This window comes from Halomonas smyrnensis AAD6 (assembly GCF_000265245.1).
Taxonomy (GTDB): Bacteria; Pseudomonadota; Gammaproteobacteria; order Pseudomonadales; family Halomonadaceae; genus Halomonas; species Halomonas smyrnensis.
Window position 1 is genome coordinate 1 of record NZ_AJKS02000004.1, and the last position, 226,103, is coordinate 226,103.

The window sequence follows — 226,103 nt, forward strand, 5'->3', positions numbered from 1 at the left end:
CCGCTTGAGCATGCGATGCAGACCAGAAACCCAAAAACCCAGGGATTGAGGGAACTCACGCGCCACGACGAGCAGATCATCCAGGCCGAGGCGCAGGAATTCGCGCGCCGCGATCAGCACCTCTTCCTGTTCGGAAGTGAGCGTGGCCAGCAGGTTGTGACGCGTGTGCGGTCGGTCCTGGACATCGTCACGGTACCGCCAGCGCCGGATGGTCGAGACGGCGACGCCGTACTGGCGTGCTAGCTCGCTGTCGCTGATGCTGGAAGGCGCTGCCTGGATCTCGGCCCGGATCTTCGGAGTGGTGGTCGCCTGTTTATGTAGCTTGATGTCCATATCCTTGCTCCCGGATGAACTGGTGAAGAAGCTCCTTGGCGGCCAGCAAAGGATAACTTCTATAGCTCATCTGATCATCCGGGACCCTACATGTATCCGAGTGCGGATTTTAATTGGAAGAGGAAAAGAAAAACCTTAGTTTCTAAATCTGGCGTGTCTACCAATTCCACCACATCCGCACGGGTCAGGCAGGCGTCCATATTTTACGGACGCCTTGCGGCAAGTCAATCGTCGTCGGGCAACTCCAGGTGATCGGCGGCCGCGGCGGCGCGGGCGTCCGGGGTGTCGGCGTCCAGGCGCGGCACGATGCCGAGGCAGGGCGCGTTCAGGGTGCGCTCCAGGGTGGCCAGGTTGTCGCGATAGCAGACCTCGTCGGCAGAGAAGTCGGGGTCGATCAGGTTGCCCACCCAGCCGGCCACGCGCAGGCCGTCGGCGCTGATCGCCTCGGCGCTGAGGCGGGCATGGTTCAGGCAGCCGAGCTTGAGCCCCACCACCAGGATCACCGGCAGCTCGAGGCGCAGCGCAAGCCCGGCGAGGTCCTCCTCATCGTTGAGCGGCACGCGCCAGCCGCCGGCGCCCTCTATCAGCGTCAGCCCGCGCGCCTCGGCCAGCGGGCCGGCGGCGTGGTCGGCCAGGGCATCGACGGTCGGCCGCTCGCCGACCTGCTTGGCGGCCAGGTGCGGGGCGATGGGCGGCGCATAGGTGTAGGGGTTGATGACGGCGTAGGGGGTGGCCGGCTCGCTCTGGGCCTGCAGGGTCAGGGCGTCGATGTTGCGTAGCCCCTCGGTGGTGGCCTCGCAGCCGGAGGCCACGGGCTTGAGCCCGAGGGTGGTCAGCCCGCGGCGGCGGGCACGGGCCAGCAGGCCGCTGGCGACGAGGGTCTTGCCGGCGTCGGTGTCGGTGCCGGTCACGAAGTAGGCGGTCATCTCAGCGTTCCAGGTCGAGCGTCAGAAGGTGGTAGGAGACGGGCAGGCCGTCCTCGGTGCGAAGCGCCTCATAGCGGCGGGCGGCGCGGGCGACGTCGGTGCGCGAGAGCCTAGCGCCGTCGCGGGCCACCTGGGCGCCCACGCCCTTGATCGAGGCCATCACCGCGGAGAGGTCGGGATAGTGGAAGCGTTCGATGCGCTCCGTGACCTCGCCCCGGCGGAAGCCGGCCTCGTGGGCGGCGCGGCGATGGTGGCCGGCGTCGCGGAAGTCGAGCAGGGCGCCGGGGCGCTGCCAGGCCTGGCCGACCTCGGAAAGCGTGCCCGGCGCCAGGGTGTTGATCAGCGCGCGACCGCCGGGGCGTATCACCCGGGCGAGTTCGGCCAGCACCGTCCCCAGGTCCGGGCACCACTGGATCGCCAGGTTGGAGACCGCCAGGTCGAGGCGGCCACTCGGCAGCGGCAGGTCGGCGGCGTCGGCGCACAGCCAGTCGATGCCCTCGCCGTGGCGGCATCGGGCCTCGGTGAGCATGCCCGGCGCCAGGTCGAGGCCGTGGATCGTGGCGCCATCGCCATAGCGACGCGCGAGCTCGGCGGTCAGGTCGCCGGGGCCGCAGCCCAGGTCCAGCACGGCGCCGGCGCGGTCGGGCAGCCGCGCGATCAGTCGCTCGGCCATGGCCTGCTGGGCCCGGGCGCGTTCGTGATAGTGCGGCGCGGCCCTTGAGAAGGCGTGGGCGACCCGGGCGCGCCAGTCGCGATTCCCGTGGTCGTTGTGCTCGTCCCCGGGGCGGGCGTCGACGGCGTGACTTGCCTGGGCGGTCATGGCGTGGGCTCCAGGGCGGCCCCGGCGATCGTCGTGCGCTCGGGCGTCTCGGCGATGGCGGTCAGCGCGCGGGCGAGCCGTGTCGGCTGGCTGATCAGCGGGCAGTGGCCGGCCTCGGGCAGTCGCAGGTCGGCCCGCTCGCGCACCGAGGGGGCCAGCAGCGGGTCGGCCTCGCCGGCCAGGCGATGCACCGGGCAGGGCGGCGAGGCGAGGCGCTCGGTGTTGTCGAGCTCGCCGAGCTGGGCGAGCCCCGCGGCCAGGGTCGCGGTGTCGGCGCTGGCGTCATCGCCGAGCAGGGCGATGAGTCTTTGATGCGCGGACCGGGGCGACGGCTCGCCGCCGAGCTGCCAGCGCAGGAAGTGGGCGTGGGTGCCCGCCGGGTCGCGCCGGAAGGCCTTGCGAAACTGGGCCAGGGCGGCGCGGCTGACGCCTTCGGGATGCGGGAAGCGCTCGCCCATGCCGAGCAGGACCAGGGCGCGGGGCGCCGGCAGCCGCTCGAGCAGGGCGCCGGCCAGCAGGCCGCCCAGCGACCAGCCGACCCAGACGGCGTCGCTCGGCAACTCACCGGCCATGGCCTCGGCCAGTTCGTCCAGCGAGGCGGGATCCTCGAGCGCCTCGCGCTCGCCATATCCCGGCCAGTCCGGTGCGGTGATCGCAAGCCCGCTCGGCCAGTGGCCGTCGAGGGCCTGCCAGAGCCGCGCGTCGCAGCCCCAGCCGCTGAGCAGCACCAGCTTCCGGTTTGCCGATTTGCTCATGGGCCTTCCTCCCGCCGGCAGGCGGCCAGCCCGTCGAGCAGGGCGTCCAGGGCGTCGTCGTCGTGGGCGGCGGAGAGCGTGATGCGCAGCCGCGCCTCGCCTTTCGGCACCGTCGGGGCGCGGATGGCGCCGACCCTAAGGCCCGCGTCGCCGAGCCGGGCGGCCCAGCGCAGCGTGCGCTCATTGTCGCCGAGGCGAAGCGGCTGGATCGGCGTGGTCGATTCGTCCAGTTCGAGACCGAGGGTGGCGGCCTCGCGGCGGAAGCGCGCGATGCGCTCATGCAGCCGGGCGCGACGCTCGGGTTCGGCCTCCAGCACGTCGAGGGCGGCCAGGGTCGCCGCCGCCACGCCGGGCGGCTGGGCGGTGGTATAGACGTAGGGCCGGGCGAACTGCACGAGATGCTCGATCAGCGCCTCGTTGCCGGCCACGAAGGCGCCGGCGCTGCCGAGCGCCTTGCCCAGGGTGCCGACCAGCACCGGCACGTCGTCGACGCCATGGGCCCGGCCGGCGCAGCCGTCGCCGGCCTCGCCGAGCACGCCCAGGCCGTGGGCATCGTCGATCATCAGCCAGGCGTCGTGGCGGCGGGCGGTGGCGGAAAGCCCCGCCACGTTGGCCACGTCGCCGTCCATGCTGAACACGCCGTCGCTGACCACCAGCGCCGGGGCCCCGCTCGGGGCGCGGGCCAGCAGCCGCTCGAGGTCATCGAGGTCGCGGTGGTGGAAGCGCCGCGAGGGGGCGCCGGCGAGCCGGGCGCCGTCGATCAGCGAGGCGTGATTGAGACGATCCTGGAAGACCGGCGTGTGGCGATCGCACAGCGCCTGCAGCACGCCCAGGTTGGCCATGTAGCCGGTGGAGAACAGCAGCGCCCGGGGGCGGCCGGTGAGCGCGGCGAGGCGCCGCTCCAGCGCCTCGTGGATCTCCTGATGGCCGCACACCAGATGCGAGGCCCGGCCGCCGGCGCCGAAGCGCCGCGCGCCCTCGGCCTGGGCCTCGGCGAGGCGCGGGTCGCGGGCCAGGCCGAGGTAGTCGTTGCCGGCGAAGTCGAGCCGGCCGTCCCCGCCCCTACGGTGGGCCGGGCGCGCCACAGCCCCTCGGCGCGACGGGCCTCGGCCCGCTCGGCCAGGCGACGCGACCAGGTCTCGGCCATGGGGTCAGGCTCCGGTGGCGTCGTAGAACATCGCGTCGTCCTGGCGCTCGCGCATGGCGGCTTCCAGGGCGGCCTCGGTCTTCTCGTCGTCGGCGCAGGTCTCGCGCTGCTCCGGGTGCAGGCCGAGCTTGTCGAACAGCGCCCGGTCGCGTTCGACCTGGGGGTTGCCGGTGGTCAGCAGGGTGTCGCCGTAGAAGATCGAGTTGGCACCGGCCAGGAAGGCCATGGCCTGGGTGGACTCGTCCATCTGCTCGCGGCCGGCGGACAGGCGCACGTGGCTCTTCGGCATCAGGATGCGGGCCACGGCGATGGCGCGGATGAACTCCAACGGGTCCAGGTCCTCGGCGTTCTCCATCGGGGTGCCCGGCACCTTGACCAGCATGTTGATCGGCACGGATTCGGGATGCGGTTCCAGGCGCACCAGCTGCTGGAGCAGGGCGGCGCGGTCGCGGGGCGCCTCGCCCATGCCCAGGATGCCGCCGGAGCAGACCTTCATGCCCGCCTCGCGCACGTTGGAAAGCGTCTCCAGGCGATCGGCGTAGGTGCGGGTGGTGATGATCTCGCCATAGTAGCCCGGCGAGGTGTCGAGGTTGTGGTTGTAGTAGTCGAGCCCGGCCTCGGACAGGCGCTTGGCCTGATCGACGTCGACCATGCCCAGGGTCATGCAGGTCTCGAGCCCCAGCGCCTTGACCTGGCTGACCATCTCCATCACCACCTCGAGGTCCTTCTCCCGCGGGCTGCGCCAGGCGGCGCCCATGCAGAAGCGGCTGGCGCCGGCCTCCTTGGCGGCCTTGGCCTGGTTCACCACCTTCTCGATCTCGAGCAGCTTCTCCTTGCCGAGCCCGGTGTTGTAGTGGCCGGACTGCGGGCAGTACTTGCAGTCTTCCGGGCAGGCGCCGGTCTTGATCGACAGCAGGGTGGAGACCTGCACGGCGTTGGGATCGAAGTGTGCGCGGTGGACCTGCTGGGCGCGGAACATCAGGTCGTTGAAGGGCAGCGCGAACAGCGCCTCGATCTCCTCGAGGGACCAGTCGTGGCGAAGGTCCGGACGGCTGGCTAGGGTCAGATCAACCGGGGCGTTGTCGTGGGGCTGGGCAGGCATGAGGGGCTCGCTTATGGTCAACTTGGCACGAATACGTGAGTTGACCGATAGGGTACGGAGGCAGGTCGGCATGTCAACCTTGTGGCGTCATGAGGTTGACGACTGGCTGCGTCTCGCATTGCCGGGCCGCTGCGCCTTCTGCCTGGCGGCCTGCGCGCCCGGCCGCCCCTGGTGCGGTGACTGCCACGCGGCGCTGCCCTGGAATCGCGTGGCCTGCCCGGTCTGCGCCGAGCCGCTCCCGGGCACTGTCACCCCGCGCCCCTGCGGCCACTGCCTGCGTCGGCCGCCGGCCTACCTTCGCGCCCGGGTGCCGCTGCGCTACGAGGGCGAGGTGGCGGGGCTGATGCAGCGCTTCAAGTTCCATGCCTCGCCACGGGCTGGCACGCTGCTGCTGACGCTGCTGGAGGAAGGGCTGGAAGAAGGGCTGGAGGAAGGGATGAAAGCGGGCCAGGCCGGCATCGCGCCGCCCCAGGCGCTGATCGCCGTGCCGCTGCATCCGCGACGCGCCCGGGAGCGCGGCTTCGATCAGGGCCGCTGGCTGGCCGAACGGCTGGCGGCGAGGCTCGAGGTGCCGCTCATCCCGGCCCGGCGCAAGAAGGATACGCCGAGCCAGCGGGGCCTCGACCGGCGAGGGCGGCGGGGCAACCTGCGCGGCGCCTTCGAGGTGCCCCGGGCGCTGCCGGCGCGGGTGGTGCTGCTCGATGACGTCATGACCACCGGCGCCACCCTCGACGCCCTGGCCCGGGCCTGTCGCCGGGCGGGCGCCGAGGAGATCGAGGCCTGGGCCATCGCGAGAACGCCGCGGGAAACGCCGTGAATCGGCGTCTAGGGCGAGGTGGCGATCAGCGAGCCGCCGGCGGCCATGAACAGGCCGCCGGTGGCGCGATGAAAGCCCCTGGCCCGGCCGGGATGGCGGAACCACTGGCCGAGGCCCGAACCCATGGCGGCGTAGAGCCACATCAGGCTGAGGTCGACCGCCGCCCAGGTGGCGGCGAGGATGGCGAACTGCGACAGCTGGGGCACGCCCACGTCGATGAAGTTGGGGAACAGGGCGGCGAAGAACAGCAGGTCCTTGGGGTTGCTGATGCCGACCAGGAAGCCCTGGCGGAACAGGCGGAGGCCGGAGGTGGTCGCGAGCGGGGGCGCCGCGTCGGTGTCCGGGGCGTCCAGCGGCGAGTCGTCGCCGGAGCGCCGCCAGGCCTGAAGGCCGAGGATCACGAGATAGGCGCCGCCGGCGAGCTTCAGCACGTGGAAGGCGGTCTCCGAGGCGGCCAGGATGGCGCCGAGGCCCAGCGACGACAGCACCATCAGGGCCAGCGAGGCCAGGGTGCCGCCGCACACGGTGGCCGCGGCGCGGCGGCGGCCGAAGCGCAGGCCGTGGCTGGTGCAGAGCAGGGCCACCGGGCCGGGGAAGATGATCAAAGCGACGATCACGCCGAGATAGGTGATCCAGGTCAGCAGTTCCATGGCGTGCCTCCGGCTGGGGTGTCCAAGACGTGCATCGGTCACCGTGCCGATGAAGGCACGAGCATAGGGCAGTCGCGGGGGCGATTTCTAGCCGCTTTCTCCATCGGCGGTATCCGTGGCGATGGGCGCCGGGGCAGGCGGTAGAGGCGGGGGCTGTCGACGGATCCGCCCCGAGGAGCCGTGTGGGGGATGGCTTTGTTACCATGGCGTTTTGCCTGTGACGAGAACGCCCATGACCGATGCGATTCATCCCTTTGCTCGCCTCGAGCCCGCGCGGGTCGTGGCGGCGGTGGAGTCCCTGGGCTTCTGGCTGCCGGGCGAGCCCTTCGCGCTCAACAGCTACGAGAACCGGGTCTACCTGGTGCATGACGACGAGCGCCGCCGCTGGGTGGTCAAGTTCTATCGCCCGAACCGCTGGAGCGACTCCCGGATCCAGGAGGAGCACGACTTCCTGGCCGAGCTCGAGGCGGCCGGGGTGACGGTGGCCGCCCCCTGGCGCGATGATGCGGGGGCGAGCCTGCATCGCCACGACGACTTCCGCTTCTCGCTGTTTCCCCATCTGCCCGGCCAGGCGCCGGAGCTGGACAATCCCGAGCACCTGTTCGCCCTCGGCGAGACCATCGGCGCCGTGCACGCGGTGGGCGAGCGCCGGGCCTTCGTGCATCGCCGCCACCTGGCGCCGCGGGCGATGGCCGAGGAGGCCGCCGAGGCGGTGCTGGCCAGCCGCTGGCTGACGGATCATCAGCGCCCGGCCTACGAGCGCATCAGCCGGGGCCTGATCGAGGCGCTCGGCGCCCGGGAGTGGCCGGCGCGACAGCTGCGGGTCCAGGGCGACTGCCACCTGGGCAACATGCTGGGCCGCGACGAGCACTTCGCGCTGGTGGACTTCGACGACTGCCTGATGGCGCCGGCGGTGCAGGACCTGTGGATGCTGCTCACCGCCGAGGACGAGGGCGAGCGCCAGATGCAGCTCTCCGAGGTGATCGAGGGCTACGAGCAGCACCGCGACTTCGATCGCGGCGAGCTGGCGCTGGTGGAGCCGCTGCGCGCGCTGCGGCTGATGCGCCACAGCGCCTGGCTGGTGGCGCGCTGGGAGGATCCGGCCTTCCCGCAGGCGTTTCCGTGGCTGGCGGACGCCGGCTACTGGGACGCTCACCTGCGCGAGCTCGAGCAGCAGCGGCTGAAGCTGGACGGCACGGCCCGCTGGCTGTCCTGAGCCGCGCCCGGGCGACGCGCAGCGGCGGTTACGGCCGGCCGGCGGTTTCGTCGGCGTCGTGCTGGCGGCGGCGGGCGTTGATCTCCGCGGACGGATTCGCCTGCTGCTCCAGGCTCAGCGGCCGGGTCAGCGTCAGCACGAAGACGTCATCCGGCGTCAGCCGGCAGCGGCCGTCCGCACAGGCGTCGAGGCCGAAGGCGCCGTCCTCGTCGTAGGCGCCGGCGGTGAGCCCGCCGCTGTAGATGGCGCTGTCGGCGCCGGCGGTCTCGACGCAGGTCAGGGCGCTGGCGGTCAGCCGCAGTCGCTCGCCGTCGCGCCGGGCATTGCCGGTGACGACGCAGTAATCGGGGAGGCGGTGGCTGCCCCGTTCGCTCTGCACCGGATGCATCACCACGTTGTCGCGGCTCGGGGTCTCGGCGTCGAGGGCCAGGTCATCGACCAGGGCCATGGCCACCCGGGCATCGGCGGGCAGGGAGAGGGTGTCGCCCAGGGCCAGGCTCGGCAGGGCCAGGGCGGTCGCCATCAGCAGAATCGTCGGCTTGAACATGTCGGTGCTCGGCAGGCAGCGGGTCGAGTGTCGCGGTGGGCTCAACTCTATCACAGCCGCCGGCGGCACCCAGTCGGACCGGTGCGACATGGCGTCGCCGTCATGCGGCCGCGAGGCCGCCGCGGCACTGCGTCGAGCGGCGCCTTGCGCTAGAATGACGCTTTCCCTGATCCGCTAATTGTACAAGAAGCGGTTTTTTAATAAGTTATGTATAAGGTGTGGCCGGGCCATCGCCGACGCACCACTATCACGACTCTGCATGGGGCCTGACCATGACCGAACAGCTCGCCAAGCACTACCGCCAGATCATCGAGGGACTGGGGGAGGACCCCGAACGGGAGGGGCTCCGTGACACCCCCAAGCGGGCCGCCAAGGCCATGCAGTTCCTCAACCATGGCTATCAGCAGTCGCTGGAGGAGATCGTCAACGGCGCGGTCTTCGCCTCCGAGACCGACGAGATGGTGCTGGTGAAGGACATCGAGCTGTACTCGATGTGCGAGCACCACCTGCTGCCGTTCATCGGCAAGTGCCACATCGCCTACCTGCCCCAGGGCAAGGTGCTGGGCCTGTCCAAGTTCGCCCGTATCGTGGACATGTATGCCCGTCGCATGCAGATTCAGGAGAACCTGACCCGCCAGATCGCCGAGGCGGTACAGCAGGTCACCAACGCCCGCGGCGTGGCGGTGGTGGTCGAGGCCCGCCATATGTGCATGATGATGCGCGGCGTCGAGAAACAGAATTCCAGCATGACCTCCTCGGTGATGCTCGGTGCCTTCCGCGAGCACCAGAGCACGCGCCAGGAGTTCCTGACCCTGGTTCAAGGCCGCTGAGGCCGCTAAGGAGAGCGACATGTCACTGCACGCGCTGGGCGACGAGCACCTCGATCACGATCTGGCGACGATCCGCATCAAGGATCTGCGCCTGAGGACCCATATCGGTATCAAGGAAGAGGAGATCCAGAATCGCCAGGACGTGGTGATCAACATGGTGATCCGTTATCGCGCCGACAAGGCGGTGGCCTTCAACCACATCGAGCAGGCGCTGAACTATCGCACCATCACCAAGCAGGTGATCGCCCACGTGGAGGACAATCGCTTCCAGCTGCTGGAACGCATGACCCGCGAGGTGCTCGACCTGGTGATGAGCGATGAGCAGGTGCTGGCGGCGCAGGTCGAGATCGACAAGCCCCATGCGCTGCGCTTCTCTGATTCGGTCTCGATCACGCTCTCCGACTCCCGCGAGGCGCGTCGCCCGGCCTGACTCCGCGGCCGCGCCGGGGCGGCAGGGTTGAATGACGCTCATGGATGAGCGGTTGGCGTGTCGGGGGGCTTGCGCTTAGCATGAGATGCATCCCCGCAAGGCCGCACCCCAGGAGTCAAACATGGAAGCCCTGAAGGAAACCCAGCTCTATTGCCCGTTCGCCTATATCGACGGCAGCTGGGTCGCCGCCGACAGCGGCGAGCAGATCGATGTGATCAACCCGGCCACCGGCGAATCGATGGGCGACGTGCCGAGGCTCGGCCGCGCCGAGACTGAACGCGCCATCGCCGCCGCCGATGCGGCCCTGCCGGCCTGGCGCGCCCTCACCGCCCAGGAACGGGCCGATATCCTGATGAAATGGCACGACCTGATGCTCGAGCATCAGGACGACCTGGCCATGATCATGACCTTCGAGCAGGGCAAGCCGCTCAAGGAAGCCGCCGGCGAGATCGCCTACGCGGCGAGCTTCCTGCGCTGGTTCGCCGAGGAGGCCCGCCGGGTCTACGGCGAGACCATTCCCGCCGCCCAGGCCCAGCAGCGCATCCTGGTCACCAAGCAGCCGATCGGCGTGGTCGGCGCCATCACGCCGTGGAACTTTCCGGCGGCGATGATCACCCGCAAGGCCGGCGCCGCGCTGGCCGCGGGCTGTACCTTCGTGGTCAAGCCGGCCAGCCAGACACCCTTCTCCGCCACCGCGCTGGCGCTGTTGGCCGAGCGCGCCGGCGTGCCGCGCGGCGTGTTCAACGTGGTGCCCGGGCGCGCCTCGGAGATCGCCGCGGCGCTGACCGAGTCCCCGCTGGTGCGCAAGATCACCTTCACCGGCTCCACCGAGGTGGGGCGCGAGCTGATGAGCCAGGCCTCGCGCCACGTGCAGAAGATCTCGCTGGAGCTCGGCGGCAACGCGCCCTTCATCGTGTTCGAGGACGCCGACCTGGACGCCGCCGTGGAAGGCGCCATGGCCGCCAAGTTCCGCAACGCCGGTCAGACCTGCGTGTGCACCAACCGCTTCCTGGTGCAGTCCAGCGTGGTCAATGCCTTCTGCGAGAAGCTGGCGGTGGCCATGAACAGCGAGCTGAAGGTGGGCAACGGCAGCGACGAGGGCGTCAACATCGGCCCGCTGATCGACGACCGCGCGGTGGAGAAGGTCTCCGAGCACGTTCAGGACGCCGTGGATCATGGCGCCGAGCTGCTGCTGGGCGGCCATCCGCACCCGTTGGGCGGCAACTTCTTCACCCCGACGCTGATCAACGCCGCCAACGGCAGCATGAAGGTCGCCACCGAGGAGACCTTCGGCCCGCTGGCCGCGGTGTTCCCGTTCGATGACGAGCAGGACGCCGTGGCCATGGCCAATGACACCGAGTTCGGCCTGGCCTCCTACTTCTATTCCCGCGACCTGGCCCGCGTATGGCGCGTCTCCGAGGCGCTGGAGTACGGCATGGTCGGCATCAACACCGGGCTGATCTCCAACGCCGCGGCGCCCTTCGGTGGGGTCAAGGCCTCCGGCCTCGGCCGCGAGGGCGGCCATCAGGGCATCGAGGAGTTCCTCGAGACCAAGTATCTGTGTATTGATCTGGGCGCCTAAGCGCCGAGCTACAAGCGCCGAGCTACGAGAAAACCCCGAAGGCCCTGGCCTTCGGGGTTTCTTTTACTTCGGGCGGTTTCATGCTGCTGACTTGCAGCTTGCAGCTTGCAGCTTGCAGCTTGCAGCTTGCAGCTTGCAGCTTGCAGCTTGCAGCTTGCAGCTTGCAGCTTGCAGCTTGCAGCTTGCAGCTTGCAGCTTGCAGCTTGCAGCTTGCAGCTTGCAGCTTGCAGCTTGCAGCTCAGTGGCGGAAGTGGCGCATGCCGGTGAAGACCATGGCGATGCCGGCCTCGTTGGCGGCGTCGATCACTTCCTGATCGCGCATGGAGCCGCCGGGCTGGATCACCGCGGTGATGCCGGCCTTGGCGGCGGCGTCGATGCCGTCGCGGAACGGGAAGAAGGCGTCGCTGGCCATCACCGAGCCGGGCACGGAGAGGCCCTCGTCGGCGGCCTTGATGCCGGCGATCTTGGCCGAGTAGACGCGGCTCATCTGGCCGGCGCCCACGCCGATGGTCTGGCCGTCCTTGACGTAGACGATGGCGTTGGACTTGACGTACTTGCCGACCTTCCAGGCGAAGGCCAGATCACGCATCTCCTGCTCCGAGGGCACGCGCTCGGTGACCACGGTCAGCTCGTCGCGGCCGACCATGCCCAGGTCGCGGTCCTGGACCAGCAGGCCGCCGGTGACGCGCTTGAGGTCGTGGGCGTGTTCGCGCTCGCCGGGCCAGTGCGCGGAGATGTCGAGCAGGCGCACGTTCTTCTTCTCGGCGACGATCTCGCGGGCCGCGTCCTCGACCCCGGGGGCGATGATCACCTCGACGAACTGGCGGTCGATGATGGCGCGGGCGGTCTCGGTGTCGAGCGCGCGGTTGAAGGCGATGATGCCGCCGAAGGCGCTGGTCGGGTCGGTGGCGTAGGCCTTGTCGTAGGCCTCGAGCTGGCTGGCGCCGACGGCCACGCCGCAGGGGTTGGCGTGCTTGACGATCACGCAGGCGGTGTCGGTGAAGCTCTTCACGCACTCCAGCGCGGAGTCGGTATCGGCCACGTTGTTGAACGACAGCGGCTTGCCCTGCAGGGTCTCGGCGGTGGAGACGCTCGGTTCCTGGCAGTTCGGCTCGACGTAGAAGGCCGCGGACTGGTGCGGGTTCTCGCCGTAGCGCATGGACTGCTTCTTGTGGAACTGCAGGTTGTAGGTGCGCGGGAAGCCGTCCTCGCCGCCCTCGACGCGCTGGCCGAGGTAGTCGGCGATGGCGGCGTCGTAGCCGGCGGTGTGTTCGAAGGCCTTGACCGCCAGGTCGAAGCGGGTGGCCTGCTGCATGCCGCCCCGGGCGACTTCCTCGAGCACGCGGCCGTAGTCGCCGGCGTCGACCACGATGGTGGTGTAGGCGTGATTCTTGGCGCAGGAGCGGACCATGGTCGGGCCGCCGATGTCGATGTTCTCGATGGCGTCCTCGAGGGTGCAATCCGGGCGCGCCACGGTGGCCGAGAACGGATACAGGTTGACCACCACCATGTCGATCGGCGCGATGTCGTGCTCGGCCATCACCGCGTCGTCCTGGCCGCGACGACCGAGGATGCCGCCGTGGATCTTCGGATGCAGGGTCTTGACGCGGCCGTCCATGATCTCGGGGAAGCCGGTGTGCTCGGAGACCTCGGTGACCGGAATGCCGTTCTCCTGCAGCAGGCGGAAGGTGCCGCCGGTGGAGAGCAGCTCGACGCCCTGGTCGCTGAGGCCGCGGGCGAAGTCGACGATGCCGGTCTTGTCGGACACGCTGATCAGGGCGCGACGGACCGGAGTGGAAGAGGCTTGGGACATGAAGGTCACTCTGTTGGGCGTTGAGGGAACAAAACGCAAGCGAGGGCGCTCGATGGCGCCCTCGCGGGGAGTCAGATCAGCCCGTAGTGCTTGAGCTTCTTGCGCAGGGTGCCGCGGTTGAGGCCGAGCATCTCGGCGGCGCGGGTCTGGTTGCCCTGGGCGTTCTCGAGCACCGAGGCCAGCAGCGGCGCCTCGACCTCGGCCATCACCATGGCGTGAAGGTCGGTGACGTCGCCGCCGTCGAGGTGGTCGAAGTAGCGTCGCATGGCGGCGTCGACGGCCTCGCGCAGGGGCATGTCGCCGTGGGGGCTCAGCGCGCTGCCGTCGGCCTCGTCGAGGCGACGGGAGGCTCGGGCGTCCAGCTCGGTCAGCGCGGAATTCTGGTCAAGGGCTTGGCTGCTGGTCATGCGGCACAGGTTCCATCCGGCGTCATGGCCCGGGCGACACGGTGCGGCGCCGTGACGGGGTCATGACGAAAGAGTTCGTCGATGAAGCGGCACTGGGCAGCGGCACTGTCCAGGCCATTGAAGGTGGCGCGCAGGGCGCGTCGTCCGTCGTCGTCGAGGCGCACATCGCCGGCCAGGTACCAGCCGAGATGCTTGCGGGCGATGCGCACGCCCATGTGCTCACCGTAGAAGTCGTGCAGGGCCACCAGGTGGCCGTGGAGCACCGCCGCGCGCTCGGCGTCGTCGGGCGCCGCGAGGCGCTGGCCGTGCCGCAGGTAGTGGTCGATCTCGCGAAAGATCCAGGGGTTGCCCTGGGCACCGCGGCCGACCATCACCGCATCCGCTCCAGTATAGTCGAGGACGTGGCGGGCCTTCTCCGGCGAATCGACATCGCCGTTGGCGAAGATCGGCAGGCTCACCGCGGCCTTGATGGCGGCGATGGTGTCGTACTCGGCCTCGCCGCCGTAGCGCTGCTGGCGATGACGGCCGTGCACGGCCAGCGCCTGGATGCCGGCGTCCTCGGCCAGCTTGGCCACCCGCACGCCGTTGTTGCTGTCGGCGCACCAGCCGGTGCGGATCTTCAGCGTCACCGGCACGTCCACCGCGGCGACCACCGATTCGAGGATCTCGGCCACCAGGGCCTCGTCGCGCAGCAGAGCGGAGCCGGCGGCCTTGTTGCAGACCTTCTTCGCCGGGCAGCCCATGTTGATGTCGATGATCTCGGCGCCCATCTCGGCGTTGAGTCGCGCCGCCTCGGCGAGCATCTCGGCGTCGCCGCCGGCGATCTGCACGGCGCGGGGGCCGGGTTCGCCGCGATGGTCCATGCGCAGGCGCGACTTGCGGGTGTGCCACAGGTTCGGGTCCGAGGTCACCATCTCGCCCACCACCAGGCCCGCGCCCAGCCGCCGGCAGAGCGCGCGGAAGGGACGGTCGGTGACGCCGGCCATGGGGGCCAGGATCACCCGGTTCGGCAACGCATGAGCGCCGATGCGAGGCAGGGGGCGTGAATCGGGCATGGTCGAGATCGATGGTTCGAAGGGGGGACATATCATACGCCCCCCGATGGCCTGGGTGAAGGAGCAACGTGCGGCAGGGCGTCGCCCTGCACACGGTGGTCGGCGCCGGACGCGGCGGCGACGGTGCGGTCAGCCCTCGGCGGCGCGCCGTCCGGTGAGGCGCACCCAGCCCTCACGCACCTCGGGCTCGTCCATGATCAGGCCGCGTGCCTCGTAGGCCTCGCGCACCTCGTCGGCCTGGGCCTCGAGAATGCCGGACAGCGCCAGGCGGCCGCCCGGCGTCACGCGCCCGGCGATCTCGCCGGACAGCTCGACCAGCGGGCCGGCCAGGATGTTGGCGATCACCACCGGGAAGCGCGCTGTGGCGTCGAGCTGCTCCGGATAGTGGAGCGAGAAGTCGTCTTCCTCGACGCCGTTGCGCTCGGCGTTGTCGCGGCTGGCGGCAAGCGCCTGGGGGTCGATGTCGGTGCCCCGAGCCGAGCTCGCGCCGAGCTTGAGCGCGGCGATGGCCAGGATGCCGGAGCCGCAGCCCACGTCCAGTACCTCGCGGCCGTCGAGCTCGCCGGCCACGGCCAGGCCGTCGAGCCAGGAAAGGCACAGCGCCGTGGTGGGGTGGGTGCCGGTGCCGAAGGCCAGGCCGGGATCGAGATGCAGGTTGACCGCCTGAGGGTCCGGCGCCTCGTGCCAGCTCGGCACGATCCACAGCTTCTGGCCCATCTGCAGGGGCGCGAAGTCGTCCATCCAGGCGCGCTCCCAGTCGCGATCGTCGAGCAGTTCATGCTCGATCTCGGGACAGGGCTCGCCGGGCATGGCCTCGGACCAAGCGCCGGCCAGGCGCTCGAGCATCGCGGGCAGGCCCTCGAGGTCGTCGTAGAGGCCGGTCAGCACCGTTTCGTCCCACAGCGGCGTGGTGCCGCGCTCGGGTTCGAACAGCGGGTCGTCCTGGGCGTCCTGGAGGGTGATGGCGGTGGCGCCTTCGTCCAGCAGCAGTTCCTCGAGCAGGTCGGCCTGCTCGGGGGCGATGCGGGCCTTGAGTTGCAGCCAGGGCATGGAAACTCCCGGGAATCGAGTGGTGAAACGACGGCGGGGCGGCCAAGCCGCCCCGCTGCCGGAGGAGTGCCGACCGGGCTCAGAGGCCCAGCTTCTTCTCCAGGTAGTGGATGTTGACGCCGCCCTGCTGGAAATAGCCGTCGCGGACCAGATCCTTGTGCAGGTCGGTGTTGGTCTTGATGCCTTCGACCAGCAGCTCGTCCAGGGCGTTGCGCATGCGGGTCAGCGCCGTCTCGCGGTCGACGCCCCAGGTGATCAGCTTGCCGATCAGGGAGTCGTAATGCGGCGGCACCGAGTAGCCGGTGTAGACGTGGGAGTCCATGCGCACCCCGATGCCACCCGGCGGGTGGTAGAGGGTGACCTTGCCCGGGGAGGGCATGAAGGTCCTGGCATCCTCGGCGTTGATGCGGCACTCGAAGGCGTGGCCGCTGAGCTCGATCTCGTCCTGGCTCACGGACAGCGGCAGGCCGGAGGCGATGCGCAGCTGTTCGCGGACGATGTCGACGCCGGTGACCATCTCGGTGACCGGGTGCTCGACCTGCACGCGGGTGTTCATCTCGATGAAGAAGAACTGGCCGTTCTCGTACAGGAACTCGAAGGTGCCGGCGCCGCGGTAGCCGATCTCGATGCAGGCATCGGTGCAGGCCTTGAGCACCTGGGCGCGGGCGTCCGGGTCGAGGCCCGGGGCCGGGGCTTCCTCGAGCACCTTCTGGTGACGGCGCTGCAGCGAGCAGTCGCGGTCATAGAGGTGGACGGCATTGCCCTGGCCGTCGGCCAGTACCTGCACCTCGACGTGGCGCGGGTTCTCGAGGAACTTCTCCATGTAGACGGTGCCGTCGCCGAAGGCCGAGTGGGCCTCGGTGCGGGTCACGGTCACCGCGGAGAGCAGGTGGCCCTCGGTGTGCACCACGCGCATGCCGCGTCCGCCGCCGCCGGCGGCCGCCTTGATGATCACCGGATAGCCGATGCGGCGAGCGGTGGCGAGGATCTCGCCTTCGTCGTCGCCCAGCGGGCCGTTGGAGCCCGGTACGGTGGGCACGCCGGCCTTCTTCATGGCCTCGATGGCGCTGACCTTGTCGCCCATCAGGCGAATGGTCTCGGCGCGGGGGCCGATGAAGGTGAAGCCGGAGCGTTCCACCTGCTCGGCGAAGTCGGCGTTCTCGGAGAGGAAGCCGTAGCCGGGGTGGATGGCGCTCGAGTCGGTGACCTCGGCGGCGCTGATCAGCGCCGGGATGTTGAGGTAGGACTGCGCGGAGGAGGCCGGGCCGATACACACGGCCTCGTCGGCCAGGCGCACGTGCATCAGGTCGCGGTCGGCCTTGGAGTGGACCGCGACCGTGCGAATGCCGAGCTCCTTGCAGGCACGCAGGATACGCAGAGCGATCTCGCCGCGATTGGCGATGAGAACCTTGTCCAGCATGATGGGGTCCGCCAATGTGGGTGAAGGGATCAGGAGATGACGACCATCGGCTGCTCGAATTCGACCGGCTCGCCGTCGTCGACCAGGAAGGCCTCGATGACGCCGTCACGATCGGCCTCGATCTGGTTCATCATCTTCATCGCCTCGACGATGCAGATGGTTTCCCCCTTCTTGACGCTCTGGCCGACTTCGGCGAACGGCTTGGCGCCCGGGGCCGGGGCGCGGTAGAAGGTGCCGACCATCGGCGACAGCACTTCCTGGCCCTGGTAGGACGGGCCCTGTTCGACGGCGGGCTCGGCGGCAGCGGCCGGCGCCTGCGGCGCCGGAGCGGCGGGCTGAGCCGGAGCGCCTGCCGGCCAGGCGGGAGCGGCCGGCTGCGGGTAGGCGGTGCCGTTCGGGTGACGGCTGATGCGCACAGACTCTTCGCCTTCCTGGATCTCGATCTCGCTGATGTTCGACTCTTCCAGCAGCTCGATCAGCTTCTTGACCTTGCGAATATCCATATGACGTCGTCTCAATGGTGAGTTCGGGATAACGGCCGTCGCAGTCAACCTTGGCTAACTTGCTATAGATCGCGACAAGATCTCGTCTCTTGTCGTCTCTATTGGCCTCGAAAAGCGGTGTGGGCGGAGTTTGCCGAAATTCCCGGGCGATGTCCAGCGGCCCGAACGGCGTTCGCCAATGAACCCTAGCCCGCGGCGGCGGCGCCGTCGAGCGAGGCGCTCACGCCCTCCAGATGGCGGGCCAACTGGTCGGCGTCGACCTCGCCCTGGATGCGGGCCTGGCGCAGTTCGCGACCGCCGTCAAAGAACAGCAGGCTCGGCGGTCCGAACAGGGCGTAGTGCTCCAGCAGCGCCCGGCTGGCGGCGTCGGTCTCGGTGACGTCGACCTCGATGCGCTCGAAGCCGGACAGCGCCGCGACCACGGCCGGGTCGGGATAGACCTCGCGCTCCATGACCTTGCAGGAGATGCACCACTCGGCGGTGACGTCGACGAACACCGGTCGCTCGGCCGCGGCCAGGGCCGCGTCCAGCTCGTCGAGCCGGGTGACCACCGTCACCGGCTCGGGGGCGCCGGGGCCGGATTCGGCCAGCGCCGGGGCGCCGTGACGGGCCAGCGGGCGCAGCGGGTCCTCGGCGCCGCGGGAGGCGCCGATCACCAGGGTCACGCCCCACACCAGCAGCAGGATGCCCAGCGCCTGGCGGGCGCGCGCCCAGCCCTGGGGCGCGTTCAGGCTCAGGGCGCCGAGGGTCAGCGCCGTGCCGATGGCCAGGGCGGCCCACAGCAGCAGGGCCACCGGGCCAGGCACCAGGCGCTCGATCAGCCACACGGCGACCCCCAGCAGCAGGATGCCGAAGGCGGCCTTGATGCCGTTCATCCAGGCGCCGGTGCGCGGCAGCAGGGTCGGGCCGAAGGTGCCGACCAGCAGCAGCGGCACGCCCATGCCGAGCGCCAGGGCCAGCAGGGCGATGCCGCCCATCGCCGCATCGCCGGTGGAAGAGATGAACACCAGGGCGCCGGCCAGCGGCGCCGACACGCAGGGCGAGACCACCAGCACCGAGAGCGCACCGGCCAGTGCCAGGCCGGCCGGGCCGCTCTTCTGGGCGCGGGTCTGCCAGGCCTCGATGCGCCCCGACAGCCGCGACGACAGGCGCAGGTCGAAGGCGCCGAACATGGCCAGGGCGAACAGCGTGAACAGCCCGGCGAACCCGATCAGCACCGGGGCCGACTGCAGCCGCGCCTGGAGATTCAGCCCGGCGCCGAAGCTGCCCATCAGCACGCCCACCACCGCATAGGTCAGCGCCATGCCGGCCACGTAGGACAGCGACAGGGCGAAGGCACGCGGGCGGCGGGGCTGCTGGCCGACGATGATCGAGGACAGGATCGGGATCATCGGCAGCACGCAGGGGGTGAAGGTCAGCCCCAGGCCGGCGAGGAAGAACAGGCCCAGCACCAGCGGCAGGCTGGCCTCCTCGAGCAGGGCGCTGAAGCGGCCGTCCTCGCTGACCGGGGCCGCGGGCGCGCCGGAAGCGGGCCGGGTGTCGATGTCGGTCGCGACCGACCGGTCGGGGGTCGCATCGGCGAAGGCGGCCGGTGCCTGGCCCTCGGGCGCCTGCAGCGACACCGTCTCCGGCGGATAGCAGAGGCCGGCGTCGGCACAGCCCTGGAAGCCGAAGGTCACATCGAACGGCCCCTCGGGAATTCCCTCGCCCCGGTGCTCGATCGGCACCGTGAACACGACGCGGTCGTAGAAGACCCGCACGTCGCCGAGGAACTCGTCGGTCTTGGCCTGGCCGGCCGGCAGCCGAGGCTCGCCGAGGGTCACGCCGGGAGTGTCGCTCTCGACGCTGAAGCGATGGCGATAGAGATAGTAGCCGTCGGCGTTCTCGACGCCGATCGAAAGCGTCTCGCCGTCGTGCCAGGCGCTGGGCTGGAAGGCTTCCTCGACGGGCAGGAAGTCGCCGTCGTCGCCGTTGTCGAACCACTGCGCCTGGGCGAGCAGCGGGATCCACAGCAGGACGAGCAGGCATGGCAGGCGGCGAAGGTGAAGCACGGGGCGTTCCTTGATCTTGAGGCGGGTGTCGTGGCGTCAATGCCGAGGCCGTTAATCGGCGGCGAGCGTGTGACCCTTGGCGGGGCATGGGGTTCCGCGGCGTTGGCCGCTATGATCTGATGCAGGGGCGTGCAGTGCCGAGCCGGCATCCGGCGCGCTCAGGATAACGTAGCGGCGGGGCGTGGGGGTATGCGCCGCGTCGTCGCAGCTCGGGCGGATTCCGGGCCCACATCGTCAGGGAAATTCTATCATGGCATTGAAGCGACAGGCGGCCGACCGGCGCCGCCGCAGGAAGGAGGCGCTGGAGCGTCCGCAATATGGCTGGATCTGGAAGCCGCTGCTGGCGGCGCTGATCATCGCGCTGGTGGTGGCGCTTGGCCTCGGGGTCTGGTGGAGCCGCACGCCGGCCCTCGAGGCGCCCCAGGCCGAGGTGCCGGCCGACGATGCCGCGGCGATCGCCGGCCCCGCCTCCGGCACGGCCACCGTGGACGGCCTGTCGTCGCTGGTGACCACGCTGCTGGACAAGCCGGGCGGCTACCTGCGCAACGACCTGGCGCCGCCGGGGCTGTGGCTGGACAACATGCCGGCCTGGGAGCTCGGCGTGCTCGACCGGGCGCGCTGGATGAGCCAGTCGCTGCCGACCATCGCCGGCGGCGACGCCTCGGCGCTGGATGCCGCCCGCACCGCGCTGGAGGGCGACGCCGACGACTGGTTCTATCCCTCCACCGAGCATCGCCTCGAGCAGGCCCGCGCCGCGCTCGACGGCTATCGTCAGGCGGTGGCCGGCGGCCAGGCCGGCTTCGCCGCCGACGCCCAGGGCCTCGCCGCCTGGCTGAATGGTGTGGCCCGAGGGCTCGACGACATGGGGCGGCGCCTCTCCGCGAGTGTCGGCAGCCCCGAGGCGCTGGCCGGGCTGGATCTCGACACCGAGGGGCTGCCCACGGAGACGCCCTGGTACCGGCTCGATAACGTCTTCTTCGAGGCCCGCGGCCAGGCCTGGGCCCTGCATCGCCTGCTCGAGGCGGTGCGCCGCGACCAGGCCGAGCGGATCGAGGCGGCCGGGCTGGCCATGCGCTGGGAGGCCCTGCTGGCCGAACTCGAGCTCAGCCAGCGCCGACTGTGGAGCCCGGTGATCCTCAATGGCTCCGGCTTCGGGCTGTTCGCCAATCACTCGCTGGTGATGGCGCACCACGTGCTGCGGGCCCGCGACCTGAGCCGCGAGCTCTCCGAGGACGTGGCGACGCAGGTTGGCGCGCCCGACGCGCCGCCGGCAGCGCCTGAGGCCTCGGCCTCATCCGGCGAAGGCGAGGCCGCGGCGTCGCCCGAGGAGACGGGCGCCGATAGTGCAGCCGCCGAGTCGGCCGGCGACGAGGCGACTGCGGCAGAAGGCGCTGGTGAAGGCGCCGAAGAAAGCGCGGCGGAAGCCGGAGAGCCGGAGGCTCAGGTAGCGAAAGACGCGAGCGTCGTAGAAGGTGCAGAAGGAAGCAGCGAAGAGAGCGCCGAAGCAAGCAGCGGGGAAAACGGTGAAGAGGCGTCTGAGGCGCCCGATGACGACGCCGAGGCGCTGGCCGTGCCGGAAGACGGCGAGGCATCCTGAGTCGGGCGGGGCGTCGCTCGATCGGCACCATGCCGGCATGTCAGTCGTCATGTAAAAAGGGCCGCCCACCGGGCGGCCCTTTTTCGTCTCATGTCTCGCAGGAGGCGTGCGTTCCGCGAGACGGGATCGCGGTCGCGATCAGGCCTTGCTGTAGGCGGCGACGGACTTCTCGATGGCCTTGCGCGCGGCCTCGACGCCTTCCCAGGACTCCACCTTGACCCACTTGCCCTTCTCGAGGTCCTTGTAGTTCTCGAAGAAGTGGGCGATCTGCTGGCGCAGCAGTTCCGGCAGGTCGGTCACTTCCTGGACGTCGTCATACAGGCTGGACAGCTTCTCGTGCGGCACGCAGACCAGCTTGGCGTCTTCGCCGGCTTCGTCGGTCATGTTCAGGATGCCGACCGGACGCGCGCGGATGACGCTGCCGGGCTGGACCGGATACGGGGTCACGACCAGGGCGTCCAGCGGGTCGCCGTCGTCGGCCAGGGTGTGCGGGATGAAGCCGTAGTTGGCCGGGTAGAACATCGGGGTGGCCATGAAGCGGTCGACCAGCAGGGCGCCCATGTCCTTGTCGATCTCGTACTTGACCGGGGCGTGGTTGGCCGGGATCTCGATGGCGACGTAGAGGTCGTTCGGCAGGTCCTTGCCGGCGGGAATGTTGTCGAAGTTCATGAGCGCGTCCTTCTCTGGCTTGTGGCCCTGGGCGTATCACCCTGGCGGGTGGCCGTCGGTTGAAAATCCGCCGAATTATACGAGGCCGCCCCGGCGATTACCAACCCGACCTAGGTCGTTCGGGCGCCGCGAGGACGCCGACCATGGGGGGAGAGCCAGGCACGGGGGTGGGCGTGTATCATGGCGGCGATGGAAAGGGGCCTTTCGGTCTCGAAGTCGCTGACACACAAGGAGATCGTCGTGGCATCCGCGCAACTGTCATTGAGTTTCGGCCAGGCCTTCGTGGTGCCGGACCGAGGGCGTCATCGCAGCTCGATGTCGGTCTGCGTGCCCGACGAGACGGCGCTGCTGACGGGCAAGGGCGCGACGGCGCTGATCACCGACTCGACCTCGCGCAATCCGCTGGCCAAGCAGGCCGGCGATCTCAGCGTGCAGGGCTTTCTGGCCGACTTCTATTCGACGCCCGAGCACTGGGGCGCCAAGCTCTCGGCGCACCGGGTGTTGCATGCCCTGAACAGCTGGTGCTATGGCCAGAGCCGCCAGGTGCGTGACGGCGGCTACGTGAGCTCGATGTCGGCGATGGTCTACCAGGGCCAGGCGGCGCATCTCTTCCACATGGGCGACACGCTGGTCTTTCGCCTGCGGGGGGCCGAGTTCGAACAGCTCAGCCGCGACCATGTCACCGACCTCGGCGGCTACCGCTATCCCTCACGGGCGCTGGGCATGGATGCCAGCCTCGACATCGACTACGTGGAGCTGCCGCTCAAGCAGGGCGATATCTTCCTGTTCACCACCCAGGCGGTGCAGGGCACCCTGATGCCCTCGGACTATGTGCAGCTGATTCGCCAGGACGCCAGCGACCTGCACGCGGCCTGCGAACGCCTGGCCCAGACCGCCAGCGAGCGCGCCAGCGCCCGCGGCTATGGCGGCGATCCGTTCTGCTTCCAGCTGGTGCGCATCGATGCGCTGCCCGAGGAGCAGCGCGACCAGCCGGACCGCTCCTACGGCGAGCTGCCGATTCCGCCGGAGCTGGCGGTAGGGGAACGGCTGGACGGGCTCGAGGTGCAGGAGGTGCTGTCGCGCACCGCCCAGTCGCGGGTCTACCGGGTGCGCGATACCCACACCGAGCGCGAGATGGTGATGAAGGCGCCGAGCCCGGAGCTCTCCAGTCGCAACGCCTACCTGGAGCACTTCCTGCTGCAGCAGTGGATCGTCGAGCGGGTGCGCTCGCCGTTCGTGGTGCGGGTCATGACGCCCTCGCGGCCGCGGCGCTTCCTCTATTACCTGATGGCCTACGTGGAAGGCATGACGCTGGAGGAGTGGGCGCGGCGTCATCCCCGGGCGGGCCTGGGGCAGCGGCTCGACATCGCCACCCAGCTGGGCAAGGCGGTGCAGGCGCTGCATCGCCGCGACCTGATACACCAGCAGATCCACCCCGAGAACGTGCTGGTCGACCGCCACGGCCAGGTGGTGCTGACCGACTTCAGCGCCTGCCACCTGCGCGACGTCGACGGCCATCGTCGCTCCCGCGGGCTGTTGCGCCAGGTGGGGCTCACCGAGCACAGTGCGCCGGAGTACGCCATGGACGACGAGGTCGGCCGTCGCAGCGACCAGTACTCGCTGGCGTCCACCGTCTACTGGCTGTTGACCGGCGCCTTGCCCTTTGAGGTGCCGGTGAAGGATCTGCTGCGCCACACCGACCTGGAGCGCATGCACTATCGCAGCGCCCGGGCGCTCAACCCGGAGGTGCCGGAGGCCCTCGACGAGGCGCTGAAGCGCGCCCTGACGCCCCAGCGGGCGCTGCGCTTCCGGCGCCTGTCGGAGTTCCTGCATGCGCTGAAGACGCCGACGCCGCCGGTGCCGAGCGAGGCGCCGCCGAAGCGGGGCGGGGCGGCGGGCTTCTGGCAGGCCGTCGCCGCCGCGCTGCTGGTGCTGCTGGTGCTGAGCTGGTTCCTCCGATAGGCATCGACGCGGGGTGGCCCCCTATGGTGCCGAGCTACAAGAAAACCCCGAAGGTTTTGCCTTCGGGGTTTTCTGTTTCTCGCGGCGATTTCAGGCTCTGGACCTGCCGCTTAGATGCTGAATTCCGGCAGCTTGCGCTCGACGCGCCGCTTGGCCAGGCGCGCGACCTTGGGCAGGCCGTTCTCGAACGGGGGGAAGTCCTCGCCCTGGATCAGCGGCGACAGATAGCGGCGGCATTCCTCGGTGATGCCGAAGCCGTTCTCGCTGATGAACTCGCGGGGCATGAACTTCTCGCGGTTGGCCACCTCGGCCAGCGGCGCGGCCTCGACGGTCCAGGCGTAGGGGGCGTCGCCGGTGCGCTTGATGGCCGGCATCTTGGCGTTGTCGCCGGCGATGGCCAGCTCGACGGCCTTCTCGCCCACCGCGTAGGCCTGCTCCACGTCGGTCCTGGAGGCCAGGTGGCGGGCGGAGCGCTGGAGGTAGTCGGCCACGGCCCAGTGGTACTTGTAGCCCAGGTCCTGCTTGACCATGCCGGCCAGGGTCGGCGCCACGCCGCCCAGCTGGCGGTGGCCGAAGGCGTCGGTGTTGCCGGAGTCGGCCAGGAAGGTGCCGTCCTCGTAGCGGGCGCCCTCGGAGACCACGATCACGCAGTAGCCGTAGTCCTTGACCGACTGCTCGACCCGTGCCATCACCGCGGCGCGGTCGAAGGCGACCTCGGGGAAGATCACCAGGTGCGGCGCGTCGCCTTCCTTCTCGCCGGCCAGGGCGCCGGCGGCGGCGATCCAGCCGGCGTGGCGGCCCATCACCTCGAGCACGAACACCTTGGTGGAGGTGGCGCACATGGAGGCGATGTCCAGCGAGGTCTCCAGGGTGGAGGTGGCGATGTACTTGGCCACGCTGCCGAAGCCGGGGGAGTTGTCGGTGATCGGCAGGTCGTTGTCCACGGTCTTCGGCACGTGGATGGCGGTCAGCGGATAGCCCATCTTCTCGGACAGCTGGGAGACCTTGAGGCAGGTGTCGGCGCTGTCGCCGCCGCCGTTGTAGAAGAAGTAGCGGATATCGTGTGCCTTGAAGACCTCGATCAGCCGCTCGTACTGGGCGCGGTGGGTCTCGATGTCCTTGAGCTTGTAGCGACAGGAGCCGAAGGCGCCGGCCGGGGTGTGGCGCAGGGCGGCGATCGCCTCGTCGCTCTCCTCGCTGACGTCGATCAGGTCTTCGGTGAGGGCGCCGATGATGCCGTTGTGGCCGGCATAGACCTTGCCGATCTGGTCGGAGTGGCGGCGGCAGGCCTCGATGACGCCGCAGGCACTGGCGTTGATCACGGCGGTGACGCCGCCGGACTGGGCGTAGAAGGCGTTGTGCTGGGCCATGGAGCTATCCTGTTGCTGGTCGCGTCAAGGGAAGGGCGGCCGTGGCTCGGCGAGCGCTTCCCGGCTTCGTCCCGAAAAGCCGCGATTCTAGCCCATCGCTCCGGGTGCTGCATCCTGTCGGCGACGCGCGACGCCTGTCACGCGCCGGCGTGTGCTGGAGCGGTCGCAGGCGCCATGCTAGGCTGCCGCTTTTCGCCGGCCCGCCGGCAGACAGGCTTTCGGCAGCGGAGTTTGCATGCACCTTCATATCCTCGGTATCTGCGGCACCTTCATGGGCAGCCTGGCGCTGCTGGCCCGGGAGGCCGGTTATCGGGTCAGCGGATCGGACGCCGGCGTCTACCCCCCGATGAGCACCCAGCTCGAGCAGGCGGGCATCGTCCTGAGCGAGGGCTTCTCGGCGCAGAATCTCGAGCCGTCGCCGGACCTGGTGGTGATCGGCAACGCCCTCTCGCGGGGCAATCCCGAGGTGGAGGCGGTGCTCGACCGCGGCCTGCCCTATGTCTCCGGCCCCCAGTGGCTGGCCGAGCACGTGCTGCCCGGTCGGCGGGTGATCGCCGTGGCCGGCACCCACGGCAAGACCACCACCGCCAGCCTGACCGCCTGGCTGCTGGAGGCCGCGGGGCTGGCGCCGGGGTTCCTGATCGGCGGCGTGCCGCGCAACTTCGGCGTCTCGGCGCGGCTGGGCGATGCCGAGGCGCCCTTCGTGGTCGAGGCCGACGAGTACGACACCGCCTTCTTCGACAAGCGCTCCAAGTTCGTGCACTACCGCCCCGAGATCGCGGTGCTGGGCAACCTGGAGTTCGACCACGCCGACATCTTTCCCGACCTGGCCGCCATCGAGCGCCAGTTTCACCACCTGGTGCGCACCGTGCCGGGCAAGGGGCGGCTGCTGGTGGCCGACGGCGAGCCGGCGCTTCAGCGCGTGCTCGAGCAGGGCCGCTGGACGCCGGTGGAGCGCTTCGGCAGCGCGGCGGACAGCGCCTGGCGCCTGGCCCTCGAGCGCGACGACGCCAGCCGTTTCCGGGTCGTGCATCGCCGCGATGACGGCGGCGAGGAAGCCGCGGTGGTCGACTGGTCGCTGACCGGCGCCTACAACGCCCGCAACGCCGTGGCCGCGCTGGCCGCGGCCCACGCCTGCGGCGTGTCGCTCGCCGACGGCGCCGAGGCGCTCGCCCGCTTCGCCACCCCGCGGCGGCGCCAGGAGGTGCGCGGCGAGGTGGCCGGCATCCAGGTGATCGACGACTTCGCCCACCATCCCACCGCCATCGCCGCGACCCTCGGCGGGCTGCGCGCGTCCGCCCGGGAAGGGCGGCTGCTGGCGGTGATCGAGCCGCGCTCCAACACCATGCGCCTCGGCACCCTGCGCGAGCGCCTGGCCGGCAGCGTGGCCGACGCCGATGCCGCCTACTGGTACCAGCCGGCGGGACTCGACTGGACCCTGGCGCCGGTGGTCGAGGCCAGCGGCCGGCCCGGCGGCGTGCATGACGACCTGGACGGCCTGGTGGCGGCGCTGGTGGCCGAGGCGCGGCCGGGTGACCGGCTGGTGGTGATGTCCAACGGCGGCTTCGGCGGCATCCACGAGAAGCTGCTGGCGGCGCTGGAGGTGGCCCATGGCGGTTGAGCACGGCAGCGAGCGCTTCGGCGCCCCGGTCACCGTGGCGCTGACCGGGGCCTCCGGCGCCCAGTACGGGCTGCGCCTGATCGAGGCGCTGGTGGCGGCCGAGCGCGAGGTCTGGGTGATGATCTCCAAGGCCGCGCACCTGGTGATCGCCACCGAGACCGACGGCGACCTGCCGGCGCGCCCCGAACGGCTGGCCGAGGCGCTCACCGAGCGCGCCGGCGCCGCACCGGGCCAGATCCGCTGCTTCGGCCGCGAGGACTGGATGGCGCCGGTGGCCTCCGGCTCCGGCGCCAGCTCGGCGATGGTGATCTGCCCCTGCTCCACGGGCACCCTCTCGGCGGTGGCCTGCGGCGCCAGCAACAACCTGATCGAGCGCGCCGCCGACGTGGCCCTGAAGGAGCGCCGTCAGCTGATCCTGGTGCCGCGCGAGACGCCGCTGTCGGCGATCCACCTCGAGCACATGCTGAACCTCACCCGCCTGGGCGCGGTGGTGATGCCGGCGGCACCGGGCTTCTACCATCGGCCGGCCTCGGTCGAGGACCTGATCGACTTCATCGTCGCGCGCATTCTCAACCAGCTCGGCATCGAGCATCGCCTGATGCCCCGCTGGGGCGAATAGGGCGGCCCGGGCCACGGAGCGCCCGTTCACGCCGCCGTCATGCCGACCCGCCACGCTGAGCGGGTCGCGACCACAAGGATGTGCTTCCCGTGATCACGCTGTCTGTGCTGTCGGTGTTCGTGCCGACCTTCCTGCTGGTGTCGCTGACGCCGGGCATGTGCATGACCCTGGCCATGGTGCTGGGCATGACCCAGGGCGTGCGACGCACCCTGTGGATGATGATCGGCGAGCTCGTCGGCGTGGGGCTGGTGGCCGTGGCGGCCGGCGCCGGCGTGGCCACGCTGATGCTGCGCCAGCCGACGCTGTTCGCGGTGTTCAAGTGGGTGGGTGGCGCCTACCTGGCCTATCTCGGCGTGATGATGTGGCGCTCCCGCGGTCGCATGGCGATTCCCGATGACCTCGAGAGCCAGGGGCGCGCCGGGCGTCGGGAGCTGGCCATGCAGGGCTTCGTCACCGCGGTGGCCAATCCCAAGGGCTGGGCCTTCTTCGTCGCCCTGCTACCGCCGTTTCTCGACGCCTCGCGGCCGCTCGCCGCCCAGCTGGTGGCGCTGGTGGCGATCATCCTGACCATCGAGTTCGGCGCGCTGCTGGCCTATGCCACCGGCGGCCAGACCCTGCGCCATCTGCTGGGCCAGGCCGACAAGGTGCGCCTGCTCAACCGCCTGGCCGGCACGATGATGATCGGCGTCGGGGCCTGGCTGATCCTGGGCTAGCGCCGAGCGACAAGAAGACCCGAAGGCCATGGCCTTCGGATCTTCTTTTGCTTCGGGGGGGGCACGCTGCCGCTTGCCGCCTACGCCGGCCCCAGCCAGGCGACGCGCGCGGCGGCCAGCGCCAGCGATGCCGTGCCCAGCGCCAGCCAGGGGCAGGGGCGCAGGGTGCGGTGGGGGCGGCGTTGCCAGGCCAGTTGCACCAGCGTGCAGACCACCAGCCCCAGCAGGGTGCCGCCGATCAGATCGCTCAGCCAGTGGACGCCCAGCACCAGGCGCGACAGCGCCATGGGAACGATGATGGCGATGGCGCCCCAGTAGGCCCAGAAGCGTCGCGCCAGCGGCAGCTCGCGGGCGATGAAGGCCGCGGCCAGGCCGTAGAGCACCACCGCGGTGGAGGTATGGGCGCTGGGATAGGAGAACGAATCTGCCAGGTGCAGCGGCGTGTCCGGCCGCACGCGGCCGATCAGCGCCTTGCTCAGCGTGTTCAGGGCGGCGATGCCGACCAGCCCGCCGGCCAGGTGGGCGAAGGCGTCGAGTCGTCCTCGCAGCAGCCACCAAAGCCCCCAGGGCAGCACCAGGGCGATCACGCCGTAGAGATCGCCGAGCCGTGCCAGGGTGTCGGCGAAGGTCGCCAGCCAGGGGGTCGCCAGTTCGTCCATCAGGCCGTCGAGCCGCTGATCCATGGGCAGCGGGCCGCCGTGATGCAGCACCACCAGGGTCCAGGCCGAGAGCGCGGTGAGCGAGGTCAGCAGCAGCAGCCAGGTGCCCAGCGGCGCCTCGCGGCCCCGGGCCCGGCCCAGCGCCCGCCACAGCCGGCGGCCGCGGGGGTGGCGACGCAGCAGGTCGATCATGGCCCGGTAGATCAGGCCGTCGTGATGGGTCTGGTGGCGCAGCCAGGAAAAGATCAGCGCCAGGGCCACCACCACGGCGCCGAGACCCACCAGCCAGGGTTCCAGGGCCTCGGGCACGCCGGGCAGGCGCTGCCAGGTGCGCCCCAGCAGGTAGCCGGGCAGCACGTAGGCCGGTGCCCACAGCGCCGCCGAGGCCAGGTTGGCCAGGGTGAAACGCCGCGGCGGCATGTGCATCATGCCGGCGATCATCGGTATCACCGGACGCACCGGTCCGACGAAGCGGCCGAAGAAGACCGACAGCGCGCCGTGACGGTGGAAGAAGCGCGCGCCCTGGGCGATCCATTCGGGGTAGCGGGACAGCGGCCACATGCCGGTGACGCGTTCGCGCTGGGTATGGCCGAGCCAGAAGCTCAGGCCGTCGCCGATCACGGCGCCGATGAAGGCGGCGGCGATCATCGCGGCCACGGCCAGCTCCTGGTGGCCGGCCATGGAGGCGACGGCGGTGATCAGTACCACGCCGGGCACCAGCAGGCCGACCAGGGCCAGAGACTCCACCATGGCGATGAGAGCGGTCAACAGCAGCAGCATGGCCGGCGATGGCGTCAGCTGCTGCAGCAGGTCGACGAGATTCAAGGCTCCCTCCTCGATCGATGGGTGGGCGCTAGCCGGCGGCCAGGGCCTGGGTCATGGCCTGCAGGCGGGTCAGGAAGGCCGGGCTGGCCTCGCCGGCGCGAGGAGTCTCCAGGCGCAGGCGCACTTCCAGCGGCCCGGTGTCCACCAGCACGATCTGCTCCAGGGCCTGCTGCAAACGCTGGCGCACCAGCAGGGCGCCGCTCTCGGTGGTGTCGGGGAGGATCAGCCAGAAGGCGGTCTCGTCCTCGCGGCCGAGCGAGTCGAGGTCGCGGCAGTCGCGCAGCACGCCCTGGCAGAACGCCGTCAGCATGGCGCGCCGGGTGTCATCGCCAAACTGCTCGCGGGTCATGTCGAGCTGGGGCAGATGGATCAGCAGCACCGCCATGGGGCGCTCGAGCAGGCGGGCGCGCTCGAACTCGCCGATCAGCCGCTCATGCAGGTGCGTGCGGGTCAGGGCGCGGCATTCCTGCTCCAGCGGGTCGGTGGCCTGCAGCAGGCTGCGCTGGCGCAGGCGGTCCCATAGCGCCAGGGTGGCCACGGCGACCAGCGCCAGATAGGCCGCGGCGAGATCGGCGTCGGCCTGGCCGTCGCCGAGCAGGGCCAGCCAGATCGGCGTCAGCGCCAGGTTGAGGAAGATGGCGGGCCCCAGCGGCAGCAGCACCAGGGTCAGGATCGGCGGCAGGCCGATCCACAGCGCCGGATGCCCGCTCTGGCTGGGCAGCTCGACGGCGATCAGCAGGAAGCCGCAGATCAGCGCGAGATAGGCCGAGGCCCGCGAGGGCGTCTTGCCGGCGGCGGCCAGCAGTGCGGCCAGCGCCATCACCGGCGCCAGCAGGGCCGGCAGCAGGATGCGCACGTAGTGGCCCATCAGATAGAACCACAGCGCCTGGCCGAGCAGCAGCAGGGTGGCGGTGCCGAGCACCAGGAGGAACAGGCGAGGGCGGGGGGGATTCGGCTCAATCATGATGGGCGACCTCCCGCACCTCGACGCCACGGGTCTGGCGCTTCAGCGCACGACGCTCCCGGGTCAGCGAGCCGAGGCGGGGCAGGGTGACGACCCGGGCCCGTACCGAGTCGTCCAGCGGCGCCAGCAGGGCCTGGCGGCGTTCGGCGGCCTGGTCGGCATCGCGATGGACCAGCAGCAGCCCGAGGGTGTGCCGGTCCAGGCGATAGCCGTTCTCGAACGGCCGCAGTTCCCGGCACAGCCGGTCGGCCAGCGACCACAGCTGCCGGCGGCCGGTATAGAGCAGCAGCAGTTCCACATGGCTGTTCTCGAGGCGGGCACGCTGGCGCTCGCGCTGAATGTCGTGGCGCAGGCACTGGCTCGGCCACAGGGGCAGGTCCGGCGACAGTCGGGCGCGGTGGCGGATGCGGCGTCGCAGGGCCTGGAGCCCCAGCGAGCGCGCGAGCCCCAACAGCATCAGGCCGACCAGCAGCAGGCCGGCCAGCGCCCACTGCTCGAGGCCCAGCAGCGGCTGCAGGTGCCACCAGCTGGTGGCGGCGAGTGCGGCGTTGAACAGCAGCATCCAGCGCGGCTGGGGCAGCATCAGCAGGATGGCCCAGGCCCACAGCCAGGTCAGATGCCGCTCCGGCGTGACCCACAGCATGGCGGCCAGCAGCAGGCCCGGCATCAGCTGCCAGGGCACGGTGGCCGGATGGCGATGGCGGTGGGCCATCTGAGTGGTCGTCACCGCCAGCCACAGCGCGGCGAGGCCCAGCAGCAGGGCGTCCGGCAGGGTCTCGGCGGTGGCGGCCAGGAAGCTCGTGAGGCCGGCGGCGATCAGCAGGTTGGCGCGCATCAGCCTGACTTTGTACTTGCTCTGCATGGTGACTTAGTATGGGCTCCTTCCCGATTCGACACGAGCCTGGGGCGTGGCCTGATGCCCCGCACCGATTTCCTGGAGACACTCTACGGCATGACAGCTCACGCCTCCCACTCCGATGACGTCATCGCCGACGTCGATGCCTACATGCAGCAGCTGGGGCAGCAGGCGCGTGACGCCGTCGCGCGTCTGCGCCGCGCCGACACCGCATCCAAGAACGCCGCCCTGAAGGCCATGGCCGAGCGGCTGGGCGAGTCCCGCGATACGGTGCTGGCGGCCAACGCCCGCGACCTGGAGCGCGGTCGCGAGAACGGCCTCGATGGCGCGCTGCTCGACCGCCTGGCGCTGAACGAGGCGCGCTTCGACGCCATGATCGAGGGCCTGCACCAAGTCGCGGCGCTGCCCGATCCGGTCGGCGAGATCGACGGCCTGAGCGCCCGTCCGAGCGGCATCCAGGTCGGCCACATGCGGGTGCCGCTGGGCGTGATCGGTATCATCTACGAATCGCGGCCCAACGTCACCATGGAAGCCGCGAGCCTGTGTCTCAAGTCGGGCAATGCGGCGATCCTGCGGGGCGGCTCCGAGGCGCGCGAGTCCAATGCCGCCATCGCGGCCTGCATTCGCGAGGGCCTCGAGCGTGCCGGGCTGCCCGAGGAGGCGGTACAGGTGGTGGCGACCACCGACCGCGCCGCGGTCGGCCGGCTGATCGACATGCCGGAGTACGTCGACGTGATCATCCCGCGCGGCGGCAAGTCGCTGATCGAGCGCATCTCCCGCGACGCGCGGGTGCCGGTGATCAAACACCTGGACGGGGTCTGCCACGTCTATCTCGACGCCACCGCGGATCGCGACAAGGCGCTGGCCATCGCCGTCAATGCCAAGACCCAGCGCTACGGCACCTGCAACACCATGGAGACTCTGCTGGTCGATGCCCCGGTGGCCGAAGACCTGCTGCCCGCGCTGGCCGCGGCCTACGCCGAGCACGGCGTCGAGCTGCGCGGCTGCGAGCGCACTCGGGCGATCCTCGCCGATGTCGCTCCGGCCACCGAGGCCGACTGGGCCGCCGAGTACCTGGCGCCGGTGCTGGCGATCCGTGTGGTCGACGGCATCGACGACGCCATGGCCCACATCGAGCGCTACAGCTCGCGGCACACCGATGCCATCGTCACCGAGAACTACACCCTGGCGCGTCGCTTCCTGGCCGAGGTCGACTCCAGCTCGGTGATGGTCAACGCCTCCACCCGCTTCGCCGACGGCTTCGAGTACGGCCTGGGCGCGGAGATCGGCATCTCCACCGATCGCTTGCACGTGCGCGGTCCGGTGGGCCTCGAGGGCCTGACCACGCGCAAGTACGTGGTGCTCGGCGACGGCCAGATCCGACAGTGAGCGAGTGGCCGGTGAACGAGTGTGCCTCGCGCGTCGCCATGCTGGGCGGGACCTTCGATCCCGTCCATCTCGGCCATCTGCGCAGCGCCGTGGAGCTGCACGAGGCGCTGGGGCTCGATCGGGTGCACATGATTCCCGCGGCCCAGCCGCCGCTGCGCGGCCGGCCGCACATCACCCCCGAAGAGCGCCTGGCGCTGCTGCGCCTGGGCATCGGCGACACCCCGGGGCTGGTCGCCGATCCGCGCGAGCTCGAGCGCGAGGGGCCGTCCTACAGCGCCGATACCCTGGCCACGCTGCGTCGCGACTATGGCCCCGAGGCGCGGCTGGTCATGGCGCTGGGCCACGATGCCTTCCTGCGGCTGGCCGACTGGCATGCGCCCGAGCGTCTGTTCGCGCTGGCGCATCTGGTGGTGGTGGATCGCCCCGATCACGACGATGCGCTGCCCGAGGCGCTCGCCGCGCTGATCGACGGCCGCGAGGTCGATGATGCCGAGGCGCTGATGGCCTCGCCGTGCGGCGGCCTGCTGCGCCTGCGGCTGCCGTCGCGGATGGCGGTCTCGGCCACCGAGCTGCGTCGGCGTCTGGCCGAGGGGCTCAGCGTGCGCTACCTGCTGCCCGAGGCGGTCGAGGAACGAATTCTCTCCGCGGGACTCTATCGTCGCTAGCCGCTGGCGGCCCGGCACAAAAAAACGTGGTCGAGCCGCCATCGGGCGCTGCCAGGCCCGGCCCGAGCCGGTACAATGGTGGCGTGATCATTTTCGCCTAGAGGGGCTGATACGAAGGGTATGCACATCGACGCACTCAAGACGCTGGTGCTCAACGCACTGGAGGAGCTCAAGGCTCAGGACATCACCGTCATCGACGTTTCCTCCCTGACCAGCGTGACCGACCTGATGGTGGTCGCCAGCGGTACTTCCAACCGCCACCTGGCGGCGCTGTCCAACAAGCTGATCCAGACCGTGAAGGAAGAGGGCGTGACGCCGCTGGGCGTCGAGGGCGAGAGCGGTGCCGACTGGGTGCTGGTCGACCTCGGCGACATGGTGGTGCACCTGATGATGCCCGAGACCCGGGCACTCTATGATCTGGAACGCCTGTGGGCCGACCTGCCGAGCGACGGCCAGGCGCTGGAGGAAGAAGAGCGGGCCCACGGCGCTTCATGAAGGTACGACTGCTGGCCGTCGGTACCAAGATGCCCGACTGGGTGACCAAGGGCGTCGAGGAGTACCGCAAGCGCCTGCCCCGGGACTTCGCCCTCGAGGTCGAGGAGATCGCGCCCGGAGCGCGCGGCAAGAACGCCGACACCCGCCGCGCCATCGCCCAGGAATCCGAGCGCCTGCGCGCCCGGCTGAAGGGCGACGAGCATCTGGTGGCTCTCGAGGTGGGCGGCAAGACCTGGAGCACCGAGCAGCTCGCCCGCCAGGCCGAGGACTGGCGCCTCGGCGGGCGCGACGTGGTGCTGCTGGTGGGCGGTCCCGACGGGCTCGACCCGGCGCTGTCCGCCAGCGCCGACCAGCGCTGGTCGCTGTCGCCGCTGACCCTGCCGCATCCGCTGGTGCGCATCCTGCTGGCCGAGCAGCTCTATCGGGCCTGGACCCTGATGGTCGGCCATCCCTACCATCGCTGAGGCTCGAGGTCTTCGCCAAGCATGCGTCAGCCACGCGACACCCTGAAGAACCCCGAACACGAACTGCGGATCTTCCGCCTGCGCTCGCTGCTGGCGGTGGTGATCGTGCTGGCGCTCAGCGGCCTGCTGGCCGGGCGCCTGTTCTACCTGCAGGTCGTCCAGCACGAGAAGTACAGCACCCGTTCGGAGAAGAACCGCGTGCGGGTCGAGCCGCTGCCGCCGACCCGCGGGCTGATCTACGACCGCAACGGCGAGCTGCTGGCCGAGAACCGGCCCACCTACAACCTGACCCTGGTGCGCGAGCGGGTCGACGATCTGGACCAGACCCTGGCGCTGCTGGTCGACCTGCTCGACCTGCCCGCGGATCAGGTCGAGGCCTTCCGCGAGCGCTCGCGCCAGCGCCAGCGCCCCTATCAGCCGGCGCTTTTGATGAGCGATCTCGACGAGGCGCAGATCGCCCGGCTGGCGGTCAATCGCCACCGGCTGCCCGGAGTCGAGGTCGAGGCCCAGCTGCTGCGCTACTACCCGGACGCCGAGGCCATGTCGCACGTGCTCGGCTATGTCGGCCGGATCAACACTGAGGAGCTGCAGCGGGTCGACGGCGGCAACTACGCCGGCACTCACTTCATCGGCAAGACCGGCGTCGAGCGCTTCTACGAGGACACGCTGCACGGCCAGGCCGGGCTGCGCAAGGTCGAGACCAACGCCCGCGGCCGAGTGCTGCGCGAGCTCGGCCACACCGACCCGGTGCCCGGCGAGAACCTGACGCTGACCCTGGACAAGGGGCTGCAGCACCTCGCCGTGGACCTGCTCGACGGCCGCCGTGGCGCCATCGTGGCGATCGCGCCGCAGACCGGCGAGATCCTGGCCATGGCCTCGGTGCCCGGCTTCGACACCAACCAGTTCGTGACCGGCATCGACGTGTCGTCCTATCGCGCGCTGCAGCAGGACATCGACCTGCCGCTGTTCAACCGCGCCATCCGCGGCAGCTATCCCGCGGGTTCCACCATCAAGCCGTTCATGGCCATCACCGGGCTGCGCAACGGCGAGATCACCCCCGACGAGGTGGTCTATGATCCCGGCTACTATCAGCTGCCCAACGATTCCCGCCGCTATCGCAACTGGCTGCGCTGGGGGCACGGGCGGGTGGATCTCGAGCGCGCGCTCGAGGTCTCCAACAACACCTACTTCTATTCCCTGGCCCATGAGCTGGGCATCGATCGCATCCACGACAGCCTGACCCAGTTCGGCTTCGGCACCCGGGTGGCCGCCGACGTCTACGGCCAGAGCACGGGGCTGTTGCCGTCGCGGGACTGGAAGCGGGCGCGCTTCGACCAGCCCTGGTACCCCGGCGAGACGCTCTCGGTAGGCATCGGCCAGGGCTATCTGCAGATCACGCCGCTGCAGCTGGCCTCGGCCACCGCGACGCTGGCCAACCGCGGCCACTGGGTCAAGCCACGCCTGGTGCACGAGACCGGCGACGAGCCGATGCTGCTCGAGCTGCCCGACACACCGCCGGACGTCGAGCTCGAGCATTCCGAGTGGTGGGAAGACGTCATCTCCGGCATGGAGCAGGTGCTGTCCGGCAACGAAGGCACCGCCCGGCGCGCCGGGGCCGGGCTCGAATATCGCATGGCCGGCAAGTCCGGTACCGCCCAGGTGTTCTCGCTGGGGCAGGATCAGCGCTACAACGCCGATGAGCTCAAGGAGCGGCTGCGCGACCACGCCCTGTTCATGGCCTTCGCGCCGGTGGAGGACCCGCAGATCGCGGTGTCGGTGATCATCGAGAACGCCGGCGGCGGCAGCAGCCACGCCGCCGCACCGGCCCGCGCCATGACCGACTACTGGATGCTCGAGCGCGATCACGGCGAGCTTCCGCCGGAAGCGGCGGCCGACGAGGACGGCGAGGCGGACGGCGCCGAGGGAGAGGCATGATGGCGATGGTCGACGTCCTGCTCCGACGCCCGTATCCGGTCAAGCAAACCGCGAGCGGCATGTCCCGCAAGCGCAGCCTGTGGGAGCGCATTCACCTGGATCCCTGGCTGCTCGGGCTGCTGCTGACGCTGATGTCGGCCGGCCTGGTGGTGCTCTACAGCGCCGGCGGCCAGGGCATGCAGCTGGTCACCGCCCAGGCGATCCGCTTCGGCGTCGCCCTGGCGGGCATGGTGATCATCGCCCAGTTCACGCCCGCCACGCTGCTGCGCTGGTCGCTGCCGGCCTATCTGGCGGGCATGATGATGCTGCTCGCGGTGGAGATCATGGGCGACATGGGCATGGGCGCCCAGCGCTGGCTGGTGATTCCCGGCGTGGTGCGCTTCCAGCCCTCCGAGATGATGAAGCTGGCGGTGCCGATGATGGTGGCCGCCTGGCTGAGCCGCCGCGAGCTGCCGCCGCGCTGGCAGGACCTGCTGGTCTGCGCGCTGCTGATCGGCGCGCCGGTGCTGCTGATCGCCCGCCAGCCCGACCTCGGCACCTCGCTGCTGGTGGCCATGGCGGCGGTGTTCGTGATCCTGCTGGCCGGGTTGTCCTGGCGCATCATCGGGCTGCTGGGGGCGCTGGCCGCCGCGGCGCTGCCGCTGCTGTGGATGAACATGCACGACTACCAGCGGCAGCGGGTGCTGACCTTCCTCGACCCGGAGAGCGACCCGCTCGGCGCCGGCTGGAACATCATCCAGTCGACCACCGCCATCGGCAGCGGCGGTCTGTGGGGCAAGGGCTGGCTGCACGGCACCCAGTCGCAGCTGGAGTTCCTGCCCGAGAGCCACACCGACTTCATCGTCGCGGTGCTCGGCGAGGAGTTCGGCATGATCGGCATGCTGGTCTTCCTGCTGCTGTACCTGCTGATCGTGTGCCGCGGACTGTGGCTCGCCGGCGCCGCGCAGGAATCCTTCGGGCGGCTGCTGGCGGGCAGCATCATCCTGACCTTCTTCATCTATGTATTCGTCAACATCGGCATGGTCAGCGGCATTCTGCCGGTGGTCGGGGTGCCGCTGCCGCTGGTCAGTTATGGCGGGACCTCCAGCGTGACCTTGCTGGCCGGTTTCGGTATTCTCATGGCCATTCATTCGCACCGCCGCCTGCTGCCGCGCTAGCGCGGCGAGCGGGCCGATCGACTCAGGGAGAGCAGCATGACGGTGACGATGTCGCGACACGGACGCCGCTGGTTGGGCCTGGCCCTCGGCGGCCTGCTGGCGGGGCTGTCCGCCGGCGTTTCGGCGGCGGATTTCGACCCCGGGCAGGGCAAGGTTCGGGCGCTTGTGGACGAGGTCGCCGAGCGCGGCGTCGACCGCGGCTGGCTCGAGCAGGCCATGGGCCGCGCCGAGTTCCGCCAGGAGGTGCTCGACGCCATGTCCGGTGCCGCCGAGCACCGCCTGGTGTGGCACGACTACCGCGATATCTTCCTCGGTGAGGAGCGCATCCAGCAGGGCGTCGACTTCATCGACGCCCACCGCGAGGCCTTCGAGCGCGCCGAGGCCGAGTACGGCGTGCCGCCTGAGATCGTCGCCGCCATCCTCGGCGTCGAGACCCGCTACGGCCGGATCACCGGCGATCATCGGGTGCTCGATTCGCTGTCGACCCTGGCCTTCAACCACCCGCGGCGCGGCGACTTCTTCCGCGGCGAGCTCGCCGCCTTCCTCGAGATCGCCTACCGCCAGGAGGTGGCGCCGGAGAGCATCGAGGGCTCCTACGCCGGCGCCATGGGCTATCCGCAGTTCATCCCGACCAGCTATCGCGCCTATGCGGTGGACTTCGACGACGACGGCCATCGCAACCTCTGGACCGATCCCGTGGACGCCATCGGCAGCATCGCCAACTACTTCGCCGAGCACCGCTGGCAGCCGGGGGCGCCGATCTATCACGAGGCCGAGGGGCCGAGCGCGCTGCCCGACGGTATCACCTTCAATGCCGCGCGGCCGCCGAGCACCACCGTGGGCGAGCTGGCCGCGGCGGGCATCGACAGCGAGGCTGGGCTTGCCGCCGACACCGAGGTGGTGCCGCTGGCGCTGGAGCTGGAGCTGGAAGACGGCAGCCTGCGCTACCGCTTCGGGCGCGACAACTTCTATGTCATCACCCGCTACAACCACAGCTATCTCTACGCCATGGCCGTGACCGAGCTGGCCGAGGCCATCGCCGAGGCCGAGGGTCGCCAGGCCGACTGGTTCACCGCGACCGCCGCCGACCCGGAGGAACGCCCATGAGAGCCTGGTGGATCCCGCTGCTGGCCACGCTCGTCCTGGCCGGCTGTGCCGGCGGCGGTGGCACGGCCCCCGTGTCGTCCGCCGGCGTCGACGACGATGAGGCGAGCGGCGGCGGGCGCTACGCCATGAGCAGCGACGCCTATCCCGAGGAGCCGCCCGACGTCAGCCAGGTGCCGGATGCGGTGCCGCGCGTCGAGCCGCGCTCGCGCGCCGGCAACCGCTCGACCTACGAGGTGTGGGGCAAGACCTATCACGTGCTGGACGACGCCACCGGCTACGAGCGCCGCGGCACCGCGTCCTGGTACGGCGAGAAGTTCCAGGGCTATGCCACGTCCAACGGCGAGATCTACGACATGTACAAGATGAGCGCCGCTCATCGCTCGCTTCCGCTGCCGAGCTTCGCCCGGGTCACCAATCTCGACAACGGCCGCTCGGTGATCGTGCGCGTCAACGACCGCGGGCCCTTCCACAGCGAGCGCGAGATCGACCTGTCCTACGCCGCGGCGGCGCGCCTCGACATCCTCGATCACGGCACCGGCCGGGTGAAGGTCGAGGCGATCGATCCCGCCGACTGGCAGGCGCAGCATGGCGGCGCCGACGATGATGCCCGCGCCCGACCCGTGGCCGCCAGCGAGCCGACCGCCGAGGCCGCGCCGGCACCCGTCGAGGGTGACGCTGGCGACGGCGCGGGGGCGGCGCCGGAGGGCGCCGTCTACCTGCAGGTGGCGGCGCTGGGTTCTGTCGCAGGGGCCGATGCGCTCAAGGCGAGGCTGCAGGACGCGCTCTCACGCCCGGTGCGGGTGGCGTCCGACGCCGGCCTGCATCGCGTTCAGGTCGGCCCGCTGGCCGGCCGAGCCCAGATCGACCCGGTGCGCGGCGAGTTGCGCCGGGCCGGTTTCGACGAAGCCTTTGTCGTCGATACCAGGGCCGACTGAGTCGGCCCCGAATCTTCCCGATGTTCCCGAAGAGACTGTCCTTCATGAAACCCCTGAGCACCACCACGCTACGCCGGCTGCTGCCGTTACTGTTGATCTGTCTGTCGCTGGTATCCTCGCCGCTGCTGGCGCAGGTGCCCCAGCCCGATACCACCGCCGCGATTCCGCGCACGGTGATTCCGTCGCCGCCGCGGCTGGCGGCCAGCTCCTGGATTCTGATGGATGCCGACAGCGGCCGGGTGCTGGCCCAGCACAACCCCGACCAGCGGCTGCCGCCGGCCAGCCTGACCAAGCTGATGACCGCCTACCTGGTCGAGCGTGAGCTGGAGACCGGCAACATCTCGCCGAACGACATGGTGCCGATCAGCGAGAAGGCCTGGCGTACCGGTGGCTCCAAGATGTTCGTCGAGGTCGGCGACCAGGTGCCGGTCAGCGAGCTCCTGCACGGCATCGTCATCGTCTCCGGCAACGATGCCAGCGTGGCCATGGCCGAGTATCTGGCCGGGGGCACCGAGCCCTTCGCCGATCTCATGAACCAGCACGCCGCGCAGCTGGGCATGACCAACACCCACTACGAGAATCCGACCGGCCTGCCGCACGACAACCACTATTCCTCGGCGCGCGACCTGTCGATCCTGGCCCAGCACATCATCAACGACTATCCGGATCACTACCGGATGTACGAGCAGAAGCACTTCACCTACGGCGGGATCGAGCAGCCGAACCGCAACCTGCTGCTGTGGCGGGATGCCAGCGTCGACGGCCTCAAGACCGGCTGGACCGAAGCCGCCGGCTACTGCCTGGTGGCGTCCGCCGAGCGCGACGACATGCGCCTGATCTCGGTGGTGATGGGCACCGACTCCAAGGAGGCGCGGGCCCAGGAGTCCCAGAAGCTGCTCAGCTACGGCTTCCGCTACTTCGAGACCCTCAAGCTCTATGACCAGGGTGCCGTGCTCAACACCCCGCGGGTGTGGGGCGGCGATCGCAACGAGCTCAAGGTCGGCGTGGACCAGGACGTCTTCATGACCGTGCCGCGCAACCGCGACCAGGAGCTGACCGCCAAGCTGGATATCCGCTCCGATATCACCGCCCCGATCGCCGCCGGCGAGCAGGTGGGCACCTTGGAAGTGCGCCTCGGTGACGAGGTGGTGGGGCAGCGCCCGCTGTTGGCGCTGGAGCCGGTCGAGGAGGGCGGCTTCTTCAAGCGCATGTTCGACAAGGTGCAGCGCTTCTTCATCAACCTGGTGGGCGGTTTCTTCGACTGAGCGGGCCGCCTTGGTGGGCGGGCGCGGGTCGCGTAGAATAATGGGTCGACATGCTTTCGGACGGTTGACGGATGAGCAACAAGACCCTGCGCGACCTGCGCCAGCCCAGCACCACCGCCTCCGGCGGCGGTGAGCCCCCCAAGATCGAATTCCCCTGCGACTATCCGGTCAAGGTCGTGGGCGATGCCGCCGAGGACTTCACCGCCGTGGTGTGCCAGGTGGTGACCCGCCACGACCCCGAGTTCGATGCCAACGCCATCCAGATCGTGCCGAGCCGCAACGGGCGTTTCGTCTCGGTGCGCATCACCCTGCGCGCCACCGGCGAGGCCCAGCTCCAGGCGCTGTTCGCCGAGCTCAAGGCCTGCGAGCGCGTGCACATGGTGCTCTGAGATGGCCCCGCTGACGCTGCATCGCCTCGGCCGGCGACCCTACGAGCCGGTCTGGCGGGCGATGAGCGAGCTGACCGATACCCGCGACGCCGACACCCCGGACCAGATGTGGCTGGTCGAGCACGACCCGGTGTTCACCCAGGGGCGTGCCGGCAAGCCCGAGCATCTGCTGATGCCCGGCGACATCCCGGTTGTGCAGACCGATCGCGGCGGCCAGGTCACCTATCACGGCCCCGGGCAGGTGGTGCTCTATCCGCTGCTGGACGTGCGACGCGCCGGCATCGGCGTGCGCGAGCTGGTCAGTGCGCTGGAGAACGCCGCCATCGCGCTGCTGGCCGGGTACGGCATCGAGGCCCGTGCCCGCTCCGACGCACCCGGCGTCTACGTCGGCGAGGCCAAGATCGCCTCGCTGGGGCTGCGTATCCGGCGCGGGGCGAGCTTCCACGGCATCGCCCTGAACGTCGATGGCGATCTCTCGCCCTTCGAGCGCATCAACCCCTGCGGCTACGCCGGCCTGGCGATGACCCGGGTGGCCGATCTGAAGGATGATGCGCCGTCGGTGTCGGACGTCGGCGAGGCGCTCGCCGCCTGTCTGGCCCGCGAGCTGGGTCGCGAACTGGTCGACGCCGCGGGATAGCGACAAGCGCCGAGCGCCGAGCGACAAGCGCCGAGCTACAAGCGCCGAGCTACAAGCGCCGAGCTACAAGCGCCGAGCTACAAGCGCCGAGCTACAAGAAACCCCCGAAGGTTAAGCCTTCGGGGGTTTCTTTTGCTCTGGGCGATTTCAGGCTGCCGATTTTCAGCTTTCAGCTTTCAGCTTTCAGCTTTCAGCTTTCAGCTTGCCTCAGCTGACGTTGCGGGCGGGGATGATGTTCGGGTCGGCTTCCTGGCCGGGCACCTCGACGGGAGAGGCGAGCTCCAGGCCCAGGTTGTTGTTCTCGAACACCCGGTCGGCGCGATAGCTGGAGCGCACCAGCGGGCCGGACGGCACCTCCATGAAGCCCTTCTCGAGGCCCTTCTGGCGATAGCGCTCGAACTCCTCGGGGGTGACCCAGCGCTCCACCGGCAGGTGGTTGCGGGTCGGGCGCAGGTACTGGCCGAGGGTGACGATGTCGACGCCGATCTCGCGCAGGTCGTCGAAGGTCTGCATGATCTCTTCCTCGGTCTCGCCGAGGCCGACCATCAGGCTGGTCTTGGTGATCACGTCCGGGCGATGACGCTTGGCGTGGGCCAGCACGTCCAGGGTCTTGCGGTAGCCGGCGCGGGGGTCGCGCACGCGGCGGGTCAGGCGCTCCACGGTCTCGACGTTCTGGGCGAACACCTCGAGGCCGGAGTCCACCACCTTCTCGATGGCGCTGGGCGCGCCGTCGAAGTCCGGCGTCAGGGCCTCCACCGCGACCTCGGGCGTGCGGGCCTTGATGGCGCGGATGCAGTCGGCATAGTGGCCGGCACCGCCGTCGGGCAGGTCGTCGCGGTCCACCGAGGTGAGCACGATGTAGCGCAGGGCCATCAGCTCCACCGACTTGGCGGTGTTCTCGGGCTCCTCGGGGTCCAGCCAGCCCTTGGGGTTGCCGGTGTCGACGGCGCAGAAGCGGCAGGCGCGGGTGCACACCGAGCCCATCAGCATGATGGTGGCGGTGCCGTTGCTCCAGCACTCGCCCATGTTGGGGCAGTGGGACTCGGCGCACACGGTGCTCAGCCGATGCTCGGCCACGTTCTTCTTCACGGCGTCGAAGCGCTCGCCGCCGGGGATCTGGGCCCGCAGCCACTTGGGCTTGCGGCCCAGTTCCGGGCTGTCCTCGGCCTGCTGGCGCGCCTTCATGCCATCCTTGATGGCCGTGGCGCCGTGTTCGTTGCGGTATTTCTCGCCGCTGGACACTGACTTGCTGGTGTTGTCGCTCATGAGCTGGCGTTTCTCCACTCGGCGGCCGGTCGCCGCGCGTCTCGCCCTCGGGCGGCCGGTGGTGCTGTCTAGGATCTGTCTATCCAGAATCTCGGGCGCTTAAATTACCATATTTGCTGTCCGGCTGGACAGGCGCCTCAGGGGAGGGCGCTGGGCAGGCAGGCCACGCCGTGGCTGGGCAGGGGCGCGGGGCCGGCGGCGAAATGGTGCTGCCACTCGTCCAGATGACGGCGCACGAAGCGCAGGAACAGCTCGGTGACCGGGGTGGGAAAGCGCTCGCGATGATAGACGGTGCACCAGGAATGGCGCAGCGGGAAGCCGGGCAGGTCGAGGGTCGCCAGCAGCCCGGCCTCGAGCTCCAGGCGCACCGCCAGGCGTGGCAGCACGGCCACGCCGAGCTGGGCCATCACGCCCTGCTTGACCGCCTCGTTGGTGCCCATCTCGATGGCGTGATCGAGGCGCACGTCCTGGTCGGCGGCCAGCTCCTCCAGCGCGCCGCGCACCCCGGAGCCGGGCTCGCGCATCAGCAGATAGTGGCGCGCGAGATCCTCGAGCGTCGGGCGCTGTGCCTCGAGCAGCGGATGGCCCGGCCACACCACCGGAATCATCTCGTTGTCGAGGATCGGCATGAACTCCAGGGCGTCGTCGTCCGGCACCCGGGCCATGATCACCAGATCGTCGCGGCGCTCGGCCAGACGCTCCAGGGCCTGGCTGCGGTTGCACACCCGCAACCGGATCTGGACGTTGGGATAGTGGGCGCGAAAGCGGGCCAGCAGGTGCGGCACCACGTACTGGGCGGTCGACACCGCGGCCAGGTTGAGCTCGCCGGTGATGGTGCCCTCGAGGTCGGACAGGCTCATCTGCAGCCGCGACACCTGGCCGAAGATCGCCTGGGTCGAGGCGGCCAGGGCGTCGGCGGCGGGCAGGGCGTGCAGGGTGCGCCCGGCATACTTGAACAGCGGATGGCCGAGGGCCTGCTCGAGCTGGCGGATCTGGGCGCTGACCGCCGGCTGGGTCAGGCCCAGCGCCTCCGCCGCCCGGGAATAGGACTGGCGCTCGTGGACGGCGCGGAATACCTGGAGCTGGCGAAAGGTCAGGCGATTGAGCAGCTTGGGCGTGTTCATGGATCATCCGTAGCGGCGGCGCGGAAGCGTCCGGCAGGGCCTCTTCATGCTAGCATCTCGGCGGTGCCCGCCGGTAATGTCCGACATTCGGCGCCGCGGGCGGGCTCCTGCCCACGGCCGTGTCCGGCGCCGTCATCATCAGCCTGTGGAATCCGCTCATGTCCTCTTCGCTCTCTCTTCCTCGTCGCCCGCTGGTGGTGGGCCATGGCGTGGCCGCCCTGCGGCTGTGCCAGGCCGCCCGGGAACTCGGCATCCTGGCGCACAGCGCCGAGGGCGAGCCCCCCGCGCTGGTGGCCAGGGCGCGCGCGTTGGGCTGCGATGCCCTGCATCCCGGCGAGGCGGCGCCGTCTCGTCAGCTCGCCCTGGCCCGGGCCTGTCGCGAGGCCGGGCTGCGCTTTCTGGGCCAGGGCACGACGCTGCTCGCCGCCATGACCGACGAGGCGTCCATGCGCCGGCTGATGCAGGAGGCCGGACTGCCGCTGGCGGCCGAAGCGTCCGGCCCCCTGGTGAGCGTCGCGCTGCTGGCCGACGGCGCCGGGCGAATGGTGCATCTGGCACCGCGCCAGACGCTGCCGGATGGCGCATCGCTGGCGCCACTGCCGTGGCTGACGCCGGAGCGCAGCGCTTATCTGGGGCGGCTGGCCGGCCAGGCCGTGGCCGCGCTCGGGGCGACGGGGCTGGTCGAGGCGAGGTTTCGCGTATTCGACAATGCGGTGGGCTTCGATTCCCTGGTGCCCGGGCCGAACGGCGAGGAGGCCCTCGACGAGTCGCTGTTCGGCCTCGATCCGCTGGTGGCCCAGTGGCGCCTGTGGGGCGGCGAGCGCCTGGGTGAGCGCCAGAGCGGGCTGACCGCCCGCGGCCATGCCCGGCTGTGGCGACTGATCCTGCCCGGGGAGGCGCGGCTCGATGGCGGTCCCGGCGTGCGACTGGACGGCGCCGGCTCCGGGGAGGAAGCGCGGCTGGTGGTGTGGGGGCGGCGACCCGAGGACCTGCAGGGGCGCGCCCGTCGTGTGCTGACCGCGCTGCTGGGTGAGGAGGGCGCGCGAGCGCACTGGCCCCTCGAGTAAGGTGGCTCTCGCCACGCGGCGGCGTGTGGGTTATATTGCGATGCAGCAAAGGCGGTTCGGCGCTGGAGGCGTGACCGCCTTTATCCCCATGGCGACCCATGGAGCGTCGATAATATGATTCCCCTCATGCCGACTCTGCCTCCCGCCCTGGCGTCCTGGATGGACCCCTTCGGCTTCGGCCGCGCCGCCGTCGATTACTGGCGCGACGGCCTGGAGCGCAGCACGCTTTACCTGGATGTCATGCGCCAGCGTGGCAACCAGTATCTGGAACACATCGAGCAGACCAAGCCCAACGTGCTCGGCTTCGAGTCCGAGGTCTTGCTCGACGGCCGCGACCTGCCGTGTCCCGTCAACTACGAACTGATGCGCATCCTGCCGCCCGAGGGCGTCGAGACCGATCCGCTGATGCGGCCCTTCGTGGTCGTCGACCCGCGGGCCGGCCACGGGCCGGGCATCGGCGGCTTCAAGCCCGACAGCGAGCTCGGGGTGGCGCTGCGCGCCGGCCATCCGTGCTATTTCATCGGCTTTCTGCCTTACCCCGAACCCGGCCAGACGGTCGAGGACGTGGTCGAGGCCGAGGTGGCCTTCCTGCGCCACGTGATCTCGCTGCACCCGGACACCGCCGAGAAGCCGATGGTGGTGGGCAACTGCCAGGCCGGCTGGCAGATCATGATGGCCGCGGCGCTCGAACCCGAGGTGTTCGGACCGATCCTGATCGCCGGCGCGCCGCTGTCCTACTGGGCCGGCCACCGCGGTCAGGCGCCGATGCGCTATACCGGCGGGATGACCGGCGGCAGCTGGGTCACCACGCTGCTCAGCGACCTGGGCGACGGCCTGTTCGACGGCGCCTGGCTGGTGCAGAACTTCGAGCGCCTGAACCCGGCCAACACCTGGTGGAGCAAGCAGTACCACCTTTATTCCCGCGTCGATACCGAGGCCGAGCGCTATCTGGACTTCGAACGCTGGTGGGGCGGTCACGTGGTGCTGGGCGGCCAGGAGATCCAGTACATCGTCGACAACCTGTTCGTCGGCAACCGCCTCTCCACCGCCCAGATGGTGACCGCCGACGGCCGGCGCATCGACCTGCGCAACCTGCGCTCACCGGTGGTGGTGTTCTGCTCGCGGGGCGACGACATCACGCCGCCGCCCCAGGCCCTGGGCTGGGTGCAGGATCTCTACCAGGACACCGATGACCTGATCGCCAACGAGCAGACCATCGTCTACTGCGTGCACGACACCACCGGGCATCTGGGCATCTTCGTGTCGGGCAGCGTGTCGCGCAAGGAGCACGCCGAGTTCACCGCCAACATGGACTACATCGACGTGCTGCCGCCGGGGCTCTACGAGACCGCGATCTCGCGGGCCGAGGATCGCCCCGACGCCGAGCTGATCGAGCGCGACTACCTGCTCGAGTTCCAGCCGCGCAGCGTCGAGGAGCTGGATCACGAGATCCAGCACCGCGCCGACGACGAGCGTCGCTTCGCCACCGTGGCCCGGGTCTCCGAGATCAATCAGGGCCTCTATCGCGCCTTCCTGCAGCCCTGGGTGCAGGCGCTGGCCACGCCCGAGTCGGCTCACTGGATGCGTCGGATGCACCCCAATCGCCTGGGCTATCGGCTGCTCTCCGATCGCAATCCGCTGATGGTGCCGGTCCCGGTGCTGGCGGATCGAGTTCGCCGCGATCGTCACGAGGTCGGCGAGGACAACGTCTTCCGCGCCCTGGAGGGCGTGGTGTCGAGCCAGATCACCCATGCCCTGGAGGCCTGGCGCGAGCTGCGCGACCGCAGCCTCGAGCGCTGGTTCCAGGACGTCTATGGCCAGCCGCTGCTGCAGCTGCTGGTCGGCCTCGGCGGCGACGCCCCGGTGCGCCGCCAGCCGGGCGCCGAGCCCGAGCAGCGTCGTTTCGTGCAGCAGCGTCACGCGGCGATCCGTACCCGGGTCGCGGAGGGCGGCAGCCACGAGGCGGTGATGCGCTCGGTGATCTACGTGCTGGGCGGCGCGCCGGCCACCGACGGGCGCAACTTCCAGCGCCTGCGGGCCTCGCGGGCCGAGCTGGAGCCGGATGCCCGTCTGGCCGACTTCAAGCACCTGGTGCGCGAGCAGTTCTTCATCCTCGAGCAGGACCGTGAGCTGGCGCTGGAGACGATCCCGACGCTGCTGGAAGGGCTCGCGGCCGACGAGATCGACGCCCATCTGGAGCACATCGACCACGTGCTGGCGGCCAGCGGCGAGCTCAGCGATCGCGCCGCCAAGCGCTTCGCGCGCATTCGCGAGCTGTTCGAGAGCGCCCGCCCCGAGCCGGCGCCGTCTTCCACGCCGGACGAGACGCCGGAGGGGGCGCCCGGCGCGGCGGGGTCGTTAGAGGCGTCCGGCACGTCGCCGGCCTCTGAGACGCCCGCGTCATCCGGGGCGGCTAAGGCCGCCGAGACGCCCAAGACGAGCCCGGCCGCCAGGAAGACGGCCCCTGCCAAGGCCGCTCCGGCCAAGAACGCTCCGGCCAAGAGCACTCCTAGCAAGGCCGCGACGGCGTCCAAGGCATCTTCGGCGCCCGAGACCGCTTCGTCGGAGGCGTCGGGGAAGGTGAAGGCATCGTCGGCGACGTCCGGGGCGCGCCGCAGCGGTCCGCGTCAGACCGGCGCACGGCGCCGCAAGCCGCCCGAGTCCAAGAGCTGACGCTCGAGAGCGTCGCGCACCGCGCCCCCGCCGATTTCCCGGCGGGGGCGCCTGCGTTGGGGACGGTGCTTGCCGAGCCGGGGGCGGCGGTCTAGGGTCAAAGGCCCGGCAATCCCGCGACTGGCGTGTTGGCTGGCGCTGGGGTAGGGTAAGCGCATTTTTCACCCGCCAGCGGGTGGCCGATTCCGTTCGACGCGGGTTTTCCCGCGCCTACAGACGTTTGGAGCACTATGGGCAAGTCTCTGGTCATCGTCGAGTCGCCGGCCAAGGCGAAGACGATCAACAAGTATCTCGGCAACGAGTTCATCGTGAAGTCGAGCGTGGGGCACATTCGTGACCTCCCGACCAGCGGCTCGGGCAAGGCGGCCTCGGATCCCAAGGAGCGTGCCCGGCAGGCCGCGGCGACCCGCAAGATGTCCGCCGAGGAGAAGGCCGAGTATCGCCAGCGCAAGTCCCACGAGCAGCTGATCCGGCGCATGGGCATCGACCCCGAGCATGACTGGGAAGCCAACTACGAGATCCTGCCCGGCAAGGAGAAGGTGGTCGCCGAGCTCAAGAAGCTCGCCGAGAAGGCCGATACCGTCTATCTCGCCACCGACCTGGACCGCGAGGGGGAAGCCATCGCCTGGCACCTTCGCGAGACCATCGGCGGCGACGAGTCGCGCTATCGGCGCGTGGTGTTCAACGAGATCACCAAGAACGCCATCCACGAGGCCTTCGAGGATCCGGGCCAGCTGAACATGCCGCGGGTCGAGGCCCAGCAGGCGCGGCGCTTCCTGGACCGCGTGGTGGGCTTCATGCTCTCGCCGCTGCTGTGGGCGAAGATCGCCCGCGGGCTGTCCGCCGGCCGCGTGCAGTCGGTGGCCATGCGCCTGATCGTCGAGCGCGAGCGCGAAATCCGCGCCTTCGTGCCCGAGGAGTTCTGGGACGTCCACGCCGACCTCAAGCCGGCCGACGATCCCTCGGCCGAGCCGGTGCGCTTCGAGCTGGCGCGCCAGGACGGCAAGGCCTTCCGCCCGACCTCCGAGGCCGAGACCCTGGAGCGCATCGCGGCGCTGCGCCAGGCCGATCTGGCGATCACCTCCCGCGAGGACAAGCCGACCCGCTCCAAGCCCAATGCGCCCTTCATCACCTCGACCCTGCAGCAGGCCGCCAGCGGCCGCCTGGGCTTCTCGGTGAAGAAGACCATGACGCTGGCCCAGCGCCTCTACGAGGCGGGCTACATCACCTACATGCGGACCGACTCCACCAACCTCTCCCGCGAGGCGGTGGACGGCGTGCGCGACTTCATCGGCGAGGAATACGGCGAGCGCTACCTGCCCGAGGCGCCCAACCGCTACTCCAGCAAGGAGGGCGCCCAGGAGGCCCACGAGGCGATCCGCCCCTCCGCGGTCACCCGCCGGGCCACCGATCTGGCCGGCATGGAGCGTGACGCCGAGCGGCTCTACGAGCTGATCTGGCGCCAGTTCGTGGCCTGCCAGATGACCCCGGCCGAATACCTCTCGACCACCCTGACCGTGGCCGCCGACGGCTACGAGCTCAAGGCCAAGGGCCGGGTGCTCAAGTTCGACGGCTACACCCGCGTGATGAAGCCCATGGGGCGCAAGGACGAGGACCAGTCGCTGCCCGATCTGGCCGAGGGCGCGGCGCTGACCCTCGAGTCGCTGGACCCACAGCAGCACTTCACCAAGCCGCCGGCCCGCTACACCGAGGCCAGCCTGGTCAAGGAGCTGGAGAAGAAGGGCATCGGCCGGCCCTCGACCTACGCGGCGATCATCTCGACCATCCAGGACCGCGGCTACGTCACGCTGGAGAACCGGCGCTTCTACGCCGAGAAGCTCGGCGACATCGTCACCGAGCGGCTCAAGGAGTCGTTCCCGGACCTGATGGACTACTCCTTCACCGCGCGCATGGAGGACAGCCTCGACGAGGTGGCCGAGGGCGAGCGCCGCTGGCGCGAGCTGCTCGACGCCTTCTACGCCGAGTTCCGCGAGGAGCTCGACGAGGCCCAGAGCGAGGAGGGCATGCGTCCCAATCAGCCGGTGCCCACCGACATCGACTGCCCGAGCTGCGGGCGCAAGATGCAGATCCGCACCGCCTCGACGGGCGTGTTTTTGGGCTGCTCCGGCTACAACCTGCCGCCCAAGGAGCGCTGCAAGACCACCATCGATCTGCTGCCCGGCGACGAGGCGGTGGCCGCCGATGCCGACGAGGACGCCGAGACCGATGCGCTGCGCGCCAAGCACCGCTGCCCCAAGTGTGGCACGGCGATGGACAGCTACCTGATCGACGAGGATCGCAAGCTGCACGTCTGCGGCAACAGCCCGGACTGCGACGGCTACGAGGTCGAGCAGGGCAAGTTCCGCATCAAGGGCTACGAGGGCCCGACCATCGAGTGCGACAAGTGCGGCAGCGAGATGCAGCTCAAGTCCGGGCGCTTCGGCAAGTACTTCGGCTGCACCAGCGAGAGCTGCAAGAACACCCGCAAGCTGCTCAAGAACGGCGAGGTCGCGCCGCCCAAGATGGACCCGATCCCGATGCCGGAGCTGGCCTGTCAGAAGGTCGAGGACCACTACGTGCTGCGCGACGGGGCCAGCGGCCTGTTCCTGGCGGCCAGCAAGTTCCCCAAGAACCGCGAGACCCGTCCGCCGCTGGTGATCGAGCTCAAGGCGCACGCCGAGGAGCTGCCGGACAAGTACCGCTACCTGCTCGACGCGCCGGACGCCGATCCCGATGGTCGTCCGGCCCAGATCCGTTTCTCGCGCAAGGCCAAGGCGCAGTTCCTGATGACCGAGGACAACGGCAAGGCCACCGGCTGGAAGGCCACCTTCGACGACGGTAAATGGCAGGTGGAGGACAAGCGCAAGTGACCCCGAGAGCCCGTACCAATCAGCTGCTCTATCAGGCCGAGCTGCTGCTGACGACGCCCGCCGGCGATGACGAGCACGCCGAGGCACGCCGCATGGCCGGGGAAGAGGGGGCGCTGGCGATGCTCGAGCTGGCGCTGGAGTCGCTGCTGCGCGAGGTGACCGAGCATGCCCGTCTGGAGCGTCACGACTGGCACGAGCTGCTGGCGGCGGACGGCGAGCCGCTGGCCGAGCTCGAGCGCCTGCGCAGCCTGGCCCGGCGACCGGACAGCTGGCTCGCGCGGCTGATCGCCCGCCTCGAGGCGCTGCATGCCAGCGACGGCGTGGCGCGTCGCGCCAGCGGCGCGGCCCAGGGCATCATCGCCGTGGGCAGCGCCGCTGCCCTGGGTGACGAGTTGCACGACGTCCTGGCGGCCGCCAAGCGCGAGATCGGCGACCTGCGTCAGACCAGCGAAGAGTGGTAACGACGGCCGCGGCGAGGCGTGGGATCCTGCCAGTGTCTAGCCGCGGTCGTTCCAGTGCCGCTGCATTTCCAGGAAGGTCAGCGACGCCGACCAGGTGATCAGCATGAAGCCGGTCAGCGACTCGGTGCCCATCAGGAAGCGCAGCGGGCCCTCGGGGAAGACGTCGCCGTAGCCGAGCGTGGTGAAGGTGATCGCCGAGAGATAGATGTAGTCCAGCCCGTTTTCCATCGGTGTCGTGCCGGCCACGGTGGCCGTCGTGGCGTCCGTCAGCCACCAGGCCGCCAGGCCGAACAGCCAGATTTCCAGCACGTGGGCGGCCAGCAGGCCGTACATCAGCCCCAGGAAGCGCCGCCGCCGCGACGGCGAGGTGCGCCGCATCATCCGGCTCAGCACGCTCGACGCCTCGAAGTGCAGCAGCACGCAGGCCGCCACCACCACCAGGGTGGTGCCCGCCACCAGCAGGTGGCCCCTGTCCAGCAACAGCTCGATCAATGGCCGCTCCTCGAATATGCATGGCCGGTGGCGCGCTGACCGGTTGTCCGCGACGACCGGGCTCGATGCGTCCGAATGACGTGCATCAAGCCGGCATGGTGCCCGTGTCGACTAGGATATCATCAGCGGGAGCATGAAAACGGGATTCCCGCGGTCATCGTGTCTCTGGGGGTGTGCCATGCGTTTTCATCAGGTCAGAGAGTTGGTGCGTTGGGCGGCGGACTATCACGGTCGGCTCGATGAGGCCTACGTCGGGTGGGCCGCGCAGGAGGGTGTCGGCGAACGCCGACGGATGGCGCTGGACTATCTCGCCGAACACGAGCGTCGCATGCAGCGCGAGCTCGAGGCCTACTTCGCCGAAGGCAGCGAGCATCGGCGCGTGCTCGATGCCTGGTTCGATGATCCCGAGGAGTTCCCTCATGCGCCGGTGCTCGAGCGCCTGCCCGAAGGCGATGACGGCGAGGATGTGGAGACGGTGCTGTCGACGGCGCTGACGATGCATCGCACGCTGCAGGATCTCTATCGGCACCGCGTGGAGCGCGCCGGCAGCGACCCGGAGAGGGAGTTCTTCGAGGCACTGGTGCAGGCCGAAGACGCCGAGGTGAGGCGCCTGGTGCGGGATATCCAGCGGCTGGAAGCCTACTGAATCCGCCACTGTTTCGGCCGTGTCGAGTGCAGAGGTTTCGGTTGTCGCCAGGGGGTGACAAGTCGGCCGGCGAAGGGAGGCGTCGACCGCCTCATCCTGGCATCGAACGGTTTCGCCGGCAGGAAGAGGTCGGGTGTGGCGGTTGTCGACTGACATCGGTGTCCAGATGCGATATAACGGCCTCCTCGTTTTCCGGCTACCGGCTTTCCCCATGACGCAACATCGAGAAGAGCGGCTCCGTCTGAGCCGGCGGCGTTTCGGCCTGCTGGCGCTGAGTCTGCCATTCTGGTCGGCCTCCGCCCCGGCGGCCACGCTGATGAGCGACCTGCTGGCGCGGGCCAGCACGCCGCGCGCCCCCGATGAGCTGTGGGTGCTGGTCGATGATCATGAGGCTCGTCTGAGCGTCTTCCGTGGGGACCGGGTAGTGGAGCGCTTCTCGCCGATCTCCCTCGGTCGCGGTGGGGCCCGAGCGGAGCGTACCCGGGGCGATCGCGCGACGCCGCTGGGCGAATTTCGCGTCACGCGTTTCAACTATCAGAGCAAGTACCGCACCTTCGTCGGGCTGGATTACCCCACGCCGACGCATGCCCGCATGGCGCTGAATGCCGGGGTCTACAGCCAGCAGGACTACGACGATTACTTCAGCTACTATCGTCGCCACGGCACGCCGCCGCAGGATACGGTGCTGGGCGGCTACATCGGTATCCACGGCATCGGCGTGGCCGACCCCGAGATTCACCGACGTTTTCACTGGACCGATGGCTGTGTCGCGGTCACCGATCGGCAGATCGATACCCTGTCGTCGATGATCGACATTGGCACGCGGGTCGTCATCCGCTAGTCTTTATATGCGCTAAGGACGTTCTAGCCGGTGGGCGTGTGCTGTCGTGAAAAACGCCCAGCATTTGACGTCTCCGGTTCGCAGCAGGCATTGTTGCTGCATTAGAACCTGCGATAGCAGGACGCCTGGTTGTCAGGCATCACCAACGCAGTACCAAGGAAGACTCAAGGAGAACACCATGACTCTGAAGACTACTCTCAAGCTGTCCGCCGCTGCCGCCTCTCTCGCCGTTCTGGCCGGTTGCGCCTCTTCCAGCGCCCTGGAAGAAGTTCGCACCACTGCCGAATCCGCACAGGCCGACGCCGCGGAAGCTCGCAGCATCGCGACCCAGGCGCAGAACACCGCCAACCAGGCTCAGCGCGACGCTCAAGCGGCTCTGCAGATGTCCCAGCAGAACCGTGAAGAGATGAACCGCATGTTCGAGCGTTCCATGCGCAAGTAAGTCGGTAGCGGCTGGCCAGGCCTGCTCGCCTGGTGATGCCATACCCCGGGCCACCCCTCGCGAGAGGGGTGGCCTTTTTTGTGTCTCTGGCACAGCGGCAGGACATCACGCCGGGAGTGTCATCCAGGCGCCCGACGACGTTGGCCGGGCCGGGGTGTCGCTCTTGTCGCGCCCCTGGTGGCGTTCATGGTCATGATGCGTGTAGGAGATATCGTACAGAGTGTGTAGTCATTTTTGCCTTATTGTGTAATATCATCTGTTTTTCAATGACTTGCATCAATATATAAGAAAATTTAGATGGTATGAAAAGCCTTCGTTCCTTCATTAGGCTTACGCGAGTGATGCATTCGTCGGATATCGCCCCTCCGCCCGATGGATGATGGCTCCGGAAAAAAAGACGAGGAACGTGATGATGGCAGGGAACACGGAATTCAGCACACGTATCTTTCCGCTGACGGCGCTGGTGCTGGCGATCTCGCTGGCCGGCTGTAGCGGCAGCTCGGACATTTCTCAGCCGCTCGATGGCGGCAACGGTGGCATGGAGTCCGGTGATGGCTCCGGCGACGGTGATGGTTCCGGCGGCGGCGATGGCTCCGGCGGCGGCGATGGTTCCGGCGACGGCGATGGCTCCGGCGGCGGCGATGGTTCCGGCGACGGTGGAGATGGCGCCGGTGATACCGCTTCCAGCACCGAGCGAGTGCTGCAGGATGTCGCCGGCGCCTCGGGTGCGGTGGGCAGCACCGTCACGACGCTGGGGGGCAAGATCCAGCAGGTGGATGCTCCGGTGGTCAGCGGCGTGACCGACGGTACCGGCCAGGTCGTCCAGGACCTTGGCGGTGGCGTCGACAGCCTGGCCACGGGGCTGCGTGACGGGCTTGGCAACCTCAGCGAGAACGACAATGCCCTGGGCACGACGCTGGGCGGTGCGACGGGGCTGGTATCCCAGACCGGCAAGGCCGTCAGCAGCACGGGCGGTATCGTCGAGGGGCTGGGTTCCCTGCCGGTGCTGATGCAGGTGGAAGATGGCACCGGGGTGCTCGCCAGCGCGGGCGGCACGGTCGACCAGCTCGGCGCCACGATCACCGCGGTGGGCGATCGCCTGACCTTCACGCTGACCGACGAAGACGGCCACCTGTCCGGCCTGACGAGTGAGCTGACCGGTGTGGTCAGGCCGCTGGTCGTGAACCTGGAAGGGACCACCCAGCGCCTCGGTGACGCCCTGGTCGTTGGCCCCGTGGGCAGTCGCCTGCTGGCCAAGACCGGTGGTGCCGTCGTCCTGCTGGGCGAGCGTCTGGGAGACGACGTGAGGCTCGCGGGCGTCGGCGACCTGGTGACTTCCACCGGTCAGCTGGTGGCCGATGCCGGCGGCCTGCTGTCCACGAATGGTGGTGATGGCAGCCTGCTGGGAAGCGGTGGTGGTCTGCTGGGTGGCGTGACCGGCGGCCTGCTGGTCGGTGGCGACGGCGAGGTCGTCGGCGACGATAACCTGCTGACGGGTTCCCTGTCCTCCGGTGGTGGCCTCCTTGGCGGCGATGGTGGCCTGCTGGGTGGCCTGGCCGGCGGCGATGGTGGCCTGCTGGGCGGCCTGGCCGGTGGCGATGGCGGTCTCCTGGGGGGCGACGGTGGCCTGCTGGGCGGCGTGGCCGGCGGCGAAGATGGCCTCCTGGGAGGCGACGGTGGGCTGCTGAGCGGCGTGACCGATGGCCTGCTGGGTGGCGACGCGGGTCTGCTCAGTGGCGTCTCGGATACCATGGATGGCGTGACCGATGCCGTCGATGGTGTGACCGGCGGTGCCCTGCAGGGTGTGACCGGCACGGTGGACGACGTGACGAGCGGCCTGCTGGACGGCTCCTCGTCCGATGGCGATGATGCCGGCGCCGATGGTGGCGGTGGTCTCCTCGGTGGCCTGCTGGGCGGAGGCCTGCTCGGTCAGCGCTGAGGGCGATGGCGCCACGCGTGTAACAGGGCCCGGCAAACGCCGGGCCCTTCGTCGTGTGTGCGTCCCGAGGTCCGCAGTGGCCGGTATGGCAGTCCTTTGTATTAGGTTTTAATAATCTTGGGTTGTCATCGAGTGCGGAATTTGTGCTAATCAGTTTCAGACTTCGGCATGTAACGCTGGGATAAAGCCGTGCGGCCGATGCGCCAAACGCTCACACGATAATGATGCGAAGGCGCTTTAGGAACTGAATAAAACGCAGGGAAAAAAACATGATGCCAAGGTTGGGCGCGACGCGCATGCGGCAGAGTCTTGTGCCACTGACCGCGATGATGGTCGTTTCGTTGTTGTCGGGGGCGGCGCAGGCCAATGATGTGCCATCGGTCATCGACGAGCGTCAGCCGACGCTGACACAGCCGGTGCAGGATACGCTGGAGCAGCAGGGAGCGGGCGGGGCAGAGATCAGCCTGCCCGGTGCCGCCGGGGCGATCGCCCCCGAGACTCAGGTGCCGGTGGAGCGCGTGCAGATTCGCGGCGGCAGTGTGTTCGAACTCGATGCCCTGAGTGCCCCCCTCCAGCCGCTCGTTGGGCAGCGCGTGAGTGTCGAGCGACTGGTCGAGGCCGTGGAAGCGATCTCGCGGCGCTACCAGGACGCCGGTTACCCCCTTTCCTATGCCTATCTGCCCAGCAACAACTTCCAGAACGGCACGCTGACCGTCGTGGTGGTCGAGGGCTATATCGCCCGCACCGAGATCGCCGTGGAGGATACGGCGGTGGCCCAGCGAGTCCGTCGGCTGGCCGAGCGGATGCGCGAGGAGCGCCCGCTGACGCGTGCGACCTTCGAGCGCTACACGGCGCTGATCGAGCGCATCCCGGGGGCGAGCCTGGCGGTCAAGGCGCCGGTGCCGCGCACCCCGTCCGGTGCCACTACTCTGCGTGTGGAGCAGCGGGACAGCGACCGCATCGACGCCGGCCTGACGCTCGGCGGTGGCGACAAGAACGACACCCATGCGGTCGGCAACCTGGCCCTGCACAGCCATACGCCCTACGCGGAAACGCTCTCGTTCGCCTACCTGATGCCGGTCGACAACGAGGATACCTTCTATGCCGCCCAGTACCGCCAGGAGCTCGGTACCGACGGCCTGCGCCTGACCCTGAGCGCCCAGCGCTTCGAAGGCGACGAGGAAGATCCGGTTCTGGTGAGCGGGCGGCCCTACGAGGTCGACCAGGAAAAGACGCGCGATCGCTATCGCCTGGGGCTCGACTATCCACTGCTGCTGGAGCGCAATCGCCGCTGGAGCGTCGAGGCCAACGTCGAGCATCTCGACGAAACGGCCGACTATCGTTATCGCTCCGACCTGGGGCCGGAGCTTCGCGCCCGGCAGGATCTGAGTTACTCGACGCTGGAGCTGGGGACCCATTACCACCAGGGTAATGCCAACCGTCGCCTCGAGGCGCGTGGCGAGCTGCGTCAGGGTGTCGATCTGGGAGAGGCCCGGACCACCACCGAGATCCGCAATGTGGTCAACGGCGTCTCGGTGGCGGCCAACGGCCAGGAAGAACTCGAGTACACGCGCGTCGAGCTCAACGGGCGCTGGCTGGAGGCGCTGACGCCGAACTGGCGGCTGTCGATGCGCGTGGCCGGCTTCTGGTCGGACGACCGGCTGCCGGCGCCGGAGCGCGGCCAGTACGGCGGCGGCCGCTTTGCGCGTGGCTACGACGACGGCGAGGCCGAGGGCGAGCGTGGCTACGCCGGCGAGATCGAACTGCGCTACCGCCACGCGCTGGGCGCGTCCTGGGCCTCGCATGTGTCGCCCTACCTGGTCATGGACGGCGCCCACACCGAGTTCAACGACAGCGATCTGGAATACGACCTGGCCTCGGTGGCCGGCGGCGTCGAGCTGAGCCGCGGCAGCATGTATCGCCTGGGGCTCGAGTATGCCTACCCCGTCGGCGATCTCCCCGCCGAGGACGCCTCCCGGGAAGGGCGGGTCAATGCGCGCCTGAGCTGGGACTTCGGCGGCTGACGGGCATGGCCTGCATCATCAGCTGCCGGTGAGTCGGTCGCTACTGACGCGACTGGCGCTGGAGTCGCGGCTCATGCGCGGCGTGCCCGCCGATCAGGCGTCGATCCTGCTGATCAAGAGCCTGCGCGACATGGTCAAGCTGGCGGGGCGCCATATCACCGTGACCGGGGTCACCACCTCGGACCAGCTGGTGGCCATTCGCGGCATGAACTTCGTTTCGGTGCAGGGACCGCTGTTCGGTGAGCCGCAGCCGGTGGAGGCCCTGGTGGAGCGCCTGGCGGCCGGCGAATCGGCGCGAGCGGGCCGCGCGGACGATCCGTCCCTCATGGGCGCGGTCGAGCCTGACGGCGCATGACGGTGAGGGGCCGAGAGAAGAAGGCGGTATCGCGTGTCGCGACGACGCGATGAGAGCGTCGTCGGCGTCCGGTGGCGGAGTGCTCGCTCTGCGGGAGGCTCCTGCGTGAAACGAAAGGGCCCGGCAATCGCCGGGCCCTCGGGGTGCTGCGGCCGGTCTCGAATCAGCCTTGTGAGGCCTCGTCTTCATCGGCATCGTCGGTGGCGGCGATCAGCTGCAGCTGCTCGTAGAACCGCGGCGCAGGCTCGGGCTCGGGGGGCGTCTCGAGCGCCACGGGCATGCCGCCCGGCACTTCCACGACCTCGCGCAGCCGCGAGTAATCCACCGCGTAGTCGAGCCCCTCGGTGCTGGCATCGACCTCATCCAGGGCCTCGGTGACGCGCTGGATGGTGGTGCCCTGCTTCTCGTCCAGGTAGGGGTAGGCCTGGACGTAGAGGGTGCCGTAGGACCAGCCCAGCTTGAAGCTCTCGTTGATGATGCGCACCTGGGTGCCCACCGAGACCTGGTCGAACAGGGTCTCCACGTCCTCGGGCAGCATGCGCACGCAGCCATGGGAGACCCGCATGCCCACGCCCTCCGGCTTGTTGGTGCCGTGGATCAGGTAGCCCGGAATGCCGAGGCGCATCTTGCGCGTGCCCATCGGGTTGTCGGGGCCGGCGGGTACGACGCTCGGCAGCGGGTCGCCGGCCTCGGCGTGTTCCCGGCGGATCGATGCCGGCGGGTACCAGGCCGGATTGCGGACCATCTGGGTGATGGTGGTATTGCCCAGCGGGGTCTCCCAGTCCTGGCGGCCCACGCCGAGCGGGTAGGTCTGGACGATGCGCCGTTCGCCATCTTCGGCCGGCGGATAGTAGTAGAGCCGCATCTCGGCGACGTTGATCACGATGTCGTTACGCGGGACGTCGGGGAGGATGAACTGGCCGGGGATCGTCACCTCGGTGCCTTCGCCGGGATACCACACGCTGACGTCGGGGTTGGCCCGGACCATGGCGCGATAGCCGATGCCGTGCTCGTGGCCGATGTCGATCAGGGTGTCTTCTTTCTCGGCCTCGATGGTGTAGACCTCGCCGACCAGGTCGCCTTCCTCGGGCAGGTAGTAGTAGCCGCGGGGCAGGTCCTCGCTGGCCTGCAACGGGGCGGCGAGGGCGGTGGTCAGCCCGACCAGCAGGGTCGTGCGGGCCACGGTGCTGCGCAGGGGTGAAGGGATCATCTTGGTCATGTCTCGAATCGGGGGCGTCAGGGGGCGCTACGCTCGCGCGGAGCGGCCATGTCGTTAGAGTGCCCGAGGTGGCGACGGTTCGCCAGTCGCCACCGCGGACTTCAGGCGGCTTCGGTCTTGCGGTTGAAGTGGTCGAGCAGCGCCTCGACCTCCGAGAAGCGCGCGTCCTCGCCTTCCATGTCGGCCTCGAAGCGCAGGGTGTCGGCGCCCTCGAGGCGATAGCGATCGGGCTGGCGCTGGATCAGCTCCACCAGGATCAGCGGGTCTACGCCGGTATGGCCGGCGAAGATCACCCGGCCCTTCTCGGGGCCGGCCTCGAGGCGGGCGATGCCCAGCCGCTCGGCGCGCTGGCGCAGGCGGGTCTGGCGCAGCAGGGTCTTGACCGGCGCCGGCAGCAGGCCGAAGCGGTCGATCATCTCCACCTGCAGTTCCTTGAGCTCGGCCTCGGTCTCGGCGCCGGCGATGCGCTTGTACATCACCAGGCGCTGCTGGACGTCGTGGAGGTAGTCGTCCGGGATCAGCGCCGGCAGGTTGAGGCTGACCTCGACGCCTTCGTCGAGCGGGGCCTCGATGTTGGGCGTCTTGCCCTCGCGGATGGCCTTCACGGCGCGGTCGAGCATCTGCATGTAGAGGCTGTAGCCGAGCGCCTCCATCTGGCCGCTCTGTTCCTCGCCGAGCAGCTCGCCGGCGCCGCGGATCTCCATGTCGTGGCTGGCCAGGGTGAAACCGGCGCCCAGGTCCTCGGCCTGGCCGATGGCCTCCAGGCGCTTGACCGCATCGCGGCTCATGGCCCGCGGCGGCGGGGCCAGCAGGTAGGCATAGGCCTGGTGGTGGCTGCGCCCGACCCGACCGCGCAGCTGGTGCAGCTGGGCCAGGCCGAACTTGTCGGCGCGCTCGATGACGATGGTGTTGGCGCTGGGCACGTCGATGCCGGTCTCGATGATGGTCGAGCACACCAGCACATTGAAGCGCTTGTGGTAGAAGTCCGACATCACCCGCTCCAGGGCGCGCTCGGGCAGCTGGCCGTGGGCCACGCCGACTCGCGCCTCGGGCACCAGCTCGCGGATCGTCTCCGCGGCGGTCTCGATGGTCTTGACCTCGTTATGCAGGAAGTAGACCTGGCCGCCGCGCAGGATCTCGCGCAGGATCGCCTCCTTGATCACCGCCTCGTCGCGCTGCTGGACGAAGGTCTTCACCGACAGCCGGCGGGCGGGCGGGGTGGCGATGATCGACAGGTCGCGGATGCCGCTCATGGCCATGTTGAGCGTGCGCGGAATCGGCGTGGCGGTGAGCGTGAGGATGTCGACCTCGGCGCGCAGGCCCTTGAGGCGCTCCTTCTGGGCGACGCCGAAGCGATGTTCCTCGTCGATGATCAGCAGGCCCATCTTGGGGAAGCGCATCGACTTGGACAGCAGCTTGTGGGTGCCGATGACGATGTCGGCCTGGCCTTCCTCGATGCGCTTGGCGGTCGCGCTCTGGCCCTGGCCGCCGGTGAAGCGCGAGACCAGCTCGATGTTGACCGCGGTGTCGGCGAAGCGGTCGCGGAAGTTCTCGTAGTGTTGGCGGGCGAGCAGGGTGGTGGGCACCAGCACGACGACCTGCTGGCCGGAGTGCACCGCCAAAAAGGCGGCGCGCATCGCCACCTCGGTCTTGCCGAAGCCGACGTCGCCGCAGACCACGCGGTCCATGGGCCTGGGGGCTGTCATGTCGCCGACCACCGCCTCGATGGCGGCGCGCTGGTCGGGGGTCTCCTCGAAGGGGAAGCTGGCGGCGAAGCGCGCGTACTCGGCGTCCGGTGCCTCGCAGGCGAAGCCTTCCCGGGCCTCGCGGCGGGCGTAGACGTCGAGCAGCTCGGCGGCGGTGTCGCGGATGCGTTCGGCGGCCTTCTTCTTGGCCTTGTCCCACTGCTCGGAGCCGAGCTTGTGCAGCGGCGCCAACTCGTCGTCGACGCCGGCGTAGCGCGAGATCAGATGCAGGCTGTCCACCGGCACGTAGAGCTTGGCACCGTCGGCGTATTCCAGGGTGACGAATTCCGCCGCCTGGCCGCCGGCCTCCAGCGTTTCCAGGCCGCGATAGCGGCCGACGCCGTGGGCCTGGTGGACCACCGGGGCGCCGGGCTTGAGCTCGGCCAGGTGGCGGATCGCCAGCTCGTTGTCGTCGGTGGCTTTTTCGCGCCGGCGGCTCTGGCGTACCACCTCGCCGTAGAGCTCGGTCTCGCCGATCACGGCGATATCCGGCGCCTCCAGCCACAGGCCGGCGTCGATGGTGCCCTCGGTGATGGCGGTGCGCGACTCGCCGTCGAGGAAGGCCGTGAAGTCATCGACGTGGGGCAGGGGCAGGTTCAGCGGCGCGAGCGTTTCCTCGAGCGCCTCGCGGCGGCCGCGGGACTCGGCGACGAACAGCACCCGGGTGGCGTCGTGCTCGGCGAGGAAGTCCTCGAGCTCGGCCAGCGGGCGCTTGGCGCGGGCGTTGACCGGCAGGTTCGGCGCCGGCCGCGCCGCCGGCGCCAGGGCATGGCGGTGCTCGGCGTCGTCTGTGAGCTCGACCCGCGGATGGCGCTTGATGGCGCCGAATGCCTCGGCCACCGGCACGAAGGCGCGATGGGGCGGCAGCAGCGGCCGCGTCGGGTCGACGCCGAGGTTCTCATAGCGGCTCTCGATGGCCGCCCAATGGTGTTCGGCGGCCTCGAACACGCCGGGCAGCAGCGCGATACGAGTGCTCTCGGCCAGGTGCTCGAACAGCGTCGCCGTCTCGTCGAAGAACAGCGGCAGGTACTGCTCGAGGCCGGGGGAGGGGATGCCCTTGAGGGCGTCGACGTAGAGCGGGCACTGGCGCGGGTCGACGTCGAACAGCGTCTCGAAGCCCTCGCGGAAGCAGGCGATGGCGCCGCGGGACAGCGAGTACTCGTGGGCGGGCAGCAGCTCGATGCGCTCGACCCTGTCGGCGCTGCGCTGGGTATCGGGATCGAAGTGGCGCAGGGTGTCGATCTCGTCGTCGAACAGGTCGATGCGCAGCGGCGCATCGTAGCCCATCGGGAAGAGGTCGATCAGCGCGCCGCGCAGCGCATATTCGCCGGGCTCGAAGACGGTCTCCACGGCGCGGTAGCCGGCGCGCGACAGGCGGTCGCGGAAGCCCTCGCGGTCCAGCGTGGTCCCCACCTCGAGCGTCATCACCCGGCCGGCGATGTAGTCCACCGGCGGCAGGCGCTGCATCAGGGTGTTGATCGGCACCAGCACGATGCCGTGCTCGCCGTCCTGCAGGCGGCGCAGGGTGCGCAGTCGGGCCGAGACGATGTCCTGGTGGGGCGAGAAGCTGTCGTAGGGCAGCGTCTCCCAGTCGGGGAAGGGCAGCACCGGCAGCCGTGAATAGAAGGCCAGGTCGTCTTCCAGGCGCTGGGCGGCGGCGGTGTCGGCGGTGACCACCAGCAGCGGCGCGTCCTCGGCGAGGTGCGCCAGGGCCAGGGCGGTCGCGCTGCCGGGAGGCGTCTGCCAGTAGAGGGTGTCGCGCAGGCCCGTGGGGCGAGGCGGGTCGAGAGGCGAGAAGGTCGGCATGGGCGTCGCTTGCGTCGTGTCCAATGGGTGACTGGGGGCATCATAACAGTCCGGCACCGTCATGTAGTGAAACCCGAATTCCTGTAAATCCCCTACAGCGTCTGCGACTATCCCTCGATTGCCCCCTGGTGTCCGGCCTCGGATAATGCCTCTCGAATCTCAACCCCATGGAGAGGCCCCACGTGAGTCAGCAAACCCCCGATACCGTCTTCCAGGAATGGCACGACAATCAGGCGCTCGCCGAGCAGATGATCCCGATGATCGGCAGCCTGTACCGTCACAACAACGTCGTGACCACGCTGTACGGGCGTTCGCTGTTCAATCGCAGCGTGATCCGCATCCTCAAGGACCACCGGTTCGTGCGCAAGATCGAGGGCACCGAACTGTCCGTTCAGGACACCTTCCCGCTGGTCAAGGCCATGACCGAGCTGAACCTGGGGCCGGCTCACGTCGACGTGGGCAAGCTGGGCGTGGCCTACAAGAAGCAGGGCGGCGGCGATGCGGTGGCCTTCCTGCGCAGGGAGCTGGCCGAGATCGTCGACGGCCACTGCGCGGACACCGGCAACGGCGAGCCGAAGGACGTGGTGCTCTACGGCTTCGGTCGCATCGGCCGCATCCTGGCGCGGGTGCTGGTCGAGAAGGCCGGCGGCGGTAACCTGCTGCGCCTGCGGGCCATCGTGGTGCGCGGCCGCGGCGACATCGCCAAGGATCTCGAGAAGCGTGCCAGCCTGCTGCGTCGTGACAGCGTTCACGGGCCCTTCGACGGCACCATCAGCGTCGACCCGGAAGCGCGCACCCTGACCGCCAATGGCAACGTCATCAAGGTGATCTACGCCGACTCGCCGTCCGAGATCGACTACACCGACTACGGCATCGATAACGCCGTGGTGGTCGACAACACCGGTATCTGGCGCGACGAGGATGGCCTGGGCCAGCATCTGGCCTGCAAGGGCGTGGCCAAGGCGCTGCTGACCGCGCCGGGCAAGGGCGACGTCAAGAACATCGTCTACGGCATCAACCACCAGGACATCAATGCCGACGACCGCATCATTTCGGCCGCGTCCTGCACCACCAATGCCATCGTGCCGGCCCTCAAGGCGCTGAACGACGAGTACGGCATCGTTCATGGTCACGTCGAGACGGTGCACTCCTACACCAACGACCAGAACCTCATCGACAACTACCACAAGGGCGATCGCCGCGGTCGCAGCGCGCCGCTCAACATGGTGCTGACCGAGACCGGCGCGGCCAAGGCGGTGGCCAAGGCGCTGCCGGAGCTGGGCGGCAAGCTGACCGGCAACGCCATCCGCGTGCCGACGCCCAACGTCTCCATGGCGATCCTCAACCTGACGCTGGAGCGCGAGACCGACGTCGAATCGCTCAACGACTACCTGCGTCGCATGTCGATCGACTCCCAGTACCAGAAGCAGATCGACTACGTCGACTCGCCCGAGGTGGTGTCCACCGACTTCGTCGGCAACCGTCATGCCGGCATCGTCGACGCCCAGGCGACCATCGCCAACGGCAAGCACGCCGTGCTCTACGTGTGGTACGACAACGAGTTCGGCTACAGCTGCCAGGTCATCCGCATCCTGCAGCACATCTCCAACGTGGCCTTCCGCAAGCTGCCCCACGCCCAGGGCTAAGCGCTCCCGCGCGTCGCATCACTCCCGCCCCGGCCGCTCGGCCGGGGCTCCCGCCAAGCATCTCTCCCTCAACGCTTTTCTCACTCGTCTGCGACACTTCGCCACTTGCCGCGGACGGCCTCCTGCGACCTTCCGGCAGGTAGTCATTCCACTGGCTTCTCTTTATAATGCGGGGGATTTTTCGGGGTGGTTCGAGTTCGCCTCGGGCCCGACTGGTTACATTCTGGACAAAACACAAGAATCCGATCCAATCGCACCCCTTTCCTTCGTATATCAGATCCATCAACTGGGCGAGACTATGATCGAAGTCAAGAAAGGCCTGGATCTCCCCATCACGGGAGCCCCGGAGCAGCGCGTCGAAGACGCGCGTCCGGTGCGCCACGTGGCGGTTCTCGGTACCGACTATATCGGCATGAAGCCGACCATGGAGGTTCGAGAGGGGGACAAGGTCAAGCTGGGCGACCTGCTGTTCACGGACAAGAAGATCGATGGCGTGCGCTTCACGGCGCCGGCCGGCGGTGAAGTCGTCGCCATCAACCGCGGTGAGAAGCGCAGGCTGCTGTCCGTGGTGATCAAGGTCGACGAGTCCGAAGACGCGGTGGAGTTCGCCTCTTACAACCGTGACAAGCTGGCCTCCCTGGAGCGTCAGGCAGTGGTCGATCAGCTGGTCGACTCCGGTCTCTGGACGGCACTGCGCACCCGTCCCTTCTCCCGCACGCCGGCCATCGACAGCGTGCCGAACGACATCTTCGTCACCGCCGTCGATACCCACCCGCTGTCCGCCGACCCCGCCACCGTCGTCCAGGGCCAGTCCCAGGCCTTCGAGGATGGCCTCAAGGTGCTGACGCGCCTGACCGAAGGCAAGGTCTTCCTGTGTACCGCGCCGGGCGCCGACGTGCCGGGTGGCGACGTCCAGGGCGTGCAGGCCGAGACCTTCGGCGGCCCGCATCCGGCCGGCCTGGTCGGCACGCACATCCATCATCTCTCGCCCGTGGGCCTGCAGAAGAAGGTCTGGCACATCGGCTACCAGGACGTCATCGCCTTCGGCAAGCTGTTCACCGAGGGCAAGCTCGACGTCAGCCGCGTGGTGGCGGTGGGCGGCCCGCGCGCCGAGAAGCCGCGGCTGCTGCGCACCCGCGTCGGTGCCAGCACCGAAGAGCTGCTGGCCAGCGAGGTCTGTGAGCCCGATGACACCCGGGTGATCTCCGGCTCGGTGTTCTCCGGCTTCACCGCCGAGGGCAGCCTGCGCTACGTGGGTCGCTTCAACACCCAGCTCAGCCTGCTCGAGGAAGGCAACAAGCGCAGCTTCATGGGCTGGCTGTCGCCGGGCGCGAACCGCCACTCGGTGCTCGGCATCTACCTGTCGCGCATCAAGGGCCTCAGCAACTACGCCCCGACCACTTCCACCAACGGTTCCGAACGGGCCATGGTGCCGGTGGGCGCCTACGAGGAAGTGATGCCGCTGGACATTCTGCCCACCCAGCTGCTGCGCTCGCTGATCGTCGGCGACATCGAGACCGCCATGCAGCTCGGTTGCCTGGAGCTGGATGAGGAGGACCTGGCGCTGTGCACCTACGTGTGCCCCGGCAAGTACGAATATGGTCCCATCCTGCGCGATAACCTCACCATGATCGAGAAAGAGGCCTGATGATGGGTATCCGACAGACACTCGAGAACCTCGAGCCGCACTTTCACAAGGGCGGCAAGTACGAGAAGTTCTACCCGCTCTTCGAGGCGGTGGACACCATCTTCTACACGCCGCCCAGCGTCGCCAAGACCACGGCGCACGTGCGTGATGGCATCGACCTGAAGCGCATCATGATCACGGTGTGGCTGTGCACCTTCCCGGCCATGTTCTTCGGCATGTGGAACGCCGGCTGGCAGGCCAACGTGGCCATCGCCGACGGCTTCGGCGCCGCCGGCGGCTGGCGCGAGGCCATCGTCATGACCCTGGCGGGCGGCCACGATCCGGGCAGCCTGTGGGCCAACTTCGTGCTCGGCGCGACCTACTTCCTGCCGATCTACCTGGTGACCTTCGCGGTCGGCGGCTTCTGGGAAGTGCTGTTCGCCATCAAGCGCGGCCACGAGGTCAACGAGGGCTTCTTCGTCACCTCCGTGCTCTACGCCCTGATCCTGCCGGCCACCATTCCGCTGTGGCAGGTGGCGCTCGGCATCACCTTCGGCGTGGTGATCGGCAAGGAAATCTTCGGCGGCACCGGCAAGAACTTCCTCAACCCCGCGCTGACCGGCCGTGCCTTCCTGTACTTCGCCTATCCGGCACAGATCTCCGGCGACTCCGTGTGGGTCGCGGCCGACGGCTACACCGGCGCCACCGCGCTCTCCACCGCCTTCCAGAGCGGCATGAGCGCGCTGACCGACCAGTTCAGCTGGTGGGACGCCTTCCTCGGCTTCATCCCGGGCTCGGTGGGCGAGACCTCGACGCTGGCCATCCTGATCGGCGCGATCGTGCTGCTGTGGACCAAGATCGCCTCCTGGCGAATCATGCTGGGCGTGTTCCTGGGCATGGTGGCGACCAGCCTGCTGTTCAACCTGATTGGCTCCGACACCAATCCGATGTTCGCCATGCCGTGGTATTGGCACCTGGTGATCGGCGGCTTCGCCTTCGGCATGGTGTTCATGGCCACTGACCCGGTCTCCGCCTCCATGACCAACCAGGGCCGCATGATCTTCGGTGCCCTGATCGGCGTCATGACCGTGCTGATCCGCGTCGTCAACCCGGCCTTCCCGGAGGGCATCATGCTGGCGATCCTGTTCGCCAACCTGTTCGCCCCGCTGATCGACCACTTCTTTGTTCAGGCCAACATCAAGCGCCGCCAGCAGCGCACCGGTGTGCCGGCCGAGGAGAACGCCTGATGGCACAGAGCAACAACTCCATCAAGAAGATCCTGACGGTGGCGTTCGCACTTTGCATCGTGTGTTCTGTGATCGTCTCCACCGCCGCGGTCGGCCTGCGCGCCAAGCAGGAGCTCAACCAGGAGCTGGACCGCAAGTCGAACATCCTCGACGTGGCGGGGCTCTATGAGCCCGGCACCGACGTCGAGGAGGCCTTCGAACAGGTCACGCCGCGGGTCGTCGACCTGCGCACCGGCGAGTACACCGACCAGTTCGATGCGGCCACCTACGACAGCTTCCAGGCGGCCCGCGATCCGGCCCAGTCCCGTACCCTCTCGGGGGAGAAGGACATCGCCGGCCTGTCGCGTCAGGAGAACTTCACCACCGTCTATCTGGTCGGCAACCCGGACGACCCCGAGCAGATCATCCTGCCGGTGCGTGGTCAGGGGCTGTGGGGCCTGATGCGCGGTTACCTGGCGGTGCAGGGCGATGGCAACACCATCCAGGGCATCACCTTCTATTCCCACTCCGAGACCCCGGGTCTCGGCGGCGAGGTCGACAACCCGCGCTGGAAGTCTCAGTGGGACGGCAAGGAGATCTTCGCCAGCGCCGACAGCGTTCAGCCGGACATCGCCCTGGTCAAGGGCGGCGCCAGCGGCGAGACCGAGGTCGACGCGCTTTCCGGCGCCTCGCTGACCAGCAAGGGCGTCACCAACCTCCTGCAGTTCTGGCTGAGCCCCGAGGGCTTCGGCGAGTACCTCGCCCGGTTCCGCAGCGGTATCGAGCGTGAGACCGTGCAGGATGCCTCCACCGACACTGAAGGAGCCTGATGATGTCTGCACCGACTCCCAAGGGCGTCCTGGTAACGCCGATCTTCAAGAACAACCCCATCGCGCTGCAGATCCTGGGGATCTGCTCCGCGCTGGCGGTGACCAGCAGCATGAGCGTGTCGCTGGTCATGTCCCTGGCGGTGATCTTCGTCACCTCGCTGTCGAACTTCTTCGTCTCGCTGATCCGCAACCACATTCCGTCGTCGATCCGCATCATCGTGCAGATGACGATCATCGCCTCGCTGGTGATCGTGGTGGACCAGATCCTCAAGGCCTACGCCTATGAGATGTCCAAGCAGCTGTCGGTCTTCGTCGGCCTGATCATCACCAACTGCATCGTGATGGGCCGCGCCGAGGGCTTCGCCATGACCAACAGCCCGGGCCTGTCCTTCCTGGACGGCGTCGGCAACGGTCTGGGCTACGGCTTCATCCTGATGACCGTCGGCTTCTTCCGCGAGCTGCTCGGCTCCGGCAGCGTGTTCGGCTTCACCGTGCTCGAGACCGTGCAGAACGGTGGCTGGTACGTGCCCAACGGCCTGCTGCTGCTGCCGCCGTCCGCGTTCTTCATCATCGGGTTGATCATCTGGGCGCTGCGCGCCATCAACCCGGAACAGGTCGAGGAGAACGAGTTCAAGATGAAGGACAACACCCAGCCGAAGGAGGCCGTGTAAGATGCAACACTATCTGAGCCTGTTCGTCGCCTCGGTCTTCGTCGAGAACATGGCCCTGGCGTTCTTCCTGGGCATGTGTACCTTCCTGGCCGTGTCCAAGAAGGTCTCCTCGGCGATCGGTCTGGGCATCGCGGTCATCGCGGTGCTGGTGATCACCGTGCCGGTCAACAACCTGCTGCTGACCTACCTGCTCGGCGAGGGCGCCCTGACCTGGACCGGTCTGGCCGGCGCCGAGAACATCGACCTGTCGTTCCTCGGCTACCTGAGCTACATCGGCGTGATCGCGGCCATCGTGCAGATCATGGAGATGTTCCTCGACAAGTACGTGCCGGCGCTCTACAACGCGCTGGGCGTGTTCCTGCCGCTGATCACCGTGAACTGCGCGATCCTCGGTGCGACCCTGTTCATGTCCGAGCGTAACTACAACTTCGGCGAATCCGTGGTCTACGGCCTCGGCGCCGGGGTGGGCTGGGCACTGGCCATCACCGCGCTGGCCGGTATTCGCGAGAAGCTCAAGTACAGCGACGTGCCGGCCTCTCTGCAGGGCCTGGGCATCACCTTCATCACGGTGGGCCTGATGTCGCTGGGCTTCATGTCCTTCTCCGGCATCCAGCTCTGAGGCGGCTTCCGGCGGCGCGTGTGGCGCGCCGCCGGTGTGACCAGTCAATGCTAGCAATAGGAAACCGACATGGTTGATACAACAGTCATCTTGCTCGGTGTGGTCATGTTCACCGTGATCATCATCGGTTTGACGGCGGTGATCCTGGCCGCCCGCAGCAAGCTCGTCAGCACCGGGGACGTGACCATCGAGATCAACGAAGATCCCGATCACACCCTGACCACCCAGGCCGGCGGCAAGCTGCTGAACACCCTGGCCGCCAACGGCATCTTCCTGTCCTCCGCCTGTGGCGGCGGCGGCTCCTGCGCCCAGTGCCGGTGCCGCGTGGAAGAGGGTGGTGGCTCGATCCTGCCCACCGAGGAGTCCCACTTCACCCTGCGCGAGAAGAAGGAAGGCTGGCGCCTGTCCTGCCAGGTGCCGGTGAAGCAGGACATGAAGATCGAGGTTCCCGAGGAGGTCTTCGGCGTCAAGAAGTGGGAATGCGAGGTCATCGAGAACCCCAACGTCGCCACCTTCATCAAGGAGCTCAACCTGCGCCTGCCCGAGGGCGAGGACGTGGCCTTCCGCGCCGGCGGCTACGTGCAGCTGGTGGCACCGCCCTACGACGTCAAGTTCTCCGACTTCGACATCGAGGAAGAGTACCGCGGCGACTGGGAGAAGTTCGGGCTGTTCAACGTCTCCCACAAGAACAACGAGGAAATCATCCGGGCCTATTCCATGGCGAACTACCCGGAAGAGAAGGGCATCCTCAAGTTCAACATCCGTATCGCCACGCCGCCGCCCAACACCGACCACCCGCCGGGCCTGATGTCCACCTACGTCTTCAGTCTGAAGCCGGGTGACAAGGTCACGGTGATGGGGCCCTTCGGCGAGTTCTTCGCCAAGGACACCGATGCCGAGATGGTATTCGTGGGCGGTGGTGCCGGCATGGCGCCGATGCGCAGCCACATCTTCGACCAGCTCAAGCGCCTGGACACCAAGCGCAAGATCAGCTTCTGGTACGGTGCGCGCTCCTGGCGCGAGACCTTCTACAACGAAGAGTACGACCAGCTGGCCGAAGAGCACGACAACTTCGACTGGCATCTGGCGCTGTCCGATCCGCAGCCCGAGGACAACTGGGAAGGCCCGACCGGCTTCATCCACAACGTCCTCTACGAGAACTACCTCAAGGACCATCCGGCTCCCGAGGACTGCGAGTTCTACATGTGCGGACCGCCGATGATGAACGCCTCCGTGATCAAGATGCTGCTGGATCTCGGGGTCGAACCCGAGAACATCATGCTCGACGACTTCGGCGGCTGATCGCCCTGCGGCGACCGTCAGGGCTGGCCTCCGGGCCAGCCCTGATTGGTTCCGCCGCCCGATATGCCGCTCTTGGGGCGGCATATCAGGCGACGGCACCCTACAGTGGCAGCGCTCCCCGGGGATCACAGCGGCGCTGACGTGGTCCCAAGGGCAACACCTTCTCAGCGAACTCGATGGAGCACTCAATGGGCACCTTTCTCGTGGTACTCGCCTTCATGCTGGTGATCATGGCCGCCATGGCCATCGGCGTCATCGTCGCCCGCAAGCCGATCGCGGGCAGCTGCGGCGGCCTCAACCAGCTCGGCCTCAAGGAAGGCTGTGAGGTCTGCGGCGGCCAGGACCAGGTCTGCGAAGAGGAAAACCGCAAGCGTCAGGGCGGCGCCCGCCGCCGCAGCGACGAGAGCCGCGGTGCGGATCTCGGCTACGACGCGACCCGCCGCTGATCCGACGGCACCACCCTTTTTTCATTTTCCGGCGCTGAGCCGCCAGGGACGTGTGGCCGCAGGCTGGCGCCGGAATGACGGCGCCGGTCACGAGAGGTGATGCTTGCGCCATGATTCCCCGGCTCGGTGCCTTCAAGCACCCAGACGAGCAGGGGAGTCATGGCAGTTCATAACTACGATGTGGTGGTGATCGGCACCGGGCCGGCCGGCGAGAGCGCCGCCATCAATGCCGCCAAGCACGGCAAGCGCGTGGCGGTGGTCGAGAAGCAGCCCCTGGTGGGCGGCAACTGCACCCACTGGGGCACGATTCCTTCCAAGGCGCTGCGCCACCAGGTCAAGCAGATCCTGTCGTTCAACACCAATCGTATGTTCCGCGACATCGGCGAGCCGCGCTGGTTCTCGTTTCCGCGGGTGATGGAGCGCTCCCGCGTCACCATCGACCAGCAGGTGGCGATGCGCACCAACTTCTACGCGCGCAACCGCATCGACCTCTACAGCGGCGTGGCGCGCTTCAAGGACGCCCACACCCTGGTGGTGCGCGGTGACGGTGACAGCGTCGACGAGCTGGTGGCCGAGCGGATCATCATCGCCACCGGCTCGCGGCCCTACCGGCCGGCCGACATCGACTTCCGGCATCCGCGCATCTACTGCTCGGACACCATCCTCGGCCTCAACCATACCCCTCGCACCATGATCATCTTCGGTGCCGGGGTGATCGGCTGCGAGTACGCCTCGATCTTCTCGGGCCTCGGGCTCAAGGTCGACCTGATCAACAGTCGCGACAGCCTGCTGTCCTTCCTCGATGACGAGATCAGCGATGCGCTGTCCTACCATCTGCGCAAGCACGGGGTGCTGATCCGCCACAACGAGGAGTACGAGCGGGTCGAGGGCGACGAATCCGGGGTGACCGTGTATCTCAAGTCGGGCAAGCGGCTGCGCGCCGACGCCTTCCTGTGGGCCAACGGCCGCACCGGCAACACCGACGAGCTGGGGCTGGAGAACGTCGGCCTCGAGGCCAATGGCCGCGGGCAGCTGCAGGTCGACGAGCACTATCGCACGGCGATTCCGCACATCTATGCCGCCGGTGACGTGATCGGCTGGCCGAGCCTGGCCAGCGCGGCCTATGACCAGGGCCTGAACGCCTGCGACGAGCTGCTCGATCGTGAGTACCGCTTCGTCAGCGAGGTGCCGACCGGCATCTACACGATCCCGGAGATCAGCTCCTTCGGTCGCAACGAGCGCGAGCTCACCGAGGCCAGGGTGCCCTACGAGGTGGCTCAGGCGTTCTTCAAGGACACCGCTCGGGCGCAGATCACCGGCGACACCGTGGGCATGCTGAAGATCCTGTTCGACCAGGACACGCTGGAGATCTACGGCATCCACTGCTTCGGCGACCAGGCCTCGGAGATCGTCCATATCGGCCAGGCGATCATGCAGCAGGAGGGCGGGGCCAACACCCTCGAGTACTTCGTCAGCACGACCTTCAACTATCCCACCATGGCCGAGGCCTACCGAGTCGCGGCGCAGAACGGGCTGAATCGGTTGTTCTGATCCGTCGATCAGCTTGGGCCGAAAGACGACCGACGGCGCCCCCGGGGCGCCGTCGGTCGTTCATGCCAGTGATCGACGACCGTCGTCGATGTCAGCCGTTGGCGGGTGGCTCGGGATCCAGGTGGCCGTAACACGGCGGCGAGCTCGGCTCGCGATCGAGGGCATCCTCGGCGTCCAGGGCCTTCAGCAGCGCCTCACGCAGGATCGGGAGGTAAGAGTCGTCGAGATCGCGTACCGCGGAAAGCAGCGTCAGGCGCCCGCTGCGGGCGTGACGCATCAGCGGCGTCAGCGCTTCGGGGTGGTCGCGCAGCTCGCCGCGGTAGCGCACGGCGAACACGGTGGGGCTGATCTCTCCCTCGTGGAACTGGCGCCGCAGGGTGGGCGAGGGCGAGGCATCGCGATACCAGTCGGCCAGCTGCAGCGACTCACGGCGCTTGCCGCGAGGCCACAGTCGGTCGACCAGCACCCGCGCGCCGTCGTCGGGCTCGGGGGCCTGGTAGACGCGCTTGAGGGCGATCTCCCGGCTCATGCGTCGTCCTCCGTCTCCAGCGCCTGCCGTTCCTCCCGGGCGCGCGACTGCCAGGGGCCGGGCAGTGCCGCGGCGCGGGACAGCGCCTCACGGGCGGTGTCGAGACGGTCCTGGTCGGCCGCGACGATGCCGAGGTTGAGCCAGGCCGGCGCGAGCTCGGGATCCGCGTTCACCGCGGCCTGGAAGGCGGCCATGGCAGCGTCGGCATCGCCGGTGGCGTGTCGTGCGTTGCCGAGGGCGAACTGTATCGTGGCGACGTCGGGATGGCGTTCGGCCAGGGCCTGCCAGGCGGGCAGGGCGGCCTCGCTACCCTGCACGGTCTCGAAGTCGGCGATGGCGCGGGTGGCGGATTCGGCATTCGCGTCGGCCGGCAGCTCGCCGGGAGGCAGGGCGACGAAGGCCCAGCGCTCGCTGCGCGCCCAGGTGGCGTCGAAGCGGGCGAAGCCGATGCGCCGCGACGGCGTCATGCCGGTGTGCAGCACCAGCTCCTCGGCCGGCAGGTCGTAGCCGATGGCCACGGCATAGTGCCACTGAGGGAAGGCCGGCAGCGACAGGTTCTGCATCACGACCACCGGGTGGTCGGCGGCGAGCTCGTCGAGCAGGGTCGCGAAGTCGCCCTCGAGGCGGAAGGGAATCCGCCCGTGGCGACGCACCGTGGCCAGCATCTCCGGCTGCACGCTGCCGTCGCGGCCGGGCAGGAAGACCTGGGGGATCAGCTCGTCCACGCTCACCTCGAGGCCGGCGGCCTCGAGGGCCATGGCCAGCGAGGCCGGGCCGCACTGGTAGTCGCGCTGGCCGTGGAAGGGGACCACCTCGTTGAGCGCCATCGACGGTAGCGCCTGGCGGGTGGCAGGGGAAAGCGACGGGGCGGTGGCGCAGCCCGTCAGCAGCAGAAGCGTCAGCACCAACGCAAGAACGCCCGCGGGGCGGGCGTTCTGGCGTCCGGCGGTAGAGAATAGGCCGGTCATGGGATCTCCCGGTTCAGCGGGTGAACGGGTAGACGTCGGTGAGGCCGAGGATGTCGGTCACCAGCAGGATGATGAAGACCGCGAACAGGGCGCCGACCACGCTGGCACCGGCGGGCATCTGGTCGAGGCGGTCGGCCATCTGGCGGGCCTCGGCGTCGGACAGGGCGGCCACGCGGTTCTCCACCTCGGCCGGGGAGACGCCCTGGAGCAGCAGCTGCTGCTGCACGTCCTCGCGGGCCAAAACGCGGCGGATCTTGTCGCGATCCTGCTGGCTGGACTGGGCGTCGAGCAGCGTGGTGGTGCCCACCAGTCCCTGATCGGCCGCCGGCACGGCGGCGATGGCCGGCAGGCTGCCGATGACCAGGGCGAGGATCAGGAGCGGGCTGAGGAGTCGGGTGAGTCGTTTCATGATGGCATTCCTTGTGTCTCGGGGGAGGTCCGGCTCGGTGTCGCTCCACATGGGCGTCCTAGCGCCATGCCGGCGGCGATGCCACGACAGTATAGGGGATAAGTGGGGGCGGTTTCACGGTTGTGCGTTGATTTCCAAACGGTTGCGCCCGTTCTGCTTGGCACGGTATAGGCAGCGGTCGGCACGGGAGTAGAGCTGAGCCAGCGCTTCCCGGCCGGCGAGGGTCGTGGCCAGGCCGAGGCTGATGGTCAGCCGATGCTCGCGGGCCTCGCCGGACAGGGTCAGGTCGGACGTGGCCTCGCGCAGGCGTTCGCCCAGTCGCCGGCCGCCCTCTGTGCCGGTGTTCGGCATCAGCACGGCGAACTCCTCGCCGCCCAGTCGGGCCACCAGGTCCGACTCCCGCGCCACGCGGGTGAGCTCGGCCGCCACGGCCTGCAGCACCGCGTCGCCGGCGGGATGGCCGTAGCGATCGTTGATCTGCTTGAAGTGGTCCAGGTCGATCAGCAGCAGGCTCAGTTCTCCGCCGTCTCGCTGGTTGAGCTCGAGATAGCGCTGCGCCACCTCCCACAGCTGACGTCGATTGGCCAGCTGGGTCAGCTCGTCGGTGACGCTCAGCTGGCGCAGCGACAGCCACTGGCGATGGATGCGAACGAGCGCCAGCATCAGCGCCGCGGCGACCAGCAGCACCAGGATTACCAGCAGGATCACGGCCAGGCTCAGCCATGCCATCAGGCGCTGCTGGTCGGCGGCGGCCTGGTGGACCTCCTGCAGCAGGCGGCTGTAGGTCCAGGCGAGCGAGCCCTCCAGCTCGTGCCCGAGGCGGTTGAGCTGCCGGACGTCGTCACCGACGGAGGGGGGCAGGGTATCGAGGGTCGATGCCAGCCTGCGGTAGAGGCCTTCCGCCTGGGTCAGCTCGGCCAGCATCGGCGCGTAGTCGGCCGCGTTGATCTCGCTGCGCGCGAGCCCCTCGCGGATGGTGCGAATGCGCTCGGGGATACGTTCCACCAGGCTGGTGATGCGGTCCATATGCCAGGCGTGGTGGGCGTGATCGATCAGTCCGTCCAGCTCGAGGCGCAGCTCGGCGGTGTCTTCCTGGGCGCGCACGATGTCGCCGGCCAGGGCCGAGTAGTCGGCGCCCAGATGGCGGCCCGCCTGGAGAGCGAAGGCGCCGGCCACGACGGCGCCGATCGCCCCCAGCAGGCAGAAGCCCGCGAGCAGGCGAAGGCGCAGGCCGGACGCCGGAATCACCGCGCCTGGATCTCGTCGATGGACCAGATCCACTGGCTCATCGGCGCATCGCCCTTGAGCACCGCCTCGGCATCGGCCGGCACCACCAGCATCAGCGGGCCTAGGTTGTCGGGCGTCAGCGGCGTGCCGTCCAGCCGCGTGGCGAGCAGGAAGCGTTTCTCCTCGCGGTCGGCGGGCGTGAGGAAGCTGGTGTAGTCGTCCAGGGCGATGAAGCGCAGCCGGGAGGCCTCGTCGAGGTTCTGGTCAGCGAGGAAGTCATTCAGCCAGACGCCGCTGAAGGTGCCTTCCGGGCCCTCGAAGTGGCGCATCGTGACCTCGCCGGTATCGCTCTGCTCGATGTCCTCGAGTGACAGATGGCGGGTTTCGCCGTGGGCGTGGACATCCAGAACGGGCTCGGCCGCCGTCGAGAGGGCGGGCCACAGGGCGGCGGCGAGCAGGGCAGAGAGGGTCAGGCGACGTGACAGCATCATGGAATGCCTCAACAAGGAATTGCCGATGATGATACCCCGAAGCCTGGGGATTGTGGGCGTGTCGACTGTGCCGGGTCGATCAACCGACGCGGTAGGAGTGGGGCGACTCGGCCAGCAGGCCGCGGCCGCCGGCGAGCGTCAGGGCCAGGTCGTGCAGGCCCTCCCACAGCGGGATGGGGCTGGCGCCCTTGATCGCCAGGTCGAGCCGTTGGGCGAACAGCAGCAGCTTGTGCAGGCGCTTCATCGGCAGACGCTTGAGCGCCTGCTGGTAGGCCGGACGGCGCTTGTCGAAGATCGGCGGCTTCTGGGCCTTGCAGGCGTGCTCCAGGCTCTGGCCCTGATCGAGATGCTGATGCAGCGACAGCAGCAGCCGCAGCTCGCGGGTCAGCGCCCACAGCACGATGGGCGGCTCGACGCCCTCGCCGCGCAGGCCGGTCATGATGCGCGACACCCGAGCGCGTTCGCCCTTGAGGCAGGCATCCATCAGCGTGAACACATCGAAGCGCGCGCTGTCCTCCACGCCGCCGGCCACCTGCTGGGGAGCGATGCGGGCGCCGGGCGGCGAGAGCAGGGCAAGCTTCTGCAGCTCCTGGTCGGCGGCCAGCAGGTTGCCCTCGGTGCGCTCGCCGAGCAGGCGGGCGGCATCGAGGTCGAGGTTCAGGCCGTGGTGCGAGGCGCGATCGCGCAGCCAGAAGTGCAGCCGCGAGACGTCCACCGGCCACACCGGGACGAACAGTCCGGCCTTGTCGAGGGCCTTGAACCAGGCGCTCTTCTGCTCGCGGTAGTCGAGCTTGCCGGCGGCCACCAGCAGCACGTTGTCGCTGCCGGCCATGCCCTCGGCGTATTCGCGCAGCGCCTTGGCGCCTTCCTGGCCGGGCTTGCCGTTGCCCAGGCGCAGCTCGATCAGCTTGCGCGAGGCGAACAGCGACAGGCTGGCGGCGGCCTCGGTCAGCCGCCCCCAGGCGAAGTTGGCCTCGACATGGAGCACCTCGCGCTCCTCGATGCCGGCCTGGCGGGCCGAGGCGCGTACGGCGTCACAGGCCTCGCGGTGCTGCAGCGGTTCGTCGCCGGCGACGATGATGACCGGCGGCAGCGACTTGGCCAGGGCGCCTTCGAGCTTGTCGGGAAAGACCTTCACGACGACCTCAGTTCGGCGACAGGGCGCGCAGGCGGTCCATCAGCCGGCGCACGGCCTCGCGGCGCAGTCGCTCGGTGGCGTCGTCGCGCAGCTCGTCTGCGACCAGCAGGTTGTTGTCGCTGATCGAGTAGCGCTCGCTGACCTCCACCACCTGCTGGTCGAGGCGATAGGCGCCGTCGCTTGCGCGCTGCACCGAGAAGGGCACGCTCAGGGTGAGCTCGCGCTCCTGGCTGCCGGTGTCGAGCACGCCGATCTGCTGCTCCTCGATGCGCTCGGCGCCGAGGTTGAGCACCATCGGCGCATCGTCGCGGACCGACACGCCGGCGGATTCGAGCCGCTGGCCGAGCCGTCGCGAGAAGTCGCCGGAGGCGCCGGCCACGGCCAGCGACTCCAGGCCCAGCGCCGGCTGGTCGAGACCGCGCAGCCGGAAGCCGCAGCCGCCGAGGGTGAGGCCGGCGGCGCCGGCCAGGGTGAAGCGCAGGAAGTCACGCCGTTGCATTATGGCTCTCTCCTTGGCCGGCGGTCGGCTCAGCCGACCACGATGTTGACCAGCTTGCCCGGGACCACGATCACCTTGCGCACCGTCTTGCCCTCGAGATGGCGCTGGACGTTCTCGGCGGCCATGGCCTGGGCCTCGATGGCGGCCTTGTCGGCCTCGGCCGGCACTTCGAGGCGGGCGCGCAGCTTGCCGTTGACCTGCACCACCAGCTCGATGGTGTCGCGGGTCAGGGCGGACTCGTCGAGCGCCGGCCAGGCGGCGTCGATGGCCGGCTCGTCATGGCCGAGCTCGGCCCACAGCGCGTGGCAGGCGTGCGGGGTGATCGGCGCCAGCAGCAGCACGCAGGCCTCGACGGCCTCGCGGGCCACGGCCAGGCCGAGCGGGCTTGCGTCCTCGAACTTGCCGATCGCGTTGGTCAGCTCCATCACCGCGGCGATGGCGGTGTTGAAGGTGGTGCGCCGGCCGATGTCGTCGCTGGCCTTCTGGATGGTCTCGTGGGTCTTGCGACGCAGCTCGCGCTGATCCTCGTTCAGGGCATCGAGGTCGAGCTCGCCCGGGGTGCCGGCCTCGATGTGCTCGGCCACCATCCGCCACAGGCGCTTGAGGAAGCGATGGGCGCCCTCGACGCCGGAGTCGGACCACTCGAGGGACTGCTCGGGCGGCGCGGCGAACATCATGAACAGGCGCACGGTGTCGGCGCCGAAGCGGTCGATCATCGCCTGGGGGTCGACGCCGTTGTTCTTGGACTTGGACATCTTCTCGATGCCGCCCATCTCCACCGGCTGGCCGTCCTCCTCGAGCACGGCGCTCAGCGGCCGGCCCTTGTCGTCGCGCTTGACGGTGACGTCGGCCGGGTTGAACCACTCCTTGCCGCCGTTGGCCTCGGGACGGTAGAAGGTCTCGGCGATCACCATGCCCTGGGTCAGCAGGCGCTGGAACGGCTCGTCGGACTCGACCAGGCCGAAGTCGCGCATCAGCTTGTGGAAGAAGCGCGCGTAGAGCAGGTGCAGGATGGCGTGCTCGATGCCGCCGATGTAGAGGTCGACCGGCAGCCAGTAGTTGGCGCGCTCGTCGAGCATGGCCTCCGGGTTGTCGGCGCAGGCGAAGCGCGCGTAGTACCAGGAGGATTCCATGAAGGTGTCGAAGGTATCGGTCTCGCGCACCCAGCCGTCGCCCAGGTCGCTGAACTCGGGCATCTTCTTGAGCGGCGAGCCGGAGGCGTCGACGGTGACCTCCAGCGGCAGGGACACCGGCAGCTCGTCGTCGGTGAGCGGCACGGTCTGGCCCTCGGGGCCGTACTTGACCGGGATCGGCGCGCCCCAGTAGCGCTGGCGGGCCACGCCCCAGTCGCGCAGGCGGAAGTTGGTCTTGACCTCGCCGTGGCCCTGCTCGGCCAGGCGGGCGGCGATGGCATCGAAGGCCGCCTGGAAGTCGAGGCCGTCGAACTCGCCGGAGTTGATCAGCACGCCGTGCTCATCGAAGGCGCCCTGGCTCAGGTCCGGCGCCTGGCCGTTCTCGTCGGCGATCACCGGCTCGATGGGCAGTGCGTACTTGGTCGCGAACTCCCAGTCGCGCTGGTCATGGGCGGGGACGGCCATCACCGCGCCGGTGCCGAACTCCATGAGCACGAAGTTGGCCACGTAGATCGGCACGCGGCGCCCGGTGAGCGGGTGCACGGCCTGGTAGCCGGTGGCCATGCCCTTCTTTTCCTTGGTCGCGAGCTCGGCCTCGGAGGTGCCGCCGTGGGCGCACTCCTCGAGGAAGTCGGCCAGTTCGGGGTTGCCCTCGGCGGCGGCCTGGGCCAGCGGATGGCCGGCGGCCACGGCGACGTAGGTCACGCCCATCAGGGTGTCGGGGCGGGTGGTGTAGACCCGCAGCGGTTCGAGGGCGTTGTCGTCATGGTCGGCGACGTCGAAGGCCAGCTCGACGCCCCTGGACTTGCCGATCCAGTTGCGCTGCATGGTCTTGACCTGCTCGGGCCAGTCGACCTGGTCGAGATCCGCCAGCAGCTCCTCGGCGTAGTCGGTGATCTTGAGGAACCACAGCGGGATGTCCTTGCGCTCGACCGGCGCGCCGGAGCGCCAGCCGCAGCCGTCGATCACCTGTTCGTTGGCCAGCACGGTCTGATCGACCGGGTCCCAGTTGACCGTCGACATCTTCTTGTAGACCAGGCCCTTCTCGACCAGCTTGGTGAAGAACCACTGCTCCCAGCGATAGTAGTCGGCGTCGCAGGTGGCGAACTCACGGTCCCAGTCGTAGGCGAAACCGAGCGCCTTGAGCTGACCGCGCATGTAGTCGATGTTCTGGTAGGTCCACTCGCCCGGCGGCACCTGATTCTTGATCGCGGCGTTTTCCGCCGGCATGCCGAAGGCGTCCCAGCCCATGGGCTGCAGCACGTTCTTGCCCTGCATGCGCTGGAAGCGGGAGACGACGTCGCCGATGGTGTAGTTGCGCACATGCCCCATATGCAGCTTGCCGCTGGGGTAGGGGAACATCGACAGGCAGTAGTACTTCTCGCGGCTGGCGTCTTCCACTGCCTTGAAGCAGGCGTTCTTCTCCCAGTACTGCTGGGCGTCGCGTTCGATTTCTCGGGGCTGGTATTGTGCGTCCATCGCTGTCTTCGGGTACCTTGCTAGTCGAGCGCGGCGCGCGTGGCGCGGCGCATGTCAGCGGGCCTTGTCCGGCGTCAGGGTCATCCCCATTCGTTGGGGGAAGCCATTGATTCACCGACGGCATATCGTCTAAATGGAAGAACCTCTGGGGCGCAAGGATACCCCAGCACGGCGGGCGCCGGCTATGGTGGCGGCGCCGTGACCCCGATGCGGACAGGACATGGACTGGAGAACTGCGATGAGCGATCAACCGCAAAAGCCCCCTGAGGACCATCGCCTCAAGGATGCCTACGAACGCGTGCTGGAGCGTCTGCAGGAGGGCGCCGGCGAGCTGAACCGGGAGTCGCTGCAGAAGGAACTCGACGAGGCGATCGAGTTCGAGGCCGAGGTGGAGGAGTTCACCCGGTACGAGCTCTCGCTGCTGCGCGCCTGGGTCGATCGTGACCTCAAGGAGATGCGCCGCTACCTGAACGCCGGTGGCCATAGCGTGGCCCACTGGCTCGGCGTCGACCTCTCGGTGCTGTCGCGTCGGGTGGTGGAATCGCTGCTGTCGATCGCCGACCGCAGCCAGGTCGAGCGCGAACGCCTGGAAGACGATCTCGAGGCCTCGCGGGCCGACTATACCGCCGGCGAGATGGCGGCGCCGGGTCGCATGGTCTGCGCCCACTGCGACGCGGTGGTCGAACTCAACGGGGTCGCCCGCCTCGAGCCCTGCCACCAGTGCGGTCACCGCTACTTCATGCGCGCGCCGCTGGACTGATTTCCCCGCCCCCCTGAGGCCGACCCGGCGCTCGGGGGGCTTGTGTCAACGAGTCTTCCGATCGGGCTCGCGCACGAGGCGATGTGTAACGCCGCGTCACCGAGCGCAGGCACTCTCTGGCGCGCCTTACGCCAGCCAGGCGATCATGCCGACCATCAGCGTCGCCATGATCAGCGCATAGCGCAGGTTCTCTCGCATCATCAGCCCGCCGCTGACGCCATAGCGCCCCTGCAGCGACAGATTGATCCCCGACAGCGGCCCGACGCTGGTGCCCACGGCCCAGGCCGCCAGGGCGACGAAGGCGAACAGCGTCTGCTCCGACGCTTCCAGGTCGAGCACCGAGGCCAGCACCGAGACGCCGATGATCGGGTGCAGCCCGGCCACGGCACTGACCACGATGGCGAGAAAGCTGCCGATCGCCTGGAGAGCGCCGAAGTGCTCGAACAGCGTCCAGCCGCCCTCGGTGGCGGCCTCGGCGAGCGTCGATAGCCCCTGGGTCAGAAGCCCCGCACACAGGAACAGCGAGATTTCGCCGCGCATGGCCGGCAGCCGGGTCAGGGTGTGCTGGTGCAGGCGGCCGGCGGTCCAGTGCAGACCGCGTGTCAGGTTGGCCGCCAGCGCCGCGCCGGGCATCAGGAAGGTGATGATGGCGACGATGGAAAGCGCCGGCGTCAGCTCGAAGTGAAAGACCATCACCAGCGCGGCCATCACCACCGGCAGCAGCAGGCTCCTCGGCGCCATCGAGAAGCCGGCGGTGTCGGTCAGGTCGAAGCGTCGCGGCAGCTCGATCAGCGTCACCAGTCCCGCGCACAGCGCCAGCGGCAGGCCGTGGGCCAGCACGGTGGCGTAGTCCATGCCCGGCGCCAGGGTGATGACGATGCCCATGGAGGCGAAGAAGGGCGACCACAGCGCGGCGCTGGACAGCCCTCGGTTGAGGGCCAGCAGCTGGGGCGTGGTCAGCGGCGCGCGGCGTGCCAGGCGATCGCCGACCATGAACACCGTCGACAGATTGAGGATGGTGCCGAGCAGGTGTACCCCGAGCCAGGTGCCGGCGAGGCCGCGCCGCCCGGTGACCGGTGGCCCCGAGGGGCGCGACCGGCCGCGACGATTGCCGATCAGGCCGATGAAACTGACCCCCACCAGCATCGCCACCACCTGGGTATTGGCGTCGAGCATCGCCGGCCAGTCCACCCGGGCGCCATAGACGAACGCCGCGATCAGCAGCAGGCCGACGCCCAGGCCCGCCAGCAGCCCGGCCTGACGGCGGTTGCGGCGTGGCAGGTCGGGCCACAGCAGCGCGGTGCCCAGCCACAGGGCCGGCCCGGTCAGCGCCTCGGCATCGGGCAGCCAGGCCAGCCCCGCGATGCGCGACAGCAGCCCGACGAGGATCGACAAGCCGGCGAGGGCATGGCGGAGGCCGACGCCGGAGGCGGTCGCTTCGACGGTCTGGGCGGGCATGGCGATCATTCCTGGCTGGTGGCGCACGAGACACGCCAAAAAATAGCATCCTAAGCAATGTGCCCGCCGGCCTCAAGGCGACGTCATTCCTGGCGCGGCAGATAGCGCAGGGGCAGCACCGGGGCATCGCGGGACTGAAGACGGTCCTGGCTGGGGGCGCAGCCGAAGAAGCGCCGATAGGCGCGGGAGAAGTGTTCCAGGGAGCCGAAGCCGGCACTGGCTGCGATCTCGGCCACGCCGAGATCGGTCTGCTGCAGCAGGCGATGGGCACGATTGATGCGCAGCCAGAGATAGTAGCGCTTCGGCGTGACGCCCAGTTCGGCCTTGAAGCGTCGCTCCAGCTGGCGGATCGAGAGTCCCACTTCCTCGGCCAGCTCGGTGCTGGACAGCGGCGTTTCGATGGCCCGACGCATCAACCGGATCACGCGACGCATCTGGGGCGAGGTCTGGACCCGGTGCTCAGGGGCGGCGCTGAGCTGGACGGCATCCCCCGCGCGCTGGCGGCGTTCCAGCAGGTGGTTGCGCAGTTCATTCATCAACGGCCCCTCCACCCGGCAGGCCAGCCAGGCCAGCATCATGTCGAGCACCGCGGTGCCGCCGGCACAGGTCAGACGGTCGCCGTCCAGGGTGTAGAGCTCGTCCACGGCCTGCACGCGGGGGTAGAGCTCGCCAAAGCCCTCCAGGTTGTCCCAGTGCACCGCCGCCCGCCGCTCGTCGAGCAGGCCCGCCGCCGCCAGCACCTCGCTGCCCATCTCGATGCCGCCGAGGGCGACGCCGGCGGCGGCACAGTGGCGCAACCACATGGCGAGCGATCGGTCGCCGGTCAGGGCCTTGGTCTCGAAGCTGGCCAGGACCAGCACACCGTCCAGCTCGGTGGGGGCGGGCCAGTCCACCTCCACGCCCAGGGGAACCCCGTTGGAGGCCGGCACCGTCGGCTCGCCGCCCAGCAGCCGCCACTCGAAGCGCGTCTCCTGGGCCAGCCAGTTGACGATGAACAGAGGATCCAGCAGCGCCCCCAGCCCGGCGAAGGAAAACTGCGGCAGCAGCAGGATGCCGAGTCGGTACGGGGCGGCGGGGGTGTCGGGCATGGCGGGGTCTCAGCTCCGGTAGTCGTCGCCCTCCTTGTCGAGCAGGCGCATCAGCGCCGCGAAGTGGGCCTGGGGGGCGCCCGCCCGGACGTAGTCGTCCCACTGGGCCGCGGTCTTGCGGGCCACCTCGGGCGCGACCGGCGCCAGCGGCAGGCCGCTGGCGCGGGCCACCAGGTAGGAGCGGCAGGCGCGCTCGAAATAATAAAGGTTATCGAAGGCCTCGGCGACATCGGTGCCGGTGGCGAGCACGCCGTGATTGCCCAACAGCAGGATCGGCGCCTTGCCGGCCAGCCGACCCAGGCGTTCGGCCTCGTCGCCCAGGCCCATGCCATCGAACTCGCGGTCCACCGCCACGCGCTCGAAGAAGCGCATGGCGTTCTGCTCCACCGGCGGCAGCGTGGGCTCGGCCAGGCAGGAAAGGGCCGTGGCGTAGAGCGAGTGGGTATGCAGGATGCAGCCCACGTCACGGCCCTGGCGGTGCATGGCGCCGTGGATGGCCCAGGCGGTGGGGTCGAGGCCCGAGGGGCGGGTGTCGCCACTGGCCTCGACCTCCATCAGGTCGCTGGCGCGCAGCTCGGCGAAATGGCGGCCGGCCGGGTTGATCAGGAAGCGCTCGCCGCCCGCGGAGGTGGCCAGGCTGCAGTGGTTGGCGGTGGCCTCATGCAGGTCCAGCCGGGCCAGCCAGCGAAAGGCGCAGGCCAGCTGTTCCCTGGGGGTAGCCGGGATCTTGGGGATCTCGCTCATGGGGTCTCCTCGCTCAGTAGTGAATCCAGCGGGTCTTCAGCGCCATGTACTTGCGCATGCCGGCCAGCTCGTAGTCGCGGCCGATGCCGGACTCCTTCGTGCCGCCGAAGGGCGTCTGGGGGCTCACCGCATCGACGCCGTTGACCGTGACGGTGCCCGCCTCGAGGGTATCGCACAGCCGGTGGGCGCGGCCCAGGTCGCGGGTCCACAGCGAGGCGGCCAGGCCGTAACGGCTGTCGTTGGCGAGTGCCACGCCCTCGGCCTCGCCGGCGAAGCGGCTCACCGCCAGCACCGGGCCGAAGATCTCCTCGCGGAACAGGCGATGCGCGGGCGTGACCCCGGTGAACACCGTGGGGGCCACGAACAGTTCGCCGCCCGCGGCCGTCAGCGCCTCGCCGCCATGGCGCAGAGTGGCCTCATCGCGGCCGATAGCCAGGTAGTCGCGGACCTTGTCGAACTGGGCGCGGCTGACCAGCGGGCCGAGCCGGGTGGCCGGATCGAGGGGGTCGCCGGGCACCAGGTTGACCAGACGGGCGTCCAGGGCCTCGAGGAAGGCGTCGTGGATGCCGTCCTGAAGCAGCAGCCGCGAGTGGGCCGAGCAGACCTGGCCGGCGTGGGTGAAGATCCCCGCCACCGCGGCGTCCACCGCCGCCTCCAGGTCGGGACAGTCGTCGAAGATCAGCAGCGGGCTCTTGCCGCCACATTCCAGCCACACCGGCTTCATGTTGGATTCGCCGGCATAGACCATGAAGCGCTTGCCGATCTCGGTGGAGCCGGTGAAGCCCAGGGCATCCACGTCGTCGTGACGGCCCAGGGCATCGCCGGCCAGATGGCCGTGACCCGGTACCACGTTGAGCACGCCGTCGGGCAGGCCGGCGGCCTGGCACAGCTCGGCCAGGCGCAGGGCGGACAGCGACGACTCCTCGGCGGGCTTGAGCACCAGGCTGTTGCCGGCGGCCAGCGCCGGGGCCAGCTTGACCGCGCTGTTGTGCAGCGGGTAGTTCCAGGGCACCACGGCGCCCACCACGCCCAGCGGCTCGTGGGTGATGGTGGCCTGGACGTTGGCCGGGGAGGGCGCGACGCGGTCGTAGGCCTTGTCCTGCACCTCGCCGTACCAGTCGAAGAGCACCGCGGCTTCTTCTGCGTCCTCCAGGGCCTCGGTGATGCACTTGCCGCTCTCCAGGCTGTCGAGCAGGGCCAGTTCCTCGGTGTGGGCGCGGATCTCGCCGGCGATGGCCAGCATCACCCGGCGACGCTCGCCGGGTTCGGCCCGGGCCCAGTCACCGGCCACGAAGGCAGTGCGGGCGGCGGCCACGGCGCGATCCACGTCGGCCGCCTCGCAGGCGGCGATGGCGGCGACCGGGGCGGCGGTCATGGGGTTGATCGAGTCCAGGGTCGCACCGCCCTCGGCGGGGCAGCGCCGGCCGGCGATCCAGGCGCGACCGTCGGCGTCGAGGGAAGCGGCGCGGCGCTTCCAGTCGTCATAGGTCAGGGGCATGGGGGCTCCTTCGGGGTGGTCGAATATCAGAAATCGGAAGTCAGAGGTCGAGTACCAGGCGCGCGCCTGCCGGGCGCGAGACGCAGGCATAGAGGGTGTCGTTGGCGGCCTTCTCGGCATCGTCCTGGAGCACGTCGCGATGATCCACGTCGCCCTCGATCACGCCGCAGGCGCAGGTGCCACAGGCGCCCTCACCGCACAGGGTGGGCGGGGCGACGCCGGCGCGGGTCAGGCCGTCGAGCAGCGATTCATCGGGCGCCAGGACGACGGTGCGGTCGCTGCGCGCGAGCACGATCTCGCACTGGCCGTCGCGGGGCGTGGCGTCTGGCGCCGCGCCGCGGAAGCGTTCCAGCTGCAGGCAGCCTGCCGGCCAGGTCACGGCCACGGCCTCCAGGGCGGCGAGCAGACCCTCCGGGCCGCAGGCGTGGATGCGGACCCCGGCGTCCACCTCGCCGACCAGGTCGGCCACCTCGGCGCGCCCATCCCGGTCGGAGACGTGCAGGTGCAGCGCCCCCTCGGGCAGCAGGGCCGCGAGCTCGTCGGCGAAGGCGGCGTCCTCCTCCCGGCGCACCAGGTAGTGCACCTCGGGGGTCAGGCCGCGCCGGCACAGCCGTCGAGCCATGGCCACCAGCGGGGTGATGCCGATGCCGCCGCCGATCAGCACCTGGCGACGGCCGGATTCGTCGAGGGGAAAGCGGTCGCGCGGTGCCGAGGCGGTGAAGGCTTGCCCCTCCCGGACGTCATCGACCAGCAACACCGAGCCGCCGCGGGAATCGGGTTCGCGCAGCACCCCCAGGCGGTAGCGGCCGTCGGCGCCGTCGTCGAGCAGGGAATAGTGACGGACCAGGCCGCCCGGCAGGTCGAGCTCCAGGTGCGCTCCGGCCGGGGCGACCGGCAGCGTCGTACCGTCGGCGGCCTCGAGGGTCAGCTCGACGATGGACGGGGACAGGCGGCGGTGGCGGGTCAGGATCAGCGACAGGCGATCGGACATGGGAACCTCCTCAGCGTTGCTGGTGCTGCCAGTCGGGGTGGATCCATACCGGCGCCTCACTGGGGGCCGGTGCGGGGCGCCCCAGGATCAGGTCGCTGGCCTTCTCGGCGATCATCACGGTCGGGGCATTGGTGTTGCCGCTGACGATGGTCGGCATGATGGAGGCGTCCACCACGCGCAGGCCCTTGAGCCCGTGGACGCGCAGCTCGGGGTCGACCACCGCCTCCGGGTCGCTGGCCGGGCCCATCTTGCAGGTGCCGGCGGCATGATAGCCGGTCTCGGTGGTGGCCCGGGCCCAGGCGTCCAAGGCCTCGTCGCTCTGGCAGTTCGGCCCCGGGGAGATCTCCTCGCCGCGCAGGCCGTCGAAGGCCGGCTGATCGATCAGTTCGCGCACCAGGCGCACCGCGGCGCGCATGTCGGCCCGGTCGCGCTCGGTGGCGAGGTAGTTGAAGACGATCCTTGGCGCCTGGGCCGGGTCGGTGTCGGCCAGGCGTACGCGCCCCAGGCTGGTGGGGCGCATCAGGTCGATATGCACCTGGAAGGAATGGTCCTTGAGGGCCTCCACGGTGCCGGGCTCGACGGCCAGTGCCATGAAGGTCAGCTGCAGGTCCGGATGCTCGACCCCGGCACGCGAGCGGATGAAGGCCCCGGCATCGAAGAGGTTGGTGCCGGCCAGCCCGCCACGATCGGCGAACCAGCGCATGCCCAGCCACCACTTGCGCGGCGCCCGGGTCCAGGGCGCGTGGGAGACCGGGCGCGAGCAGCGGTAGGCGACCACGGTGTCGGGGTGATCATTGAGTCGTCGGCCGACCCCTTCCAGGCGATGGGTGGCATCGATCCCCCAGCGCTCGAGTTCGTCCCCGGGACCGATTCCGGAAAGCATCAACAGCTGGGGGCTATTGATGGCGCCTCCGGCCAGCAGCACCTCGCGCCGCGCATGTGCCTCGACGCGGCGGGTGCCCTGGCGGTAGGCCACGCCGTAGGCGCGGCCGTCCTCGACCAGCACCCTCTCGGCCATCGCGCCGGTCATCACGGTCAGGTTGGTGCGGCGCCGGGCCCGGGCCAGGTAGCCGCGGGCCGTGCTCCAGCGCCGGCCCTTCCAGGTGGTGCGATCGACTCGACCGAAGCCCTCCTGGCGATAGCCGTTGACGTCGGCGCTGGCGGAGTAGCCCGCCTGTTCGCCGGCTTCCAGGAAGGCGCGCGACAGCGGGTCGATCGGTTGGCCGGGGCTGACCCGTAGCGGGCCATCGCCGCCGTGGTAGTCGTCTCCGCCCAGGGCATGGCCCTCGGCGCGCCGGAAGTAGGGCAGTACCCGGGCGTAGTTCCAGCCCTCGCAGCCGGCCTCGGCCCAGGCATCGTAGTCCCGGGCATGGCCGCGGATGTAGACCATGCCGTTGATCGAGGAGGATCCCCCCAGGGTCTTGCCTCGGGGCGTGGCGATATGGCGACCGTCCAGGTGGGGCTCGGGGCCCGACCAGTAGTGCCAGTTGAAGCGCGGGCCATCGATGGCCGCTCCCATCGCCGCCGGCATGTGGATGGTCCAGGAGTGGTCCTTGGGGCCGGCCTCGAGCAGCAGCACCCGATAGCGGCCATCGGCGGTCAGGCGATCGGCGAGCACGCAGCCTGCCGAGCCGGCGCCGACGATGATGTAGTCGTAGTCAGGGGTCTGGTTCATGAAAACTCCATGCCCTGTGCCTCGGGCTCATGACGACGGCGCCAGAGTGATGGGCATTGAAGGCAAGATAGAGCGATGGGCCGTCGCCGTCGGCGACCGGAGGGCGATATAGCCCCGCGCCGTTGAATCGGCCATGGCGGTGGGCCCTGGCGGGTTCGAAGGGCGGTGTCTCGGAACAGGCCGCCGTTACGGTCCATCGCGTTGATCGGGTAAGGCGCCGTGGGCTCAGCGCCGGGTCAGGTAGGCTTCCAGGGCCGGGGTGCTGGCGTCGGCGCTGCTCACGCCTTCCAGCCATTCGCCAACCAGGTCGGGGTTGGCGTCGAGCCAGTCGCGGGCGACGTCGTCGAGGGGGCGCTCCTCGCGGCTGAACTCGTGGACCCAGGCATTCTGCACCTCGATCGGGACCACCATCTGCTCGAGGAAGGTGGCGACGTTGGGGGCGCGCTCGATGAAGGCGGCGCTGGCCACGGTGGAGACGGTGCTGGCGCCGCCCCACAGGCCCTCCGGATCCTCCAGGTAATGCACGTCGTAGACGACGTTCATCCAGTGCGGCTCCCAGCCCAGGAAGGCGGTCCAGCGGTCGTCATTGTTGTTGGCCTCGAGCTGCGAGAGCATGCCGGTGACGCTGGAGGCCACCACCCGCCAGTCGCCCAGGCCGTAGACATCTTCGTCGATGGCGTCCTGCATGATCTCGTTGCCGACGTTGCCGGGCTCGATGCCGTAGAAGCTGTGATCGAAGCGCTCCGCGTGCTCGGCCAGGTCGGTCATGGAGTGCACGCCGGCGTCCCAGACATGGCCGGGCACGGCAAGCTTGAAGCGTGCGCCCTGGATGTTGTGGACGAGCTCGACCAGCTCGCCGCTTTCCAGGCGCGGATCGAGCATGGCCCCCTGAGACGGGCGCCACAGGGCCATATCCACATCGATGTCGTCGCCAACCAGACCCTCCAGGATGATGGCGGTGCTGGCCTCCTTGACGCTGGTCTCGTAGCCCAGGCGCTCCAGCAGCTGGCTGGCCACCTCGGTCTTGACGGTGGCACCGGGCCACGGCGGGGTGGCGAAGCGAATCTCGTCGGCCTGGGCGAGGCCGGCGACGCTCAGGCTGGCGACCAGCAGGCCGGTACGCAGGGCATGGGGATGCTGCATCATGGGGAGTCTCCTCAATGTATTGTTATCGTGTTCAGAAGCCGCAGACCCCGCCGCCATCCACCGAGAGGATGGCGCCGTGGGTGAAACCGGCGCGGGGCGAGGCGAGGTAGAGGATGGCGTCGGCGACCTCCTCGGGGCGGGCCATGCGGCCCATAGGGGCCCGGGCGCGGGCGGCGGCCAGGTAGGCCTCGCGATCGCCGCTGGCGTCAGCGGCGGCATCGATCATGTCGGTGGCCACGTTGCCCGGACAGACGCAGTTGACGCGGATGCGTCCGGCGAGCTCCAGGGCCAGCGCCCGGGTCAGGTTGACCACCGCGGCCTTGGCCCCGGAGTAGACGCTGCTCGGCGGGTAGCCGATCAGCCCGGCATCCGAGCCCAGGTTCACGGCGTTGCCGCCGGCCGCCTCCAGGTGGGGCAGGGCGGCCTGGAGGGTGAAGAAGGTGCCGGCCGCGTTGACGCCGTAGGTGCTGTCCCAATGGGCCTGAGTGACCGTCTCGAAGGGCACTTCGTCGAAGACGCCGGCGGCGTTGACCAGGATATCCAGGCCGCCAAGCCCTGCCACGGCGCTTTCCACCACGGCGGCACAGGCGGCACGGTCAGACAGCTCCCCCGGCGCGGCGACCACCCGGGCCCCGTCGCCCAGCTCGCGGCGCAGGGCGTCGACCGAGGCCGCGCGTCGCGCCCCGATGGCCACCGTCGCGCCCTCCTCGAGGAAGCGGCGCACGGTGGCGGCGCCGATCCCGCGGGCGCCGCCGGTGATCAGTACTCTCTTGCCGGCGAAGGTGCCCTGGGCGCTCATGCCTCACCTCCCGGCTCGCCGTGAAGGGCGCGATGCACGAGGCGGTGGAAGTTCAGCACCAGGTGCTCGCTCTCGTTGCTGCGCTCGGCATCGATCATGTAGCGACCCTGATCGTAGCCCAGCGAACGCAGGCCCTTCTGGGTCGTGATGTTGAGCTCGATATCCTCCGGTCCCAGATCTTCGTTCATCCAGCGAATGCTTTCCTGGGTCACCTCGGGCAGGGCGTCGAGATCATGAGCGCTGTAGTAGCCGAAGCGCAGGAGGCTGCGCTCTGCATCCAGTGGGATGATCATGAAGGTCCCCATGCACTGGGAGAACGGGAACTGATAGAAGGTGTTGTGGGGCCACAGACCGATGTTGAAGAAGCCATCGCCGTCTTCCACCTCGCGGCCGAGGGGGACGCCGTAGGCCTCGGTGGCGTCCCGGTTGGGCGGGGCGCCATAGGTCCACCAGTTGTCGTGATGGCGCAGCTTGTAGCCGGAGAAGTCGATCAGCGATGCCAGGTCGACATGGCAGGGGCCCGAGAGCTGGAAGTGGTAGCCTTCGATGGAGTTGTCCATGATCACCTTCCAGTTGGCCGGGACGATCACGTCGTCCTCCTGGATCAGGTGCATCCGGTCGAGGTTGGGAATGGCATCGCGGATCGCTGACTCGGCGCCGGGGAAGAGGTCGTGCATGTCCGGGGCGTCGGGATCGAAGTTGAAGTAGACGCTGCCGGCGAAGATCTGCAGTCGCACGGGAGGGATCCGGTAGTCGTCGACATTGAAGGCTTCGATGCGATCACTGCGTGGGGCGGCCTTGAGACGGCCGTCGGGGCCATAGCACCAGGAATGATAGGCACAGCGAATCACGCCCTTCTGCACGCCACGAGTCTCGTTGAGCAGGCGGTTGCCGCGATGCTGACAGACGTTGTGAAAGGCATGGAGCTCGCCCGCCCGGTCACGCATCAGGATCACGCTCTGATCGAAGATGTCGCGCACCACGAAGGCGCCAGCAACGTCGAGTTCATTGACGTGGCAGCCGAAATGCCAGGCGCTCATGAAGATGCGTTCACGCTCTTCCTCGAACAGCGACGAGTCGTAAAAGTAGCGGGAGGGGAGGGTCAGGGCACGCTCGGGACGCTGGGCGGCCCAGGCCTGGTGGGAGTGGCTCATGGTATTACCTCAAACATCACGGTGTCGTTGTGTACGGCCCAAGGCTAGGCGACTCGGAGGGGCGTGACATGAGGTTTAGCGACACTATCTGTGTTGGCGTGTGATGAAAAGCGGCATTTAGATGCCGCAAATGGTTAGAAAAAGGCGGTTTTTGGCTTTTGTCGGCGAAATTTCGTTGATCTTTCGCGACATCATGTCGGCAGGGCCCTGGCCTGGGCTTCGCGGGCCTGCTCGAGCCGCTCCAGCATCGCCCGGGCGGCGTTGGAGAGGGTGCGGCTGCGGTGCACCAGATAGCCCAGCGGGCGCTGGATCGGCGGGTGATCCACCTCGAGCACGTGCAGTTCGCCGGCCGCGAGGCCTTCCGGCAGCAGGCTCCAGCCCAGGCCGATGGCGGTCATCATCTTCAGCGTCTCGAGGTAGTTGGTGGACAGCGTCACCGGCAGGCGCAGGCCGGCGGCGGCGAAGCGTGCCTCGATCAACCCACGGGTGAAGGTCAGCGGTCCCGGCAGCACGGCATCGAAGGCGCACAGCTCGCTCAGGGCCAGCGGGCCTCGTGCGGCCAGGGGATGATCGTGGGCACAGACGAAGCACAGCCGGTCGATCCACACCGGCACCACCTGGAGCTGGGCGTCGGGATGCGGGGCCAGGGTGGCCACGGCGATTTCCAGCGTGCCGTCGAGCACGCCCTGGTAGGCCTGCTCCGAGTCCTCGAAGCGCAGGTCGAGCCGCACCTCGGGATGCTGGCGGGTATAGTCCTTGAGCAGCGGCGGCAGTCGGTGCAGGCCGATATGATGGCTGGTGGACAGCGTCAGGCTGCCCGCCACCTGGCCGTCCAGGTTGCCCAGGGCACGCCGGCTGTCGTCCACCATGACCAGGATCTGCCGGGCACGCGGCAGCAGCAGCCGGCCGGCCTCGGTCAGTGTCACCCGGCGGCCGATGCGATCGAACAGCCGCGCCCCGACCTGATCCTCGAGCACCGCGATACGCTTGCTGACCGCCGGCTGGGTGAGATGCAGCTGCTCGCCGGCGCGGGAGAAGCTGCCGCCGTCGGCCACGGCGAGGAAGGCCTGCAGGCTCTGGGTATCCATTCGGGCTCCAGCGATGTGGGCTTGGGAGAGTTCTGTATTCCTTTCAGGAATCCTTTAAATAAATAACATGAATTGCTTTTATGTGCGCGTCGCGGGACACTTCTGCAAAAGCGCAAAGCGCAAAGCGCAAAGCGCAAAGCGCAAAGCGCAAAGCGCAAAGCGCAAAGCGCAAAGCGCAAAGCGCAAAGCGCCAAGCGCCAAAAGACCGACCGGACACGCACAGGGCCCAGGCCCGGGAGAACGAGATGGCAGCCCAGACCCTCTACGACAAGCTGTGGTCGCAGCACCTGGTGAAGGAGCGCGACGACGGCACCGCGCTGATCTACATCGATCGCCAGCTGCTCCACGAAGTGACCTCGCCCCAGGCCTTCGAGGGCCTGCGCCTGGCGAACCGCCGCCCGTGGCGGATCGACGCCAACCTGGCGACGCCGGACCACAACGTCCCGACCACCCTGAAGGAGCGGGCCGAGGGCAATGCCGGCATCGAGGACCCGGTGTCGCTGATCCAGGTCCAGACCCTCGATGACAACTGCAACGAGTTCGGCATCGAGGAGTTCCGCATCAACGACCCGCGCCAGGGCATCGTGCACGTGGTCGGCCCGGAGCAGGGCGCGACCCTGCCCGGCATGACCGTGGTCTGCGGCGACTCCCACACCGCCACCCACGGCGCCTTCGCCGCGCTGGCCCACGGCATCGGCACCTCCGAGGTCGAGCACGTGCTGGCCACCCAGTGCCTGCTGGCCCAGAAGATGAAGAACATGCAGGTGCGCGTGGAAGGCGAGCTCGGCGTCGGCGTCACCGCCAAGGACGTGGTGCTGGCCATCATCGGCGAGATCGGCACCGCCGGCGGCACCGGCTACGCCATCGAGTTCGCCGGCAGCGCCATCCGCGAACTGTCCATGGAAGGCCGCATGACGGTCTGCAACATGGCCATCGAGGCGGGCGCGCGGGTCGGCCTGATCGCCGTGGACGACACCACCATCGACTACCTCAGGGACCGCCACTACGCGCCCAGCGCCGAGCAGTGGGAGGCCGCGGTGGCCGACTGGCGTGGCCTGGTGTCCGACGAAGGCGCCGACTTCGACAAGGTGGTGACCCTGAACGCCGCGGACATCGAGCCGCAGGTCAGCTGGGGCACCAGCCCCGAGATGGTGACCGGCATCGGCGGGGAAGTGCCGGACCCGGCCGAGGCCGTCGACGATACCGCACGCACCGGCATCAGCCGCGCGCTCGAGTACATGGGCCTGGCGCCGAAGCAGAAGATCACCGACATCCGCCTGGACAAGGTGTTCATCGGCTCCTGCACCAACTCCCGCATCGAGGACCTGCGCGAGGCCGCCAAGGTGGCGCGCGGCAAGAAGGTTGCCGATTCCATCAAGCTGGCCATGGTGGTGCCGGGCTCGGGCCTGGTGAAGCAGCAGGCCGAGGCGGAAGGGCTCGACGCGATCTTCCGCGAGGCGGGCTTCGAATGGCGCGAGCCGGGCTGTTCCATGTGCCTGGCGATGAACGCCGACAAGCTCGGCGCCGGCGAGCACTGCGCCTCGACCTCCAATCGCAACTTCGAGGGACGCCAGGGCTACGGCGGGCGCACCCACCTGGTCAGCCCGGCCATGGCCGCCGCCGCCGCCATCGCCGGCCACTTCGTCGACGTTCGCGGGCTTGCCGCCCACGACGCCACCCAGCAGCAGGAGGCCTGAGCCATGCAGAAATTCGAACGTCTCCAGGGCCTGGTCGCGCCGCTGGATCGCGCCAACGTCGACACCGACCTGATCATTCCCAAGCAGTTCCTGAAGTCGATCCAGCGTACCGGCTTCGGCGTCAACCTGTTCGACGAGCTGCGCTACCTCGACGAGGGCCAGCCGGGGCAGGACTGCTCGCAGCGCCCGCTGAATCCCGACTTCGTGCTCAACCAGCCGCGCTATCAGGGCGCCAGCGTGCTGCTGGCGCGTCAGAACTTCGGCTGCGGCAGCTCCCGCGAGCACGCGCCCTGGGCGCTGGCCGACTTCGGCTTCCGGGTGGTGATCGCGCCGAGCTTCGCCGACATCTTCTACAACAACGCCTTCAAGAACGGCATCCTGCTGATCAAGCTCCCCGAGGCGCAGGTCGACCGGCTGTTCAATGAGACCGAGGCCGAGGAAGGCTATCGCCTCGACGTGGATCTCGAGGCTCAGCGCATCCTCACGCCGTCCGGCGAGGTCCTCGAGTTCGAGGTCGACGCCTTCCGCAAGCATTGCCTGCTCGAGGGGCTCGATGACATCGGCATCACCCTGCAGGACGAGGACGCCATCCGCGCCTTCGAACAGAAGCACCGCGCCGCGCGGCCCTGGCTGTTCCGCGATGAGGCAAGCGCCTGACGTTTTACCCCGCATCAGTCGGGCGGCGGGGCTGATCCGGCGGCAGGCCTGCGAGAAGGCGCTGTGAACCCATCCATGGGCGCTACCGATGCCATCCGTGGCGTAGGACCTTCTCTGCGGCCTGCCCCCGGCGCCCCTTGGGCCGCTCGGCCCTGAGGACACAAGGAAGACACGATGACACGCAAGATTCTGGTTCTCCCGGGCGACGGCATCGGCCCGGAAATCACCGCCCAGGCCAGCCGCGTGCTGGCCGCCTGCCAGGCCCGCGGCCTCGACGTCGAGGTCGAGGAGGCGCCGGTCGGCGGCACCGCCTACGATCTCGAGGGCTCGCCGCTGCCCGAGGGCACCCTGGCCAAGGCCAAGGCCGCCGATGCCGTGCTGCTGGGTGCGGTGGGCGGCCCCAAGTGGGACAAGCTCGAGGACATCAGCAAGCGCCCCGAGAAGGGCCTGCTGGGCCTGCGCAAGGAGCTCGGCCTGTTCGGCAACCTGCGCCCGGCGCTGCTCTACCCGCAGCTGGCCGAGGCCTCCAGCCTCAAGCCCGAGCTGGTATCCGGTCTCGACATCATGATCGTGCGCGAGCTCACCGGCGGCATCTACTTCGGCCAGCCGCGCGGCATCGAGGAGCGCGATGGCCAGCGGGTCGGCTATAACACCTACGTCTACTCCGAGGCCGAGATCGAGCGCATCGGTCGCGTCGCCTTCGAGATGGCCCAGAAGCGGGGCAAGAGGCTGTGCTCCGTCGACAAGGCCAACGTGCTCGAGGTCACCATGCTGTGGCGCGAGGTCATGGAGCGGCTGGCGCCGGAATACCCGGACGTCGAGCTGTCGCACATGTACGTCGACAACGCCGCCATGCAGCTGGTCCGCGCGCCCAAGCAGTTCGACGTGGTGGTCACCGGCAACATGTTCGGCGACATCCTCTCCGATGCCGCCGCCATGCTCACCGGCTCCATCGGCATGCTGCCCTCGGCCTCGCTGAACGAATCCGGTCAGGGCATGTACGAGCCCTGTCACGGCAGTGCCCCGGACATCGCCGGTCAGGGCCTGGCCAATCCGCTGGCCACCATCCTCTCGGTGGCCATGATGCTGCGCTACTCGCTGGGCGAGGCCGAGCTGGCCGAGCGCATTGAGGCCGCCGTGGGCAAGGTGCTCGACGATGGCCTGCGCACCGCCGATATCGCGGCCGAGGGCGCGCCCCGCGTCTCCACCCGCGAGATGGGTGACGCCGTGCTGGCGGCCTTCGAGGCGCTCTGATCGCCCGAGGAGTGGCGTGTCGGCGAAGCGCTCGAGGCGATGAACGTGGCAGGAAGTGTGCGTTTTCCTGTCATTTCGTGTCGCGATCGCGACAACCGGGCGCTCGCTGTTAGGCCACGCTTTTTTCTGTAGACTAACGGGTTCAATTCTTTCTGGAGGACTTCACATGTTGAAAGTCGGTTTCGTCGGATGGCGGGGCATGGTGGGTTCCGTGCTCATGCAGCGGATGGTGGAAGATGGAGACTTCAACGGCATCGAGCCGATCTTCTTCACCACCTCCCAGGTCGGCCAGGCCGGCCCCGACGTCGGCGTTGAGGTGCCTCCGCTGAAGGACGCCTTCGACCTCGAGGCGCTCAAGGCGCTCGACGTGGTCATCACCTGCCAGGGCGGCGACTACACCAAGAAGGTCTACGAGGACCTGCGCAACGGCGGCTGGAAGGGCTACTGGATCGACGCTGCCAGCACCCTGCGCATGGCCGACGACGCCACCATCGTGCTGGACCCGGTCAACCGCAAGGTGATCGACGAGCAGCTGGCCCGCGGCGCCAGGACCTTCGTCGGCGGCAACTGCACCGTCAGCCTGATGCTGATGGGCCTGGGTGGCCTGTTCGAGGCCAACATGGTCGAGTGGATGACCTCCATGACCTACCAGGCGGCCTCCGGCTCCGGCGCCAAGCACATGCGCGAGCTGCTCAATCAGATGGGCGGCCTGCGCGACAGCGTGGCCGACGAGCTCGCCGATCCCTCCAGCGCCATCCTCGACATCGATCGCAAGGTCACCGCGGCCATGCGCTCCGGCGAGTTCCCGACCGATAACTTCGGCGCGCCGCTGGCCGGCAGCCTGCTGCCGTGGATCGACTCCAAGCTCGACAACGGCCAGAGCCGCGAGGAGTGGAAGGGCAACGTCGAGACCAACAAGATCCTCGGCCTGCAGGACAATCCGGTGCCGATCGACGGTCTCTGCGTGCGCATCGGCGCCATGCGCTCGCACAGCCAGGCGTTCACCATCAAGCTGCGCCAGGACGTGCCGCTCGACGAGATCGAGGAGCGCATCGCGACCCACAACGACTGGGTCAAGCTGATCCCCAACGACAAGGATGCCAGCATCGACGGGCTGACCCCGGCCGCCGCCACCGGCACCCTGAGCGTGCCGGTGGGCCGCCTGCGCAAGCTGGCCATGGGCGGCGAATACCTGTCCGCCTTCAGCGTCGGCGACCAGCTGCTGTGGGGCGCGGCCGAACCGCTCAAGCGGATGCTCAAGATCCTGCGCGAGCAGTAAGGGGCATTCCGGTTTCCGATGATCTGCGGGCCACGGGAATCGATGATGTTCTCCCCACCAGGCGGAGTGGGGCTGGCGGGGCGTCTCCTTCGGGAGGCGCCCCGCCTGTCGTTGGGGCGGGCTCGCCCTGGCGTAGATCAATGGGTTACGTTGAAAGAGCGAGATACGGGCGCGGGTGGCTGAGGGCCACCAACGAGCCGAAAGTGTTAGGCCAGTAGGACAGATATCGTATTGACTGCTCCAGGTCGGCGCCGTGCACCGCGCCCGACCGGGCGGCGTAAGGGGACCCATGAAACGCACGCTATCGCTCACCACACTGCTGCCGCTTTACCTGGTCAGCCCGCTGGCACTGGCGCTGGGGCTCGGCAGCGCCGAGGTCGGCTCGACGCTCAACGCGCCGCTGCGCGCCACCATTCCGCTGACCGATACCGCCGGTCTGGAAGTCGGCCTGCTCAACGCCTCGCTGGCCGACGGCGACGCCTATCGTGACGCGGGACTGACCCGCACGCCGCTGGTGGCCAGCGTCGACCTGGCGGTCCGGCGTCGCCAGGGGCGGCTGGTGCTGGAGCTCTCCAGCGAGCGTGCCGTGCGCGAGCCCTGGGTCGATCTGCTGCTGCGCTTCGACTGGCCGGGCGGCCGCCAGCTGCGCGAGGTGACGCTGCTGCTCGACCCGCCCGACTATGCCGCCATGCCGCCGCTGGTCGAGGGCGGCGGGTCGGTGGGCCTGGCCACGACGACGTCCTCGACATCGCCGGCGTCGGCGGCGCCCGCGCGGGCCGTGTCCTCCGACGGTGGCGGGGATCCGGCCCGGGTGCGCAGCGGCGATACCCTGTGGGCGGTGGCCGGCCGGCTGCGGCCCGACAGCGGCATCGGCATGAATCAGATGATGCTGGCGCTGGTCGAGGCCAATCCCGAGGTCTTCCCCAGCGGCAACATCAACGAGATGCGTGCCGGTTATACCCTGACCGTGCCCTCCCGAGAGGCCATCGCCGCGCGTTCGCCGGCAAGGTCGGCCGAGCTGGCGCAGGCCATGAGCCGTGCCTGGGCCAGTCGCGGTGGCGGGGCGCCGGCACCGGTGCCGCTCGGGCCCGCCGAGCCGGCCATGGCCGAGAGGGACACGTCCGGGCTCGAGATGCCTGGGGGCGAGAGGCGCGGGGGCGAGAGGCGTGAGACGAGCGCCGACGAGACCGTACCTACCGAGTCGCCACGCGAGGCCTCGCGCGACGAGGCGCCACGCCTGACCCTGCTGACCGACGAGGAGGTCGCCGCCGGCCTGGACGATGGCGGCGTCGATGCCGGCGGTGCCGGGGACGCGGCGAGGGGAGGCAGCGGCGAGGTCGGCGGTGTGGTGACGGCGGCGCCCCCGGCGTCTCTCGACGCCGCAGAGCGGATCGCCCCCGAGGTGCTGGCGGCCATCACCGGCCGCGGCGGGCTGACCGACGACGAACGCCTGCTGCGCCTGGAACAGCGCTTCCAGGAGAGCCGCTCGGCCCTGGTCGAGGTGCGGGCCGAGCGCGACGCGCTGGAGGACGAGGTCGGCGGGCTGCGCGAGGAGCTGGATGCGCTGCGCGACCGGGTCGCCGCCCTGGCGGCCGGCGGTGCCGGCGTCGATGCGGCGGGGGCCGGCGGCGTGGGGCCGGCCGAGGGCGCCNGGTGATACGGGTTCGTCGCGTCCCTGGTGGGGCGCGCTCTTACCGGGGGCGGTCGAGCGGCCGCTGGTGCTGGGCGGTGCGGCGTTCGCGCTGTTGCTGGCGCTGTGGGCGCTGGTGCGTCGGCGTCGCGAGGAAGCGGGCGCGCCGGCTCGCCCGGCGCCCGCCTTCGGCGAGAACCGGGTCATCCGCCCGCCGGGCGAGTCGGCCTCGCCGGCGGCCGGGAATGACGCCGCGGGCGCGTCCGGGCGTTCGGTGCGCGCGGCCATGCCGGAGGCGGAGGCGATCAGCGAAGCCGATATCTTCATCGCCTACGGCCGCTACGACCAGGCCCGCGAGCTGCTGGAGGCGAGCGTCGCCCGGGATCCGGGGCGCGAGGACCTGCGTCTGAAGCTGATGCGGGTGCAGCTGGAGCAGGGCGATCGCGCCGCCGCCGAGGCCCAGGCCGAGCGGCTGCGCCATGCCGACGACGCGGTGGTCCGCGGCGAGGTGGCCCGGCTGATGGGATGCCCCGCCGAGGAGCCGGAGGACGCGCCGGCCCCCGCCGAGCGCGCGGTCTTCGGCGCGGCCGATGAGCGCCAGCCGCGTCACTTCGGCGAGGCCGGCGACTCGCGCGAGCCCGTCGAGCCCGAACGGACGGGCCCGGCCTCGGGCTCGTCCGATCTGTCGCGCTATCGTCCTCCGGTCATCGAGCCCCGCTCCGATGCGGCATCGTCCGCCGATCCCGGCCGGCAGCCGTACGAGGCATCGGCCGAGTCGACGACCGGGACGGATCGGGCGAGTGGGCCCGGCGGCGCCCCTGAGGTGCCGGTCTCGCAGCCGGCGCGAGCGCCTGAGCCGGAGATGCCCCGGGTGACCACCCGGACGAAGGAGGACGGCAGCCAGGTCATCGATTACCGGCCGCCGTCGCTGGAGCCGGCCGCGCCCCGTGAGGAAACGCCGCGTCAGCCGGAGATCGCGTTCACGCCCGAAGAGGCTGTCGATCGTGACGACCGCGGTGAGCGTGATCCGGCGGGCTGGGACGTCGAGGAGGTGGCGTTCCCGCCGCTGCCCGGGGATAATGACGGCTCCGACGACGCGGCGCCTGCGACCGCCATCCTGGACGAGGCACGCCATCTGATCGAGGTCGGCGAGGTTCGCGAGGCGCGCGTCATGCTGGAGCGCTTCCTCGAGGCGTCCGATGACGCCGCCGCCCGGCAAGAGGCCCGCGACCTGCTCGACCGCCATCAGCCATGAAGAACGCATGACCTTCTTTCATCGTCTCGACGACAAGCAACCCCTCCGCGGCCGACTGGCCATGGCCGTGGAATACGACGGCACCGCCTACTGCGGCTGGCAACGCCTCAAGCACAGCGCCTCGGTGCAGGCCTCCCTGGAAAAGGCGATGTCCCGCGTGGCCGCCGCGCCGGTCTCGGTGATGTGCAGCGGCCGCACCGACTCCGGCGTGCACGCCACCCGCCAGGTGATTCACTTCGACCCGCCTTCGCCGCGTTCGGAGAAGGCCTGGGTGTTCGGCACCAACGCCAACCTGCCCCGCGACATCGCGGTGCGCTGGGTCAAGCCGGTGGCCGACGACTTTCATGCCCGCTTCTCGGCGCTGGCGCGGCGCTATCGCTACGTGATCCTCAATCGCACCAGCCCGCCGGTGCTCGAGCGCCACAACGTGACCTGGTGTCGCGATCCGCTCGACGCCGGGGCGATGCATCGCGCCGCCCAGGCGCTGGTCGGCGAGAACGACTTCTCCACCTTCCGCGCCGCCGGCTGCCAGTCGACGACGCCCTGGCGCCACCTGCACTTCATCGAGGTCAATCGCTACGGCCCGCTGGTGGTCATCGACGTGCAGGGCAACGCCTTCCTGCATCACATGATCCGCAACATCGCAGGCGCCTTGATGTCGGTGGGGCGCGGCGCCCAGGACGAGGGCCACATCGCCCGGCTGCTGACCCTGCGTGATCGCACCCTGGGCGACGTCACCGCGCCGGCCCACGGCCTGCACTTCGTCGACTGCCTCTTCGACGAGAGCTGGGGGCTGCCCGCCGAGCCGCTGGGCCCCAACCTGCTGGCCTTCCTCGGCGAGTGGAGCGGCGAGCGGGCGGTGCCCGATTCGCCCATGGCCGCCTACCGGCGCGATCGCTCCCGGGCGGCCAACGCCGCGGCGGCGCTGGCGGCGGAGGAGGACGGCGATGCTTGAGCATGGCGCGGCCCTGGGCCGCACCCGCATCAAGTTCTGCGGCCTGACCCGCCCCGAGGACGTCGATGCCGCGGTGGCGGCCGGCGCCGATGCCCTGGGCTTCGTGCTGTGGCCCGGCAGCAAGCGGGCGGTGGATCTCGAGCGCCTGGCCGCGCTGGCCGCCCGGGTGCCGGCCTTCGTCACCCGGGTCGGGCTGTTCGTCGATCCCGACGCGGCGCTGGTGGCCCAGGCCGCCGAGCATCTGGACCTGCTGCAGTTCCACGGCGAGGAGACGCCGTCGTTCTGCGCGGCCGCCCCCCGGCCCTGGATCAAGGCGCTGCGCATGCGCGACGGCCTGAATCTCCCCGCCGCCGCCCGTGACTACGCCGATGCCCGGGCGCTGCTGCTCGACGCCTACCGCCCCGGCGTGCCCGGCGGCACCGGCGAGACCTTCGACTGGTCGCGCATCCCCGCGCGCCTGGCGAAACCTGTTATTCTCGCCGGAGGCCTGACGCCGGCCAACGTGGCCGAGGCCATCGCCGCGGTGCGCCCCCTGGCGGTGGATGTGTCGGGCGGCATCGAGACCGCGCCCGGTATCAAGGGTGGCGCGGCAATGGCCGACTTTCTCCGCGCGGTCCGATGCGCCGATGCCTGACCCTCGCTGTCGAAGCGGCGTCCCGTCCATTCCCTACTGGCGACCCTGTGAGGTGTCCTTGTGAGCAAGTTCAGCGACCTGACCCGGCTGCCTGATGCCCGCGGCCACTTCGGCCCCTACGGCGGCCGATTCGTCTCGGAGACCCTGAGCTTCGCCCTGGAGGATCTGGAGAAGACCTACGCGCAGCTGCGCGACGATCCGGAGTTCCAGGCCGAATTCGACCATGACCTGTCCCACTACGTCGGTCGGCCATCGCCGCTCTATCACGCCGAGCGATGGTCGCAGCGCCTCGGCGGCGCCCAGATCTGGCTCAAGCGCGAGGACCTGAATCACACCGGCGCTCACAAGGTGAACAACACCATCGGCCAGGCGCTGCTGGCGAAGAAGAGCGGCAAGCCGCGCGTGATCGCCGAGACCGGCGCCGGCATGCACGGCGTGGCCACCGCCACCGTGGCGGCCCGCTTCGGCATGGAATGCATCATCTACATGGGCAGCACCGACATCGATCGCCAGCAGCCCAACGTGCAGCGCATGAAGCTGCTGGGCGCCAAGGTGATCCCGGTGACCAGCGGCACCGGCACCCTGAAGGATGCGATGAACGATGCCCTGCGCGACTGGGTGACCAACGTCGCGGACACCTTCTACATCATCGGCACCGTGGCCGGCCCGCACCCGTATCCGGCCATGGTGCGCGACTTCCAGTCCGTGATCGGCCAGGAGGCGCGCGAGCAGCTCGCCGAGAAGGAGGGCCGGCTGCCCGATTCGCTGGTGGCCTGCATCGGCGGCGGCTCCAACGCCATGGGCCTGTTCCACCCCTTCCTCGAAGACGAGAGCGTGCGCCTGATCGGCGTGGAAGCCGCCGGCGAAGGGCTGGAGACCGGCAAGCACGCGGCCAGCCTGCCGGCGGCGCGCCGCGCGGCGTGCTGCACGGCAATCGCACCTATCTGATGTCCGACGAGGGCGGTCAGGTCAGCGACACCCATTCGATCTCCGCCGGGCTCGACTATCCGGGCGTGGGGCCCGAGCATGCGCTGTGGAAGGACGTGGGCCGGGTCAACTACGTGGCGGCGGACGACGACGCCGTGCTCGAGGCCTTCCGCGAGCTGACCCACGTCGAGGGCATCATGCCGGCGCTGGAGTCGGCCCATGCGCTGGCCCATGCGAGGGTGCTGGCGCCGCAGATGCGCCCCGACCAGCATATCGTGGTCAACCTCTCCGGACGCGGCGACAAGGATATCCTGACGGTCGCCAAGCTCGACGGCATCGAACTCTAGGGGACACCGATGAATCGTATCGACCAACGCTTCGCCGCGCTCAAGGCGCAGGGCCGCCGTGCGCTGATTCCCTACATCACCGCCGGCGACCCCGCCCCCGAGCACACCGTGGGCTTCATGCACGCCCTCGTGCGGGCCGGCGCCGACGTCATCGAGCTGGGCGTGCCGTTCTCCGACCCCATGGCCGATGGCCCGGTGATCCAGAAGGCCTGCGAGCGGGCCCTGGTGCACGGCGTGCGCCTGACCGACCTGATCGAGATGGTGCGCGAGTTCCGTCGCGACGACGCCGAGACCCCGGTGGTGCTGATGGGCTATCTCAACCCGGTCGAGCGGATGGGCCTCGAGGCCTTCGCCGACGCCGCGCGGGACGCCGGCATCGACGGCGTGCTGCTGGTCGACATGCCGCCGGAGGAGGCCGATCTGATGGGGCCGGCGCTCAAGGCGCGCGGTCTGGCCTCGATCTTCCTGGTCGCCCCTACCACTTCCCGGGCCCGGGCCGCTACAATATGCGCCCATGGCGAAGGCTATCTCTACTATGTCTCGCTCAAGGGCGTCACGGGCGGTGCCAGCGTCGATGCCGCCGACGTCGCCGAGCACCTGGCGCCGCTGCGCGAAATGACCGAGCTGCCGCTGTGCGTCGGCTTCGGCATCCGCGACGGGGCCTCGGCCGCCGAGGTCGGCCGCGTGGCCGACGGCGTGATCGTCGGCAGTGCGCTGGTCTCGCGCATCGCCGAGCATGCCGAGCGGCCCGAGGCGATTCCCGCCGAGCTGGAAGCCGTGCTGGGCGAGATGCGCCAGGCCCTGGACGCCTGACAGACCCCGAACACCGATTCGTCAGTCGCCCCCTCAAGATGGGGCGACCGCAAAAAATGGAAGCGTTTCTGACATGAGCTGGCTAGACAAGATCGTGCCCTCGGTGGGCCGCATTCAGCGCAAGGACCGCCGCTCGACCGTACCGGATGGTCTGTGGCGCAAGTGTCCCAAGTGCGATGGGGTGCTGTACCTGCCTGAACTCGAAAAGCATCACCACGTCTGTCCCAAGTGCGAGCATCACCTGCGTCTCACGGCACGCAAGCGTCTCGACTGGTTCCTCGACAAGGAGGGCCGCGAGGAGCTGTCCGCCGAGCTCGAGCCGGTCGACCGCCTCAAGTTCCGTGATTCCAAGAAATACAAGGACCGCCTGACCGCGGCCCAGAAGGCCACCGGCGAGAAGGACGCTCTGATCGCCATGCGCGGCCAGCTGGACGGCCTGCCGGTGGTGGCGGTGGCCTTCGAGTTCACCTTCATGGGCGGCTCCATGGGCGCCGTGGTGGGCGAGAAGTTCGTGCGCGCCGCCGAGCAGGCCCTGGAAGACGGCGTGCCGCTGGTGTGCTTCGGCGCCTCGGGCGGTGCGCGCATGCAGGAGGCGCTGTTCTCGCTGATGCAGATGGCTAAGACCTCCGCCGCGCTGGAGAAGCTCAAGCAGGCCGGCGTGCCCTACATCTCTGTGCTGACCGACCCGGTCTTCGGCGGCGTTTCCGCGTCGCTGGCGATGCTCGGTGACCTCAACGTCGCCGAGCCCAACGCCCTGATCGGCTTCGCCGGCCCGCGGGTCATCGAGCAGACCGTGCGCGAGAAGCTGCCGGAAGGCTTCCAGCGCAGCGAGTTCCTGCTCGAGCACGGCACCGTGGACATGATCGTCCACCGCCACGAGATGCGTGAGCGCCTCGGCGGCGTGCTGCGCAAGCTGACCCACCAGCCGACCAACGGCCCGGCCGACGCGCCCGAGGACGCCGAGCCGGATCTGGTCGACGCCGCTCAGCAGGCCGAGGACGTCCCGCTCGAGCCGGCGGCGGACGACGGCGCCGAACCGCGTCAGGACGCCGAGCGTTGATCGCCACATGAACGACGCTCGTTCCGCTTCCCTCGAGGACTGGCTGGCGCGGCTGGAGGCGGCGCACCCGGTGAGCATCGACCTCGGCCTCGAGCGAGTGGCCGAGGTCGCCCGGCGCATGGGGCTGCTCGATGGGCCCATCGCCGGGCGCGTGATCACCGTGGCCGGCACCAACGGTAAGGGCTCCACCGTGGCCATGCTGGAGTCGCTGGCCCGGGCACACGGGATCGGCACGGCCACCTACACCTCGCCCCATCTGCTGCGCTACAACGAGCGCCTGCGCCTCGACGGCGTTGAGGCCGGCGATGCCGAGCTGGTGGCGGGCTTCGAGGCCGTCGAGGCCGCGCGTCTCGACGGCGAGCCGATCAGCCTGACCTACTTCGAGGCCGGTACCCTGGGCGCGCTGCACGCCATCCGCGGGCGTGCGCCCGAGCTCGCCATCCTCGAGGTCGGCCTCGGCGGCCGCCTGGATGCGGTCAACGTGCTCGACGCCGACGTGGCGGTGGTGACCACCATCGCTCGCGACCATGCCGCCTATCTGGGTGACGACCTCGAGGTCATCGGCCGCGAGAAGGCCGGCATCATGCGCGCGGGCCGCCCCGCGGTGCTGGGCAGCCAGGCACTTCCGCAAAGCGTGGCCGCCACCGCCGAGGCGCTGGGCGCCGAGGTGCATGCCCTGGGCACGGCATTCACGCGTGCCGCATGCCGGCGCGAGACCCTCGGCCGAGAAGCGGGCGAGGGCGGCTGGACCTGGCAGGGGCATGATGTCGCGGGCGCCGAGGCGCGCCTCGAGGCGTTGCCCGATCCGGGCCTGCCGCTGGACAACGCCGCCACCGCGCTGCAGGCCTTCGCGCTGGGCGGCTGGGCGTTGCAGCCCGATGCCTGCCGGCGAGCTCTGGCCGGCGTCGAGCTGCCCGGGCGCATGCAGTGGCGCGGCCAGTGGTGCCTGGACGTCGGTCACAATCCCCATGCCGCGACCTACCTGGCCGAACGCCTGGCCGAGCGGCCCTGCGAGGGGCGCACCGTCGCTCTGCTGGGCATGCTCGCCGACAAGGACGCCGAGGGCGTGATCGGCGCCCTGGCGCCGGTGATCGACGCCTGGCTGCCGGTGAGCCTGGCGGGCGATCGGGCGCGCAGCGCCCAGGCGCTGGCCGAGACCCTCGAGGCGCTCGGCCAGCCGGTGTGGCACCGGGCCGACTCCCCGGCGGCCGGCGTGGCCTGGCTGAGCGAGCGGCTGAGCCCGGCGGACCGGGTCCTGGTCTGTGGCTCCTTCTTCACCGTGGCCGATGTACTGGCGGCCTGGGCCGAGCCGGCGCAGGCTGCTGCGGAGGCCGGCAGCGAGGGAACGAGATGAAGTACGGATGGCGAGAGCGGATCAGCGGTGCGCTGATCCTGTTGGCCCTGGCGGTGATCTTCCTGCCGCTGCTGTTCGATGATCCGGCGCCGCGGGAAGATCGCCCGCAGCCGACCATGAGCATCGAGCAGCCGATCGAGGTGCCGCACCGCGAGCCCGAGGCACCCGAGCCTCCGGACGAGCTGGCGTCCAGCGACCCGGTGTCGGGCGGCGATGACGTCGTCTCGGTCGAGGCGGGGCAGGCGCCGGCCGATGCCTCGTCCTCCGACGGCGACGACGCGTCGACCGACCAGGACAGGGCGCAGGAGCGCCCGACCGAGGTCGAGGCGACGGCCGGTTCCGGTGATGCCGCGGCATCGTCCGAGGCCGATGCGCCCGCCTCGGACCCCATCGCCGATCTGGCCCGCGCCGCCGACGAGCGCATGGCGGCCGCCGACGCGCCGACCCGCGAGGCGGTCTCCGGCGGCGAGTGGGCGGTGCAGGTGGGCAGCTTCGGCGAGCCGGCCAACGCCGAGCGCCTCGAGACACGCCTCGAGGATCAGGGCTTCCCCGCCTATCGGCGTCCGCGCAACAACGATCTGACCACCGTATACGTCGGGCCCTATGCCAGCAGCGAGGTCGCCGAGCAGGCGATGACCGAGCTCAAGGCCGACCTCAATCTTCAGGGCCTGCTGGTGGAGACGGAATAAGGTCATGACCCTGACCTGGCTGGATTGGCTGTTCGTGGCGGTGCTCGCCGTCACCGGTATCGCCGGGCTGGTGCGCGGCCTGGTCCGCGAGGCCCTGGGCCTGGCGGCCTGGGTGGTGGCGCTGCTGGCGGCGCGCTGGCTCGCCGCGCCCCTGGCCGCCCAGCTCGATGGCCTGATCGACAGCCCCGACGGGCGTCTGATCCTGGCCTTCGTGCTGGTGGTGCTGGGCGTGATCCTGGCCTGCGGGGTGATCATCCGCCTGATTCAGGCCGCCGTGGAGTGGGTCGGCATGGGCCTGCTCAACCGCGTGGCCGGTGCCGCCTTCGGCCTGGCCAAGGGCGGCGCCATCCTGGTGGTGGCGACCCTGCTGATCGGCCTGACCCCCTTGCAACAACTCGAGGCCTGGCAGCAGGCCAGCCTGCGGCCTCCCTTCCAGCAGCTGAAGGACTGGGCGATCGGCCGCCTGGCCGCCTGGGAAGGGCGGCTGCCGGTATCCCCCGAATCCCTCGGCGATCCCGCCTCGCTGATGCCATCGCAGGCACCGGACGAGCGGATCGCTACCCCCCGACATGATTGATCGAGGCGGCCGCAGTGCCGCCCAACCAAGGCAAGCGAGGTAAGGTGTAATGTGCGGTATCGTGGGCCTGATGGCCAAGCAGGCGGTGAACCAGGGGATCTACGATGCCCTGACGGTGCTCCAGCACCGAGGCCAGGATGCCGCCGGCATGATGACCTGGAACGACGGTCGCTTCCTGCTGCGCAAGAGCAACGGTCTGGTGCGCGACGTCTTCCACACCCGCCACATGGCACGTCTCCAGGGTAACCTGGGCATCGGCCACGTGCGCTATCCCACGGCCGGCTCCTCCAGTGAGGCGGAATCCCAGCCGTTCTACGTCAACTCGCCGTACGGCATCTCGCTGGCCCACAACGGCAACCTGACCAACGCCGACCAGCTCAAGCAGGAGCTGTTCTCCTCCGACCTGCGCCACATCAACACCAGCTCCGACTCCGAGGTGCTGCTCAACGTCTTCGCCCACGAGCTGGGCAAGCAGGGGCCGCACCTGGCGCCGGGCGACATCTTCGACGCCGTGCGTCGCGTGCATCGTCGCTGCCTGGGCGGCTACGCCGCGGTGGCGATCATCAACGGCGTGGGCATGGTGGCCTTCCGCGACCCGCACGGCATCCGTCCGGTGGTGTTCGGCAGCCGCGACGAGGGCGAGGGCCAGGAAGTGATGATCGCCTCCGAGTCGGTGGCGCTGGACGTGGGGGGCTTCAAGCTGCATCGCGACCTGGCCCCGGGCGAGGCGATCTTCGTCAGCATGGACGGCGAGATCCATACCCAGCAGTGCGCCGACGCACCGCGTCTGACCCCCTGCATCTTCGAGCACGTCTATCTGGCGCGCCCGGATACCCTGCTCGACGGCGCCTATGTCTACGGCACCCGCATGGCGATGGGGCGCAAACTCGCCGATCGCATCAAGCACGAGTGGCCGGATCACGACATCGACGTGGTGATCCCGATTCCCGACACCTCGCGGACCTCGGCCCTGGAGCTGGCTCAGCACCTGGGCGTGACCTACCGCGAAGGCTTCATGAAGAACCGCTACATCGGGCGGACCTTCATCATGCCGGGGCAGACCCAGCGCAAGAAGTCGGTGCGCCAGAAGCTCAATGCCATCGACATCGAGTTCGAGGGCAAGAACGTGCTGCTGGTCGACGACTCCATCGTGCGCGGGACCACCTGTAACCAGATCATCCAGATGGCCCGGGAAGCCGGCGCGAAGAACGTCTATTTCGCCTCCGCGGCGCCGCCCGTGCGCTATCCCAACGTCTACGGCATCGACATGCCGGCGGCCAGCGAGCTGATCGCTCACGGCCGCACCGAGGACGAGGTGGGCGAGCTGATCGGCGCCGACCGCATGATCTACCAGGACCTCGAGGACCTGAAGACGGCCTGTCGCGAGATCAACCCGGCGCTGGACGAGTTCGACTGCTCGGTGTTCGATGGTCGCTATACCACCGGCGACATCGATGACGCCTATCTGGCCGCCCTGGAAGCCAGCCGTAACGACGACGCCAAGTCCGAGCAGAGCGCCGGCGACCACGCGCTGGTGGGCATGCACAATCAGGAAGACGACACCGACTGACAGGAAGGCGCCATGCACGACGACACCATTCCCGAGCAGGACTGGGGGCTCGATACCCTGGCGATCCGCTCCGGGCACCACCGTACCGCCGAGCAGGAGCACGGCGAGCCGATCTTTCCGACCTCGAGCTTCGTCTACGGCAGCGCCGCCGAGGCGGCGCGCAAGTTCGGCGGCCAGGAGCCGGGCAACGTCTACTCGCGGTTCACCAACCCGTCGGTGCAGACCTTCGAGCGCCGCCTCGCCGCCCTGGAGGGTGGCGAGCGCTGCGTGGCGACCAGCTCCGGCATGTCGGCGATCCTGTCCACGGCGCTGGCGCTGCTGCAGGCCGGCGACGAGATCGTCGCCTCGCGCTCGCTGTTCGGCTCCACGGTCAGCCTGTTCGACAAGTACCTGGGCAAGTTCGGCATCACCACCCGCTACGTCGAGCTCTCCGACCTGGCGGCCTGGGAGGCGGCGATCACGCCGGCGACCAGGCTGCTGTTCGCCGAGACGCCGTCCAATCCGCTGTCCGAGGTGGGCGACATCCCGGCACTGGCCGAGATCGCCCATCGCCACGGCGCCTGGCTGGCGATCGACAACTGCTTCCTGACCCCGGCGCTGCAGACGCCTATCGCGCTGGGGGCGGATCTGGTGATCCACTCCGCCACCAAGTACCTGGACGGCCAGGGGCGTGCCGTTGGCGGCGCGGTGGTCGGCCCCGACGCGCTGCTGCAGGAAGTCTACGGCGTGGTGCGTACCTGTGGGCCCTGCATGAGCCCGTTCAACGCCTGGATCTTCACCAAGGGCCTGGAGACCCTGGGGCTGCGCATGAAGGCCCACTGCGCCAACGCGCTCGAGCTGGCCGAGTGGCTCGAGGCCCATCCGGCGGTGGAGCGGGTGTATTACAGCGGGCTGGCCGGTCATCCGCAGCATGAGCTGGCCGCGCGTCAGCAGAAGGCGTTCGGCGCGGTGCTCGGCGTCGAGGTCAAGGGCGGTCGAGAAGGCGCCTGGTCGGTGATCGATGCCACCGAGATGCTGTCGATCACCGGCAACCTGGGCGACGTCAAGACCACCATCACCCATCCCGGCACCACCACCCACGGTCGCCTCTCCGACGACCAGAAGGCCGCCGCCGGCATTCGCGAGGGCCTGATCCGCATTGCGGTGGGTCTCGAGGACATCGCCGACATCCAGGCCGACCTGGCCCGCGGCCTCGACACCCTGGTCTAGGCCGACGCCAAGGCGTTCGCATGCCGTTCAAACGGGCGGCATGCGGGATTTCCGAACGAAGCATTCATCTTTTTTCAGCGGATTCCCCCGTCGCGCTCGGGTAGTCTGGTGCCCTGTGAACCGCGTTCGGGACCGCTCATGTGGCGTAATACCTCTTCTGGCTGGGGACTGACCAGCATCCTGCTGCACTGGCTGAGTGCGCTGGCCTTCGTCGGGCTGTTCGTGCTGGGCTGGTGGATGACCGGTCTCGGTTACTACGACGACTGGTACCATCTGGCGCCCTGGTGGCATCGTTCCTTGGGCGTGCTGGTCTTCGCCGTGACCCTGGGCCGGCTGGCGTGGCGGGCGCTGCAGCCGACGCCGGCGCTGCCTGGTTCGCGCCTCGAGCGCCTGGCCGCTCACCTCGGCCATGCCGCGCTCTACGCGCTGATGCTGCTGGTGCTGGTCAGCGGCTATCTGATCTCCACCGCGGAGGGGGCCGGCATCGACGTCTTCGGCCTCTTCGAGGTGCCGGCGCTGGTCAGCGGGCTGCCCCGCCAAGCCAGCGTCGCCGGCAGCGTCCACTGGTATGCGGCGCTGACGCTGATGCTGCTCGCCGCCGGCCATGGCCTCGCCGCGTTCAAGCATCACTGGGTGGATCGAAACGACACCCTGCTGCGCATGCTCTCGCCCCGTTACACCCGGGCTCGCCGCCGCGGCGGGCCCGCTTCCCACTGACCCATCGAGTCACGCAAGGAGTTAGCGATGTACAAGAAGACCGCACTGACCGCCGCCCTGGCCGCCGCGTCCCTGGTGCCGCTCGCCCAGGCACAGGCCGCCGACTACGCCATCGACACCGACGGCCAGCACGCCTTCGTGCAGTTCAAGATCAGCCACCTGGGCTTTTCCTACATCCTGGGCAGCTTCGAGGAGTTCGACGGCGGCTTCAGCTACGATCCCGAGAATCCGGGGGCGTCTTCTGCCCATCTGGACGTGGAAGTCGACAGCCTGACCACCAATCATGCCGAGCGCGACAAGCACATCCTGAGCGACGATTTCCTCGACGTGGCCGAGTACCCGACCGCGAGCTTCGCCTCCACCGACTTCGAGCCCACCGGAGACGGAGAGGGGGTGCTGACCGGCGATCTGACCCTGCACGGCGAGACGCAGACCATCGAGATGCCGGTCACCCTGCTGGGCGAGGGCGACGATCCCTGGGGCAACTATCGTGCGGGCTTCGAGGGCTCCACCACCCTGATACTCTCCGACTATGGCATCGACATGTCGCAGTTCCCGGAGTCGATGCACGAGCTCGAGCTGTACGTGACCTTCGAGGGCATTCGCCAGTAAACTTCCGGCGGCGCCTGTGCGACACATCCCGGCCCATGGCCGGGATGTGTCGTTTTGGGCTGTAATCGGCAGGATCCGGAACCCGGAGGCATGGGGAATTGGCAGGATGAAAAAGGCGCCTGGTCATCATCGCCAGTGGCGGGCTCGCGCAATCTGGGGGCTGGGCCTTCTGTCCTGGCTGTTGGCCGCGCTGGTGTTGTGGCACGGCCAGTGGTGGGCGGGGACGGCCCTGATCGTGGTCACCGGCTGTTGTATCGTCTCCGCGGCGTGCGCGCTGCCGGTTGGCCGCCGCCCCGCGGTCGACGAGCTGACCCGACGCCAGGCCCGGTGTGGCGACGATCGCTTCCGCGCCTTGCTGGAAGGGCTCACCGGTGCCGCCGTCCAGGGCTACGACCGGCATCGACGGGTGGTATTCTGGAACGAGGCCAGCACGCGACTCTACGGGTACCGGTACGAGGAGGCCTGGGGGCACAAGCTCGAGGAGCTGATCATCCCCTTGCCCATGAGGGAGGCGGTCATCCGTCGTCACCAGGCCTGGGTGGATCACGGCATTCCCATCCCCGCGGAGCGGTTGCGGCTCCAGGATCGAAGCGGCCAGCCCGTCGATGTCTACTCCTATCACGTCATGTTCGACAGCGATACCGATTCGCCGGTGATGTTCTGCGTGGACGTGGGGCTCGATGTGCCGCGATGATCACTGAGCCTCGGCGGGGAGATCCCTGGCGTGGAAAGCGTCTATGCTGAGGGTGGCCGTCTGATACTTTTGAATGACAAATGTTCCTTCTTCGTCAGGCGGTCGGGTCCCAACGACGCGGAGTTTCCATGGGCGGACGGCACGTCAAACGCATTCGTGATCGATGGCTCCGGTGGTGCAGCACGGTCGGGACATGGCCTGCCTCAGGGAAACACGATCGCGAGGACGTGAGGGCGATCCAGCGCCTTCACCAGGACAGCGAGCAGCGATTTCGCGTCTTGCTGGAGAACCTGCCGCGCGTGGCAGTGCAGGGCTACGACCGGCAGCGTCGGGTCATCTACTGGAACGATGCCAGTGCCCGGCTCTACGGCTATCCGGCCGAGGAGGCCATGGGGCGCCTGCTCGAGGATCTGATCATTCCCGATCCCATGCGTCAGCCGGTCGTCGAGGCCCACCGGGCGTGGGTCGAGCAGGGCCAGGCAATTCCCGCCGATGAGCTCGAGCTGCGCCACCGCAGCGGCGAGCCGGTACCGGTGTTCTCCCACCACGTGATGCTCGGCGAGCATACCGACAACCCGCTGATGTTCTGTGTCGATATCGATCTGTCCGACCAGAAGCGGGCTCATCGCGATCTGGCCTTCGCCACCCGCTTCGATCAGTTGACGCACCTGCCCAATCGCCAGACCTTCGAGGCCGACCTGGACGAGCGGCTCGACCGCTGCCGGCGCCAGGGACGGTCGCTGACCGTGCTCTACCTGGACATCGACCACTTCGCCGAGATCAATGACGCCCTCGGCTATGCCCAGGGCGACCAGATCCTGATCGAGCTGACCCGCCGCCTGCGCCATCGCCAGCGGTCCGGGGACCTGATGTCGCGGGTCTCCGGCGACGAGTTCGTGATGGCCTTTCCCGGCGTGGGGGATGCCGAGGCGCGGCGCACGGTGGTCGAGAACGTCCGCTCGGCGTTCGACCGGCCCTTCGAGGTGGATGGCATCGCGCGCCCGGTCACCGCCAGCCTCGGGCTCAGCGTCTTCCCCGATCACGGTCGGGTGGCCCGGGAGCTGATCCGCAACGCCGACGTGGCCAAGAACCGCGCCAAGCTGGACGGGCAGGGCGCCCTGCAGGGCTTCCAGCAGCATTTCCACGACGAGCTGGTGCGCCAGCATCGGCTCGCCGAGCGGCTGGAGCACGCCATCGCCAATCGCGAGCTCAGCCTGCACTATCAGCCCCAGGTGTCGGCGGTGAGCGGCCGGATCGAGAATCTCGAGGCGCTGCTGCGCTGGGAGCCGGCCGACGGCGAGGCGGTCTCGCCCGCCGAGTTCATTCCCCTGGCCGAGCGCTCGGGGCTGATCGAGCGGCTCGGCAACTGGGTGATGGAGGAAGCCTGTCGCCAGCAGGCGGCCTGGCGCGCGGCGGGGGTCGAGGCGCTGCGCATCGACATCAACCTGTCGGGGCGCCAGGTGCGGGCACCGGAGACGCTCGAACGCCTGGAGGCCTGCGTGGCGCGCCACGGTCTCGAGCCCCAGGACATCGGCATCGAGCTGACCGAGAACGTGCTGATCGAGGCCAACGAGGGCGTGCTGACGCGGCTGCGCCGGCTCTACCACCGCGGGGTGCGCATCGCCATCGACGACTTCGGCACCGGCTACTCGTCGCTCAGCTACCTCAAGCTGTTTCCGGTCACCGCGCTCAAGATCGACCGCTCCTTCGTTCGCGATGCGCCGCAGCAGCCGGAGGACCGCGCCATCATGGAGGCCACGGTCTTCATCGGCCATCGGCTGGGGCTGGAGGTGGTGGCCGAGGGCGTCGAGACCGGCGAGCAGCTGGCGCTGGTGCGCGAGATGCGCTGCGACCTGGTGCAGGGCTACTATTTCCATCGGCCGCTGCCGGTGGCCGAGGTGCAGCGGCTGCTGCTCGCCCAGCTCGAGCACGCCCCCTGAGACGGGCCGCGACTTCGCGTAGAATGGGCCGCCCTCGACGATTCCCGCGGAGTCCCTGTGTTGCGAAACGACGCTACCTCTTCCTCGCTGGGTGTGACGCTGTGGCGTCAGACCTGGCCCATGGCCATCGGCGTGCTGTCATTGCTGGGCTTTCAGCTGATCGACAGCGCCTTCGTCGCCCGCCTGGGCACGGCGCCGCTGGCCGCCCAGTCCTTCACCCTGCCGCTGTCCTTCCTGATCATCGGCGTCCAGGTGGGCATGGGAATCGCCATCGCCGCGCTGATCTCCCGGGCCCTGGGGGCGGGGGAGGCGTCGCGAGCCCGCCGCCTGAGCAGCCTGGTGCTGCTTGTGGGGGCGCTGGTCATCGCGCTGCTGGCCGTGGGGCTGTGGCTGGCCCAGGTGCCGATCTTCCGGCGGCTGGGCGCCGAACCCGAATCGCTGGCGCTGATCCGCGCCTACTGGGGCCCCCAGCTGCTGTCCGCCTGGGTGGGGGCGGTGCTCTATTTCGGCTACAGCCTGTTCCGGGCCCACGGCAACACGCGTTTGCCCGGCTCGCTGATGGTGATCACCAGCCTGGCCAACCTGGCGCTCGATCCGCTGCTGATCTTCGGCGTCGGCGACTGGCAGGGGCTGGGGCTGCCGGGGGCGGCCTGGGCCACGGTGCTGGCCATGCTGGTGGGGCTCGGCGTGATGGGCATGCGTCTGGCCGGCACCGACTGGCTGGCCACCCGCGGGCTGTGGGAGGAGGCCGGTCGGTCGCTGCGGCCCTTCCTCGGCATCGCCGGGCCGGCCATGATCAGCCAGCTGATGCCGCCGCTGGCCGCCATGCTGGCGATCTCGGTGGTGGCTCGGCTCGGCGAGTCCCAGGTGGCGGCCTGGGGCCTGGCCAGCCGCCTGGAGACCCTGTCGCTGATGGCCGTGCTGGCGATGACCATGTCGCTGCCGCCCTGGCTGGGGCGCTGCTACGGCGCCGGCGACTGGCCGCAGGTGAATCGCCTGATGCGTCTGGCATTGAAGGTGGCCGTGCTCTGGCAGCTGGGGCTGGGGCTGGCGCTGGCGCTGGCCGCGCCCTGGGTGTCCGCGGCCCTGGCCGGCTCCGCCGAGGTGAGCGATGACCTGACCATACTGCTGCACTGGCTGCCGCCGAGCTATGCCGCGCTAGGGGTCTGCATGCTGGTGGTCTCCGCCGGCAATGCGCTGGGCTGGCCGCTGCGGGCGATGATGATGTCCGCCGCCCGGCTGTTCGCCTTCTACCTGCCTTGCCTGGGGCTGGGGGCCTGGCTGGGCGACCTGCCGGGCCTGGCACTGGGGGCGGCGCTGGGCAATCTGCTGGCCGGCCTGGCGGCCTGGGGGCTGTTGCGGCGTACCCTCGCCAGCCCGCGGCGCCAGCCAGTCGGAAGTGGGTAGTGTTTTTTGCTGTTTTTCATTGTTTTTGTTTATTGAAAGTCCAGTAAGTGATGATTATTTGAAGGTTGTGACAATCCATGAAGTGAATAACAGAAAAATCATCTAACTTGGCTCTCCTATACTCGTTCCATCGCATCGCCCGGGCATGGCCCGGGCGATCTCGTTCCCGCAGATGGCACGGCGATCCAACAACACGATCAGGGGAGAGCACGGCATGAAGGTATTGATTCTCGGCAGCGGCGTGGTCGGTGTCACCAGCGCCTACTATCTGGCGCGTCAGGGCCATGAGGTCACCGTGGTGGATCGTCAGTCGGCACCGGCCATGGAAACCAGCTACGGCAACGCCGGTCAGGTGTCGTTCGGTTTCTCCTCGCCCTGGGCCGCGCCCGGCATCCCGCAGAAGGCGGTGAAGTGGATGTTCCAGGAGCATGCGCCGCTGAAGATCCAGCCGCGCATGGACCCGACCATGGCCCGTTTCATGATGAAGATGTTCGGCAACTGCAATCCCGAGCGCTATGCGGTGAACAAGGAGCGCATGGTGCGCATCGCCGAGCACAGCCGGGCCTGCATCGACGCCCTGCGCGCCGAGACCGGCATCCGCTACGAGGATCGTCAGAAGGGTCTCTTGCAGCTGTTCCGTCACGACAGCCAGGTGGAGGCCGTGGCCAAGGACATGCAGGTGCTCGAGCGCTGCGGCGTTCGCCACCGGCTGCTGGGCGCCGACGAGGTCACCGCGGTCGAACCGGCCCTTTCCCGGGTGCCGGGCAAGTTCGTCGGCGGCCTGCACCTGCCGGACGACCAGACCGGTGACTGCCACCTGTTCACCAATCGCCTGGCCGACTATTGCCGTGAGCACCTGGGCGTCAGTTTCCGCTTCGGCGTCGACATCCAGCGCATCCGCCGCGGCAACGCCGGCATCGAGGGCGTGATTACCAGCGCCGGCGAGCTCACCGCCGACGCCTACGTGGTCTGCCTGGGCAGCTATTCGCCGTTCCTGGTCAAGGACCTGGGCATCCGCCTGCCGATCTACCCGGTCAAGGGTTACAGCCTGACCGTGCCGGTGGTGGACGACGGCGGGGCGCCCCAGTCCACGGTGATGGACGAGACCTACAAGGTGGCGATCTCGCGCTTCGATGACCGCATCCGCGTGGGCGGCACCGCCGAGCTGGCGGGCCACGACCTGAGCCTGCCGGAGAAGCGCCGAGCGACCATCGACATGGTGGTGCGCGACGTCTTCCCCGAGGGCGGCGACGTCGACCGCGCCGAGTTCTGGAGTGGCCTGCGTCCGATGACGCCGGACTCCACGCCGATCATCGGCGCCACCCGCTACGACAACCTGTGGCTCAACACCGGCCACGGGACCCTGGGCTGGACCATGAGCTGCGGCAGCGCCCAGCTGCTGGCCGATCTGATGGCGGCCGAAACGCCGCGCATCGACCCGCAGGGGCTCGACGTCTCGCGCTACGCCGCCTGACGCGCCCTTGCCCGCGACTTGCTCGCGGATATTGACCGGACGGCCCGCGCATGGCGCGGGCCGTCGCCGTATGGCGACAATGTAATCCTCTGTTTTAAAAGCTAATAAAGGGTGGAGGGCTGGTATGTCGCCTCATGGCGACGTCTTCCCGGTCGAGGGCGGTCGCCGGGCTTGGTCGGTCGTCCCGATCGATTTTTAACTTGCTGATATTAAAAGTTTCGCGGAATAGGTGGCACGTCGTTCGCAGCCTATGAGGGTGAGGCAGGCCTCGATGGACTGCCGTCGACACCCACCGGGCGTCGCAGGCAACGTATCGCCGCCACGCCGGTTTCGCCAAGGAGGCATCATGACGTTCAAGACACTCGCCATCGGCATCACCCTGGCCTGCAGTTCACTGAGCGCGGGCACTCTGCTGGCCGATACCGCGGCCGAGGCCAGCGCCGGTGCCCGGCTGTCGGCCTCGCACCATGACGTGCGCGTCGGCGCCGATACCGACAGTGGCCTCGCGACCGAACGTGGCCGGGCCGACCGCGAGGCGGGAGAGGCCTCGCGTCGCTCGGGCGAACATCATGAGCGGGCCTCGGAAACGGTGCATGACGCCACGGATCGGGTGGAGCGGCAGCTGGCGCAGCGCCACGATCGGGCCACGACCGCCGTGGAGGATGCCACGCATCGCGACGTTCGGCGCTGAGTCCGAGCCGCCGCGCGTCGCGGCCGGAATGCACGACGCCCGGGCCGCAGGGCCCGGGCGTCGCGTGTCCGAACGGCGTCAGCCGGTCAGTCGTTGACCGCGGCGATCGCCTTGGCCAGGTAGGGCAGGTTCTCGTGGGAGAAGCCGGCCACGTTGGCACGGCCTGAGCGCACCATGTAGATGCTGAACTCGTCGCGCAGGCGGTCCACCTGTTCCGGCGTCAAGCCGGTGTAGGAGAACATGCCGCGCTGCTCGGCCACGTGGGCGTACTTCTCGTCCAGGCCGTAGGGCTTCAGGGCCTCGACGAAATCGCGACGCAGGGTGTTGATGCGGTCGCGCATCTCGGTGAGCTCCTCGCGCCAGATGGCGGTCAGCTCGTCGGAGTGCAGGATCTCGGAGACGATGGCGCCGCCGTGGGCCGGCGGGTTGGAGTAGTTCTCGCGGGCGACGATGGCCACCTGGGAGCGAACGTTCTCCATCTGCTCGGCGTTCCTGGCGACCATGATCAGGCAGCCGGTCCGCTCGCAGTAGATGCCGAAGTTCTTGGAGCAGGAGCTGGTGATGATCACCTCGTCGAGGTTCTCGGCCAGCAGGCGCGGCGCGAAGGCGTCCTCGTCCAGGCCCTCGCCGAAGCCCTGGTAGGCGAAGTCTACCAGCGGCAGCAGCTTGCGCTCCTTGAGCACCTCCAGCACCTGTTTCCACTGATCCTGGGACAGGTCGAAGCCGGTCGGGTTGTGGCAGCAGGCGTGCAGCAGCACCACGTCGCCCTCGGGGATCTGCTTCAGGGCCCCGAGCATGCCGTCGAAGTCGAGACGGTTGTCGGCGTCGACGTAGGGGTACTTGTGCAGGGTGAGGCCGGCCGCCGGGAAGATGCCGAGGTGGTTCGGCCAGGTCGGATCGCTGACCCAGACGTCCTTGCCGGGCAGCTGGGTGGCGATGAAGTCCGCCGCCAGGCGCAGCGCGCCGGTGCCGCCGGGAGACTGGGTCGCGCTGGCGCGGCCGGCCTCGAGCACCGGGGAGCCCTGGCCGAATACCATTGGCAGCACCACGTCGCCGTAGGCCGGAGCGCCGTGAGAACCGATGTAGGTCTTGGTGGTCTCGTTGTTGAGCAGCAGGGCCTCGGCTTCCTTGACCGCGCGCATCACCGGGGTGTTGCCCTGGGCATCACGATAGACGCCGACGCCGAGATCGACCTTCTGAGGGTTGGTGTCCTTCTTGAAGGCCTCGATGAGCCCGAGGATGGCATCCCCGGGAACCCGCTCAATCTGTTCGAACATTTACGTCGCTACCTCGTCGGTTCTGGCGGCTAGGATGAAATCGTTTTTGTGCAGGCCCTTCATCTCGTGGGACCACCAGGTCACGGTGACCTTGCCCCACTCGGTCAGCAGGGCCGGGTGGTGACCCGCTTCCTCGGCGATCTCGCCGACCCGGTTGGTGAACGCCAGGGCCTGCCGAAAGTTGCGGAACGTGAAGATCCGCTCCAGCTGCATGATGCCATCGCGCTCGACGATCTGCCACTCGGGGATATTGCCGCGATACTGCTCGATCTCGCTCTCGGTGACGTGGGGGGCGTCCCAGCTGCAGGCTTCGCACTGCTGTTCGGAAAGCTCGCTCATGATGGCTCCTCGTAGGCGTATTGTGGTGGATGTGGGATATGTCATGGTGATGATCGGCCGCCGATGCAAGGGGGCCGACCGCGCTGCTGGCGTGTATCAGGCGCTGGCCGCCTCGGTCTCGGCGGGTTTGGGCTTCGGCGGAAAGCGCGGCTCGAACAGCCCGAGTGCCATGGCCTCGTGAACCATGGCCATGATGTCGCGGCCGGCCAGCTCGTGCAGCGTCTCCAGACTATCCAGTACATAGTAGAGCGGCTGGAGGATGTCGATCCGGTAGGGCGTGCGCAGCGCGTCCAGCGGATCGAAGGGCGCATGCACGGGGGCGTCGGACAGGGCATGCAGGGTCTCCTTGGGCGAGGAGATGATGCCGCCGCCGTAGACGCGCCGGCCCGCGGGGGTATCGACCAGGCCGAATTCCACGGTCATCCAGTACAGCCGGGCCAGGTAGACACGCTCCTTGGGCTTGGCTTCGAGGCCCAGGCGGCCGTAGGTGGCGGTGAATTCGGCGAAGGCCGGATTGGTGAGCATCGGGCAGTGGCCGAAGATCTCGTGGAAGATGTCCGGCTCCTGCAGGTAGTCCAGCTCCTCCGGCGTGCGAATGAAGGTGGCCACCGGGAAGCGGCGATTGGCCAGCAGCTCGAAGAAGGTGTCGAAGGGAATCAGTGCCGGCACCTGGGCGGTTTCCCAGCCGGTGGCGTCGCGCAGCACGGCGTCGACCTCGGCGAGCTGGGGGATGCGCTCGATGGGCAGCGCCAGGCGCTCCATGCCGTCGAGATATTCCTGGCAGACGCGGCCCGGCAGCAGCTCGACCTGACGCTCCATCAGCGTGCGCCAGGTGGCGTTTTCCTGCTCGCTCCAGGCGATATGGCCGTTGGCGTCCGGCATTCTGGCCTGATAGGCGGTCTTCTTGGGGGCGCTTTGAGCCTTCATGGTTGCTCCCGTCACGGTATTGGAATTGTCATGGCCTCAAGGGGATGACCGCAGTCTAGGTGGAGCGACGGGGTGAGTGGGGCGTTCAGCGGGCGAACTCGGGCGGCGGGAAGGCGTTTGGTTGTAAAGAATACATGACAGTCGGGGCTCGCGGAGGGGGTGATGCGGCCAAAGGCGCATGGTATCGGCGTCGCGACGCCCTTAATGTCACGTTATCTTTACAGATGAGTCACGCCGGGCTGACGACCTTCTGGCGGCCCGGTCCGTTTTTTCGACCTGCGAGTCTTTCATGCGCCTGAGATTCCACTGCCAGAACCGCATCGGCATCCTGCGCGATATCGTGGCCCACTTCGCCGACTACGGGCTCAACGTGGCCCACGGCGAGGTCGGCGGCGAGCACGGCAACGCCATCTACCTGCACGTGCCCAACCTGCTGAACGCCCAGCTGGCCACGCTCAAGCCCGAGCTCGAGCAGGTGCCCGGGGTGTTCGGCGTGCGCCGGGTCGGCCTGATGCCCAGCGAGCGGCGACACCTCGAGCTCGATGCCCTGCTGTCGTCGCTGTCGGACCCGGTGATGTCGATCGACATGGAGGGCCACCTGGTGGCGGCCAACCGCGCCGCCGGGCAGCTGCTGGGCGTGCGGGTCGACGAGGTGCCGGGCCTGTCGCTGGACCGCTACCTGCCCGATCTCGACCTGCCGGAGCTGATCCGCCGCAACAACGCCCGGGTCAACGGGCTGCGGGTCAAGCTGCGCGACACCGTCTACCTGGCCGACATCTCGCCGCTGCACCGCGAGCAGCAGTCGGACGTGGCCTCGCTGGCCGGCGCCGTGGTCACCCTGCATCGCGCCGATCGCATCGGCGAGCGCATCTATCAGGTGCAGCGCCAGGAGCTGCGCGGCTTCGAGTCGCTGTTCCAGGCCAGCCCGCGGCTGGAGGCGCTGATCGGCGAGGCGCGCCGCATGGCGCCGCTGGACGCGCCGCTGCTGATCCAGGGCGAGACCGGCACCGGCAAGGAGCTGCTGGCCCGGGCCTGCCACCTGGCGAGCCCGCGGGGGCAGGCGCCGTTCATGGCGCTCAACTGTGCGGGGCTGCCGGAATCCATGGCCGAGACCGAGCTGTTCGGCTATGCGCCGGGCGCCTTCGAGGGCGCGCGACCCGAGGGCAAGCTGGGGTTATTGGAGCTGACCGCCGGCGGCACCATCTTCCTCGACGAGGTGGGCGAGACCAGCCCGCGCATGCAGGTCAAGCTGCTGCGCTTCCTGCAGGACGGCGGCTTTCGCCGTGTGGGCAGCGACGAGGAGACCTATCTGGACGTGCGGGTGATCTGCGCCACCCAGCAGGACCTGCCGAGCCTGTGCGCCGAGGGGCGCTTCCGCCAGGATCTCTACCACCGTCTCAACGTGCTGACCCTGGAGGTGCCGCCGCTGCGGGACTGCCTGGACGGCATCCAGGCGCTGGCGACGCACTTCATCGACCGCGCCGCCACCCAGATCGGCTGCCCGATGCCGCAGCTGTCGCCGGGTGCGGTGGCGCGGCTGTCGGCCTATCACTGGCCGGGCAACGTACGCCAGCTGGAGAACGTGCTGTTCCAGGCGGTGTCGCTGTGCGAGGGCGGGGTCATCGAGCCGGCGCATCTGCGCCTGCCCGAGGTGGGCCGGGTACCGGGGCTCGCCGGCATCGATCTCGGCGGCTCGCTGGGCGATATCCTCGGCGAGGTGGAGCGGCGGGTGCTGTCGAGCCTCTATCCGCAGCATCCCTCCAGCCGCCAGCTGGCCAAGCGCCTCGGCGTCTCGCATACCACCATCGCCAACAAGCTCAAGCGCCACGGGATCGGCTCGGGGGACGAATGAGTGTCGCCGGTCGAGGGCGACTGCCGCGCTGGCTGAAGGTGACCTTCACGCTGTGGATGCTGTTCTGGGCGCCTTCGGTGGCGTTACGCATCGGCGTGCAGAACTATCTTTGGCTGTGCAACCTGGCCAACTTCCTGCTGCTGGCCGGGCTGTGGGCCGAGAGCCGCCGGCTGGTCTCCATGGCCTGGCTGGCCACGGCGCTGGTGGGAAGCCTGTGGGCGCTGGATGCCGGCGTCGCCTGGGCCAGCGGCTGGCATCCCATCGGCGGCACCGAGTACATGTTCGATGCCGAGATTCCGCTATCGGTGCGACTGCTGTCGCTCTATCACCTGGTGCTGCCGCTGGTGGCCGGTTTCGGCGTCGCGAGGCTCGGCTACGATCGCGTGGCCCTCGCCTGGCAGACCGCGCTGACCTGGGCGGCGATCCTCGCCGCCCGGGCGCTGACCGATCCCTCGCGCAACGTCAACTGGGTCGAGGGCCCCTTCGGCGGCGCCCAGGCCTGGCTGCCGGACGGGCTCTATGTCATCGCGCTGATGCTGGCCTGGCCGCTGGCGCTCTATCTGCCGGTGCATCTGGCGACGCTGTCGCTGATGCGGCGGCGAGCGTGAACGATCAGCGGGAAAGCCAGTCGCGCACCTCGCCGAAGGGATGGGCCTCCAGCGCCGCGAAGCCGTCGAGCTGGCGCGCCTTGTGGCGGGTCAGCCGCGGCGAGGTCAGCCCGCACAGGAAGCGGGCCAGCAGCGTCGCGGTGGCGGCCTCGCCTTCGCCGGCGGCCGAGAGCCGTTCGCGCAGCGGCGCGGTCAGGGCGGCGGCGTCCATCGCGGCGAGCGGCGCCGGTGGCGGCGGGGAGGGCAGTTGCGCCACCTGGCCGCGGCAGCCCGAGCAGTGGCCGCAGCGTTCGGGGGCGGCGGCGTCGCCGAACCAGTCCGCCAGCCGTCGGGTCAGGCAGCCTTCGCCCTCGAACAGCGCCAGCATGGCGTGCAGCCGTTCGATCTCGGCCCGCTCCTTGTCGACGAAGGCCCGGTGCAGTCGCGTGATCAGGGCCTCGTCGACGGGCTGGCGCACCTCGAAGACCTCGGTCATCTGCTTGCTTTCCAGCGTGATCAGGTCCTTGTCGGCGAAGTAGTCCAGGGCGGTGATCACGCGCTGGCGCGAGGTGTCGAGGCCGCGCTCGGCGCCCAGCCGCGCCAGGGCCTCGAGGTCCAGCCGGTACCAGGTGCGCGCCTTCGACGAGGCCTCGAGGATCGCCTCGACGAAGGCCCGGCGCTCGCCCTGGAAGCGGGCCACCAGGGTCTCCGCCGGCTCCTCCAGGCGGAAGCGGTATTCGGCGAAGTAGCTGAAGCGCGGCCGGATCACGCCCTCCAGCTCCAGGTGCACCAGCAGCGTCTTGAGCGGCAGCGGACGGATGTCGCTGTCCCGGGAGAGGGTGTTGAGGGTGAAGGCCCAGTCCTCGCCGGGGGCGGGCAGGGTCGCCGTCACCCGGGCGATGGCGTCGCGCTCCGGGGTGTCGCCGTAGGTGAAGTTTTCCAGCACGCTGAGGTGATCGCGACCGGCCAGCATCAGGCACTCGGCCGGGGCGCCGTCGCGCCCGGCGCGGCCGATCTCCTGGCTGTAGTTCTCCACCGACTTGGGCAGGTCGAAGTGCACCACGGCGCGGATGTCGCTCTTGTCGATGCCCATGCCGAAGGCGATGGTGGCGACGATCACCGGCGTGCGCCCGGCCATGAAGTCGTCCTGGCGGCGGGCGCGGGTCTCGGCGTCGAGGCCGGCGTGATAGGCCGCCGCGGGCAGGCCGGCGGCGCCGAGATAGGCCGCCAGGCGCTCGGCGGTCTGCTGCAGGGTGACGTAGACCACGGTGGCCCCGGCGTTCGGCCCCTCGATTCGCGGGCGCAGCCATTCGACCAGCCGCCGCGGGCGCTCGTCGGCCGCCACCGGCGCCACCTGCAGGTCCAGGTTGGGGCGGTAGAAGCCGGTGGCGGTGACGTCCTCGGCCTCGATGGCGAAGTGACGGCGCATGTCCTCGATCACCTTGGGGGTGGCGGTGGCCGTCAGCAGCAGGCTCTGGAGAATGCCGAGCTCGTGGCGCGTGGCCGGCAGGGTCAGGTAGTCGGGGCGGAAGTTGTGGCCCCACTCGGAGATGCAGTGGGCCTCGTCGACCACCAGCAGCGAGATCGGCACGCGGCGAATGAAGGCGCGGAAGCGCTCGTTCTTGAGCCGCTCCACCGACACCATCAGGATGCGGATGTCGCCGCGGGCCACGCCGTCCATCACCGCCCGGGCCTCGTCCTTGCTCTGGGAGGAGTCGAGGCTGGCGGCGGCGATGCCGTGACGCTGCAGGAAGGCCAGCTGGTCCTGCATCAGCGCCAGCAGCGGCGAGACCACCAGCGTCAGATTCGGCAGGTGAAGGGCGGAGAGCTGGTAGCACAGCGACTTGCCCGAGCCGGTGGGGAAGATGGCGGCCGCCGAGCGGCCGGCGACCACGGCCTCGATGACCGGGCGCTGGCCGGGGCGGAAGTCGGGATAGCCGAAGACCCGGGCGAGGGTCTGGTCGATGGCGGTCATGGCGGCTCCGGGCGGCGTCGATGAAGCGACAAGGATACACGCCATGGGCGGCGATCTCGCCCCGCTCCGGGGCGGCCCCGTCGTCAGCCGTCGGCCACCACCCGGTTGCGGCCCTGGTGCTTGGCCTTGTAGAGGCTGGCGTCGGCGCGCTGCAGCAGGGTGTCGCGGGCGTCGCCGACCCGGTGCTCGGTGATGCCGATGCTGACCGTGATCCGCCCGGGGCCGAGGTCGTCGAAGTGGTGCTCGGCGATGGCCCGGCGCAGGCGCTCGGCCAGCAGGGCGGCGTTTTGCCGGGAGGTCAGCGGCAGCAGCAGGGCGAATTCCTCGCCGCCGAGCCGGGCCAGCAGGTCCTCCTCGCGCAGCAGCGAGCGGCAGCAGTCGGCCAGCTCGCGCAGCGTGGCATCCCCCTGCAGGTGTCCCCAGGTGTCGTTGATCGCCTTGAAGTGGTCGATGTCGATCATCATCAGCGACAGCGGGATCGCATGGCGGTTGCTCAGCGAGATTTCCTCGTCGAGCCGGCTCAGCAGCTTGCGCCGGTTGGCCAGCCCCGTGAGGGTGTCGCTGTCCGACAGCGCCCGCAGGCGCTCCTCCTCGGCGACCTGCTCGCTGACGTCGAGCATCATGCCGTGCCACAGCACGCCTGTCTCGACCCGCTGCGGCTGGGCGCGCACCGCGATCCAGCGCCATCGCGCTTCCGTGATGACGAAGCGGAACTTGAGAATGATCGGCGAGCCGAAGTGCGCCGAGCGCTCGATGTTGGCCATCAGGCCGGGATGGTCCGCCTCGTGAATGTGGGCGAGGGCCGGCTCGGCGTTCTCGGCCAGGCGTTCCGGGTCCAGCTCCAGCAGCTGGATCCCGCTGCCCATCAGCAGGGGGAAATGGAGATGGCCGGTGGCGCTGCGATGCAGCTGAAAGATCAGCCCGGGCAGCTGATCGGCCAGTTCCAGAACCCTCGACGGTTCCAGCCGTTCCGTGCACGGCGCGACATCGATGGGAGGCATGGGGTTTCCCTGTTGGTTCCTGCTGCGTACAGGAGTGTCTTTGTCGTTGAATGCGTGGCGATCGTCGCGGAGGAGGAGCGCGCCATCATTGTTTTTAATGAAGTGAAATATAATACATTCGTTGCCGTTGACCGACATACGCATTGGACGTAGGCCAGACGCTGCGCCTGGTGTAGGAGATTGGCGACAGCGTCGGTGCCTGAAGTGGGCTGGCGAACTGACTCATGTTTGCAGTCAGCTGGCGGGGCACAAGGGCAGGGAAGCGGGAAACCGGGCGTCGCCGAGGCACCCAAGGATGACGTTGGGATCAGGGAAAACCGTGTGCGGGGAAGTCGCCCGATGGAGGGGCGAGCCTGTCAGCCTTGGATTCTACCTCGGCGCCTGTCTCCTCGTCGGCGTGTTCTTCATCAGCGCGGTGCGTCGTAGCGTCCCTCCCGGCCTTTCGAGAATACCACCTGCCACAGCGGCAGATGGCGGGCGCGGAAGGCGCCGGCGCAGCTGGTCAGGCCCCGCAGGAGCCAGAACATGCGCCTCGGCGCCTGTCTCTTCACGGCGTGTTCTTTAATCAGTGCGGTGCGTCGTAGCGTCCCCTCCGGCCTTTCGAGAATACCACCTGCCACAGCGGCAGATGGCGGGCGCGGAAGGCGCCGGCGCAGATGGCGAGGCCCCGCAGGAGCCGGAACATGCGCCTCGGCGCCTGTCTCTTCATCGGCGTGTTATTCATCAGCGCGGTGCGTCGTAGCGTCCCTCCCGGCCTTTCGAGAATACCACCTGCCACAGCTGCAGATTGCGGGCGCGGAAGGCGCCGGCGCAGATGGCGAGGTAGTAGCGGAACATGCGCCGGGTGCGTTCGTTGTAGCGGTCGGCGATCTCGTCCCAGTGGGCGTCGAAGTTCTCGAGCCAGGCCATCAGGGTGCGGTCGTAGTCGGCACCGAAATTCTGCCAGTCCTCCATCAGCAGGTGCTCCTCGCTGGCCTGGGCGATGTGCCGGGCGGAGGGCAGCACGCCGTTGGGGAAGATGTAGCGGTTGATCCAGGGGTCGGCGCTGATATGAGAGGTGTTGGAGCCGATGGTGTGCAGCATGAACAGGCCGTCGGCGGGCAGCAGGCGATCCACGGTCTCGAAGTAGGTCGCGTAGTTGCGATGGCCGACGTGCTCGAACATGCCGATGGACACCACGCGATCGAACTGGCCCTCGAGCTCGCGGTAGTCCTCGAGCAGGATCTCGACCGGCAGCCCCTCGCAGCGCCGGCGGGCCAGCTCCGCCTGCTCCCTGGAGATGGTGATACCGGTGACCGCGACCCCGTGATGTCGCGCGGCGTGTTCGGCGAAGCTGCCCCAGCCGCAGCCGATGTCCAGCACCCGCATGCCGGGCTCCAGCTCGAGCTTGCGGCAGGCGAGCTCGAGCTTGGCGTGCTGCGCCTCCCGCAGGCCGCCGGCGTCCTTCCAGTAGCCGCAGGAGTAGCACATGGTCTCGTCCAGCATGCGCTCGAAGAGGTCGTTGCCGAAGTCGTAGTGGGCCTCGCCGACGATATGGGCGCGGGCGCGGCTCTGGAGGTTGAAGAAACCGGACTGCAGGCGATACATCAGCCGTTCCGACCTGGACTGGGCATGTTCGCCCAGGCCATGGCGCAGCAGCCGGTGGGCCAGTTCGTCGATGTGTTCGCACTCCCACCAGCCGTCCATGTAGGCCTCGCCGAGCCCCAGGGTGCCCTGGTGCAGAACCCGAGAGAAGAAGTCGGGGTGGTAGACGCGGATGTCCGCGGGGGCCGAGCCGTTGAGGGCGATGCCGGAGCCGTCGAGCAGCTTCTCGAAGACGCGTCGGGCTCGGGTGTCGGGCAGGGCGATGGGGCCGAGACGTGGGTCGCTGGTCATGGTTCCTCCTGGTCCTTCAGAGTCGGGGCAGCCGGGATGTGAAAGCGGGAGGTGGCGTGATTCCGATTGTTCTATTACAAGGCGTTAGCATAGATCAGGCGTGAGCGTTTCTGACAACTCACGTTACTGTTTTATAAATCACCAACCGTTAAGAGAAGAGGGCAATATCATGCACGTCATCGTGGATCTGTGTGTGGTGCCGCTGGGCGTCGGTGTGTCGGTCTCGCCCCAGGTGGCGGCCTGCCAGCGGGTGATCGAGGCCTCCGGGCTGGATTACCGGATGCATGCCTACGGCACCAATATCGAAGGGCCTTGGGACGAGGTCATGGCGGTGGTCAAGCGCTGTCACGAGACGGTGCACGAGATGGGGGCGCCGCGCATCACCTCGACCCTCAAGATGGGGACGCGGACCGACCGGGAGCAGCGCATGGATGACAAGGTCGAAAGTGTCGAGCGCCTGCTGGGCGATACCGACGCTCAGGGTGTAACGAAAATTTGACGGCCTGTCAGCGAACCTTTCCGCCCGAGCGAGGAGGTTTGGGGGGTGGGATGACGGTGTCACGGAATCTTGACGATGCCCGTCGAGGCGGGCCGCCCGAGGGCGGCGGGAGGGCGCCGCGGCGCATTCCGGCGGGGGGCGAGGCGCACTAGTCTGGGGGCACCTCGACGGGCCAAGGCCCGGAGATCACAATCACAAGCACCCCGGAGGTTCTGCATGAACGCCCCCGTCCAAGGCACCCCCGCTCAGGCGCCCCAGACCGATACCACCAACCCGCTCGGCACCGACGGCTTCGCCTTCGTCGAGTACAGCGCGCCCACCGCCGAGGGCATCGAGGCGCTGCGCCGCCTGTTCCTGCAGCTCGGCTTCACCGAGACGCGCAAGCATCGCTCCAAGGACGTCTTCCTGTTCCAGCAGGAAAGGATCAACTTCGTGCTCAACGCCGAACCCGGCAGCCACGCCGCCGAGTTCGCGCGCGTTCACGGGCCCTCCGCCTGCGCCATGGCCTGGAAGGTGGCCGATGCCCGCCGGGCCTTCGAGCGCGCCGTGGACTGCGGCGCCACGCCGGTGGAGGTGCCGGTGGGCGAGGGCGAGGTCGGCATTCCGGCGGTCGAGGGCATCGGCGGCTCGCTGCTGTACTTCGTCGACGACAGGCTCGACGGCGAGGGTCGCAGCATCTACGACATCGACTTCGCGCCGATCGAGGGCCGCAGCGCTCGGGATCACAGCGTCGGCCTGCAGGTGCTCGATCACCTGACCCACAACGTCGATCGCGGCCAGATGGACGTCTGGGCCGGCTTCTACACCCGCCTGGCCAACTTCCGCGAGCTGCGCTACTTCGATATCGCCGGCAAGAAGACCGGGCTCTACTCCCGGGCCATGACCGCGCCCTGCGGCAAGATGCACATCCCGATCAACGAGTCCGCCGACGACAGCTCCCAGATCGCCGAATTCCTGCGCGAGTACAACGGCGAGGGCATCCAGCACCTGGCCATGGCCACCGACGACATCTACGCCACCGTGCGCGCGCTGAAGGCCAACGGCATCCAGTTCCTGTCCACCCCGGACACCTACTACGAGAGGGTCGACCAGCGCGTGCCCAACCACGAGGAGAACCTCGACGAGCTGCGCGAGCTGAACCTGCTGGTGGACGGTGCCCCGGAGCAGGGCGTGCTGCTGCAGATCTTCACCGAGACCGTGATCGGGCCGATCTTCTTCGAGATCATCCAGCGCAAGGGCAACGACGGCTTCGGCGAGGGCAACTTCAAGGCCCTGTTCGAATCCATCGAGGAGGACCAGATCCGCCGCGGCGTGCTCAAGGCAGACTGATCCCACCGGTCGGCCGAGTGCCGGTCATGGCGGGGAGGCGGAAAACAGAACAATCCGCCGTCTCCCTGCCCAACCACGATAAAATCCGTCACAATAGCCGCCTTGCGGTGGCCCCATGCTGTGTGGCGGCGACAACAACAGTTCCGTGATCCCTGGTGTGACATGACTAACGACTCACAACCCCGTACTCAGTGGCTGGGCCGCTGGGGCTTCGTCCTGGCGGCGACCGGCTCCGCGGTCGGCCTGGGCAACGTCTGGAAGTTTCCCTACATGACCGGCGAATACGGCGGCGGGGCCTTCGTGCTGGTCTATCTGGCCTGCATCCTGGCCATCGGCGTGCCGGTAATGATGACCGAGATCGCCCTCGGTCGCCGTGGCCGCGGCAGCCCCATCGACGCCATTCGCCGGGTCACCGCCGAATCGAAGGGAGCCTCGGCCTGGTCGCTGCTCGGCTGGATGGCCATGCTCTGCGGCTTCATGATCCTGTGCTTCTACGTGGTCGTGGCCGGCTGGTCCTTCTCCTACCTGTGGAAGATGCTCACCGGCGGCCTGGCCGGCTCCAGCGTCGACGACATGGCGGCCATCTTCGGCGCCAACAACGCCAACCCGTTCAACCTGGGCTTCTGGAGCACCCTGGTCACGGTCGCCACCATGGTGATCGTCGGCAAGGGCGTGCAGGCCGGTATCGAGAAGAGCGTCAGCTGGATGATGCCCGGCATGGTCGTGATGCTGGTGATCATGATCGTCTACGGCGCCTTCTCCGGCGGCTTCGGCGAGGCGGTGCAGTTCCTGTTCGCCTTCAACGCCGGCAGTCTGTCCAGCGAAGGCATGCTGGCCGCCATGGGCCACGCCTTCTTCACCCTGTCGCTGGCCTCCGGCGCGATCCTGACCTACGGCAGCTACCTGCCGCGCCACGCCTCCATCGGCCGCACCACCCTCAGCGTGGCCGTCGCCGATACCCTGGTGGCGCTGATGGCAGGCCTGGCGATCTTCCCGGTGATCTTCGCCAACGGCATGGAGCCGGGCAGCGGTCCGGGACTGATCTTCATGAGCCTGCCGCTGGCCTTCCAGGCCATGCCGATGGGCACCCTGTTCGGCGTGCTGTTCTTCGTCATGCTGTCCATGGCCGCGCTGACTTCCTCGATCTCCATGGTCGAGGCCACGGTCTCCTGGCTCACCGACAACAAGGGCATCTCGCGTCGCACCGCGTCCTGGGGCATCGGCATCGTGCTGTGGGTGATCAGCACCCTGGCCATGCTGTCGTTCAACGTCGGCGCCGACTGGACCCTGGCCGGCAAGCACTTCTTCGACTGGCTGGACTACCTGACCTCGCGCTGGATGATGCCGCTCGGCGGCCTGGGCGTGGCGCTGCTGGCCGGCTTCGTGCTCAACAGCGAGTCGGTGCGCGAGGAGCTCGGTCTGTCGCCGGCGGTGCATGCCCTGTGGCTGTTCATGGTGCGCTACGTCAGCCCGCTGGGCATCGTGGTCATCTTTCTCGATGCCCTGGGCATCGCCACCCTGGAGTTCGGCGTGCAGTGGCCCTGGTTGCTGCTGGCACTGGCGGTGATCACGCTGATCGGCGAGCTCGCCAGCCCTCGGCTGATGCGCACGCTGTCCGCCTGACGGCACCGTGCTTCGCGTGTGCGCGGCCCCCGCTCTGGCGGGGGCCGCGTCGTTTCAGGCATCGTGCGGGCACACAAATCCTGGATGAGAGGCGATGGGGAGTGGCATTTTGCCGGCAAATTAATTACTTTATTGCATATAAAATCTTTTTTTGATCGAGATATTGGAATATGTGCGCCGCGACCCCTCCGTCCGCTTCCTCGGCTCTCCGGCTGCCTCCCGCGGCGTCCGACCTGGTGCCCGGGCGCGTCAGCCTGGTCGGCGCCGGGCCCGGTGATCCGGAGCTTGTGACCGTCAAGGCGCTGCGGCGCCTGCAGGCCGCCGATGTCATCCTCCATGACCGGCTGGTCAGCGACGAGATCCTGGCCCTGGCCAGCCCCGAGGCGCAGCGTCTCTACGTCGGCAAGGCCCGCTCCGACCACAGCGTGCCCCAGGAGGGCATCAACCAGGCGCTGGTCGACTGGGCGCAGTCGGGCAAGCGCGTGGTGCGCCTCAAGGGCGGTGACCCCTTCATCTTCGGCCGCGGCGGCGAGGAGCTCGAGACCCTGGTGGCGGCCGGCGTCGAGGTGGAGGTGGTGCCGGGCATCACCGCGGCCTCGGGCTGCGCCGCCTATGCCGGCATTCCGCTGACCCATCGGGATCACGCCCATTCGGTGCGCTTCATCACCGGCCACCTGCGCAATGGCAGCTGCGATCTGGACTGGCCGGCGCTGGCCAGCCCCGGCCAGACCCTGGTGTTCTACATGGGGCTCGGCAGCCTCGAGCTCATCTGCGAGCAACTGCGTGCCCATGGGCTGGCGGATGACACGCCCCTGGCGCTGATCGAGCAGGGCACCACGGCACGCCAGCGGGTGCACGTGGCCAGCCTGTCGGATTTGCCGTCGGCCGATGAGTTGGCTAATATCCGCCCTCCAACGCTTATCATCGTCGGCACGGTGGTGACATTGCATGACGCGCTGGCCTGGTTCGACAGCGATCGAGCCGCCAGCCATGGTTGGCTGCAGGGAAAGCACCCGACACCGTCCGATACGTCTGGCGGCGCCTGATCGCAGGAGGTCGATTGGCGCCCATGCTGTTGCGAGGTGACACATGGGGTTTTTCGGCAAGGCGGGCCCGGTCCGCTTCAGCGGCGTTCGCCGTCTGGCGATGATCGGCCTGCTGGCCGGGATGTTCGGCAGCACCGGTCCGAGCCTGGCCCACGACGAGGGCGACGCCGCGTCGATCCAGAAGGGCGTGGCGTCCTTCTACAGCGATCGCTTCCAGGGGCGCACCACGGCCAGCGGCGACGCCTTCGACCAGCGTGAATTCACCGCCGCGCACCGCACCCTGCCGTTCGGTACCAAGGTGCTGGTGACCCGGCCCGACAACGGCCGTCAGGTCGAGGTCATGATCAACGACCGTGGCCCCTTCGTCTCCGGCCGCGTGATCGATCTCTCCAAGAGCGCCGCCCGTGCGCTCGGCATGCTCCATCGCGGCACGGCCCGGGTCCAGCTCAGCCTGGTCGACTGATCCGTTGTCCGGACGCCGCGTCGCCCGTCAGGGTGACGCGGCGTCCGTGCGTGTGAACTCCCGTTTCCAGCGCGTCAGCAGCGCCTGGCGCTTGAGGTCGTCCAGGGTGGCCAGCAGCCCCGGCCCCAGCGACACGGGCCTCAGTGCCTCGCCGTGGGTCGCCTGCAGGGCCGTGGCCGTGCCCGGACCCTCCAGGGCCGGGTGTACGGCGCCCAGCGGCGTGGCCTCGGCGATCACCCGCTGACCGGCCTCGCCGAGCAGGAAGTCCATGAAGTGGCGCGCGTTGTCCGGATGCGGCGCGTGGCGCGAGATCAGCGCCAGGCGCTGGGTCACCAGGGCATAGTCATCGGGCACCACGACCTCCAGCGCCGGATTGGCGTCGGCCACCGCCCGGGCATAGCTGCCCAGCAGGTTGTACCCCAGCCAGTAGCGGCCGTCGTCGAGGCCCGCCAGCATCTCGCCGGTGGTGGTCGCCAGCGCCGCTCGGGCGCCCCCGAAGGCGGCCACCAGGTCCCAGTAGCGCGGCGTCAGCCGCGATTCCTGAATGGCATAGCCGTAGCCGGCGCCGCTGCGCTCCGGGTCGTAGGTCACCACGCGCCCGCGCAGGGCCTCGGGATGGCGTTCGAGCATGGCGAGCAGATCGGCGTGGCTCTCCGGACGCCCGAAGCGCTCGATGAGTTCGCGCCGCACCACCATCACGATCGGTTCGAAGGTGAAGGCGAACAGCTCGTGTCGCCAGCGCGCCCAGGCGGGCCAGGCCTCGGCCTCCGGCGACGCCAGCGGGCGCGCGTGTCCGTCGTTGGCCAGACGGTACTGCCAGGGCATGGCCGAGGACATCAGCACGTCGACCTCGTCGGGATGCGCCAGGAAGCGCCGATGCAGGCTCAGGGTGTCGAGGTTGCGATAGGTGAGCGCGATGCCCGGATGGCGCGCGTGGAACGCCTCGAACAGTGGCCGGGCGTAGACCAGGTCCAGCGCGCCGTGCACCACCAGCTCGCCCGAGGTCCCGGTCATCGGTTCGGCGGGGTAGTGCAGGCGCTCGTCGGCGCCGGCGAGCGGGGCCAGGCAAAGCCATGGCCACAGCAGGGCGAGCCAGCGATGTCGCATCAGGCGATCTCCTCCGGGAAGTGCAGGCCGACCCGCAGCCCCTGGCCGTCCAGGCCATCGTCGAGCCGCAGGCGCGCGCCGTGGGTGCGGGCGATGCCGTCGACGATGGCGAGCCCGAGCCCGGAGCCGTCGGGATCGTCGCTGCCGCGATGGAAGGGGCGCAGCATCAGCAGGCGCCGGTCGGCGGGGATGCCGGGCCCGTCGTCCTCGACCTCGAGCACGGGCGGGGCGGCGGTGACCCGCACGGTGATGCGCGTCGCCCCGTAGCGGCGCGCGTTGTCGATCAGGTTGGCCAGCACTTCCTCGAGTTGCCAGTCGAGTCCGGCCACCGTCACCGGGGAGTCCGGGGCGTCGAGCCCCAAGTCGATGCCGGCGCGATGGCAGGGGCTCCAGTGTCGACGCACGGCGCCGCGCGCCAGGGCATCGAGATCCACCGGGGTGAGCTCAGGGTGGTACTCGGGGTTGTCGAGGCGGGTCAGTGACAGCAGCTGGACGGCCAGATGCGAGGTGCGGGCGCTGGTGGCCTGCATGGCCTCGAGCGCCTCGCGCCAGTGCTGCGGGTCGTCCTGGCGCAGGGCCAGCTCGGCCCTGGCCGAGAGGCCGGCCAGCGGCGTGCGCAGCTGGTGGGAGGCGTCGCCGATGAAGCGCTCCTGGTTGGCCTTCACCCGGCGCATGCGGGCCAGCAGCTCGTTGAGCGTCTCGCGCAGCTCGGCGAGCTCGTGCGGCAGCGGCAGCTCCAGCGGCGCCAGGGTGCGTGGGTCGCGGGCGCGGATGGCGCGACGCAGGCGGCTCAGCGGGGTCAGGGCGCCGCGAATGGCCAGCACCACCACCGCGGCGGCGAGCCCCGCCATGCCGAGGATGTAGGCCAGATTGGCGCGCAAGAGCTCGCCGGTCAGGCGTTCGCGCCCCTCGCGGGTGTGGGCGACGCGCACCTCGAAGCGCTCGCGCGCCCGCCAGTCCTCCAGGCGGGCGCGGCGCACGCCCTGGCGCAGTTCGAGGTCGTGCCAGACCAGATCGCGGAAGCGCAGTGCGTTCTCGTCATTGCCGTCGCGGCGGGGCGGGCCGGGAAGGTCGGCGTTGCCGGTGACGAAGCGCCCCTCGGCGTCGTAGAGGGCGTAGAAGACGCGCTCCTCGGTGTCGGTGGCGAGCATCTCCAGCGCCGCCGGCGGCAGGTCGAGCCACAGCCGTTCGTCCTGCCACTGGACCTGCTCGGCGATGGCCAGGGTGGCGGCCTCGAGCAGGCGGTCGAAGGCGCGATCGGCGGTGTGGCGGGCCTCGATCCAGGCCTGCAGCACCATCAGCGCGCCCAGCGCCATCAGCGGCAGCAGCAGCCAGGTCAGCAGGCGCCGATACAGGCTGTCGCGCCGCGTCACTCGGCCTCCAGCAGGTAGCCCAGGCCGCGCACGGTGCGCAGGGCGACGGCGCTGCCGGCCAGGCGCTTGCGCAGGCGGTGGACGTAGACCTCGATGGCGTTGTCGCCCATGGCCTCGCCCTGGAAGGCCTCCTCGGCCAGGCGGGCCTTGTCGACCGGCTCGCCGCCGTGGCGCATCAGGCAGGCCAGCAGGCGCTGCTCCCGCGGCGGCAGCGACAGTGTCTCGCCGTCGAGGGTGAAGCGCTGGGCCGGGGCGTCGAAGGCCAGCGGGCCGACCTGGAGCGCCTGGCCGCGCTCGCGGCGGCGCAGCAGGGCGCGCACACGGGCCTCGAGCTCGTCCAGGGCGAAGGGCTTGGCCAGGTAGTCGTCGGCGCCGAGATCGAGCCCGCGCACGCGATCCTCCACCGCGCCCCGGGCGGTGAGGATCAGCACCGGGGTGTCGGCGTCGTGGCGGCGCAGGGTCTCGAGCACCTCGAGCCCGCTGCAGCCGGGCAGGTTGAGGTCCAGCAGCACCAGCGACAGGCCGTGGTCGGCGCCGTCCAGGCGCTGCCGGGCGGCGTCGCCGTCGGCCAGGTGCTCGATGCCGTGTCCCTCCAGCGACAGGGCGTCCACCAGCGTCTCCGCCAGCAGCCGATCGTCTTCCACCAGCAGCATCATCGTGGGGTCTCCTCCTCGCCGGCTAGGCTTCGGCTCAGGGCATCGCGGGCCCGGGCCAGGGCCTCGTGGGCGGCCCCCGGGGCCAGGCGGCCGGCGGGGCCGGACAGCGACAGCCACAGCGGCGGCTCCCCGGGCGCGTCGGCCAGCGCCAGGCAGGTCATGGTGCCGCCGGGCAGGGCGGGGCGCGGGTCCATGTCCTGCTCCACCGGCCAGCGGCTGCCGGGGCGCAGGTCGTGGCGCAGCGGTGTGGCGGGCAGGGCGGCCAGACGGCATTCCGCCTCGCCGGGATGCAGCGCCAGCAGGGCGGCGGTCTCGCCGGTCTCGGCGGCCAGGCGGTCGAGCCAGGGCTGGACGCGCACGGCCAGCTGCTGCGAGGGCGCGTGGCGACGGGCCAGGCGCATGGGGCTGCCGCCGAGCCGCCAGCGGCCGTCCTCGCCGCGCTGCACGTAGTCGAAACGGGCCAGCGAGCCGAGCAGGCGCAGCAGGGTGCTCTTGTAGAAGCCGGTCGCCTCGGCCAGTTCGGCCAGGGTGAACGCCTCCTGGGAAGAATCGAACACCTCGAGCACGGTCAGTGCGCGCTCGACGGCCTCGACGCGGTCCTGGGCCATCGTCGCTCCTCGTTCATGATCTTGCTCTCGCCATCGCCCGTGGATGGTCTCTCATGGCCTTGTGCGGCCTCCGTGACGGCGATCCGAACCTCTGCAACTTTGGTCGCAATTCGCCGAAACGGCATTGACCCCCATGGCATGGGCGGCCTAATTTTCCGCTCAAGGGAACGTTGTTCTGTCTTACAGAATTGTAAGGCAGGTGTCAGCGTCCGACAAGCCCGACCCGATCTGCCAACGAAAACATCAGAGGGGACAACAACAATGTCCGTGAGAACGCCACTCAAGTTCGTCGCCGTCGCCGCCTTCACCGTCAGCGCCGGTTCCGCCATGGCCTTCGAGCCGGAAGGCAAGGTCGAATGCATCGCCCCCGCCGACCCGGGTGGCGGCTGGGACTTCACCTGCCGCAGCGTGGGCAACGTGATGGAACAGCTGGACCTGGTGCCGGCCAGCGTGCAGACCATCAACATGGCCGGTGCCGGCGGCGGCGTGGCCTACGCCCACACCGTCAGCAAGCGCGCCGGCGACGAGCAGCTGCTGGTCGCCGCCTCCACCGCCACCACCACCCGTCTGGCCCAGGGCCAGTTCCCGGGTATGGACGCCGACATGGTCAACTGGGTGGGCGCGCTGGGTGCCGACTACGGCGTGATCGCCGTGGCCGATGGCTCCGAGTACGACGACCTGCCCGAGCTGATGGACGCGCTCAAGGAAAACCCGCGCAGCGTCAAGTTCGCCGGCGGCAGCGCCAAGGGCGGCTGGGACCACCTCAAGGTGCTGATCGCCGCCCAGGAAGCCGGGGTCGAGAACCTGCCGCGGATTCCCTACCTGTCGTACAACAACGGCGGCGAGGCCATGACCCAGGTGGTCGGCGGCCACGTCGATGCCTTCACCGGCGACATCACCGAGGCCCAGGGCTTCATGGAATCCGGTGACCTGCGGGTGCTGGCCGTGCTCTCCGAGGAGCGCCTGCCGGGCGAGTACAGCGACATCCCCACCGCCCGCGAGCAGGGCATCGACGCCATCGGTCCGAACTGGCGCGGCTTCTACATGCCGGCCGACGTCTCCGACGACGCCAAGCAGTACTGGATGGATGCCATGGACACCATCTACGAGAGCCAGGAGTGGAAGGACGTGATGGCCAGCAACGGCCTGATGCCGTTCCACATGAGCGCCGGTGAGTTCGAGCAGTTCGTGACCGACCAGATCGCCGACATCGAGACCAACTCTCCAAGGATATCGGGCTGATTCAGGAATGACCTTCAACGACCGCATCTTCGGGGTCCTGTTGATCGCCCTGGCCGTCGCGTACGGCTGGGGTGCTACCCAGTTTCCCGAACCGTTCGGCGGGTCCGAGGGCGTCGGCCCCGAGACCTTCCCGCTGCTGCTTTCCGTCGTGCTGGCGCTGTCCAGCCTCTATCTGATCGTGCGTCCCGACCCGGATAACGCCTGGCCCTGGAGCCGCACCGGCGCCGAGCTGCTGATCGCTGTGGCGGTGCTGATCGTCTACACCGCGCTGCTGCAGCCGCTCGGCTTCATCCTCAGCACCCTGCTGGCGGTGGGCACGCTGTGCTGGCGCATGGGCGCCTCCCCGGTCCGGGCCTATGTCACCGGTGGCGTGGCCGGCGTGGTGGTGTTTCTGATCTTCAACTTCGCCCTCGACCTGGCGCTGCCACTGGGGCCGCTGTCTGTCCTGGAGGTGAACTGATGGAAACCTTGGGTTACCTGATCGACGGCTTCGGCGTCGCCCTGGCGCCGCATAACTTGATGTTCGCCCTGTTCGGCGCCTTCCTCGGCACCTTGATCGGGGCCCTGCCGGGGCTCGGTCCATCCAACGGCGTGGCGATCCTGATCCCGCTGGCCTTCACCTTAGGACTCGCGCCGGAGACTGCCCTGATCATGCTCACCTCGGTCTATGCGGGGGCCATGTACGGCGGGCGTATCTCCTCGATCCTGCTCAACATCCCCGGCGACGAGCCGGCGATGATGACCTGTCTCGACGGCTATCCCATGGCCAAGAAAGGCAAGGCCGCCGAGGCGCTGGCGATCTCCGCTATGGCCTCCTTCATGGGCAGCCTGATCGCCACCGTGGGGCTCATCCTGGTGGCGCCAATTCTCGCCGACTTCGCGCTCTCCTTCGGCCCGGCCGAGTACTTCGCGCTGTTCCTGCTGGCCTTCGCCACCCTCGGCGGCATTACCGGCAAGAACCCCATGAAGACCGTGGTGGCCGCCTGCCTGGGCCTGATGATTTCCACGATGGGCATCGACAACACTGGCGTGCAGCGCTACACCTTCGGCGTGCTGGAGCTCTACGAGGGCGTCGACTTCATCATCGCCATTGTCGGTCTGTTCGCCATCTCCGAGCTCTTGTTCTTCATCGAGGACAAGGCCGGCGGCGGCAAGGAGAAGATGACCGTCAACAAGCTGTCGCTGAAGTGGTCCGACATCCGCGGCATCATGCCGTCAAGCATCCGCGGCGGCGTGCTGGGGTTCATCGCAGGGGTACTGCCGGGTGCCGGGGCTTCCCTGGGCAGCTTTATCGGCTACACCCTCGAGAAGAAGATGGTCGGCAAGAAGGGCTACTTCGGCGAGGGCGATCCGCGCGGCGTGGCCGGCCCCGAGGCGGGCAACAACGGTGCCTCCTCCGGCGCGCTGGTGCCGATGCTGACCCTCGGCGTGCCGGGGAGCGGTACCACTGCGGTGCTGCTGGCGTTGCTGATCTCGCTTAACATCACCCCCGGGCCGCTAATGTTCACCCAGAACGCCGATATCGTCTGGGGCGTGATCGCGGCGCTGCTGATCGGCAACTTCCTGCTGCTGGTGCTGAACATCCCGCTGGTGGGCATCTTCGTCAAGCTGCTCTCAGTTCCGCCGATGTTCCTGCTGCCGATCGTCACCATGGTGGCCTTCGTCGGCATCTACTCGATCAGCAACTCGGCTTTTGACCTCTACTTCATGGTGGCCTTCGGCGTGGCGGGATATGTACTGCGCAAGCTGGAGATTCCGCTGGTGCCGATCATCCTCGGCCTGCTGCTGGGACCGGAGATGGAGAAGAACCTGCGCCACGCGATGGACATCTCCGGCGGTGACTGGACCATCCTGTGGGACAGCGGCCTGGCCATCGGCCTGTGGGTCTTCGCCGGCCTGGGCCTGATCCTGCCCTACATCGTCGGCCCGCTGCTGCGCCGTCGCATGAAGGTGGCCACCGGCACCGGAGGCCCGGAGGGCGACTGATGGCGTGAACCTGATCGCATCCGCCACCTGACGGGGGCGTCGGCATCGTGCCGGCGCCCCCGTTTCGTTATCGGCCTGACACCGATATCGACAGCGACACCATGCGCCCCCGGCCGCGACCTCTCAGCGCCGAGGGGTGGCACCAAAGTGGAGCGAAGCCGGTGCGACACTTGCACCAGAAGGGCACTATCGGCAGGAGGAAGTGTGTTGGAGGATTCATTAAATAATTGAAAGTTAATGTTTATCCCGGTTGATCCAGAATGTGGCGTAGCTCTTGCACATCGAGGGTAGGGCATGGTGCACCGTGGCGTGCCACCGCCCTTTATAACAACGCCAATACTTCGTCTGGATCGACAAGGAGATCATCATGAGTTCCCATTCGCCCGCCGTGCCCAAGCGTCTGTTCGCCGCCACCCTGCTGAGCCTCGCCGTCTCGGCCCCCGCCATGGCCCAGGAGGACCCGATCAAGGTCGGCATCCTGCACTCGCTCTCCGGCACCATGGCCATCAGCGAGTCGACCCTCAAGGACACCATGCTGATGCTGATCGAGCAGCAGAACGCGCAGGGCGGCCTGCTCGGCCGCGAGCTCGAGCCGGTGGTGGTCGACCCGGCCTCCGACTGGCCGCTGTTCGCCGAGAAGGCGCGCCAGCTGCTGGCCCAGGACGAGGTCGACGTGATCTTCGGCAACTGGACCTCGGTATCACGCAAGTCGGTGCTGCCGGTGGTCGAGGAGCTCGATGGCCTGCTGTTCTATCCGGTCCAGTACGAGGGCGAGGAGTCCTCCGAGAACGTCTTCTACACCGGCGCGGCGCCCAATCAGCAGGCGGTCCCGGCGGTCGACTACCTGATGAACGAGGTCGGCGTGGAGCGCTGGGTGCTGGCCGGCACCGACTACGTCTATCCGCGCACCACCAACAAGATCCTCGAGGCCTACCTCAAGGACCATGGCGTGGCCGATGACGACATCATGGTCAACTACACCCCCTTCGGGCATTCCGACTGGCAGAACATCGTCTCCGACATCGCCGACTTCGGCAGCCAGGGCAAGAAGACCGCGGTGGTCTCGACCATCAACGGCGACGCCAACGTGCCGTTCTATCGCGAGCTCGGCAATCAGGGCATCGACGCCGCGGACATCCCGGTGGTGGCCTTCTCGGTGGGCGAGCAGGAGCTGTCCGGCATCGACACCGCGCCGCTGGTCGGCCATCTGGCCGCCTGGAACTACTTCATGAGCGTCGATACCGACACCAACTACGACTTCATCGACAGCTGGATCGACTACACCGGCGACGAGATGGCGGTCACCAACGATCCGATGGAGGCCCACTACATCGGCTTCAACATGTGGGCCGAGGCCGTGCGCAAGGCCGGCACCGCCGAGGTCGACGCGGTCAAGGACGCCATCATCGGCGTCTCCGTGCCCAACCTGACCGGCGGCTACGCCACCATGATGCCCAACCACCACATCACCAAGCCGGTGCTGATCGGCGAGATCCAGGACAATGGCCAGTTCTCCATCGTCTGGGAGACCCCGTCCACCGTGGCCGGCGATGCCTGGTCCGACTACCTGCCGGGCTCGCGCGACCTGATCAGCGACTGGCGCGCGCCGATGCGCTGCGGCAACTACAACGTCGTCGAGGGACGCTGCGGTGGCGGCGCCGACGCCGAGGTGGCCTCGGTCGAATAAGCCGCTCCCCGGGCCGCGGTCGCGGCCCGGGCCTTCCATTCTCCCACTGACAGGACATGGTCATGAGGACGATTCGCTCCCTCGTGCAGGGGCTGCTGTGCCTGATCGTCGTCTCGCTCGCCGCGCCGGCCGCCCTGGCCGCGCCCGATGACGACGGCCGGGCACTGCTCGAGGCCCTCGACACCGATTCCTATGCCGCCAAGGGCGAGGCCGTGACGGCCATCGCCGACAGCGGACATCCGCAGAGCCGCGTCTGGCTCGAGGCGCTGCTCGACGGCAAGCTGCAGCGCCAGGAAGACGGCGGCCGCTTCGTGGTGGTGCTCGCCAATCGCGGTCGCCACTGGCCGGTGCGCGATGCGCTCACCGACGAGGACCTCGGCGAGATGTCGCGACGCGATCTGGATCGCATCGGCATCAACAATGCGCTGCGCGGCCAGCTGCAGAACACCCTGGCGCTGCTCGACCTCCGCGCCCCGGCGGTCTCGGCGCGCCGCGAGGCGGCCCGGGACCTGCTCGGCGAGGTGAGCCCGTCGATGGTCGAGCCGCTGAATGGCCTGGTGGAGAACGAGGCCGACGACGAGGTGCGCCGGCTGCTGACCCAGGCCATCGCCATCCAGCGCCTGGAGCGGGGCGACCTCGAGGCGGTGGAGGCGCTGTCCGGCAGCCTGAATACGTCCGTGCGCTCGGCGCTCAGCGCCGCCGCCCGCAGCGACGACGCGGCCCTGGCCGAGGCCGCCACCGATGCCCTGGCCGGCATCGAGCAGAAGCAGAAGCTCAACGACGGCATCCAGACGCTGTATTTCGGCCTGTCGCTCGGCTCGGTGCTGGTGCTGGCGGCGATCGGCCTGGCCATCACCTTCGGCGTGATGGGCGTGATCAACATGGCCCACGGCGAGCTGATCATGCTCGGCGCCTACACCACCTGGGGCATGCAGCAGCTGCTGCCGGGCCAGCCGGGGCTGGCGCTGCTGCTGTCGATTCCCGCGGGCTTCCTGGTCGCGGCGCTGGCCGGGATCGTCATCGAGCGCAGCGTCATCCAGTTCCTCAAGGGCCGCCCGCTGGAGACCCTGCTGGCCACCTTCGGCGTCAGCCTGATCCTCCAGCAGCTGGTGCGCACCCTGATCTCGCCGCTCAACCGCACGGTGGTCTCGCCGGAGTGGATGAGCGGCTCGCTGATGATCAACGAGGGCCTGTCGCTGACCCTCAATCGCCTCCTCGTGCTGGGCTTCGCGCTGCTGGTGTTCGCCGGGCTGATGCTGGTGATGCGCCGCACCCGGCTGGGCCTGGAGGTGCGTGCCGTGACCCAGAACCGTGCCATGGCACGCTCGATGGGCATCCGCGCGACCCGGGTCGACATCCTGACCTTCGCGCTGGGCTCCGGCGTGGCCGGCCTCGCCGGCGTGGCGCTCTCGCAGCTGACCAACGTGGGCCCCAACCTCGGCCAGAACTACATCATCGATTCGTTCATGGTGGTGGTGTTCGGCGGCGTGGGGAACCTGTGGGGCACCCTGGTGGCCGGGCTGTCGCTGGGCGTCATCAACCAGGTGCTCGAGCCCTGGGCCGGCGCGGTGCTGGCCAAGATCCTGGTGCTCGTGTTCATCATCCTGTTCATTCAGAAACGCCCCCGCGGACTCTTTCCGCAGAAGGGCCGTGCGGCGGAGGGCTGATCCATGCTGGCTTCGAGATCCTGGCTGTCGCGGCCGCTGCGCGAGCGCTCGACGCAGATATTCCTCGGCGTGCTGCTGGCCGCCCTGGCGGTCTTCACGCTGCTCAACCTGATCGTGCCGGCGGGACATCCGCTGCACGTCTCGACCTATACCGTGACCCTGCTCGGCAAGTACCTGAGCTTCGCGCTGCTGGCGGTGGCGCTGGACCTGGTGTGGGGCTATCTCGGCATCCTGAGCCTCGGCCACGGTGCCTTCTTCGCCCTGGGCGGCTACGCCATGGGCATGTACCTGATGCGCCAGATCGGCGACCGGGGCGTCTATGGCGACCCGGTGCTGCCTGACTTCATGGTGTTCCTCGACTGGGACAGCCTGCCCTGGTACTGGCACGGCTTCGACATGGCGTGGTTCGCCTTGCTGATGGTGCTGCTGGCGCCGGGGCTGCTGGCGCTGGTGTTCGGCTTCCTGGCGTTCCGCTCGCGGGTCACCGGGGTCTATCTGTCGATCATCACCCAGGCGCTGACCTTCGCCCTGATGCTGGCCTTCTTCCGCAACGAGATGGGCTTCGGCGGCAACAACGGCCTGACCGACTTCAAGGAGCTGCTCGGCTACGACCTGCGCAGCGACGCCACGCGGCTGGGGCTGTTCCTGGCCTCGGGGCTGGCGCTGGCGCTGGGCTACGTGCTGTGCCGGGCCATCGTCGCCAGCAAGCTGGGGCGGGTCAGCATGGCCTGCCGCGACGCCGAGGCGCGCACGCGCTTTCTCGGCTATCGCGTCGAGCGGGTGCAGCTGTTCGTGTTCGTGGTCTCGGCGATGCTCGCCGGCGTGGCCGGGGCGCTCTACGTGCCCCAGGTCGGCATCATCAACCCCGGCGAGTTCTCGCCGATCTTCTCCATCGAGGTGGTGCTGTGGGTCGCCCTGGGCGGCCGCGGCACCCTCTACGGCGCGGTGATCGGGGCGCTGGTGGTCAACTATGCCAAGACGGTGTTCACCGGGGTGATGCCGGAGGCCTGGCTGTTCGCCCTCGGCGGGCTGTTCGTGGTGGTCACGGTGCTGCTGCCGAAGGGCGTGGCCGGCCTGCTGGCGTCGCTGCGCCGCCGTCGCGATGACGACGCCTCCGAGACACCCGCGCAAGGAGCGAGCTCATGAACCTGCTCAAGGAGATGGCCAGCCGCGATCGCGTCTTCGACTTCATGGCGCCGGCGCGCTCGCCGGTGGACGTGCGCCACGGTCCCATCCTGTATCTGGAGGACGTCAGCGTCAGCTTCGACGGCTTCCGCGCCATCAATGACCTGAACCTGACCATCGACGACGGCGAGCTGCGCTGCATCATCGGCCCCAACGGCGCCGGCAAGACCACCATGATGGACATCATCACCGGCAAGACCCGACCCGATCACGGCTCGGTGTGGTTCGGCAGCCGCCACGACCTGCTGACCATGAACGAGCCGCAGATCGCGAGCCTCGGCATCGGCCGCAAGTTCCAGAAGCCGACCGTCTTCGAGGCGCTGACGGTGTTCGAGAACCTCGAGCTCGCCATGGCCGCCGACAAGCGCATCTGGCCGACGCTGACCGCCCGGCTCTCCGGCGAGGCGCGGGACCGCATCGACGAGGTGCTGGTCACCATCGGCCTGACCGGGCACCGCGATCGGCCGGCCGGGATCCTCTCCCACGGCCAGAAGCAGTGGCTGGAGATCGGCATGCTGCTGATGCAGCGGCCGCGGCTGCTGCTGGTCGACGAGCCGGTGGCGGGAATGACCGAACAGGAAATGGAGCGCACCGCCGAGCTGCTCACCGGCCTGGCCGGCAAGCAGTCGGTGGTGGTGGTCGAGCACGACATGGGCTTCGTGCGCTCGATCGCGCGCACCGTGACGGTGCTGCACCAGGGCAGCGTGCTGGCCGAGGGCAGCATGGATCAGGTGTCGAGCGACCCGAGGGTGGTCGAGGTCTATCTCGGCACCGAGTCGGACAACACGGAGGACGCCCGATGCTGAGCATTCGCGCACTCGATCAGTACTACGGCGAGAGCCACACCCTGTGGGGCGTCGACCTCGAGATCCCGGCCGGGCAGTGCACCTGCGTCATGGGCCGCAACGGGGTGGGCAAGACCACCCTGATGAAGGCGGTGATGGGCGAGGTCGCGGTGGCCTCGGGCAGCCTGCGCTACGCCGACGACGTGGAGCTGACCCAGAAACGCGTGGAGGATCGCTCGCGGCTCGGCATCGGCTACGTGCCCCAGGGGCGCCAGATCTTCCCGCTGCTGACCGTGGAGGAGAACCTGCGCACCGGCCTGGCGGCCCGCGGCGACGGCGCCAGGCGCATTCCCGAGCGCATCTACGAGCTGTTCCCGGTGCTGGCCGAGATGCGCCACCGGCGCGGCGGCGACCTCTCCGGCGGCCAGCAGCAGCAGCTGGCCATCGGCCGGGCCCTGGTGCTCGAGCCGAAGCTCTTGATCCTCGACGAGCCGGGGGAGGGCATCCAGCCCAATATCGTCGCCCAGATCGGCGAGGTGATCCGCCGGCTGATCGAAGAGGACGGCCTGACCGTGTTGCTGGTGGAGCAGAAGCTGCCCTTCGCCCGCAAGTACGCCGACCGCTTCGCGATCATGGATCGCGGCCGGCCCGTGGCCGAAGGGGAGATCGACGAGCTCGACGACGAGCTGATCAAGACCCACCTGACCGTCTGACGCCGAGCGTCGGACTCGGCGCACCCGCACCACGCCCGTCGCGAGGTCCCCTCCCGACGGGTGTGGTGCATCATGCTGGTGCGAAAGAGAAAAAGTGCGATCGATATCAGTGCGCCCCGAGGGCCTGGGTGTGCCTTCCTGGTGCAGTGCGGCCTTGGGATACGCCATTGTGTACAAAATAAGACATTGTTTATTAACGACTATTTCGTGATTTCACCAACTTGGTACGTGACTTGCTGAGTCAGGGCAATGGACAACAGCCACCCGACCGACAGGACCCGTCGATGACCGCCATTCCGCGTGCCCTCCCGTCGCCCGCCGAGTCGGGCCACCGCTTCGACGGCGAGCGTCGCTGGGCGGCGTCGCTGTCGCTGGCCTTCGATGCCCGCGACGATGGCCATACCCGCTTGCTCAAGTCCCGCCACCAGGGCCCGCTGCGCGTGCAGCGTCCCTTCTATCCGGAGGCCCCCGACGAGGCGGGCCGCCCCGGCGCCTGCCACGTCTATCTGCTGCATCCGCCCGGCGGACTGGTCAGCGGCGACGAGCTCGCCATCGAGGCGCGGCTCGCGCCCGGGGCCCGGGCGCTGCTCACCACGCCGGCGGCCAACAAGCTCTATCGTGCCGACAGTCAGGGCGTGCGCTGGCATCAGCACACCCGGCTCGACGTGGCCGAGCACGCGCTGCTGGAGTGGCTGCCCCAGGAGACCATCGCCTTCGACGGTTCGAAGGGCAGCCAGGTCACCGACATCACGCTGGCCGCCGGGGCGCGCTGCCTGGGCTGGGAGGTGCTGGCGCTGGGGCGGCCGGCAAGCGAGCTGCCTTATGTCTCCGGCGCCATCGAGCAGCGCTTTCGCCTGACCCGCGAGGGGCGCCCGCTGTGGTGCGAACGCCAGCTGCTGGACCCGGCCCATCGTCGCTTCCGCGGCGCCTGGGGGCAGGGTGGCGCCGGCGTTCAGGCGACGCTGTGGGCGGTGGGGCTCGACGACGAGGCCGGTGCGATCGCCGCGCTGCGCGAGGCGCTGCCGGCGGGTCGGGAGTGGGCGGTGACGGTGCGCCAGGGCGTGCTGCTGCTGCGCTACCTGGGCGATGAACGCAACGTCGCCTGGTCGCTCTGTCAGCGGGCCTGGGAAGTGCTGCGCCCGCGGCTGGCGGGGCGGGCTGCCTGCGTGCCGCGTATCTGGCTGACCTGACGGACCGACATGAGCCGGGGCCTGGCCCGCCACGCCCCGGCATCGAACGATCACGCTATGGCGAGGGAGTGACCGCGATGGAACTGACCCCGAGAGACAAGGACAAGCTGCTGCTGTTCACCGCCGGCCTGCTGGCCGAGCGGCGCCGCGACCGCGGCCTGAAGCTGAACTATCCGGAGGCCGTGGCGCTGATCAGCTGCGAGATCATGGAGGGTGCCCGCGACGGCAGGAGCGTCGCCGAGCTGATGGGCGCGGGACGCGAGATCCTCGGTCGCGACGACGTCATGGAGGGCGTGGCCGAGATGGTCGACGAAGTGCAGGTGGAGGCGACGTTCCCCGACGGGACCAAGCTGGTCACCATCCATCACCCCATCGTCTAAAACTGGCGGCACTCGATCAGTCTTTCGTCAATGGGATAACCGCCAATAACGAAGAGGGAGCATCGATGATTCCCGGTGAATATCGGCTTCAGGACGGCGAGATCGCGCTCTGCGAGGGACGTGAACGCATCACCCTCGAGGTGGCCAACACCGGCGACCGCCCGGTGCAGATCGGTTCCCACTATCACTTCGCCGAGGCCAACCCGGCACTGGTCTTCGATCGGGACCTGGCACGCGGCCGGCGCCTCGACGTGGCCGCGGGCACGGCGATCCGCTTAGAGCCCGGCCAGTCGCGCGAGGTGACGCTGATCCCGTTCGTCGGCCATCGGCGCATCTACGGCTTCCGTGGCGACGTCATGGGGGCGCTTTCTATCGCTCCCGAAGCCGAGCGTAATGCTTCTACCGCTCCCGAAGCCGAGCGTAATGCCTCTGCCGCGCCCGACGACGCGCGTACCCGATCTACCGCGCCCGAGGCTGCGCGTCCTTCGTCATCCCGCGATGCCGATCAAGGAGAGTCGTCATGACGGATAATACGCCCAACACCACCCCCAGCAAGATCAGTCGCCGGGCCTATGCCGACATGTACGGCCCCACGGTGGGCGACCGCGTGCGCCTGGGCGACACCGAGCTTTGGATCGAGGTCGAGCGCGACGCGACCCATTACGGCGACGAGGTGAAGTTCGGCGGCGGCAAGGTGATCCGCGACGGCATGGGCCAGAGCCAGCGCGTCGACGACGCGGTCATGGACACCGTCATCACCAACACCCTGATCCTCGACTGGTGGGGTATCGTCAAGGCCGACGTGGGCCTCCGGGGCGGGCGCATCGCGGCCATCGGCAAGGCCGGCAACCCGGACACCCAGCCCGATGTGGAGATCGTCGTCGGCCCCGGCACCGAGGTGATCGCGGGCGAGGGCAAGATCCTCACCGCCGGCCACATCGACGCGCACATCCACTTCATCTGCCCGCAGCAGGTGGAGGAGGCGCTGGCCAGCGGCGTGACCACCATGCTCGGCGGCGGCACCGGCCCCGCCACCGGCTCGAACGCCACCACCTGCACCCCGGGCGCCTGGCACCTGGGCAAGATGCTGCAGGCGATCGATACCCTGCCGATGAACATCGGCCTGCTCGGCAAGGGCAACGCCAGCCTGCCCGAGGCGCTGGAGGTCCAGCTCGAGGCCGGCGCCATGGGCCTCAAGCTGCACGAGGACTGGGGCACCACGCCGGCCTCCATCGATACCTGCCTGTCGGTGGCCGAGCGCTATGACGTGCAGATCGCCATCCACACCGACACTCTCAACGAGTCGGGCTTCGTCGAGGACACCCTGGGGGCGTTCAAGGAACGCGCCATCCACACCTATCACACCGAGGGCGCCGGGGGCGGCCACGCGCCGGACATCCTGACCGCCTGCGCCAAGCCCTACGTGCTGCCGTCGTCGACCAACCCGACCCGGCCTTATACCGTTAACACCATCGACGAGCATCTCGACATGCTGATGGTGTGTCACCACCTCGACCCGAACATCCCCGAGGACGTGGCCTTCGCCGACTCGCGCATTCGCCGCGAGACCATCGCCGCCGAGGACATCCTCCACGACCTGGGGGGGATCTCGATGATCGCCTCGGACTCCCAGGCCATGGGGCGGGTCGGCGAGGTGATCTGCCGCACCTGGCAGACCGCCCACAAGATGAAGCTGCAGCGTGGCCTGCTGCCCGAGGACGAGGCGCTGGGCGCCGACAACTTCCGCGCCAAGCGCTATATCGCCAAGACCACCATCAACCCGGCCATCACCCATGGCATCGGCCACGAGGTGGGCTCGGTGGAGGTCGGCAAGCTGGCCGACCTGGTGCTGTGGGACCCGGCCTTCTTCGGCGTCAAGCCGGCGCTGATCCTCAAGGGCGGCATGATCGCCGCCGCGCCGATGGGCGATCCCAACGCCTCGATTCCGACCCCGCAGCCGGTGCACTACCGGCCGATGTTCGGCGCCTTCGGTCGCGCCGCGAGCGCCACTCGGGTGACCTTCGTCAGCCAGGCGGCGCTGGAGGCTGGCATCAAGGAGCGGCTGGGGCTCGACAGCGAGCTGGTGGCCTGCAGGAACGTGCGCGAGGTGCGCAAGGGCGACATGAAGCTCAACGACGCCTGCCCCGAGCTCAGCGTCGACCCGCAGACCTACGAGGTGCGCTGCGATGGCGAGCTCCTGACCTGCGAGCCGCTGGCCGAGCTGCCCCTGGCCCAGCGCTATCACCTGTTTTGAGCGATGACCATCAAGACGAGCGGCGCCGGGGGCAGGGCGTAGCGAGGCTCTTTTGCCATGGATGGCAAAAGGAGCGTCCAGGGATGACTTCACCGCGTCCTCGCGCAGGCCTGCGCCCGGGACAGCCGCGAGATATTTCAACGAGATGACATCAATGCTGACATTGACCGAACGCCTGGGGCCGATCGAGGCGAGCGCCGCCGTCGACACCCTGACCCTCGACTACACGACCCGCACCCGCGGGCGCTTCAAGGCCAGCTCCGATGGCGGCCGAGAGGTCGGGGTTTTCCTCGACCGCGGGCCGGTGCTGCGCCACGGCGACGGGCTGACCGGCGAGGACGGCCAGACCATCCGCGTCCAGGCCGCGGTGGAGCCGGTGGTCACCGCGCGCCTCGAGGCCGGCCTGCCGCTGGCGCGGCTGAGCTATCACCTGGGCAACCGCCACGTGCAGCTCGCCATCGGGGTCGATGGCGATGGCATCGGCTGGGTCCGCTTCCCGCCGGATCACGTGCTGGAGGCGCTGGCCGAGCGCCTGGGCGCGCGGCTCGAGCACCACGACGCGCCCTTCGATCCCGAGCCCGGCGCCTATGCCCGCGCCGGGGAGGGCGGCCATCACCATCATCACGGCCACCATCACGGTCATGACCATGCCCATTGAGTCGAGCGACGATCTGGCGCTGCTCGGGCTGCTGCAGCTGGTCAGTCCGGCGCTGCCGATCGGCGCCTTCGCCTGGTCCCAGGGCCTGGAAAGCGCCTTCGAGCTCGACTGGGTGCGCGGCGAGGACGATCTCGGCGAGTGGCTGGAAGGCGTGCTCGACGACGGCCTGGCACGCTGCGAGCTGCCGGCCCTGGCGCGCTTCATGGCGGCCTGGGCCGAGGACGACGTCGAGGCGCTCGAGCACTGGAACGGCTGGCTCGCCGCCACCCGCGAGACCGCCGAACTGGCCGCCGAGGAGACGCGCCTCGGCAGCGCCCTGACGCGGCTGGTCACGAGCCTCGGGCTGACGCCGGCCGAGCCGTCGCGTCTGGATGGCATGGGCTATGTCGGCGTCTTCGCCTGGCTGGCGCTGGCCCGGGGCGTGACGCCGCGCCAGGCGCTGCTCGGCTTCTCCTGGGCCTGGCTCGAGAACCAGCTCGCCGTGGCCTGCAAGGCGCTGCCGCTCGGCCACACCGCCGCCCAGCGCCTGATCGAGCGCCTGCGCCCGGCGCTGGTGGCGGCGACGGACGCGGCCCTCGAGTATGACGACGACCAACTCGGGCCGATGCTGCCCGGCCTGGCGCTGGCCAGCGCCCAGCACGAGACCCAGTACTCGCGACTGTTCCGCAGCTAACAGGCGACCGCTGGTGAACCACCTTGCGTGGCCGCTGGCGCGAGGGCCGAGACGACGCGGTCGGCCTTCAGGGAAGAAGGCCGAGGAAAGCAAGGCACAGGGATGTGCCGTCTTTCCGACCGCGAGAGGCCGGCCGGAGGGCCAGGGTTTCGGCCGCGTGGCGTGGTGAATCCAGCGCGTCGCCGGCACTGAAAACAGATTCAGTAATAGTAAGAGGAGAGATACATGACCCATTGCCTGCGTATCGGCGTCGGCGGCCCGGTGGGCTCCGGCAAGACGGCGCTGCTCAAGCAGCTGTGCCGGGCCCTGCGTGATCACTACGACATCGCCGTGGTCACCAACGATATCTACACCCGCGAGGACGCCGACTTCCTGACCCGCCACGAGGCGCTGCCGGCGGATCGCATCCTCGGCGTCGAGACCGGCGGCTGCCCGCACACCGCCATCCGCGAGGACGCCTCGATGAACCTCGCCGCCATCGACGACCTCCAGGCGCGCCACCCCAGGCTCGAGCTGGTGCTGGTCGAGTCCGGCGGCGACAACCTGTCGGCGACCTTCAGCCCCGAGCTCTCGGATCTGACGCTGTACGTGATCGACGTCTCCGCCGGCGACAAGATCCCGCGCAAGGGCGGGCCTGGCATCACCAAGTCGGATCTGTTGATCATCAACAAGATCGACATCGCCGAGCAGGTCCACGCCTCGCTCGCGGTGATGGAGCGCGATTCGAAGATGATGCGCGGCGAGCGGCCCTTCGTGTTCACCAACCTGCACGACGGGGTGGGACTCGAGGAGATCATCGCCTTCATCCTCGACCGCGGCATGCTGCCGGAGCGCCGGGCCCAGCACGCCGACGCCGACTGAATCCCTCTACTCATCACGGCAAGGAGAACGCCATGAACCTCTCGTCCCTCGTTCGCTCGCGCGCCCTGGGCGCCGCCTCCCTGATGCTGGTGGCCGGCAGCGCCTGGGCCCATCCCGGTCACGAGGTCGCCGGCGGCGGCTTCGCGGCGGGCCTCGGCCACCCGCTGTTCGGCCTCGATCACCTGCTGGCGATGCTGGCCGTCGGCCTGTTCAGCGTGCGTCAGTCGGCCGCGATGGGTCGCTTCGTGCCGCTGCTGGCGGTGGGCGGCATGCTGCTCGGCGCCGGCCTGGCCTGGGCCGGCGTGGCGCTTCCGGGCGTGGAGTTCGGCATCGCCATGAGCGTGCTGCTGGCCGGCGTGCTGGTCGCGGCCCTGGCCCGCGTGCCCGCGGCGCTGGGCAGCGTCGCCGTGGTCGCCTTCATGGTCTTCCACGGCCATGCCCACGCCGCCGAGATGCCCCACGGGGCCAGCACCCTGCTGTACCTGGCCGGCTTCAGCCTGGCGACCCTGGGCCTGACCGTTGCCGGCCGCCGCGTCGCCGGCTGGCTGATGACCCGCGAGCAGCGGGTGCTGCGCGGCCTGGGCGCGGCCATCGCCGCCATGGGCGCGCTGTTCGCCATCGGCTGATCGCTCGCCGCAGGATGTCCTCGCGCCCGGCCTCGTGCCGGGCACGCTGCGTTAGGACTCTTGTGCCAGGAGCGCGGTGTCCGGCGCGCTGAAGTGAGGGGCGCTGCGTCGAGGCCGGTCCCACGCTATGCTGGCGTCGATGAGCGGGGCCGATGGTGCCCTCGGTGGCTGCCAGGGAGGCGCGACATGAGACGCGGGACGAGGAGTCGACGGATGTGGTCATGGTGGCTCGGTGGGCTGTTGCTGGCGTGGCTGGCCATGGGCGCCTGGCAGCGCTACAAGCCGCTGCCGGAGGGCGTCGGCCAGGCCCATCCGCTGCGCGTGGCCGAATCGCCGCGGCTGCTGACCGACGAGACCTGGTATGACGCCGCGGGCGAGCGCCATCGTCGCCAGGCGATCTTCGACGAGGCGCTGGCGATGATCGGCCAGGCGCGGCGCCTGGTGGTGGTCGACATGTTCCTGTTCAACGACTTCGCCGGGGCGGCCGAGGGGGTCGACTTCCGCCCGCTGTCCGAGGAGCTCACCGAGGCGCTGGTCCGCCAGCGGCGCCGTCATCCCGAGCTGCGCGCCATCCTGATCACCGATCCGCTGAATACGCTCTACGGCGGGCTCGAACTCGACCACCTCGAGCGCCTGCGCGACGCCGGCGTGGAGGTGGCGATCACCGATCTGAATCGGCTGCGGGCCTCCAACCCGCTGTGGTCGGGGCTGTGGCATCTGGGGCCACGCTGGCTCGGCAATCAGGCGTCCGCCGGCTGGCTGCCCAATGCCCTGGGGCCGGGGGAGGTCACCCTGCGCAGCTATCTGGCGCTGGCCAACGTCAAGGCCAACCATCGCAAGACGCTGGTGGTGGACCAGGGCGACGGCTGGGCGGGGCTGGTGACCTCGGCCAATCCCCACGATGCCAGCAGCCTGCACGGCAACATGGCGCTGCGCGTCGAGGGCGCGGCGGCCCTCGATCTGCTGGCCTCGGAGCGCGCGGTGGCGGGCTGGTCCGGCGTCACCGTGCCCGGGCCCGCGCCGCCGCCCGCCGAGGACGGCCCGCCCGGCGCCCGCCTGCAGCTGCTGACCGAGGGCGCGATCCGCGATGCGTTGGTCACCGCCGTGGAGCGGGCCGGGGAGGGCGATCGCCTCGACGTGGCGGTGTTCTATCTGGCCCATCGCGAGCTGATCGAGGCGCTGATCGCGGCGCGTCGGCGAGGCGCCGAGGTGCGGGTGCTGCTCGATCCCAACCGCGAGGCCTTCGGCCTCGACAAGGGCGGCATTCCCAATCGGCCGGTGGCCGACGAGCTGGTGGCGGCCGGCATCGGGGTGCGCTGGTGCGCCACCCGCGGCGAGCAGTGCCACACCAAGCTGCTGATGCGCCGGCCCGCCGATGGCGGCGAGAGCGAACTGATCCTGGGCTCGGCCAACTTCACCCGCCGCAACCTCGACGATCTGAACCTGGAAACCAGCGTGCGGCTGCTGGGCCCGCCGAGCCTGCCGGCGCTGGCCGACGCCGAGGCGTTCTTCGCCCGCCGCTGGCACTCCACGCCGGAACGCACCACCAGCCGAGCCTATGCCGCGTCCGATGCCGCCGGGGCGGTGGATCATTGGCGCTACCGGGTGATGGAGGCCACGGGGCTCTCGACGTTCTGAACGTTGGCCATTCGGCTTTGACAGCCTCGCCGCCGCCGACCAGCTTTAAGCTGCCTGTGGGCGATCCGAGATGACAAGGGAGAAAGGGCATGGAACGGTTCTGGCTAGGCGTGAAACTGGTGCTGCTGGCGCTGGTGGTGATACTGATCGTGCAGAATCTGAATCTGGTCCAGGTGCGCCTGCTGACCTGGAGCTTCTCGATACCGCTGGCGCTGCTGATCGCGGCTCTCTACCTGCTCGGCATGGTCAGCGGGCGCAGCCTGATGGGGCTGGTGCGGCGCCTGCGCGGCCAGCAGGGGCATGCCAAGCACCGCTGAGTCGCCGGAGGTTCGGGCGGTCATCCACTACTCGACGTGGGTGACCGCCTGATGCCGTGAGTCCAGATGCCACGGCAGGCCCAGGCGGGCGTTGCGCTCCAGCTCGGCGATCACCTGGGCGCCGAGCAGTAGGATGATGGCGCCCACTTCCAGGGTCAGCAGCACCACGATCAGCGTCGCCAGCGAGCCGTAGACGGCGTTGACGAACGACAGGTGGGCGAAGTAGTAGATCAGCAGCAGCCGGGCGCCTTCCCACAGCAGGGCGGCGACGAAGCCGCCCACCAGGGCGCGCCTGAGCGCCACCTTGACCACCGGCATCACCTTGTAGATGGCGCTGAACAGCAGGAACACGCCGGCGAAGCTGGTCAGGTTCAGCGCCGTGTTCGAGAGCCCCGCCAGGGGCAGCTCCTGGCCCAGCAGCGCCATCCACAGCGTATTGACCGCATCCGCCAGGCTGACCAGCAGCGTCAGGCCCATCAGCCCCGCGCCCAGCACCACCATGAAGGCGTAGGGCATCAGCACCGAGACCCAGGCCGAGCGCCCGACGTGGGCGTCGGGGGCATGGAAGATGATCGCCAGGGCGTCCTCCAGCATGCGAAAGGCGAAGGAGCTGAACACCAGCAGCACCGGCAGGCCCAGAATGCCGATCGCCTCCCGCGAGTCGAGCAGCGAGCGCACGGCGTCGAGCAGCACCTCGGCGTGGGCGGGCGTCAGGTGGCGCGCCTGGATGGCCAGCAGGGTGAGCAGCTGCTGCTCGTCGACCACTCGCGCGAGCAGGACCACCATCACCGCGAACAGCGGCACCACCGACAGCAGGATGTTGTAGCCCACGCCGCCGGCCAGCAGGATGCCGCGATTGCGCAGGAAGGCGCAGAGCACGCGCCAGACGAAGCTCAGTACCCGCCGGGTGTGGCGAAAATGGCGAGACGACGAAGTGGCGCTGGCGGGAGGCGGTGTCATGGCGGGGCCGGGTCGAGGAAGTCTGACGGCATGATAGGCCGCTCGACGGCGTTGGCGTCAATCCCGTGCCGCCTTCGCTCGATGTCGTCCTGAAGCAGCGGGATGGCATTCACCGGCCGCCGGGACGGCGGGTATACTGACGGCCTGAGCCGCCCGGGCGGCCATCCCAACCGAGGTAAGGAGCAAGTCGTGATCGAAGGGGTCAAGCACATCGTCGCCGTGGCGTCCGGCAAGGGCGGAGTGGGCAAGTCCACCGTCACCGCCAACCTGGCGCTGGCCATGGCCGCCGAGGGCTATCGCGTGGGCGTTCTGGACGCCGATATCCACGGCCCCAGCCAGGCCAAGATGCTCGGCGTGGCCGAGGGCGCACGCCCCGAAGCGGCGGGCGAGAAGACCATGAAGCCGATGCGGGCCCACGGCCTGCAGGTGATGTCCATGGCGTTTTTGATCGATACCCGCGAGCCCACCGTCTGGCGCGGCCCGATGGTCGCCGGCGCCTTCCAGCAGCTGCTGACCCAGACCGTGTGGGACGAGCTGGACGTGCTGTTCGTCGACATGCCCCCGGGCACCGGCGACATCCAGCTGACACTGGCTCAGAAGGTGCCGGTGGGCGGCGCGGTGATCGTCACCACGCCCCAGGACATCGCCCTGCTGGACGCGCGCAAGGGCATCGAGATGTTCCGCAAGGTCAACGTGCCGGTGTTCGGCGTGGTGGAGAACATGAGCCTGCACGTCTGCTCGAGCTGCGGTCACAGCGAGCCGATCTTCGGCGAGGGCGGCGGCGAGCGCATCGCCGAAGAATACGACACCCGCGTGCTGGGCCAGCTGCCGCTGACGCTGTCGATCCGCGAGCAGGCCGACGGCGGCGCGCCCACCGTGGTCGCCGAGCCGGACGGCGAGGTCACCGCCAGCTTCCGCGCCATGGCCCGTCAGGTGGCCGAGCAGCTCGAGGGCGCCTCGTCCGACACGGGCCCGGCGATCTCGTTCAGCGACTGAGCCCGCCGGCGGCGAGAACCGTGACGCCCGCTCCCGGGGCCGCTATCATGGCGGCCCCTATTCGTTTCGATTCCACCCAGCAGGACGACCCATGAGCATCAAATCCGACCACTGGATCCGCCGCATGGCCGAGCGGGAAGGCATGATCGAGCCTTTCGAGGCCGACCAGGTGCGCTATGTGAACGACCGGCGGGTGATCTCCTACGGGACGTCCAGCTACGGCTACGACGTGCGCTGCGCCGACGAGTTCAAGGTGTTCACCAACATCCACTCGGCGGTGGTGGACCCCAAGGGCTTCGACGACAACAGCTTCGTCGACGTCAAGGGCGACGTCTGCGTGATCCCGCCCAATTCCTTCGCCCTGGCGCGCACCGTGGAGTACTTCCGCATTCCGCGCAGCGTGCTGACCATCTGCCTAGGCAAGTCGACCTATGCCCGCTGCGGCATCATCGTCAACGTCACGCCACTGGAGCCGGAGTGGGAAGGGCACGTGACCCTGGAGTTCTCCAACACCACCAACCTGCCGGCCAAGATCTACGCCAACGAGGGCGTGGCCCAGATGCTGTTCCTGGAGTCCGACGAGGTCTGCGCGACCTCCTACAAGGACCGCGGCGGCAAGTATATGGGGCAGAGAGGCGTGACCCTGCCGCGGACCTGAGCACCGGTTAGACGGAAAGCGCCGAGCTACAAGCGCCAAGCTAGAAGCGCCAAGCTACAAGAAAACCCCGAAGGTTGAGCCTTCGGGGTTTTCTGTTTCTCTGGGCGATATCAGGCTATCGACTTGCAGCTTGCAGCTTGCAGCTTGCAGCTTGCAGCTTGCAGCTTGCAGCTTGCAGCTTGCAGCTTGCAGCTTGCAGCTTACTCCTCGATATCCTCGTCCAGCTCCTCGGCCGCGTCGGCGTGGGACATGCGCAGGCCCTGTTCCGGCAGCGGCATGCCGTCGAAGCGTGCGCCGCCTTCGCCGAACTGCAGGCGACCCTCCAGGCACCACTTCACGGCGATCGGGTAGATCAGGTGCTCGCGGGCGTGGACCTTGTCCTTGAGGCTTTCCTCGGTCTCGCCGTCGGCAACCTCGACCGCCGCCTGGAGCAGCACCGGGCCGCCGTCGAGCTCTTCGGTGACGTAGTGCACGCTGCAGCCGTGCTCGGCGACGCCGTCGGCCAGCGCCCGGGCGTGGGTGTGCAGGCCCTGGTAGGCCGGCAGCAGGGACGGATGGATGTTGATCAGCCGGCCCAGGAAACGCTGCACGAAGCGCGGCGTCAGGATGCGCATGAAGCCGGCCAGCACCACCAGGTCGGGCTCGTGACGCTCGATGACCTTGATCAGGGCGCCGTCGTAGGCCTCGCGGCTGTCGTATTCGCGATGGGGCAGGGCGACGGCGTCGATGCCGGCCTCACGGGCGCGCTGCAGGCCGTAGGCGTCGGCCTGGTTGGAGATCACCGCGACGATCTCGCCGCCCAGGCGGTCGTGGACCTGCTCGTCGATCAGCGCCTGGAGGTTGCTGCCGTTGCCGGAGATCAGCACCACCACCCGCCGAGCCTCGGCGGGCTCGGGGGTGAAGTCCTGCAGGGTATCGCTGCTGTAGTCGTTCTCGCTCATCCCTTCAGGTTCTCCAGCTGGACGACCTCCTCGTCGTCACCGCGGGCGACGATCTCGCCGATGCGGTAGACCGTCTCACCGAGGCCCTGCAGGTGGGCGCGGGCCTGGTCGGCCTTGTCGGCCGGCACTGCGATGACCATGCCGATGCCGCAGTTGAGCACGCGGTACATCTCGTTTTCCTCGACGTTGCCCTGCTGCTGCAGCCAGTCGAAGACCGCCGGGCGTTCCCAGCTGGCCACGTCGACGCGGGCGGCGGCGCCCTCGGGCAGCACGCGCGGCAGGTTCTCGGTCAGGCCGCCGCCGGTGATGTGCGACAGGGCGTGCACCGGCACGTCGGTTTCCTTGATCAGCGACAGCAGCGGCTTGACATAGATGCGCGTCGGCGCGAGCAGCGCCTCGCCCAGCGGCTTGCCGTCGATGGCGGTGTCCAGGGAGGCGTCGGAGACCTCGAGGATCTTGCGGATCAGCGAGTAGCCGTTGGAGTGGGGGCCGGAGGAGGCCATGCCCAGCAGCACGTCGCCCTCGGCGACCTGGCTGCCGTCGAGGATCTCGTCCTTCTCGACCACGCCGACGCAGAAACCGGCCAGGTCGTAGTCGTTGCCCTCGTACATGCCGGGCATCTCGGCGGTCTCGCCGCCCACCAGGGCGCAGCCGGCCTGCTCGCAGCCGGTGCCGATGCCGCTCACCACGTCGGCGGCGATGTCCACGTCGAGCTTGCCCGTGGCATAGTAGTCGAGAAACATCAGCGGCTCGGCGCCGGCCACCACCAGATCGTTGACGCACATCGCCACCAGGTCGATGCCGATGGTGTCGTGGCGGCCCAGGTCCATGGCCAGGCGCAGCTTGGTGCCGACACCGTCGGTGCCGGTGACCAGCACCGGCTCGCGGTAGCCGCTGGGCAACTGGCACAGGGCGCCGAAGCCGCCCAGGCCGCCCATCACCTCGGGGCGGCTGGTGCGCTTGGCGACGCCCTTGATGCGGTCGACCAGCGCGTTGCCGGCATCGATGTCGACGCCGGCGTCCTTGTAGCTGAGGGAGGCGCCGCTCGGGCGGTTGGTGGAATCGGTCATGGCCTGTCCTGTATGAACATTGCGGTCAATAATGCCCTTGGCGCTGTCGGCGCCGCCGGGCTGGGCAAGATGGGGCGTGAATTGTAGCATCACGGAGCACGGCTCGCACCGCCGTGCCGGGCATCACACAGGGAGAGCGAGATGCGCAGACAGGGGTGGGTCCTGGCCGTCACGGCGGCGCTGGGGCTGTGGTTCTTCATCAGCATCGAACCGGTGCTGATGCCGTTTTTCATCAGCGCGGTGCTGGCCTATCTCGGCGATCCGCTGGCCGACCGGCTGGAGGAGAAGGGGCTGTCGCGGCGACTGTCGGTGTCGCTGGTGTTCCTGCTGCTGACGCTCGTCATCGTGCTGACGCTGCTGCTGGTGATTCCGCTGCTGGGCCGCCAGATCGGCCAGCTGGCCCAGCTGCTGCCGACGGCCCTGGACTGGGTGCAGGCCACGGTGCTGCCCGAGATCCGCCGCCTGACCGGCATCGATCTGGGCACCGACTTCGACCAGCTGCGCCGGGCGCTGCTCGACAATTGGCGCGAGACGGGCACCGTGGCCGCGACCCTGCTGGCCAAGGTGTCCCAGTCGGGTCTGGCGCTGGCGGCCTGGGTCGGCAATCTGGCGCTGATTCCGGTGGTGACCTTCTATCTGCTGCTCGACTGGGACGTGCTGGTGGCCAAGCTGCGTGGGTCGCTGCCGCGCCAGTGGGAGCCGGCGGCGGCGCGCCTGGGCGGCGAGTGCGACGAGGTGCTGTCGGCCTTCCTGCGCGGCCAGCTGATCGTGATGCTGTGTCTGGGCGTCATCTATGCCGTCGGCCTGACCCTGCTGGGGCTCAAGTTCGGGCTGCTGATCGGCCTGCTGTCGGGGCTGGCCAGCATCGTGCCCTATCTCGGGGTGATCGTCGGCATCGGCGTCGCCGGCCTGGTGGCCTTCTTCCAGTTCGGCGACTGGCTGATCCTGCTGGCCGTGGCCGGGGTCTTCGGCTTCGGCCAGCTGGTCGAGAGCACCGTGCTGCAGCCCAAGCTGCTCGGCGACAAGATCGGCCTGCATCCGGTGGCGGTGATCTTCGCCGTGCTGGCCGGCGGCCAGCTGTTCGGCTTCACCGGCATCCTGCTGGCGCTGCCGGTGGCCGCCGTGGTGATGGTAGTGTTGCGTTATCTTCACGAGCATTATAAAAACAGCACACTTTATGACGCGGGACGCAGCCCCCAGGACGAGGAGTCAACATGAGTCGAGCACCCGCGCAGCTCCCGCTGGGCGTGGGGCTGCGTGACGACGCCACCTTCGCCAACTTCCATCCCGGCCCCAGCGCCACTCTGGTCGATCGACTGAAGCGGCAGCTGGACGACGACGGCGAGCCCTTCCTCTATCTGTGGGGCGGCGAGGGCGTGGGCCGCAGCCACCTGCTGCAGGCCGCCTGTCACGCCGCCTCGGATCGCGACCGTCGCGCGCTCTACCTGCCGCTGGAGGAGCTCGGTCACTTTCCGCCGCTGATGCTGGAGGAAGTGGAGCGGCTCGATCTGGTCGCCATCGATGACATCGACCGCGTGGTGGGGCGAAAGCGCTGGGAGGAGGCGCTGTTCCACGCCTTCAATCGCCTGCGCGACGAGGGCAAGCGGCTGGTGATCGCCGCCGAGGCGCCGCCGCGTCAGCTGGCGGTGAAGCTGCCCGACCTGGCCTCGCGGCTGACTTGGGGCATGACCTTCCACGTTCAGGGACTGGGCGACGATGATCGACTGGCCGCCCTGCAGCTGCGGGCGCGGGTGCGCGGCATGCAGCTGCCGGACGAGGTGGCGCGCTATATCCTGCACCGCGGCCCGCGCAAGCTCGATGCGCTGTTCGACGCCCTGGAAACCCTCGACCAGGCCTCGCTCTCGGCCCAGCGCAAACTGACCATACCGTTCGTCAAGCAGGCGCTGGGCTGGTAGTCCGCGCCGGCTCGCCCGGGCCGGCGTTCCTGCCTTGTTTTCTCGGCGCCTCGCCTGGCGTCCCTCTCAGCGGCTCAGCTGCACCTCGTGACGCCGGCCGTCGGAGAGTGACACTTGGTGGATGATCACCCGGCGTTGGCCGCTCGCGGGATCGACCACGCTGCTCGAGACATAGAAGCTGCCAGACGGCAGGCCGCGCAGCACGAAGTAGCCGTCGCCGTCGGTGCGGGTGGTGTGGGTGTAGGCCCGGGCCCGCGGATCGGCGGGCTCCACCGCGCGTCCGGCCAGCGCCTGTTCGGCGGCCTCGGCGGAGTAGGTGGTGATCGGCGCTACCGAGACGGTCTCGCCGCGGCCGACCACGGTGCCCGAGGCGGTGTTCAGGGTCAGCCGGCCGCTGAGCGCGGCGCTGCCGGTCTTCTCCAGGGCGGCGTATTCGTCGGCGGGGAAGGACACCTGACGCGGCACGCGGCCCCGGGACGTCGTTGTCGTGCCGGGGGCCTCGCCGCCGATGTCGATCACCTCGGCGGGGCCGCGTCGCGTGGCGCCGTCGGGCGGCAGCAGCTGGCAGCCGGTGAGGATCAGGCCCGTCAGGATGGGCAGACCGGCGGATCGCAGGGCGCGTGTCGCCACGCGGTTCATCGTACTGGTCGTCGCACTCTTCATCGCACTCTCCCGTGAGGGTTGGCCCTGTGCGGGGAAGAGCTTAACGCATATGCACAACGAAAGGGCCACCGCCGATGGCGGTGGCCCCGAGAGACTGCCTGGACCGCTGGGCTTACTTGGCGGCCTTGGTCGCGGTCTCGGTGGCCTGCTTGACGTTCTCTTCGGTCAGCTTCTGGCTCTGCTGGACGAAGTCCTGCTGCAGGGAGACGACCTTCTCGGCGTCGCCCTTCATGCGCTCGGTCAGGTCCTTGGCGACCTTCTGCTGGCCTTCCATGTAGCTGCGCAGGCCTTCGGCATCCTTGACGTCGAGCAGGGCGCGAAGCTGGGCCATGCCGGTTTCGGTATAGGCGCGGCCGGCCTCGAGCTGGGCGTTGGTCAGCTTCTCGGCGTAGTCCACGGACAGGCTGGCATAGGCACGGGCCGGGCCGAAGAACATGGATTCGAACTGTTCGGTGAACTGCTTGGTATCGAAGTTTTGCATCGTCTTCGCCTCCTGTGATGGCGCACGTTGCGAAGGCCTGGGCTGGATGCCGCCGCCTTCTCTCCTCTGTTGCAATGCACAATAGCAGCGCCTTTTGTGCAGTGCAACATCCTCGATTCGGCTTTTCGCCCTGTCGGCGTCTTGCAAGCCGGCGGGTGCGCCACCATGGTGACAGGAGACCATCAGCCAGGAGGCGAACATGAGCGAGCACCGCATCGAGCGCGACAGCATGGGCGAACTGGAGGTCCCGGCCGATGCCCTCTACGGCGCCCAGACCCAGCGGGCGGTGAACAACTTCCCGGTATCCGGCCAGGCGATGCCCACGGGCTTCATTCATGCCATCGCCCGCATCAAGCTGGCGGCGGCCCGGGTCAATCGCGACCTGGGGCTGCTGGACGCGGCCCGGGCCGAGGCCATCGAGGTGGCCGCCGAGGCGGTGATCGCCGGCGACCACGACGACCAGTTCCCGGTGGATGTCTTCCAGACCGGCTCCGGCACCTCCAGCAACATGAACGTCAACGAGGTGATCGCCCACCTGGCCAGCCGCGACGGCCTGGACGTGGGGCCCAACGACCACGTCAACATGGGCCAGTCGAGTAACGACGTCGTTCCCACCGCGCTGCATCTCTCGGCGGCGCTGGGCGTGGCCTGCGAGCTGCGCCCGGCGCTGGTGCACCTGCGCGGCACCATCGACGTGCGCGCCGAGGCGTTGGACGACGTGGTCAAGACCGGCCGTACCCACCTGATGGATGCCATGCCGCTGCGCCTGAGCCAGGAGCTCGGCGGCTGGTCGAGCCAGGTCGGCCAGGCCATCGAGCGCTTCGACGATGCCATGGGGCGACTGTGCCGGCTGGCCCAGGGCGGCACCGCGGTGGGCACCGGCATCAACGCTCATCCCGAGTTCGCCAGCCGGATGGCCCAAGAGCTCGGCCGGCAGACCGGGCTGTCGCTTTCGCCCAATGACAGCTTCTTCGCCAGCCTCGGCAGTCAGGATGCGGCGGTGGAGCTGTCCGGCCAGCTCAAGGCGCTGGCCTGCACGATCATGAAGATCGCCAACGACCTGCGCTGGATGAACTCCGGGCCGCTGGCGGGGCTCGGCGAGATCGAGCTCGAGGCGCTGCAGCCGGGCAGCTCGATCATGCCGGGCAAGGTCAATCCGGTGATTCCCGAGTCGGCCGCCCAGGCCGCCGCCCAGGTGATCGGCCACGATGCCGCGGTGACGGTGGCGGGGCAGAGCGGCAACTTCCAGCTCAACGTCATGCTGCCGCTGGTGGCGTATAACCTGCTGGATTCGATCACCCTGATGCGCAACGCCGCCTGGCTGCTGGCCGACCGCGCCATCGCCACCTTCAAGGTGCGCGAGGATCACCTGAGCGAGCCGCTGTCGCGCAATCCGATCCTGGTGACCGCGCTGAACTCGGTGATCGGCTACGACGCCGCGGCGGCCATCGCCAAGAAGGCCTACCAGGCGGGGCGGCCGATCATCGACGTGGCCGACGAGGAGACCGATCTCGGCCGCGAGGAGCTCGAGCGGCTGCTGGATCCGGCCGGGCTCACCCGAGGCGGCATCCCGGGCTAGGCCTCGGCGAGATGGCCGGGGGCGTCAGTCGTCCTGCTCGCGCTCCCGAGCCTCCTCGACGGTCTCCACCGCGTCGCGATGCTCGTCTGTGGTCGCCGTCGGATTCTCGTGCTCGTCGGCGCGGGCGGGGCGATAGCACAGCGTGGTCAGGATCGGGAAATGGTCCGAGCCGAAAGACGGCAGGCGGCGCATGCGCCCGAGAGTGAAATGCTCGCTGGCGAAGACGTGATCCAGCGGCCAGCGCAGCAGCGCGTGCTGGGCATGGAAGGTGCTGAACATGCCTCGGCCGCGGCGCGGGTCGAGCATGCCGCTGACCCGGCAGAACAGCCGGGTGCTGCGCGACCAGGCCACGTCGTTGAGATCGCCCGCCACCACGGTGGGCACCGGGTCCTGATGGATGAGCTTGGCCACCAGCATCAGCTCGCCGTCCCGCCACAGCGACTCCTCGCTCTCGCTGGGCGCCGGCGGTCGCGGGTGCAAGGCGTGGAAGCGGATATGATCGCCGCTCTCGAGCTCGATGCCGCAGTGGATCGAGGGGATGTCGTCCTGGATCAGCCACTTGACCTTCGGGTCGACCAGCGGCCTGCGGGAATAGAGGTGCATGCCGTAGAGGTTGTCCAGCGGCACGCGTACCGCATGCGGCCAGTCATCGCCTAGCCCCTCGTCGAGGCGCTCGCCCCACCAGGCGTCGGATTCGAGGGTCAGGATCAGGTCGGGGTCCTGCTCGCGGATGATCGCGAGCAGGGCATCGCTGTCGCGGTTGGGGGTCAGCACGTTGGCGACCAGCAGCGTCAGGCAGCGATCCGGGCGGTCGTTCCGGGCGCGCTTCACCTGCACCGGCCACAGCGGTGTCCAGGGTAGGATGTAGCGCAGCTGGATGGCGAGCACGGTGACGCCCGTGGCGGCGATCCAGGGCGTCATGGCCGCATCGGCCAGCGGCGAGGCCAGCGCGCAGGCGGCGCCGGCGAGGCCGATCTGCAGGCGCGGGAACTCGCAGGCCCTCAGCCACCACCAGTGCCCGGGCACCCGGGCGATCAGGCTGGCCAGCAGCACTAGAACGGCGATCCCGCCGAGCAGCCATCCGAGTATCCCATCGAGCATCTCACTCTACCTCGCGTCGGTCCATGATAGGCGCCGTCCGTCACGCCCGTCGTTCGAGGGTAAGGGCTAAGGCGATCGATCGCGAGGGCAGTGAGAGGGAGTATCACGCATCCGGGCGATGCAGAGGCGTCGCCCGGAATCTGCGGAGCTTTGTGTGATGGTCTTGGGCGCTGGCTCAGCGCAGGGCAGATTCGCGGTCTGTTTCAACCCGCTCTGCGGCTCGGTCTCGAGCAGCCTCGAGCTCGGTCAAGAATTCCTGACCCTGCTCGCCATACTGTTCCAGATACCAGTCCTTAATGGGCGCCGCATAGCTTCTGAATTGTTCCATCTCCTCCTCGGTCGGCGTGTAGAGCTCCCCCCCCGATTCTTGCCATGCCGCGTAGGCCTCGAGCTCCTTGCGCGGCTGCATGCCGAACTGCACCACGCCCATCAGCGCGGAGGCATCGGCTACGATGCGCTGCTGTTCAGGACTCAGGGATTCGAACTTCTGATTCCCCATCAACCACATGGAGGCCATATAGGCATGACCGTCCAAGGTGATGTACTGGAGGACTTCCTGGAAGTTCATGTTGGTGATGTCGGAGATCGAGTTTTTCGTGCCGTCAACCACGCCGGTCTGCAGCCCCGTGTATACCTCCAGCCAGGGCAGGGGGGTCGGGGAGCCACCCATTTCGCGGACCAGGCGCTGCTGGATTTCCGATTCGATGGTGCGGAATCGCAGCCCTTCCACGTCGGCCGGTGAGCGAATCTCGTGTTCGGCATTGGCAAAGTTACGCCAGCCACCGGTCTGGGTCATGGTCATGAGTCGGATCCCGTTGCCGGTCGACTCGAGAATCTCGCCGCGCAGGTAGTCGGTGAGCTGCGGATCCGACAGCATACCCATGGCGGTGCGGTCGTCCGGGAATGTGTAGGGGATATCCATGCCCTGGATCGGCGGATAGATACCGGCCACGCCACCTGCCGTCGCCGTGAAAAGGTCGACGATGCCGGCCTGCATGGCTTCGAAACATTCATTCGCTGAACCGCAAAGCTGTGGGCCGACGAAAATGTTGACGTTGACTTCTCCGTCGGTGCGGCTCTCGACGTAGTTCTCGAAGACCAGTGCGGCGTCGTATTCTTCGTCCTGCTCGTTGGCCAGCAGTACCAGATTCAGGTCTACCGCCTGTGCCATGGAGGCCGCGCCGAGGGTGGAGGCAAAGAGGACGGCGCTGGCGATGCGGGATGGCTTGAAGCTCGAGATTTTCATTGTTTTGACCTTTATTTTCACTTGATGAGTGGCGTTGACGAGGCGCTTATGCGACGTAACCGAAGGCGCGCGGCAGGGCGAGTACCAGGTCCGGCACATAAACCAAAGCGAAAAGAATGCCGATCTCTACCAGGAAAAGCGGCAGCATTTCCCAGGCAATCTTTTCAATTTTCTCGTTGCTGATACTGCCGACGACAAACAGCACCAGACCCATGGGTGGAGTGATAAGACCCATGATCAGCGTCACGCTCATGACGACGGCGAAGTGAATGGGATCGACGCCGACACTGATCATGACCGGTGACAGGATCGGGCCAAGGATCAGGATGGCGGGTCCGGCATCCATGATGGTGCCGATACCCAGCAGGAAAATCACCACCAGGAAGAACAGCAGGGCCGGGTCGTCGGTGATGCCCAGGATGAATCCGCTGACAAGCTGAGGGGTTCCCTTGAGGCTGACCAGCGAGGCGAAGGCTACCGCGGCACCGACCAGCAGCAGGACCACGGCCGAGCTAAGCGCTGCCTTGCCGAAGAGCCTCGGCAGATCACCCAACTTGAGGTCACGCGTGACGAACAGGCCAAGAATCAAGGCGTAGAAGGCGGCGATGGCGGCACCCTCCGTGGGGGTGAAGATACCGCCCACGATGCCACCAATCAGAATCACCGGCGTCAGCAGGGGCATGAAGGCGGCGACGAACGCTTTCCACTTCTCGTTCCAGCTGGCTTTGGGCAATGGCTCCGGGAATTCCTTGAAACGCGTCATCACGGAGATGGTGATCATGAGACCCACGCCAATCAGGATGCCCGGCACGATGCCGCCGGCAAACATCCCCGCGACGGACACGTTCATGATGAAGGCATAGAGGATGAAGATGCCGCTTGGCGGAATGATGCTGGCAATCACGGCCGATGCCGCCGTCACTGCTGCCGAGAAGCGATTGGTGTAACCCGAGGACTTCATGGCCGGGATCATCACCGAGCCTAACGCCGAGGCGTCCGCGACCGCCGAGCCTGAACCGCCTGCGAGCATCAGCGAGGAAGAGACGGATACCTGCCCCAGTCCGGCACGACGATGGCCGATCAGGGTTTCGGCAAAACGCACGATCCTGGAGGTCACCCCACCTGCCGTCATCAGCTCGCCGGCCAGGATGAAGAAGGGCAGTGCCATTAGTGGGAAGCTGTCGATGCCCGCGAAAAGGCGTTGGAAGAGCAGATCCAGGAACATAACCTTGCCTTCCAGCAACAGGCTAATGCCCGGTGCTATCAGCATCAGGAAGACGATCGGCATGCCGATGATGAGCAGACCCGCGAAGATCCAGAGATAGGCGAATGTCATGATCAGGCCCCCGCCTGGTGGTGGTCGAGATCCTGATCGAGCGCTGCAAGCTTGGTTGCTGCCTTGGGTGAGATCAGGGACAGGGTCGCGCGCAGGAGCCGCTCCAGCGAACATAGCGCGGTGAGTGCGAAGCTGATCGGTAGCACGTAGTAGACCTGGGCCATGGGGATGCCCAGCGACAGGCTATGAGTGGTGGCGCCGCGCTCGATACGGTCGAACCCGAGCTGGATGCACCAGATCAGCGTGGCGAGAATGGCGGCCTCGATCAGTACCTGGAGTAGCAGCCAGGGGCGCGAGCCTCGAAAAAAATCGGTACATAGGTCGAGGCTGACGTTGAGGCCTTTCTTGTGGGCCGCTGGAAAAAACAGGAAAGCCATCCACACCATCATGTAGCGGGATAGTTCCTCGGTCCAACCGAAACTGTTTCCCAGGGCATATCGATAGATGACGTGCACGATCATCACAACCAGCATGGCGGCCAGCAGCAGCGTCGCCGTGTAACCGGCCCAGCGCGTCGTCTGTCGGTTGAGGCGATCGAGGAGGGATACGAGCGTTGGCATGCTTTGTCTCCGGGAGCCGCTCTTGCCGGATGGAAGTTACGTCCAGCGGCGGTCGCGTGTTTATTGTCCGTGTTCGGATCGCCGCGGCATCCGTCTTCGCAGCGCTACGAAATAGTAGATTTGCCCCCTAGGAGTGTCAAGCCGACCAAAGGCGGAAAAATCGCCACAAATGTTCAACTAAAGTATTAATTTTTCAACATTTTATGAATTTTCAATACGTTGGCATTAGTGGCTTGCGTTGCCTAGTGGCGTTGAGTTGACAGCGACCCTGGGCTGGCACAATATTTCGTAGCGCTACGATTTTGATCGCCGTGCCGGCCATGGCGAATAACCGAGAGGCAAAAAGATGAACAAGGACCGACGCACCATTGACCAATTGCGCAGCCAGCGCTGGTACAGCTCCCCGGACATGCGCGGTTTTGCACATCGGCAGCGTACGCAACAGATGGGGCTGCGTCGTGAGGAGTTCATGGACAAGCCGGTGGTTGGCATCCTCAATACCTGGAGTGATCTGAGTCCTTGTCATGCCCATCTGCGGGATCGGGCGGAAGCCGTCAAGCGCGCGGTTTGGGCCGCTGGCGGCTTCCCGGTTGAGTTGCCCGCCATGTCGCTCGGCGAGGTAATGGTCAAGCCCACCACCATGCTGTATCGCAACTTCCTGGCGATGGAGGCCGAGGAGCTGCTGAGGTCGCACCCGATCGATGGCGTGGTCATGCTGGGGGGATGTGATAAGACCACCCCCGGGCTGCTGATGGGAGCCATCAGCATGGATATTCCGGCGATCTTCTGCCCGGCCGGGCCGATGCTCAATGGCAAGTGGAAGGGCAAGACCCTCGGGGCCGGCACCCACACACGCAAGTATTGGGATGAACTGCGCAGCGGTAATATCACCCAGGACGAGTGGGTGGATCTCGAGTCGCGTATGACGCGTTCCAACGGGACCTGCAACACCATGGGCACGGCCTCTACCATGACCTCCATCGTCGATGCCATGGGCCTGACCCTGCCTGGAGCTTCCAGCATCCCGGCGGCGGATTCCGGCCACACTCGTATGGCGTCCGAATGCGGCTCGCGCATCGTCGAGATGATCTGGCAGGACCTCAAGCCCTCCACGTTCCTGACGCGTGAGAGTTTTCTCAATGGTGCCCGCTGCTACATGGCCATGGGAGGGTCCACCAATGCCGCCGTCCATCTGATCGCCCTTGCCCGCCGTGCCAATGTCGAGCTCTCGCTGGATGACTTGGATGCCGTGGCCCGGCAGATTCCAGTGCTCGCCAATATCTTTCCTTCGGGCGAGTATCTGATGGAGGATTTCTACTACGCGGGTGGTCTTCCTGCGCTGCTTCAGCGCCTGGGCAGCCATCTGTCGCTGGATGTCGGTGGCATCTCGGGCCGATCCCTCGGCGAGTGGGTCGCCAACGCGGAATGCTACAACGACGATGTCATTCGTCCCTTTGACAAGCCGGTTACCCCCGGGGCCGCACTGGCCGTGCTGCGCGGTAACCTGGCCCCGAGCGGTGCGGTCATCAAGGCCAGTGCCGCGAACCCCGATCTGGCCAGACACCGTGGTCGTGCCGTGGTCTTCGATAACCATGCCGACCTGGTGGCACGCATCGATGACCCCGAGCTGGAGATCACGGCCGATTCCGTGCTGGTGCTGCGCAATGCCGGGCCCAAGGGGGCGCCGGGCATGCCGGAATGGGGGGCGCTGCCTATTCCCAAGAAGCTCCTGGCCCAGGGCGTGCGAGACATGCTGCGGATTTCTGATGCGCGCATGAGCGGCACCCACTATGGCACCTGTGTACTGCATGTGGCGCCTGAATCGGCCGTGGGTGGTCCCCTGGCCCTGGTTCACGATGGTGATGAAATCGAGCTGGATGTCGAGGCCCGCCGTCTCGAACTATGTGTCACGCCTGATGAGCTCGACGCCAGACGCGCGGCCTGGCGAGCCCGAAGTCCACGAATCGATCGCGGTTACACCGCGATCTTTCAGGAACATGTGACCCAGGCCGACCAGGGATGCGATTTCGACATCCTGCAGAGCGGTCAGCGACAAGACGAACCCGAAATCTTTTGAGGTGGATGACATGACGCTTCCCGTGAACCGTTTCAAGCAGTGGCTGGGCGGGTCCAAGGTGCCGGTAGGCACTTGGCTGATGACCGCCAGCCCCAATGTGGCAGAGGCGATCGGTTTCGCTGGCTTCGATTACGTGATGCTCGACATGGAGCACGTGCCGGTAGACGTGCCCCAGGCCATCGCCATCATGCAGGCCGTGGCGGGAACCCCGGCGGAATTGGTAGTGCGACTACCCTGGAACGATCCGGTCATGGTCAAGCGAGTGCTTGACAGCGGTGCGCAGACCCTGATGTTCCCCTACATCCAGAGCGTCGAAGAAGCACGTCAAGCGGTGGCCTCCACTCGCTACCCTGGTCGTGGTTTCCGTGGCGTGGCGGCCGTGCATCGGGCCAGCCGCTACGGCACCGTCAAGCGCTATCTGCATGAGGCCGACCGCGAGATCGGTGTCGTGCTTCAGCTCGAGACGCCAGAGGCCATAGCGGCCCTGCCGGAGATTGCGGATGTGGAAGGCGTTGATGCCCTATTCATAGGCCCGGGGGACCTGTCGGCCGCCATGGGGTATATCGGTGACATTCGTCATCCCGAGGTGCAGGGCATGATCGGGGATGCCCTCGATGCTTGCCGGGCTCGCAAGATGCCATGTGGCATCGTTGGCGCCGACCCCGAGCTGGTCGGTGACTACATCGCCAAGGGCTTCGGTTTTGTGGCCATTGGCTCCGACATGAGCTTGATGATGTCTCGTGCCCAGGAGTACCTCGCTGTTCTGCACGGTGAGACCGCAACCACTGAGAACAGCGGTGTTTATTAAGCATGGCTGAGCCCCTCACGCTGTCGTCATCGTTCTGGGAGCTGGCCCTTGTGCCCTCTATCGGCGGAGCCGTGTCGCGCCTGAGCTTGGTGGGGCGCGACGTGCTGCGTCCCCTTGGCGCGGAGCTGTCCGAGGACGCGAAGGCGGTGCGACACAGCGGTGGCTACATGCTGGCGCCATATTCCAATCGCATCGCCGATGCTCGCTTCCCCTGGGATGGCAGTCCCATCCGGCTGGCCCGGAACTTCGGCGACCACCCTCACAGCCTTCACGGTTTTGCCTGGCAGCGTGGCTGGACGGTGCAGGCGAGCGATCCGGGCAGCGCGAGCCTAGTGCTCGATCATCCCGCAGACACCGACTGGCCGTGGCGCTGCCGGCTGCGGCAGATCTGGAGGCTTAACGGCCTCGACGCGACGTTGACCCTCGAGGTCGAGAATCTCGATGAGCGTGACATGCCGGCAGGCATCGGCTGGCACCCTTACTTCCTTCGGGAAGGGCTCGACATGGCCTTTCGCTGCAAGGGTGTGTGGCTGAACGATGATCGCCAGCTCCCCCGCACGCATGTCGATGTGCCGGCCGAGTGGGATTTCGACAAGCGCCGCCCGCCTGGCCCGGCGACGCTGGATCACTGCTTCACGACCTGGGACAGCAGGGTCGATCTGGCCTGGCCCTCGCGCGGCATCGCCATCAGCATGACGGCATCCGAGGCCTTCTCTCATCTGGTGGTGTTCACCCCGGCTGGGCGTGACTTCGTCGGCATCGAGCCGGTGAGCCATGCCAACGATGCGCTCAACATGGCCGACCCGGTCGCCGCGGGTATGCGACGACTGCCGCCTGGCGAGCGCCTGACCGGCCATATTCACCTGACTGGCGAGATCACACCATGAATCATTCTCCATTTCGCACTGTGCTGACGGCCCAGGCGGCACTGGGCGAGTGTCCGCTCTGGGCTTCTGAGGAAGGCGTGCTCTACTGGGTGGATATCGAAGCACCGAGTTTGAACCGGTTCGATCCTGGAACCGGCGAGAACGTTGCCTATCCGCTGCCCGAGCACATCGGCTGCATTGGGCGTCGTCGGCAGGGCGGCTTCATCGCGGGGCTGCGTTCCGGCCTGTGGCTGCTCGATGAGCAGGCTCGCCCTCAAACTTGCCTGGCAAGGCCCGTCAGCGACACGTCCATCAGCCGTTTCAATGACGGCCGCGTGGATCCCTGGGGCGGCTTCTGGGCCGGCACGATCCATGAGCCCCGCGACGCCCCCCTGGCCAGCCTTTACCGGGTGGCGCCCGACCTGAGTTGCCAACGTTTGGCCGGCGAGGTGCTGGTGTCAAATGGCGTGGCCTTCAGCCCGGATCGTCAATGGGCCTATCACTCCGACACTCCTAACCATGTCATCTACCGCTATCCGTTGGATCCACGAAGCGGCGAGTTAGTTGGGTCCCGGGAAGTGTTTCATCAGTTTCCTTTCGGCAATGGACGCCCGGACGGGGCGGCCGTCGACAGTGAAGGCTATTACTGGTCGGCCCTGTTCGAGGGGGGGAGAGTGGTGCGTCTTTCTCCCGCGGGCGAGATCGTCGCCGAGTACCCAGTCCCGGCACGCTGCCCGACCATGTGCGCCTTCGGCGGGGCGGATCTCAAGACTCTCTACGTGACCAGTGCCCGGCATGGCCGGCCGGCCGAGGAGTTGTCGGCCTATCCGCAGTCCGGAGATCTCTTTGCCATGCGCACCGAGGTTGCTGGACGTCCCGAACCGCTCTTTGCCGGCTGACGCCGGTTCACTTTCAAGACTCAACAGGAGCCCATCATGCTTAACCTCCAGGACAAGGATCTGCTGCGCCAGGCATGCCTGATCAACGGCGAATGGGTCGGTGCCGACGATGGCGCCGCCGATGTCGTGACCAACCCTGCGGATGGCAACGAGATTGGCCATGTTCCACGTCTCGGCGAGGCCGAGACGCTGCGCGCGATCGACGCTGCCGATAACGCCATGCGTGAGTGGAGAGGTCGAACCGCCAAGGAGAGGGGGGTGTTATTGCGCCGCTGGCACGATCTGATGCTTGAGCATCGCGAGGATCTGGCGGTGTTGATGACCGCTGAGCAGGGCAAGCCGCTGGCCGAGGCTCGCGGTGAGATCGGGTTCGCGGCGAGCTTTCTCGAGTGGTTTGCCGAGGAGGGGCGTCGTACCTACGGCGATGTGATTCCGAGTCCCATGGGTGATCGCCGAATGATGGTGGTCAAGCAGCCGGTTGGGGTTTGCGCCGCCATCACCCCGTGGAACTTTCCGGCCGCCATGATCGCCCGCAAGGCGGGGCCGGCCTTGGCCGCCGGGTGCACCATCGTCATCAAGCCGGCGGGGCAGACGCCCTACTCGGCGCTGGCCATGGGCGAGCTGGCGCTGCGTGCCGGGATTCCAGCCGGGGTGGTCAACGTGGTTACCGGTGACGCACGTGGCATCGGTGGTGCCATGACGTCGAGCGCCAAGGTGCGTAAGTTGAGCTTCACCGGCTCTACCGCCATCGGCAAGCTACTGCTGCGGCAGTGCGCCGACACCGTCAAGAAGGTATCCATGGAGCTCGGTGGCAATGCGCCGTTCATTGTCTTCGATGATGCGGACCTGGATCAGGCCGTCGAGGGGGCGATGGTGGCCAAGTTCCGCAATGCCGGTCAAACCTGCGTGTGTGCCAATCGGATCTTCGTGCAGGACAGCATCCATGATGCCTTCGTCGAGCGCCTGGCCGCCCGTGTAGCCGAACTCAGGGTCGGTGCCGGTCATGAGGCGGGGGTGGATGTCGGCCCGTTGATCGATGCAGCCGCCGCGGACAAGGTCGAACAGCAGCTGCGCGATGCCGTGGCCAAGGGAGGCAGGCTGCACCAAGGAGGAGAGCGGCTGTCGGGCAATTTCCTGTCTCCGGCCGTGGTCGCGGACGCCACGCGGGACATGGAGTGTTTCTCGGAAGAAACCTTCGGCCCGCTGGCTCCGGTATTCCGGTTCGGCGAAGAGGAAGAGGTCCTTGAACTGGCCAACGATACGGAGTACGGCCTGGCGGCGTATTGCTTCACCCGTGACCTGGGGCGTGCCTGGCGCATGTCCGAAGGCCTCGATTACGGCATGGTGGGGATCAACAATGGCCATGTCTCCACCTGCGAAGCACCGTTTGGTGGCGTCAAGGAATCCGGCCTGGGACGCGAGGGCGCTCATCAGGGAATCGAGGACTATCTCGAGACCAAGTACATCAACATGGCCATCTAGGAGGCGACCGCATGAGCGAACAGTCTCAAGCTCAGTATCATTCCCTGCGGGACAAGATGATATTCGTGTCGGGCGGCGGTTCTGGCATCGGCGCCGCCCTTGTGCGCGCCTTCGCGGGCCAGGGGGCTCGCGTCGCCTTCGTCGATATTGACGTGGTTTCCTCGGAGGCCCTGGTGGCCGAGTTGTCCCCGGCATCTGTGCACTTCTATGAATGCGATATTCGTGACATAGAGCGCCTTCAGGGCGTGATCGCCGAGGTGGAGCGCGAGTTGGCCCCCATCGACGTGCTGATCAACAATGCCGGCCTAGACGATCGCCACGCGATCGAGGAACTGACCCCCGACTACTGGGATAACTGCCAGGCGATCAATCTGCGTCATCATGTCTTCGCGACACAGGCAGTGCTGCCTGGCATGAAACGGCGCGGCGAAGGCAGTATCATCAACCTCGGCTCTATCTCCTGGATGCGCGGTCGTCCGGGCATGGTGGGCTATACCACGGCCAAGGCGGCCATCAACGGGCTCACCCGCACCCTGGCCCAGGAGATCGGTGTCCATGGTATCCGAGTCAATGCCTTGGTGCCCGGTGCCATTCTGACCGAGCGGCAGGAGCGTCTCTGGCTGACGCCGGAGCTCAACCAGCGCTTCCTCGACCAGCAGGCGCTGAAGTTTCGTCTGCAGGCCGACGACGTGGCGCGCATGGCGCTGTTCCTCGGCTCCGCGGAGAGTCGCGGCTGCACCGGCCAGAATTTCGTGGTCGATGCGGGCCTGACACTCAATTGAGCGGAGCCGGCTTCGGGGAGCCAAATGCCTCCTCGGAGCTTCCAGTCTTCATCATCATTACGGGAAACCACCATGATGCGCGTCATCACCGAGTCGCACGCCGTCAGTGTCTACCACGGCGACGCCTTGCTGTTTCGCCATGAGATCGATGCTCCGGCGATATACATTGGCCGTGGCCAGGCGAGCTTCGACATGTATCGGGGCAACTTCGAGATCGAGGACTACCTGGAAGCCCGTGAACCGCTCCGGCATCTGGATGTCCAGCAGGACGGCCAGGGCTATCGGCTGGCGTTTCGTCGCCATGACGGTGACGATCTGCAGCTCGAACTCCGACTGGCATCTTCGTCGTCCGGCGCCACCTTGACCACCCACCATGTGGCTCCGGGTATCAATCGCACCTGGTGGCGGCTGGTGGCCGAACAGGGCGAGCAGGTCTGGGGATGTGGCGAACAGATGTCCTACCTCAATCTGCGCGGCCGGCACTTCCCGCTGTGGACGTCCGAGCCCGGTGTCGGCCGCGACAAGGACACCTATATCACCTGGCGATCGGATGCGGAGAATCGCGCTGGCGGGGACTATTACCATACCAATTACCCTCAACCTACCTTCCTTTCCTCTCGTCACTATGCCTGTCATGTCGAGACCAGCAGCTATGCGGACTTCGACTTTCGGCATGACGGCTTCCACGAGCTTCAGGTGTGGGACGTGCCGGAGCGACTCGAACTTTTCGCCGCGACCACTTACCTGTCTCTGGTAGAGGCGCTCGGTGTAAGGTTCGGCCATCAGCCTCGTCTGCCCGAGTGGGTTTACGAAGGAGTCATCCTGGGCCTCAAGCGTGGCAAGGAGCATGCCGAGGCAAAGCTCGAGCAGGCGCTGGCTGCGGACATGGCCGTCTCGGCCCTCTGGTGCGAGGACTGGGCGGGCATTCGCGAGACCAGCTTCGGTGCGCGGCTCTTCTGGGATTGGCAGGCCTCCGAGAATCGCTATCCGGACCTGGCCGGCTGGTGTCGCGAGCTGGCGTCGCGCGGGATTCGCTTCCTTGGCTACGTGAATCCCTATCTGTGCGTGGACGGAGAATTCTTCCCTGTGGCCCGCGATCAGGGCTTTCTCGCCTCCGATGGTCAGGGGGAGGTGGCCATTGTCGATTTCGGCGAGTTCGACTGCGGTGTGGTGGACTTCACCAATCCCGAGGCCTGCAGCTGGTTCAAGGATGTCATCCTCAAGGCCAATATGCTCGATATCGGCGTCAGCGGCTGGATGGCGGACTTCGGAGAGTACCTACCCGTGGACGTGACGCTTGCCAACGGGGTCTCGGCGGAAGTCGAGCACAATCGCTGGCCGACCCGCTGGGCGCAGGTCAATGCCGAGGCGGTGGCGGAACGCGGCAAGACGAGCGAGGCGACTTTCTTCATGCGGGCCGGCTATACCGGTGTTCAGTCGCATTGTCCTCTGCTGTGGGGCGGCGACCAGTCGGTGGATTTCTCTCGCCACGATGGCATCGGCACGGTGATTACCGCGGCACTGTCGTCTGGCTTGCTGGGTAATGCGTTCCACCACAGTGACATCGGCGGTTACACCAGTTTGTTCGGCAACGTCCGCAGTGCCGAACTGTTCAAGCGCTGGGTGGACCTTGCCGCCTTCACACCTGTCATGCGCACCCATGAGTGCAATCGCCCTTTCGACAACCTGCAGTGGTTCGACAGTGCCGAACTGACGGAGCACCTGGCACATATGAGCCGAGTCTACCGGCATCTCGCTCCCTATCTCAGGGTGCTGGTAGAGGAAGGAGCCGAACGGGGTATTCCGGTACAGCGACCGCTGTTCCTGCATTTCGAGGACGATCCCGAGGCCTATGAGATTCAGACCCAGTATCTTTACGGTCCGGATCTTCTGGTCGCGCCGGTGGTCGAGGAGGGCGTGACAGCGCGTGAGGTCTATCTTCCGGCGGGCGAGATCTGGGTGCATCTCTGGAGTGGTGCTATCGAGGCCGGCGGCCGTCGGCTGGAAGTCAGCGCACCCGATGGTCGGCCCCCGGTCTTCTATCGACAGCAGAGTGGCTGGTGCGAGCTCTTCGAGACCGTGCCGGGAGCCGATTGATGGGGCTGCTGGAGCATCTGCCGTTGCTGCTGGTGGTGGCCCTGGCGACCTATGCCCAGACTATCACCGGCTTCGCCTTCGGTCTGATCTTTATGGCGGGGGTGGTGCTGTTCGGCATTGCCCCGGTGGCACTCGGTGCCATCCTCATCAGCATTCTGAGCCTTTTTAATTGTGCGGTGGCGTTGTATGGCAAGCGTGCCACGCTGGACAGGCGGGTTGTGCTGATCAGTGCCGCGAGTGGAATGGTGACCGTGTTTCTCGGGGTCTGGGCGCTGGATGTCCTGAGCGGGGACTACGTCGGCTGGCTGCAGGTCATCCTCGGTGCGGCCATCATTGTCAGCAGCCTGATGCTGGTACGCCATCCCCGGCCGCGGCGCGAACTTTCCTCGAACTGGAGCTTTGCGCTGTTCGGCGGTCTCTCCGGTTTCATGGGGGGAATGTTCTCGACGTCTGGGCCGCCGATGGTCTTCCAGCTCTACCGTCAGCCCCTGGCGCCGGCGGTCATTCGTGACTGCCTGTTACTGATATTCGCCATCAACAGTCTCCAGCGACTGGTGATCGTGGCGTTCCAGGGAGCGCTAGATATCGAGGTGATGGGGATCGCAGTGGCGGCGGTGCCGGTCGTGCTGCTGTTCACCTGGCTGGGCCGTCGCTATCCGCCGCCGCTGTCGGCACGAAATCTTCGGCGCCTGGCCTTCGTCCTGCTGATGGGGTCCGGGATCAGCCTGTGCCTCTCGGGTGTTGGGGGAAGCTGATGCGGATGGGGCGCCTGGCGGCGCCCCGCTTTTTTCAGGAGATATTGATTTCGACGCTTCGGGTCGAACTCTCGCGTGCCAGCAGCTCGAAGCCAAGATCAATCGATGTCTCGATGGATTTCCCCTGCAGGCGGTCGAGAAGCCTCATGGCGACCCGGTCGCCGATTTCCTCGCGCGGCGGGCGCACCGTCGAGATGGCTGGCATGCAGCAGTTGCTGAAGTCCATGTCGCCGAACCCTATCATTGCGATATCTTCGGGTACGCGCACTCCCTGGGCCTGGGCTTGGGCCGTGGCGCCCAGTGCCAGCACATCATTGGAAAAGACGATACCGTCCACGTCGGGCATCTCGGCCAGCAGTGTCTGCATGGCATCGCGGGCCGCTGCGGCCATGCGCCCGGTTCCTGTATCCATGATCCGGCACTCGGCGCTGCCAAGCAGATCCCGGCAAGCGGTTCGTACGCCTGTTGCCCTGAGCTGAGCACGATTGTCCACGCTCATCCGCGCGCCGATGAAGGCCAGCCGACGACAGCCCGATTCGATGAGGTGGCGTGCCTGGGCTCTCCCGACGTCCTCATGGGAAAAGCCGACCATGGTGTCCAGGGCGTTGGAGCCCAGCTCCCACATTTCCACCACGGGGAGGGCTGAGCTGGTCAGAATGCGGCGTGTTTCTCGCGTATGCTGCAGCCCGGTCAGGACCATGGCGCTGGGTGACCAGGACATGAAGGTCCGGACCAATGACTCTTCCTGCTCTTGCGAGTATTCGCTGTTCCCCAGCAACAACTGGTAGCCATGACGGCTCATTGCCATCTGCATGCGACTGACGGTCGAGGCGAACATGGAGTTGACCATGGAGGGAACCACAACCCCGACCACCTGGGTCTTGGCGGCGGCCAGTGCGCCGGCCATGAGGTTGGGCACATAGCCCAGAGTATCGATGGCCTCCTGGATGCGTCGGCCCAAAGTGTCGGATACTTCTCCAGGGCGACGCAGGTAGAGCGATACCGTGCTGGCCGAGACGCCGGACAATTTGGCGACGTCCGTCATGGTGACGCGCTTGGTAGTGCGTCGGGAGCGCTGTTGGCTACTCATGATGATTGCTCGATTTAAGTGGCCTGGACGTCGGAGCGTGCCTCCCGGTAGGGTTTTGCATCCTCTGGGGGCGTTGGCAGGAATCCTATCATACCCTCGCACGAGCACGTCCAAGGCGAGCTGGATCAAAAAAGCCCCATGCGGCCTGGGCATGGGGCGGAATCAAAACGAAAGGCAAGCGAGGGGCGCGCTGCCCCGGCGGGCACTTAGAACCAGGTCTCCGCCTGGACACCGAAGCTCCACTGACCGCCCGTATAGCCTTCCTGGCCAAAGGCGTCATCGGTAGAGAAATCGTTGAGCTCGTCATCCCAGGCGGTATAGGAGGCGAAGGCTCTCAGCTCCGGGCGCTGCCAGAAGCCTCCTACGTCAGGCTTGAAGGTCGGCGCGATAGTGAGCTTGGAGAAGTTGCCTTCCACTGCGCTGCGCCCGCTGTACCCCTGGGGATCGAGGTCCATGGCCTGGAAGCTGGCTTCATACTGCATCTCGAAGTTCTCGCTGAGCTCGTTGGCAATGCGCGCGTTGAGGGAGGCCCAGCGGTAGTCGTCACCCTCGATGAACCGGTCCTCGCTGACCTCGGCCAATAGAGCCGGAGCGATGCGCCAGCTCGGTGTCAGATAGGTAGTGCCCTGAATGGCCAGTCGGGTGGCCTTGGCATCGTCGAGCAAGTCTCCATTCGCCCCGATCTGCTTCACTTCGGCACCCAGTCCCTGGCCGTGCAGGAGAGCGGCCCGGAAGCCACCGTCCGCCATTCCGAAGAAGCTGTCGCCTTTGTAGGCGAGCATGCTGTGGAAGCCGCTATCGGCGGCGGTACCCGGGCCGTCGGTCATGCGCTGGTCGTTGTCGGCGGCGGAGATGGCATTGAACATCAACTGCCAGTTCCCGACATAGTTGTTGGCGGTCAGGACCAGACTGTCAGTATCATCGCTGAGCTCCGTGTCTTCCGGGTCGAGCCTGAAGTCATCGAAGCTGCGCCCATACAGCGAGAAGTTCGCCTTCCAGCTATCGCCGAGCTGGACGTCATAGACGCCTGCGCCCAGCCCCGCCAGCTTGACCACATCGCTGTCTAGCCAGTGGATATCGTGGATATCGCGATCGAGTCGCTTGCCGGCCCATAGGGTGGCATCCTCGAAAGCGCTGTTCTCGAGGCTTGGCAGATCCGAAAGCTCGACGAAGACCTGGCGAATGTTCAGCTCGGATTCATTGGCGGTCCAATCGTTGCTGGTCTCGACCGAGTCGGCAAACGACACCTGAAAACGCTGCTTGGCTCCGTTGTCGAAGGTGTGCTGGTGGTTCAGCCGCGCATGCACATAGGTATCTGGTTCGTTGCCCAGGCGGCCCACGGCGCCGCCTACGGTGCCTGCAGGAGTGACGTAGGGCCCGCCAGGCAGGCTCTTGCCCTCGTCACCGAGAAGCAGGCCTGATCGGGCATAGGCGCTGAAGGAGAAACCGTCATCGCTGCTGGCCTTGTCTTCGAGGGCGGCGAGCCGGGTTTCGTATTCCTCGGCCGCGGCTTGCTCGTCCAGTCGAGCCTCCGCGGCGGCTGCGCGACGTTCGGCGGCCATCACCCTGGCTTCGAGGGCTGCCAGTCTTGCCTCGATATCGGCGTCGTCGGCCAGGATGGCGGGGCTGACCCCTGTCAGGGTGAGGGCCGCGGCAAGCGGGGCGAGCTGGAATAACTTGGTCATGTGAAAGTTCCGGTGTGGCGTGTGTTGTTGTCGTGGTGTTTCACATATTCGCAGCGCTGCGAAAACAGGTATAATCGTAGCGCTACGAATCTTGTGATCTATGCATCTTTCGTCGCACTCCCCGGTGGTAGATACGACTATCGTGCTCTAAGGAGGGGGTGAGGGGTAGGTTTTTCGTAGCGCTATTAAGCCCGGCTCGGAGAGTAGTTTGTCGAGCCGGGGTTGACCGGTATCAGAAAGTATCAGACGGCCTGTGCCTGGCGCCTCTTGGCTTGCATGTAGGACGCAAGGCGTGCGACCTGTTGCTCTGAGAGATGCAAGGCCAGCTTGGTGCGGCGCCAGAGAATGTCCTGGGGGTGATGTGCCCACTCACGCTCCATCAGGTAGTCAACCTCGGCGGCGCTCAGTCCGGCACCGAAGTCCTCGCCTAGCGCCTGGCGGGATGCCTTGCCCGCCAGGAAGTGGTGGCACATTGAGCCGTAGGTGCGCGCGAAGCGACGTATCTGGTCGAGCGTCAGGAAGGGGTAGTCGGCTTGCAGGCTCTGCCGGAAGCTGTCCTGGTCCTTGATGTCGCCGCCAGGAAGCGGGGCATCTGCCGTCCAGGGGGGCGTCATCGGAGGAAGGTGAGGTTCTAGGCTGGTCAGCGCGGCCTCGGCGAGCTTGCGGTAGGTGGTGATCTTGCCGCCGAATACCGACAGCAGAGGTGCGCCTTGAGTATCGAGATCCAGGGTGTAGTCGCGTGTCATGGCTGACGGATCGGCCGATTCATCGTCGCAGAGTGGGCGTACACCGGAGAAGGTTCGGATGACGTCGTTGCGCGTCAGGGTGTTCTCGAAGTGGTCGTTTACGACATCAAGCAGGTAGTCGACCTCCTCGTCGCCGGCTTCGACGCTGGCGGGATCGCCTTGGTAGCGACGATCGGTGGTGCCGATCAGGCTGAAGTCTTCCTCGTAGGGCAGCACGAAGACGATGCGTTTGTCGGTGTTCTGAAGAATGAAGGCTCGGTCGTCGTGATTGCATCTCGGGACGATGATGTGGCTGCCCTGGATCATGCGGACGCCGTAGCGGGACGTGCGGGGTGTCATGCCACGAATTACGCCTTCCACCCAGGGTCCCGCGGCATTGACCAGTGTGCGCGCGTGCCGCGTGAAGCGGACGCCGCTTTCCGCGTCCTCCAGTTCGATTTCCCAGTGGCCATCGACCTCCTGGGCGTTGACGCAACGGGTGCCGACCATGATGTCAGCACCGTTTTCGCTGGCCTGAATGGCGTTGAGGACCACGAGTCGGGCGTCATCCACCCAGCAGTCCGAGTATTCGAATCCGCGGGAAAGGTCGGTTGACAGTCCCAGTTCTGGTGTCAGGCGGAGCCCACGGGAAGCCGGTAGACGCTGGCGTTTACCGAGATGGTCATAAAGAAACAGGCCGGCACGGAGCATCCACGCCGGACGCAGGTGGGAGCGATGGGGCAGGATGAAGCGAAGTGGCCAGATGATATGGGGCGCCTTGGCGAGCAGGACCTCGCGTTCGCGCAGTGCCTCGCGCACCAGTCGGAATTCGTGGTGTTCCAGGTAGCGCAGTCCGCCATGGATCAGTTTACTGCTGGCCGATGAGGTGGCGCTGGCCAGGTCGGATTGTTCGCAAAGGCCGACCGAGAGGCCGCGACCGGATGCATCGGCGGCGATGCCGGCACCATTGATGCCGCCGCCGATCACGAAAATATCCAGGATGTCGGGAGAGGTTGCCATGTCATGCTCCGTCGGGCGTGGGCCTTTATGGAAAGCCGATGATGTTCGAAAGCGAAAATAGAGTATTTGAAAGCGAACATCAAGAGAGCATCAGTCAACACGCCCGTCTCGGTCGAGAAGGTGAGGCAGGCGGGGGCAGTCAGGCGAGGTGCAGGGAGACGTCGTGCTGGTGAAGCAGTTCCTGGATGCGCTCTGAGGGGGGGCGATCGGTGAACAGCGCATCGAGCTGGGAGAGATTGCCTTGGCGAACCACGGGGTTACGCTGAAACTTCGAGTGGTCGGCGGCCAGGAAAACCTGACGGGAGTTCTGGATGATGGCCTGGGCGACGCGGACTTCCTGGTAGTCGAACTCAAGCAGCGAGCCGTCCTCGTCGATGCCGCTGATGCCGATGATGCCGAAGTCGACCTTGAACTGGTTGATGAAGTCGATGGTCGCTTCGCCGATGATGCCGCCGTCGCGGGAGCGGACCTGGCCGCCGGCAACGATGACGTTGAAATCTTCCTTGCGCTGCAGGATGGCGGCCACATTGAGGTTGTTGGTGATGACTTCGAGCCCACTGTGATCGAGCAGGGCTTCGGCAATGACTTCGTTGCTGGTGCCGATGTTGATGAAGAGCGAGGCATGATTGGGGATGTGGTGGGCGAGCAGAGCCGCGATGCGCTGCTTGGCCTCCAGGTTGAGGTTCTTGCGCATCGCGTAGGCGGTGTTGACCGTGCTGGATTCCAGGCCCGCTCCGCCGTGAACGCGCCGTACCTGGCCCTCGCCGGAGAGACGGTTGAGATCGCGGCGGATCGTCTGCGGGGTGACGGCAAAGTGCTCGGTGAGCTGTTCGATGCTGGCGTAGCCCTGGCGTCGAACGAGTTCGACGATGCTGTCTTGGCGCTGCTGTGGGGTCATGCTAACTCCTTGAAGAAGTAGGATTCTACGCCATCCCGAGTGTCGCTGCAGGGGGTTCCCGATGCGGCAGGTTCGCCGAAAGTCTTAGGTGGAAGGCGGCGTCGCCAATTGAGCGTTAACAGTCACTAGCGTAGTCTTTTGATCATAATCGAACATTTTTCGATAAAAGCGAAAGTGTTCCCGAGACAACGAGCAATATCAGGATAAATCCTCATGGCCTCTTACCTTCTTGCTATCGACCAGGGGACCACCAGCTCCCGGGCGATCCTCTTTGATCGCGAGGGTCGTAGTATCGCTGCGTCTCAGCGTGAGTTTCCTCAGCAGTTTCCCGCTGATGGATGGGTCGAGCATGATCCCGAAGCTATCTGGGAGAGTGTGGTGGCGACCTGCCGAGAGGTTATCGCCAAGCAGGGGGTAGCCATAGAGGATATCGCCGGGATCGGCATCACTAATCAGCGAGAGACTACTCTGCTGTGGGACCGGGAATCCGGTGAGCCGCTCCACAACGCGATTGTCTGGCAGGATCGGCGTACCGCCGAACGCTGCCAGCAGCTTCGTGACGCCGGGCATACCGAGCTGGTGCAGGCGCGTACCGGGCTGTTGATCGATCCCTATTTCTCGGCGACCAAGCTGGCGTGGTTGCTGGATAACGTCGAGGGCGCGCGGGAGCGGGCTGAGCGTGGTGAGCTGGCGTTCGGAACGGTCGATACCTTTCTGATCTGGCGTCTCACCGGTGGTCGGGTGCATGCCACGGACGCGACCAACGCGTCGCGCACGGCGTTGTTCGACATCCATTCGCAGCGCTGGGATTCGGATCTGCTGGCGCTGTTTGATATCCCGGCGAGCCTGCTACCCGACGTGCGAGATTCCAGTGACGATTTCGGCTCTGTGCGGCCAGAGCTGCTGGGCGGTGAGCTGCCGATTGCCGGTGTCGCCGGCGATCAGCAGGCCGCGTTGGTGGGGCAGGCCTGCTTCTCGCCGGGCATGGGCAAGAGTACCTATGGCACCGGTTGCTTCATGATCGTCAATACCGGGGAAGTGGCTGAGGCCTCGCGTAATCGTCTGCTCACGACGGTGGGTTATCGTCTCGATGGCGTGCCGACCTACGCCATGGAGGGCAGTATTTTCGTCGCCGGTGCCACGGTGCAGTGGCTGCGCGACGGTCTGAAATTGTTTGCCGATGCCGCCGAGACCGAAACGCTGGCGCGTGAGACCAAGAGCGGTCAAAGCGTATATCTGGTGCCAGCCTTTACCGGGCTTGGTGCGCCTCATTGGGACCCCAAGGCCCGTGGGGCGATCCTTGGGCTGACGCGAGACACCGGGATTGCCGATATCGTGGCCGCCGGTCTCCAGGCGGTCTGCTATCAGACGCGGGACCTCCAGGTGTGCATGAGTGACGATATGAGTACTCCGCCGGGCACTCTCAGGGTGGATGGCGGCATGGTCGCGAACAACTGGTTGATGCAGTTCCTGGCCGATATGCTGGGAGTGCAGGTGGATCGCCCGGGGATTCTAGAAACCACCGCGCTTGGGGCGGCCTATCTGGCCGGTCTGCGCCTTGGCTGGTACCGGGATCTCGAGGAAATTGCATCCCTCTGGCATAACGAGAGCAGCTTCTTTCCGTCAATGGAGGAGTGCGAGCGCGAACGCCTCTACAGCGGTTGGCTGGAAGCGGTAGAGCGCGTGCGCTGTGATCCCGAAGGAGCGGCGACAACTTCCTGATCCGCCGCGACTTGTTTGCGTAAAGCGGAGAAAAGGACTTGCATTTTTCCGCGGTGTCCGTAGAATACGCATCCGTTGTCACGGCACAGATCGCCGCAAACAGCGAATGTAGGACCATAGCTCAGTTGGTTAGAGCGCCACGTTGACATCGTGGAGGTCGGCGGTTCAAATCCGCCTGGTCCTACCAGCGCGACACGACATCGATAGCAGGACCATAGCTCAGTTGGTTAGAGCGCCACGTTGACATCGTGGAGGTCGGCGGTTCAAATCCGCCTGGTCCTACCATCGCGCCGCAACATCGACAGCAGGACCATAGCTCAGTTGGTTAGAGCGCCACGTTGACATCGTGGAGGTCGGCGGTTCAAATCCGCCTGGTCCTACCAGATTCCGTAAAAACGCCCCGAGGCTCACGCTTCGGGGCGTTTTTCGTTGTGCCTGTGGCTGTCTGCGGCTCGGTGGTGCTGGAGCGATGCGCTTTAGCCCGGCGGCAGTCGCGACCGCCGGGCGGAGCAGGCCTCTAGTCGAGATCGCTGCGCTCGGCGAACACCTTCACCAGCGCCTCGAGGCCGGCCTGATCGTCGGCGCCGAAGCGGCCGCGCGTCGGGCTGTCCAGGTCGAGCACGCCCCACAGACGTTCGTTCACCACGATCGGGATCACCAGCTCGGCCTGGGAGGCGGCGTCGCAGGCGATGTGGTCGGGGATGGCGTGGACGTCCTCGACCCGCTGCGTCTCGCGGGAACGCGCCGCGGCGCCACATACGCCCTTGCTGAATGGAATCGGATGGCAGGCGGGCTGGCCCTGGAAGGGGCCGAGCGACAGCACCTCGGGCCGGCGCTGCAGATAGAAGCCGACCCAGTTCAGTTCGGGCACCTGCTGCATGATGAAGGCGCAGGTCTGGGCGCTGTTGGTCAGCCAGTCGCGGGTGTCCAGCAGGGCGTCGAGCTGGCGGGCGAGCAGGGCATAGTCGGTCATGATCTCTCCTTCAACGACGGAGGCCGGCCCATGGGCCGGCCTCATCGGTGCGTGATCGCGCGCCATGGCGCGATCGTGCGCCTTATTCGGCTTCGTCTTCGGTCCAGCCCGGCACCGCGGCGCCGTCGAACAGCTCCTCGGCCTTGGCGGCCACTTCGTCGCTCTGATAGGCGTCGACCAGCTGCTGGATCTCCTCGCGGTCCTCGTCACCGGCGCGCACGGCGATCAGGTTGACGTAGGGCGAGTTCGGGCCTTCCTTGATCAGCGCGTCGTCCAGGCTCAGGCCGGCCGGCTGGGCGAAGGTGTTGTTGATGAAGGCCATGTCCACGTCGGGCAGCACGCGGGGCAGCTGGGCGGCCTCGATCTCGCGGAAGTCGAAGTCATGCGGGTTCTCGACCACGTTCAGCGGGGTGGCCTCGAGGTTCGACGGGTCGTCCAGGGTGATCAGGCCCTGCTCGTGCATCAGGATCAGCGAACGGCCTTCGTTGGTCGGGTCGTTGGGCAGGGCGATGGTGGCCCCGTCCGGCAGCGCGTCGATGCTGTCGAACTTCTCGGAGTAGGCGCCGATCGGGTAGACGAAGGTGTGGCCGGCGATGGCGAAGTCGTAGCCGCGGTCGTCGATCATCGACTGCATGTACGGTTCGTGCTGGTAGGCGTTGGCATCCAGGCTGCCGTCGGCCAGGGCGGCGTTGGGCGTGACGTAATCGGTGAACTCGACGATCTCGACGTCCAGGCCGTACTCGCGCTCGGCGACGTCGGCGGCGACCTGCATGACATCGGTCTCGGGGCCGGCCACGGTGCCGATCTTGATGCCGTGCTCGTCGGCGTTGGCCTGGCCGATCGCGAGGGCCAGGGCGGAAGCGGCGAGGCCGCCGATCAGGATGCTGCGCATATCGATGTCTCCCTGTCGAAGCTGACGTGAGGTTCGTCCACTACTATAAAGGTATAAAAACGAGATGTGTAATGCTATCTGGTTATCGAGTCGATGCGCTCACTTGTGATCGCTCTTGCGCACCAGATAGTCCCCCAGGCTCTGGAAGCCTTGCACCATGACCACCAGGATCACCACGGTGATCAGCATGATGGTGGGGTTGAAGCGGTTGTAGCCGTAGCGGATGCCGAGGTCGCCCAGGCCGCCGCCGCCTACCGCGCCGGCCATGGCGGAGTAGCTGATCAGGGTCACGATGGTCACGGTCAGGGCGGTGAAGATGCCGCCGCGAGCCTCGGGCAGCAGTACCCGGGTGATGATCTGCCAGGGCGTGGCGCCCATGGACTGGGCGGCTTCCACCAGGCCCGGCGGGATCTCGTTCAGCGCGCCTTCGACCAGCCGCGCCACGAACGGAATGGCGGCGATGGTCAGCGGCACCACCGCGGCGTTGGTGCCGATGGAGGAGCCGACCAGGGCGCGGGTGAAGGGAATGATGGCCACCATCAGGATGATGAAGGGCACCGAGCGGCCGACGTTGGTGATGATGCCGAGCACGCCGTTGAGCGCCGGCTGGGCCAGCACCTGGCGGGGGCGGGTGACGTTGAGCAGCACGCCCAGCGGGATGCCCACCGCCGCGGAGATCAGCCCGGAGATCGCCACCATGTAAAGCGTGTCGAGGGTGGCCTCGAGAATCAGTTCAATCATCGCGCTGGACATGGCCGAGCACCTCCACCTTCAGGTCATGGGTTTCCAGGTAGGCGATGGCGCGGCGGGTGTCGTCCGCGTCGCCCATCAGTTCGGCGATCATCAGGCCGAGGGTGCGATCCTGGATCGACTCCACCTTGGCCTGGAGGATGCTGACGTCGACGCCGCATTCGCGGGCCAGTCGCGAGATCAGCGGCGTGGAGACGGCATCGCCGGAGAAGGCCAGTCGTACCACCGGATGCGTCTTGGCGCCGGGCGACTCCTCGAGGCGTTCGACCAGCGTGCGCGGCGGCTCGAGCTCGAGGAAGTCGTTGAGGAAGTCGCGCCCCAGTTGGGTGCCGGGGGCGGTGAAGAAGTCGCCGACGTCGGCTTCCTCGACCAGCTCGCCGCCGGAGATCAGGCTGACGCGATGGCAGATGGTCTTGACCACCTCCATCTCGTGGGTGATCAGCAGGATGGTCAGGCCGAGCTTCTGGTTGATGTCCTGCAGCAGCTCAAGGATGGCGCCGGTGGTGTGCGGGTCGAGTGCCGAGGTGGCCTCGTCGCACAGCAGCACCCGCGGGCGGCTGGCCAGCGCCCGGGCGATGGCCACGCGCTGCTTCTGGCCGCCGGAGAGCTGGGCCGGATAGTGGCTGGCCTTGTCGGCCAGGCCGACCAGTTCCAGCAGCGGCGTGACGCGCTCGCGGATCTCGGCCTTCTTCACGCCCATCAGCTCCAGCGGCAGGGCGACGTTGTCGAAGACGGTGCGTGAGGTCAGCAGGTTGAAGTGCTGGAAGATCATGCCGATGCGATGGCGTGCCTGGTTGAGCGCATCGCGGGACAGGCCGGTGAGTTCCTGGCCGTCCACCGTGACGGTGCCCGTGGTGGGGCGCTCGAGCAGGTTCACGCAGCGGATCAGGGTCGACTTGCCGGCGCCGGACAGGCCGATCACGCCGTGGATCTGGCCCTGGGGCACGTGCAGGTCAACGGGCTTGAGCGCTTCGACGCCGTCGCGCTTGCCCTTGGTGAAATAGGTCTTGGATACGTTCTGGAGTCGAATCATCTGGGCCACCGGGGTGGCGCCGGGGGAGGGGCGGGCCGTCAGCCGGCGAGCGGCCAAAAAAAAGGCCACCCTGACGGGTGGCCATCAACGCTGGACACACCCTTTTAGCTGCACTTCCTGAGCGCACGGCGCAAAGACCATGCGTCAGCGGCGCCCGCAATCCGGGTCCAAATCGGCGCCGTCAAAATGTGCGCGTATCCTAGGGTTCGAACGGGCGTATGTCAAACCATTTGGTCCAAGTTGGCGTTCTCTGGCCGGGCTGGTGGTGAGAATGCCCAGAAAAATGCCTGAGACAGGAAAAACGTCTGGCGAAAGGGGCGGGCAGGGGTGTCCGGTCGGCCCCGTGGTCCACCGACGCCGCCATGGACGCCAGGTGCCGCCTTTTCCTACACTGATCGCCTTTTCGCCCGTCCGGGCGGTACGACACGAGAGGAAGAGCAGCACATGTTCACAGGCATCGTGCAGGGCATGGCCGAGGTGGTGGCCATCGAGGAGGCGGAGGCCTTTCGCACCCATGTAGTGCGCCTGCCGGGGGCGCTGGGCGAGGGACTGGAGATCGGTGCGTCGGTGGCGCACAACGGGGTCTGCCTGACCGTCACCGCGATCGACGGCGAGCGCGTCAGCTTCGACCTGATGCGCGAGACGCTGCGCGTCACCAATCTCGGCGAGCTGGCCGTCGGCGACCGGGTCAACGTCGAGCGCGCGGCGCGCTTCGGCGACGAGATCGGCGGCCATGCCATGTCAGGCCACGTCATCGCCACCGCCGAGCTGGTGTCGCTCGACGAGGCACCCAACAATCGTCGGCTGTGGTTCGAGCTGCCCGAGACCCTGGGTCGCTTCGTGTTCGACAAGGGCTACATCGGCGTGGACGGGGCCAGCCTGACCATCGGCGAGGCGCGCCCGGCCACCGCCGATCACGGCCCGCGGTTCTGCGTCGATCTGATCCCCGAGACCCTGGCGCGGACCGTGCTCGCCGACCGGGTGCCGGGCGATCACGTCAACATCGAGATCGATCCCCAGACCCAGGCCATCGTCGAGACGGTGGAGCGGGTCATGGCCTCGCGCGGGGCCTGAGGCGTTCAGTGTGCGTTGGCCAGCCCGCTGGCCAGCGCTCTGGCCATCCCTTATACCTCTGAAGGCCGTGCCGCATTGTCGCTAGCGGATGGCGCCTCGATTCCCGGGGCGCCATCCGCTACCATGTGCGGCTTTTCTCGCACCCAGCAGGACGCCACGCGCCGCACAGGACGACTTCTCCATGCAGAAAAGCCTGATCGAACGTCACTTCAAGCTCGCCGAACACGGCACGAACGTGAAGACCGAGATCATCGCCGGGATCACCACCTTCCTGACGATGGCCTACATCATCTTCGTCAACCCGAGCATCCTTTCCGAGTCCGGCATGGACTACGGCGCGGTATTCGTCGCCACCTGCGTGGCCTCCGCGGTGGGTTGTCTCATCATGGGCCTGTGGGCCAACTATCCCATCGCCATGGCGCCCGGCATGGGCCTCAATGCCTTCTTCACCTACGGCGTGGTAATGGGCATGGGCTATGCCTGGGAGACGGCGCTGGGGGCGGTCTTCCTGTCCGGCTTCACCTTCTTCCTGCTCAGCGTGTTCCGCATCCGCGAGTGGATCATCAACGCGATTCCCATGTCGCTGCGCCTGGGGATCGCCGCCGGTATCGGCCTGTTCCTGGCCATGATCGCGCTGAAGAACGCCGGCATCGTGGTCGCCAATCCGGCCACCTACGTGGCGCTGGGCGATCTCTCCGAACCCGCCGCCCTCTATGCGCTGCTCGGCTTCTTCGTGATCACCGCGCTGTCGCATCTGCGCGTCACCGGCGCGGTGATGATCGGCATCCTCGGCGTCACCGTGCTGTCGATGCTGCTCGGCCACAACGAGTTCGGCGGCATCGTCTCCATGCCGCCCTCCGTCGCGCCGACACTGATGCAGCTCGATGTGGCCGGCGCCTTCGACGTGGCCATGATCAGCGTGGTGTTTGCCTTCCTGTTCGTCGACCTGTTCGACACCTCAGGCACCCTGATCGGCGTCGCCCACCGTGGCGGCCTGCTCGACGAGAACGGCAAGCTGCCGCGCATCGGTCGCGCCATGATGGCCGACAGCGGGGCCTCCATGGCCGGTGCGGCGCTCGGCACCTCGACCACCACCAGCTACATCGAATCCACCGCCGGCATCATCTCCGGCGGGCGTACCGGCCTGACCGCCGTGGTGGTCGGCGTGCTGTTCCTGATCAGCCTGTTCTTCTCGCCGCTGGCCGGCTCCATACCGGCCTATGCCACCGCCGGCGCGCTGCTCTATGTGGCGGTGCTGATGGCGGGCAGCCTGGCGCACGCCGACTGGGATGACGCCACCGAAGCGGCGCCGGTGCTGATCGCGGCGCTGGCCATGCCGCTGACCTTTTCCATCGCCGAGGGCATCGCCCTGGGCTTCGTCAGCTATGCCGCCATCAAGGCCCTGTCCGGTCGCTTCCGCGATCTGAACCCGGCCGTGGTGGTGCTGGCGCTGGTCTTCAGCGCCAAGCTGTTGTTCCTCGACTGACACCGACCGACGAGAATCGCGATGAGCATCTACGGCGACTACATCAAGTCCGTCATCCGCACCGTCCCCGACTGGCCGCAGCCGGGCGTCAACTTCCGTGACATCACGCCGCTGCTGCAGAACAGCTCGGCCTTCCGCAAGCTGATCGACAGCTTCGTGCACCGCTACCAGGACCTGGAGCTCGACGCCATCGCCGCCATCGATGCCCGCGGCTTCATCGTCGGTGCGCCGCTGGCCTACGAGCTGGGTTGCAGCTTCGTGCCGGTGCGCAAGAAGGGCAAGCTGCCGTTCAAGACCATCAGCGAGACCTACACGCTGGAATACGGTGAGGCCGAGGTCGAACTGCACAGCGACGCCTTCCGCGAGGGCGACCGCATCCTGGTGGTCGACGACCTGATCGCCACCGGCGGCACCATGCTGGCCGCGGCCAAGCTGATCACCCGTAGCGGCGGCCATGTGGTGGAGACGTCCACCATCGTCGACCTCCCGGATCTGGGCGGCGCCGATCGTATCCGCGAGGCCGGCTTCAACGTCTTCGCGGTCTGTTCCTTCACCGAGGACGAGTGACGCCATCATGAGTCATCGCTATCACCAGCACTTCACCGTGTCCTGGGACCAGCTCCATCGCGACGTGCGCGAGCTTTGCCATCGACTGGTCGAACGCGACTTTCAAGGCATCGTCGCCATCACCCGCGGCGGCCTGATTCCCGCGGCGCTGATCGCCCGCGAGCTCAACGTGCGGCTGATCGACACCATCTGCATCAAGAGCTACGAGGGCCAGGACCAGGGAGCGCTCGAGGTGATGAAGGGCGTCGACCACGACGGCGACGGCTGGCTGCTGGTGGACGATCTCGTCGATACCGGCAAGACCGCGCGCAAGGTGCGCGAGCTGCTGCCCAAGGCACACTTCGTCACCGTCTACGCCAAGCCGGAGGGTCGCCCGCTGGTCGACCAGTACCTCACCGAGGTGGGCCAGGACTGCTGGATCCAGTTCCCCTGGGACATGGGGGTGACCTATGTCGAACCCCTGGCCGATCGGGTCAAGCGCTGACCATGAATGGCCCGCTACCCGACAGCTGGCAGCGCTGGCTCGGCGACGAGTTCGCCGCGCCCTACATGCAGGCGCTACGTGATTTCCTGGCGGCCGAGAAGGCCGCCCACAAGGTCATCTACCCGCACTCCTCGCACTGGTTCCGCGCCTTCGAGCTGACCCCGCTGGATCGGGTCAAGGTGGTGATCCTGGGGCAGGACCCGTACCACGGTCCGGGCCAGGCCCACGGCCTGTGCTTTTCGGTGCGCCCCGGCGTGCGCATTCCGCCGTCGCTGGTCAACGTCTACAAGGAGCTGGCCGCCGACGTCGGCTTCGAGCCCGTCGACCACGGCAATCTTGAGCACTGGGCGCGCCAGGGCGTGCTGCTGCTCAACACCTCGCTGACGGTGGAGCAGGGCAACGCCGGCTCCCATCGCGGCAAGGGCTGGGAGACGTTCACCGACCGCGCCATCGCCACGGTCAACGAACATGCCGGCCCCACGGTGTTCCTGCTGTGGGGCAGTCACGCCCGCCAGAAGAAGGCGCTGATCGACACCTCGCGCCACCTGGTGCTGGAGTCGCCGCACCCGTCCCCGCTGTCGGCGCACCGCGGCTTCTTCGGCAATCACCACTTCTCGCGTGCCAACGCCTTCCTGGCCGAGCACGGCCGCGAGCCGATCGACTGGCAGCTGCCGGCCGCGGCGGAGTGAACGTACCGTTTCCGGGGGTAGGCATTGCCCGGAAACGGCCTTTCCCCGCGATGTTATCGTCCTGTATCGCGCCTTTTTCCCGACGATCGTGACTTTACGGGCGCGGTTCAACGGCCGCCTTAACCTCGAGGCGGCTTGCGGGTAGAATGGCGCGCGATTTGCGCACGCCCCGCGTGCGTCTAAGCTTGCCGACGAATCCCCACGCCCCGAAGAGGTCCGCCCCATGAGTGTTCACGCCATCCAGCATCCCCTGGTCCAGCACAAGCTGGGACTGATGCGCGAAGCCGGTATCAGCACCAAGAGTTTCCGTGAACTGGCCGGCGAGGTGGCCAAGCTGCTGACCTACGAGGCGACCCAGGATCTCGAGCTGGAGATCCAGGAGATCGACGGCTGGAGCGGCAACAAGATTCCCGTTCAGCAGCTCAAGGGCAAGAAGACCACCATCGTGCCGATCCTGCGTGCCGGCCTCGGCATGCTCGACGGCGTCACCGACCTGATTCCCAGCGCGCGGATCAGCGTGGTCGGCCTCTACCGCGACGAGGAGACCCTCGAGCCGGTGCCGTACTTCTCCAAGTTCGCCGGCGAGCTGGACGAGCGCATGGCTATCGTCATCGATCCGATGCTGGCCACCGGCGGCACCATGGTCGCCACCCTGGACATGCTGCGCGAGCGCGGCTGCCAGCACATGAAGGTGATCGTGCTGGTGGCGTCGCCCGAGGGCATCGAGCGCGTCCAGGCGTCCTACCCGGACATCGAGATCTACACCGCCTCGGTGGACGAGCGCCTGGACGAGCACGGCTACATCGTCCCCGGACTGGGAGACGCCGGCGACAAGATCTTCGGCACCCGCTGATTCAATACATCATTGATTGCTCTGACGCCCCTTCTTCAGGGGCGTTTTTCTGCCAGGCTCTTACGGAGACTTCGGATGACGGAAAGTACCGCTTCCTCGACCGCCCCGACGGCCGAATCCCCCCTGCGTACACTGATCGTCGGCGCCCAGATGCTGTTCGTGGCCTTCGGCTCGCTGGTGTTGGTGCCGCTGCTCACCGGTCTCGATCCCAACGTGGCGCTGTTCACCGCCGGCATCGGCACCCTGGTGTTCCACGCCGTGACCCGCAACAGCGTGCCGGTGTTCCTGGCCTCGTCGTTCGCCTTCATCGCGCCGATCCAGGGCTCGGTGGCGAGCTTCGGCGTCTCCGCGACCCTCGGCGGGCTGCTGGCCGCCGGCGTGGTCTACATCGTGATCTCGCAGATCGTGCGCCTCAAGGGCACCGTCTGGCTGCATCACCTGCTGCCGCCGGTGGTGGTGGGCCCGGTGATCATGGTGATCGGCCTGGCCCTGGCGCCGGTGGCGGTGGACATGGCCACCGGCGGCACCAGCGACGCCATCGGCTACGGCCGGGCGATGGTGCTGTCCATGGCCAGCCTGCTGGTGACCCTGGTGCTGGCGGTGTTCGGCCGCGGCCTGATCCGCCTGATCCCGATCCTCGGCGGCATCGTCACCGGCTACCTGCTGGCCGCACTGATGGGCGTGGTCGACTACACCCCGGTGCGCGAGGCGGCCTGGCTGGCGATGCCCGAGTTCGTGGCGCCGAGCTTCCACTGGGCGGCGGTGCTGTTCATGATCCCGGTGGCCATCGCCCCGGCGGTCGAGCACATTGGTGACATGATCGCCATCGGCTCGGTGACGCGTCGCAACTACCTGGACAAGCCCGGCCTGCACCGCACCCTGCTGGGCGACGGCCTGGCGACCTGCACGGCCTCGCTGTTCGGCGGCCCGCCCAACACCACCTATTCCGAGGTCACCGGCGCCGTGACCCTGACCCGCGCCTTCAATCCGCGGATCATGGTGGTCACCGCGGTGATCGCCGTGCTGCTGTCGTTCCTCGGCAAGCTCGGCGCCGTGCTGCAGACCATTCCCGGCCCGGTGATGGGCGGCATCATGACGCTGCTGTTCGGTTCCATCGCGGTGGTCGGCATGAACACCCTTGTCCGCGCCGGCAAGCCGCTGACCGCGCCGCGCAACCTGGTGGTGGTGTCGCTGATCCTGGTCTTCGGCATCGGCGGCATGCAGCTCGGCGGTGGCCAGTTCACCCTGCAGGGCGTCGGCCTCGCCGCGCTGGTGGGTATCCTGCTCAACGCCATCCTGCCGCGCGCCGAGGAGGAATAAGGCCTCGCCGCCGGCGCTGTCGAATGGCCGACAGTGCCGGCGGCCGGTCTCGCTTTCCGCCTTCCCGTTGCCTCCTTTCTTCTCCCTTGGTCTGGCTTGGCAAGGGCGCTCCTCGGGTCTACATTTTAATAAAATGTAGATATTCATCGGAGCGCCCTCATGAGCCAGATCACTCCCATGACCTGGGATGACCCTTTCCGCCTCATCGATCAGCTGGACGGCGACGAGCGACTGGTCCAACAGACCGCCCACGACTACTGCCAGGATCAGCTGCTGCCCCGGGTGCGCGAGGCCAACCGCCTGGAGCGCTTCGATCGCGAGATCATGACCGAGATGGGCGAGCTCGGCCTGCTCGGGGCGACCCTCGACGGCTACGGCTGCGCCGGGATGAACTATGTCAGCTACGGGCTGATCGCCCGCGAGGTCGAGCGGGTCGACTCCGGCTATCGCAGCGCCATGAGCGTGCAGTCGAGCCTGGTCATGTACCCGATTCACGCCTTCGGCAGCGAGGCCCAGAAGGATCGCTACCTGCCGAAGCTCGCCAGCGGGGAGTGGGTCGGTGCCTTCGGTCTCACCGAGCCGGATCACGGCTCCGATCCCGGCGCCATGTCGACCCGTGCCCGGCGGACCGACGGCGGCTGGCGGCTCAACGGCACCAAGACGTGGATCACCAACGCGCCGATCGCCGACGTCTTCGTGGTCTGGGCCCGGGACGAGGAGGGCACGATCCGCGGTTTCGTGCTGGAGCAGGGCATGGCGGGGCTCTCGGCCCCCAGGATCGACGGCAAGTTCAGCCTGCGCGCCTCGACCACCGGCCAGATCGTGATGCAGGACGTGGAGGTCTCGGACGACGCCCGCCTGCCTGGCGTCACCGGCCTCAAGGGGCCCTTCTCGTGCCTCAACCGCGCCCGCTTCGGCATCGCCTGGGGCAGCATGGGCGCCGCCGAGGCCTGCTGGCACGCCGCCCGCCAGTACACGCTGGACCGCCGGCAGTTCGGCCGCCCGCTGGCCGCCAATCAGCTGATCCAGAAGAAGCTCGCCGACATGCAGACCGAGATCGCGCTGGGGCTGCAGGCCGCGCTGCGGGTGGGGCGGATGATCGACGACGGCCAGCTGGTGCCCGAAACCATCTCGCTGATCAAGCGCAACAACTGCGGCAAGGCCCTGGACATCGCCCGCCAGGCGCGGGACATGCACGGCGGCAACGGCATCAGCGACGAGTATCCGGTGATCCGCCACGTCATGAACCTCGAGGCGGTCAACACCTACGAGGGCACCCACGATATCCATGCGCTGATACTCGGGCGCGCCCAGACCGGCATTCAGGCCTTCACCGGCTAATACAGGACTCCTCGATGGCTTGACGCCGGAGCAGCTTCGAGAGGAGGGAGGGTGCAATGAGCGGACCGCTGGACGGCGTGGTGGTGCTGGATCTGTCCCGGGTGCTGGCCGGGCCCTGGGCGGGGCAGCTGCTGGCCGACCTGGGCGCCCGGGTGATCAAGATCGAGCACCCCGTGCGCGGTGACGATACCCGCGGCTGGGGACCGCCCTGGCTGGAAGGCGAAGAGAAGGCTGAGCAAGGCCGCGAGGAGAGCGCCGAGCGTCTGGCCGCCTACTATCTTTGCGCCAATCGCGGCAAGCAGTCGCTGGCCGTGGATATCGCCACCGAGGCGGGCCAGGCGCTGGTGCGTCGGCTCGCCGCCGGCGCCGACGTGCTGCTGGAGAACTTCAAGGTCGGCGGCCTGGCCCGTTATGGCCTCGACCATCAGAGCCTGAAGGCGGTGAATCCGGGCCTGATCGGCTGCTCGATCACCGGCTTCGGCCAGGACGGCCCCTACGCCCACCGCGCCGGCTACGACTTCATGATTCAGGCCCTGGGCGGGCTGATGAGCCTGACCGGCGAGCCCGACGGCATGCCGATGAAGACCGGGGTCGCGATCACCGATGTGATGACCGGGCTCTACGCCGCGGTCGGCGTGCTGGCGGCCCTCTATGAGCGGCAGCGGGGCGAGAAGGGCGAACAGGGTGAGGCGAGGGCCGAGGGGCGTCATATCGATGTGGCGCTGCTCGACGTCCAGCTGGCGACCCTGGCCAACCAGGCGCTCAACGCTCGGGTGACGGGCGAGAGCCCTGCCCGCCACGGCAACGCCCACCCCAACATCGTGCCCTACCAGGCCTTCGCCTGCGCCGACGGCTACCTGGTGCTGACGGTGGGCAATGACGCCCAGTTCGCACGCCTGGCCGAGTTGCTCGGGCAGGCGGCGTGGGCCGACGATCCGGCCTTCGCCACCAACGCCGCTCGAGTCGCGCACCGCGAGACGCTGGTGCCGCGGATCGCCGAGGCGTTGCTGACCCGGCGGCGCGATGCCTGGCTGGCCGATCTCGAGGCCCTCGGCATTCCCGCCGGGCCGATCAATACCCTGACCGAGGCCTTCGACGATCCTCAGGTGCGCCATCGTGGCCTGTGCCGCACCCTGGCGCTCGCCGATGGGCGGTCGGTACCGCAGATGGCCAACCCGCTGCGCTTCGACGGCGAGAGTGCCACCTCCGATAGCGCGCCGCCGAGCCTCGGCCAGGACAGCGACGCCGTGCTCGCCGAGCTGGGCCTCGACGCCGAGGCGATCGCGCGGCTGCGGCGTCTGAATATCGTGCGCTGAAGCGTCCGTGACCTCCCGCCCGGTGTTCCCTGAGACCAGTTCAGCGCGGCGAGAAGCGTCGGCTGATGCCGGTCTCGGCGATCATCCGGGTCGAGATCTCCTCCACTGAGAAGCGCGTGGTATCGATGTAGGGGATGTGCATGCGACGATACAGCGCCTCGGCCTCGGCCACCTCCTGCACGCACTGATCCATGGAGCTGTAGCGGCTGTTGGGGCGCCGCTCATGGCGGATCGCCGCCAGCCGGCGCGGGTCGATGGTCAGCCCGAACAGCTTGTGGCGATGCTTGGCCAGCACCGGCGGCAGCTTGAGGCTGCCGTTCTCGTCCTGGTCGTCTTCGGTCAGCGGGTAGTTGGCCGCACGGACGCCGAACTGCAGCGCCAGGTACAGCGAGCTCGGCGTCTTGCCGCATCGCGACACCCCGACCAGGATGATGTCCGCCTGGTCGTACTGATGGGTGCGGGCGCCGTCGTCGTTGTCCAGCGCGAAATGCACCGAGTGGATGCGATCCATGTAGACGTCGTCGCTGCCGATGGCGTGGGTGCGGCCCACGCTGTAGGAGGAGTGGGTGGCCAGCTCCTGCTCCAGGGGCTTGAGGAAGGTCGAGAAGATGTCGACCGTGAAACCCGGCGCGGTGCGAATCACGTCGCGCACGTCCTGGTCGACGATGGTGTCGATGATGATCGGGGTGTTGCCGTCCTTGATCGCGGTGGCCTGGATCACCTCGACCAGACGCTTGGCCTTGTCGACGCTGTCGATGTAGGGCTTGGTCAGCATGCGCATCTCGACGTTCTCGAACTGCGCCAGCAGGCTGCGACCCAGGCTCTCGGCGGTGATGCCGGTGCCATCGGAAATGAAGAAGGCGGTACGTGTCATGGGGCTCGCTCGGGCGGGAGAAGGAATGGCCTCATTGTCGAGTCTCGCGCGGGGCCAGACAAGCCGACTACAGGAAATGCCCGGATCGGCGAATTGTTGTAAAAAACCTTCAGTGACTTAGCTGTTAGACCAATGGCGAATATGGAAGGCCGTTGATAGAGTCGTTCGCATCCACTCATGAAGGTGCGTCAGGCACTTTCCGGTGTCGGTTTCCAATCCTAAGGGGGTTTCGTGGACGATTACATTCAGTGGTTCGAGAAGCTGGGCATGAACGACGTCGAGCGCGTCGGCGGCAAGAACGCCTCGCTCGGCGAGATGATCTCCAACCTGGCCGAGGCCGGTGTCACCGTGCCCGGCGGCTTCGCCACCACCGCCCACGCCTACCGCGAGTTCCTGTCCCACGAAGGCCTCAACGAGCGCATCAACGAGGCGCTGTCCACGCTGGACGTCGATGACGTCGCCGAGCTGGCTCGCGTCGGCGCCCAGATCCGCCAGTGGGTGATCGACACCCCGCTGCCGCCGACCTTCGAGGCCGCCCTGCGCGAGAGCTACGAGAAGCTCGCCGCCATGCACCCGAACCTCAAGGTCGCGGTGCGCAGCTCCGCCACCGCCGAGGACCTGCCGGACGCGTCCTTCGCCGGCCAGCAGGAGACCTTCCTCAACATCGAAGGCTTCGACAACATCAAGCGGGCCGTGCACGAGGTGTTCGCCTCGCTGTTCAACGACCGCGCCATCTCCTACCGCGTGCACCGCGGCTACGCCCACGAGAACGTGGCGCTGTCCGCCGGCATCCAGAAGATGGTGCGCTCCGAGACCGGCGCCTCCGGCGTGATGTTCACCCTGGACACCGAGTCCGGCTACCGCGATGCGGTCTTCGTCACCGCCTCCTGGGGCCTGGGCGAGACCGTGGTGCAGGGGGCGGTGAACCCCGACGAGTTCTACGTCCACAAGTCGACCCTGGCCGCCGGCCGCCCGGCCGTGCTGCGTCGCAACCTGGGCTCCAAGCTGATCAAGATGGTCTACACCGAGGATGCCAGCGCCGGCAAGTCGGTCGAGACCGTGGACGTTCCGCTGGCCGACCGCGCGCGCTTCTGCGTCGACGACGAACAGGTCATGGCCCTGGCCCGCCAGGCGGTGATCATCGAGCAGCACTACGGCCGCCCGATGGACATCGAGTGGGCGATGGACGGCGACGACGGCAAGCTCTACATCGTCCAGGCGCGTCCCGAGACCGTGGTCTCCCAGCAGGAGGGCGGCAAGCTCGAGCGCTTCCAGCTCAAGGAAAAGGGCCGCACCCTGGTGACCGGCCGGGCCATCGGCCAGCGCATCGGCAGCGGCGCGGTCAAGGTCGTCGAGACACCCGAGGACATGGACAAGATCCATGCCGGCGACGTGCTGGTCACCGACATGACCGACCCCGACTGGGAGCCGGTGATGAAGCGGGCCTCCGCCATCGTCACCAATCGTGGCGGTCGTACCTGCCACGCGGCGATCATCGCCCGTGAGCTGGGCATCCCGGCCGTGGTCGGCTGCGGCGACGCCACCGAGGTGCTGGAAGACGGTCGCGATGTCACCGTGTCCTGCGCCGAGGGCGATACCGGCCATGTCTACGACGGCCTGCTGGCCTTCGATCGCAACGTCACCAGCGTCGATGCGATGCCGGAAATCCCGTTCAAGATCATGATGAACGTCGGCAACCCGGACCGCGCCTTCAGCTTCGCCAGCCTGCCCAACGCCGGCGTCGGCCTGGCGCGCCTGGAGTTCATCATCAACCGCATGATCGGCGTGCACCCCAAGGCACTGCTCGACTACGAGACCCTGTCGCCGGATCTGCAGCAGACCATCGACGTGCGCACCGCCGGCTACGACGATCCGGTCAGCTTCTACGTCGACAAGCTGGTCGAAGGCATCTCCACCCTGGCGGCATCCTTCTACCCGCAGCGGGTCATCGTGCGCCTGTCGGACTTCAAGTCCAACGAGTACGAGAACCTGATCGGCGGCAAGCTCTACGAGCCGGGCGAAGAGAACCCGATGCTGGGCTTCCGCGGTGCCTCGCGCTACCTCTCCGAGGACTTCCAGGCCTGCTTCGAGCTGGAGTGCCGGGCGATCAAGCGCGTGCGCGACGAGATGGGCCTCGACAATGTCGAGATCATGGTCCCCTTCGTGCGCACCACCGAGGAAGCGAGTGGCGTCATCGACCTGCTGGCCGCCAACGGCCTGAAGCGTGGCGACAACGGCCTCAAGGTCATCATGATGTGCGAGCTGCCGGCCAACGCGCTGCTGGCCGACGAGTTCCTCGAGTACTTCGACGGTTTCTCCATCGGCTCCAACGACCTGACCCAGCTGACCCTGGGCCTCGACCGCGACTCCGGCATCGTCGCCGGGCTGTTCGAGGAGCGTAACCCGGCGGTCAAGAAGCTGCTGTCCATGGCCATCCAGGCCTGCAAGGCCCAGGGCAAGTACGTGGGCATCTGCGGCCAGGGCCCGTCCGACCACCCGGACCTCGCCAAGTGGCTGATGGAGCAGGGCATCGACTCCGTTTCCCTGAACCCGGACGCGGTACTGGAGACCTGGTTCATGCTGGCCGGCGAAACGCTGGGCTGATCGTCGCGCGATCGCGACCGTGAGTGACACGACACCCGGGCCTCGGCCCGGGTGTCGTCGTTTCTGCACACCCTTTGCACGCTTGGCCGGGCGAGAGGGGGTAGACTGCGGCCATCCTTCAGACAACAGGAGAATGCCCGTCATGCCCTCACAGACGCGTCGATTCCATCGCCTGGCGCCGGCCGGCGCCCTGATCCTCGGCCTCTTGGCGCTGCCGGCGCTGGCCGATCCCGACAACGGTAACGGGCCGCCGGAGCATGCCAGGAAGGGGCAGGGCGGCCAGGGTCAGTCCGAGCGACTGCGCGATGACGCCCACGGTCGCGAGCGTACGGAGCGCCGCGAGGAACGCCAAGAAGAGCGTTCTGACGAGCGTCACGCGGAGCGCGGCTTCGATGGTCGGGATCGCGGGCGCGATGGCCGCGACGGCCCCCGCCTCGAGGAAGCGCAGATCCGCGATATCTTCCACGGCCATCGCGACCGCTATGCCCATCAGGACCGCGCCTCGATTCCCCCCGGCGTGCGCCAGAACCTGGCCCGCGGCAAGCCCATGCCCCCGGGCATCGCCAAGCGGTTCGGTGACGACATCCGTCGCGACCTGCCGCACTACGACGGCTATGAATGGCGCCGCGTCGGTACCGATGCCGTGCTGGTCGACATCACCAACGACATCATCCATGACGTGATCCGCGACGTGCTCGACTGATTCGGAGCGGGTCGCCTTCCTGGGATCCACCCTGCTGTCGTCGACGACGATGGAGACGGACCATGGTGGATCCTTTGAGGTGGCGGTGGAGGTGGAGGCGGTGTTCCGATGCCGCCCGAGCGAGCCCTTCGACTTCGCCCTGACCGGCAGCACGGCGCGGTGCAGGAGGTGGGCGGCCTGTCGCGGGCCATGATACCGGTCATCGTGGCCCCCTGAGCGGTCCTGGTTTCCCACAGAGGGCGCGGCTTTTGGCATCATTGGCGGTTGATTGTCTCGAGGAGCCGCCCGATGGCGTATTTTCTGGTAATGGGCGGGCTGGCCCTGACCGTATGTGTCACCTTCGGGTGGGCCGTCTGGCGGATGCTGCGCTGGGCCTGCGCGCGTCTGGGGCGCAGCACCCCGTCCGGGGGAAGGAGGAAGACGGCCGCCAGGGCGTCGAAGGGTCGACGGGGGGCGGCCAAGTCAACGTCCAGGGCGTCGAGCAAGGCACCGTCCAGGGAAACGGAGAAGGCGCCATCGCGCCGTGATGCCGCCGCCGCGGGCAATGATGCCGCGCGCCGTGACAAGAAGGCGGAGCCGTCGCCTCCCTGGCGGCTGACCATGGCGCTGGCGCCGCTGCAAGGCACCTGGCCGCTGGCCGTGCTGCTCGGCGTTCTGTACGGCGGCGGACGGCTGGTCGACCATGGCATGGTGGCCCGGCCCCAGCACGCCCCCGACGCCTTTCGACAGCTGGTGGAGGCCGTGGGCTGGGGCGCGATGGCGTTGGTCGGTGTGGCGCTGGTCGGCCTGTTGGCAAGCTGGCGCTGCCGGCGTCATGCCTAGCAGATCAGTCGCGCAGCCAGTGACGCAGCTTCAGCAGCAACAGGGCACCGTCGCCCAGCGACCGCCGCTCGGCCAGCAGTCGGCGCAGTGAGGCCGGGCGGTCGGTGATGATGCCGTCCACCCCGAGGTCGATCAGCCGCGACATGCGGGTCGGGTCGTTGACGGTCCAGGCCATCAGGGCATAGCCGTGGTGCTGGGCGAGCCGTACCTCGCGCTCGTCGATGCGGTTATGGCGCAGCGCCAGGACATCGTAGCCATGCCGAGGCAGGGCGCCCCGCAGCGTCAGCTGGGCCAGCAGCATGCGGCGCACCCCGGGGGCCCGTCGAGCGACCTCGTCGAGCAGCTCATAGGACTGGGCGGCCAGCCATATTCCCGAGCTCAGATCGGGGGCGCCGCAGGCCGCGCGGCCGACACCGTCCGACGCACGGTCGCGACAGTCTCGCCGTGCCCGGGCCTCGGCCTCCAGTAGCGTCACGACCCGGTCCACGAGCCGCTGGCCATGGCCCGGGTCCGGCTTGAGCTCTATCACCAGCCCGGCTCGCCCCCTGACCTTCACCAGGGCCTCCTCGAGGTCGGGAATCCGGGTGCCCACGAAGGGGTCGCCGAACCAGCTGCCCACGTCCACGCCGTCGAGGACGTCGTGCTCGAGGTCGGCGATGCGGCGATCATCGCCGGCCAGGCGGGACAGGGTGGTGTCGTGGTAGAGCACGACCTCGTCCTCGGCGGTGAGCCTGGCATCGACCTCGATCAGATCGGCGCCGTCATGGATGGCCTGTTCGATGGCCGGCAGGGTGTTCTCCGGGGCGACCATCGAGCTGCCGCGGTGGGCGATGTTGTCGACCTCCTCGCGGATCGTGCTGCCCTGCACGACCCACCAGGCCTGGGCGATGGCGAAGGCGAGAACGCCCAGCTCCACGCCCCAGGCCAGGCGCCCGGGGTGTGCCGACGGCGGCGCCGGCGGCCGTGGCTCACGGTGCGCCAGGCGCAGGTAGAGGCAGCTTCCCAGCAAGGCGTTGGCGGCGATGCCGACGAAGACCGCGGCCAGGGTCACCAGGCCGTAGGCGGTGACATAGCCGAGCATGGCGGGCAGCAGGATCTCGCGACGCTCGGGCAGATGACCCAGCAGCGGAGTGAAGAGGGCGTCGAAGAGGGCCCCGACGCCGAGCGGCAGCGCCAGGATCGTCGCCAGCAGCACCAGGATCGATGCCGCGATGCCGCGGCGGCAGCCGTGGGTCAGGCGCGCGCTGCGCTTCAGGGCGTGGAGCGGGCCGAGGCCCTCCAGGATCAGCGCCGGCAGGGCCAGATGCCAGCGGGTGTAGAGGGCGGCGGCCAGGGCGCCCCAGCCCAGTATCACCGGGGCGATCGTGGCGAGGAAGGCCCACAGGGCCGGGGGGAGCACCTGCTGGACATAGTAGGGGTCGAGGTCGCCAAGCAGGCGGCCGTGCAGCGTCACCACGATGCCGGCCACGGGCAGCATCAGCAGCAGCTGCGTGCCGACCTGGAGCAGCGCCAGGCCGGACAGCGCAGGCAGCCGGCGCAGGCTGTGCCAGAGTGCCTCGGCGGCCAGGCGAAGATGGTTGTCACGGGGACGCACCGCGACCAGGGTCATGCCGGCCTGCTGCAGGTAGAGGATCAGGAAGGTGACGGCCAGCGTGGCCAGCAGCCAGGCCATCCCGCCCGGTGTCCACAGCGCCTCGAGCAGGGCCTGGAGAGTGATCAGCGGGCGGTCGAGACGCCCCAGCATGCTGGCCAGGCCCCAGCCCGCCGCCGGCAGCAGCAGGCTCGAGGCGAGCAGGGTGAAGAAGGCGTGAAAGGCGATCAGCGGGCGCAGATGGTGCTTGAGGCTGCGCAGGACGTCGCCGCTCAGGCGAGGCGTGGTCGGCATCTTGTGGGGCATGCCCTCAGCCTGCCAGCCGAGTCCCTCGCGCGGCAAGCCGCTGCGCCGTGTCTGGTGGGGGATCAGTCCAGTGCGAGGCGGTCATCGGCGATCAGGATGCCGTTGTTGTCGGCGTAGAGCCACTGGCCGGGTTCGATGGTCGCACCGTCGAAGCTGACCGGCACGTCGCGCTGGCCCTCGCCGTGCTTCTCGCTCTTGCGCGGGTGGGCGGCCAGGGCCTGGATGCCGAGTTCGGTCTCGGCCAGCTCGTCCACGTCGCGCACGCAGCCGTACATCACCACGCCCGCCCAGCCGTTGCCGGCGGCCTGTTCGGCCAGTCGGTCGCCGAGCAAGGCGCAGCGGGTCGAGCCGCCGGCATCGACCACCAGCACGGCGCCGTCGCCGGGCTCGTTGACGGCCTGGCGCACCAGCGAGTTGTCCTCGAAGCACTTGACGGTGCGCACCGGGCCGAAGAAGGTCTCATGGCCGCCGAAGTTGACGAACATGGGCTCCAGCACGGCCACTTCGGGATAGGAATCGCACAGATCGGGGGTGACGATGGCAGGCATGACGGGGTGTCTCCTCGGTCGATGAACCCATCGATGATGCCACAGCCAGACGATGAGGAAAGTCCCCCCTTGGGGAGTGGCAGAACGGACGGGGCAACAAAAAAAGCGCCCCGCACGGGGCGGGGCGCTTCGGTCGTCGACGGCCCGCCTTACGGCGGGCCCGCGATGTTGCGAGCATCGGTGACGATGGCGGTGATCAGGCTTCCTGGCTCACCGGGATCACGTTCGAGGCGGCGTTCTGGAACTCCTCGATCTCGTGGAAGTTCATGTAACGATAGATCTCGCCGGCCATGGCGTCGAACTCGCTCATGTAGCGGCGATATTCGCTGACGCTCGGCAGGCGACCCTCGACCGCGGCCACGGCGGCGAGCTCGGCGGACGCCAGGAAGACGTCGGCGCCGTCACCCAGGCGGTTGGGGAAGTTGCGCGTGGAGGTGGAGACCACGGTGCTCTTGGCGGCGACGCGGGCCTGGTTGCCCATGCACAGCGAGCAGCCCGGCATTTCCATGCGTGCGCCGGCGCGGCCGTAGATGCCGTAGTAGCCTTCGGCGGTCAGCTGGTGCTGGTCCATCTTGGTCGGCGGCGCCAGCCACAGCTTGGTCTTCAGGCTGCCCGCGGGCTGCTTCTCGAGCAGCTTGCCGGCGGCACGGAAGTGACCGATGTTGGTCATGCACGAGCCGATGAACACCTCGTCGATGTCCTGGCCGGCGACGTCGGACAGCAGGCGGGCGTCGTCCGGGTCGTTCGGGGCGCACAGCACCGGCTGGTCGAGCTGGTCGAGATCGATCTCGATGACCTCGGCATACTCGGCGTCCTTGTCGGCGCGCATCAGGCTCGGGTTCTCGAGCCACTCTTCCATGCCCTGGATGCGGCGCTCGATGGTACGGGCATCGCCGTAGCCGTTGGCGATCATCCACTTGAGCAGGGTGATGTTGGACTTCAGGTACTCGCTGACGCTGTCCTCGGAGAGGGTGATGGTGCAGCCGGCGGCGGAGCGCTCGGCGGAGGCGTCGGAGAGTTCGAAGGCCTGTTCGACGGTGAGGTCCTCGAGGCCCTCGATTTCCAGCACGCGGCCGGAGAAGGCGTTCTTCTTGCCGGACTTCTCGACGGTCAGCAGCCCCTGCTGGATGGCGTAGTAGGGGATGGCGTGGACCAGGTCACGCAGGGTGACGCCGGGCTGACGCTGACCCTTGAAGCGCACCAGCACGGATTCCGGCATGTCCAGCGGCATCACGCCGGTGGCGGCGGCGAAGGCCACCAGGCCGGAGCCCGCCGGGAAGGAGATGCCCATCGGGAAGCGGGTGTGGGAGTCGCCGCCGGTGCCCACGGTGTCGGGCAGCAGCATGCGGTTCAGCCAGCTGTGGATGATGCCGTCGCCCGGACGCAGCGAGACGCCGCCGCGGTTCATGATGAAGTCGGGCAGGGTGTGGTGGGTCTCCACGTCGACCGGCTTCGGATAGGCGCTGGTGTGGCAGAAGGACTGCATCACCAGGTCGGCCTGGAAGCCGAGGCAGGCGAGGTCCTTGAGCTCGTCGCGGGTCATCGGACCGGTGGTGTCCTGGGAACCCACGGTGGTCATCTTCGGCTCGCAGTACATGCCCGGGCGCACGCCTTCCATGCCGCAGGCCTTGCCGACCATCTTCTGGGCCAGGGTGAAGCCCTTGCCGGTGTCGGCCGGCTGTTCGGACAGGCGGAAGACGTCGGACGGGGCCAGGCCCAGGGACTCGCGGGCCTTGGCGGTCAGGCCGCGGCCGATGATCAGCGGGATACGGCCGCCGGCGCGGGCCTCGTCGAGCAGCAGCTGGGTCTTGAGCTCGAAGGTGGTCAGCACTTCGTCGGTGCCGTGCTTGCAGACCTTGCCTTCATACGGGTAGACGTCGATGACGTCGCCCATCTCGAGCTTCTCGACGTCCATCTCGATCGGCAGGGCGCCGGAATCTTCCATGGTGTTGAAGAAGATTGGGGCGATCTTGCCGCCGAAGCAGAAGCCGCCGGCGCGCTTGTTCGGCACGTTGGGAATGTCGTCGCCGAAGAACCACAGCACGGAGTTGGTGGCGGACTTGCGCGAGGAGCCGGTGCCGACCACGTCGCCGACGTAGACGACCTGGTGCCCCTTGGCCTTCACTTCCTCGATCTGCTTGAGCGGACCGGTGACGCCCGGCTCTTCCGGCTCGATGCCGTCGCGCGGGTTCTTGAGCATGGCGTTGGCATGCAGCGGGATGTCCGGGCGCGACCAGGCATCCGGGGCGGGGGAGAGGTCGTCGGTGTTGGTCTCGCCGGGCACCTTGAACACGGTCAGGGTGATCTTGTCGGCGAGTGCCGGCTTGGAGAGGAACCACTCGGCCTCGGCCCAGGACTCGATGATCTCCTTGGCCACGGCGTTACCGGCCTTGGCGCGCTCTTCCACGTCGTGGAAGGCGTCGAACATCAGCAGGGTGTGCTTGAGCTGCTCGCCCACTTCCTTGGCCAGCGAGTCGTCGTCCAGCAGCTCGACCAACGAGGCGATGTTGTAGCCGCCCTGCATGGTGCCCAGCAGCTTGACGGCGTGGACGCGGTCGATCAGCGGAGACTCGGCCTCGCCTCGGGCGATGGCGGTCAGGAAGCCGGCCTTGACGTAGGCGGCCTCGTCGACGCCCGGCGGCACGCGGTTGGTCAGCAGGTCGAGGATGGCCTCTTCCTCGCCGGCGGGCGGATTCTTCAGCAGTTCGACCAGGGCAGCCGTCTGCTCGGCGTTCAGCGGCTTCGGCGGAACGCCCGCCTGGGCGCGCTCCTCGACATGTTGGCGATAGGCTTCAAGCACGTGGTGGCCCTCATTGGTTGGTAGTGGCCGAGCGTCCTGCGGCGGCGATGATGCCGCAACGAGCCGCTTGGCACGACGCACAGTCGCCAGCCGGAGGTGACCGATCGTGGCGGGAATCCCGGGATTCGTCGCCGATCGGCGTGACGCCTGGCTGGCTCCTGGCACGGTCAACGGTGGCGGTATTCTAGGAGAAACTGTCGACAATGTTAAGAATCCCGGCCATGACGGGCTTCGAACTTTGGTCTCTGGTCGTGTTCGAGGCCCGGCGGGGTGCCAGTGTGCGGTCGTCACGTTACCATGGTGCGACTTTCATCAACGGAGAGGAGTGGCCGATGGCGGGGCGTATCGCCTCCCCCTGTGTGGGCCTGTGTTCGACGACGGTGGGCGATCGCGTCTGCCGCGGCTGTCAGCGCATCGACGACGAGATCCGCGACTGGCCGGCCCTTGACGGCGAGGCGCGTGAGCGGCGCATGACCGAGCTGGACGCCCTGCGCGTCGAGGTGGCCGGCCGTCACCTGAGCGTGGTGGACGCCGCGGCCCTGGAGGCCCAGCTGGTGCGCCACCGGATTCGCTTTCGCGCCGATCAGCCGCCGCTGTCCCGGGCGGTGGAGCTGTTGCGGGTCGGCCGCGACCGTATCCGCGACCTGTCGCGCTATGGCCTGGCGCCCGTCGAGTCGCTCGACGCCGCGACCCTGCATGCCCGCCTCGCCGCCGACCTGCTGGACGCCGCCGAGGCGCGCCGCGAGGCCCGGGCCTCGCTCTCCTGATTTCCCAGACCATGTACCGCCGGACTCTTCGATGACCGCCATTGCCGATGCCCCTGCCCCCGTCGACCTGCTGCCCGAGGGGCTGCTCGCGTTTCTCCACTGCCCGACGCCCGATGCCTGGGTCGACTGGGCCCTCGATAACCCCGAGCTGCTGCTGATCGACCACGCCCAGTGCGAGAAGAAGGCCGCCTCCACGGCCATGAGCCTGCTCTATCGCTATGTCGACCGGCCGCTGCTGCTGACCAAGATGTGTCAGCTGGCCCGCGAGGAGCTGCTGCACTTCGAGCAGGTGGTCACGCTGATGGAGCAGCGGGGCATCGTCTATCGCCACCTGTCGGCCTCGCGCTACGCCGAGGGGCTGCGCCGGCACGTGCGCGGCGAAGAGCCGCAGCGGCTGGTCGATATCCTGATCGTGGGGGCGCTGATCGAGGCGCGCAGCTGCGAGCGTTTCGCCCGTTTGATCCCCCAGCTTGACGATGAGCTTGCAAAGTTCTATCGCAGTCTGGTTAAGTCGGAAGGGCGTCATTATGAGGATTACCTGATGCTGGCACGCCGGGCCGCCCCGGAGGCCATCGACGATCGCATCGCCTTCCTCGCCGCGCGAGAAGCCGAGCTGATCACCATGCCGGATACGGCATTTCGTTTTCACAGCGGTGTTCCCGCCTGACGTTCGGGGCGCCGCCCAGCAGGGCCTAATAATCATGCGGGATGCTTCCGACGCCGTAACCCGTGAAGAACAAGATCGCCTGGCGTTATTCGGTCATTTTTCGCTGACCCTGGGCGACGATGCGCTGACCCATTTCAGTTACGACAAGGTCAAGGCGCTGCTGGTCTACCTGCTGCTTCACGAGCAGCCGGTCAACCGCGCGACCCTCGCCGAACTGCTGTGGCCCGACCAGGGCCTCTCCTCGGGGCGGACCAATCTGCGTCACGCCCTGCACTGCCTGCGTCAGTCGCTGGGCGAGCAGGCCGAGGAGGTGCTCTCGGTATCCCGCCAGACCATCGCCTTCGAGCTCCCCGAGGCGTGGCAGTTCGATCTCCACGAGTTGCAGTCGATGCTCGAGGCGCCCGCCGAGGTGGCGACCCTGGAAGAGATCCTGGAGTGCTACCAGGGCGACCTGGTCGAGGAGCTGCAGCTCGCCACCTGCGCCGAGTTCCAGCGTTGGCTGGTCCAGGTGCGCAACGAGTGGCGTCAGCGGGTGATCCGCTATGCCGAGTCGGTGCTCGAGCAGGCGGAGCCGCTGCCCGACGCGCTGCTGGAGACCCTGGTCAGCCGCTTCTCCGGCTACGGCCCCTTCCACGAGCGGCTGGTGCGCCAGCTCGCCGAGCAGGGTCAGCTGGCCGCCGCCCATGAGCAGTACAACGCCTACCTGCAGCTGCTGGCGCTGACCGGCCAGCAGCCGGACCCCGCCTTCCTGCAGCTGGCACGCTACTGGTCCGATGGCGCCGGCGACGAGTCGGTCGGCCCCGGTGCCGGCTTCTCGCGCACCCTGGCCGCGGACAGCGCGCCGCTGCGCGACGATGAGATCGAGATGCGCCAGCTGTCGGTCATGGCGATCCGCCTGGACCTGCACGCCGATCTCTCCACCCGTGGCGAGACCCGGGCCAGTCTGACCCTGCAGTCGGAGCTGATGCGCTGGCTCGAGCAGCAGTGTCATCATCTGGGCGGCTTCTGGCTGCCCGGCGCCGCCGGTGGCATCGGCCTGGCCTGCTTCGGCACCCACGGGCCGGCCCACCAGCTCGCCGAGCTGGTGGCGCTCTACGAACACTGTCAGCGCGCACTCGCCGATGAGTGCGCCCGCCACTGGAGCGGCGAAGGCGAGCCGCCGGGCATCTGCCTGGCCGCCGGTCTCAACAGCGGCCAGGTGGTCTATCTGCCGGAGCGCCACCTGGTCGATCCGCTGGGCGAGGTCACCCGGGGCGCGCTGGAGCTGATGGCCGCCTCCCAGGGCAGCGAGCTGGTGATCTCCCAGGAGGCCAGCCAGCACATGCCGCCGGCGCTCGACCTGCAGCCGCGGCTCTCGTCACGGCTGGTGGCCAGCGACGGTCGCGTGTGGCTGCGAGCGCTGGTGCTCGGCGCGAATGAAGGCGGCCGCGAGGCCATGCCGCCGAGCCTGATCGGCCGCGAAGGGGCGCTGCGCACGCTGCGTGACGCCCTGGCCCGGGCCGGCATCGGGCTGCGTCAGAGCGTGCTGGTGCGCGGCCCCTCGGGGCTCGGCAAGTCGGCGCTGCTGGTCGGCTTCCGCCACCTCGAGCAGAGCCGCGAGGCGGCGATCTGCTGGCAGCCCACCACCCGGCTGTCGATCCAGGAACCCTACGGCGTGGCCCGACAGCTGCTGCACTGGCACTTCGGCGACGCGTTCGATGCCGAGGCGCTGGCCTCGCTGACGCCGGATGACCTCGACGACGAGCCTCGACTGCTGCTGGAAGAGGCGCTGGGCGTCTGCCCTCCCCGCGAGGTGGCCCTGCTCACCCAGAGCGGCGAGGCCGTGGAGCTGGTGGTCGGCGTGCTGCAGCGGCTGATCGAGCAGCTCACCGAGACCCGCACCCTGGTGCTGATGGTCGACGACCTGCAATGGCTCGACGAGCCCTCCTTCAAGGTGCTGGGCGGCCTGCAGGCACGCCTGCCGATCACCTGCCCCTTCCTGATGGTGGCCAGCCACCATGGCCGCGAGGCGCTGCCGACCCGGCTCGACTGGGATCAGCAGATCACCCTCGGGCGGCTCGATCCCATGCAGTCGTCGCGTCTGCTCACCCAGCTGGCGCGGCGCTACCGGCTGCAGCTCAGCCCGCGCCTGCGCAGCCAGATCGTCGAGCGCTGCGACGGCGTGCCGCTGTATCTCCAGGAGATCTGCCGCCGCGTCGACATGGACCGTCGCGAAGGGCGTCGCATCGATCTCGACGAGCTGCCCCAGGGCCTGCTCGGCCTGTTGGCCAGCCGCATCGACCAGCTCGACGGCGACCGCGACGTGGCCCACGTGGCGGCGGTGCTGGGACGGCGCTTCCGGCTCGACTTCCTCGCCGAGTGCAGCGACCGCGAGATGCCGAAGCTGGCCGCGGCGCTGGAGCAGATGGTGCGGCTGGAGATCATCGAGCCGGTCGACGAGGCGGAAGAGGGGCGCGAATACCAGTTCACCCACCAGCTGCTGCAGGAGGCGGCCTACCTGTCCTGCCCGCGGGACGTGAGGGTGGCCCTGCACAGTCAGGTCGTGGCGCTGATCGAGGAGCGCTTCCCGGTCTGGATCAGCCGCCACCCCGGCGACTTCGCCACCCATCTGCGGCGCAGTGGGCACCACGCCCGCGGCGCCCGCTACTTCGAGCTGGCGGCCCGCGAGGCGCTCAAGGTCAGTGCCAACCGCACCGCGTTGCGCATGGCCGACTTCGGCCTGGCCAGCCTACGCCACGTGGAGGGCCAGGAGGAGCGTGAGGTCAGCCTGCACACCGTGCGCGGCCAGGCGGCCTTCGCCCTGGAGGGACACGGTTCGCCCACCGCCCACGAGAGCTTCGTCCGCGCCCGCGAGCTGCTGACCTGCAGCGACGAGGTGCCGGAGGACAGCGAGGACCTGGAGCAGGCGTTTTTGGTCAAGTGGGGGCTGTGGGTCGGCTGCAGCCAGCGAAACGCCCACGCCGATGCCTTCCTGCTGGCCTCGCGGCTGGCGGATCTGGCCTCGCGGCTCGAGGATCCGCGCTACCGGCGCCTGGCCGACTTCGCGCGGGCCAGCTGCGAGTACTGGGCCGGCCGCATCCAGCAGGCCTACGAGCATCTCGAGGAGATCGACCCGCTCAATTCGCCGATGATGATCGAGTGGCTGCCGTTCTCCGACCACCCCCAGGTGGCCGCGACCTGCTTCCAGAGCTGGGCGCTGTGCCTGCGCGGCGACTACCATCGCGCCCAGCAGCAGGTCGAATCGGCGATCCGCCTGGCCGAGCGCATCAATCACCCGGGCAGCCTGGCCATGGCGCTGATGTATGCCGCGGCGCTCTATCGCCAGGTGGGGCACGAGCATCTGGCCTCCCAGCGCGCCGAGCGCGCCTATGAGATCACCGGCACGCCCGACCTGCAGCTGTGGCAGGTCTCGGCGCGGCAGGTGCTGGGCTGGCAGCGGGCGCTGTCCGGCGATCGCGAAGGGCTCAAGCGCATCGAGGCGGCCCAGGAGGAGTTCGTCGAGGTCACTGGGCGCGATCCCTACCAGCGGCCCTCGCTGTGGTGGGTGGACGCCTGCACCTCGCTGGGCGAGCTGGCCCGGGCCGAGGACTACCTCGACCAGTGCCTGCTGATCGCCCGCGAGCGCGCCACGCTGTTCGTCGCCGAACTGGCGGTGCATCTGGCCGGGGTGCGTCACCGCCTGGGGCATCCCGCCGAGGAGGTGCGCGCGCTGATCGAGCAGGCCCTCGAGCAGGCCCGCGGCGACGGCAACCTGCACCAGCAGCTCTGCGCCCTGGAGGCCTGGCTGACGAGGGTCGATCCGGAGGACGAGGCCGCGCGGATGGCGTTCCGCGGCCTGCTGGGCGAGGTCAGCCACAGCGATGCGCCGGTGCTGGTGCGCTGGCGGACCCTGCTCGACAAGCGGCTTCCGCATACCGCCGACCTGGAAGACTGACGGCGCACGCGTCCTCGACGCCATGGGAAATGGCAAGACGCTCGGCGAGGCTCGTGAGACGAGCGTCGCCGGGCGTCTTGCGTCTCGGGAGAGGTGGTGGGGGCGGTGAAGCAGGAGCGCGAGGCGCCGGCTCAGGTCGCGACTTCCAGCGCGGCGATCCGTTCCAGCGCCTGACCGCGGTGATCGCCGCACAGTTCACGGTCGTAATCGAAGCGGGCGCAGACCGCCGGCCGCTCGGGCCGGCCGAACAGCCGGCACAGGTTGTCGTCGTCGAGCTGGGCGCAGCGCTCCCCGGCGGGCTTGCCGTCCGGCATGCCGGGGATCGGCGAGCTGATCGAGGGCGCGATGCAGCAGGCGCCGCAGCCGGGGCGGCAGCCGCCGTCCGGTTCCGCGCTCGTGGCGTGGCTGGGGCTCACGCCTCGGCCTCCGCCAGCGCCCCCTTGTCGATGCCCTCGAAGGCCTGGACGCGGGTGGCGCGGCCGGTCTCACGGGCGATCTCGCCGGCCAGCCAGGCGGCGATATGTTCCACCGTGGTCGGCGTCGGCATCGGGATGCAGCGCTCCCGCGGCAGGGTCAGGGCGAAGCGGCCCTGTTCGGCCGTGTAGCGGGTGGTCAGCCGGCCGGTGAAGGCGGCATCGAGGCCCTCGACCACGTCGGCCTCGTCCACCAGGTAGCGATCCGCGAGGCGTTCGGCCCACTCGGCCTCGAGCGCCGGGCGGCGCTCGCCGTCCTGCCATACGTGCAGCCGCGAGCGATGGCCGTGGGCGATGCGCTGGCAGTTGCCGGTGTGGCGCTTGAGGCCGTGGCTGTAGGTGTAGGCGGCGCCGTCGATGGCCTCGTCGGTCAGCGTCAGGCGGATCGCCTCGACCCGGGCCGGCGGCTGGCGGGTCAGCGAGGCCGACAGGTGCTCGGCCAGGCGTTCGGCGGTGATGGCCGGCCAGGGCAGCAGGGCAAAGGCCTGGCGCGGGCCGCGGACCTCGAACGGGTAGGGCGACTCGGCGCGCACGCACAGGCCCTCGGCGCAGTCGTGGACGCTGACGCCGGGCGCCTCGGTGGGCACCAGCAGGGCGTGATCGGGGCCCTGGTCGATGCGCGACTTGATCCACGGCTTGACCTCGCCGAAGTCGAACAGCATGCCGTCCTCGCCGAGCGCGCCGTCGAGTTCGGCGTCGACCCGCCAGCTGGCGCCGATCAGCCCGCGTTCGGGGCACCACAGCGAGGCGTCGAGATGGGTGAGGCGGTTGACGAACAGTGTCATCAGTCGATCCCCGTGATCTTGTGGGTCTGCAGCGAGAGCCGCCACTGGGGATGGCTCAGGCAGTAGGCCACGGTCTCGGCCGTGACATCGCCGCCACCGACCGCCGCGGTGTCCATCGGCTGCAGGAAGAAGTGATGGAAGTCCAGGGCGGTGAAGCGCTCGGGCGTGGCGTCGCTCTGCGGGTAGACCAGCTTGAGCTCGTCGCCGGAGGTCTGGGCCAGCACGGTCTCGCCCTTGGGGCTGACGCACAGCCAGTCGATGCCCGGCGGCGCCGGCAGGGTGCCGTTGGTCTCCACGGCGACGTCGAAGCCGCGCTCGTGCATGGCCTCGATCAGCGCCTCGTCGAGCTGCAGCAGCGGCTCGCCGCCGGTGAAGATGACCTGGGGCGTGGCGGTGCCCGGGGCGTCCGGCCACAGCGCGGTCAGGTGATCGGCCAGCGCCTCGGCATCGGCGAAGCGTCCGCCGTGCTGGCCATCGGTGCCGCGAATGTCGGTATCGCAGAAGCGGCAGGCCGCGGCGGCGCGATCGGCCTCGCGCCCGGACCACAGATTGCAGCCGCTGAAGCGGCAGAACACGCTGGCGCGGCCGGCCTGGCCGCCTTCGCCCTGCAGCGAGTAGAAGGCTTCCTTGACGCTATACATCATTGGTCCCTTCGGCGGCGGCATCGGGCCGTTGTGAAGAGGCGGCGGCATCGGGCCGCTGTGAAGAGGCCTCGTCGCCGATGGTGTCATACGCGAGGGGATCGACGGCGCCGTTGGCGGCGAAGGCCGAAAGCCGTTCGCGGCAGCTGCCGCAGCGGCCGCAGGCCAGTGCCTCGCCGCGGTAGCAGGTCCAGGTCATGGCGTAGTCGAGCCCCATGGCCAGGCCCTCGGCGAGGATCTCGTCCTTGCCGGCGCGCAGGTAGGGCGCGTGCAGGGTCACCGGCTCGAAGTTGGCGATGCCGGCCACGTCGTTCATGGCCTCGACGAACTCCGGGCGGCAGTCCGGGTAGAGCACGTGATCGCCGCCGTGGGCACCGTAGTCGACCCGGTCGGCGCCGATGTTGACCGCCTTGGCGATGGCCAGCGACAGCAGGATCATGTTGCGGTTGGGCACCACGGTGGCCTTGAGGTTGGCCTCGGCGTAGTCGGCGTCGGGCAGTTCCTGGCTTGAGTCGGTGAGCGCCGAGGCGTCGATCAGGCCATGGATCGCGGTGATGTCGACCACCTGGTGGGGCACGCCGAGCTCGCGGCAGACCTCGCGGGCGACCTCGAGCTCGCGGGCATGGCGCTGGCCGTAGTCGAAGGACAGGGCGTGCACCTCGCGGCCCTCGCGCAGGGCGCGATGCAGCACGGTATAGGAGTCCATGCCACCGGAGTAGATCACCACGGTGGCCGGACGGGGAGAATCGGACATGGGGGAACCTTTGGTCGGAGAATTTTCTTTACCGGGGTCCGGTCCGGCGGTCCGGGAGTGTACTTGACCAGCAAGACAGGTGCCAGACGTCGACGAGCCGCCTCGAGCGGAATCGCCGCGGACTGGACATCGGCCGGGCCCTTCGGGGAAGCTGGCACGGCATCGAAGGCCCCCAGCACAAGGAAACGGCATGGCCACCATCGAACATCGCGCCATTCTCGAGGCGCCGCCCGAACGCGTCTTCGCCCTGCTCGAGCGGGTCGAGGACTTCGTCGACTATTCGGACCTGATCGAGCGCATCGAGCCGCTGGGCGAGGGGCGCTACCGCTGGCACGTGCATGCCGTGCGCATGGATTGGACCTTCGAGGTGGAGATCACCGAACACCGCCCGCCGGAGGCGCTGGCCTGGGAGTCGCGCAGCGGCGTCAAGAACCGCGGACGTTACCGGCTGACGCCGGTGCCCGAGGGCACCGAGGTGGCGCTGACGCTGGACTACGAGATCCAGAGCCGGCTGGTGGAGAAGGCCGTCAAGCGCGCGGTGACGCCGCTGGTCAATCGGGTCAGCCAGCAGATCCTGGATCGCGTCGCGGCCAGATTGTAGCGTGACCCAACGAGAACGCCGCCCACCCGGGCGGCGTTCTCGTTCCGAGGCGGATGGCCGTCTCGGGCCGCTCAGGCTTTTCGTAGCGAGGCATTGAGGTGATCGACGACTTCGGCCCAGTCGGCGTCGGCCTCGATGGCCTCGCGCAGGAACTCCGCCTGCCCCTCGTTCCAGCAGGGCGCGTCGGGCAGCGCCATGTTCTCGGGGATCGGCGAGTTGCGCTCGATGAAGCGCTGGATGGCGCTCGGCTCCGAGGCCAGGCCGAGCTGTTCGAAGAGTTCGGTGAAGGGATGATCGGGATGTTCCATGACGGGCTACCTGTGCAAGCGGACGTGTGACTCCACTCTAGCCTCTCGGGCCCCGTCATGGCGATGGGGCGGCCCCGGCGTGTTCAACGCTTGACCGTCCCTCCGGCAGGGCGCCCTGTTCAGGGCGCGGCGCGCTCGCCGACCAGCGGGGTCAGGAAGCGTCGACGGCGCTCCGCTTCCGGCAGCGGCTGGGCCAGCAGGTGCACCAGCTTGGCGACGGCGGCCTCCGGCGTCATGTCGTCGCCGGACAGCACGCCGGCCTCGGCCAGCGTCTGGCCGGCGGCGTAGTGGCCGATGGCCACCGCACCGTGGGGGCACTGGCTGATGGCAGCGATCAGCTTGCCCTCGCCGACGGCCTGGGCCAGCACGCCCGCCAGGCGTGGGTCGTCCGGGAGGTTGCCGCCGCCCCAGACCTCCAGCAGCGCGCCCCTGACGCGATCGTCCAGCAGCCAGGCCTCCAGCTGCCAGGCGGCGAGCCCCGGCCACAGCACGAGGCGCGGTACCGCACCCTCGGCCAGCGGCGTGTAGTCGGGCAGCTCGAAGCGAGGGGCGCCGCGCTGCGCTCGCTCCAGGCCGCGGCTGGGGTAGAGCACGGCGTCGTCATCCACCCATTCGCCGAGCGGCGGATGATTGGGGCTGACGAAGGCATCGGCCTCGCGGGTCTGCCACTTGCGGCTGCACGCGCCGCGCAGCAGGCGTCCGGCGAAGCAGATCACCACTTCCTGCAGCCGCGAATCGGCGGCGAAGCGCAGCGCCGCCTCGACGTTGGCCAGCGCATCGCTGCCCTGGGCTTCCAGCGGCTGCATGGAGCCGGTGATTACCACCGGCCGGTCCAGGCCCTGCAGCTGATAGGCCAGGCTGGAGGCGGTCCAGGCCAGGGTGTCGGTGCCGTGGATCACCACGATGCCGGCATGGTCGGCGTAGTGTTCGGCGATCAGCCCGGCGAGACGCTGCCAGTCCTCGGGGGTGGCGGCGCTGGAGTCGATGGGCGTCGGCGTGGCGATGACCCGGAAATCGGCCAGTCCGGCCTGGCGGCCCGGCGGCAGCGTGGCCAGCGCGGCGCGCAGTCGGGGCTCGATGTCATGACCGGGGACCAGTCCGTCGGGGCTGTCCACCATGCCGAGGGTGCCGCCGGTGTAGATGACCAGCAGGGAAGAAGCGGGTGACGTCATGGAAGCTCCAGGCTGAGGTTGGGGGTCATGATAGAGCCCCGGCGTCGTCAGGCAAGAGGCGCAAGACGCCAGCGACCCCCGGATTCATCGCACTCGTTCAACGAACGACGAGCCGGCCCGCGTCATCGCTGGCCAGGCGGCGGTTGCGGCCGGCGAGCAGGGCGAAGACGGTGGCGGCGGCGGCCAAGGCCAGCAGCGCCGCGGTGATGCCGGCGAGGCCCAGGTCGAGCTCCAGCATCACGCCGACGCCCAGCGGGCCCAGGGAGGCCAGGGCATAGCCGATGCCCTGCACCATGCCCGAGAGCTTGCCGGCCAGGCGGGCATCGGCGGTGCGCAGCACGATCAGCGACAGCGCCATGCTGAAGCCGCCGCCCTGGCCGAAGCCGAGCAGCGCCACCCCGGCCCAGCGCCACTCGGTCGGGCCCTGCAGCAGGATCCAGAAGCCGCCGGCGGTCAGGCTCAGCACCAGCAACAGGGCCGGGCGCTGATCGCAACCGAGGCGGGCCAGCCAGGGCGCGGACAGGGCCGCGCCCAGCTGCAGCATTACCGAGGCGCCGGTCATCCAGCCGGCCTCGACCTCGTCGTAGCCGCGCTCCACCAGCAGGGCCGGCAGCCAGCCGAAGACGATGTAGGCCAGCGAGGACTGGCAGCCCATGTAGAGCGTGACCTGCCAGGCCAGCGGCTGGCGCAGCAGCGCGCCGGTATCGCCGCGGGCCGGTGTCGTTGTCGGCGGCCGCGTCGGCGTCGGCATCAGGGTCTGCCAGGCGATCAGGCTGACCACCGCCAGCGCCGCCCAGCTGGTCAACGCCGCGGCCCAGCCGCCCAGCGCCTCGGCCAGGGGAATGCTGAGTCCGGCGCCCAGCGCGCCGCCCAGGCACAGGGCCATGGTGTAGACCCCGGTCATCAGGTCGGCGCTGTCGGGCAGCTCGCGCTTGACCAAGGCGGGCAGCAGGGTGCCGGCGATGCCGATGCCGGCGCCTACCAGCAGGGTGCCGGCGAACAGCCAGAACGGGACCGCCAGGCCCCGCAGGCCGAGCCCGGCGGCCAGTATCACCAGCGCCAGCGAGAGGGTGCGTTCGGTGCCCAGGCGTCGAGACAGCCAGGGCGCGGAGGGGGCGAAGAGGCCCAGGCAGAGCACGGGCAGGGTGGTGAGGGCGCCGATGGCCAGCATCGGCAGGCCGCTGTCGGCCTCGATGCGTGGCAGCAGGGGCGCCAGCGACGACAGGGCCGGGCGCAGGTTGAGCCCGACCAGCACCATCAGGACGATGAAGACCCCGGGTGACGGGGTGCCGCGCCGTTGCCCGGGATCATTGGTCGCCATGCCGGCGTTCCGTCTGGCGTTCGCTGTCGCTGGCCTCAGGGGAAGAGGCGGGCGCCTCCGCGGAGGCGCCTTCCTGGTGGCGGCGCCAGCGTTCGGCGAATTCGGCCTCGCCCTCGAGTTCGTCGGCGGCGCCGAACTGCAGCCGGGTCGACGCGGTCTGGCCTTCGCCGGACGCGCGCCGGCGGATGCCGCTGACGTCCTCGCTGCTGACCAGGTCGAGCGGGCCCTGGGTCGTGGCGCGAGCGATCAGCGCGCCCTCGTAGGTCCAGCAGCGCTGGGGCACCTGGGACGTGCGCCACACTCGTCCCTGCCAGTGGGCGAGACCGTCGGCATCGAGATGCAGGCCGTCATGCGGCACCAGGGCCGCGAACAACCGGGCGTTGAGCACCAGGCCGTTGTCGGCCAGCGCCACCGCGCCCTGGTAGGTGCCGTCCTGCAGGCCGGTGAGCACGCTCTCGCGCGCCCGCTTGCTGCCGGGCTCGATGTGCCCCTCGCCGCACAGGTGCAGCAGGCCGTCGTCGACCTGTTTGATGACCCAGACGCGGATCGGGGGCTTGCCGAACAGTTTCTTCCACATGGCTCGCTCAACTCATATGTTGACGCAGATCGCCTCGCACGCTGTCGATCAGGGTGATGAAGTGGCTGTCGCCGGACGCGTCGACGCGATCGACCCGAGCGACGCTGGCCAGGCCGCGGTCGACCAGCAGCTGGTCGAAGATCTCCAGCGTGACGGATTCGGCGGCGGCCTCGGCCGGCGACAGGGTGCCGCCGGTCAGCGTGAAGCTCGGCAGCAGGGTGGCGCGCACGCGGGTGGCGCCGTTCTCGGCGATCACCCGGCGCACGAACAGCCAGCCCTCGCAGGCCAGCCGTTCGCCGGCCTCGAATTCGCGCTGGAACAGGGTGCGGTAGCAGGCACCCTGGGTGGCGGCCTTGTCGGCCATGCTGCGGTAGGCCTCGGTGGTGCGCTGCGCCGAGACGCCGGCCGATTCCAGCTGCTGCCAGGCCGCGCGATGTTCGCGATCGAGCTGGGCCTGGCGCTGGAAGCGCTGCCAGCGGCGGTAGTCGTGGATCAGCTCTGAAGAGTCCATGGGCTTCCTTGCACGTGTCGTGTCAGCCAATGCGGATAGTACATTCGCATTGTCGGATGTTAATTGCCAGAGCGCTGGCGATCCTGGCCGCCGCCGCTGCGACGACGACGGCGACGGCGCGCCGGGGCCTGGCCGTCGCCGTTGCCGCCGGCGCTGCTGCGGTTGCCGCCGTTACCGTTGCGGCCGCCGCCGTTGCCGCGACCGTTGCCGCCGCGACCGCGGTTGCGACCGTTCTCGATCGGCTCGGGCTTGGCGTTGGGGTCGGGCTCGAAGCCGGGCTCGATGTGCTTGGTCAGGTCGCGCTTCATCAGCTTCTCGATGTTGCCGAGCAGGCCGTGCTCGTCGACGCAGACCAGCGATACCGCCTGGCCGTCGTGGCCGGCGCGTCCGGTGCGGCCGATGCGGTGCACGTAGTCCTCGGCGACGTTGGGCAGCTCGAAGTTGACCACGTGGGGCAGCTCGTCGATGTCCAGGCCGCGGGCGGCGATGTCGGTGGCCACCAGCACCTGCAGGTCGCCGGACTTGAAGGCGCTCAGCGCGCGGGTCCGGGCCGACTGGCTCTTGTTGCCGTGGATCGCCATGGCCGAGATGTCGCGCTTGTCGAGATGCTCTGCCAGGCGGTTGGCGCCGTGCTTGGTGCGGGTGAAGACCAGCACCTGGAACCACTGGCGGCTGCTGATCAGGTGGGTGAGCAGATCGCGCTTGCGCTCGCGGTCGACCCGGTAGACGGCCTGGTCCACGGTCTCGGCGGGGGTGTTGCGGCGGGCCACCTCGATCAGCGTCGGGTCGTCGAGCAGCTTGTTGGCCAGCGCCTGGATCTCCTTGGAGAAGGTCGCCGAGAACAGCAGGTTCTGGCGGCCGTCGGGCAGCAGCTTCAGCACCTTCTTGATGTCGTGGATGAAGCCCATGTCGAGCATGCGGTCGGCTTCGTCCAGCACCAGGATCTCGACGCCGGACAGGTCGACGTGGCCCTGCTGCTGCAGGTCGAGCAGGCGGCCGGGAGTGGCGACCAGGATGTCGAGGCCGGGGCGGATGGCGTCCACCTGGGGCTGCTGGCCGACGCCGCCGAAGATGACTTGGGAGGTCAGCGGCAGATGCTTGCCGTAGTCGCGCACGCTGTCGCCCACCTGGGCGGCGAGCTCGCGGGTCGGCGTCAGCACCAGGGCGCGCACGCCGCGCTTGGCCGGGCGGCGGCCGTCCTTGAGGCGTTGCAGCATGGGCAGGGTGAAGCCGGCGGTCTTGCCGGTGCCGGTCTGGGCGCTGCCCAGCAGATCGCCGCCGCCGAGGACGGCGGGGATGGCCTGGCTCTGAATGGGCGTCGGGGTGGTATAGCCCTGGGCGTCGATGGCGCGCAGCAGCTCGGGGCACAGGCCAAGATCGGAAAAGGTCATGCAGTCTCCGCGGCAACGTCACGCCCGATCCATCGCGCGGGGCGCGCGGATCGTGGCGGAACGAGGGAATGAGGTGAATCGCGACGGCGGGAGGCGGCCGCGAGTGGCGCGCATTATGCCATAGCGCCGGAAAAGTCGCAGCCGACCGTGGGCCGCGTCAGGGTGTCGCGCGCCGCTGATGACGCGCGACCGCCGCCGCGACCTGGTCGGCGGCGGCGTCCCAGCTGTGGCCCAGTGCCCGTACCAGGGCAGGATAGCCGTCCTCGGCCAGGGGCGTGGCGACGCGGAAGGTAGCGGCGTCGACCAGCGTCTGGTCGGCGTCGAGCAGCTGCCAGCGTCCGGCCGCCAGGGCCTGGCCGTCGGGCAGGCCCTGGAAGCGCTCCACCGTGACCCTCAGCTGGAAGGGATCGTCCCCGGCGCCGGCCTCGGCGTCGAACAGTACCCGGGTGTCGGGCAGCGCCGCGGTGAGCCGGTCACGCAGGCCGCGCTCGAGCTGGCGGCCCAGCGGCTCGGCCCAGCGATGGCCGCTGGCCTCGCGCAGGGTGATGTCGTCGAGCTGCACGACGATGCCTTCGGCATCGAGCAGCGGGGCCAGGCGCAGCGGGCGCAGCAGCAGGGTGTGCCCGGCGGAGGCATCGGCCCTGGCCGGCGCTTCGGCGTCGGGCAGGGTGTAGCGGGTCGCCGGCGTGCCGTTAAGGGCGCAGCCGGTGAGCCACAGCAGGGCCAGGAAGGGCAGCAGGGCGCGCAGCGCGGTCATGGCGAACTCCTGTCGGGGGCGCGGGGCATGGGGTCATCGGCGTCGAGGCTGTCGAACAGCAGGGCACCGGGGTTGTCGCCGAGGCGGCGGGCGGTCGGCTGGAGGTCGCGCAGCAGGCGCTCGAGCTGGTCCAGGGTCTCGGTGAGGTCGCGGTAGGCCGGCGCGCCCGGCGACACGCCCTCGAGGGTGTCACGCAGCGATGACAGGGTGCTGTTGAGCTCGCCGGGCAGGGCGCGGGTCTCGGGATCGTCGAGCAGCGACTGGACGCCGGCGGTGAGCTGGCGCACCTGTTCCAGGGTGGCCTCCGAGGTGGCCAGGTTGCTCTGCAGGCCGTCGAGGATCGGCTCGAGCTCCAGGTCGTTGAGCTTGTCGAGCAGTGCGGTGACCTGGCCCTGAATCTGCGCCAGACCGCCGGAGGTGGTCGGGAAGACGGTGCGCTCGGCGAACAGCTCGGGCGCGTAGTCGTCGCTGCGCTCGGGGTCCAGGCTGAGGTCGACGAACAGCGCCCCGGTGAGCAGGTTGCCGCTCTTCAGCGAGGCGCGCAGGCCGCGCTGGAACAGCCGTTCGAAGCGCGCCCGCCACTCGTCGAGGTCCAGGGTCTGGCTGTCGATGCCGAGCCGCTGGGGCTCGATGCGGATCAGCACCGGGATGGCCAGGCGGGCGTCGCTCTCGGGCTGGGGCGAGGTGAAGTTCCACGGCACGCTGGCCACGGTGCCGACCCGCACGCCGCGGAACTCCACCGGCGCGCCGCGGGACAGGCCGCGCACGGTGTCCTCGATCAGCAGCACGTATTCCAGATAGCGGTCGAAGGTGCCCTCACGGGCGCTGTCCTCGTCGGCGTAGAGGGTGAAGGTGCTGTCGGGATCGGCCTGCACGCCGCGGGGCAGGTCCTCGGGGACGCCGAAGGTGACGCCGCCGCTGACCATGGTCTCCAGCGAGTCGAGCCTGACGCGCACGCCCTCGGAGTCGAGCCGCAGGTCGACGCCGCTGGAGCCCCAGAAGCGGGTATTGACGGTGACCAGGCGGTGGTAGGGGCTCTCGATGAAGATGCGGTGGCGCATGCGCCGGGTCTCGACGTCGAATTCGGATTCCTCGACGCGGCCCACGGTGAAGCCCTGGTAGGTGACCGGGTCGCCGACGCTGAGGCCGTTGCCGACCTCGCTGAGCAGGTTGATGCGCAGGCCCTCGGCGCCGGGGGGCGCCACCGGCGGCTGCTCGGTGACCGTGAAGCGCTCGGCCTCCTCGTCGCTCTGGCCGGGTTCGAGCTGCAGGTAGGCCCCGGACAACACGGTGTTGAGCCCGCTGATGCCCTCGCGGCCGATCCGCGGCTTGACCACCCAGAAGGTGCTGTCCTCGACCAGCATCGGCGCGGCCTCGGGCTTCATGCGGGCGGTCAGCACCACCTGGGAAAGGTCGTCGGACAGGTCCACCGACTCCACCCGGCCGATCTCGACGTTGCGGGTCTTGATCAGGGTGCTGCCGGCCTCGATGCCGTCGGCGCTCTCCATGATCAGGGTGATCGTCGGGCCGCGGCTCAGGTAGCTGTCGTAGACCAGCCAGGCGCCGATCAGCAGCGCCACGATGGGCACGATCCAGATCGGCGACAGCGGCGCCTGGCGGGTGGCCCGGGCGCGCTGCTGCTCGTTGTCGGGCGCGGCGTCAGGGGGCGTGTCGTTCATGCGGGGCTTCCTCGTCCGCTGTGGAAGTGGTGCCATCCCAGATCAATCGGGGATCGAAGGTCATGGCGGCGAGCATGGTGAGCACCACCACGCTGCCGAAGGCCACGGCCGCGGGGCCCGGCTCGACGGCCATCAGGTTGCCGGCGCGGATCAGTGCCACCAGGATCGCGACCACGAAGATGTCGACCATCGACCAGCGGCCGATGAACTCGGTGATGCGATACAGCCGGGTGCGCACCGGGGCCTTCAGCGCGTGGGCCCTGGGCGCCATCAGACACAGCCAGGCCAGGGCCAGCAGCTTGCCGATCGGCACGATCACGCTGGCCACCAGGATCACCAGCGCCACCGGCAAGGAACCCATCTCGATCAGTTCGACGATGCCGCCGACGATGGTGCTGGGGCTGGCCCGACCCAGGCTGACGGTGGTCATGATCGGATAGACGTTGGCCGGTATGTAGAGCACCGCCGCCGCGGCCAGCAGGGCCCAGGTGCGTTGAAGGCTGTGGGGGCGGCGGGCGTGGAGCGGCTCGCCGCAGCGCTGGCACTGGCCGTGGCCGCCGGCATCGAGGCGGCCCACCAGGCCGCAGGTGTGGCAGCCGGTGAGGCCCTGGGGGGCGGCGGGGCGTCCGGTCTGGCTGCCCTCCGGTGCCGGGGGCTCGCCGGCCAGGGCGAACCACAGCCAGTCGCGGTCCACCGATTGGGTGGTGGCCAGCAGCAGCACCGCGAAGGCGCCGAAGGCCCAGAAGGCCGGGCCGAGCTCGATCTGGGCGAGACCGACGATCTTGATCAGGCTGACCAGGGTGCCGATCAGGAAGACGTCGGCCATCATCCAGGGCTGCAGGTGGGCGAGGGCGCGGGCGGCGCTGCGGCTGGCCGGCAGCGGATGGCCGCTCAGCAGGCCGATCTGCAGCCACACCACCGCCAGCAGATAGAGGGTCGGCAGCACCAGGATGGTCAGCAGCACGACGATCGCCACCAGCGGCGCGTGATGGCCGATCAGGTCGGTGGCGGTCTGGGTCAGTTCGATGCGGTTGCCCACGCCGCGCACGCTGAAGGCCAGGAAGGGAAAGGCCGCGGCGATCGCCAGGCTCGCCAGCGCGGCGATCGCCAGCGCCAGGCTGCGCTGGGCCGGATAGCGATGGCGCCGCACCTCGGCGTGGCCGCAGCGCGGGCATACCGCCTGCTCGCCGGAATGCAGCGGCGGCAGGGCCATCAGCCAGTCGCATTCGTGGCAGGCACGCAGGCGTCGCCGGGTGGCGCGGGCCTCCGGCGGCATGCGGTCGACATAGGGCACCTGGGCGGGCAGGGCGATGTGGCGAAAGGCCGGCCTTGGCACGGCGATGATGTCCTCCTGACGATCAACGGCTTAAGGGAAGTGTGTCACGTTGACGCGGGGGGCACCATAGTCAACCATGCGCGTCTCATTTGTTCCGATGGAGACACCATGATGCTTCCCGCCCTGGCGGTGGTGGCAGGCCTGATCCTGCTGGTCTGGAGCGCCGAGCGCTTCGTCGACGGCGCGGCGGCGACGTCCGCGCGACTCGGCTTATCGCCCTTGTTGATCGGCATGCTGGTG

At 68.4% G+C, this 226,103-nt stretch carries 204 protein-coding genes, 3 tRNA genes and 4 pseudogenes (1 of these 211 running past the window's edge); 123 read left to right on the plus strand and 88 right to left on the minus strand.

Translation table 11 applies throughout. From position 1 onward, the window contains the following. The 6 genes and pseudogenes from UYS_RS0205625 to bioB form a co-directional block, all read right to left on the minus strand. Positions 1-333, minus strand: a pseudogene (locus UYS_RS0205625) (IS481 family transposase); the annotation flags it as partial. A gap of 224 nt (positions 334-557) precedes the next feature. Further along, on the minus strand, positions 558-1,259 hold the full coding sequence (bioD, locus tag UYS_RS0205630) for a dethiobiotin synthase (RefSeq protein WP_016854526.1): 702 nt from the start codon (positions 1,257-1,259) through the stop codon (positions 558-560). A 1-nt stretch (position 1,260) separates the two neighbouring features. Next, positions 1,261-2,079, minus strand: coding sequence for a malonyl-ACP O-methyltransferase (locus UYS_RS0205635; RefSeq protein ID WP_016854527.1), 819 nt, complete (start codon positions 2,077-2,079; stop codon positions 1,261-1,263). After that, complete coding sequence (locus UYS_RS0205640) at positions 2,076-2,834, minus strand: alpha/beta fold hydrolase (protein ID WP_016854528.1); 759 nt, start codon at positions 2,832-2,834, stop codon at positions 2,076-2,078. The genes UYS_RS0205635 and UYS_RS0205640 overlap by 4 nt, the downstream gene beginning before the upstream one ends. After that, positions 2,831-3,919, minus strand: coding sequence for an 8-amino-7-oxononanoate synthase (bioF, locus tag UYS_RS16965; protein WP_016854529.1), 1,089 nt, complete (start codon positions 3,917-3,919; stop codon positions 2,831-2,833). The genes UYS_RS0205640 and bioF overlap by 4 nt, the downstream gene beginning before the upstream one ends. 66 nt (positions 3,920-3,985) lie before the next feature. After that, entirely contained in the window at positions 3,986-5,083 is a 1,098-nt protein-coding gene (gene bioB / locus UYS_RS0205650; RefSeq protein WP_016854530.1) for a biotin synthase BioB, read from the minus strand. 70 nt (positions 5,084-5,153) lie between these two features. On the opposite strand from bioB, the gene UYS_RS0205655 reads away from it, so the two are divergent. Then, on the plus strand, positions 5,154-5,900 hold the full coding sequence (locus UYS_RS0205655) for a ComF family protein (RefSeq protein ID WP_040478029.1): 747 nt from the start codon (positions 5,154-5,156) through the stop codon (positions 5,898-5,900). A gap of 8 nt (positions 5,901-5,908) precedes the next feature. Here UYS_RS0205655 and UYS_RS0205660 read toward each other — a convergent pair whose 3' ends face one another. Then, complete coding sequence (locus UYS_RS0205660) at positions 5,909-6,550, minus strand: LysE family translocator (RefSeq protein WP_016854532.1); 642 nt, start codon at positions 6,548-6,550, stop codon at positions 5,909-5,911. A 232-nt stretch (positions 6,551-6,782) separates the two neighbouring features. Here UYS_RS0205660 and UYS_RS0205665 point away from each other — a divergent pair, with 232 nt between their 5' ends. Beyond that, positions 6,783-7,766, plus strand: a complete 984-nt coding sequence (locus UYS_RS0205665) for a serine/threonine protein kinase (protein WP_016854533.1) — start codon at positions 6,783-6,785, stop codon at positions 7,764-7,766. A 28-nt stretch (positions 7,767-7,794) separates the two neighbouring features. Here the strand turns inward: UYS_RS0205665 and UYS_RS0205670 are convergent, their stop codons facing one another. After that, on the minus strand, positions 7,795-8,313 hold the full coding sequence (locus UYS_RS0205670) for a hypothetical protein (protein WP_016854534.1): 519 nt from the start codon (positions 8,311-8,313) through the stop codon (positions 7,795-7,797). A gap of 272 nt (positions 8,314-8,585) precedes the next feature. Here UYS_RS0205670 and folE point away from each other — a divergent pair, with 272 nt between their 5' ends. The 3 genes from folE to UYS_RS0205685 all read left to right on the plus strand — a co-directional run bounded on the left by folE (position 8,586) and on the right by UYS_RS0205685 (position 11,155). Next, positions 8,586-9,143, plus strand: coding sequence for a GTP cyclohydrolase I FolE (gene folE / locus UYS_RS0205675; RefSeq protein WP_016854535.1), 558 nt, complete (start codon positions 8,586-8,588; stop codon positions 9,141-9,143). Between the two features lie 19 nt (positions 9,144-9,162). Beyond that, a complete protein-coding gene (folX, locus tag UYS_RS0205680) occupies positions 9,163-9,573 on the plus strand; it encodes a dihydroneopterin triphosphate 2'-epimerase (protein ID WP_016854536.1) in 411 nt (136 codons plus the stop codon). A gap of 121 nt (positions 9,574-9,694) precedes the next feature. Then, complete coding sequence (locus UYS_RS0205685; RefSeq protein ID WP_016854537.1) at positions 9,695-11,155, plus strand: NAD-dependent succinate-semialdehyde dehydrogenase; 1,461 nt, start codon at positions 9,695-9,697, stop codon at positions 11,153-11,155. A 238-nt stretch (positions 11,156-11,393) separates the two neighbouring features. Here the strand turns inward: UYS_RS0205685 and purH are convergent, their stop codons facing one another. The 7 genes from purH to dsbD form a co-directional block, all read right to left on the minus strand. After that, entirely contained in the window at positions 11,394-12,968 is a 1,575-nt protein-coding gene (gene purH / locus UYS_RS0205690; RefSeq protein WP_016854538.1) for a bifunctional phosphoribosylaminoimidazolecarboxamide formyltransferase/IMP cyclohydrolase, read from the minus strand. A 71-nt stretch (positions 12,969-13,039) separates the two neighbouring features. Continuing rightward, on the minus strand, positions 13,040-13,375 hold the full coding sequence (gene fis / locus UYS_RS0205695) for a DNA-binding transcriptional regulator Fis (protein ID WP_016854539.1): 336 nt from the start codon (positions 13,373-13,375) through the stop codon (positions 13,040-13,042). Further along, positions 13,372-14,430, minus strand: coding sequence for a tRNA dihydrouridine synthase DusB (dusB, locus tag UYS_RS16970; protein WP_016854540.1), 1,059 nt, complete (start codon positions 14,428-14,430; stop codon positions 13,372-13,374). Before dusB ends, fis begins: the two co-directional genes overlap by 4 nt. Before the next feature lie 129 nt (positions 14,431-14,559). Beyond that, entirely contained in the window at positions 14,560-15,480 is a 921-nt protein-coding gene (gene prmA / locus UYS_RS0205705) for a 50S ribosomal protein L11 methyltransferase (protein ID WP_016854541.1), read from the minus strand. Positions 15,481-15,559: 79 nt separating this feature from the next. Further along, positions 15,560-16,900 carry an acetyl-CoA carboxylase biotin carboxylase subunit gene (gene accC, locus UYS_RS0205710; RefSeq protein WP_016854542.1) on the minus strand — a complete coding sequence of 447 codons (1,341 nt, stop codon included), beginning with the start codon at positions 16,898-16,900 and terminating at the stop codon, positions 15,560-15,562. A 29-nt stretch (positions 16,901-16,929) separates the two neighbouring features. Continuing rightward, entirely contained in the window at positions 16,930-17,403 is a 474-nt protein-coding gene (gene accB / locus UYS_RS0205715) for an acetyl-CoA carboxylase biotin carboxyl carrier protein (protein WP_016854543.1), read from the minus strand. Between the two features lie 185 nt (positions 17,404-17,588). Continuing rightward, positions 17,589-19,454, minus strand: a complete 1,866-nt coding sequence (dsbD, locus tag UYS_RS0205720) for a protein-disulfide reductase DsbD (protein ID WP_016854544.1) — start codon at positions 19,452-19,454, stop codon at positions 17,589-17,591. A gap of 250 nt (positions 19,455-19,704) precedes the next feature. On the opposite strand from dsbD, the gene UYS_RS16975 reads away from it, so the two are divergent. Continuing rightward, positions 19,705-21,051 carry a DUF2333 family protein gene (locus UYS_RS16975; RefSeq protein ID WP_016854545.1) on the plus strand — a complete coding sequence of 449 codons (1,347 nt, stop codon included), beginning with the start codon at positions 19,705-19,707 and terminating at the stop codon, positions 21,049-21,051. A gap of 138 nt (positions 21,052-21,189) precedes the next feature. On the opposite strand, the gene ppa is transcribed toward UYS_RS16975, so the two are convergent. Next, positions 21,190-21,720, minus strand: a complete 531-nt coding sequence (gene ppa / locus UYS_RS0205730) for an inorganic diphosphatase (protein WP_016854546.1) — start codon at positions 21,718-21,720, stop codon at positions 21,190-21,192. A 240-nt stretch (positions 21,721-21,960) separates the two neighbouring features. On the opposite strand from ppa, the gene UYS_RS0205735 reads away from it, so the two are divergent. Beyond that, positions 21,961-23,682, plus strand: coding sequence for a bifunctional protein-serine/threonine kinase/phosphatase (locus tag UYS_RS0205735; protein WP_026068378.1), 1,722 nt, complete (start codon positions 21,961-21,963; stop codon positions 23,680-23,682). A 110-nt stretch (positions 23,683-23,792) separates the two neighbouring features. Here the strand turns inward: UYS_RS0205735 and UYS_RS0205740 are convergent, their stop codons facing one another. Further along, complete coding sequence (locus UYS_RS0205740; protein ID WP_016854548.1) at positions 23,793-25,052, minus strand: 6-phosphofructokinase; 1,260 nt, start codon at positions 25,050-25,052, stop codon at positions 23,793-23,795. Between the two features lie 235 nt (positions 25,053-25,287). Here UYS_RS0205740 and mpl point away from each other — a divergent pair, with 235 nt between their 5' ends. The 3 genes from mpl (at position 25,288) to UYS_RS0205755 (ending at position 28,005) form a co-directional block, all read left to right on the plus strand. Further along, the gene (gene mpl / locus UYS_RS0205745) at positions 25,288-26,673 is read left to right on the plus strand and encodes a UDP-N-acetylmuramate:L-alanyl-gamma-D-glutamyl-meso-diaminopimelate ligase (protein ID WP_016854549.1); all 1,386 of its coding nucleotides are present in this window, start codon (positions 25,288-25,290) and stop codon (positions 26,671-26,673) included. Beyond that, positions 26,663-27,292 carry a flavin prenyltransferase UbiX gene (locus UYS_RS0205750; RefSeq protein ID WP_016854550.1) on the plus strand — a complete coding sequence of 210 codons (630 nt, stop codon included), beginning with the start codon at positions 26,663-26,665 and terminating at the stop codon, positions 27,290-27,292. Before mpl ends, UYS_RS0205750 begins: the two co-directional genes overlap by 11 nt. 89 nt (positions 27,293-27,381) lie before the next feature. Next, a complete protein-coding gene (locus tag UYS_RS0205755) occupies positions 27,382-28,005 on the plus strand; it encodes a LysE family translocator (RefSeq protein ID WP_016854551.1) in 624 nt (207 codons plus the stop codon). An 80-nt stretch (positions 28,006-28,085) separates the two neighbouring features. Here the strand turns inward: UYS_RS0205755 and UYS_RS0205760 are convergent, their stop codons facing one another. From UYS_RS0205760 to UYS_RS16980, 3 genes are read right to left on the minus strand one after another with little or no spacing between them, the layout of a single operon-like run. Then, the gene (locus UYS_RS0205760) at positions 28,086-29,489 is read right to left on the minus strand and encodes a bifunctional DedA family/phosphatase PAP2 family protein (RefSeq protein ID WP_016854552.1); all 1,404 of its coding nucleotides are present in this window, start codon (positions 29,487-29,489) and stop codon (positions 28,086-28,088) included. Between the two features lie 28 nt (positions 29,490-29,517). After that, a complete protein-coding gene (locus UYS_RS0205765) occupies positions 29,518-30,453 on the minus strand; it encodes a diguanylate cyclase domain-containing protein (RefSeq protein ID WP_016854553.1) in 936 nt (311 codons plus the stop codon). After that, on the minus strand, positions 30,446-31,315 hold the full coding sequence (locus UYS_RS16980) for a hypothetical protein (protein WP_016854554.1): 870 nt from the start codon (positions 31,313-31,315) through the stop codon (positions 30,446-30,448). Before UYS_RS16980 ends, UYS_RS0205765 begins: the two co-directional genes overlap by 8 nt. Positions 31,316-31,405: 90 nt before the next feature. Between UYS_RS16980 and UYS_RS0205775 the strand changes: the two genes are divergently transcribed. From UYS_RS0205775 to lipB, 11 genes are all read left to right on the plus strand, one after another. After that, a complete protein-coding gene (locus UYS_RS0205775; protein WP_026068379.1) occupies positions 31,406-32,698 on the plus strand; it encodes a glutamate-5-semialdehyde dehydrogenase in 1,293 nt (430 codons plus the stop codon). A 38-nt stretch (positions 32,699-32,736) separates the two neighbouring features. After that, positions 32,737-33,363, plus strand: coding sequence for a nicotinate-nucleotide adenylyltransferase (gene nadD, locus UYS_RS0205780; RefSeq protein ID WP_051008812.1), 627 nt, complete (start codon positions 32,737-32,739; stop codon positions 33,361-33,363). 120 nt (positions 33,364-33,483) lie between these two features. Further along, complete coding sequence (gene rsfS, locus UYS_RS0205785; protein ID WP_016854557.1) at positions 33,484-33,858, plus strand: ribosome silencing factor; 375 nt, start codon at positions 33,484-33,486, stop codon at positions 33,856-33,858. After that, complete coding sequence (gene rlmH / locus UYS_RS0205790) at positions 33,855-34,322, plus strand: 23S rRNA (pseudouridine(1915)-N(3))-methyltransferase RlmH (RefSeq protein ID WP_016854558.1); 468 nt, start codon at positions 33,855-33,857, stop codon at positions 34,320-34,322. Before rsfS ends, rlmH begins: the two co-directional genes overlap by 4 nt. A gap of 21 nt (positions 34,323-34,343) precedes the next feature. After that, the gene (mrdA, locus tag UYS_RS0205795; RefSeq protein ID WP_016854559.1) at positions 34,344-36,257 is read left to right on the plus strand and encodes a penicillin-binding protein 2; all 1,914 of its coding nucleotides are present in this window, start codon (positions 34,344-34,346) and stop codon (positions 36,255-36,257) included. Next, a complete protein-coding gene (rodA, locus tag UYS_RS0205800) occupies positions 36,257-37,414 on the plus strand; it encodes a rod shape-determining protein RodA (protein ID WP_016854560.1) in 1,158 nt (385 codons plus the stop codon). The genes mrdA and rodA overlap by 1 nt, the downstream gene beginning before the upstream one ends. A gap of 36 nt (positions 37,415-37,450) precedes the next feature. Next, the gene (gene mltB, locus UYS_RS0205805) at positions 37,451-38,521 is read left to right on the plus strand and encodes a lytic murein transglycosylase B (RefSeq protein ID WP_016854561.1); all 1,071 of its coding nucleotides are present in this window, start codon (positions 37,451-37,453) and stop codon (positions 38,519-38,521) included. Beyond that, complete coding sequence (locus tag UYS_RS0205810) at positions 38,518-39,456, plus strand: septal ring lytic transglycosylase RlpA family protein (protein WP_016854562.1); 939 nt, start codon at positions 38,518-38,520, stop codon at positions 39,454-39,456. The genes mltB and UYS_RS0205810 overlap by 4 nt, the downstream gene beginning before the upstream one ends. 20 nt (positions 39,457-39,476) lie before the next feature. Next, complete coding sequence (locus UYS_RS0205815; protein WP_016854563.1) at positions 39,477-40,721, plus strand: D-alanyl-D-alanine carboxypeptidase family protein; 1,245 nt, start codon at positions 39,477-39,479, stop codon at positions 40,719-40,721. 71 nt (positions 40,722-40,792) lie between these two features. Next, a complete protein-coding gene (locus tag UYS_RS0205820) occupies positions 40,793-41,110 on the plus strand; it encodes an HP0495 family protein (RefSeq protein WP_016854564.1) in 318 nt (105 codons plus the stop codon). A 1-nt stretch (position 41,111) separates the two neighbouring features. Then, positions 41,112-41,747 (plus strand): lipoyl(octanoyl) transferase LipB, encoded by a 636-nt coding sequence (lipB, locus tag UYS_RS17710; RefSeq protein WP_016854565.1) that lies wholly within the window; start codon positions 41,112-41,114, stop codon positions 41,745-41,747. A 207-nt stretch (positions 41,748-41,954) separates the two neighbouring features. Here lipB and lipA read toward each other — a convergent pair whose 3' ends face one another. Together lipA and UYS_RS0205835 are read right to left on the minus strand one after the other, a co-directional pair. Then, positions 41,955-43,013 carry a lipoyl synthase gene (lipA, locus tag UYS_RS0205830; RefSeq protein ID WP_016854566.1) on the minus strand — a complete coding sequence of 353 codons (1,059 nt, stop codon included), beginning with the start codon at positions 43,011-43,013 and terminating at the stop codon, positions 41,955-41,957. A 137-nt stretch (positions 43,014-43,150) separates the two neighbouring features. Then, positions 43,151-44,137, minus strand: coding sequence for a LysR family transcriptional regulator (locus UYS_RS0205835; protein WP_016854567.1), 987 nt, complete (start codon positions 44,135-44,137; stop codon positions 43,151-43,153). 158 nt (positions 44,138-44,295) lie between these two features. On the opposite strand from UYS_RS0205835, the gene UYS_RS0205840 reads away from it, so the two are divergent. From UYS_RS0205840 to UYS_RS0205855, 4 genes are all read left to right on the plus strand, one after another. After that, a complete protein-coding gene (locus UYS_RS0205840) occupies positions 44,296-45,204 on the plus strand; it encodes an acetyl-CoA carboxylase biotin carboxylase subunit family protein (protein WP_016854568.1) in 909 nt (302 codons plus the stop codon). 114 nt (positions 45,205-45,318) lie between these two features. Next, positions 45,319-47,877 (plus strand): DUF3141 domain-containing protein, encoded by a 2,559-nt coding sequence (locus UYS_RS16985; protein WP_016854569.1) that lies wholly within the window; start codon positions 45,319-45,321, stop codon positions 47,875-47,877. 230 nt (positions 47,878-48,107) lie between these two features. Continuing rightward, positions 48,108-50,747: a type I DNA topoisomerase gene (gene topA / locus UYS_RS0205850; RefSeq protein WP_016854570.1), complete on the plus strand. Its 2,640-nt coding sequence runs from the start codon at positions 48,108-48,110 to the stop codon at positions 50,745-50,747. After that, positions 50,744-51,208, plus strand: coding sequence for a DUF6586 family protein (locus UYS_RS0205855; protein ID WP_016854571.1), 465 nt, complete (start codon positions 50,744-50,746; stop codon positions 51,206-51,208). Before topA ends, UYS_RS0205855 begins: the two co-directional genes overlap by 4 nt. A 36-nt stretch (positions 51,209-51,244) precedes the next feature. Here the strand turns inward: UYS_RS0205855 and UYS_RS0205860 are convergent, their stop codons facing one another. Continuing rightward, positions 51,245-51,700, minus strand: coding sequence for an ion channel (locus UYS_RS0205860; protein WP_016854572.1), 456 nt, complete (start codon positions 51,698-51,700; stop codon positions 51,245-51,247). Between the two features lie 178 nt (positions 51,701-51,878). Here UYS_RS0205860 and UYS_RS0205865 point away from each other — a divergent pair, with 178 nt between their 5' ends. The 4 genes from UYS_RS0205865 (at position 51,879) to UYS_RS0205880 (ending at position 55,568) form a co-directional block, all read left to right on the plus strand. After that, positions 51,879-52,346 (plus strand): hypothetical protein, encoded by a 468-nt coding sequence (locus tag UYS_RS0205865; RefSeq protein WP_026068381.1) that lies wholly within the window; start codon positions 51,879-51,881, stop codon positions 52,344-52,346. 211 nt (positions 52,347-52,557) lie between these two features. Then, the gene (locus UYS_RS0205870) at positions 52,558-53,187 is read left to right on the plus strand and encodes a L,D-transpeptidase family protein (RefSeq protein ID WP_016854574.1); all 630 of its coding nucleotides are present in this window, start codon (positions 52,558-52,560) and stop codon (positions 53,185-53,187) included. A gap of 178 nt (positions 53,188-53,365) precedes the next feature. After that, complete coding sequence (locus UYS_RS0205875; RefSeq protein ID WP_016854575.1) at positions 53,366-53,629, plus strand: Lpp/OprI family alanine-zipper lipoprotein; 264 nt, start codon at positions 53,366-53,368, stop codon at positions 53,627-53,629. Positions 53,630-54,038: 409 nt separating this feature from the next. Further along, complete coding sequence (locus UYS_RS0205880) at positions 54,039-55,568, plus strand: collagen-like triple helix repeat-containing protein (RefSeq protein WP_016854576.1); 1,530 nt, start codon at positions 54,039-54,041, stop codon at positions 55,566-55,568. Between the two features lie 211 nt (positions 55,569-55,779). Here the strand turns inward: UYS_RS0205880 and UYS_RS18650 are convergent, their stop codons facing one another. After that, positions 55,780-55,953: a hypothetical protein gene (locus tag UYS_RS18650; RefSeq protein WP_192813917.1), complete on the minus strand. Its 174-nt coding sequence runs from the start codon at positions 55,951-55,953 to the stop codon at positions 55,780-55,782. Between UYS_RS18650 and UYS_RS0205890 the strand changes: the two genes are divergently transcribed. Then, complete coding sequence (locus UYS_RS0205890; protein WP_016854577.1) at positions 55,940-57,592, plus strand: ShlB/FhaC/HecB family hemolysin secretion/activation protein; 1,653 nt, start codon at positions 55,940-55,942, stop codon at positions 57,590-57,592. The genes UYS_RS18650 and UYS_RS0205890 overlap by 14 nt on opposite strands. Before the next feature lie 73 nt (positions 57,593-57,665). Further along, entirely contained in the window at positions 57,666-57,947 is a 282-nt protein-coding gene (locus tag UYS_RS0205895; RefSeq protein ID WP_016854578.1) for an EAL domain-containing protein, read from the plus strand. Positions 57,948-58,110: 163 nt separating this feature from the next. On the opposite strand, the gene UYS_RS0205900 is transcribed toward UYS_RS0205895, so the two are convergent. Continuing rightward, on the minus strand, positions 58,111-59,166 hold the full coding sequence (locus tag UYS_RS0205900) for a L,D-transpeptidase family protein (protein ID WP_016854579.1): 1,056 nt from the start codon (positions 59,164-59,166) through the stop codon (positions 58,111-58,113). A 101-nt stretch (positions 59,167-59,267) separates the two neighbouring features. Continuing rightward, the gene (gene mfd / locus UYS_RS0205905) at positions 59,268-62,717 is read right to left on the minus strand and encodes a transcription-repair coupling factor (RefSeq protein ID WP_016854580.1); all 3,450 of its coding nucleotides are present in this window, start codon (positions 62,715-62,717) and stop codon (positions 59,268-59,270) included. Between the two features lie 182 nt (positions 62,718-62,899). Between mfd and UYS_RS0205910 the strand changes: the two genes are divergently transcribed. From UYS_RS0205910 to sthA, 9 genes are all read left to right on the plus strand, one after another. Next, on the plus strand, positions 62,900-64,363 hold the full coding sequence (locus tag UYS_RS0205910; RefSeq protein ID WP_016854581.1) for a glyceraldehyde-3-phosphate dehydrogenase: 1,464 nt from the start codon (positions 62,900-62,902) through the stop codon (positions 64,361-64,363). A gap of 298 nt (positions 64,364-64,661) precedes the next feature. Next, positions 64,662-66,011: a Na(+)-translocating NADH-quinone reductase subunit A gene (locus UYS_RS0205915; protein ID WP_016854582.1), complete on the plus strand. Its 1,350-nt coding sequence runs from the start codon at positions 64,662-64,664 to the stop codon at positions 66,009-66,011. After that, a complete protein-coding gene (locus tag UYS_RS0205920; protein ID WP_016854583.1) occupies positions 66,011-67,237 on the plus strand; it encodes an NADH:ubiquinone reductase (Na(+)-transporting) subunit B in 1,227 nt (408 codons plus the stop codon). Before UYS_RS0205915 ends, UYS_RS0205920 begins: the two co-directional genes overlap by 1 nt. Then, on the plus strand, positions 67,237-68,046 hold the full coding sequence (locus tag UYS_RS0205925) for a Na(+)-translocating NADH-quinone reductase subunit C (protein WP_016854584.1): 810 nt from the start codon (positions 67,237-67,239) through the stop codon (positions 68,044-68,046). The genes UYS_RS0205920 and UYS_RS0205925 overlap by 1 nt, the downstream gene beginning before the upstream one ends. A 2-nt stretch (positions 68,047-68,048) precedes the next feature. Next, positions 68,049-68,717, plus strand: a complete 669-nt coding sequence (locus UYS_RS0205930) for an NADH:ubiquinone reductase (Na(+)-transporting) subunit D (RefSeq protein ID WP_026068383.1) — start codon at positions 68,049-68,051, stop codon at positions 68,715-68,717. A gap of 1 nt (position 68,718) precedes the next feature. Continuing rightward, complete coding sequence (gene nqrE / locus UYS_RS0205935; RefSeq protein ID WP_016854586.1) at positions 68,719-69,336, plus strand: NADH:ubiquinone reductase (Na(+)-transporting) subunit E; 618 nt, start codon at positions 68,719-68,721, stop codon at positions 69,334-69,336. A gap of 69 nt (positions 69,337-69,405) precedes the next feature. Next, entirely contained in the window at positions 69,406-70,638 is a 1,233-nt protein-coding gene (nqrF, locus tag UYS_RS0205940) for an NADH:ubiquinone reductase (Na(+)-transporting) subunit F (RefSeq protein WP_026068384.1), read from the plus strand. Positions 70,639-70,826: 188 nt separating this feature from the next. After that, positions 70,827-71,084 carry a (Na+)-NQR maturation NqrM gene (nqrM, locus tag UYS_RS0205945; protein ID WP_016854588.1) on the plus strand — a complete coding sequence of 86 codons (258 nt, stop codon included), beginning with the start codon at positions 70,827-70,829 and terminating at the stop codon, positions 71,082-71,084. A 159-nt stretch (positions 71,085-71,243) separates the two neighbouring features. Then, positions 71,244-72,635, plus strand: coding sequence for a Si-specific NAD(P)(+) transhydrogenase (gene sthA, locus UYS_RS0205950; RefSeq protein WP_016854589.1), 1,392 nt, complete (start codon positions 71,244-71,246; stop codon positions 72,633-72,635). Positions 72,636-72,726: 91 nt separating this feature from the next. Here sthA and UYS_RS0205955 read toward each other — a convergent pair whose 3' ends face one another. From UYS_RS0205955 to leuS, 8 genes are all read right to left on the minus strand, one after another. Next, the gene (locus UYS_RS0205955; protein ID WP_016854590.1) at positions 72,727-73,164 is read right to left on the minus strand and encodes a DUF488 domain-containing protein; all 438 of its coding nucleotides are present in this window, start codon (positions 73,162-73,164) and stop codon (positions 72,727-72,729) included. Then, positions 73,161-74,132, minus strand: a complete 972-nt coding sequence (locus tag UYS_RS0205960) for a PA2778 family cysteine peptidase (protein ID WP_026068385.1) — start codon at positions 74,130-74,132, stop codon at positions 73,161-73,163. Before UYS_RS0205960 ends, UYS_RS0205955 begins: the two co-directional genes overlap by 4 nt. Positions 74,133-74,145: 13 nt before the next feature. After that, positions 74,146-74,541, minus strand: coding sequence for a PA2779 family protein (locus tag UYS_RS0205965; protein WP_016854592.1), 396 nt, complete (start codon positions 74,539-74,541; stop codon positions 74,146-74,148). Positions 74,542-74,655: 114 nt separating this feature from the next. Beyond that, positions 74,656-75,789, minus strand: coding sequence for a GGDEF domain-containing protein (locus UYS_RS17715; protein WP_016854593.1), 1,134 nt, complete (start codon positions 75,787-75,789; stop codon positions 74,656-74,658). Next, positions 75,786-76,259 (minus strand): molybdopterin-dependent oxidoreductase, encoded by a 474-nt coding sequence (locus UYS_RS16995; protein WP_016854594.1) that lies wholly within the window; start codon positions 76,257-76,259, stop codon positions 75,786-75,788. The genes UYS_RS17715 and UYS_RS16995 overlap by 4 nt, the downstream gene beginning before the upstream one ends. Before the next feature lie 79 nt (positions 76,260-76,338). Further along, on the minus strand, positions 76,339-77,397 hold the full coding sequence (gene holA / locus UYS_RS0205980; RefSeq protein ID WP_016854595.1) for a DNA polymerase III subunit delta: 1,059 nt from the start codon (positions 77,395-77,397) through the stop codon (positions 76,339-76,341). Positions 77,398-77,404: 7 nt separating this feature from the next. Further along, the gene (locus tag UYS_RS0205985; protein WP_016854596.1) at positions 77,405-77,896 is read right to left on the minus strand and encodes an LPS-assembly lipoprotein LptE; all 492 of its coding nucleotides are present in this window, start codon (positions 77,894-77,896) and stop codon (positions 77,405-77,407) included. A 29-nt stretch (positions 77,897-77,925) separates the two neighbouring features. Beyond that, complete coding sequence (leuS, locus tag UYS_RS0205990; protein ID WP_016854597.1) at positions 77,926-80,508, minus strand: leucine--tRNA ligase; 2,583 nt, start codon at positions 80,506-80,508, stop codon at positions 77,926-77,928. Between the two features lie 238 nt (positions 80,509-80,746). Here leuS and UYS_RS0205995 point away from each other — a divergent pair, with 238 nt between their 5' ends. Beyond that, entirely contained in the window at positions 80,747-81,268 is a 522-nt protein-coding gene (locus UYS_RS0205995; RefSeq protein ID WP_016854598.1) for a zinc ribbon-containing protein, read from the plus strand. Positions 81,269-81,394: 126 nt separating this feature from the next. Here the strand turns inward: UYS_RS0205995 and UYS_RS0206000 are convergent, their stop codons facing one another. The 10 genes from UYS_RS0206000 to UYS_RS0206045 form a co-directional block, all read right to left on the minus strand. Continuing rightward, positions 81,395-82,726, minus strand: a complete 1,332-nt coding sequence (locus tag UYS_RS0206000; protein ID WP_016854599.1) for a hypothetical protein — start codon at positions 82,724-82,726, stop codon at positions 81,395-81,397. Between the two features lie 83 nt (positions 82,727-82,809). Then, the gene (locus UYS_RS0206005; RefSeq protein ID WP_016854600.1) at positions 82,810-83,814 is read right to left on the minus strand and encodes a GlxA family transcriptional regulator; all 1,005 of its coding nucleotides are present in this window, start codon (positions 83,812-83,814) and stop codon (positions 82,810-82,812) included. Between the two features lie 9 nt (positions 83,815-83,823). Continuing rightward, positions 83,824-84,558: a class II aldolase/adducin family protein gene (locus UYS_RS0206010; protein WP_016854601.1), complete on the minus strand. Its 735-nt coding sequence runs from the start codon at positions 84,556-84,558 to the stop codon at positions 83,824-83,826. Between the two features lie 13 nt (positions 84,559-84,571). Beyond that, a complete protein-coding gene (locus UYS_RS0206015; protein WP_016854602.1) occupies positions 84,572-86,056 on the minus strand; it encodes an aldehyde dehydrogenase family protein in 1,485 nt (494 codons plus the stop codon). Between the two features lie 40 nt (positions 86,057-86,096). Next, on the minus strand, positions 86,097-87,047 hold the full coding sequence (locus UYS_RS0206020; protein ID WP_016854603.1) for a PDR/VanB family oxidoreductase: 951 nt from the start codon (positions 87,045-87,047) through the stop codon (positions 86,097-86,099). A 10-nt stretch (positions 87,048-87,057) separates the two neighbouring features. Next, on the minus strand, positions 87,058-88,722 hold the full coding sequence (locus UYS_RS0206025; RefSeq protein WP_016854604.1) for a choline dehydrogenase: 1,665 nt from the start codon (positions 88,720-88,722) through the stop codon (positions 87,058-87,060). Between the two features lie 225 nt (positions 88,723-88,947). Beyond that, on the minus strand, positions 88,948-89,868 hold the full coding sequence (locus UYS_RS0206030) for an ABC transporter substrate-binding protein (protein ID WP_016854605.1): 921 nt from the start codon (positions 89,866-89,868) through the stop codon (positions 88,948-88,950). Between the two features lie 31 nt (positions 89,869-89,899). After that, the gene (locus UYS_RS0206035) at positions 89,900-90,667 is read right to left on the minus strand and encodes an SDR family NAD(P)-dependent oxidoreductase (protein WP_016854606.1); all 768 of its coding nucleotides are present in this window, start codon (positions 90,665-90,667) and stop codon (positions 89,900-89,902) included. Continuing rightward, positions 90,664-91,821 carry an aromatic ring-hydroxylating oxygenase subunit alpha gene (locus tag UYS_RS0206040; protein ID WP_016854607.1) on the minus strand — a complete coding sequence of 386 codons (1,158 nt, stop codon included), beginning with the start codon at positions 91,819-91,821 and terminating at the stop codon, positions 90,664-90,666. Before UYS_RS0206040 ends, UYS_RS0206035 begins: the two co-directional genes overlap by 4 nt. A 191-nt stretch (positions 91,822-92,012) precedes the next feature. Beyond that, positions 92,013-92,909, minus strand: a complete 897-nt coding sequence (locus UYS_RS0206045) for a LysR family transcriptional regulator (RefSeq protein ID WP_016854608.1) — start codon at positions 92,907-92,909, stop codon at positions 92,013-92,015. Between the two features lie 245 nt (positions 92,910-93,154). Here UYS_RS0206045 and leuC point away from each other — a divergent pair, with 245 nt between their 5' ends. The 23 genes and pseudogenes from leuC (at position 93,155) to UYS_RS0206160 (ending at position 118,351) form a co-directional block, all read left to right on the plus strand. Then, positions 93,155-94,606, plus strand: a complete 1,452-nt coding sequence (gene leuC, locus UYS_RS0206050) for a 3-isopropylmalate dehydratase large subunit (protein ID WP_016854609.1) — start codon at positions 93,155-93,157, stop codon at positions 94,604-94,606. A 3-nt stretch (positions 94,607-94,609) separates the two neighbouring features. Continuing rightward, positions 94,610-95,263, plus strand: a complete 654-nt coding sequence (gene leuD, locus UYS_RS0206055) for a 3-isopropylmalate dehydratase small subunit (protein ID WP_016854610.1) — start codon at positions 94,610-94,612, stop codon at positions 95,261-95,263. A gap of 174 nt (positions 95,264-95,437) precedes the next feature. Beyond that, the gene (gene leuB / locus UYS_RS0206060; protein WP_016854611.1) at positions 95,438-96,517 is read left to right on the plus strand and encodes a 3-isopropylmalate dehydrogenase; all 1,080 of its coding nucleotides are present in this window, start codon (positions 95,438-95,440) and stop codon (positions 96,515-96,517) included. A 166-nt stretch (positions 96,518-96,683) separates the two neighbouring features. Beyond that, entirely contained in the window at positions 96,684-97,796 is a 1,113-nt protein-coding gene (asd, locus tag UYS_RS0206065; RefSeq protein ID WP_026068386.1) for an aspartate-semialdehyde dehydrogenase, read from the plus strand. Positions 97,797-98,085: 289 nt separating this feature from the next. Further along, positions 98,086-99,453 carry a type IV pilus assembly protein FimV gene (locus UYS_RS0206070; protein ID WP_016854613.1) on the plus strand — a complete coding sequence of 456 codons (1,368 nt, stop codon included), beginning with the start codon at positions 98,086-98,088 and terminating at the stop codon, positions 99,451-99,453. A 61-nt stretch (positions 99,454-99,514) separates the two neighbouring features. Next, positions 99,515-100,681, plus strand: coding sequence for a tetratricopeptide repeat protein (locus UYS_RS0206075; protein ID WP_156821551.1), 1,167 nt, complete (start codon positions 99,515-99,517; stop codon positions 100,679-100,681). 7 nt (positions 100,682-100,688) lie between these two features. After that, positions 100,689-101,636, plus strand: coding sequence for a tRNA pseudouridine(38-40) synthase TruA (gene truA, locus UYS_RS0206080; protein ID WP_040478059.1), 948 nt, complete (start codon positions 100,689-100,691; stop codon positions 101,634-101,636). Further along, positions 101,629-102,270, plus strand: coding sequence for a phosphoribosylanthranilate isomerase (locus UYS_RS0206085; protein WP_016854616.1), 642 nt, complete (start codon positions 101,629-101,631; stop codon positions 102,268-102,270). Before truA ends, UYS_RS0206085 begins: the two co-directional genes overlap by 8 nt. 60 nt (positions 102,271-102,330) lie before the next feature. Beyond that, positions 102,331-103,544, plus strand: a pseudogene (gene trpB, locus UYS_RS17000) (tryptophan synthase subunit beta). A 9-nt stretch (positions 103,545-103,553) separates the two neighbouring features. After that, entirely contained in the window at positions 103,554-104,357 is an 804-nt protein-coding gene (gene trpA / locus UYS_RS0206095) for a tryptophan synthase subunit alpha (protein WP_016854617.1), read from the plus strand. 73 nt (positions 104,358-104,430) lie between these two features. Continuing rightward, entirely contained in the window at positions 104,431-105,417 is a 987-nt protein-coding gene (gene accD, locus UYS_RS0206100) for an acetyl-CoA carboxylase, carboxyltransferase subunit beta (RefSeq protein WP_016854618.1), read from the plus strand. 7 nt (positions 105,418-105,424) lie between these two features. Continuing rightward, positions 105,425-106,771 (plus strand): bifunctional tetrahydrofolate synthase/dihydrofolate synthase, encoded by a 1,347-nt coding sequence (folC, locus tag UYS_RS17005; protein ID WP_016854619.1) that lies wholly within the window; start codon positions 105,425-105,427, stop codon positions 106,769-106,771. Then, entirely contained in the window at positions 106,768-107,460 is a 693-nt protein-coding gene (locus UYS_RS0206110; RefSeq protein ID WP_016854620.1) for an SPOR domain-containing protein, read from the plus strand. Before folC ends, UYS_RS0206110 begins: the two co-directional genes overlap by 4 nt. A gap of 4 nt (positions 107,461-107,464) precedes the next feature. Continuing rightward, entirely contained in the window at positions 107,465-108,037 is a 573-nt protein-coding gene (locus UYS_RS0206115; RefSeq protein ID WP_016854621.1) for a CvpA family protein, read from the plus strand. A gap of 49 nt (positions 108,038-108,086) precedes the next feature. Beyond that, complete coding sequence (gene purF, locus UYS_RS0206120) at positions 108,087-109,607, plus strand: amidophosphoribosyltransferase (RefSeq protein ID WP_016854622.1); 1,521 nt, start codon at positions 108,087-108,089, stop codon at positions 109,605-109,607. A 12-nt stretch (positions 109,608-109,619) separates the two neighbouring features. Further along, positions 109,620-110,816 (plus strand): O-succinylhomoserine sulfhydrylase, encoded by a 1,197-nt coding sequence (locus UYS_RS0206125; protein WP_016854623.1) that lies wholly within the window; start codon positions 109,620-109,622, stop codon positions 110,814-110,816. Positions 110,817-110,954: 138 nt separating this feature from the next. Continuing rightward, the gene (locus tag UYS_RS0206130) at positions 110,955-111,533 is read left to right on the plus strand and encodes a cytochrome b (protein WP_016854624.1); all 579 of its coding nucleotides are present in this window, start codon (positions 110,955-110,957) and stop codon (positions 111,531-111,533) included. Between the two features lie 27 nt (positions 111,534-111,560). Further along, complete coding sequence (locus UYS_RS0206135; protein ID WP_016854625.1) at positions 111,561-112,145, plus strand: YceI family protein; 585 nt, start codon at positions 111,561-111,563, stop codon at positions 112,143-112,145. 106 nt (positions 112,146-112,251) lie between these two features. Continuing rightward, complete coding sequence (locus tag UYS_RS0206140; protein WP_016854626.1) at positions 112,252-112,839, plus strand: PAS domain S-box protein; 588 nt, start codon at positions 112,252-112,254, stop codon at positions 112,837-112,839. Positions 112,840-112,967: 128 nt separating this feature from the next. Beyond that, positions 112,968-114,779, plus strand: a complete 1,812-nt coding sequence (locus UYS_RS0206145) for a putative bifunctional diguanylate cyclase/phosphodiesterase (protein WP_026068387.1) — start codon at positions 112,968-112,970, stop codon at positions 114,777-114,779. Between the two features lie 120 nt (positions 114,780-114,899). Next, complete coding sequence (locus UYS_RS0206150; RefSeq protein WP_051008813.1) at positions 114,900-116,186, plus strand: MATE family efflux transporter; 1,287 nt, start codon at positions 114,900-114,902, stop codon at positions 116,184-116,186. Between the two features lie 214 nt (positions 116,187-116,400). Further along, on the plus strand, positions 116,401-117,660 hold the full coding sequence (locus UYS_RS0206155) for a D-amino acid dehydrogenase (RefSeq protein WP_016854629.1): 1,260 nt from the start codon (positions 116,401-116,403) through the stop codon (positions 117,658-117,660). Positions 117,661-118,006: 346 nt separating this feature from the next. Then, a complete protein-coding gene (locus tag UYS_RS0206160; protein WP_016854630.1) occupies positions 118,007-118,351 on the plus strand; it encodes a hypothetical protein in 345 nt (114 codons plus the stop codon). Positions 118,352-118,437: 86 nt separating this feature from the next. Here UYS_RS0206160 and UYS_RS0206165 read toward each other — a convergent pair whose 3' ends face one another. From UYS_RS0206165 to phhA, 3 genes are all read right to left on the minus strand, one after another. Beyond that, a complete protein-coding gene (locus UYS_RS0206165; RefSeq protein ID WP_016854631.1) occupies positions 118,438-119,628 on the minus strand; it encodes an amino acid aminotransferase in 1,191 nt (396 codons plus the stop codon). Then, the gene (locus UYS_RS0206170) at positions 119,629-119,967 is read right to left on the minus strand and encodes a 4a-hydroxytetrahydrobiopterin dehydratase (RefSeq protein WP_016854632.1); all 339 of its coding nucleotides are present in this window, start codon (positions 119,965-119,967) and stop codon (positions 119,629-119,631) included. It abuts the gene before it with no gap. Positions 119,968-120,063: 96 nt separating this feature from the next. Continuing rightward, on the minus strand, positions 120,064-120,894 hold the full coding sequence (gene phhA, locus UYS_RS0206175) for a phenylalanine 4-monooxygenase (protein WP_016854633.1): 831 nt from the start codon (positions 120,892-120,894) through the stop codon (positions 120,064-120,066). Positions 120,895-121,183: 289 nt separating this feature from the next. Between phhA and UYS_RS0206180 the strand changes: the two genes are divergently transcribed. Together UYS_RS0206180 and UYS_RS0206185 are read left to right on the plus strand one after the other, a co-directional pair. Then, complete coding sequence (locus UYS_RS0206180) at positions 121,184-122,746, plus strand: sigma-54-dependent transcriptional regulator (protein ID WP_016854634.1); 1,563 nt, start codon at positions 121,184-121,186, stop codon at positions 122,744-122,746. Further along, positions 122,743-123,354 (plus strand): hypothetical protein, encoded by a 612-nt coding sequence (locus tag UYS_RS0206185; protein WP_016854635.1) that lies wholly within the window; start codon positions 122,743-122,745, stop codon positions 123,352-123,354. The genes UYS_RS0206180 and UYS_RS0206185 overlap by 4 nt, the downstream gene beginning before the upstream one ends. Positions 123,355-123,358: 4 nt before the next feature. Here UYS_RS0206185 and UYS_RS0206190 read toward each other — a convergent pair whose 3' ends face one another. The 3 genes from UYS_RS0206190 to cfa all read right to left on the minus strand — a co-directional run bounded on the left by UYS_RS0206190 (position 123,359) and on the right by cfa (position 128,184). Beyond that, on the minus strand, positions 123,359-125,308 hold the full coding sequence (locus UYS_RS0206190; RefSeq protein WP_016854636.1) for a RecQ family ATP-dependent DNA helicase: 1,950 nt from the start codon (positions 125,306-125,308) through the stop codon (positions 123,359-123,361). 83 nt (positions 125,309-125,391) lie between these two features. Further along, positions 125,392-126,309, minus strand: a complete 918-nt coding sequence (locus UYS_RS0206195) for a sensor domain-containing diguanylate cyclase (protein ID WP_016854637.1) — start codon at positions 126,307-126,309, stop codon at positions 125,392-125,394. Positions 126,310-127,032: 723 nt separating this feature from the next. Continuing rightward, positions 127,033-128,184, minus strand: coding sequence for a cyclopropane fatty acyl phospholipid synthase (gene cfa / locus UYS_RS0206210; protein WP_016854640.1), 1,152 nt, complete (start codon positions 128,182-128,184; stop codon positions 127,033-127,035). 169 nt (positions 128,185-128,353) lie between these two features. On the opposite strand from cfa, the gene UYS_RS0206215 reads away from it, so the two are divergent. The 5 genes from UYS_RS0206215 (at position 128,354) to UYS_RS17010 (ending at position 133,144) form a co-directional block, all read left to right on the plus strand. Next, a complete protein-coding gene (locus UYS_RS0206215) occupies positions 128,354-128,683 on the plus strand; it encodes an MTH1187 family thiamine-binding protein (RefSeq protein WP_016854641.1) in 330 nt (109 codons plus the stop codon). Between the two features lie 216 nt (positions 128,684-128,899). Further along, complete coding sequence (gene hppD / locus UYS_RS0206220) at positions 128,900-130,012, plus strand: 4-hydroxyphenylpyruvate dioxygenase (RefSeq protein ID WP_016854642.1); 1,113 nt, start codon at positions 128,900-128,902, stop codon at positions 130,010-130,012. Positions 130,013-130,174: 162 nt separating this feature from the next. Beyond that, positions 130,175-131,635: a sodium-dependent transporter gene (locus UYS_RS0206225; RefSeq protein ID WP_016854643.1), complete on the plus strand. Its 1,461-nt coding sequence runs from the start codon at positions 130,175-130,177 to the stop codon at positions 131,633-131,635. A gap of 170 nt (positions 131,636-131,805) precedes the next feature. Further along, positions 131,806-132,681 (plus strand): uroporphyrinogen-III C-methyltransferase, encoded by an 876-nt coding sequence (cobA, locus tag UYS_RS0206230; protein ID WP_026068389.1) that lies wholly within the window; start codon positions 131,806-131,808, stop codon positions 132,679-132,681. Between the two features lie 43 nt (positions 132,682-132,724). After that, positions 132,725-133,144: a septal ring lytic transglycosylase RlpA family protein gene (locus tag UYS_RS17010; protein ID WP_016854645.1), complete on the plus strand. Its 420-nt coding sequence runs from the start codon at positions 132,725-132,727 to the stop codon at positions 133,142-133,144. A 27-nt stretch (positions 133,145-133,171) separates the two neighbouring features. Here the strand turns inward: UYS_RS17010 and UYS_RS0206240 are convergent, their stop codons facing one another. From UYS_RS0206240 to UYS_RS0206255, 4 genes are read right to left on the minus strand one after another with little or no spacing between them, the layout of a single operon-like run. Beyond that, the gene (locus tag UYS_RS0206240) at positions 133,172-134,251 is read right to left on the minus strand and encodes an ABC transporter substrate-binding protein (RefSeq protein ID WP_016854646.1); all 1,080 of its coding nucleotides are present in this window, start codon (positions 134,249-134,251) and stop codon (positions 133,172-133,174) included. Continuing rightward, positions 134,251-135,624, minus strand: coding sequence for a sensor histidine kinase (locus UYS_RS0206245; RefSeq protein ID WP_016854647.1), 1,374 nt, complete (start codon positions 135,622-135,624; stop codon positions 134,251-134,253). The genes UYS_RS0206240 and UYS_RS0206245 overlap by 1 nt, the downstream gene beginning before the upstream one ends. Next, positions 135,621-136,280 (minus strand): response regulator transcription factor, encoded by a 660-nt coding sequence (locus UYS_RS0206250; RefSeq protein ID WP_016854648.1) that lies wholly within the window; start codon positions 136,278-136,280, stop codon positions 135,621-135,623. The genes UYS_RS0206245 and UYS_RS0206250 overlap by 4 nt, the downstream gene beginning before the upstream one ends. After that, positions 136,277-136,888, minus strand: a complete 612-nt coding sequence (locus tag UYS_RS0206255; RefSeq protein ID WP_016854649.1) for a helix-turn-helix domain-containing protein — start codon at positions 136,886-136,888, stop codon at positions 136,277-136,279. The genes UYS_RS0206250 and UYS_RS0206255 overlap by 4 nt, the downstream gene beginning before the upstream one ends. A gap of 261 nt (positions 136,889-137,149) precedes the next feature. Between UYS_RS0206255 and UYS_RS17015 the strand changes: the two are divergent. The 18 genes and pseudogenes from UYS_RS17015 (at position 137,150) to UYS_RS0206345 (ending at position 154,750) form a co-directional block, all read left to right on the plus strand. Continuing rightward, positions 137,150-138,141, plus strand: a pseudogene (locus tag UYS_RS17015) (Bug family tripartite tricarboxylate transporter substrate binding protein). Continuing rightward, a complete protein-coding gene (locus UYS_RS0206265) occupies positions 138,138-138,590 on the plus strand; it encodes a tripartite tricarboxylate transporter TctB family protein (protein WP_016854650.1) in 453 nt (150 codons plus the stop codon). The pseudogene UYS_RS17015 and the gene UYS_RS0206265 overlap by 4 nt, the downstream one beginning before the upstream one ends. Then, the gene (locus tag UYS_RS0206270) at positions 138,590-140,116 is read left to right on the plus strand and encodes a tripartite tricarboxylate transporter permease (protein WP_016854651.1); all 1,527 of its coding nucleotides are present in this window, start codon (positions 138,590-138,592) and stop codon (positions 140,114-140,116) included. Before UYS_RS0206265 ends, UYS_RS0206270 begins: the two co-directional genes overlap by 1 nt. A gap of 367 nt (positions 140,117-140,483) precedes the next feature. Beyond that, the gene (urtA, locus tag UYS_RS0206275; RefSeq protein WP_016854652.1) at positions 140,484-141,803 is read left to right on the plus strand and encodes an urea ABC transporter substrate-binding protein; all 1,320 of its coding nucleotides are present in this window, start codon (positions 140,484-140,486) and stop codon (positions 141,801-141,803) included. Between the two features lie 62 nt (positions 141,804-141,865). Beyond that, positions 141,866-143,470 (plus strand): urea ABC transporter permease subunit UrtB, encoded by a 1,605-nt coding sequence (gene urtB, locus UYS_RS0206280; protein WP_016854653.1) that lies wholly within the window; start codon positions 141,866-141,868, stop codon positions 143,468-143,470. 3 nt (positions 143,471-143,473) lie between these two features. Next, positions 143,474-144,616 (plus strand): urea ABC transporter permease subunit UrtC, encoded by a 1,143-nt coding sequence (gene urtC / locus UYS_RS0206285; protein ID WP_016854654.1) that lies wholly within the window; start codon positions 143,474-143,476, stop codon positions 144,614-144,616. After that, complete coding sequence (gene urtD, locus UYS_RS0206290) at positions 144,613-145,461, plus strand: urea ABC transporter ATP-binding protein UrtD (protein ID WP_016854655.1); 849 nt, start codon at positions 144,613-144,615, stop codon at positions 145,459-145,461. Before urtC ends, urtD begins: the two co-directional genes overlap by 4 nt. Continuing rightward, the gene (urtE, locus tag UYS_RS0206295) at positions 145,455-146,153 is read left to right on the plus strand and encodes an urea ABC transporter ATP-binding subunit UrtE (protein ID WP_016854656.1); all 699 of its coding nucleotides are present in this window, start codon (positions 145,455-145,457) and stop codon (positions 146,151-146,153) included. The genes urtD and urtE overlap by 7 nt, the downstream gene beginning before the upstream one ends. Before the next feature lie 284 nt (positions 146,154-146,437). Further along, the gene (locus tag UYS_RS0206300) at positions 146,438-147,343 is read left to right on the plus strand and encodes an urease accessory protein UreD (protein ID WP_016854657.1); all 906 of its coding nucleotides are present in this window, start codon (positions 146,438-146,440) and stop codon (positions 147,341-147,343) included. A gap of 77 nt (positions 147,344-147,420) precedes the next feature. After that, complete coding sequence (gene ureA, locus UYS_RS0206305) at positions 147,421-147,723, plus strand: urease subunit gamma (RefSeq protein ID WP_016854658.1); 303 nt, start codon at positions 147,421-147,423, stop codon at positions 147,721-147,723. Positions 147,724-147,788: 65 nt separating this feature from the next. Next, positions 147,789-148,091 (plus strand): annotated as a pseudogene (locus UYS_RS17020) (urease subunit beta); the annotation flags it as partial. A 152-nt stretch (positions 148,092-148,243) separates the two neighbouring features. Beyond that, complete coding sequence (gene ureC / locus UYS_RS0206315; protein ID WP_016854660.1) at positions 148,244-149,977, plus strand: urease subunit alpha; 1,734 nt, start codon at positions 148,244-148,246, stop codon at positions 149,975-149,977. Positions 149,978-150,131: 154 nt separating this feature from the next. Beyond that, positions 150,132-150,635 carry an urease accessory protein UreE gene (gene ureE, locus UYS_RS0206320; RefSeq protein WP_016854661.1) on the plus strand — a complete coding sequence of 168 codons (504 nt, stop codon included), beginning with the start codon at positions 150,132-150,134 and terminating at the stop codon, positions 150,633-150,635. Beyond that, a complete protein-coding gene (locus UYS_RS0206325) occupies positions 150,625-151,308 on the plus strand; it encodes an urease accessory protein UreF (RefSeq protein WP_202802772.1) in 684 nt (227 codons plus the stop codon). The genes ureE and UYS_RS0206325 overlap by 11 nt, the downstream gene beginning before the upstream one ends. 225 nt (positions 151,309-151,533) lie before the next feature. Beyond that, positions 151,534-152,169: an urease accessory protein UreG gene (ureG, locus tag UYS_RS0206330; RefSeq protein ID WP_016854663.1), complete on the plus strand. Its 636-nt coding sequence runs from the start codon at positions 151,534-151,536 to the stop codon at positions 152,167-152,169. Positions 152,170-152,201: 32 nt separating this feature from the next. Then, a complete protein-coding gene (locus UYS_RS0206335) occupies positions 152,202-152,795 on the plus strand; it encodes a HupE/UreJ family protein (RefSeq protein ID WP_016854664.1) in 594 nt (197 codons plus the stop codon). A 213-nt stretch (positions 152,796-153,008) separates the two neighbouring features. Beyond that, entirely contained in the window at positions 153,009-154,433 is a 1,425-nt protein-coding gene (locus UYS_RS0206340) for a phospholipase D family protein (protein ID WP_016854665.1), read from the plus strand. An 89-nt stretch (positions 154,434-154,522) separates the two neighbouring features. Continuing rightward, entirely contained in the window at positions 154,523-154,750 is a 228-nt protein-coding gene (locus UYS_RS0206345; RefSeq protein ID WP_016854666.1) for a lipopolysaccharide assembly protein LapA domain-containing protein, read from the plus strand. Between the two features lie 27 nt (positions 154,751-154,777). On the opposite strand, the gene UYS_RS0206350 is transcribed toward UYS_RS0206345, so the two are convergent. Next, on the minus strand, positions 154,778-155,710 hold the full coding sequence (locus UYS_RS0206350) for a YihY/virulence factor BrkB family protein (protein ID WP_051008810.1): 933 nt from the start codon (positions 155,708-155,710) through the stop codon (positions 154,778-154,780). A 192-nt stretch (positions 155,711-155,902) separates the two neighbouring features. Here UYS_RS0206350 and apbC point away from each other — a divergent pair, with 192 nt between their 5' ends. Further along, the gene (gene apbC / locus UYS_RS17025; protein ID WP_237738431.1) at positions 155,903-156,706 is read left to right on the plus strand and encodes an iron-sulfur cluster carrier protein ApbC; all 804 of its coding nucleotides are present in this window, start codon (positions 155,903-155,905) and stop codon (positions 156,704-156,706) included. A gap of 91 nt (positions 156,707-156,797) precedes the next feature. Beyond that, positions 156,798-157,364 carry a dCTP deaminase gene (gene dcd / locus UYS_RS0206360; RefSeq protein ID WP_016854669.1) on the plus strand — a complete coding sequence of 189 codons (567 nt, stop codon included), beginning with the start codon at positions 156,798-156,800 and terminating at the stop codon, positions 157,362-157,364. A gap of 200 nt (positions 157,365-157,564) precedes the next feature. On the opposite strand, the gene purN is transcribed toward dcd, so the two are convergent. Beyond that, the gene (gene purN, locus UYS_RS0206365) at positions 157,565-158,305 is read right to left on the minus strand and encodes a phosphoribosylglycinamide formyltransferase (protein ID WP_016854670.1); all 741 of its coding nucleotides are present in this window, start codon (positions 158,303-158,305) and stop codon (positions 157,565-157,567) included. Then, positions 158,302-159,375, minus strand: a complete 1,074-nt coding sequence (gene purM, locus UYS_RS0206370) for a phosphoribosylformylglycinamidine cyclo-ligase (protein ID WP_016854671.1) — start codon at positions 159,373-159,375, stop codon at positions 158,302-158,304. Before purM ends, purN begins: the two co-directional genes overlap by 4 nt. A gap of 141 nt (positions 159,376-159,516) precedes the next feature. Between purM and UYS_RS0206375 the strand changes: the two genes are divergently transcribed. Next, the gene (locus tag UYS_RS0206375; protein ID WP_016854672.1) at positions 159,517-160,593 is read left to right on the plus strand and encodes an AI-2E family transporter; all 1,077 of its coding nucleotides are present in this window, start codon (positions 159,517-159,519) and stop codon (positions 160,591-160,593) included. Continuing rightward, positions 160,590-161,291 (plus strand): DnaA regulatory inactivator Hda, encoded by a 702-nt coding sequence (hda, locus tag UYS_RS0206380; protein WP_016854673.1) that lies wholly within the window; start codon positions 160,590-160,592, stop codon positions 161,289-161,291. The genes UYS_RS0206375 and hda overlap by 4 nt, the downstream gene beginning before the upstream one ends. A 66-nt stretch (positions 161,292-161,357) precedes the next feature. On the opposite strand, the gene UYS_RS0206385 is transcribed toward hda, so the two are convergent. Both UYS_RS0206385 and UYS_RS0206390 read right to left on the minus strand, forming a co-directional pair. Then, on the minus strand, positions 161,358-161,954 hold the full coding sequence (locus UYS_RS0206385) for a hypothetical protein (protein ID WP_237738428.1): 597 nt from the start codon (positions 161,952-161,954) through the stop codon (positions 161,358-161,360). 112 nt (positions 161,955-162,066) lie between these two features. Continuing rightward, entirely contained in the window at positions 162,067-162,435 is a 369-nt protein-coding gene (locus tag UYS_RS0206390; protein ID WP_016854675.1) for a phasin family protein, read from the minus strand. 199 nt (positions 162,436-162,634) lie between these two features. Here UYS_RS0206390 and UYS_RS0206395 point away from each other — a divergent pair, with 199 nt between their 5' ends. Continuing rightward, the gene (locus UYS_RS0206395) at positions 162,635-164,014 is read left to right on the plus strand and encodes a class II fumarate hydratase (protein ID WP_016854676.1); all 1,380 of its coding nucleotides are present in this window, start codon (positions 162,635-162,637) and stop codon (positions 164,012-164,014) included. A gap of 24 nt (positions 164,015-164,038) precedes the next feature. Here the strand turns inward: UYS_RS0206395 and UYS_RS0206400 are convergent, their stop codons facing one another. The 4 genes from UYS_RS0206400 to UYS_RS0206415 form a co-directional block, all read right to left on the minus strand. After that, complete coding sequence (locus UYS_RS0206400; RefSeq protein ID WP_026068392.1) at positions 164,039-165,103, minus strand: endonuclease/exonuclease/phosphatase family protein; 1,065 nt, start codon at positions 165,101-165,103, stop codon at positions 164,039-164,041. Positions 165,104-165,290: 187 nt separating this feature from the next. After that, positions 165,291-166,361 carry a TRAP transporter substrate-binding protein gene (locus UYS_RS0206405; protein ID WP_016854678.1) on the minus strand — a complete coding sequence of 357 codons (1,071 nt, stop codon included), beginning with the start codon at positions 166,359-166,361 and terminating at the stop codon, positions 165,291-165,293. Positions 166,362-166,407: 46 nt separating this feature from the next. Beyond that, a complete protein-coding gene (locus UYS_RS0206410; protein WP_016854679.1) occupies positions 166,408-167,697 on the minus strand; it encodes a TRAP transporter large permease in 1,290 nt (429 codons plus the stop codon). A 2-nt stretch (positions 167,698-167,699) separates the two neighbouring features. Continuing rightward, a complete protein-coding gene (locus UYS_RS0206415) occupies positions 167,700-168,257 on the minus strand; it encodes a TRAP transporter small permease (protein ID WP_016854680.1) in 558 nt (185 codons plus the stop codon). Between the two features lie 346 nt (positions 168,258-168,603). Between UYS_RS0206415 and araD the strand changes: the two genes are divergently transcribed. The 8 genes from araD (at position 168,604) to UYS_RS0206455 (ending at position 178,023) form a co-directional block, all read left to right on the plus strand. Next, positions 168,604-170,334, plus strand: a complete 1,731-nt coding sequence (gene araD, locus UYS_RS0206420) for an L-arabinonate dehydratase (RefSeq protein ID WP_026068393.1) — start codon at positions 168,604-168,606, stop codon at positions 170,332-170,334. 10 nt (positions 170,335-170,344) lie between these two features. After that, positions 170,345-171,142, plus strand: a complete 798-nt coding sequence (locus UYS_RS0206425; RefSeq protein WP_016854682.1) for an HpcH/HpaI aldolase family protein — start codon at positions 170,345-170,347, stop codon at positions 171,140-171,142. A gap of 2 nt (positions 171,143-171,144) precedes the next feature. Continuing rightward, positions 171,145-172,029 (plus strand): aldose 1-epimerase, encoded by an 885-nt coding sequence (locus UYS_RS17030; RefSeq protein WP_051008811.1) that lies wholly within the window; start codon positions 171,145-171,147, stop codon positions 172,027-172,029. After that, positions 172,026-172,907, plus strand: a complete 882-nt coding sequence (locus UYS_RS0206435) for an SMP-30/gluconolactonase/LRE family protein (protein ID WP_026068394.1) — start codon at positions 172,026-172,028, stop codon at positions 172,905-172,907. The genes UYS_RS17030 and UYS_RS0206435 overlap by 4 nt, the downstream gene beginning before the upstream one ends. Positions 172,908-172,943: 36 nt before the next feature. Next, the gene (locus UYS_RS0206440; protein WP_016854685.1) at positions 172,944-174,389 is read left to right on the plus strand and encodes an NAD-dependent succinate-semialdehyde dehydrogenase; all 1,446 of its coding nucleotides are present in this window, start codon (positions 172,944-172,946) and stop codon (positions 174,387-174,389) included. Positions 174,390-174,400: 11 nt separating this feature from the next. Then, positions 174,401-175,171 carry an SDR family NAD(P)-dependent oxidoreductase gene (locus UYS_RS0206445; protein ID WP_016854686.1) on the plus strand — a complete coding sequence of 257 codons (771 nt, stop codon included), beginning with the start codon at positions 174,401-174,403 and terminating at the stop codon, positions 175,169-175,171. 72 nt (positions 175,172-175,243) lie between these two features. Further along, positions 175,244-177,268, plus strand: a complete 2,025-nt coding sequence (locus UYS_RS0206450) for an alpha-glucosidase (RefSeq protein ID WP_016854687.1) — start codon at positions 175,244-175,246, stop codon at positions 177,266-177,268. Further along, positions 177,268-178,023 (plus strand): sulfite exporter TauE/SafE family protein, encoded by a 756-nt coding sequence (locus UYS_RS0206455; RefSeq protein WP_016854688.1) that lies wholly within the window; start codon positions 177,268-177,270, stop codon positions 178,021-178,023. Before UYS_RS0206450 ends, UYS_RS0206455 begins: the two co-directional genes overlap by 1 nt. Positions 178,024-178,057: 34 nt before the next feature. Here the strand turns inward: UYS_RS0206455 and UYS_RS0206460 are convergent, their stop codons facing one another. From UYS_RS0206460 to UYS_RS0206475, 4 genes are all read right to left on the minus strand, one after another. Beyond that, positions 178,058-179,113 carry a LacI family DNA-binding transcriptional regulator gene (locus tag UYS_RS0206460; protein WP_016854689.1) on the minus strand — a complete coding sequence of 352 codons (1,056 nt, stop codon included), beginning with the start codon at positions 179,111-179,113 and terminating at the stop codon, positions 178,058-178,060. Positions 179,114-179,319: 206 nt separating this feature from the next. Continuing rightward, positions 179,320-180,798: a carbohydrate porin gene (locus UYS_RS0206465; protein WP_016854690.1), complete on the minus strand. Its 1,479-nt coding sequence runs from the start codon at positions 180,796-180,798 to the stop codon at positions 179,320-179,322. 242 nt (positions 180,799-181,040) lie between these two features. Next, a complete protein-coding gene (gene glpD / locus UYS_RS0206470; protein WP_016854691.1) occupies positions 181,041-182,543 on the minus strand; it encodes a glycerol-3-phosphate dehydrogenase in 1,503 nt (500 codons plus the stop codon). Between the two features lie 139 nt (positions 182,544-182,682). Further along, entirely contained in the window at positions 182,683-183,441 is a 759-nt protein-coding gene (locus tag UYS_RS0206475) for a DeoR/GlpR family transcriptional regulator (RefSeq protein WP_016854692.1), read from the minus strand. A gap of 213 nt (positions 183,442-183,654) precedes the next feature. Between UYS_RS0206475 and glpK the strand changes: the two genes are divergently transcribed. The 4 genes from glpK to UYS_RS0206495 all read left to right on the plus strand — a co-directional run bounded on the left by glpK (position 183,655) and on the right by UYS_RS0206495 (position 185,546). Further along, on the plus strand, positions 183,655-185,163 hold the full coding sequence (gene glpK / locus UYS_RS0206480; RefSeq protein ID WP_016854693.1) for a glycerol kinase GlpK: 1,509 nt from the start codon (positions 183,655-183,657) through the stop codon (positions 185,161-185,163). A 110-nt stretch (positions 185,164-185,273) separates the two neighbouring features. Then, a tRNA-Val gene (locus tag UYS_RS0206485) sits at positions 185,274-185,350 on the plus strand. A gap of 21 nt (positions 185,351-185,371) precedes the next feature. Then, a tRNA-Val gene (locus tag UYS_RS0206490) sits at positions 185,372-185,448 on the plus strand. 21 nt (positions 185,449-185,469) lie between these two features. Further along, positions 185,470-185,546, plus strand: a tRNA-Val gene (locus UYS_RS0206495). Positions 185,547-185,680: 134 nt separating this feature from the next. On the opposite strand, the gene UYS_RS0206500 is transcribed toward UYS_RS0206495, so the two are convergent. From UYS_RS0206500 to UYS_RS0206515, 4 genes are all read right to left on the minus strand, one after another. After that, positions 185,681-186,136 (minus strand): GAF domain-containing protein, encoded by a 456-nt coding sequence (locus tag UYS_RS0206500; RefSeq protein ID WP_016854694.1) that lies wholly within the window; start codon positions 186,134-186,136, stop codon positions 185,681-185,683. Between the two features lie 82 nt (positions 186,137-186,218). Next, a complete protein-coding gene (locus UYS_RS0206505) occupies positions 186,219-187,028 on the minus strand; it encodes a MetQ/NlpA family ABC transporter substrate-binding protein (protein ID WP_016854695.1) in 810 nt (269 codons plus the stop codon). 99 nt (positions 187,029-187,127) lie between these two features. Next, entirely contained in the window at positions 187,128-187,781 is a 654-nt protein-coding gene (locus UYS_RS0206510) for a methionine ABC transporter permease (RefSeq protein ID WP_016854696.1), read from the minus strand. After that, on the minus strand, positions 187,762-188,811 hold the full coding sequence (locus UYS_RS0206515; RefSeq protein ID WP_026068396.1) for a methionine ABC transporter ATP-binding protein: 1,050 nt from the start codon (positions 188,809-188,811) through the stop codon (positions 187,762-187,764). Before UYS_RS0206515 ends, UYS_RS0206510 begins: the two co-directional genes overlap by 20 nt. A gap of 444 nt (positions 188,812-189,255) precedes the next feature. Between UYS_RS0206515 and UYS_RS0206520 the strand changes: the two genes are divergently transcribed. The 9 genes from UYS_RS0206520 (at position 189,256) to UYS_RS0206560 (ending at position 197,941) form a co-directional block, all read left to right on the plus strand. Then, entirely contained in the window at positions 189,256-189,885 is a 630-nt protein-coding gene (locus UYS_RS0206520) for a riboflavin synthase (protein ID WP_016854698.1), read from the plus strand. Positions 189,886-190,066: 181 nt separating this feature from the next. Next, the gene (locus UYS_RS0206525) at positions 190,067-191,371 is read left to right on the plus strand and encodes an NCS2 family permease (protein ID WP_016854699.1); all 1,305 of its coding nucleotides are present in this window, start codon (positions 190,067-190,069) and stop codon (positions 191,369-191,371) included. A 21-nt stretch (positions 191,372-191,392) separates the two neighbouring features. Continuing rightward, on the plus strand, positions 191,393-191,938 hold the full coding sequence (locus UYS_RS0206530) for an adenine phosphoribosyltransferase (RefSeq protein ID WP_016854700.1): 546 nt from the start codon (positions 191,393-191,395) through the stop codon (positions 191,936-191,938). Positions 191,939-191,942: 4 nt separating this feature from the next. Beyond that, a complete protein-coding gene (gene gpt, locus UYS_RS0206535; protein ID WP_026068398.1) occupies positions 191,943-192,422 on the plus strand; it encodes a xanthine phosphoribosyltransferase in 480 nt (159 codons plus the stop codon). Between the two features lie 2 nt (positions 192,423-192,424). Further along, positions 192,425-193,111, plus strand: a complete 687-nt coding sequence (gene ung, locus UYS_RS0206540; protein ID WP_016854702.1) for a uracil-DNA glycosylase — start codon at positions 192,425-192,427, stop codon at positions 193,109-193,111. Positions 193,112-193,334: 223 nt separating this feature from the next. Beyond that, the gene (upp, locus tag UYS_RS0206545; RefSeq protein ID WP_016854703.1) at positions 193,335-193,964 is read left to right on the plus strand and encodes a uracil phosphoribosyltransferase; all 630 of its coding nucleotides are present in this window, start codon (positions 193,335-193,337) and stop codon (positions 193,962-193,964) included. Positions 193,965-194,039: 75 nt separating this feature from the next. Continuing rightward, positions 194,040-195,284: a uracil-xanthine permease family protein gene (locus UYS_RS0206550; RefSeq protein ID WP_016854704.1), complete on the plus strand. Its 1,245-nt coding sequence runs from the start codon at positions 194,040-194,042 to the stop codon at positions 195,282-195,284. A 159-nt stretch (positions 195,285-195,443) separates the two neighbouring features. Continuing rightward, positions 195,444-196,625 (plus strand): acyl-CoA dehydrogenase, encoded by a 1,182-nt coding sequence (locus tag UYS_RS0206555; RefSeq protein WP_016854705.1) that lies wholly within the window; start codon positions 195,444-195,446, stop codon positions 196,623-196,625. A 56-nt stretch (positions 196,626-196,681) separates the two neighbouring features. Further along, positions 196,682-197,941: a CaiB/BaiF CoA transferase family protein gene (locus UYS_RS0206560; protein ID WP_016854706.1), complete on the plus strand. Its 1,260-nt coding sequence runs from the start codon at positions 196,682-196,684 to the stop codon at positions 197,939-197,941. 40 nt (positions 197,942-197,981) lie between these two features. Here UYS_RS0206560 and ppsR read toward each other — a convergent pair whose 3' ends face one another. Next, positions 197,982-198,815, minus strand: coding sequence for a posphoenolpyruvate synthetase regulatory kinase/phosphorylase PpsR (gene ppsR, locus UYS_RS0206565; protein ID WP_016854707.1), 834 nt, complete (start codon positions 198,813-198,815; stop codon positions 197,982-197,984). 231 nt (positions 198,816-199,046) lie between these two features. Here ppsR and ppsA point away from each other — a divergent pair, with 231 nt between their 5' ends. The 3 genes from ppsA to UYS_RS18390 all read left to right on the plus strand — a co-directional run bounded on the left by ppsA (position 199,047) and on the right by UYS_RS18390 (position 202,944). Next, a complete protein-coding gene (gene ppsA / locus UYS_RS0206570) occupies positions 199,047-201,419 on the plus strand; it encodes a phosphoenolpyruvate synthase (protein ID WP_016854708.1) in 2,373 nt (790 codons plus the stop codon). 142 nt (positions 201,420-201,561) lie between these two features. Beyond that, positions 201,562-202,122 (plus strand): anti-virulence regulator CigR family protein, encoded by a 561-nt coding sequence (locus UYS_RS0206575; protein WP_016854709.1) that lies wholly within the window; start codon positions 201,562-201,564, stop codon positions 202,120-202,122. A 288-nt stretch (positions 202,123-202,410) separates the two neighbouring features. Continuing rightward, complete coding sequence (locus tag UYS_RS18390; protein WP_156821554.1) at positions 202,411-202,944, plus strand: hypothetical protein; 534 nt, start codon at positions 202,411-202,413, stop codon at positions 202,942-202,944. Positions 202,945-202,948: 4 nt separating this feature from the next. On the opposite strand, the gene UYS_RS0206590 is transcribed toward UYS_RS18390, so the two are convergent. From UYS_RS0206590 to acnB, 3 genes are all read right to left on the minus strand, one after another. Next, the gene (locus UYS_RS0206590; RefSeq protein WP_016854712.1) at positions 202,949-204,841 is read right to left on the minus strand and encodes a glycerophosphodiester phosphodiesterase family protein; all 1,893 of its coding nucleotides are present in this window, start codon (positions 204,839-204,841) and stop codon (positions 202,949-202,951) included. 62 nt (positions 204,842-204,903) lie between these two features. Next, positions 204,904-205,389 carry a ribonuclease E activity regulator RraA gene (gene rraA / locus UYS_RS0206595; protein WP_016854713.1) on the minus strand — a complete coding sequence of 162 codons (486 nt, stop codon included), beginning with the start codon at positions 205,387-205,389 and terminating at the stop codon, positions 204,904-204,906. 196 nt (positions 205,390-205,585) lie between these two features. Beyond that, entirely contained in the window at positions 205,586-208,189 is a 2,604-nt protein-coding gene (gene acnB / locus UYS_RS0206600) for a bifunctional aconitate hydratase 2/2-methylisocitrate dehydratase (RefSeq protein ID WP_016854714.1), read from the minus strand. Between the two features lie 332 nt (positions 208,190-208,521). On the opposite strand from acnB, the gene UYS_RS0206605 reads away from it, so the two are divergent. The 3 genes from UYS_RS0206605 to UYS_RS0206615 are packed head-to-tail and all read left to right on the plus strand — an operon-like array spanning position 208,522 to position 213,557. Next, on the plus strand, positions 208,522-208,956 hold the full coding sequence (locus UYS_RS0206605; RefSeq protein WP_016854715.1) for a DUF1289 domain-containing protein: 435 nt from the start codon (positions 208,522-208,524) through the stop codon (positions 208,954-208,956). A gap of 31 nt (positions 208,957-208,987) precedes the next feature. After that, on the plus strand, positions 208,988-209,623 hold the full coding sequence (locus UYS_RS0206610; protein ID WP_016854716.1) for a MiaE family protein: 636 nt from the start codon (positions 208,988-208,990) through the stop codon (positions 209,621-209,623). Positions 209,624-209,657: 34 nt separating this feature from the next. Further along, positions 209,658-213,557 (plus strand): ATP-binding protein, encoded by a 3,900-nt coding sequence (locus UYS_RS0206615; protein ID WP_016854717.1) that lies wholly within the window; start codon positions 209,658-209,660, stop codon positions 213,555-213,557. A 131-nt stretch (positions 213,558-213,688) separates the two neighbouring features. On the opposite strand, the gene UYS_RS0206620 is transcribed toward UYS_RS0206615, so the two are convergent. From UYS_RS0206620 to queC, 4 genes are read right to left on the minus strand one after another with little or no spacing between them, the layout of a single operon-like run. Then, positions 213,689-213,973 carry a zinc/iron-chelating domain-containing protein gene (locus UYS_RS0206620; protein ID WP_016854718.1) on the minus strand — a complete coding sequence of 95 codons (285 nt, stop codon included), beginning with the start codon at positions 213,971-213,973 and terminating at the stop codon, positions 213,689-213,691. Further along, the gene (locus UYS_RS0206625) at positions 213,970-214,815 is read right to left on the minus strand and encodes a 6-carboxytetrahydropterin synthase (protein ID WP_016854719.1); all 846 of its coding nucleotides are present in this window, start codon (positions 214,813-214,815) and stop codon (positions 213,970-213,972) included. Before UYS_RS0206625 ends, UYS_RS0206620 begins: the two co-directional genes overlap by 4 nt. After that, on the minus strand, positions 214,815-215,456 hold the full coding sequence (gene queE / locus UYS_RS0206630) for a 7-carboxy-7-deazaguanine synthase (protein ID WP_016854720.1): 642 nt from the start codon (positions 215,454-215,456) through the stop codon (positions 214,815-214,817). The genes UYS_RS0206625 and queE overlap by 1 nt, the downstream gene beginning before the upstream one ends. Continuing rightward, the gene (gene queC, locus UYS_RS0206635) at positions 215,449-216,210 is read right to left on the minus strand and encodes a 7-cyano-7-deazaguanine synthase QueC (RefSeq protein ID WP_016854721.1); all 762 of its coding nucleotides are present in this window, start codon (positions 216,208-216,210) and stop codon (positions 215,449-215,451) included. The genes queE and queC overlap by 8 nt, the downstream gene beginning before the upstream one ends. 190 nt (positions 216,211-216,400) lie before the next feature. Here queC and UYS_RS0206640 point away from each other — a divergent pair, with 190 nt between their 5' ends. Further along, positions 216,401-216,811: an SRPBCC family protein gene (locus tag UYS_RS0206640; RefSeq protein WP_016854722.1), complete on the plus strand. Its 411-nt coding sequence runs from the start codon at positions 216,401-216,403 to the stop codon at positions 216,809-216,811. A gap of 71 nt (positions 216,812-216,882) precedes the next feature. On the opposite strand, the gene UYS_RS0206645 is transcribed toward UYS_RS0206640, so the two are convergent. The 9 genes from UYS_RS0206645 to UYS_RS0206685 all read right to left on the minus strand — a co-directional run bounded on the left by UYS_RS0206645 (position 216,883) and on the right by UYS_RS0206685 (position 225,863). Then, the gene (locus UYS_RS0206645; protein ID WP_016854723.1) at positions 216,883-217,119 is read right to left on the minus strand and encodes a DUF2789 domain-containing protein; all 237 of its coding nucleotides are present in this window, start codon (positions 217,117-217,119) and stop codon (positions 216,883-216,885) included. A 119-nt stretch (positions 217,120-217,238) separates the two neighbouring features. Continuing rightward, on the minus strand, positions 217,239-218,291 hold the full coding sequence (locus tag UYS_RS0206650) for an asparaginase (protein WP_016854724.1): 1,053 nt from the start codon (positions 218,289-218,291) through the stop codon (positions 217,239-217,241). Positions 218,292-218,388: 97 nt separating this feature from the next. Further along, positions 218,389-219,612 (minus strand): MFS transporter, encoded by a 1,224-nt coding sequence (locus UYS_RS0206655; RefSeq protein ID WP_016854725.1) that lies wholly within the window; start codon positions 219,610-219,612, stop codon positions 218,389-218,391. After that, entirely contained in the window at positions 219,599-220,189 is a 591-nt protein-coding gene (locus tag UYS_RS0206660; protein WP_016854726.1) for a hypothetical protein, read from the minus strand. The genes UYS_RS0206655 and UYS_RS0206660 overlap by 14 nt, the downstream gene beginning before the upstream one ends. 7 nt (positions 220,190-220,196) lie before the next feature. Further along, positions 220,197-220,700, minus strand: a complete 504-nt coding sequence (locus tag UYS_RS0206665; protein ID WP_016854727.1) for a hypothetical protein — start codon at positions 220,698-220,700, stop codon at positions 220,197-220,199. A gap of 59 nt (positions 220,701-220,759) precedes the next feature. Continuing rightward, a complete protein-coding gene (locus UYS_RS0206670; RefSeq protein ID WP_016854728.1) occupies positions 220,760-222,091 on the minus strand; it encodes a DEAD/DEAH box helicase in 1,332 nt (443 codons plus the stop codon). Between the two features lie 157 nt (positions 222,092-222,248). After that, positions 222,249-222,848 carry a PqiC family protein gene (locus tag UYS_RS0206675; protein WP_016854729.1) on the minus strand — a complete coding sequence of 200 codons (600 nt, stop codon included), beginning with the start codon at positions 222,846-222,848 and terminating at the stop codon, positions 222,249-222,251. Beyond that, positions 222,845-224,527 carry an intermembrane transport protein PqiB gene (gene pqiB, locus UYS_RS0206680; RefSeq protein WP_016854730.1) on the minus strand — a complete coding sequence of 561 codons (1,683 nt, stop codon included), beginning with the start codon at positions 224,525-224,527 and terminating at the stop codon, positions 222,845-222,847. The genes UYS_RS0206675 and pqiB overlap by 4 nt, the downstream gene beginning before the upstream one ends. Further along, complete coding sequence (locus UYS_RS0206685; RefSeq protein ID WP_016854731.1) at positions 224,508-225,863, minus strand: PqiA/YebS family transporter subunit; 1,356 nt, start codon at positions 225,861-225,863, stop codon at positions 224,508-224,510. The genes pqiB and UYS_RS0206685 overlap by 20 nt, the downstream gene beginning before the upstream one ends. Positions 225,864-225,971: 108 nt before the next feature. Here UYS_RS0206685 and UYS_RS0206690 point away from each other — a divergent pair, with 108 nt between their 5' ends. Beyond that, positions 225,972-226,103: the beginning of a calcium/sodium antiporter gene (locus UYS_RS0206690; protein ID WP_016854732.1), read on the plus strand. Its footprint extends 849 nt past the window's final position; 132 of the gene's 981 nt are visible here — the first part of the coding sequence; it begins with the start codon at positions 225,972-225,974; its stop codon lies off the right edge, out of view.

What these genes read in the sequence shown, in the direction of transcription:
- mpl (WP_016854549.1), top strand. Translation starts at nt 25,288, where the DNA reads ATGCACCTTCATATCCTCGGTATCTGCGGCACCTTCATGGGCAGCCTG.
- UYS_RS0206605 (WP_016854715.1), top strand. Translation starts at nt 208,522, where the DNA reads ATGGCGGGGCGTATCGCCTCCCCCTGTGTGGGCCTGTGTTCGACGACG.
- accC (WP_016854542.1), bottom strand. Translation starts at nt 16,900, where the DNA reads ATGCTGGACAAGGTTCTCATCGCCAATCGCGGCGAGATCGCTCTGCGT.
- leuB (WP_016854611.1), top strand. Translation starts at nt 95,438, where the DNA reads ATGACACGCAAGATTCTGGTTCTCCCGGGCGACGGCATCGGCCCGGAA.
- UYS_RS0206030 (WP_016854605.1), bottom strand. Translation starts at nt 89,868, where the DNA reads ATGATGCAGCATCCCCATGCCCTGCGTACCGGCCTGCTGGTCGCCAGC.
- dcd (WP_016854669.1), top strand. Translation starts at nt 156,798, where the DNA reads ATGAGCATCAAATCCGACCACTGGATCCGCCGCATGGCCGAGCGGGAA.
- UYS_RS0206255 (WP_016854649.1), bottom strand. Translation starts at nt 136,888, where the DNA reads ATGGCCCAGGACCGCGTCGAGGCCGTCGAGCGCGCACTGACCGTGCTC.
- UYS_RS0206160 (WP_016854630.1), top strand. Translation starts at nt 118,007, where the DNA reads ATGACGTTCAAGACACTCGCCATCGGCATCACCCTGGCCTGCAGTTCA.
- UYS_RS0206450 (WP_016854687.1), top strand. Translation starts at nt 175,244, where the DNA reads ATGATGCGCGTCATCACCGAGTCGCACGCCGTCAGTGTCTACCACGGC.
- sthA (WP_016854589.1), top strand. Translation starts at nt 71,244, where the DNA reads ATGGCAGTTCATAACTACGATGTGGTGGTGATCGGCACCGGGCCGGCC.
- phhA (WP_016854633.1), bottom strand. Translation starts at nt 120,894, where the DNA reads ATGAAGGCTCAAAGCGCCCCCAAGAAGACCGCCTATCAGGCCAGAATG.
- UYS_RS0206520 (WP_016854698.1), top strand. Translation starts at nt 189,256, where the DNA reads ATGTTCACAGGCATCGTGCAGGGCATGGCCGAGGTGGTGGCCATCGAG.
- leuC (WP_016854609.1), top strand. Translation starts at nt 93,155, where the DNA reads ATGGCAGCCCAGACCCTCTACGACAAGCTGTGGTCGCAGCACCTGGTG.
- rraA (WP_016854713.1), bottom strand. Translation starts at nt 205,389, where the DNA reads ATGCCTGCCATCGTCACCCCCGATCTGTGCGATTCCTATCCCGAAGTG.
- UYS_RS0205960 (WP_026068385.1), bottom strand. Translation starts at nt 74,132, where the DNA reads ATGACCGGCCTATTCTCTACCGCCGGACGCCAGAACGCCCGCCCCGCG.
- UYS_RS0206130 (WP_016854624.1), top strand. Translation starts at nt 110,955, where the DNA reads ATGTGGCGTAATACCTCTTCTGGCTGGGGACTGACCAGCATCCTGCTG.
- rlmH (WP_016854558.1), top strand. Translation starts at nt 33,855, where the DNA reads ATGAAGGTACGACTGCTGGCCGTCGGTACCAAGATGCCCGACTGGGTG.
- UYS_RS0205775 (WP_026068379.1), top strand. Translation starts at nt 31,406, where the DNA reads ATGACAGCTCACGCCTCCCACTCCGATGACGTCATCGCCGACGTCGAT.
- UYS_RS17010 (WP_016854645.1), top strand. Translation starts at nt 132,725, where the DNA reads ATGGGGTTTTTCGGCAAGGCGGGCCCGGTCCGCTTCAGCGGCGTTCGC.
- UYS_RS0206145 (WP_026068387.1), top strand. Translation starts at nt 112,968, where the DNA reads ATGGGCGGACGGCACGTCAAACGCATTCGTGATCGATGGCTCCGGTGG.
- UYS_RS0206170 (WP_016854632.1), bottom strand. Translation starts at nt 119,967, where the DNA reads ATGAGCGAGCTTTCCGAACAGCAGTGCGAAGCCTGCAGCTGGGACGCC.
- nadD (WP_051008812.1), top strand. Translation starts at nt 32,737, where the DNA reads ATGCTGGGCGGGACCTTCGATCCCGTCCATCTCGGCCATCTGCGCAGC.
- UYS_RS0206385 (WP_237738428.1), bottom strand. Translation starts at nt 161,954, where the DNA reads ATGAAGAGTGCGACGACCAGTACGATGAACCGCGTGGCGACACGCGCC.
- urtD (WP_016854655.1), top strand. Translation starts at nt 144,613, where the DNA reads ATGAACCTGCTCAAGGAGATGGCCAGCCGCGATCGCGTCTTCGACTTC.
- UYS_RS0205685 (WP_016854537.1), top strand. Translation starts at nt 9,695, where the DNA reads ATGGAAGCCCTGAAGGAAACCCAGCTCTATTGCCCGTTCGCCTATATC.
- UYS_RS0206115 (WP_016854621.1), top strand. Translation starts at nt 107,465, where the DNA reads ATGACCCTGACCTGGCTGGATTGGCTGTTCGTGGCGGTGCTCGCCGTC.
- UYS_RS0205920 (WP_016854583.1), top strand. Translation starts at nt 66,011, where the DNA reads ATGATGGGTATCCGACAGACACTCGAGAACCTCGAGCCGCACTTTCAC.
- ureG (WP_016854663.1), top strand. Translation starts at nt 151,534, where the DNA reads ATGACCCATTGCCTGCGTATCGGCGTCGGCGGCCCGGTGGGCTCCGGC.
- cfa (WP_016854640.1), bottom strand. Translation starts at nt 128,184, where the DNA reads ATGACCAGCGACCCACGTCTCGGCCCCATCGCCCTGCCCGACACCCGA.
- mltB (WP_016854561.1), top strand. Translation starts at nt 37,451, where the DNA reads ATGACGGTGACGATGTCGCGACACGGACGCCGCTGGTTGGGCCTGGCC.
- UYS_RS0206270 (WP_016854651.1), top strand. Translation starts at nt 138,590, where the DNA reads ATGGAAACCTTGGGTTACCTGATCGACGGCTTCGGCGTCGCCCTGGCG.
- UYS_RS0205895 (WP_016854578.1), top strand. Translation starts at nt 57,666, where the DNA reads ATGCGCGGCGTGCCCGCCGATCAGGCGTCGATCCTGCTGATCAAGAGC.
- UYS_RS0206425 (WP_016854682.1), top strand. Translation starts at nt 170,345, where the DNA reads ATGACGCTTCCCGTGAACCGTTTCAAGCAGTGGCTGGGCGGGTCCAAG.
- bioD (WP_016854526.1), bottom strand. Translation starts at nt 1,259, where the DNA reads ATGACCGCCTACTTCGTGACCGGCACCGACACCGACGCCGGCAAGACC.
- UYS_RS0206515 (WP_026068396.1), bottom strand. Translation starts at nt 188,811, where the DNA reads ATGATTCGACTCCAGAACGTATCCAAGACCTATTTCACCAAGGGCAAG.
- UYS_RS0206670 (WP_016854728.1), bottom strand. Translation starts at nt 222,091, where the DNA reads ATGACCTTTTCCGATCTTGGCCTGTGCCCCGAGCTGCTGCGCGCCATC.
- UYS_RS0206410 (WP_016854679.1), bottom strand. Translation starts at nt 167,697, where the DNA reads ATGACATTCGCCTATCTCTGGATCTTCGCGGGTCTGCTCATCATCGGC.
- mrdA (WP_016854559.1), top strand. Translation starts at nt 34,344, where the DNA reads ATGCGTCAGCCACGCGACACCCTGAAGAACCCCGAACACGAACTGCGG.
- UYS_RS0205655 (WP_040478029.1), top strand. Translation starts at nt 5,154, where the DNA reads ATGTCAACCTTGTGGCGTCATGAGGTTGACGACTGGCTGCGTCTCGCA.
- UYS_RS0206590 (WP_016854712.1), bottom strand. Translation starts at nt 204,841, where the DNA reads ATGCCCCACAAGATGCCGACCACGCCTCGCCTGAGCGGCGACGTCCTG.
- UYS_RS0206665 (WP_016854727.1), bottom strand. Translation starts at nt 220,700, where the DNA reads ATGGACTCTTCAGAGCTGATCCACGACTACCGCCGCTGGCAGCGCTTC.
- UYS_RS0205640 (WP_016854528.1), bottom strand. Translation starts at nt 2,834, where the DNA reads ATGAGCAAATCGGCAAACCGGAAGCTGGTGCTGCTCAGCGGCTGGGGC.
- topA (WP_016854570.1), top strand. Translation starts at nt 48,108, where the DNA reads ATGGGCAAGTCTCTGGTCATCGTCGAGTCGCCGGCCAAGGCGAAGACG.
- UYS_RS0206525 (WP_016854699.1), top strand. Translation starts at nt 190,067, where the DNA reads ATGCAGAAAAGCCTGATCGAACGTCACTTCAAGCTCGCCGAACACGGC.
- urtB (WP_016854653.1), top strand. Translation starts at nt 141,866, where the DNA reads ATGAGGACGATTCGCTCCCTCGTGCAGGGGCTGCTGTGCCTGATCGTC.
- UYS_RS0205865 (WP_026068381.1), top strand. Translation starts at nt 51,879, where the DNA reads ATGCGTTTTCATCAGGTCAGAGAGTTGGTGCGTTGGGCGGCGGACTAT.
- urtE (WP_016854656.1), top strand. Translation starts at nt 145,455, where the DNA reads ATGCTGAGCATTCGCGCACTCGATCAGTACTACGGCGAGAGCCACACC.
- UYS_RS18650 (WP_192813917.1), bottom strand. Translation starts at nt 55,953, where the DNA reads ATGACCGATGGCACATCATTGGCCTGCGCCGCCCCCGACAACAACGAA.
- UYS_RS0206225 (WP_016854643.1), top strand. Translation starts at nt 130,175, where the DNA reads ATGACTAACGACTCACAACCCCGTACTCAGTGGCTGGGCCGCTGGGGC.
- UYS_RS18390 (WP_156821554.1), top strand. Translation starts at nt 202,411, where the DNA reads ATGGCGTATTTTCTGGTAATGGGCGGGCTGGCCCTGACCGTATGTGTC.
- glpD (WP_016854691.1), bottom strand. Translation starts at nt 182,543, where the DNA reads ATGGCAACCTCTCCCGACATCCTGGATATTTTCGTGATCGGCGGCGGC.
- asd (WP_026068386.1), top strand. Translation starts at nt 96,684, where the DNA reads ATGTTGAAAGTCGGTTTCGTCGGATGGCGGGGCATGGTGGGTTCCGTG.
- UYS_RS0205880 (WP_016854576.1), top strand. Translation starts at nt 54,039, where the DNA reads ATGATGGCAGGGAACACGGAATTCAGCACACGTATCTTTCCGCTGACG.
- dusB (WP_016854540.1), bottom strand. Translation starts at nt 14,430, where the DNA reads ATGCCCGATTCACGCCCCCTGCCTCGCATCGGCGCTCATGCGTTGCCG.
- araD (WP_026068393.1), top strand. Translation starts at nt 168,604, where the DNA reads ATGAACAAGGACCGACGCACCATTGACCAATTGCGCAGCCAGCGCTGG.
- ureC (WP_016854660.1), top strand. Translation starts at nt 148,244, where the DNA reads ATGACGGATAATACGCCCAACACCACCCCCAGCAAGATCAGTCGCCGG.
- nqrE (WP_016854586.1), top strand. Translation starts at nt 68,719, where the DNA reads ATGCAACACTATCTGAGCCTGTTCGTCGCCTCGGTCTTCGTCGAGAAC.
- UYS_RS0206500 (WP_016854694.1), bottom strand. Translation starts at nt 186,136, where the DNA reads ATGACCGACTATGCCCTGCTCGCCCGCCAGCTCGACGCCCTGCTGGAC.
- UYS_RS16980 (WP_016854554.1), bottom strand. Translation starts at nt 31,315, where the DNA reads ATGCAGAGCAAGTACAAAGTCAGGCTGATGCGCGCCAACCTGCTGATC.
- UYS_RS0206530 (WP_016854700.1), top strand. Translation starts at nt 191,393, where the DNA reads ATGAGCATCTACGGCGACTACATCAAGTCCGTCATCCGCACCGTCCCC.
- lipA (WP_016854566.1), bottom strand. Translation starts at nt 43,013, where the DNA reads ATGAGCGACAACACCAGCAAGTCAGTGTCCAGCGGCGAGAAATACCGC.
- UYS_RS0206135 (WP_016854625.1), top strand. Translation starts at nt 111,561, where the DNA reads ATGTACAAGAAGACCGCACTGACCGCCGCCCTGGCCGCCGCGTCCCTG.
- ppa (WP_016854546.1), bottom strand. Translation starts at nt 21,720, where the DNA reads ATGAACTTCGACAACATTCCCGCCGGCAAGGACCTGCCGAACGACCTC.
- UYS_RS0206000 (WP_016854599.1), bottom strand. Translation starts at nt 82,726, where the DNA reads ATGCCCGCCCAGACCGTCGAAGCGACCGCCTCCGGCGTCGGCCTCCGC.
- UYS_RS0206165 (WP_016854631.1), bottom strand. Translation starts at nt 119,628, where the DNA reads ATGTTCGAACAGATTGAGCGGGTTCCCGGGGATGCCATCCTCGGGCTC.
- hppD (WP_016854642.1), top strand. Translation starts at nt 128,900, where the DNA reads ATGAACGCCCCCGTCCAAGGCACCCCCGCTCAGGCGCCCCAGACCGAT.
- UYS_RS0206005 (WP_016854600.1), bottom strand. Translation starts at nt 83,814, where the DNA reads ATGCCCGACACCCCCGCCGCCCCGTACCGACTCGGCATCCTGCTGCTG.
- hda (WP_016854673.1), top strand. Translation starts at nt 160,590, where the DNA reads ATGAGTCGAGCACCCGCGCAGCTCCCGCTGGGCGTGGGGCTGCGTGAC.
- UYS_RS16995 (WP_016854594.1), bottom strand. Translation starts at nt 76,259, where the DNA reads ATGATGCTGTCACGTCGCCTGACCCTCTCTGCCCTGCTCGCCGCCGCC.
- UYS_RS0205670 (WP_016854534.1), bottom strand. Translation starts at nt 8,313, where the DNA reads ATGTTCAAGCCGACGATTCTGCTGATGGCGACCGCCCTGGCCCTGCCG.
- leuS (WP_016854597.1), bottom strand. Translation starts at nt 80,508, where the DNA reads ATGGACGCACAATACCAGCCCCGAGAAATCGAACGCGACGCCCAGCAG.
- UYS_RS0205660 (WP_016854532.1), bottom strand. Translation starts at nt 6,550, where the DNA reads ATGGAACTGCTGACCTGGATCACCTATCTCGGCGTGATCGTCGCTTTG.
- UYS_RS0206415 (WP_016854680.1), bottom strand. Translation starts at nt 168,257, where the DNA reads ATGCCAACGCTCGTATCCCTCCTCGATCGCCTCAACCGACAGACGACG.
- UYS_RS0205765 (WP_016854553.1), bottom strand. Translation starts at nt 30,453, where the DNA reads ATGATTGAGCCGAATCCCCCCCGCCCTCGCCTGTTCCTCCTGGTGCTC.
- folE (WP_016854535.1), top strand. Translation starts at nt 8,586, where the DNA reads ATGACCGAACAGCTCGCCAAGCACTACCGCCAGATCATCGAGGGACTG.
- urtC (WP_016854654.1), top strand. Translation starts at nt 143,474, where the DNA reads ATGCTGGCTTCGAGATCCTGGCTGTCGCGGCCGCTGCGCGAGCGCTCG.
- UYS_RS0205995 (WP_016854598.1), top strand. Translation starts at nt 80,747, where the DNA reads ATGAGCGATCAACCGCAAAAGCCCCCTGAGGACCATCGCCTCAAGGAT.
- UYS_RS0205815 (WP_016854563.1), top strand. Translation starts at nt 39,477, where the DNA reads ATGTTCCCGAAGAGACTGTCCTTCATGAAACCCCTGAGCACCACCACG.
- UYS_RS0205900 (WP_016854579.1), bottom strand. Translation starts at nt 59,166, where the DNA reads ATGACCAAGATGATCCCTTCACCCCTGCGCAGCACCGTGGCCCGCACG.
- UYS_RS0206110 (WP_016854620.1), top strand. Translation starts at nt 106,768, where the DNA reads ATGAAGTACGGATGGCGAGAGCGGATCAGCGGTGCGCTGATCCTGTTG.
- UYS_RS0205915 (WP_016854582.1), top strand. Translation starts at nt 64,662, where the DNA reads ATGATCGAAGTCAAGAAAGGCCTGGATCTCCCCATCACGGGAGCCCCG.
- truA (WP_040478059.1), top strand. Translation starts at nt 100,689, where the DNA reads ATGACCTTCTTTCATCGTCTCGACGACAAGCAACCCCTCCGCGGCCGA.
- purF (WP_016854622.1), top strand. Translation starts at nt 108,087, where the DNA reads ATGTGCGGTATCGTGGGCCTGATGGCCAAGCAGGCGGTGAACCAGGGG.
- UYS_RS0206555 (WP_016854705.1), top strand. Translation starts at nt 195,444, where the DNA reads ATGAGCCAGATCACTCCCATGACCTGGGATGACCCTTTCCGCCTCATC.
- UYS_RS0206440 (WP_016854685.1), top strand. Translation starts at nt 172,944, where the DNA reads ATGCTTAACCTCCAGGACAAGGATCTGCTGCGCCAGGCATGCCTGATC.
- UYS_RS0206395 (WP_016854676.1), top strand. Translation starts at nt 162,635, where the DNA reads ATGAGCGAGCACCGCATCGAGCGCGACAGCATGGGCGAACTGGAGGTC.
- UYS_RS0206375 (WP_016854672.1), top strand. Translation starts at nt 159,517, where the DNA reads ATGCGCAGACAGGGGTGGGTCCTGGCCGTCACGGCGGCGCTGGGGCTG.
- bioB (WP_016854530.1), bottom strand. Translation starts at nt 5,083, where the DNA reads ATGCCTGCCCAGCCCCACGACAACGCCCCGGTTGATCTGACCCTAGCC.
- accB (WP_016854543.1), bottom strand. Translation starts at nt 17,403, where the DNA reads ATGGATATTCGCAAGGTCAAGAAGCTGATCGAGCTGCTGGAAGAGTCG.
- UYS_RS0205665 (WP_016854533.1), top strand. Translation starts at nt 6,783, where the DNA reads ATGACCGATGCGATTCATCCCTTTGCTCGCCTCGAGCCCGCGCGGGTC.
- trpA (WP_016854617.1), top strand. Translation starts at nt 103,554, where the DNA reads ATGAATCGTATCGACCAACGCTTCGCCGCGCTCAAGGCGCAGGGCCGC.
- UYS_RS0206085 (WP_016854616.1), top strand. Translation starts at nt 101,629, where the DNA reads ATGCTTGAGCATGGCGCGGCCCTGGGCCGCACCCGCATCAAGTTCTGC.
- nqrF (WP_026068384.1), top strand. Translation starts at nt 69,406, where the DNA reads ATGGTTGATACAACAGTCATCTTGCTCGGTGTGGTCATGTTCACCGTG.
- mfd (WP_016854580.1), bottom strand. Translation starts at nt 62,717, where the DNA reads ATGCCGACCTTCTCGCCTCTCGACCCGCCTCGCCCCACGGGCCTGCGC.
- UYS_RS0205930 (WP_026068383.1), top strand. Translation starts at nt 68,049, where the DNA reads ATGTCTGCACCGACTCCCAAGGGCGTCCTGGTAACGCCGATCTTCAAG.
- UYS_RS0206625 (WP_016854719.1), bottom strand. Translation starts at nt 214,815, where the DNA reads ATGACACTGTTCGTCAACCGCCTCACCCATCTCGACGCCTCGCTGTGG.
- ureA (WP_016854658.1), top strand. Translation starts at nt 147,421, where the DNA reads ATGGAACTGACCCCGAGAGACAAGGACAAGCTGCTGCTGTTCACCGCC.
- UYS_RS17030 (WP_051008811.1), top strand. Translation starts at nt 171,145, where the DNA reads ATGGCTGAGCCCCTCACGCTGTCGTCATCGTTCTGGGAGCTGGCCCTT.
- UYS_RS0206265 (WP_016854650.1), top strand. Translation starts at nt 138,138, where the DNA reads ATGACCTTCAACGACCGCATCTTCGGGGTCCTGTTGATCGCCCTGGCC.
- folX (WP_016854536.1), top strand. Translation starts at nt 9,163, where the DNA reads ATGTCACTGCACGCGCTGGGCGACGAGCACCTCGATCACGATCTGGCG.
- UYS_RS0206575 (WP_016854709.1), top strand. Translation starts at nt 201,562, where the DNA reads ATGCCCTCACAGACGCGTCGATTCCATCGCCTGGCGCCGGCCGGCGCC.
- UYS_RS0205835 (WP_016854567.1), bottom strand. Translation starts at nt 44,137, where the DNA reads ATGAACACGCCCAAGCTGCTCAATCGCCTGACCTTTCGCCAGCTCCAG.
- UYS_RS0206015 (WP_016854602.1), bottom strand. Translation starts at nt 86,056, where the DNA reads ATGCCCCTGACCTATGACGACTGGAAGCGCCGCGCCGCTTCCCTCGAC.
- UYS_RS0205740 (WP_016854548.1), bottom strand. Translation starts at nt 25,052, where the DNA reads ATGGCCCAGCACAACGCCTTCTACGCCCAGTCCGGCGGCGTCACCGCC.
- UYS_RS0206040 (WP_016854607.1), bottom strand. Translation starts at nt 91,821, where the DNA reads ATGAGCCACTCCCACCAGGCCTGGGCCGCCCAGCGTCCCGAGCGTGCC.
- UYS_RS0205635 (WP_016854527.1), bottom strand. Translation starts at nt 2,079, where the DNA reads ATGACCGCCCAGGCAAGTCACGCCGTCGACGCCCGCCCCGGGGACGAG.
- UYS_RS0206215 (WP_016854641.1), top strand. Translation starts at nt 128,354, where the DNA reads ATGCACGTCATCGTGGATCTGTGTGTGGTGCCGCTGGGCGTCGGTGTG.
- UYS_RS0206650 (WP_016854724.1), bottom strand. Translation starts at nt 218,291, where the DNA reads ATGACGTCACCCGCTTCTTCCCTGCTGGTCATCTACACCGGCGGCACC.
- rodA (WP_016854560.1), top strand. Translation starts at nt 36,257, where the DNA reads ATGGCGATGGTCGACGTCCTGCTCCGACGCCCGTATCCGGTCAAGCAA.
- UYS_RS0206195 (WP_016854637.1), bottom strand. Translation starts at nt 126,309, where the DNA reads ATGCCTCCCATCGATGTCGCGCCGTGCACGGAACGGCTGGAACCGTCG.
- UYS_RS0206640 (WP_016854722.1), top strand. Translation starts at nt 216,401, where the DNA reads ATGGCCACCATCGAACATCGCGCCATTCTCGAGGCGCCGCCCGAACGC.
- UYS_RS0205810 (WP_016854562.1), top strand. Translation starts at nt 38,518, where the DNA reads ATGAGAGCCTGGTGGATCCCGCTGCTGGCCACGCTCGTCCTGGCCGGC.
- cobA (WP_026068389.1), top strand. Translation starts at nt 131,806, where the DNA reads ATGTGCGCCGCGACCCCTCCGTCCGCTTCCTCGGCTCTCCGGCTGCCT.
- UYS_RS0206250 (WP_016854648.1), bottom strand. Translation starts at nt 136,280, where the DNA reads ATGATGCTGCTGGTGGAAGACGATCGGCTGCTGGCGGAGACGCTGGTG.
- UYS_RS0206405 (WP_016854678.1), bottom strand. Translation starts at nt 166,361, where the DNA reads ATGAAAATCTCGAGCTTCAAGCCATCCCGCATCGCCAGCGCCGTCCTC.
- UYS_RS0205870 (WP_016854574.1), top strand. Translation starts at nt 52,558, where the DNA reads ATGACGCAACATCGAGAAGAGCGGCTCCGTCTGAGCCGGCGGCGTTTC.
- UYS_RS0206025 (WP_016854604.1), bottom strand. Translation starts at nt 88,722, where the DNA reads ATGAACCAGACCCCTGACTACGACTACATCATCGTCGGCGCCGGCTCG.
- UYS_RS0206155 (WP_016854629.1), top strand. Translation starts at nt 116,401, where the DNA reads ATGAAGGTATTGATTCTCGGCAGCGGCGTGGTCGGTGTCACCAGCGCC.
- UYS_RS0206035 (WP_016854606.1), bottom strand. Translation starts at nt 90,667, where the DNA reads ATGAGCGCCCAGGGCACCTTCGCCGGCAAGAGAGTACTGATCACCGGC.
- UYS_RS16985 (WP_016854569.1), top strand. Translation starts at nt 45,319, where the DNA reads ATGATTCCCCTCATGCCGACTCTGCCTCCCGCCCTGGCGTCCTGGATG.
- glpK (WP_016854693.1), top strand. Translation starts at nt 183,655, where the DNA reads ATGGCCTCTTACCTTCTTGCTATCGACCAGGGGACCACCAGCTCCCGG.
- UYS_RS0206340 (WP_016854665.1), top strand. Translation starts at nt 153,009, where the DNA reads ATGTGGTCATGGTGGCTCGGTGGGCTGTTGCTGGCGTGGCTGGCCATG.
- UYS_RS0205955 (WP_016854590.1), bottom strand. Translation starts at nt 73,164, where the DNA reads ATGAGCCGGGAGATCGCCCTCAAGCGCGTCTACCAGGCCCCCGAGCCC.
- ppsR (WP_016854707.1), bottom strand. Translation starts at nt 198,815, where the DNA reads ATGACACGTACCGCCTTCTTCATTTCCGATGGCACCGGCATCACCGCC.
- UYS_RS0206675 (WP_016854729.1), bottom strand. Translation starts at nt 222,848, where the DNA reads ATGACCGCGCTGCGCGCCCTGCTGCCCTTCCTGGCCCTGCTGTGGCTC.
- UYS_RS0206445 (WP_016854686.1), top strand. Translation starts at nt 174,401, where the DNA reads ATGAGCGAACAGTCTCAAGCTCAGTATCATTCCCTGCGGGACAAGATG.
- UYS_RS0206435 (WP_026068394.1), top strand. Translation starts at nt 172,026, where the DNA reads ATGAATCATTCTCCATTTCGCACTGTGCTGACGGCCCAGGCGGCACTG.
- folC (WP_016854619.1), top strand. Translation starts at nt 105,425, where the DNA reads ATGAACGACGCTCGTTCCGCTTCCCTCGAGGACTGGCTGGCGCGGCTG.
- UYS_RS0206655 (WP_016854725.1), bottom strand. Translation starts at nt 219,612, where the DNA reads ATGGCGACCAATGATCCCGGGCAACGGCGCGGCACCCCGTCACCCGGG.
- UYS_RS0206345 (WP_016854666.1), top strand. Translation starts at nt 154,523, where the DNA reads ATGGAACGGTTCTGGCTAGGCGTGAAACTGGTGCTGCTGGCGCTGGTG.
- purM (WP_016854671.1), bottom strand. Translation starts at nt 159,375, where the DNA reads ATGACCGATTCCACCAACCGCCCGAGCGGCGCCTCCCTCAGCTACAAG.
- UYS_RS16975 (WP_016854545.1), top strand. Translation starts at nt 19,705, where the DNA reads ATGGCATTGAAGCGACAGGCGGCCGACCGGCGCCGCCGCAGGAAGGAG.
- UYS_RS0206150 (WP_051008813.1), top strand. Translation starts at nt 114,900, where the DNA reads ATGGCCATCGGCGTGCTGTCATTGCTGGGCTTTCAGCTGATCGACAGC.
- lipB (WP_016854565.1), top strand. Translation starts at nt 41,112, where the DNA reads ATGGCCCCGCTGACGCTGCATCGCCTCGGCCGGCGACCCTACGAGCCG.
- UYS_RS0206510 (WP_016854696.1), bottom strand. Translation starts at nt 187,781, where the DNA reads ATGTCCAGCGCGATGATTGAACTGATTCTCGAGGCCACCCTCGACACG.
- UYS_RS0206125 (WP_016854623.1), top strand. Translation starts at nt 109,620, where the DNA reads ATGCACGACGACACCATTCCCGAGCAGGACTGGGGGCTCGATACCCTG.
- UYS_RS0206335 (WP_016854664.1), top strand. Translation starts at nt 152,202, where the DNA reads ATGAACCTCTCGTCCCTCGTTCGCTCGCGCGCCCTGGGCGCCGCCTCC.
- ung (WP_016854702.1), top strand. Translation starts at nt 192,425, where the DNA reads ATGAATGGCCCGCTACCCGACAGCTGGCAGCGCTGGCTCGGCGACGAG.
- UYS_RS0205985 (WP_016854596.1), bottom strand. Translation starts at nt 77,896, where the DNA reads ATGCAACGGCGTGACTTCCTGCGCTTCACCCTGGCCGGCGCCGCCGGC.
- UYS_RS0206010 (WP_016854601.1), bottom strand. Translation starts at nt 84,558, where the DNA reads ATGAGCGAGATCCCCAAGATCCCGGCTACCCCCAGGGAACAGCTGGCC.
- ureE (WP_016854661.1), top strand. Translation starts at nt 150,132, where the DNA reads ATGCTGACATTGACCGAACGCCTGGGGCCGATCGAGGCGAGCGCCGCC.
- UYS_RS0206465 (WP_016854690.1), bottom strand. Translation starts at nt 180,798, where the DNA reads ATGACCAAGTTATTCCAGCTCGCCCCGCTTGCCGCGGCCCTCACCCTG.
- UYS_RS0206660 (WP_016854726.1), bottom strand. Translation starts at nt 220,189, where the DNA reads ATGTGGAAGAAACTGTTCGGCAAGCCCCCGATCCGCGTCTGGGTCATC.
- UYS_RS0205965 (WP_016854592.1), bottom strand. Translation starts at nt 74,541, where the DNA reads ATGAAACGACTCACCCGACTCCTCAGCCCGCTCCTGATCCTCGCCCTG.
- purH (WP_016854538.1), bottom strand. Translation starts at nt 12,968, where the DNA reads ATGTCCCAAGCCTCTTCCACTCCGGTCCGTCGCGCCCTGATCAGCGTG.
- leuD (WP_016854610.1), top strand. Translation starts at nt 94,610, where the DNA reads ATGCAGAAATTCGAACGTCTCCAGGGCCTGGTCGCGCCGCTGGATCGC.
- accD (WP_016854618.1), top strand. Translation starts at nt 104,431, where the DNA reads ATGAGCTGGCTAGACAAGATCGTGCCCTCGGTGGGCCGCATTCAGCGC.
- upp (WP_016854703.1), top strand. Translation starts at nt 193,335, where the DNA reads ATGAGTGTTCACGCCATCCAGCATCCCCTGGTCCAGCACAAGCTGGGA.
- UYS_RS0206550 (WP_016854704.1), top strand. Translation starts at nt 194,040, where the DNA reads ATGACGGAAAGTACCGCTTCCTCGACCGCCCCGACGGCCGAATCCCCC.
- UYS_RS0206140 (WP_016854626.1), top strand. Translation starts at nt 112,252, where the DNA reads ATGAAAAAGGCGCCTGGTCATCATCGCCAGTGGCGGGCTCGCGCAATC.
- UYS_RS0206455 (WP_016854688.1), top strand. Translation starts at nt 177,268, where the DNA reads ATGGGGCTGCTGGAGCATCTGCCGTTGCTGCTGGTGGTGGCCCTGGCG.
- UYS_RS0206020 (WP_016854603.1), bottom strand. Translation starts at nt 87,047, where the DNA reads ATGTCCGATCGCCTGTCGCTGATCCTGACCCGCCACCGCCGCCTGTCC.
- UYS_RS0205925 (WP_016854584.1), top strand. Translation starts at nt 67,237, where the DNA reads ATGGCACAGAGCAACAACTCCATCAAGAAGATCCTGACGGTGGCGTTC.
- UYS_RS0206475 (WP_016854692.1), bottom strand. Translation starts at nt 183,441, where the DNA reads ATGACCCCACAGCAGCGCCAAGACAGCATCGTCGAACTCGTTCGACGC.
- UYS_RS0205820 (WP_016854564.1), top strand. Translation starts at nt 40,793, where the DNA reads ATGAGCAACAAGACCCTGCGCGACCTGCGCCAGCCCAGCACCACCGCC.
- UYS_RS0206185 (WP_016854635.1), top strand. Translation starts at nt 122,743, where the DNA reads ATGAGTGTCGCCGGTCGAGGGCGACTGCCGCGCTGGCTGAAGGTGACC.
- UYS_RS0206300 (WP_016854657.1), top strand. Translation starts at nt 146,438, where the DNA reads ATGACCGCCATTCCGCGTGCCCTCCCGTCGCCCGCCGAGTCGGGCCAC.
- UYS_RS0205840 (WP_016854568.1), top strand. Translation starts at nt 44,296, where the DNA reads ATGTCCTCTTCGCTCTCTCTTCCTCGTCGCCCGCTGGTGGTGGGCCAT.
- UYS_RS0206180 (WP_016854634.1), top strand. Translation starts at nt 121,184, where the DNA reads ATGCGCCTGAGATTCCACTGCCAGAACCGCATCGGCATCCTGCGCGAT.
- UYS_RS0206390 (WP_016854675.1), bottom strand. Translation starts at nt 162,435, where the DNA reads ATGCAAAACTTCGATACCAAGCAGTTCACCGAACAGTTCGAATCCATG.
- fis (WP_016854539.1), bottom strand. Translation starts at nt 13,375, where the DNA reads ATGACCAGCAGCCAAGCCCTTGACCAGAATTCCGCGCTGACCGAGCTG.
- UYS_RS0206560 (WP_016854706.1), top strand. Translation starts at nt 196,682, where the DNA reads ATGAGCGGACCGCTGGACGGCGTGGTGGTGCTGGATCTGTCCCGGGTG.
- nqrM (WP_016854588.1), top strand. Translation starts at nt 70,827, where the DNA reads ATGGGCACCTTTCTCGTGGTACTCGCCTTCATGCTGGTGATCATGGCC.
- UYS_RS0206190 (WP_016854636.1), bottom strand. Translation starts at nt 125,308, where the DNA reads ATGACCGCCATCGACCAGACCCTCGCCCGGGTCTTCGGCTATCCCGAC.
- UYS_RS0206645 (WP_016854723.1), bottom strand. Translation starts at nt 217,119, where the DNA reads ATGGAACATCCCGATCATCCCTTCACCGAACTCTTCGAACAGCTCGGC.
- UYS_RS0206325 (WP_202802772.1), top strand. Translation starts at nt 150,625, where the DNA reads ATGCCCATTGAGTCGAGCGACGATCTGGCGCTGCTCGGGCTGCTGCAG.
- urtA (WP_016854652.1), top strand. Translation starts at nt 140,484, where the DNA reads ATGAGTTCCCATTCGCCCGCCGTGCCCAAGCGTCTGTTCGCCGCCACC.
- UYS_RS0206045 (WP_016854608.1), bottom strand. Translation starts at nt 92,909, where the DNA reads ATGGATACCCAGAGCCTGCAGGCCTTCCTCGCCGTGGCCGACGGCGGC.
- UYS_RS0206505 (WP_016854695.1), bottom strand. Translation starts at nt 187,028, where the DNA reads ATGCGCAGCATCCTGATCGGCGGCCTCGCCGCTTCCGCCCTGGCCCTC.
- UYS_RS0206610 (WP_016854716.1), top strand. Translation starts at nt 208,988, where the DNA reads ATGACCGCCATTGCCGATGCCCCTGCCCCCGTCGACCTGCTGCCCGAG.
- UYS_RS0206240 (WP_016854646.1), bottom strand. Translation starts at nt 134,251, where the DNA reads ATGCGACATCGCTGGCTCGCCCTGCTGTGGCCATGGCTTTGCCTGGCC.
- UYS_RS0205875 (WP_016854575.1), top strand. Translation starts at nt 53,366, where the DNA reads ATGACTCTGAAGACTACTCTCAAGCTGTCCGCCGCTGCCGCCTCTCTC.
- prmA (WP_016854541.1), bottom strand. Translation starts at nt 15,480, where the DNA reads ATGCCCTGGCTGCAACTCAAGGCCCGCATCGCCCCCGAGCAGGCCGAC.
- rsfS (WP_016854557.1), top strand. Translation starts at nt 33,484, where the DNA reads ATGCACATCGACGCACTCAAGACGCTGGTGCTCAACGCACTGGAGGAG.
- purN (WP_016854670.1), bottom strand. Translation starts at nt 158,305, where the DNA reads ATGAGCGAGAACGACTACAGCAGCGATACCCTGCAGGACTTCACCCCC.
- UYS_RS0206350 (WP_051008810.1), bottom strand. Translation starts at nt 155,710, where the DNA reads ATGACACCGCCTCCCGCCAGCGCCACTTCGTCGTCTCGCCATTTTCGC.
- UYS_RS0205750 (WP_016854550.1), top strand. Translation starts at nt 26,663, where the DNA reads ATGGCGGTTGAGCACGGCAGCGAGCGCTTCGGCGCCCCGGTCACCGTG.
- UYS_RS0206460 (WP_016854689.1), bottom strand. Translation starts at nt 179,113, where the DNA reads ATGAGTAGCCAACAGCGCTCCCGACGCACTACCAAGCGCGTCACCATG.
- UYS_RS0206615 (WP_016854717.1), top strand. Translation starts at nt 209,658, where the DNA reads ATGCGGGATGCTTCCGACGCCGTAACCCGTGAAGAACAAGATCGCCTG.
- queC (WP_016854721.1), bottom strand. Translation starts at nt 216,210, where the DNA reads ATGTCCGATTCTCCCCGTCCGGCCACCGTGGTGATCTACTCCGGTGGC.
- queE (WP_016854720.1), bottom strand. Translation starts at nt 215,456, where the DNA reads ATGTATAGCGTCAAGGAAGCCTTCTACTCGCTGCAGGGCGAAGGCGGC.
- pqiB (WP_016854730.1), bottom strand. Translation starts at nt 224,527, where the DNA reads ATGAACGACACGCCCCCTGACGCCGCGCCCGACAACGAGCAGCAGCGC.